Source organism: Streptomyces sp. NPDC040589 (assembly GCF_055594445.1).
In genome coordinates this window covers 255,113-483,542 of the sequence record NZ_JBVIWP010000006.1, presented here as the reverse complement: position 1 = coordinate 483,542, position 228,430 = coordinate 255,113, and the positions used below count along the sequence as shown (strand labels likewise).

At 71.6% G+C, this 228,430-nt stretch carries 210 protein-coding genes, 1 tRNA gene, 1 pseudogene and 1 riboswitch (2 of these 213 cut by a window edge); of the genes and pseudogenes, 129 read left to right on the top strand and 83 right to left on the bottom strand.

The genetic code is table 11. The features are described from left to right. A protein-coding gene (locus ACZ58V_RS28135) for an aminotransferase class V-fold PLP-dependent enzyme (protein ID WP_471293290.1) crosses the window boundary here: on the top strand, positions 1-126 show its final stretch. It extends 1,257 nt beyond the left edge of the window; 126 of the gene's 1,383 nt are visible here — the last part of the coding sequence; the start codon falls outside the window, past its left edge; the stop codon is at positions 124-126. Here the strand turns inward: ACZ58V_RS28135 and ACZ58V_RS28130 are convergent. The 7 genes from ACZ58V_RS28130 to ACZ58V_RS28100 form a co-directional block, all read right to left on the bottom strand. Then, positions 81-1,274, bottom strand: coding sequence for a glycerate kinase (locus ACZ58V_RS28130; RefSeq protein WP_471293288.1), 1,194 nt, complete (start codon positions 1,272-1,274; stop codon positions 81-83). The two genes, ACZ58V_RS28135 and ACZ58V_RS28130, sit on opposite strands and share 46 nt — an antisense overlap. Before the next feature lie 9 nt (positions 1,275-1,283). Further along, positions 1,284-2,699 (bottom strand): SLC13 family permease, encoded by a 1,416-nt coding sequence (locus ACZ58V_RS28125; protein ID WP_471293286.1) that lies wholly within the window; start codon positions 2,697-2,699, stop codon positions 1,284-1,286. A 136-nt stretch (positions 2,700-2,835) separates the two neighbouring features. After that, on the bottom strand, positions 2,836-3,495 hold the full coding sequence (locus ACZ58V_RS28120; RefSeq protein ID WP_468193603.1) for a response regulator transcription factor: 660 nt from the start codon (positions 3,493-3,495) through the stop codon (positions 2,836-2,838). Then, the gene (locus ACZ58V_RS28115; RefSeq protein ID WP_468193601.1) at positions 3,492-5,003 is read right to left on the bottom strand and encodes a sensor histidine kinase; all 1,512 of its coding nucleotides are present in this window, start codon (positions 5,001-5,003) and stop codon (positions 3,492-3,494) included. Before ACZ58V_RS28115 ends, ACZ58V_RS28120 begins: the two co-directional genes overlap by 4 nt. Continuing rightward, positions 4,933-5,259: a small secreted hydrophilic protein gene (locus tag ACZ58V_RS28110; RefSeq protein WP_468193598.1), complete on the bottom strand. Its 327-nt coding sequence runs from the start codon at positions 5,257-5,259 to the stop codon at positions 4,933-4,935. Before ACZ58V_RS28110 ends, ACZ58V_RS28115 begins: the two co-directional genes overlap by 71 nt. A gap of 92 nt (positions 5,260-5,351) precedes the next feature. After that, a complete protein-coding gene (locus tag ACZ58V_RS28105) occupies positions 5,352-5,633 on the bottom strand; it encodes an Lrp/AsnC family transcriptional regulator (RefSeq protein ID WP_097216160.1) in 282 nt (93 codons plus the stop codon). After that, the gene (locus tag ACZ58V_RS28100; RefSeq protein WP_468193593.1) at positions 5,630-6,382 is read right to left on the bottom strand and encodes a rhomboid family intramembrane serine protease; all 753 of its coding nucleotides are present in this window, start codon (positions 6,380-6,382) and stop codon (positions 5,630-5,632) included. The genes ACZ58V_RS28105 and ACZ58V_RS28100 overlap by 4 nt, the downstream gene beginning before the upstream one ends. 159 nt (positions 6,383-6,541) lie before the next feature. Here ACZ58V_RS28100 and ACZ58V_RS28095 point away from each other — a divergent pair, with 159 nt between their 5' ends. The 5 genes from ACZ58V_RS28095 to ACZ58V_RS28075 all read left to right on the top strand — a co-directional run bounded on the left by ACZ58V_RS28095 (position 6,542) and on the right by ACZ58V_RS28075 (position 11,888). After that, on the top strand, positions 6,542-6,781 hold the full coding sequence (locus tag ACZ58V_RS28095; RefSeq protein WP_184596435.1) for a hypothetical protein: 240 nt from the start codon (positions 6,542-6,544) through the stop codon (positions 6,779-6,781). Positions 6,782-6,817: 36 nt separating this feature from the next. Then, a complete protein-coding gene (locus tag ACZ58V_RS28090) occupies positions 6,818-8,167 on the top strand; it encodes an NYN domain-containing protein (RefSeq protein ID WP_471293280.1) in 1,350 nt (449 codons plus the stop codon). 248 nt (positions 8,168-8,415) lie between these two features. Further along, the gene (locus ACZ58V_RS28085) at positions 8,416-9,456 is read left to right on the top strand and encodes a C40 family peptidase (RefSeq protein ID WP_468193587.1); all 1,041 of its coding nucleotides are present in this window, start codon (positions 8,416-8,418) and stop codon (positions 9,454-9,456) included. Positions 9,457-9,656: 200 nt separating this feature from the next. Beyond that, positions 9,657-10,670 carry a C40 family peptidase gene (locus ACZ58V_RS28080; RefSeq protein WP_471293276.1) on the top strand — a complete coding sequence of 338 codons (1,014 nt, stop codon included), beginning with the start codon at positions 9,657-9,659 and terminating at the stop codon, positions 10,668-10,670. Positions 10,671-10,703: 33 nt separating this feature from the next. After that, positions 10,704-11,888, top strand: coding sequence for a hypothetical protein (locus tag ACZ58V_RS28075; RefSeq protein ID WP_471293274.1), 1,185 nt, complete (start codon positions 10,704-10,706; stop codon positions 11,886-11,888). Here the strand turns inward: ACZ58V_RS28075 and ACZ58V_RS28070 are convergent. After that, positions 11,876-12,406, bottom strand: coding sequence for a PadR family transcriptional regulator (locus tag ACZ58V_RS28070; protein WP_468193579.1), 531 nt, complete (start codon positions 12,404-12,406; stop codon positions 11,876-11,878). The genes ACZ58V_RS28075 and ACZ58V_RS28070 overlap by 13 nt on opposite strands. Before the next feature lie 137 nt (positions 12,407-12,543). On the opposite strand from ACZ58V_RS28070, the gene ACZ58V_RS28065 reads away from it, so the two are divergent. Further along, entirely contained in the window at positions 12,544-13,869 is a 1,326-nt protein-coding gene (locus ACZ58V_RS28065; RefSeq protein WP_471293271.1) for an MATE family efflux transporter, read from the top strand. On the opposite strand, the gene ACZ58V_RS28060 is transcribed toward ACZ58V_RS28065, so the two are convergent. Then, positions 13,827-15,065 (bottom strand): glycosyltransferase 87 family protein, encoded by a 1,239-nt coding sequence (locus ACZ58V_RS28060; protein ID WP_471293268.1) that lies wholly within the window; start codon positions 15,063-15,065, stop codon positions 13,827-13,829. The genes ACZ58V_RS28065 and ACZ58V_RS28060 overlap by 43 nt on opposite strands. A 119-nt stretch (positions 15,066-15,184) precedes the next feature. On the opposite strand from ACZ58V_RS28060, the gene ACZ58V_RS28055 reads away from it, so the two are divergent. Beyond that, positions 15,185-16,327, top strand: a complete 1,143-nt coding sequence (locus ACZ58V_RS28055; RefSeq protein ID WP_471293265.1) for a glycosyltransferase family 4 protein — start codon at positions 15,185-15,187, stop codon at positions 16,325-16,327. A 52-nt stretch (positions 16,328-16,379) separates the two neighbouring features. After that, positions 16,380-18,026, top strand: coding sequence for a GMC oxidoreductase (locus tag ACZ58V_RS28050; RefSeq protein WP_471293262.1), 1,647 nt, complete (start codon positions 16,380-16,382; stop codon positions 18,024-18,026). A gap of 13 nt (positions 18,027-18,039) precedes the next feature. Here the strand turns inward: ACZ58V_RS28050 and ACZ58V_RS28045 are convergent, their stop codons facing one another. Further along, complete coding sequence (locus ACZ58V_RS28045; RefSeq protein WP_471293260.1) at positions 18,040-19,836, bottom strand: AMP-dependent synthetase/ligase; 1,797 nt, start codon at positions 19,834-19,836, stop codon at positions 18,040-18,042. 339 nt (positions 19,837-20,175) lie between these two features. Here ACZ58V_RS28045 and ACZ58V_RS28040 point away from each other — a divergent pair, with 339 nt between their 5' ends. From ACZ58V_RS28040 to ACZ58V_RS28015, 6 genes are all read left to right on the top strand, one after another. Further along, positions 20,176-20,931 carry a metallophosphoesterase family protein gene (locus ACZ58V_RS28040; protein WP_468193657.1) on the top strand — a complete coding sequence of 252 codons (756 nt, stop codon included), beginning with the start codon at positions 20,176-20,178 and terminating at the stop codon, positions 20,929-20,931. Between the two features lie 111 nt (positions 20,932-21,042). After that, on the top strand, positions 21,043-21,480 hold the full coding sequence (locus ACZ58V_RS28035; RefSeq protein WP_468193565.1) for an SRPBCC family protein: 438 nt from the start codon (positions 21,043-21,045) through the stop codon (positions 21,478-21,480). A gap of 111 nt (positions 21,481-21,591) precedes the next feature. Next, positions 21,592-22,761 (top strand): ArsA family ATPase, encoded by a 1,170-nt coding sequence (locus ACZ58V_RS28030; RefSeq protein WP_471293256.1) that lies wholly within the window; start codon positions 21,592-21,594, stop codon positions 22,759-22,761. A 57-nt stretch (positions 22,762-22,818) separates the two neighbouring features. Then, positions 22,819-23,319: a DUF5304 domain-containing protein gene (locus tag ACZ58V_RS28025; protein WP_189729155.1), complete on the top strand. Its 501-nt coding sequence runs from the start codon at positions 22,819-22,821 to the stop codon at positions 23,317-23,319. Positions 23,320-23,390: 71 nt separating this feature from the next. Next, entirely contained in the window at positions 23,391-24,344 is a 954-nt protein-coding gene (locus ACZ58V_RS28020; protein ID WP_215121994.1) for an ROK family glucokinase, read from the top strand. 110 nt (positions 24,345-24,454) lie between these two features. Continuing rightward, entirely contained in the window at positions 24,455-25,201 is a 747-nt protein-coding gene (locus ACZ58V_RS28015; RefSeq protein ID WP_471293252.1) for an endonuclease/exonuclease/phosphatase family protein, read from the top strand. Here the strand turns inward: ACZ58V_RS28015 and ACZ58V_RS28010 are convergent. Continuing rightward, complete coding sequence (locus ACZ58V_RS28010) at positions 25,198-25,830, bottom strand: hypothetical protein (RefSeq protein WP_471293249.1); 633 nt, start codon at positions 25,828-25,830, stop codon at positions 25,198-25,200. The two genes, ACZ58V_RS28015 and ACZ58V_RS28010, sit on opposite strands and share 4 nt — an antisense overlap. Beyond that, entirely contained in the window at positions 25,823-26,620 is a 798-nt protein-coding gene (locus ACZ58V_RS28005) for an alpha/beta hydrolase (protein ID WP_468193556.1), read from the bottom strand. The genes ACZ58V_RS28010 and ACZ58V_RS28005 overlap by 8 nt, the downstream gene beginning before the upstream one ends. Before the next feature lie 202 nt (positions 26,621-26,822). Between ACZ58V_RS28005 and ACZ58V_RS28000 the strand changes: the two genes are divergently transcribed. Genes ACZ58V_RS28000 through ACZ58V_RS27985 form a run of 4 tightly spaced genes read left to right on the top strand, consistent with a single transcriptional unit; the run spans position 26,823 to position 30,681 of the window. Further along, positions 26,823-27,659, top strand: a complete 837-nt coding sequence (locus ACZ58V_RS28000) for a lysophospholipid acyltransferase family protein (RefSeq protein WP_471293246.1) — start codon at positions 26,823-26,825, stop codon at positions 27,657-27,659. A gap of 28 nt (positions 27,660-27,687) precedes the next feature. Further along, on the top strand, positions 27,688-28,914 hold the full coding sequence (macS, locus tag ACZ58V_RS27995; RefSeq protein WP_468193553.1) for a MacS family sensor histidine kinase: 1,227 nt from the start codon (positions 27,688-27,690) through the stop codon (positions 28,912-28,914). After that, complete coding sequence (locus ACZ58V_RS27990) at positions 28,911-29,600, top strand: response regulator (RefSeq protein ID WP_468193550.1); 690 nt, start codon at positions 28,911-28,913, stop codon at positions 29,598-29,600. Before macS ends, ACZ58V_RS27990 begins: the two co-directional genes overlap by 4 nt. Before the next feature lie 52 nt (positions 29,601-29,652). Next, positions 29,653-30,681: a 6-phosphofructokinase gene (locus ACZ58V_RS27985; RefSeq protein WP_471293243.1), complete on the top strand. Its 1,029-nt coding sequence runs from the start codon at positions 29,653-29,655 to the stop codon at positions 30,679-30,681. A 39-nt stretch (positions 30,682-30,720) separates the two neighbouring features. Here ACZ58V_RS27985 and ACZ58V_RS27980 read toward each other — a convergent pair whose 3' ends face one another. Next, entirely contained in the window at positions 30,721-32,631 is a 1,911-nt protein-coding gene (locus ACZ58V_RS27980; protein WP_471293241.1) for an anthranilate synthase family protein, read from the bottom strand. A 104-nt stretch (positions 32,632-32,735) separates the two neighbouring features. After that, positions 32,736-32,792, bottom strand: coding sequence for a trp operon leader peptide (locus ACZ58V_RS27975; protein ID WP_082319877.1), 57 nt, complete (start codon positions 32,790-32,792; stop codon positions 32,736-32,738). A gap of 96 nt (positions 32,793-32,888) precedes the next feature. Between ACZ58V_RS27975 and ACZ58V_RS27970 the strand changes: the two genes are divergently transcribed. Next, a complete protein-coding gene (locus tag ACZ58V_RS27970) occupies positions 32,889-34,241 on the top strand; it encodes a class II 3-deoxy-7-phosphoheptulonate synthase (RefSeq protein WP_382834125.1) in 1,353 nt (450 codons plus the stop codon). Positions 34,242-34,399: 158 nt separating this feature from the next. After that, the gene (locus tag ACZ58V_RS27965) at positions 34,400-34,624 is read left to right on the top strand and encodes a (2Fe-2S)-binding protein (RefSeq protein WP_468193545.1); all 225 of its coding nucleotides are present in this window, start codon (positions 34,400-34,402) and stop codon (positions 34,622-34,624) included. Positions 34,625-34,647: 23 nt separating this feature from the next. On the opposite strand, the gene bfr is transcribed toward ACZ58V_RS27965, so the two are convergent. Next, positions 34,648-35,124, bottom strand: coding sequence for a bacterioferritin (gene bfr, locus ACZ58V_RS27960; RefSeq protein WP_031107638.1), 477 nt, complete (start codon positions 35,122-35,124; stop codon positions 34,648-34,650). A gap of 175 nt (positions 35,125-35,299) precedes the next feature. Between bfr and ACZ58V_RS27955 the strand changes: the two genes are divergently transcribed. Then, complete coding sequence (locus ACZ58V_RS27955; protein WP_468193544.1) at positions 35,300-35,950, top strand: sulfite oxidase-like oxidoreductase; 651 nt, start codon at positions 35,300-35,302, stop codon at positions 35,948-35,950. A gap of 5 nt (positions 35,951-35,955) precedes the next feature. On the opposite strand, the gene ACZ58V_RS27950 is transcribed toward ACZ58V_RS27955, so the two are convergent. The 5 genes from ACZ58V_RS27950 to thiO all read right to left on the bottom strand — a co-directional run bounded on the left by ACZ58V_RS27950 (position 35,956) and on the right by thiO (position 41,093). Beyond that, positions 35,956-36,834, bottom strand: coding sequence for a deoxyribonuclease IV (locus tag ACZ58V_RS27950; RefSeq protein WP_471293235.1), 879 nt, complete (start codon positions 36,832-36,834; stop codon positions 35,956-35,958). Positions 36,835-36,894: 60 nt separating this feature from the next. Further along, positions 36,895-38,829: a Stk1 family PASTA domain-containing Ser/Thr kinase gene (pknB, locus tag ACZ58V_RS27945; RefSeq protein WP_471293233.1), complete on the bottom strand. Its 1,935-nt coding sequence runs from the start codon at positions 38,827-38,829 to the stop codon at positions 36,895-36,897. A 103-nt stretch (positions 38,830-38,932) separates the two neighbouring features. After that, positions 38,933-39,730 carry a thiazole synthase gene (locus tag ACZ58V_RS27940; RefSeq protein WP_468193539.1) on the bottom strand — a complete coding sequence of 266 codons (798 nt, stop codon included), beginning with the start codon at positions 39,728-39,730 and terminating at the stop codon, positions 38,933-38,935. 2 nt (positions 39,731-39,732) lie between these two features. Next, positions 39,733-39,933, bottom strand: a complete 201-nt coding sequence (thiS, locus tag ACZ58V_RS27935) for a sulfur carrier protein ThiS (RefSeq protein ID WP_468193537.1) — start codon at positions 39,931-39,933, stop codon at positions 39,733-39,735. After that, positions 39,930-41,093, bottom strand: coding sequence for a glycine oxidase ThiO (gene thiO, locus ACZ58V_RS27930; RefSeq protein WP_468193535.1), 1,164 nt, complete (start codon positions 41,091-41,093; stop codon positions 39,930-39,932). Before thiO ends, thiS begins: the two co-directional genes overlap by 4 nt. After that, a riboswitch (TPP riboswitch) is annotated at positions 41,091-41,202 on the bottom strand. (Overlaps the previous gene by 3 nt.) Positions 41,203-41,254: 52 nt before the next feature. Between thiO and ACZ58V_RS27925 the strand changes: the two genes are divergently transcribed. The 6 genes from ACZ58V_RS27925 to ACZ58V_RS27900 all read left to right on the top strand — a co-directional run bounded on the left by ACZ58V_RS27925 (position 41,255) and on the right by ACZ58V_RS27900 (position 46,541). Continuing rightward, a complete protein-coding gene (locus tag ACZ58V_RS27925) occupies positions 41,255-41,605 on the top strand; it encodes an avidin-fold protein (protein ID WP_468193533.1) in 351 nt (116 codons plus the stop codon). Positions 41,606-41,637: 32 nt separating this feature from the next. After that, positions 41,638-42,879, top strand: a complete 1,242-nt coding sequence (locus ACZ58V_RS27920; protein ID WP_468193532.1) for an NAD(P)/FAD-dependent oxidoreductase — start codon at positions 41,638-41,640, stop codon at positions 42,877-42,879. A gap of 78 nt (positions 42,880-42,957) precedes the next feature. Continuing rightward, a complete protein-coding gene (locus ACZ58V_RS27915; RefSeq protein WP_031131943.1) occupies positions 42,958-43,323 on the top strand; it encodes an Rv2175c family DNA-binding protein in 366 nt (121 codons plus the stop codon). Positions 43,324-43,855: 532 nt separating this feature from the next. Next, entirely contained in the window at positions 43,856-44,515 is a 660-nt protein-coding gene (thiE, locus tag ACZ58V_RS27910) for a thiamine phosphate synthase (protein WP_468193530.1), read from the top strand. Positions 44,516-44,619: 104 nt separating this feature from the next. Then, the gene (gene metF, locus ACZ58V_RS27905) at positions 44,620-45,543 is read left to right on the top strand and encodes a methylenetetrahydrofolate reductase [NAD(P)H] (protein WP_468193528.1); all 924 of its coding nucleotides are present in this window, start codon (positions 44,620-44,622) and stop codon (positions 45,541-45,543) included. Between the two features lie 56 nt (positions 45,544-45,599). Further along, positions 45,600-46,541 (top strand): SCO2102 family sporulation regulator, encoded by a 942-nt coding sequence (locus ACZ58V_RS27900; RefSeq protein WP_468193526.1) that lies wholly within the window; start codon positions 45,600-45,602, stop codon positions 46,539-46,541. A gap of 28 nt (positions 46,542-46,569) precedes the next feature. On the opposite strand, the gene ACZ58V_RS27895 is transcribed toward ACZ58V_RS27900, so the two are convergent. From ACZ58V_RS27895 to ACZ58V_RS27880, 4 genes are all read right to left on the bottom strand, one after another. Further along, positions 46,570-48,081: a phytoene desaturase family protein gene (locus ACZ58V_RS27895; protein WP_471293227.1), complete on the bottom strand. Its 1,512-nt coding sequence runs from the start codon at positions 48,079-48,081 to the stop codon at positions 46,570-46,572. 390 nt (positions 48,082-48,471) lie between these two features. Next, positions 48,472-49,101: a TetR/AcrR family transcriptional regulator gene (locus tag ACZ58V_RS27890; RefSeq protein WP_189729113.1), complete on the bottom strand. Its 630-nt coding sequence runs from the start codon at positions 49,099-49,101 to the stop codon at positions 48,472-48,474. Positions 49,102-49,148: 47 nt separating this feature from the next. Beyond that, positions 49,149-51,233, bottom strand: coding sequence for a YhgE/Pip family protein (locus ACZ58V_RS27885; protein ID WP_471293224.1), 2,085 nt, complete (start codon positions 51,231-51,233; stop codon positions 49,149-49,151). Continuing rightward, the gene (locus tag ACZ58V_RS27880) at positions 51,205-52,023 is read right to left on the bottom strand and encodes an ATP-binding cassette domain-containing protein (protein ID WP_471293222.1); all 819 of its coding nucleotides are present in this window, start codon (positions 52,021-52,023) and stop codon (positions 51,205-51,207) included. The genes ACZ58V_RS27885 and ACZ58V_RS27880 overlap by 29 nt, the downstream gene beginning before the upstream one ends. A 156-nt stretch (positions 52,024-52,179) precedes the next feature. On the opposite strand from ACZ58V_RS27880, the gene ACZ58V_RS27875 reads away from it, so the two are divergent. The 3 genes from ACZ58V_RS27875 (at position 52,180) to ACZ58V_RS27865 (ending at position 54,484) form a co-directional block, all read left to right on the top strand. Further along, on the top strand, positions 52,180-52,743 hold the full coding sequence (locus ACZ58V_RS27875; RefSeq protein ID WP_468193517.1) for an SAV_6107 family HEPN domain-containing protein: 564 nt from the start codon (positions 52,180-52,182) through the stop codon (positions 52,741-52,743). Between the two features lie 196 nt (positions 52,744-52,939). Beyond that, positions 52,940-53,803, top strand: coding sequence for a methyltransferase (locus ACZ58V_RS27870; protein WP_471293220.1), 864 nt, complete (start codon positions 52,940-52,942; stop codon positions 53,801-53,803). A gap of 279 nt (positions 53,804-54,082) precedes the next feature. Next, positions 54,083-54,484 (top strand): DUF3040 domain-containing protein, encoded by a 402-nt coding sequence (locus tag ACZ58V_RS27865; protein WP_189729100.1) that lies wholly within the window; start codon positions 54,083-54,085, stop codon positions 54,482-54,484. A gap of 123 nt (positions 54,485-54,607) precedes the next feature. On the opposite strand, the gene ACZ58V_RS27860 is transcribed toward ACZ58V_RS27865, so the two are convergent. The 4 genes from ACZ58V_RS27860 to ACZ58V_RS27845 form a co-directional block, all read right to left on the bottom strand. Next, a complete protein-coding gene (locus tag ACZ58V_RS27860) occupies positions 54,608-57,001 on the bottom strand; it encodes a transglutaminase TgpA family protein (RefSeq protein WP_468193513.1) in 2,394 nt (797 codons plus the stop codon). After that, positions 57,001-58,362: a DUF58 domain-containing protein gene (locus ACZ58V_RS27855; protein WP_468193512.1), complete on the bottom strand. Its 1,362-nt coding sequence runs from the start codon at positions 58,360-58,362 to the stop codon at positions 57,001-57,003. Before ACZ58V_RS27855 ends, ACZ58V_RS27860 begins: the two co-directional genes overlap by 1 nt. Then, the gene (locus ACZ58V_RS27850) at positions 58,362-59,399 is read right to left on the bottom strand and encodes an AAA family ATPase (protein WP_468193510.1); all 1,038 of its coding nucleotides are present in this window, start codon (positions 59,397-59,399) and stop codon (positions 58,362-58,364) included. The genes ACZ58V_RS27855 and ACZ58V_RS27850 overlap by 1 nt, the downstream gene beginning before the upstream one ends. Positions 59,400-59,689: 290 nt before the next feature. Continuing rightward, positions 59,690-60,241, bottom strand: coding sequence for a beta-class carbonic anhydrase (locus ACZ58V_RS27845; RefSeq protein WP_468193509.1), 552 nt, complete (start codon positions 60,239-60,241; stop codon positions 59,690-59,692). Positions 60,242-60,613: 372 nt separating this feature from the next. Here ACZ58V_RS27845 and rsmH point away from each other — a divergent pair, with 372 nt between their 5' ends. The 16 genes from rsmH to ACZ58V_RS27765 all read left to right on the top strand — a co-directional run bounded on the left by rsmH (position 60,614) and on the right by ACZ58V_RS27765 (position 78,662). Further along, on the top strand, positions 60,614-61,570 hold the full coding sequence (rsmH, locus tag ACZ58V_RS27840; protein WP_471293214.1) for a 16S rRNA (cytosine(1402)-N(4))-methyltransferase RsmH: 957 nt from the start codon (positions 60,614-60,616) through the stop codon (positions 61,568-61,570). Between the two features lie 46 nt (positions 61,571-61,616). Then, positions 61,617-62,066: a cell division protein FtsL gene (ftsL, locus tag ACZ58V_RS27835; RefSeq protein WP_468193505.1), complete on the top strand. Its 450-nt coding sequence runs from the start codon at positions 61,617-61,619 to the stop codon at positions 62,064-62,066. A 271-nt stretch (positions 62,067-62,337) separates the two neighbouring features. Further along, on the top strand, positions 62,338-64,293 hold the full coding sequence (locus tag ACZ58V_RS27830; protein WP_468193504.1) for a peptidoglycan D,D-transpeptidase FtsI family protein: 1,956 nt from the start codon (positions 62,338-62,340) through the stop codon (positions 64,291-64,293). Between the two features lie 199 nt (positions 64,294-64,492). After that, a complete protein-coding gene (locus ACZ58V_RS27825) occupies positions 64,493-66,013 on the top strand; it encodes a UDP-N-acetylmuramoyl-L-alanyl-D-glutamate--2,6-diaminopimelate ligase (protein WP_468193503.1) in 1,521 nt (506 codons plus the stop codon). 28 nt (positions 66,014-66,041) lie between these two features. After that, complete coding sequence (locus ACZ58V_RS27820) at positions 66,042-67,448, top strand: UDP-N-acetylmuramoyl-tripeptide--D-alanyl-D-alanine ligase (RefSeq protein ID WP_468193501.1); 1,407 nt, start codon at positions 66,042-66,044, stop codon at positions 67,446-67,448. Next, on the top strand, positions 67,448-68,539 hold the full coding sequence (mraY, locus tag ACZ58V_RS27815; protein WP_468193652.1) for a phospho-N-acetylmuramoyl-pentapeptide-transferase: 1,092 nt from the start codon (positions 67,448-67,450) through the stop codon (positions 68,537-68,539). Before ACZ58V_RS27820 ends, mraY begins: the two co-directional genes overlap by 1 nt. Further along, a complete protein-coding gene (murD, locus tag ACZ58V_RS27810) occupies positions 68,521-69,969 on the top strand; it encodes a UDP-N-acetylmuramoyl-L-alanine--D-glutamate ligase (RefSeq protein ID WP_471293209.1) in 1,449 nt (482 codons plus the stop codon). The genes mraY and murD overlap by 19 nt, the downstream gene beginning before the upstream one ends. Positions 69,970-70,114: 145 nt before the next feature. After that, positions 70,115-71,479: a putative lipid II flippase FtsW gene (gene ftsW / locus ACZ58V_RS27805; protein ID WP_468193497.1), complete on the top strand. Its 1,365-nt coding sequence runs from the start codon at positions 70,115-70,117 to the stop codon at positions 71,477-71,479. A gap of 6 nt (positions 71,480-71,485) precedes the next feature. Then, on the top strand, positions 71,486-72,583 hold the full coding sequence (murG, locus tag ACZ58V_RS27800; protein WP_189729075.1) for an undecaprenyldiphospho-muramoylpentapeptide beta-N-acetylglucosaminyltransferase: 1,098 nt from the start codon (positions 71,486-71,488) through the stop codon (positions 72,581-72,583). A gap of 26 nt (positions 72,584-72,609) precedes the next feature. Continuing rightward, entirely contained in the window at positions 72,610-73,404 is a 795-nt protein-coding gene (locus ACZ58V_RS27795) for a cell division protein FtsQ/DivIB (protein WP_468193495.1), read from the top strand. Between the two features lie 288 nt (positions 73,405-73,692). After that, positions 73,693-74,886, top strand: coding sequence for a cell division protein FtsZ (gene ftsZ / locus ACZ58V_RS27790; protein WP_189729071.1), 1,194 nt, complete (start codon positions 73,693-73,695; stop codon positions 74,884-74,886). A 10-nt stretch (positions 74,887-74,896) separates the two neighbouring features. Further along, the gene (gene pgeF / locus ACZ58V_RS27785; RefSeq protein ID WP_471293206.1) at positions 74,897-75,628 is read left to right on the top strand and encodes a peptidoglycan editing factor PgeF; all 732 of its coding nucleotides are present in this window, start codon (positions 74,897-74,899) and stop codon (positions 75,626-75,628) included. Positions 75,629-75,634: 6 nt separating this feature from the next. Continuing rightward, entirely contained in the window at positions 75,635-76,354 is a 720-nt protein-coding gene (locus tag ACZ58V_RS27780; protein ID WP_471293204.1) for a YggS family pyridoxal phosphate-dependent enzyme, read from the top strand. Positions 76,355-76,483: 129 nt separating this feature from the next. After that, positions 76,484-77,125, top strand: coding sequence for a cell division protein SepF (locus tag ACZ58V_RS27775; RefSeq protein WP_466202682.1), 642 nt, complete (start codon positions 76,484-76,486; stop codon positions 77,123-77,125). Positions 77,126-77,184: 59 nt separating this feature from the next. Continuing rightward, positions 77,185-77,469, top strand: coding sequence for a YggT family protein (locus tag ACZ58V_RS27770; RefSeq protein ID WP_115908676.1), 285 nt, complete (start codon positions 77,185-77,187; stop codon positions 77,467-77,469). Between the two features lie 56 nt (positions 77,470-77,525). Continuing rightward, complete coding sequence (locus ACZ58V_RS27765; RefSeq protein ID WP_468193491.1) at positions 77,526-78,662, top strand: DivIVA domain-containing protein; 1,137 nt, start codon at positions 77,526-77,528, stop codon at positions 78,660-78,662. Positions 78,663-78,845: 183 nt separating this feature from the next. On the opposite strand, the gene ileS is transcribed toward ACZ58V_RS27765, so the two are convergent. Beyond that, positions 78,846-81,989 carry an isoleucine--tRNA ligase gene (gene ileS, locus ACZ58V_RS27760; RefSeq protein ID WP_468193490.1) on the bottom strand — a complete coding sequence of 1,048 codons (3,144 nt, stop codon included), beginning with the start codon at positions 81,987-81,989 and terminating at the stop codon, positions 78,846-78,848. A gap of 614 nt (positions 81,990-82,603) precedes the next feature. Here ileS and ACZ58V_RS27755 point away from each other — a divergent pair. The 6 genes from ACZ58V_RS27755 to ACZ58V_RS27730 all read left to right on the top strand — a co-directional run bounded on the left by ACZ58V_RS27755 (position 82,604) and on the right by ACZ58V_RS27730 (position 88,845). Continuing rightward, the gene (locus ACZ58V_RS27755; RefSeq protein ID WP_471293201.1) at positions 82,604-84,163 is read left to right on the top strand and encodes a TraR/DksA family transcriptional regulator; all 1,560 of its coding nucleotides are present in this window, start codon (positions 82,604-82,606) and stop codon (positions 84,161-84,163) included. A gap of 89 nt (positions 84,164-84,252) precedes the next feature. Beyond that, complete coding sequence (gene lspA / locus ACZ58V_RS27750; protein WP_468193488.1) at positions 84,253-84,909, top strand: signal peptidase II; 657 nt, start codon at positions 84,253-84,255, stop codon at positions 84,907-84,909. 45 nt (positions 84,910-84,954) lie between these two features. Further along, positions 84,955-85,899, top strand: a complete 945-nt coding sequence (locus ACZ58V_RS27745) for an RluA family pseudouridine synthase (protein WP_189729057.1) — start codon at positions 84,955-84,957, stop codon at positions 85,897-85,899. After that, positions 85,896-86,366, top strand: coding sequence for a GNAT family N-acetyltransferase (locus ACZ58V_RS27740; protein ID WP_468193486.1), 471 nt, complete (start codon positions 85,896-85,898; stop codon positions 86,364-86,366). Before ACZ58V_RS27745 ends, ACZ58V_RS27740 begins: the two co-directional genes overlap by 4 nt. Positions 86,367-86,461: 95 nt before the next feature. Beyond that, positions 86,462-88,048, top strand: a complete 1,587-nt coding sequence (locus ACZ58V_RS27735; RefSeq protein ID WP_468193484.1) for a Na+/H+ antiporter — start codon at positions 86,462-86,464, stop codon at positions 88,046-88,048. Positions 88,049-88,104: 56 nt separating this feature from the next. After that, on the top strand, positions 88,105-88,845 hold the full coding sequence (locus ACZ58V_RS27730) for an SDR family NAD(P)-dependent oxidoreductase (RefSeq protein WP_471293197.1): 741 nt from the start codon (positions 88,105-88,107) through the stop codon (positions 88,843-88,845). Positions 88,846-88,911: 66 nt separating this feature from the next. Here the strand turns inward: ACZ58V_RS27730 and ACZ58V_RS27725 are convergent, their stop codons facing one another. Next, a complete protein-coding gene (locus ACZ58V_RS27725) occupies positions 88,912-90,039 on the bottom strand; it encodes a mechanosensitive ion channel family protein (protein ID WP_468193480.1) in 1,128 nt (375 codons plus the stop codon). Between the two features lie 107 nt (positions 90,040-90,146). On the opposite strand from ACZ58V_RS27725, the gene ACZ58V_RS27720 reads away from it, so the two are divergent. Next, entirely contained in the window at positions 90,147-90,716 is a 570-nt protein-coding gene (locus ACZ58V_RS27720; RefSeq protein ID WP_193480551.1) for a dienelactone hydrolase family protein, read from the top strand. Here the strand turns inward: ACZ58V_RS27720 and ACZ58V_RS27715 are convergent. The 5 genes from ACZ58V_RS27715 to ACZ58V_RS27695 form a co-directional block, all read right to left on the bottom strand. After that, the gene (locus ACZ58V_RS27715; RefSeq protein ID WP_471293193.1) at positions 90,653-90,868 is read right to left on the bottom strand and encodes a hypothetical protein; all 216 of its coding nucleotides are present in this window, start codon (positions 90,866-90,868) and stop codon (positions 90,653-90,655) included. The genes ACZ58V_RS27720 and ACZ58V_RS27715 overlap by 64 nt on opposite strands. A 32-nt stretch (positions 90,869-90,900) precedes the next feature. Then, positions 90,901-92,571 carry an alkaline phosphatase D family protein gene (locus ACZ58V_RS27710; RefSeq protein ID WP_423571811.1) on the bottom strand — a complete coding sequence of 557 codons (1,671 nt, stop codon included), beginning with the start codon at positions 92,569-92,571 and terminating at the stop codon, positions 90,901-90,903. Positions 92,572-92,663: 92 nt separating this feature from the next. After that, positions 92,664-93,482 (bottom strand): thioredoxin domain-containing protein, encoded by an 819-nt coding sequence (locus ACZ58V_RS27705; protein WP_471293191.1) that lies wholly within the window; start codon positions 93,480-93,482, stop codon positions 92,664-92,666. 96 nt (positions 93,483-93,578) lie between these two features. Next, the gene (locus tag ACZ58V_RS27700; RefSeq protein WP_468193647.1) at positions 93,579-94,283 is read right to left on the bottom strand and encodes a hypothetical protein; all 705 of its coding nucleotides are present in this window, start codon (positions 94,281-94,283) and stop codon (positions 93,579-93,581) included. An 81-nt stretch (positions 94,284-94,364) separates the two neighbouring features. Then, the gene (locus ACZ58V_RS27695; protein ID WP_471293188.1) at positions 94,365-95,690 is read right to left on the bottom strand and encodes a DUF2252 domain-containing protein; all 1,326 of its coding nucleotides are present in this window, start codon (positions 95,688-95,690) and stop codon (positions 94,365-94,367) included. A gap of 215 nt (positions 95,691-95,905) precedes the next feature. Between ACZ58V_RS27695 and dnaE the strand changes: the two genes are divergently transcribed. After that, positions 95,906-99,448 carry a DNA polymerase III subunit alpha gene (dnaE, locus tag ACZ58V_RS27690; RefSeq protein ID WP_468193645.1) on the top strand — a complete coding sequence of 1,181 codons (3,543 nt, stop codon included), beginning with the start codon at positions 95,906-95,908 and terminating at the stop codon, positions 99,446-99,448. Between the two features lie 96 nt (positions 99,449-99,544). On the opposite strand, the gene ACZ58V_RS27685 is transcribed toward dnaE, so the two are convergent. Continuing rightward, the gene (locus tag ACZ58V_RS27685) at positions 99,545-99,709 is read right to left on the bottom strand and encodes a hypothetical protein (protein ID WP_471293186.1); all 165 of its coding nucleotides are present in this window, start codon (positions 99,707-99,709) and stop codon (positions 99,545-99,547) included. A 222-nt stretch (positions 99,710-99,931) separates the two neighbouring features. Here ACZ58V_RS27685 and ACZ58V_RS27680 point away from each other — a divergent pair, with 222 nt between their 5' ends. From ACZ58V_RS27680 to ACZ58V_RS27665, 4 genes are all read left to right on the top strand, one after another. After that, positions 99,932-101,143, top strand: coding sequence for an NYN domain-containing protein (locus ACZ58V_RS27680; protein ID WP_469411181.1), 1,212 nt, complete (start codon positions 99,932-99,934; stop codon positions 101,141-101,143). 124 nt (positions 101,144-101,267) lie between these two features. After that, positions 101,268-102,242, top strand: coding sequence for an ABC transporter ATP-binding protein (locus tag ACZ58V_RS27675; RefSeq protein ID WP_382499059.1), 975 nt, complete (start codon positions 101,268-101,270; stop codon positions 102,240-102,242). A gap of 107 nt (positions 102,243-102,349) precedes the next feature. Continuing rightward, complete coding sequence (locus ACZ58V_RS27670) at positions 102,350-103,171, top strand: ABC transporter permease (RefSeq protein ID WP_468193471.1); 822 nt, start codon at positions 102,350-102,352, stop codon at positions 103,169-103,171. A 56-nt stretch (positions 103,172-103,227) separates the two neighbouring features. Further along, on the top strand, positions 103,228-103,917 hold the full coding sequence (locus tag ACZ58V_RS27665; protein ID WP_468193469.1) for an AAA family ATPase: 690 nt from the start codon (positions 103,228-103,230) through the stop codon (positions 103,915-103,917). 160 nt (positions 103,918-104,077) lie between these two features. Here the strand turns inward: ACZ58V_RS27665 and ybaK are convergent, their stop codons facing one another. From ybaK to ACZ58V_RS27645, 4 genes are all read right to left on the bottom strand, one after another. After that, positions 104,078-104,581 (bottom strand): Cys-tRNA(Pro) deacylase, encoded by a 504-nt coding sequence (gene ybaK / locus ACZ58V_RS27660; protein WP_468193467.1) that lies wholly within the window; start codon positions 104,579-104,581, stop codon positions 104,078-104,080. Positions 104,582-104,592: 11 nt separating this feature from the next. After that, a complete protein-coding gene (locus tag ACZ58V_RS27655; RefSeq protein WP_189729016.1) occupies positions 104,593-105,333 on the bottom strand; it encodes an LON peptidase substrate-binding domain-containing protein in 741 nt (246 codons plus the stop codon). Positions 105,334-105,344: 11 nt separating this feature from the next. After that, on the bottom strand, positions 105,345-106,376 hold the full coding sequence (locus tag ACZ58V_RS27650) for a hypothetical protein (protein ID WP_468193465.1): 1,032 nt from the start codon (positions 106,374-106,376) through the stop codon (positions 105,345-105,347). Positions 106,377-106,497: 121 nt separating this feature from the next. Continuing rightward, on the bottom strand, positions 106,498-108,075 hold the full coding sequence (locus ACZ58V_RS27645) for an oxidoreductase (protein ID WP_468193463.1): 1,578 nt from the start codon (positions 108,073-108,075) through the stop codon (positions 106,498-106,500). Positions 108,076-108,282: 207 nt separating this feature from the next. Between ACZ58V_RS27645 and hisD the strand changes: the two genes are divergently transcribed. The 10 genes from hisD to ACZ58V_RS27595 all read left to right on the top strand — a co-directional run bounded on the left by hisD (position 108,283) and on the right by ACZ58V_RS27595 (position 115,952). Continuing rightward, complete coding sequence (hisD, locus tag ACZ58V_RS27640) at positions 108,283-109,608, top strand: histidinol dehydrogenase (protein ID WP_468193461.1); 1,326 nt, start codon at positions 108,283-108,285, stop codon at positions 109,606-109,608. After that, positions 109,605-110,729, top strand: a complete 1,125-nt coding sequence (locus ACZ58V_RS27635) for a histidinol-phosphate transaminase (RefSeq protein WP_471293179.1) — start codon at positions 109,605-109,607, stop codon at positions 110,727-110,729. The genes hisD and ACZ58V_RS27635 overlap by 4 nt, the downstream gene beginning before the upstream one ends. Continuing rightward, positions 110,726-111,319, top strand: coding sequence for an imidazoleglycerol-phosphate dehydratase HisB (gene hisB / locus ACZ58V_RS27630; protein ID WP_468193458.1), 594 nt, complete (start codon positions 110,726-110,728; stop codon positions 111,317-111,319). The genes ACZ58V_RS27635 and hisB overlap by 4 nt, the downstream gene beginning before the upstream one ends. Further along, complete coding sequence (locus ACZ58V_RS27625) at positions 111,316-111,480, top strand: hypothetical protein (RefSeq protein WP_189729006.1); 165 nt, start codon at positions 111,316-111,318, stop codon at positions 111,478-111,480. The genes hisB and ACZ58V_RS27625 overlap by 4 nt, the downstream gene beginning before the upstream one ends. After that, on the top strand, positions 111,477-112,121 hold the full coding sequence (hisH, locus tag ACZ58V_RS27620; RefSeq protein WP_468193456.1) for an imidazole glycerol phosphate synthase subunit HisH: 645 nt from the start codon (positions 111,477-111,479) through the stop codon (positions 112,119-112,121). Before ACZ58V_RS27625 ends, hisH begins: the two co-directional genes overlap by 4 nt. Then, entirely contained in the window at positions 112,121-112,861 is a 741-nt protein-coding gene (priA, locus tag ACZ58V_RS27615; RefSeq protein WP_184596611.1) for a bifunctional 1-(5-phosphoribosyl)-5-((5-phosphoribosylamino)methylideneamino)imidazole-4-carboxamide isomerase/phosphoribosylanthranilate isomerase PriA, read from the top strand. Before hisH ends, priA begins: the two co-directional genes overlap by 1 nt. Next, positions 112,858-113,262 carry a RidA family protein gene (locus tag ACZ58V_RS27610; RefSeq protein WP_468193455.1) on the top strand — a complete coding sequence of 135 codons (405 nt, stop codon included), beginning with the start codon at positions 112,858-112,860 and terminating at the stop codon, positions 113,260-113,262. The genes priA and ACZ58V_RS27610 overlap by 4 nt, the downstream gene beginning before the upstream one ends. Beyond that, positions 113,259-114,014, top strand: a complete 756-nt coding sequence (gene hisF / locus ACZ58V_RS27605; RefSeq protein WP_189729000.1) for an imidazole glycerol phosphate synthase subunit HisF — start codon at positions 113,259-113,261, stop codon at positions 114,012-114,014. The genes ACZ58V_RS27610 and hisF overlap by 4 nt, the downstream gene beginning before the upstream one ends. A 119-nt stretch (positions 114,015-114,133) precedes the next feature. Further along, complete coding sequence (locus ACZ58V_RS27600) at positions 114,134-114,724, top strand: ArsR/SmtB family transcription factor (protein WP_468193453.1); 591 nt, start codon at positions 114,134-114,136, stop codon at positions 114,722-114,724. After that, entirely contained in the window at positions 114,702-115,952 is a 1,251-nt protein-coding gene (locus tag ACZ58V_RS27595; protein WP_471293173.1) for an MFS transporter, read from the top strand. Before ACZ58V_RS27600 ends, ACZ58V_RS27595 begins: the two co-directional genes overlap by 23 nt. A gap of 36 nt (positions 115,953-115,988) precedes the next feature. Here ACZ58V_RS27595 and ACZ58V_RS27590 read toward each other — a convergent pair whose 3' ends face one another. After that, a complete protein-coding gene (locus ACZ58V_RS27590) occupies positions 115,989-116,624 on the bottom strand; it encodes a TIGR03085 family metal-binding protein (protein ID WP_471293171.1) in 636 nt (211 codons plus the stop codon). Positions 116,625-116,707: 83 nt separating this feature from the next. Here ACZ58V_RS27590 and hisI point away from each other — a divergent pair, with 83 nt between their 5' ends. The 11 genes from hisI to lgt all read left to right on the top strand — a co-directional run bounded on the left by hisI (position 116,708) and on the right by lgt (position 125,484). Next, the gene (hisI, locus tag ACZ58V_RS27585) at positions 116,708-117,151 is read left to right on the top strand and encodes a phosphoribosyl-AMP cyclohydrolase (protein ID WP_468193449.1); all 444 of its coding nucleotides are present in this window, start codon (positions 116,708-116,710) and stop codon (positions 117,149-117,151) included. 11 nt (positions 117,152-117,162) lie between these two features. After that, the gene (locus tag ACZ58V_RS27580) at positions 117,163-118,644 is read left to right on the top strand and encodes an anthranilate synthase component I (protein ID WP_468193447.1); all 1,482 of its coding nucleotides are present in this window, start codon (positions 117,163-117,165) and stop codon (positions 118,642-118,644) included. A gap of 41 nt (positions 118,645-118,685) precedes the next feature. After that, positions 118,686-119,327 (top strand): TIGR02234 family membrane protein, encoded by a 642-nt coding sequence (locus ACZ58V_RS27575; RefSeq protein WP_468193445.1) that lies wholly within the window; start codon positions 118,686-118,688, stop codon positions 119,325-119,327. 124 nt (positions 119,328-119,451) lie between these two features. Beyond that, on the top strand, positions 119,452-119,703 hold the full coding sequence (locus ACZ58V_RS27570; RefSeq protein ID WP_468193444.1) for an HGxxPAAW family protein: 252 nt from the start codon (positions 119,452-119,454) through the stop codon (positions 119,701-119,703). An 83-nt stretch (positions 119,704-119,786) separates the two neighbouring features. After that, the gene (locus ACZ58V_RS27565) at positions 119,787-120,221 is read left to right on the top strand and encodes a DUF2752 domain-containing protein (RefSeq protein ID WP_471293167.1); all 435 of its coding nucleotides are present in this window, start codon (positions 119,787-119,789) and stop codon (positions 120,219-120,221) included. Between the two features lie 136 nt (positions 120,222-120,357). After that, the gene (gene trpC, locus ACZ58V_RS27560; RefSeq protein WP_193480575.1) at positions 120,358-121,167 is read left to right on the top strand and encodes an indole-3-glycerol phosphate synthase TrpC; all 810 of its coding nucleotides are present in this window, start codon (positions 120,358-120,360) and stop codon (positions 121,165-121,167) included. Between the two features lie 21 nt (positions 121,168-121,188). After that, entirely contained in the window at positions 121,189-121,395 is a 207-nt protein-coding gene (gene trpM / locus ACZ58V_RS27555; RefSeq protein WP_471293165.1) for a tryptophan biosynthesis modulator TrpM, read from the top strand. Between the two features lie 104 nt (positions 121,396-121,499). Beyond that, entirely contained in the window at positions 121,500-122,786 is a 1,287-nt protein-coding gene (gene trpB, locus ACZ58V_RS27550; RefSeq protein WP_468193439.1) for a tryptophan synthase subunit beta, read from the top strand. Next, the gene (gene trpA / locus ACZ58V_RS27545) at positions 122,783-123,601 is read left to right on the top strand and encodes a tryptophan synthase subunit alpha (protein WP_468193437.1); all 819 of its coding nucleotides are present in this window, start codon (positions 122,783-122,785) and stop codon (positions 123,599-123,601) included. Before trpB ends, trpA begins: the two co-directional genes overlap by 4 nt. 86 nt (positions 123,602-123,687) lie before the next feature. Beyond that, positions 123,688-124,464 (top strand): DsbA family protein, encoded by a 777-nt coding sequence (locus tag ACZ58V_RS27540; RefSeq protein WP_471293162.1) that lies wholly within the window; start codon positions 123,688-123,690, stop codon positions 124,462-124,464. An 84-nt stretch (positions 124,465-124,548) separates the two neighbouring features. Continuing rightward, positions 124,549-125,484: a prolipoprotein diacylglyceryl transferase gene (gene lgt, locus ACZ58V_RS27535; protein WP_468193434.1), complete on the top strand. Its 936-nt coding sequence runs from the start codon at positions 124,549-124,551 to the stop codon at positions 125,482-125,484. A gap of 66 nt (positions 125,485-125,550) precedes the next feature. On the opposite strand, the gene ACZ58V_RS27530 is transcribed toward lgt, so the two are convergent. From ACZ58V_RS27530 to ACZ58V_RS27505, 6 genes are read right to left on the bottom strand one after another with little or no spacing between them, the layout of a single operon-like run. Beyond that, positions 125,551-126,375, bottom strand: coding sequence for an HpcH/HpaI aldolase/citrate lyase family protein (locus ACZ58V_RS27530; RefSeq protein ID WP_471293159.1), 825 nt, complete (start codon positions 126,373-126,375; stop codon positions 125,551-125,553). Then, entirely contained in the window at positions 126,372-127,583 is a 1,212-nt protein-coding gene (locus ACZ58V_RS27525; protein WP_471293156.1) for a CaiB/BaiF CoA transferase family protein, read from the bottom strand. Before ACZ58V_RS27525 ends, ACZ58V_RS27530 begins: the two co-directional genes overlap by 4 nt. Next, a complete protein-coding gene (locus ACZ58V_RS27520; protein WP_471293154.1) occupies positions 127,580-128,944 on the bottom strand; it encodes an ADP-ribosylglycohydrolase family protein in 1,365 nt (454 codons plus the stop codon). Before ACZ58V_RS27520 ends, ACZ58V_RS27525 begins: the two co-directional genes overlap by 4 nt. Then, positions 128,932-130,101, bottom strand: coding sequence for an ADP-ribosylglycohydrolase family protein (locus ACZ58V_RS27515; RefSeq protein ID WP_471293151.1), 1,170 nt, complete (start codon positions 130,099-130,101; stop codon positions 128,932-128,934). The genes ACZ58V_RS27520 and ACZ58V_RS27515 overlap by 13 nt, the downstream gene beginning before the upstream one ends. A gap of 7 nt (positions 130,102-130,108) precedes the next feature. After that, on the bottom strand, positions 130,109-131,359 hold the full coding sequence (locus tag ACZ58V_RS27510; RefSeq protein WP_471293149.1) for an ADP-ribosylglycohydrolase family protein: 1,251 nt from the start codon (positions 131,357-131,359) through the stop codon (positions 130,109-130,111). Beyond that, complete coding sequence (locus ACZ58V_RS27505) at positions 131,356-132,372, bottom strand: ADP-ribosylglycohydrolase family protein (RefSeq protein ID WP_468193424.1); 1,017 nt, start codon at positions 132,370-132,372, stop codon at positions 131,356-131,358. Before ACZ58V_RS27505 ends, ACZ58V_RS27510 begins: the two co-directional genes overlap by 4 nt. Before the next feature lie 227 nt (positions 132,373-132,599). Between ACZ58V_RS27505 and ACZ58V_RS27500 the strand changes: the two genes are divergently transcribed. The 3 genes from ACZ58V_RS27500 (at position 132,600) to ACZ58V_RS27490 (ending at position 139,770) form a co-directional block, all read left to right on the top strand. Beyond that, a complete protein-coding gene (locus tag ACZ58V_RS27500; RefSeq protein ID WP_471293147.1) occupies positions 132,600-133,331 on the top strand; it encodes a VIT1/CCC1 transporter family protein in 732 nt (243 codons plus the stop codon). 384 nt (positions 133,332-133,715) lie between these two features. Then, positions 133,716-138,314 carry a glutamate synthase large subunit gene (gltB, locus tag ACZ58V_RS27495; protein ID WP_468193643.1) on the top strand — a complete coding sequence of 1,533 codons (4,599 nt, stop codon included), beginning with the start codon at positions 133,716-133,718 and terminating at the stop codon, positions 138,312-138,314. Then, positions 138,307-139,770 (top strand): glutamate synthase subunit beta, encoded by a 1,464-nt coding sequence (locus tag ACZ58V_RS27490; RefSeq protein WP_468193420.1) that lies wholly within the window; start codon positions 138,307-138,309, stop codon positions 139,768-139,770. The genes gltB and ACZ58V_RS27490 overlap by 8 nt, the downstream gene beginning before the upstream one ends. Before the next feature lie 139 nt (positions 139,771-139,909). Here the strand turns inward: ACZ58V_RS27490 and ACZ58V_RS27485 are convergent, their stop codons facing one another. From ACZ58V_RS27485 to ACZ58V_RS27475, 3 genes are read right to left on the bottom strand one after another with little or no spacing between them, the layout of a single operon-like run. Further along, positions 139,910-140,872 carry an ABC transporter ATP-binding protein gene (locus ACZ58V_RS27485; RefSeq protein ID WP_471293144.1) on the bottom strand — a complete coding sequence of 321 codons (963 nt, stop codon included), beginning with the start codon at positions 140,870-140,872 and terminating at the stop codon, positions 139,910-139,912. Next, positions 140,869-143,604, bottom strand: coding sequence for an ABC transporter permease (locus ACZ58V_RS27480; protein ID WP_471293142.1), 2,736 nt, complete (start codon positions 143,602-143,604; stop codon positions 140,869-140,871). The genes ACZ58V_RS27485 and ACZ58V_RS27480 overlap by 4 nt, the downstream gene beginning before the upstream one ends. 1 nt (position 143,605) lies before the next feature. Beyond that, the gene (locus ACZ58V_RS27475) at positions 143,606-146,941 is read right to left on the bottom strand and encodes an FtsX-like permease family protein (protein ID WP_471293140.1); all 3,336 of its coding nucleotides are present in this window, start codon (positions 146,939-146,941) and stop codon (positions 143,606-143,608) included. A 138-nt stretch (positions 146,942-147,079) separates the two neighbouring features. Between ACZ58V_RS27475 and ACZ58V_RS27470 the strand changes: the two genes are divergently transcribed. The 3 genes from ACZ58V_RS27470 to qcrB all read left to right on the top strand — a co-directional run bounded on the left by ACZ58V_RS27470 (position 147,080) and on the right by qcrB (position 150,330). Next, complete coding sequence (locus ACZ58V_RS27470) at positions 147,080-147,811, top strand: ABC transporter ATP-binding protein (protein WP_468193413.1); 732 nt, start codon at positions 147,080-147,082, stop codon at positions 147,809-147,811. Between the two features lie 13 nt (positions 147,812-147,824). Then, positions 147,825-148,550, top strand: coding sequence for a vWA domain-containing protein (locus ACZ58V_RS27465; protein WP_468193411.1), 726 nt, complete (start codon positions 147,825-147,827; stop codon positions 148,548-148,550). A 121-nt stretch (positions 148,551-148,671) separates the two neighbouring features. Next, complete coding sequence (qcrB, locus tag ACZ58V_RS27460) at positions 148,672-150,330, top strand: cytochrome bc1 complex cytochrome b subunit (protein WP_468193409.1); 1,659 nt, start codon at positions 148,672-148,674, stop codon at positions 150,328-150,330. On the opposite strand, the gene ACZ58V_RS27455 is transcribed toward qcrB, so the two are convergent. Both ACZ58V_RS27455 and ACZ58V_RS27450 read right to left on the bottom strand, forming a co-directional pair. Further along, on the bottom strand, positions 150,302-151,264 hold the full coding sequence (locus ACZ58V_RS27455; RefSeq protein ID WP_468193408.1) for an acyl-CoA dehydrogenase family protein: 963 nt from the start codon (positions 151,262-151,264) through the stop codon (positions 150,302-150,304). The two genes, qcrB and ACZ58V_RS27455, sit on opposite strands and share 29 nt — an antisense overlap. Further along, positions 151,264-152,403 carry an acyl-CoA dehydrogenase family protein gene (locus tag ACZ58V_RS27450; protein ID WP_471293135.1) on the bottom strand — a complete coding sequence of 380 codons (1,140 nt, stop codon included), beginning with the start codon at positions 152,401-152,403 and terminating at the stop codon, positions 151,264-151,266. The genes ACZ58V_RS27455 and ACZ58V_RS27450 overlap by 1 nt, the downstream gene beginning before the upstream one ends. 47 nt (positions 152,404-152,450) lie before the next feature. Between ACZ58V_RS27450 and ACZ58V_RS27445 the strand changes: the two genes are divergently transcribed. The 3 genes from ACZ58V_RS27445 to ACZ58V_RS27435 are packed head-to-tail and all read left to right on the top strand — an operon-like array spanning position 152,451 to position 155,074. Further along, positions 152,451-153,239 carry an SDR family oxidoreductase gene (locus tag ACZ58V_RS27445; protein WP_471293132.1) on the top strand — a complete coding sequence of 263 codons (789 nt, stop codon included), beginning with the start codon at positions 152,451-152,453 and terminating at the stop codon, positions 153,237-153,239. A gap of 15 nt (positions 153,240-153,254) precedes the next feature. Further along, entirely contained in the window at positions 153,255-153,893 is a 639-nt protein-coding gene (locus ACZ58V_RS27440) for a TetR/AcrR family transcriptional regulator (RefSeq protein ID WP_468193405.1), read from the top strand. Between the two features lie 23 nt (positions 153,894-153,916). Further along, positions 153,917-155,074, top strand: a complete 1,158-nt coding sequence (locus tag ACZ58V_RS27435) for an acetyl-CoA C-acetyltransferase (RefSeq protein WP_471293130.1) — start codon at positions 153,917-153,919, stop codon at positions 155,072-155,074. A gap of 4 nt (positions 155,075-155,078) precedes the next feature. On the opposite strand, the gene ACZ58V_RS27430 is transcribed toward ACZ58V_RS27435, so the two are convergent. The 4 genes from ACZ58V_RS27430 to ACZ58V_RS27415 are packed head-to-tail and all read right to left on the bottom strand — an operon-like array spanning position 155,079 to position 158,448. Next, entirely contained in the window at positions 155,079-156,131 is a 1,053-nt protein-coding gene (locus tag ACZ58V_RS27430; protein ID WP_471293129.1) for an NAD(P)H-dependent flavin oxidoreductase, read from the bottom strand. Then, positions 156,128-156,847: a CoA-transferase subunit beta gene (locus ACZ58V_RS27425; protein WP_468193401.1), complete on the bottom strand. Its 720-nt coding sequence runs from the start codon at positions 156,845-156,847 to the stop codon at positions 156,128-156,130. The genes ACZ58V_RS27430 and ACZ58V_RS27425 overlap by 4 nt, the downstream gene beginning before the upstream one ends. After that, a complete protein-coding gene (locus ACZ58V_RS27420; RefSeq protein WP_471293126.1) occupies positions 156,844-157,698 on the bottom strand; it encodes a CoA transferase subunit A in 855 nt (284 codons plus the stop codon). Before ACZ58V_RS27420 ends, ACZ58V_RS27425 begins: the two co-directional genes overlap by 4 nt. Continuing rightward, positions 157,699-158,448 carry an enoyl-CoA hydratase family protein gene (locus ACZ58V_RS27415; RefSeq protein ID WP_468193398.1) on the bottom strand — a complete coding sequence of 250 codons (750 nt, stop codon included), beginning with the start codon at positions 158,446-158,448 and terminating at the stop codon, positions 157,699-157,701. 55 nt (positions 158,449-158,503) lie between these two features. Between ACZ58V_RS27415 and ACZ58V_RS27410 the strand changes: the two genes are divergently transcribed. Together ACZ58V_RS27410 and ACZ58V_RS27405 are read left to right on the top strand one after the other, a co-directional pair. Beyond that, positions 158,504-159,244: an SDR family oxidoreductase gene (locus ACZ58V_RS27410; RefSeq protein WP_468193397.1), complete on the top strand. Its 741-nt coding sequence runs from the start codon at positions 158,504-158,506 to the stop codon at positions 159,242-159,244. A gap of 1 nt (position 159,245) precedes the next feature. Then, complete coding sequence (locus tag ACZ58V_RS27405) at positions 159,246-160,169, top strand: SDR family oxidoreductase (RefSeq protein ID WP_471293123.1); 924 nt, start codon at positions 159,246-159,248, stop codon at positions 160,167-160,169. Between the two features lie 49 nt (positions 160,170-160,218). On the opposite strand, the gene ACZ58V_RS27400 is transcribed toward ACZ58V_RS27405, so the two are convergent. Beyond that, entirely contained in the window at positions 160,219-161,109 is an 891-nt protein-coding gene (locus tag ACZ58V_RS27400) for a hypothetical protein (protein WP_468193395.1), read from the bottom strand. 122 nt (positions 161,110-161,231) lie between these two features. Here ACZ58V_RS27400 and ACZ58V_RS27395 point away from each other — a divergent pair, with 122 nt between their 5' ends. The 6 genes from ACZ58V_RS27395 to ACZ58V_RS27370 all read left to right on the top strand — a co-directional run bounded on the left by ACZ58V_RS27395 (position 161,232) and on the right by ACZ58V_RS27370 (position 168,319). Continuing rightward, positions 161,232-161,684: a GNAT family N-acetyltransferase gene (locus tag ACZ58V_RS27395; RefSeq protein WP_468193393.1), complete on the top strand. Its 453-nt coding sequence runs from the start codon at positions 161,232-161,234 to the stop codon at positions 161,682-161,684. Between the two features lie 45 nt (positions 161,685-161,729). After that, a complete protein-coding gene (locus ACZ58V_RS27390; protein WP_468193391.1) occupies positions 161,730-162,080 on the top strand; it encodes a chorismate mutase in 351 nt (116 codons plus the stop codon). A 141-nt stretch (positions 162,081-162,221) separates the two neighbouring features. Next, a complete protein-coding gene (locus ACZ58V_RS27385) occupies positions 162,222-162,773 on the top strand; it encodes a response regulator (RefSeq protein WP_468193390.1) in 552 nt (183 codons plus the stop codon). A 67-nt stretch (positions 162,774-162,840) separates the two neighbouring features. Continuing rightward, a complete protein-coding gene (gene pepN / locus ACZ58V_RS27380) occupies positions 162,841-165,333 on the top strand; it encodes an aminopeptidase N (protein ID WP_471293118.1) in 2,493 nt (830 codons plus the stop codon). Between the two features lie 152 nt (positions 165,334-165,485). Beyond that, the gene (locus tag ACZ58V_RS27375) at positions 165,486-166,880 is read left to right on the top strand and encodes a pyridoxal phosphate-dependent decarboxylase family protein (protein WP_471293115.1); all 1,395 of its coding nucleotides are present in this window, start codon (positions 165,486-165,488) and stop codon (positions 166,878-166,880) included. After that, on the top strand, positions 166,877-168,319 hold the full coding sequence (locus tag ACZ58V_RS27370; RefSeq protein ID WP_468193387.1) for a lysine N(6)-hydroxylase/L-ornithine N(5)-oxygenase family protein: 1,443 nt from the start codon (positions 166,877-166,879) through the stop codon (positions 168,317-168,319). The genes ACZ58V_RS27375 and ACZ58V_RS27370 overlap by 4 nt, the downstream gene beginning before the upstream one ends. Before the next feature lie 12 nt (positions 168,320-168,331). Here ACZ58V_RS27370 and ACZ58V_RS27365 read toward each other — a convergent pair whose 3' ends face one another. Continuing rightward, positions 168,332-170,140 carry a bifunctional metallophosphatase/5'-nucleotidase gene (locus ACZ58V_RS27365; protein WP_471293112.1) on the bottom strand — a complete coding sequence of 603 codons (1,809 nt, stop codon included), beginning with the start codon at positions 170,138-170,140 and terminating at the stop codon, positions 168,332-168,334. Between the two features lie 163 nt (positions 170,141-170,303). Here ACZ58V_RS27365 and ACZ58V_RS27360 point away from each other — a divergent pair, with 163 nt between their 5' ends. Together ACZ58V_RS27360 and pyk are read left to right on the top strand one after the other, a co-directional pair. Further along, positions 170,304-171,020, top strand: a complete 717-nt coding sequence (locus ACZ58V_RS27360; RefSeq protein ID WP_468193385.1) for an SIMPL domain-containing protein — start codon at positions 170,304-170,306, stop codon at positions 171,018-171,020. Between the two features lie 166 nt (positions 171,021-171,186). Continuing rightward, positions 171,187-172,623, top strand: coding sequence for a pyruvate kinase (pyk, locus tag ACZ58V_RS27355; RefSeq protein WP_471293108.1), 1,437 nt, complete (start codon positions 171,187-171,189; stop codon positions 172,621-172,623). Between the two features lie 4 nt (positions 172,624-172,627). On the opposite strand, the gene ACZ58V_RS27350 is transcribed toward pyk, so the two are convergent. After that, on the bottom strand, positions 172,628-173,407 hold the full coding sequence (locus tag ACZ58V_RS27350) for a helix-turn-helix domain-containing protein (protein ID WP_471293105.1): 780 nt from the start codon (positions 173,405-173,407) through the stop codon (positions 172,628-172,630). A gap of 84 nt (positions 173,408-173,491) precedes the next feature. Further along, a tRNA-Leu gene (locus ACZ58V_RS27345) sits at positions 173,492-173,575 on the bottom strand. A gap of 102 nt (positions 173,576-173,677) precedes the next feature. Between ACZ58V_RS27345 and ACZ58V_RS27340 the strand changes: the two genes are divergently transcribed. Further along, positions 173,678-174,334 carry an ANTAR domain-containing response regulator gene (locus ACZ58V_RS27340; protein ID WP_468193382.1) on the top strand — a complete coding sequence of 219 codons (657 nt, stop codon included), beginning with the start codon at positions 173,678-173,680 and terminating at the stop codon, positions 174,332-174,334. 69 nt (positions 174,335-174,403) lie between these two features. On the opposite strand, the gene ACZ58V_RS27335 is transcribed toward ACZ58V_RS27340, so the two are convergent. The 7 genes from ACZ58V_RS27335 to ACZ58V_RS27305 form a co-directional block, all read right to left on the bottom strand. After that, complete coding sequence (locus tag ACZ58V_RS27335; protein WP_468193381.1) at positions 174,404-175,120, bottom strand: ABC transporter ATP-binding protein; 717 nt, start codon at positions 175,118-175,120, stop codon at positions 174,404-174,406. Then, positions 175,117-175,983 (bottom strand): ABC transporter ATP-binding protein, encoded by an 867-nt coding sequence (locus ACZ58V_RS27330; protein WP_189728890.1) that lies wholly within the window; start codon positions 175,981-175,983, stop codon positions 175,117-175,119. The genes ACZ58V_RS27335 and ACZ58V_RS27330 overlap by 4 nt, the downstream gene beginning before the upstream one ends. 5 nt (positions 175,984-175,988) lie before the next feature. After that, positions 175,989-177,800 (bottom strand): branched-chain amino acid ABC transporter permease, encoded by a 1,812-nt coding sequence (locus ACZ58V_RS27325; protein WP_471293101.1) that lies wholly within the window; start codon positions 177,798-177,800, stop codon positions 175,989-175,991. Positions 177,801-177,804: 4 nt separating this feature from the next. Next, positions 177,805-178,734 (bottom strand): branched-chain amino acid ABC transporter permease, encoded by a 930-nt coding sequence (locus ACZ58V_RS27320; protein ID WP_471293099.1) that lies wholly within the window; start codon positions 178,732-178,734, stop codon positions 177,805-177,807. Positions 178,735-178,871: 137 nt separating this feature from the next. Next, a complete protein-coding gene (locus tag ACZ58V_RS27315; RefSeq protein ID WP_468193640.1) occupies positions 178,872-180,098 on the bottom strand; it encodes a branched-chain amino acid ABC transporter substrate-binding protein in 1,227 nt (408 codons plus the stop codon). A 591-nt stretch (positions 180,099-180,689) separates the two neighbouring features. Further along, entirely contained in the window at positions 180,690-181,178 is a 489-nt protein-coding gene (locus tag ACZ58V_RS27310) for a PaaI family thioesterase (RefSeq protein ID WP_382827925.1), read from the bottom strand. A 57-nt stretch (positions 181,179-181,235) separates the two neighbouring features. After that, the gene (locus ACZ58V_RS27305; protein WP_468193376.1) at positions 181,236-183,518 is read right to left on the bottom strand and encodes an FdhF/YdeP family oxidoreductase; all 2,283 of its coding nucleotides are present in this window, start codon (positions 183,516-183,518) and stop codon (positions 181,236-181,238) included. A 178-nt stretch (positions 183,519-183,696) separates the two neighbouring features. On the opposite strand from ACZ58V_RS27305, the gene polA reads away from it, so the two are divergent. Further along, positions 183,697-186,423 (top strand): DNA polymerase I, encoded by a 2,727-nt coding sequence (gene polA, locus ACZ58V_RS27300; RefSeq protein WP_471293096.1) that lies wholly within the window; start codon positions 183,697-183,699, stop codon positions 186,421-186,423. A gap of 289 nt (positions 186,424-186,712) precedes the next feature. Continuing rightward, a complete protein-coding gene (locus tag ACZ58V_RS27295; protein ID WP_468193372.1) occupies positions 186,713-187,183 on the top strand; it encodes a hypothetical protein in 471 nt (156 codons plus the stop codon). Here the strand turns inward: ACZ58V_RS27295 and ACZ58V_RS27290 are convergent. Continuing rightward, positions 187,101-187,958 (bottom strand): DUF4184 family protein, encoded by an 858-nt coding sequence (locus ACZ58V_RS27290; RefSeq protein WP_468193370.1) that lies wholly within the window; start codon positions 187,956-187,958, stop codon positions 187,101-187,103. The genes ACZ58V_RS27295 and ACZ58V_RS27290 overlap by 83 nt on opposite strands. A gap of 315 nt (positions 187,959-188,273) precedes the next feature. On the opposite strand from ACZ58V_RS27290, the gene ACZ58V_RS27285 reads away from it, so the two are divergent. From ACZ58V_RS27285 to pgfA, 3 genes are all read left to right on the top strand, one after another. Next, positions 188,274-190,049, top strand: a complete 1,776-nt coding sequence (locus ACZ58V_RS27285) for a lytic transglycosylase domain-containing protein (RefSeq protein WP_471293093.1) — start codon at positions 188,274-188,276, stop codon at positions 190,047-190,049. A 163-nt stretch (positions 190,050-190,212) separates the two neighbouring features. Next, positions 190,213-190,347 carry an SPW_0924 family protein gene (locus ACZ58V_RS27280; protein ID WP_184596728.1) on the top strand — a complete coding sequence of 45 codons (135 nt, stop codon included), beginning with the start codon at positions 190,213-190,215 and terminating at the stop codon, positions 190,345-190,347. Between the two features lie 25 nt (positions 190,348-190,372). Next, positions 190,373-191,365, top strand: coding sequence for a cell envelope lipid trafficking protein PgfA (pgfA, locus tag ACZ58V_RS27275; RefSeq protein ID WP_468193367.1), 993 nt, complete (start codon positions 190,373-190,375; stop codon positions 191,363-191,365). Here the strand turns inward: pgfA and hrpB are convergent. Together hrpB and ACZ58V_RS27265 are read right to left on the bottom strand one after the other, a co-directional pair. Beyond that, positions 191,355-193,901 carry an ATP-dependent helicase HrpB gene (gene hrpB, locus ACZ58V_RS27270; RefSeq protein ID WP_471293090.1) on the bottom strand — a complete coding sequence of 849 codons (2,547 nt, stop codon included), beginning with the start codon at positions 193,899-193,901 and terminating at the stop codon, positions 191,355-191,357. The two genes, pgfA and hrpB, sit on opposite strands and share 11 nt — an antisense overlap. Positions 193,902-193,917: 16 nt before the next feature. Further along, complete coding sequence (locus ACZ58V_RS27265; protein ID WP_471293087.1) at positions 193,918-194,772, bottom strand: class I SAM-dependent methyltransferase; 855 nt, start codon at positions 194,770-194,772, stop codon at positions 193,918-193,920. 345 nt (positions 194,773-195,117) lie between these two features. On the opposite strand from ACZ58V_RS27265, the gene rpsA reads away from it, so the two are divergent. The 4 genes from rpsA to ACZ58V_RS27245 all read left to right on the top strand — a co-directional run bounded on the left by rpsA (position 195,118) and on the right by ACZ58V_RS27245 (position 198,899). Continuing rightward, positions 195,118-196,623: a 30S ribosomal protein S1 gene (gene rpsA, locus ACZ58V_RS27260; RefSeq protein WP_468193362.1), complete on the top strand. Its 1,506-nt coding sequence runs from the start codon at positions 195,118-195,120 to the stop codon at positions 196,621-196,623. 237 nt (positions 196,624-196,860) lie between these two features. Beyond that, complete coding sequence (locus ACZ58V_RS27255) at positions 196,861-197,799, top strand: PAC2 family protein (RefSeq protein WP_468193360.1); 939 nt, start codon at positions 196,861-196,863, stop codon at positions 197,797-197,799. Positions 197,800-197,829: 30 nt separating this feature from the next. Continuing rightward, positions 197,830-198,468 carry a dephospho-CoA kinase gene (coaE, locus tag ACZ58V_RS27250; protein WP_468193358.1) on the top strand — a complete coding sequence of 213 codons (639 nt, stop codon included), beginning with the start codon at positions 197,830-197,832 and terminating at the stop codon, positions 198,466-198,468. 50 nt (positions 198,469-198,518) lie between these two features. Beyond that, positions 198,519-198,899, top strand: coding sequence for a tetratricopeptide repeat protein (locus ACZ58V_RS27245; RefSeq protein ID WP_189728861.1), 381 nt, complete (start codon positions 198,519-198,521; stop codon positions 198,897-198,899). Positions 198,900-198,936: 37 nt separating this feature from the next. On the opposite strand, the gene ACZ58V_RS27240 is transcribed toward ACZ58V_RS27245, so the two are convergent. After that, positions 198,937-199,200 (bottom strand): DUF6343 family protein, encoded by a 264-nt coding sequence (locus tag ACZ58V_RS27240; RefSeq protein WP_469411319.1) that lies wholly within the window; start codon positions 199,198-199,200, stop codon positions 198,937-198,939. 209 nt (positions 199,201-199,409) lie between these two features. On the opposite strand from ACZ58V_RS27240, the gene ACZ58V_RS27235 reads away from it, so the two are divergent. From ACZ58V_RS27235 to ACZ58V_RS27225, 3 genes are all read left to right on the top strand, one after another. After that, positions 199,410-200,090 carry a class I SAM-dependent methyltransferase gene (locus tag ACZ58V_RS27235; RefSeq protein WP_468193355.1) on the top strand — a complete coding sequence of 227 codons (681 nt, stop codon included), beginning with the start codon at positions 199,410-199,412 and terminating at the stop codon, positions 200,088-200,090. Between the two features lie 30 nt (positions 200,091-200,120). Continuing rightward, the gene (locus tag ACZ58V_RS27230; protein WP_471293082.1) at positions 200,121-201,161 is read left to right on the top strand and encodes a protein kinase family protein; all 1,041 of its coding nucleotides are present in this window, start codon (positions 200,121-200,123) and stop codon (positions 201,159-201,161) included. A gap of 136 nt (positions 201,162-201,297) precedes the next feature. Beyond that, entirely contained in the window at positions 201,298-201,759 is a 462-nt protein-coding gene (locus ACZ58V_RS27225; RefSeq protein ID WP_468193353.1) for a DoxX family protein, read from the top strand. 329 nt (positions 201,760-202,088) lie between these two features. Here ACZ58V_RS27225 and ACZ58V_RS27220 read toward each other — a convergent pair whose 3' ends face one another. Further along, a complete protein-coding gene (locus tag ACZ58V_RS27220) occupies positions 202,089-202,613 on the bottom strand; it encodes an RNA-binding S4 domain-containing protein (RefSeq protein ID WP_468193351.1) in 525 nt (174 codons plus the stop codon). A gap of 122 nt (positions 202,614-202,735) precedes the next feature. Between ACZ58V_RS27220 and ACZ58V_RS27215 the strand changes: the two genes are divergently transcribed. Genes ACZ58V_RS27215 through ACZ58V_RS27205 form a run of 3 tightly spaced genes read left to right on the top strand, consistent with a single transcriptional unit; the run spans position 202,736 to position 205,457 of the window. Further along, a complete protein-coding gene (locus tag ACZ58V_RS27215; protein ID WP_468193350.1) occupies positions 202,736-203,425 on the top strand; it encodes a helix-turn-helix domain-containing protein in 690 nt (229 codons plus the stop codon). Then, positions 203,422-204,756, top strand: coding sequence for an MFS transporter (locus ACZ58V_RS27210; protein WP_471293079.1), 1,335 nt, complete (start codon positions 203,422-203,424; stop codon positions 204,754-204,756). Before ACZ58V_RS27215 ends, ACZ58V_RS27210 begins: the two co-directional genes overlap by 4 nt. After that, entirely contained in the window at positions 204,756-205,457 is a 702-nt protein-coding gene (locus ACZ58V_RS27205; protein ID WP_468193347.1) for a uracil-DNA glycosylase, read from the top strand. The genes ACZ58V_RS27210 and ACZ58V_RS27205 overlap by 1 nt, the downstream gene beginning before the upstream one ends. A gap of 4 nt (positions 205,458-205,461) precedes the next feature. Here ACZ58V_RS27205 and ACZ58V_RS27200 read toward each other — a convergent pair whose 3' ends face one another. Further along, positions 205,462-206,118: a GntR family transcriptional regulator gene (locus ACZ58V_RS27200; RefSeq protein WP_468193345.1), complete on the bottom strand. Its 657-nt coding sequence runs from the start codon at positions 206,116-206,118 to the stop codon at positions 205,462-205,464. Positions 206,119-206,278: 160 nt separating this feature from the next. On the opposite strand from ACZ58V_RS27200, the gene ACZ58V_RS27195 reads away from it, so the two are divergent. Next, complete coding sequence (locus tag ACZ58V_RS27195) at positions 206,279-207,754, top strand: NCS1 family nucleobase:cation symporter-1 (protein WP_468193344.1); 1,476 nt, start codon at positions 206,279-206,281, stop codon at positions 207,752-207,754. Positions 207,755-207,759: 5 nt separating this feature from the next. Further along, entirely contained in the window at positions 207,760-208,482 is a 723-nt protein-coding gene (locus tag ACZ58V_RS27190; protein ID WP_468193342.1) for an aspartate/glutamate racemase family protein, read from the top strand. 1 nt (position 208,483) lies between these two features. On the opposite strand, the gene ACZ58V_RS27185 is transcribed toward ACZ58V_RS27190, so the two are convergent. Together ACZ58V_RS27185 and ACZ58V_RS27180 are read right to left on the bottom strand one after the other, a co-directional pair. After that, the gene (locus ACZ58V_RS27185) at positions 208,484-209,089 is read right to left on the bottom strand and encodes a gamma carbonic anhydrase family protein (RefSeq protein WP_471293075.1); all 606 of its coding nucleotides are present in this window, start codon (positions 209,087-209,089) and stop codon (positions 208,484-208,486) included. Positions 209,090-209,099: 10 nt separating this feature from the next. Further along, positions 209,100-209,513 carry a RidA family protein gene (locus ACZ58V_RS27180; protein WP_468193338.1) on the bottom strand — a complete coding sequence of 138 codons (414 nt, stop codon included), beginning with the start codon at positions 209,511-209,513 and terminating at the stop codon, positions 209,100-209,102. 185 nt (positions 209,514-209,698) lie between these two features. On the opposite strand from ACZ58V_RS27180, the gene ACZ58V_RS27175 reads away from it, so the two are divergent. The 6 genes and pseudogenes from ACZ58V_RS27175 to ACZ58V_RS27150 all read left to right on the top strand — a co-directional run bounded on the left by ACZ58V_RS27175 (position 209,699) and on the right by ACZ58V_RS27150 (position 215,619). Beyond that, on the top strand, positions 209,699-210,475 hold the full coding sequence (locus ACZ58V_RS27175; protein WP_468193336.1) for a nucleotidyltransferase domain-containing protein: 777 nt from the start codon (positions 209,699-209,701) through the stop codon (positions 210,473-210,475). Positions 210,476-210,640: 165 nt separating this feature from the next. Next, positions 210,641-212,539, top strand: a complete 1,899-nt coding sequence (locus ACZ58V_RS27170) for an FUSC family protein (RefSeq protein WP_471293072.1) — start codon at positions 210,641-210,643, stop codon at positions 212,537-212,539. A gap of 23 nt (positions 212,540-212,562) precedes the next feature. Next, the gene (locus tag ACZ58V_RS27165) at positions 212,563-213,915 is read left to right on the top strand and encodes an amidohydrolase (protein WP_471293070.1); all 1,353 of its coding nucleotides are present in this window, start codon (positions 212,563-212,565) and stop codon (positions 213,913-213,915) included. Further along, positions 213,812-214,516 (top strand): annotated as a pseudogene (locus ACZ58V_RS27160) (cytochrome P450); the annotation flags it as partial. The gene ACZ58V_RS27165 and the pseudogene ACZ58V_RS27160, both read left to right, overlap by 104 nt. Before the next feature lie 78 nt (positions 214,517-214,594). Then, positions 214,595-215,281 (top strand): DUF899 domain-containing protein, encoded by a 687-nt coding sequence (locus ACZ58V_RS27155; RefSeq protein WP_471293067.1) that lies wholly within the window; start codon positions 214,595-214,597, stop codon positions 215,279-215,281. A gap of 155 nt (positions 215,282-215,436) precedes the next feature. Further along, complete coding sequence (locus ACZ58V_RS27150) at positions 215,437-215,619, top strand: hypothetical protein (protein ID WP_189728827.1); 183 nt, start codon at positions 215,437-215,439, stop codon at positions 215,617-215,619. Between the two features lie 24 nt (positions 215,620-215,643). Here ACZ58V_RS27150 and ACZ58V_RS27145 read toward each other — a convergent pair whose 3' ends face one another. From ACZ58V_RS27145 to ACZ58V_RS27135, 3 genes are all read right to left on the bottom strand, one after another. Continuing rightward, positions 215,644-217,635, bottom strand: coding sequence for an ABC transporter ATP-binding protein (locus ACZ58V_RS27145; RefSeq protein WP_468193329.1), 1,992 nt, complete (start codon positions 217,633-217,635; stop codon positions 215,644-215,646). Between the two features lie 497 nt (positions 217,636-218,132). Further along, entirely contained in the window at positions 218,133-218,567 is a 435-nt protein-coding gene (locus tag ACZ58V_RS27140) for a hypothetical protein (RefSeq protein WP_468193327.1), read from the bottom strand. Continuing rightward, complete coding sequence (locus ACZ58V_RS27135) at positions 218,564-219,223, bottom strand: ATP-binding protein (protein ID WP_468193326.1); 660 nt, start codon at positions 219,221-219,223, stop codon at positions 218,564-218,566. Before ACZ58V_RS27135 ends, ACZ58V_RS27140 begins: the two co-directional genes overlap by 4 nt. A 245-nt stretch (positions 219,224-219,468) precedes the next feature. On the opposite strand from ACZ58V_RS27135, the gene ACZ58V_RS27130 reads away from it, so the two are divergent. From ACZ58V_RS27130 to ACZ58V_RS27120, 3 genes are all read left to right on the top strand, one after another. Beyond that, on the top strand, positions 219,469-220,329 hold the full coding sequence (locus ACZ58V_RS27130) for a helix-turn-helix domain-containing protein (RefSeq protein ID WP_468193325.1): 861 nt from the start codon (positions 219,469-219,471) through the stop codon (positions 220,327-220,329). Then, positions 220,330-220,584: a DUF397 domain-containing protein gene (locus ACZ58V_RS27125; protein ID WP_184596785.1), complete on the top strand. Its 255-nt coding sequence runs from the start codon at positions 220,330-220,332 to the stop codon at positions 220,582-220,584. Between the two features lie 122 nt (positions 220,585-220,706). After that, positions 220,707-221,519, top strand: a complete 813-nt coding sequence (locus ACZ58V_RS27120) for an SAM-dependent methyltransferase (RefSeq protein WP_468193324.1) — start codon at positions 220,707-220,709, stop codon at positions 221,517-221,519. A gap of 19 nt (positions 221,520-221,538) precedes the next feature. Here ACZ58V_RS27120 and pdxR read toward each other — a convergent pair whose 3' ends face one another. Then, a complete protein-coding gene (gene pdxR / locus ACZ58V_RS27115; RefSeq protein ID WP_471293062.1) occupies positions 221,539-222,951 on the bottom strand; it encodes a MocR-like pyridoxine biosynthesis transcription factor PdxR in 1,413 nt (470 codons plus the stop codon). A gap of 47 nt (positions 222,952-222,998) precedes the next feature. Here pdxR and ACZ58V_RS27110 point away from each other — a divergent pair, with 47 nt between their 5' ends. After that, positions 222,999-223,493 (top strand): carboxymuconolactone decarboxylase family protein, encoded by a 495-nt coding sequence (locus ACZ58V_RS27110; protein WP_468193321.1) that lies wholly within the window; start codon positions 222,999-223,001, stop codon positions 223,491-223,493. 71 nt (positions 223,494-223,564) lie between these two features. Here ACZ58V_RS27110 and ACZ58V_RS27105 read toward each other — a convergent pair whose 3' ends face one another. From ACZ58V_RS27105 to ACZ58V_RS27095, 3 genes are all read right to left on the bottom strand, one after another. Then, complete coding sequence (locus ACZ58V_RS27105) at positions 223,565-225,055, bottom strand: glutamate synthase subunit beta (protein WP_471293059.1); 1,491 nt, start codon at positions 225,053-225,055, stop codon at positions 223,565-223,567. Positions 225,056-225,173: 118 nt separating this feature from the next. Then, positions 225,174-225,653 (bottom strand): anthrone oxygenase family protein, encoded by a 480-nt coding sequence (locus ACZ58V_RS27100; RefSeq protein WP_468193318.1) that lies wholly within the window; start codon positions 225,651-225,653, stop codon positions 225,174-225,176. Between the two features lie 182 nt (positions 225,654-225,835). Then, positions 225,836-226,519, bottom strand: a complete 684-nt coding sequence (locus ACZ58V_RS27095; RefSeq protein ID WP_471293056.1) for a DUF2293 domain-containing protein — start codon at positions 226,517-226,519, stop codon at positions 225,836-225,838. Positions 226,520-226,678: 159 nt separating this feature from the next. Here ACZ58V_RS27095 and ACZ58V_RS27090 point away from each other — a divergent pair, with 159 nt between their 5' ends. Together ACZ58V_RS27090 and ACZ58V_RS27085 are read left to right on the top strand one after the other, a co-directional pair. Beyond that, complete coding sequence (locus ACZ58V_RS27090) at positions 226,679-227,320, top strand: nucleoside/nucleotide kinase family protein (RefSeq protein WP_471293053.1); 642 nt, start codon at positions 226,679-226,681, stop codon at positions 227,318-227,320. A gap of 134 nt (positions 227,321-227,454) precedes the next feature. Further along, positions 227,455-227,880, top strand: coding sequence for a CBS domain-containing protein (locus ACZ58V_RS27085; RefSeq protein ID WP_468193313.1), 426 nt, complete (start codon positions 227,455-227,457; stop codon positions 227,878-227,880). 56 nt (positions 227,881-227,936) lie between these two features. On the opposite strand, the gene ACZ58V_RS27080 is transcribed toward ACZ58V_RS27085, so the two are convergent. Continuing rightward, positions 227,937-228,430, bottom strand: the 3' end of a protein-coding gene (locus ACZ58V_RS27080; protein WP_382828024.1) for a magnesium and cobalt transport protein CorA. Its footprint extends 634 nt past the window's final position; 494 of the gene's 1,128 nt are visible here — the last part of the coding sequence; its start codon lies off the right edge, out of view; the stop codon is at positions 227,937-227,939.

Below are 228,430 nucleotides of genomic sequence, written 5' to 3'. Positions count from 1 at the left end.
GGCGCGGGCACGCCCGACGAGCATGTCGAGCGGTTCGTCAGCGCCGTCAAGGAGCTGGTCCAGGACGGTGCGCGGTGGAACTACCGCACGGAGGACGGCCGTTGCGTCCCGGACACCTCCGCGTGAGCCGGTAGCCGGGCACCCAGAAGGATCATCCCCAGGGCGCGTTCGGTCGCGTCCGTGAGGAGTTCGGAGGCCCGCACCAGGGCCTCCGCCAGGGCCATCGGAGCCGGCAGGATGCCGCTGAACGCGTCCACGCCCGGCACCTTGTGCGCGCCCTCGCCGAGCGTGCCCGCCAGGGCCAGGACCGGGCGGCCGTGGAGCTTGGCCCGGCGGGCCACCTCGGCCGGGACCTTGCCGCGCGGTGTCTGGTGGTCCAGGGCGCCCTCGGCGGTGACGACCAGGTCGGCGCGGGCCAGCCGGGCGTCCAGGTCGAGATGGTCCAGCAGCACGTCGAAGCGGGGCAGGAGCCGGGCGCCCAGGGCGGCGAGGCCGGCTCCCAGGCCGCCGGAGGCCCCGGTTCCGGGGCCGGAGCGGAGGTTCGTGTCCGGGACGGCGACATCGCGGGTGAGGACGAAGGCCCAGTTCTCCAGGCCGGCCGACAGCTCCTCGACCTGGAGTGGCGTCGCGCCCTTCTGCGGGCCGAAGACCCGGGCGACGCCCCGCTCGCCGCACAGCACGTTGTAGGGGTTGCAGGCCACGAGCAGTTCCACGTCGGCCAGCCGGGAGTCCAGGCCCCGCGGATCGATGCGGTGCAGACGCGCCAACGCGGCTCCTCCGTACGGCAGTTCCCGGCCCTCCTCGTCCAGGAGCCGGGCCCCGAGCGCCTGGAGCGCGCCCGCGCCGCCGTCCGAGGTGCCCGAGTCGCCGCAGCCGACGAGGATCCGCCCAACGCCCCGGTCGAGCGCGGAGCGGATCAGTTCGCCGACACCGTACGTGGTGGTGGCGCCCGGGTCGCGCAGCTCGCACGGGACGAGGGAGAGGCCCGCGACCGCCGCCATCTCCACCACCGCCGTGTCACCTGAGCCCAGCAGGGCGAAGTGGGCGCCGATGGTCTCCCCGACGGGGCCGGTGGCGGGCACGGTGACGAGCCGGCCGCCGGTCGCGGCGGCCAGGGCGACGGCCGTGCCCTCGCCGCCGTCCACCAGCGGAACCAGGTCGATCTCGGCGTCGGGCAGGACACGGCGGACACCTGCGGCGATGGCGTCGGCCGCCGCCTCCGCGGACAGGGACTCCTTGAAGCCGCTGGGGGCTACGACGACACGGGTCAGCATGAGGGCTCCTTAACGGGTGACGGACACGCCGAGCAGCGGCCACACCGCGACGGCGAAGAGCAGGACGAGCGCGGCGGTCAGCGGGGCCAGGAACGCGGACAGCCGCAGCAGGTCCCGCGGGGTGTAGGTGGGGGTGCCGGGGATCTGCGCGAAGAGCGTGACCGGCTTGGCCGAGGCGGGCAGGGTGTGGCAGAAGCCGGCGGCGGCGGTGGAGGCGAGCGCGGCGGCGACCGGGTTGACGCCGACGCCGACCGCGGCGGCCACGACCAGCGGGACCAGGACCGACGAGCGGGCCGAGCGGGACTGCAGGACCAGGTGGGCCGCCGTACTGACGGCGATCACGATCGCCAGGAACATCACCGGGGGCTGGCCCGTCGGCAGCCCCGAGACCAGCCACTTCGCCGCTCCCGAGTCGGCGAGCGCGACGCCCATCGCCATCGTCGCCGCCATGAACAGCAGCAGCGACCAGGGGACGGTCTTCAGCGCGTCCTTCAGGCGGACGGTGCCGAGGGCGGGGGAGGAGGCGATGACGGCGCCGATCAGCGCGACCAGGGCGGGCGGCACCCGGTGCAGCGGCTCACTGCACCACAGCAGCACCACCGTGGCGAGGAGCAGGGTGCAGCGCTTCTCGGCCTGGTTCCAGGGGCCGGTCACCGGCTGCTCGCTGTGCTCCTGGATCTGCTCCGGGGTGATGCTGACGGGGCCGCGGCGGTCCGCCCGCCGGGTCGTCGTCAGCATCACGAGCTCGGCGGCCAGATGGGACGAGGCCACGGCCAGCGGCAGGCCCAGCAGCAGCCACTCCGTGAAGCCGATGTGCTGCCCGGTCGTCTCCCACAGCACCGACACGGTGATCAGATGCGCGCCCGCGCCGATCAGGGTCGCCACCGCCGACAGAAGGATCACGGTCGGAAAGAGCAACGCCAGCATCACGACCAGTCGCCTCCGGTCGGCGAGGACCTTCGCGAGGGCCAGGAACACCGGCAGCGCGAGCGCGGCCCGGCCCGAGGTGGCGGGCACCGCGAACGCCGTGACGACCAGGGCGGCCGTCGTCAGGTGCACGAGCTGCCGTACGGTGCGTGCCCCGCTGACCAGGAACACCGCCGCCCGGCCGGCGAGCCCGGTCCGGCTCACCGCGGCCGCCAGCACGAACGCGCAGATCAGCAGCCACACCGTGGCATCGCCGAGCGTGCCGAACAGGGTGTCGCTGCTGATCACCCCGGTCACCGTGAGCGCGAGTCCGGCGCCCAGCGCGATATAGGTGTCGTCGATCGACGTCCCGATCCAGGCGCAGGTCGCGAACACGAACACGGCGAGCGTGAAACGGGCGTCGCCGCCGAGGCCGGGGAAGTTCCCGGGGATCGCGAGCAGCAGACACACGGACAGCGCCACGCACAGACAGGCGGTGGTTCGGAGATTCAGCGTCACACCATCGAGGTTCCGCGCGGGCGGTGAGTCGCCCATGAGCCCCACATGAAGGAGTTTTCACATGTCCTTCAGGGGCGCGGGGAACTGCGCGAACAACCACAGCGAACCCGCACCCGGCAACGACGCCCACGCGGCACTACGGCACCCGGTACCCCATCCCCCGCACCGTCTCCACCCGCTCCGCCCCCAGCTTCTTCCGCAGTGTCCGTACGTACACATCCACGATGTTGGACCCCGGATCGAAGTCGTACCCCCACACATGCGACAGGATCTGCTCCCGGGACAGCACCTGCCCCGGATGCCGCAGAAACAGCTCCAGCAACACGAACTCACGAGCCGTCAGATCAATCGTCCGCTCCCCGGACCGCGCACGCCTGGTACGGAGATCGAGGCTCAGGGAGCCCGACCGAAGCACCGTCACCTCCGGCGCCCGCGCCGCCGTACGGAGCCTCAGCCGTACCCGGGCGAGCAGCTCCTCGAAGCGGAACGGCTTGGTCATCCAGTCGTCGGCGCCGCCCTCCAGGCCGGCCACCGTGTCCCGTACGGAGTCCCGCGCGGTCAGCACGATCACCGGCACCGACACCCGCGCCTCACGCAGCTCGCGCAGGATCGTGAAGCCGTCCCGGCCGGGCAGCCCGATGTCCAGGACGACGAGGTCGAAGCCGCCGGTCAGGGCGTATTCGTACCCCGCGTCGCCGTCGGTGACGACGGTCGTGGTGAAGCCGTTGGAGCGCAGGCCCTTCTCCACGAAGGAGGCGATGCGCTCCTCGTCCTCGACGATGAGGATGCGGTTCACGGGGAGTCCCCTTCCGGTGCCCGGGGTGCGTGCAGAACGAGGGCGAACGTGGCGCCGCCACCGGGCGTGCCGTAGAGCCGTACCCGGCCCCGGTGGCCCTCGGCGATGGCCTTGACGATGGACAGCCCGAGTCCCGCGCCGGAGCCCCGGGTGCCGCGGCGGGCCGTGCCGCGCCGGAAGCGTTCGAAGATCACCTCGGCGTCCTGGGGCTGCACCCCGGGCCCGGAGTCGGCCACATACAGCTCCAGGTCCGGGCCGTCGGTGCGGGAGCCGATGCGGATGGTCTGGCCGGTCGTGGTGTGCTGCACGGCGTTCTGCGCGAGCTGCACCATGGCCTGGGTGATCCGCTGCGGATCCAGCTCGGCCTCCAGGTCGGCGACCCCGTCGAGCCGCCAGTCGCGTTCGCCCAGGGTGCGGGCCTTGACGTAGACGTCGGCGGTGAGTTCGGCGACCTGGACCGGCTCGGGGGTGACGAAGTCGGGGCGTTCGGCCTTGGCGAGGAGCAGCAGGTCCTCGACGATGCGGCTCATCCGGTCCAGCTCGTCGGTGACCAGCCGGACCGTCTCCTCACGTTCGGCCGGGTCGTCGCCCATGAGTTCCAGATGGCCGCGCACGATGGTGATGGGGGTACGCAGTTCGTGCCCGGCGTCGTCGACGAACTCGCGCTGGGCGGCGAAGGCCCGCTCCAGCCGGTCGAGCATGCCGTTGAACGTCTCGGCGAGGGCCGCTATGTCGTCGTTGCCGTGCACCGGGATCCGCCGGGTGAGGCCCTGCTCGGTGAGCTGGGCCGCCGCGGTGCGCACCACCCGCACCGGTTTGAGGATCCGCCCGGCGACCGCCCAGGCGATGCCGACGGTCAGCAGCAGGGCGACCCCGGAGATGACGAGCAGCGTGCGGAACATGTCGTTCACCCGTGCCCGCTCGCGTTCCGGGTGGAAGGCGACGACGAACGCCGCGTCCGGCGCCCGGCCCTGCCGGGCCACGGTGACCTTCGCCCAGCGGATCTCGCCCTCGGGGCGCTGGAGCACCCCGGAGGACTCGGGCGAGTCGAAGACGGCGCGCTTGGCACGGGGATCCCGGTGCAGGGGCAGGGCGACGGGCAGGTCGTGCTGCTGGCGGATCTGCCGGGGGCCGCTGCCCGCCCGGCCGACCAGGCCGATCAGCTCCTCGTCCGCGTCGGGGTACTGCCGTTCCAGGAACACCGTCAGCAGCCGGTTCGCGTCGGTGAACGGGCGGCCGGTCTGCGGATCCCCGCCCCGTTCCTCGAAGTTGGCGAACTCGCCGGTCTCCTGGGTGAGCAGGCGGTTGATCCGGTTGTCGACGTCCCGCAGCAGGAAGGAGCGGGTGGTCATGGCAACCGAGGCGAGCGCGACCGCCATCACGAGCAGCAGCCAGAGCAGGATGCGGACCCGGGCGGAGACGCGCCGCCGGCCGGGGTCAGTTGTCGGAGCCGGGTCCGTCGTCGCCCGGTCCGTCGTCTCCGTTGCCCTGGCCGCCGTCGTCGTCATCGTCGTCACTCGCTGAGCTGTCGGTCACCGGGGGCCGCGAGACGACCTCGTCGCCCGGCGTGGCGTCGGGCGGCGTGGGCTTCGAGGCGGGCGTGAGCGTGGAGGTGGGCGTGGGCGAGCGGTGGTCCAGCTCCACCTGCTGGGAGGGGACCTTGGGCGACTCGGGACTGTCCGCGAGGGCGTAGCTGGTCGCGGCGATGCCCAGCGGGATCAGCACGACGGCGGACAGGGCCGCCATCCGGCGAGAGAAAACCATGCGCCCGATCCTGCGGACGGAACCCGGCGGGCAGGATGAAGTCCGGATGAAGAACTCTTCATCCGGAGCCCGCGTTCATGAGCGGCGGTTCCTCAGTTGTCCAGCCCGATCGAGAACGCCGCCTCCAGGTCGTGCTGCGAGTAGGTACGGAACGCCACGTGCGTGTCCGTGCCCTCCACACCGGGGATCTTGCTGATCCGGCCGGGGATGACCTCGGCGAGGTCCTCGTGCTGCTTCACCCGGACCATCGCGATGAGGTCGTAGGTGCCGGTGACGGAGAAGACCTCGCTGACGCTGTCCAGCGCCGCGATCGACTCCGCGATCTCGGGGATCCGGTCCACGCTGGTCTTGATGAGGACGATCGCGGTGATCACGGCTGGTTCTCTCCCTCGGGGGCCGGAGCAGGGGCGGTCTTCACTCTAGTGGGGCCGGTGGGACGGCCGTAGCGGACCGAGGCGTAGCAGAAGCCCAGACCGAAGCCGATCAGGTGGGCGAGGTAGGCCACCCCGGGCCCGTCCGAGGCCCGTCCCGCCGCCAGCCACTGCAGTGCCGCCCAGAACGGCAGCACGACCCAGGCCGGGAAGCGCACCGGCAGGAAGAAGAGGAACGGCAGGAGACTGGTCACCCGGGCACGGGGGAACAGGTACAGGAACGCGCCGAGGACCGCCGAGATCGCCCCGGAGGCACCGACCAGGGACTGCTCGGAGTCCGCGTTGGCGACGGCGTACCCGAGCAGGGCCAGGTAGCCGCAGCCGACGTAGAACAGGGTGAACTGCACCCGCCCCATCCGTTCCTCGGTCATCGCCCCGAAGACGTAGAGGAAGAGCATGTTGCCGAGCAGGTGCACCCAGGTGCCGTGGACGAAGAGCGCCGTCGCCGGGGTGAGGGCCGCCCCGGGGGATCCCTCGAACAGTTCTGCGGGAATCACGCCCCAGTGCCGGAAGTAGGCCCGCTGCGCGGCGAGCAGATCGTCGCCCGAGCCGTACGCCGGGCCGATGCCCGAGGCGGGCCCGGCCAGGAAGACCGTGCAGCACAGGGCGATCAGTGCGTACGTCACGGGCGCCGACGATCCCCTGATCGATCCGCTCACCCGGCCGATCGACGCGCTCCACTTGCTGATCATGGGTACAGAGCATGACGTAACCGGACGCAACCGCACAGACCGCCTCGCCGCCGTGGACACGCAGGCGACGAGGACCATGCAGGCCGTAGGGTTACGAGCCACACGCACCGGGGAAGCCGGTGGCGTCACGGACACTAGAAGGAAAGAGAACAGGCCACGATGACGGTTCCCCTGCCGACCGCCGAGACGCGGTGGCGCTGCACCCTCTGCGGCAACCTCACGCGTTTCGACGTGACCCGCTCGTCGAAGGTCGTCGAGTACGTCCACCTCGACCTTGCCGGAGAGGCGAAGGTCGAGGAGCGCGAGGTGCTCAGTGAGACCATCGAGTCGGTGCGCTGCCGCTGGTGCAACGCGGTGGACCAGGTGGAACTCGTGGACAGGCCGGGCGCCGGCTCCTGAGGGGAGCGGGCCCGCACAGGCATTGGGGTGTGACGGATGGTGGAGACCACAGGCGGGGGGCCGGGCGACGGCGCCGCCGAGGTGCTCGACCGTCCGCTGCCCGACGGCGTGCGCCGCAAGGTCGTGCAGATCGTCTCCGACGGCTTCGGATCGCTGACGGTCGGCGAGCTGCCCGCACAGCTCAGGCAGTACGCCCGGTTCGCCCCGAACCGCAGAGCCAAGTTCGCCGGCAACGCCATGGCCTCGGCGCTGGAGACCGATCCGCTCTTCCGGCAGCGCATCGGGGAGAAGCTCAGAGAGGCCCAGCCGGAACTGGCCGGCGCCCTCGACTCAGGCTCCCCGCCCCCGGCCGCGGACCCGCTCGACGTGGCGGCCGCGGCCTACGTACTGCGGCCGACCGACTGGGTGAAGCTGGTGACCGCCGCCGGCGAGGAGGCCCAGCGGGCCGACGCCGAGCGCGCCGACGAGGAGAGCCGGGCCGAGCTGGAGCGGCTCCGCGACGAGCTGGCCCGGGCCCGTGACCACACCAGGACCGAGACCGAGCGGCTGCGCACGGAGCTGGAATCGGCCAAGAGGGAATCCGAGTCGCTGCACCGCAAGCTCCGAGCCGCCCTCAGCGACGTCAAGCGCGGCGAGGCCGCCCTGCGCAAGGCGCACGGCGAGATGGAGGCCGTGCGCGCCGAGGGGCACGCCCAGGTGTCCGCCGCCGAGAGCGAGACCCGGCGGCTCAAGGCCCGGCTGGGGGAGGCCGAGGCGGCCCTGGAGGCCACGCGCCGGGCGGCCCGCGAAGGCCGCAGCGTCGAGGACATGCGGGTGCGGCTGCTGCTGGACACCCTGCTGGACGCCACGCAGGGGCTCCGGCGCGAACTGGCCCTGCCGCCGGTTTCGGTGCGGCCCGCCGAGACCGTGGACGCAGTCGAGCCGGGCCGGATGAGCCCGAAGGACATCGCCGCCCGCGCGCTCTCCGAGAACGACCCGCAGGTCCTCGACCAGCTGCTGGCGCTGCCGCAGGCCCATCTGGTCGTCGACGGCTACAACGTCACCAAGACCGGCTATCCGCAGATGCCGCTGGAGAAGCAGCGCCTCAGGCTGCTGGGGCAGCTCTCTCAACTGGCGGCGCAGAGCGGCGCCGAGGTGACATGCGTCTTCGACGGGGCCGAACTGGCCGCGCCGGTCCTGCTGGCGCCGCCGCGCGGGGTACGGGTGCTGTTCTCGAAGCCGGGCGTCACCGCCGACGAGCTCATCCGTCAACTCGTGCGCGCCGAACCACCCGGAAGGCCGGTCATCGTGGCGTCCACCGACCGGGAGGTCGCCGACGGGGTGGCCCGGGCCGGCGCCCGGCCCGTGGCCTCGGCGATGCTCCTCAAGCGCCTTTCGCGTGCCTAGGCGCCGTACGGGCGATGCGTAACGTCCGGGCGTGATGCCCGAATTGGTGAGACCTGTGGACCACGTTAAGTCAAGTGAGTCTCACCGCCTGTGAGTCCAGGGGAAAAGTTGGCTCACTGTGACGCAATTTTTCATCTGAGGATTTGAACTGATCACAGGAAGGTCACTAGGGTCGGGCTCCGAAACCTCCGCTCGGGTGATCACTCATCGGGAGAGACGGCGGAGGGGGCAGAAGGAGCTTTTCACCCGTGGCGTCCCACCGTCGTCCCAAGCAGCCGAGCCGCGCACGTGTGACCGTGCTGACCACAGCCGCCGCCGCTGCCGTCGCCTTCAGCTCGCAGGCCGCCAACGCGGCCCCCAGCGAGAAGCCGAGTAAGGACGAGGTCAAGGCGAAGGTCGACAAGCTCTACGAAGAGGCGGAGCAGGCCACCGAGAAGTACAACGGGGCCAAGGAGAAGCAGGAGAAGCTCCAGAAGGAGATCTCCACCATCCAGGACAACGTCGCCCGCGGCCAGGAGGAGCTCAACGAGCTGCGCGACAGCCTGGGCCTCGCGGCCGCGTCGCAGTACCGGACCGGCTCCATCGACCCCTCGGTCCAGCTCTTCCTCTCCTCGAACCCGGACGACTACCTCGAGAAGGCCTCCACGCTCGACCAGCTGAGCAGCCAGCAGGTCGAGGCGCTGAAGAAGGTCCAGGAGAAGCAGCGCGAACTCGCCCAGGAGCGCGCCGAGGCCTCCGAGAAGCTCAAGGACCTCGCCTCCACCCGCACCGAACTGGGCAAGAAGAAGAAGGAAGTCCAGGGCAAGCTCGGCTCCGCGCAGAAGCTGCTCAACAGCCTCACCGCCGCCGAGAAGCAGGCGCTCGCCGCCGAGCAGGACCGCGCCAGCCGGGACAGCCAGCGCGACGCCCTCACCGGCAACGTCCCGTCCGGCTCGGGCCGGGCCGCCGCGGCCTTCGCCTTCGCCGAGAGCCAGCTCGGCAAGCCCTACGTCTACGGCGCCACCGGCACCAGCTCCTACGACTGCTCCGGTCTCACCTCCCGGGCCTACGCGGCGGCCGGCATGCAGATCCCGCGCACCTCCGAGGCGCAGTCCCAGATCGGCACCAGGATCTCCTCGGTCAGCCAGCTCAAGGTCGGCGACCTGGTCTTCTTCTTCAACGACCTGCACCACGTCGGCCTCTACGCCGGCAACGGACAGATCATCCACGCGCCGCGCACCGGCACGGTCGTCCGCTACGAGTCGATGGACACCATCGGCGGCCCGTTCATGTTCGGCGTCCGCGTCTGACGAACGGCACCCCCGAGGACACCGTGTCCGCCATTCGGGGGAATCGCCACATCCTTGAGTAAGCCCACGCCCCGCCGGTGACCTGCGTCAGCGGCGGGGCGTCGTGTCGCGTACCCACGGATGGTCGTTGGCTGCCCCCGGTCGCGGGGCTACTGTCTGCCGCGTTTCCAAGTCCGTCAGCGGAAGGAGAGCGGCTTCCCGTGGGGTCCCATCGCCGACTTGCACCGTCCGGGTTCGACCGGGGCGCCGGTGCCGCGGTCGGCTTCCTGTCCGTCGCGGCCACCGCCCTGTGCGCGCTGCCGGCCGCGTCCGCACCGTACGACGACACCAGGGCCGAGGTGGACCGCCTCTACGAGCAGGCCGAGAAGGCCACCGAGGCCTACAACAAGGCCGACGAGCGCGCCGACGAGCTGCGCGAGGAGGCCGGTACCGCCCGGGACCGGATCGCCCGGCAGCAGCAGCGCATCAACTCCATGCGGGAGTCGCTCGGTTCGCTCGCCGGCGCCCAGTACCGCTCGGGAGGCCTCGACCCGTCCCTCGCCCTGCTGTTCTCCGACGACCCGGAGGACTACCTCGACCGGGCCGCCCGGCTGGACCGCGTCACCGCCCACCAGGCCGGTGAGCTGAAGGGCCTCCAGGACGCCATGCGCGAACTCGCCCGGGACCGCGAGGAGGCCGCCGCGAAGCTCCGCGAACTGGAGAAGAGCCGCAAGACGGTCGCCGTCCACAAGAAGTCGGTCGAGCGGAAGCTCGCCACGGCCCGGCGGCTGCTCAACTCCCTGCCGGAGGCCGAGCGCGCCGCCTACGACCGGGCCTCCCGCTCCGGCCGAGGAGACCTGCCCTACCTCGGGAACGCCACCCCCGCCTCGGGACGTGGGGCCGCCGCCGTCGCAGCCGCCCGCAGCGTGGTCGGCAGGCCCTACGTCTGGGGCGCCAACGGCCCCTCCGGCTTCGACTGTTCGGGCCTGACACAGTGGTCGTACGCGCAGGCCGGGGTGTCCCTGCCGCGCACCTCGCAGGCCCAGCGGTACGCCGGCCGGCAGGTCCCGCTGTCCGAGGCGCGCCCCGGTGACCTGGTCGTCTACCGGGACGACGCCAGCCATGTCGGGATGTACATGGGCAACGGCCAGGTCATCCACGCGCCCTACCCCGGCGCACCCGTGCGCTACGACCCGGTCGGGATGATGCCCGTCTCCTCGGTCACCAGGGTCTGACCGGCGCGGCCCGGCGCCCGTACGATCGGGAACGTGGCTGGTCGAAGGTCGGGGTCCGCGGTGGTGGCGCTCGTCGTGTTGCTCGTCGCCCTGGTCGGGTGCGGCGGGCGGTCCGCCGCCGACAGCGCCACGGCCGACGTCCAGCGGCTCCTGGACCGGCGTGCCGCCGCCGTCCTGGACCGCGACGAGCGGGCCTACGAACGGACGGGCACGGGGGTGGATTTCGCCCGTCTGCGCGCGGTGCCCCTGGCCACCTGGTCGTACCGGGTGACCGACGTGCGCCGCACCGGCGACACCGCCACCGCCGACGCCGAACTGCGCTACCGCGTCGCCGGGTACGACCGGGCGCCGGTGACCGCGGGCCGCACCCTGCGGCTGAGCCGGGACGCGGACGGGCGATGGTCCGTCGAAGCGGACCGGCCCGCGAAGAAGTCCGCGCAGCAACTGTGGGACCAAGGCGCGGTGCAGGCCGTCCGGGGCGCCCGCAGCCTCGTCCTCGGCGTCGGGCAGTCCGGACGGTCGCTGCGCGACTTCGCGGAGCTGGCCGACCGTGCGGTGCCCGCCGTGTCGGAGGCCTGGGGCACGGACTGGTCCCGGCACGTCGTCGTGCTCGTGCCGAAGTCACTGGAGGGGATGGCGGGGCTGCTCGGCTCGCCCGCCTCCTCCTACCGGGGGATCGCGGCGGTCACCACCGGAGAGACGGGTGCTCCGGCCCGGGCACCGGCGGACCGGATCATCGTCAACCCGGACGCCTTCACACTCCTCGGCGGCCTCGGCGAGCAGGTCGTCGTCACCCACGAGACCACCCATGTCGCCACCCGCGCCCACACCGGCGCCGCCACCCCCCTCTGGCTGTCCGAGGGGTACGCCGACTGGGTCGGCTACCGCGCCACCGGCCGCATCCCCTCCGAGGCCGCGCCGGAGCTGTCCCGGGCGGTGAGCCAGGGGCAGCTCCCGCAGACGCTGCCGGAGGACAAGGACTTCGGCTTCACCGGCGACGCGAGCCGCCTGGCCCGGGCCTACGAGAGCGGCTGGACGGCGTGCCGGCTGATCGCCGACCGCTGGGGGGAGGCCCGGCTGGGCGCGTTCTACCGGGCCGTCGGGGAGCACCGGAAGCGGGCCGGGGCCGTGGCGGAGGCGATGAGGGACGTGCTGGGGACGACGCCGGAGGCCTTCACGGAGCAGTGGCGGGAGTATCTGCGGGCTCAGCTCGGCTGATCGAGCAGGGCGACGGTCTCGCGCAGCCAGGCTCGTTCCGCCTCGCCCGTCGCTCGCGCGACCCGGAGCACGCCCTGGCGGAACAGGTCGTCCGCCTCCTCGGCACGGACCGGCTTGCCGGACGCGTAGAAGAAGCTCGTCGGGGTCTCCAGGAAGTCCAGCCGGCGGCGCAGCACCGCGGCCTGCTCGTGCCGGTCGGGCAGATGGCGCAGGAACGCCAGGACCGTGTTGAAGCGGACGTGGTCGGTGATCTCGGTCTGCTTCGGCCGGCGCAGCCGCTCCAGCAGTTCCTCGTGGCCCCGGTCGGTGAGGGCGAGGATCCGGCGCGGGGCCGCGCTCGCGCCCGGCTCGGTGTGCTGGTCGAGCAGGCCCGCCCCGACCAGGCGCGTGATCGCCGGGTAGAGCGCGCCGTCGCTCACCGGCCGGACATGACCGGTCAGGGCCTTGATGCGCTCCTTGAGCTCATAGCCGTGCAGGGGCTCCTCGGCCAGGAAGCCCAGGATCGACAGCTCCAGCATGGTCCTCCTCCGGTCCTCCTTGCGGGTGACGTGTGACGCATGCTACCTCTTAACGAGTTACCTCGAATCGAGATAGCTCGTACAGGGGTAGCTCGTATCGAGGGTCATGAGGACTCGGGGTCAGGGGGACAGTCACGGTGAACGCCCATCGCAAGCACCTCCTCCTGCTCGCCGGCCCCGTCTACCTCTCGCTCCTCGCCTCCGTCGCGGCGGGGATCATCAACACCGTCTGGGTCGCGCGGCTGGGCGGTCCGGCCGTGGCCGCCGTGGCCGTGGCGACCAACACGGAGAACGTGCTGCTCGGCATCGCCCTGGTCTTCGGCTCCGGCACGACCGTGCTGGTCGCACATGCCCGGGGCGCCCGCGACCCCATGGCAGTGCGGGCGGCCGTGCGCGGCGGATGGGCGCTGTGGGCGCTCGTCACGCCACTGGTCGTGGCGGGCGGCCTGCTGGGACGCGAACCCCTGGCCCGGCTGGTGCTGGGCGGGGCCGACAGCGCCGCCCTCCCGCTCGCCGTCGCCTACTTCACGCTCTCCCTGCCGGGCATGGCCGTCTTCTTCGCCCAGCAACTCGTCGACGGCCTCCTCAAAGGCACCGGCGACACGAGAACCCCGCTGCGGCTCGCCCTGCTCTCCAACGGCCTGATCCTGGCCCTCGACCCGCTCTTCATCCACCTCTACGGCGTCCAGGGCGCCGCCGCCGCCACGGTGCTGTCCCGGTCCGTGGCGCTCGGGGCGGGACTCGTCGCGGTGCGGCGCAACGCGCTGCTGCGGACGGCACGCGAGGCGGAGGCGGGCGAGTCCCTGGCCGTGTCCCTGCGCCGGACGCTGACGACCGGCCTGCCCATGTCCGCCGACTTCACCGTGCGGCAGACGGGCGCCCTGGTCCTGATCGCGATCGTGGCGCGGCTCGGGGTGACGGCGGTGGCCGCGTATGCGATCGCCTACAAGGTCATGTACGTGGCGACCATGGCCTTCTACGCCGTCCGCCAGGCCGCCGCCATCCACACCGCGCACACCCGAGGCGCGGGGGAGGACGCGCGGCGGGCGATCGGGCAGCAGGCCGTGCTCGTCTCCGGCGCCCTCGGCCTCACCGCGGCCGTACTGCTGGCCGCAGGCGCCCCGTGGCTCATGGCCGCCTTCGGCGCCGGGCCCGGGGTCGCGGGCGAGGGTGTCCTGTTTCTGCGCAGCGTCGGGCCCTATCTGCTGCTGATGGCCTGTCTCATCGCGCTCGGCGGGGTCTTCGAGGGCAGCGGGGGCGCCTCGGTGCTGCTGCGGGTGACCGTGCTCGGGACCGCGGTGCAGCTGGCGCTCGCGTGCAGCCTGACGGGGCTCGGGCTGCCGGGCGTGTGTCTCGCGCTGGCGCTCGCGACGGCGGTGCAGTGCGGGCTGGCGGGGGTGCTGTTCCGGCGGGCCCCGGCTCAGGAGGAGACGGAGGTCTCCCCGGCACGGGCGGCCGGCTGAGACGGCAGGGGAGCGGGGACCGTGCGCGGCACCGTCGCCTTCCACAGGGCGCGGGCCGCGAGGAGGGTGGCGGCCACCAGGAGGCCGTTGCGCAGGAACAGCAGGATGAGGCCGAGGCCGTCGCTGGCCACCACGTTGGCGAAGTAGAGCGGGAACTCCAGCACCGTCACGAAGCACGCCACCAGGACGAGGCCGACCGGCAGCCGCATCCGGCTCCCGGGGAAGCAGAGGCACACCGCGGCCAGCCCGACCAGCCACACCATGTACTGCGGGCTGATCACCCGGCTGGTTGTCGTGAACATCAGCACCGCCACGAAGGCCGCGTCGGCGAGCGTGTGCTCCTCGAAACGCCGGGCCAGCAACCGCCACAGCACCAGCCAGCCGAAAGCCGCCCCCGTCAGGAACAGCGCGCCCGTGCTCACCTCGCTCACATACGGCCCGAGGAACTCGATCGAGCCGTAGTTCAGCCGCACCTCGCCGTTCCAGCCGAAGTGCCGGGCGACATGGAAGACGAGCGCGCCGAGCGACTCCACCTCGGTGCCCCGGTCGCGCTGGAAGGTGAGGAAGGCGAACCCGCCGGGCATGGCCAGGGCGAAGGCGCCCGTCACCGCGATGCCGGTCACCAGGGCCGACACCCAGGCGCTCCGTCGGCGGGCGGCCAGCAGGAGCATCGCCGGCCAGACCTTCAGCAGAGCGCCGAACGCCGCCAGCGCCCCCATCGCCTTCGGGTGCCGGGCCCCGGCGAGCAGCGCGGCCACCGCCACGGCCGTGACCATCACGTCGTAGCGCGAGTACACCGTCGGCCCCAGCAGCGGGACGCCCACGACCCACACCCAGGCACCGCGCAGGGTCCGGCCGGGCCGCCGCCCGGCATACGTCAGCAGGGCCAGGACGGCCAGGTCGGTGACACAGACCAGGACGAAGAACGCGGTCGCGTAGTGCAGGAAGGGCAGCAGCGCGGGGGAGAGGATCGCCAGGGCGGCGGCGGGCGGGTACTGCCAGGTCACGTCGTTCTGAGGGAACGTTCCGGTGCGCAGGACGTCGTACCAGCCCTGGTAGATGACGTGCACGTCGCTCGTCACGTCCGGGCCCGGGAAGACGTACACCTTCATCACGAACAGCAGCAGCGCCAGCCTCGTGAGACACCAGATCACCGGCAGCCATGCCAGGGACCGCCTCGTGCCCGTCGTCTTCACCTGATCCCTGCCCGTCCGCGTGCTCCGTCGATGGGGTCATGATGTCCCGGACAGCTGTGAGCGTGCCATAAGAGCTGCCCCGCACGGCTGTGAGGGTCGGGTTCGGTAGGGTCGGCGGCGTGCGCAAGACCCTGATCGTGACCAACGACTTCCCGCCCCGGCCCGGCGGCATCCAGGCGTTTCTGCACAACATGGCGCTGCGGCTGGATCCGCAGCAGCTGGTCGTCTACGCGTCGACGTGGAAGCGGAGCCGGGAGGGCGTCGAGGCGACCGCCGCCTTCGACGCCGAGCAGCCCTTCACCGTCGTACGGGACCGTACGACCATGCTGCTGCCGACGCCCGCCGTCACCCGGCGTGCCGTCGGGCTGCTGCGGGAGCACGGCTGCACCTCGGTGTGGTTCGGGGCGGCGGCACCGCTCGGCCTGATGGCACCGGCGCTGCGCGGCGCGGGCGCCGAGCGGCTGGTGGCCACCACGCACGGGCACGAGGCCGGCTGGGCCCAGCTGCCCGCGGCCCGGCAGCTGCTGCGCCGGATCGGGGACTCCACGGACACGATCACCTACCTCGGTGAGTACACGCGCTCGCGGATCGCGACCGCGCTGACGCCGGACGCGGCCTCGCGCATGGTGCAGCTGCCGCCGGGCGTCGACGAGAAGACGTTCCATCCCGCCTCGGGCGGCGCCGAGGTGCGGGCCCGGCTGGGGCTCACGGACCGCCCGGTGGTGGTGTGCGTCTCCCGGCTGGTACGGCGCAAGGGCCAGGACACCCTGATCCGGGCCATGCCGCGCATCCTGGCCGCCGAGCCGGACGCCGTGCTGCTGATCGTCGGGGGCGGGCCGTACGAGCGGGACCTGCGGCGACTGTCCCACGAGACGGGTGTCGCCGCCTCCGTCCGCTTCACCGGCGCGGTGCCCTGGGCCGAGCTGCCCGCCCACTACGGCGCCGGCGACGTCTTCGCCATGCCGTGCCGCACCCGCCGGGGTGGCCTCGACGTCGAGGGCCTCGGCATCGTCTACCTGGAGGCCTCGGCGACCGGGCTGCCGGTCGTGGCCGGTGACTCGGGAGGAGCGCCGGACGCGGTCCTGGACGGGGAGACCGGCTGGGTGGTGCGGGGCGGCTCCCCGGCGGAAGCGGCCGACCGCATCGTCACGCTCCTCTCGGACGCCGAACTGCGGCGCCGGATGGGGGGGCGGGGACGGGAGTGGGTGGAGGAGAAGTGGCGCTGGGACCTGCTGGCGGACAAGTTGAAAACTTTGCTGTGAGCGGGGTCCCCGGACCCTAGGCGGAACGTAGAAATCCGCACATGCTGCGCGCATGACAGCAAAACTGATGCAACGTCAGCTGACGAGACGTCACATTCTCGGCATGGTCGCCCTCCAGGCGGCAGCGGCGGCGGGTCTCACCCGTATCGGCCTCCAGTCCGCCACGGCGGCCGAACCGGCCGAACCGGCCGCCGTGGACAACGCGCCCGCCATCGTCGTCGGTTCCGGCTACGGCGGCGCCGTGGCGGCCCTCCGCCTCGGCCAGGCCGGCATCCGCACGCTCGTCCTCGAGATGGGCCGCCTCTGGAACACCCCCGGCGCCGACGGCAAGGTCTTCTGCTCCACCATCGCCCCCGACCGGCGCTCCATGTGGTTCCGCACCCGCACCGAGGCCCCGCTCGCCACGTTCCTCTGGCTCGACCTGGTCAACCGGGACATCAGCGCCTACCCGGGCGTCCTGGACCGGGTGCACTACGACCACATGTCCGTGTACGTGGGACGGGGCGTCGGCGGCGGCTCCCTGGTCAACGGCGGTATGGCGGTGACCCCGCTGCGGTCCTACTTCGCCGAGCAGTTCCCGACCGTGGACACCGCGGAGATGTACGACACGTACTTCCCGCGCGCCCGCTCCATGCTCGGCGTCAACACCATCGACCCGGCCTGGTTCGAGTCCACCGAGTGGTACCGCTTCACCCGGATCTCCCGCACACACGCGGACAACGCCGGGCTGAGGACCACCTTCGTGCCCAACGTCTACGACTTCGGCCACATGGAGCGCGAGGCGGCCGGCACGGCGACCAAGTCCGCTCTCGGGGGTGAGGTCATCTACGGCAACAACCACGGCAAGCGCAGCCTCGACAAGACCTACCTTGCCTCCGCGCTCGGCACCGGGAACGTCACCCTCCACACCATGGAGCGGGTGACGTCGATCAGCAGGGCCGCCGACGGGACGTACGTCCTGAGCGCCGACCGGATCGACGACACCGGCACCGTCGTCGAGACCAAGGAGTACGCCTGCACGTACCTCTTCCTCGGCGGCGGCAGCATCGGCACGACGGAACTCCTGGTCCGCGCCCGGGAGTCGGGCACCCTGCCCGCCCTGGACACGAGCGTCGGCACAGGCTGGGGTACCAACGGCAACGTGATGCTCGGCCGGGCCAACCACCTGTGGGACACGGTGGGCGCGAACCAGTCGACCATGCCGGTCATGGGCATCGACGACTGGGCCAACACCGCCAACCCCGTCTTCGCCGAGATCGCGCCCCTGCCCATGGGGCTCGAGCACTGGGTCAGCCTCTACCTGGCGATCACCAAGAACCCGGAGCGGGCGTCCTTCTCGTACGACTCGGCGAGCGGCGCCGTGCGGCTCGGATGGAGCGCGGCACAGAGCGCCGTGTCGGTGGGCATGGCGAAGAAGCTGTTCGACCGGATCAACAGGGCGAACGCCACGATCTACCGCTACGACCTGTTCGGCTCGCCGAGCAAGGTCTTCGCCGACGACTTCACCTACCACCCGCTGGGCGGCTGCGTACTGGGCCGGGCCACCGACGACTACGGGCGGGTGAAGGGCTACCCCAGGCTGTACGTCACCGACGGCTCGCTGGTGCCCGGGTCCATCGGGGTCAACCCGTTCGTGACCATCACGGCCCTCGCCGAACGCACGATGGCGCGGGTCCTCGCCGAGGACACCGCGCCATGACGCCGCACGCGCACTACTTGGCGTAGATCGCCTCGACCTCGTGCGCGTAGTCCTTCGCCACCACGTTCCGCTTCAGCTTCAGTGAGGGGGTCAGGTGGCCCGACTCCTCCGTGAACTGGGAGGACAGAATGCGGAACTTCCGCACCGATTCCGCCTTCGACACCGCGGCGTTGCCGTCGTCGATCGCCGCCTGGATCGCGGCCAGCAGGTCCGGGTCCTCGCACAGCGACGCCGCGGTGGAACCCGCCGGCTTGCCGTGGTCCGCGCACCAACGGCCCAGGAACTCCTCGTCGATGGTGACAAGCGCGCCCACGAACGGCCGCCCGTCGCCCACCACCATGCACTCCGCCACCAGCGCGTGCGCCCGGATGCGGTCCTCGATCACGGCCGGGGCGACGTTCTTGCCGCCCGCGGTGACGATGATCTCCTTCTTGCGGCCGGTGATCCTGAGGTAGCCGTCCTCGTCGAGGGTGCCGATGTCACCGGTGTGGAACCAGCCGTCGGCCAGCGCCTCCCCGGTCGCGCCGGGGTTGTTCCAGTACTCCTTGAACAGGTGCTCGCCGTGCAGCAGCACCTCGCCGTCGTCGGCGATCCGGACCACCGAGCCGGGCAGCGGCTGACCGACCGTGCCGATCTTCTGCCGGTCCCAGGGGTTGAACGCCGTGGCCGCGCAGGACTCGGTCAGGCCGTAGCCCTCCAGGACCGTGAAGCCGATGCCGCGGAAGAAGTGGCCCAGGCGCTCGCCCAGCGGGGCACCGCCGGAGATGGCGTACTCGCCCCGGCCGCCGAGGACCGCGCGGAGCTTGCTGTACACGAGCTTGTCGAACGCCTTGTGCTTGATCTTCAGGCCGAAGGACGGGCCCGAGGGCGTGTCCAGCGCCTTGCTGTAGGCGATCGCGGTGTCGGCGGCCTTGTCGAAGATCTTGCCCTTGCCGTCGGCCTGCGCCTTGGCGCGCGCCGAGTTGTAGACCTTCTCGAAGACGCGCGGCACCCCGAGGATCAGCGTCGGGCGGAACGAGGCCAGCTCGTCGGTGAGGTTCTTGATGTCCGGGACGCAGCCGAGCTTGATCGGCGCCATCATCGGCGCGATCTGCACCAGCCGCCCGAAGACGTGCGCCAGCGGCAGGAAGAGGAGCACCGAGCACTCGCCCGTGCGGAACAGCGGACGCAGCCGCTCCACGATGTTGCCGCACTCGGCGAAGAAGCTGCGGTGGGTGAGCACACAGCCCTTGGGGCGGCCGGTGGTGCCCGAGGTGTAGACGATGGTCGCCGGGTCGTCGGCCTTGGCGATCGAACCGCGCTCCTCGACCGTCCGGTCGGTGACGTCCTGCCCGAGCCGGCCCAGTTCGTCGAGGCCGCCGCCCTCGATCTGCCACACGTGCTTCAGCGCCGGCAGCCCCTCGCGTACCGACTCGACGGCGGCCGTGTGCGCGTCCGACTCCACGATGCACGCGGTGGCGCCCGAGTCACCGAGGATCCACTGCACCTGCTCCGGCGAACTGGTCTCGTACACCGGCACGGTCACCGCGCCCGCGCTCCAGATCGCGAAGTCCAGCAGCGTCCACTCGTAGCGCGTGCGGGACATCAGGCCGACCCGGTCGCCCGGCTGGACACCGGCGGCGATCAGCCCCTTCGCGGCCGTGTGCACCTCGGCGAGGAAGGCGGTGGCCGTGACGTCCTGCCAGGTACCGCCGATCTTGCGGGCGATGACGGCGACGTCCGGGTGCTGCGCGGCGTTTCTGCGGACGATGTCGGTGAGATTTCCGTCCGCAGGGACCTCGTACAAAGCCGGAAGGCTGAACTCGCGCAAGACTGCTGCTCCTCATAGGGCGCCGGCGCCACGACGGTGTGTGCTGCGACGGTGCGGTCCAAGGCTCGGGCAGGTACTCAGGCATTCACTAGTTGAAATGCAGAGCACGACTGGACGGCCCGGACGTTACCCGCCGGTATGGCTTCTGCGACAGGGGGTCCTGTCGAGATGTTCGCTGCGTCACACACTTGGGTATTCCTTCGCGCACAGTAGTCCACGTACTAACTGACTGGCCAGTAACCGCAGGTAGAGCCGCCACTGTTCACAAAGACAGCGCTCGGCCTACTCTTGATCGCCATGGCACTCACACCAGCCCGAAACCACCGGACGCGCGTGCACGTGGTGAGCGACGTGCACGGCAACGCCCGTGACCTGGCCAGGGCCGGCGAAGGCGCCGACGCCCTGATCTGCCTGGGCGACCTCGTCCTCTTCCTCGACTACGCCGACCACTCGCGCGGCATCTTCCCCGACCTGTTCGGCGTCGAGAACGCCGACCGCATCGTGGCGCTGCGCACCGCCCGCCGCTTCGAGGAGGCGCGGGAGCTCGGGGCCCGGCTGTGGGCCGGGATCGGCGCCGACCGGGCCTCGGTGATCGAGAAGGCGGTGCGCAAGCAGTACGCCGAGATGTTCGCCGCGTTCCCCTCTCCTACGTACGCCACCTACGGCAACGTCGACATGCCGCCGCTGTGGCAGGAGTACGCCGGGCCCGGCACGACCGTCCTCGACGGCGAGCGCGTCGAGATCGGCGGCCGGGTCTTCGGCTTCGTGGGCGGCGGCCTGCGCACGCCGATGCGGACGCCGTACGAGATCAGCGACGAGGAGTACGCGGCGAAGATCGAGGCCCTGGGCGAGGTCGACGTGCTCTGCACACACATCCCGCCCGAGGTTCCCGAGCTGGTCTACGACACCGTCGCCCGCCGCTTCGAGCGGGGCAGCCGCGCCCTGCTGGACGCCATCCACCGCACCCGGCCCCGGTACGCCCTGTTCGGGCACGTCCACCAGCCGCTCACGCGGCGGATGCGGATCGGGGCCACCGAGTGCGTGAACGTGGGGCACTTCGCGGGGACCGGGACGCCCTGGGCGCTGGAATGGTGAGGGCGTCCCAGGTCGGGTGAGATCGGCGGGGCCCGTGCGCGGTAGCCTTCACGCTGCACACACGTGCGCACGACGACGTCTTACCGGCCCGTATCTGGAGGAGCCACGGCGATGGCGGAACACACCAGCTCGAGCATCACGATCGAGGCAGCCCCGGCCGACGTCATGGCGGTCATCTCCGACTTCGCCCGCTATCCGGACTGGACCGGCGAGGTCAAGGAGGCGGAGGTCCTCAAGACCGACGGGCAGGGCCGCGCCGAGCAGGTCCGCCTCGTCATGGACGCGGGTGCGATCAAGGACGACCAGGTGCTCGGGTACACCTGGACCGGTGAGAACGAGGTGTCCTGGACGCTGGTGAAGTCCCAGATGCTGCGGTCTCTGGACGGCTCGTACCTCCTCAAGCCCGCCGGGGCGGGGGGTACGGAGGTCACGTATGCGCTGACCGTGGACGTCAAGATCCCGATGCTGGGGATGATCAAGCGGAAGGCCGAGAAGGTCATCATCGACCGGGCGCTGGCCGGGCTGAAGAAGCGCGTCGAGTCGGCGTAGCCGGTCGGCCGGGGGCCGGTGCGCCGGCTTGCTCGCGCCCACGCGGCGGAGCCGCATGTTCAACACAGCCCCGCGCCCCTGGAAGGGGCGTCTCGGTTACCGTTCCTTCCCATGCGCACCATCCTGATCATGGGCCCCGGCGGTAGCGGGCGTACCACGCTCGCCGCTGCCACCGCGGTCACCGCCGCCCGCGAGGGCACCCGCACCCTCGTCCTCAGCGCCGACCGCACCGACACCCTCGGTGCCGCGCTGGGGAGCGGCACGGGGCCTGAGCCGTTCGAAGTCGCTCCCTGTCTGACGGCCTGGCGGCCCGACCCCGCCCAGGAATTCCGGAAGGACCTCACCGCCCTTCAGGACCGTGCCTCCTCCGCCCTGGATCTCCTCGGCGCCTCGCGGCTGGACCCCGAGGAACTCACCCCGCTGCCCGGCGCGGACGAACTCGCCCTGCTGCGTGCCCTGCGCGACGCGGCCCTGTCGGAGTCGTACGACCTCCTCGTCGTCGACCTGCCGCCGATGCCGCAGGCCCTCGCCCTCCTCGCCCTGCCCGAGGAGCTGCGCCGCTACCTGCGCCGTCTGCTGCCGCCCGAACGGCAGGCCGCCCGTGCCCTGCGTCCCGTCCTGGGACGGCTGGCCGGCGTGCCCATGCCCGCCGAGTGGCTGTACGAGACGGCCGGCCGCTGGGATCTGGAGCTGGCGGCCGTGGAGGCGGTCGTCGCCGACCGCGACACCGTCGTACGGCTGGTCGCGGAGCCCGGCCCGGCCGGTGCCGACGCCGTCCGTTCCGCCGCCCCCGGCCTCGCCCTGCGCGGCCTGCGCACCGACGCCGTGGTCGCCAACCGCGTCCTGCCCGAGGCGTCCCCGGACACCTGGCTCGCCGGGCCGGTCGCCCAGCAGCGCAAGACGCTGGAGGAGTGGCGGGAGGCGTACGACGTGCGCACCGTCGCCCACCTCGGACGCGACCCGCGCGGCGCCGACGACCTCGCCGCCCTCGACGTGCCCGGCGACGAGCACGCCGCCTCCCCGGTCGAATGGCCCGTGACCGACCGGCTGGGCGAGGACGGTGTGCTCGTCTGGCACATCCCGTTGCCCGGCGCCATACGCGAGGAACTGGACCTCGTCCGGCGGGGCGACGAACTGGTCGTCACCGTGGGGCGGTTCCGCCGTGTCGTCCCGCTGCCCTCCGCGCTGCGCCGCTGCACCGTCGACGGGGCCGCCCTGCGCGAGGGCGAGCTGCGCATCCGCTTCGCGCCCGATCCGAAACTGTGGCCGCAGGCCCGGTGAGCGGGGTACGCCCGTTCGGGTAACGTCGTAGAGACGAACCGTAGTCAGGAGTCCGTCATGAGCGAAGAGCTCCCCCCGTCCGACGCCGCCCGCGAAGAGGCCGTGGACGAGGTACGGGCGACCGACGCCGACGCCTGGGCGACCGCGTGCGCCGAGGACCTCGAGGCGGAGAAGGCCCGCCGCCGCGCCGAGTACGGCCCGCCCCCGGGCTCCGCGGCCGAGGAACTGAAGAAGCTCGTCGACGCCGTCGCGGACAAGCTGTCCGGCCTCGAGTCCCCGCTGTTCGGCGCGGTCGCCGGGCCCGCGGCCCAGCAGGTGGTCCGGCAGGTCGTCCAGCAGGCCAAGGACGCCGTGGAACCCGTCATCGAGCGCAACCCGGACGTCTTCGACCACCTGGCGGCGGCCGGGAACGAACTGCTCGCCGCCTACCGCTCCGCCGTCCAGGCCCAGGAGCGGCGCTGGACCGGCCGCGACGACGACACCGATCCTCGTGACCTGGACGAACGCCGTGACCGGGGCGACGACGACGGCCCCGGAGAGCGCATCGACCTGGACTGAGCCCCCGGCCGGGCCCCCGGCCTCTCGGGTACCGTTGGCCGTAGCGGGGCTCGACCGAAACTGAGGGATTCATGGGACTCACCATCGGCGTCGATATCGGCGGCACGAAGATCGCGGCCGGCGTGGTCGATGAGGAAGGCAACATCCTCTCGACCCACAAGGTGCCGACCCCGGGCACGGCCGAGGGCATCGTGGACGCCATCGCCTCGGCGGTGGAAGGCGCCCGCGTCGGGCACGACATCGTCGGCGTGGGCATCGGCGCCGCCGGCTATGTGAACCGGCAGCGCTCCGAGGTCTACTTCGCGCCCAACATCCACTGGCGCAACGAGCCGCTCAAGGAGAAGGTCGAGGCCCGTGTGGGCCTTCCGGTGGTCGTCGAGAACGACGCGAACGCCGCGGCGTGGGGCGAGTACAAGTTCGGCGGGGGCAAGGGCCACCGCAACGTCATCTGCATCACCCTGGGCACCGGCCTCGGCGGCGGCATCATCATCGGCAACAAGCTGCGCCGCGGGCACTTCGGCGTGGCCGCCGAGTTCGGCCACATCCGCATGGTGCCGGACGGCCTGCTGTGCGGCTGCGGCTCGCAGGGCTGCTGGGAGCAGTACGCCTCGGGGCGCGCGCTCGTCCGGTACGCCAAGCAGCGCGCCAACGCCACCCCGGAGAACGCCGAGATCCTGCTCGGCCTCGGCAACGGCACGCCCGAGGGCATCGAGGGCAAGCACATCTCCATGGCCGCCCGCCAGGGCGACCGCGTGGCCGTCGACTCCTACCGCGAGCTGGCCCGCTGGGTCGGCGCGGGTCTCGCCGACCTCGCCTCCCTCTTCGACCCCTCCGCGTTCATCGTGGGCGGCGGCCTCTCCGACGAGGGCGAACTGGTCCTCGGCCCGATCCGCAAGTCCTACAAACGCTGGCTGGTCGGCGGCAACTGGCGCCCGGTGGCGGAGGTAAGAGCGGCAGAACTGGGCAACAAGGCAGGCCTGGTGGGAGCAGCGGACCTGGCGAGGGAACCCGACCCGATCATGTAACGCCCTGCTTTTCGCTTTTCAGGGGCGCGGGGAACTGCGCGATCAGCCACATACGACCGGCACTCGCGCACAACCCTCGCGCCCCGACCCATTGGGCGTAAATTGCTCACATGGCGCCGCTCCCCAAGTCCGGGACCGAACCCGACGGTTCCGCAGTCATCAGGGTCCTCAGCTACAACATCCGCTCGATGCGCGACGACACAGCCGCCCTGGCCCGCGTCATCAGGGCATGCGAGCCCGACCTGGTCCTCGTCCAAGAAGCCCCCCGCTTCTTCCGCTGGCGCAAGAAACTCGCCCGCCTGGCCCGCGCGGCCGACCTCGTCGTCCTCACCGGCGGCGCCACCGCCGCGGGCCCGGCGATCCTCTGCTCGCTCCGGGCGACGGTCGAGCGCACGGAGGACGTCCTCCTGCCCCTCACCCCCGGCCTGCACCGCCGCGGCTTCGCCACCGCCGTCGTCCGGTTCGCCGGCACCCGGCTCGGCGTCCTGTGCTGCCATCTCTCGCTGCAGAAGGACGAGCGCTACGAGCAGGGCGGCATGCTCCTCGACCGGCTCGCCGGGCTGGGCGTGGAGCACGCGATCGCCGGCGGCGACCTGAACGAACGCCCCGACGGGCGCACCTTCCGCCGGCTGACCGACGGTCTCACCGACTGCCGCTCCGCCGCGCCCTGGGGCGGCGAGCACACCTGGACCCCCGCCGACCCCTACCAGCGCATCGACGCGATCTTCGCGACCAAGGGCATCGAGGTGCTGGGCTGCGGCGTGCCGACCGGGCTCCCGGGGGTGACCGGGGCAGACCTGAGGGCGGCCACGGACCACCTCCCGGTCCTGGCCGCCCTCAGGGTGCCGGCAAGCTAGACGACCGCCCCGCGCCCCGGATCCTCGTCGTCCTCGTCGTCCGTCCGCATCCGCATCACCAGCGTCGCGAACCCGCCGAGGAACCCGCCGATCCCCGCCGTGGCCAGCCACCACGTCATCTCCCAGCCGAGCACCACGGCCAGCAGCAGCAGGACCGGCCCGCCGAGCACGCCCAGCCAGGCGAACTTCGCGGTGACGTCGGCCGCCGGCAGCGGGGGCGGCTCCGGCGGCACGAAGTGGCCTTCGTCGTCCTCGTCGAAGTCCTCCTCGGCGGGCTCGGGCGCGGAGTAGTCGCGCGGGCCGACGCCGGGCGCGAAGGAGACGGAGCCGCCCAGCGGCGTGGCCGGGGCGGCCGGCTTGGCCGGCTTGTCCCCGGGCTTCGCGGCCTCCTCGGGCTCGGCGGACTTCGCCGCCTCCCCGGACGCCCCGGCCGTGTCCACCCGGTCGTCGTTGGTCCCGGTCTCCAGCAGGGCCAGGTCCTCGATCGACTTGAACGGCTTGGCGCCCGGCGGGTCCGGCGGCTCCTCGCCGTACGCGGCGACGATCGCGGCCCAGGCGGCCTCCTCGTCGAACGGCACGCCCTGCTCGTCCGGCTCGCGGTCCTCGCGGTCCGAGTCGTGCTCAGCCACCTGCGGTCGTCCCTTCCTTGCCGAGACCGGGCTCCTTGCCGAGGCCGGACGCGAGCCGGCCGATGAACTCGACGCTCTCCTCGAAGATCCGGTCCGCGTCATGGTCCAACGTGGCGACGTGGTAGCTCTGTTCCAGGATGACCTCTTTCACATCCGTCGAGGAGATGCGGCTGAGGATGCGGGCGGAGTCGGCGGGCGGCACCACATGGTCCTGCGGGCTGCGCAGCAGCAGCACCGGCTGCGTGACCTGCGGCAGCTCGCCGTCGGTGATCTGGAAGAACTGGCGCAGGGAGTGTGCCGCGTGCAGCGGGACCCGGTCGTAGCCGAGCTCCCGGCTGTCCGGCTTGGCGATGTCGCTGGCGATGCCCTTCGTCGCGGGGACGAGGTGGCGGACCACCGGGAGCGCGTGCGCCGCCAGGCCGTGCACCTTGTTCGCGGGGTTGACGACCACCACGCCGCTGACGGCGTCGCCGTGCTTCGCGGCGAGGCGCAGGGCCAGGGCGCCGCCCATGGACAGACCGGCCACGAACACCTGCTCACGGCGCTCGCACAGGAGGCGCAGCTCGCGGTCCACCTCCGCGTACCAGTCCTGCCAGCCGGTGATCCGCAGGTCCTCCCAGCGGGTGCCGTGCCCGGGCAGCAGTGGCAGGGAGACGGTCAGGCCGCGCTCGGCGAGGTGCTCCGCCCAGGGGCGCAGCGACTGCGGTGATCCGGTGAAACCGTGGCAGAGGAGGACGGCGACCTCCCCGCCCTCGTGGCGAAACGGCTCGGCTCCGGAAAGGACCGGCACCTTCGGCCTCCTGGTCGTGAGAAGGGACTGACACGATCACGGGATGTCACGGAACGTCATGGAAGGGGTCGCACGTCGTTCGCGGGACCTTCACCGTACGCGACCGCACTGACACCGACCAGGGCCGTCGGCGCCTTTGACAGCACTCCGGGTTAAGGTCTGACCGACACATACAGGAGGCACTCGGTTGTTGTACGGCGCGATGAAGGTCGCTGTTGGGGGACCGCTGAAGGTCGCCTTCAGGCCCTGGGTGGAAGGCCTGGAGAACGTTCCCGCAGAGGGCGCCGCGATCCTGGCGAGCAACCACCTGTCCTTCTCGGACTCGTTCTTCCTGCCCGCGGTCCTGGACCGCAAGGTCACGTTCATCGCGAAGGCGGAGTACTTCACCACGCCCGGGGTGAAGGGCCGGATGACGGCCGCCTTCTTCAAGGGCGTCGGCCAGCTGCCCGTGGACCGCTCCGGTGCGCGCGGCGCGGGTGAGGCCGCGATCAAGAGCGGCATAGAGGTGCTGGAGCGCGGCGAGCTGTTCGGTATCTACCCGGAGGGCACGCGCTCGCCCGACGGGCGGCTCTACCGGGGCAAGCCGGGCGGCCTCGCGCGCGTGGCCCTCGCCACCGGCGCCCCCGTCCTCCCCGTCGCGATGATCGACACGGAGAAGATCCAGCCGCCCGGCAAGGTCATGCCGAAGCTGATGCGCCCGGGGATCCGGATCGGCAAGCCCCTGGACTTCAGCCGCTACCAGGGCATGGAGCACGACCGTTTCGTGCTGCGCGCGGTGACCGACGAGGTCATGTACGAGATCATGAAGCTCTCCGGCCAGGAGTACGTCGACATGTACGCGACGGCCATGAAGCGGCAGATCGCGGACGCGGCGAAGGCGGACAAGGAAGCCGAGAAGGCGGCGAAGGCCGCACTCGCGCGGGCGGAGAAGGAACAGGCCGCGAAGGAAAAGGCCGAGCGGGACCAGGCCGAGAAGGACCAGGCCGACAAGGACCAGGCCGAGAAGGACCGGACGGAGCAGCGGCGGACCGAGCCCTAGTCGGGGCTCGAAGCCGGGGGGCGGGGAGATGGCCAAGCGCGAGCGCGTCATGAGGATGTCGGTCGAGCAGCCGCTGTGGCGTGCGTTGTCCGGCTACCGGGTGCTCACGATGCTGTACGCGGTCGGCCTGTTCGCCACCGCCTACGAAGAGTTCGCCCGCCCCTGGATCGCCGTCGCCTACTACGCCGTGCTGGGCGTGTGGACCCTGGCCACCCTGCCCCGGGTCGCGAACGCCGCCGGCTGCACCAAGCGGTTCCTCGCCGCCGACCTCACCATCGCGATCGCCGGCATCCTGCTCACGCCCGTCGCCGACGCCCACGAGCGGGTCCAGGCCGGTGGCCCGACCCTGCCGTCGATCTGGACCGCCGGAGCGGTCCTCGCCTTCGCCGTCAAGGGCGGCTGGCGCTGGGCGGCCCTCGCCTCCGGCCTCGTGGCCGTCGCCAACCTGGTCGAACGCGGCACCCCGGCCCGCGACACCGTCCACAACGTCATCCTCGTCTGCATCGCCTCCATCGCCATCGGCTACGTCGTCGAGGTCGCCCGCGCCTCAGAGCGCACCCTCGCCCGCGCCCTGGAGATCGAGGCCGCCACCAGGGAGCGGGAGCGGCTCGCCCGCGACATCCACGACAGCGTGCTCCAGGTTCTGGCGATGGTGCAGCGGCGCGGGGCGGTGATCGGCGGCGAGGCGGCCGAGCTGGGCCGGATGGCCGGCGAGCAGGAGGTCGCCCTGCGCACCCTGGTCTCCGGCGGGCTCGTGCCCGTCTCCCGGGTCTCGGAGGACGCCGCCGAGGGCGCGGTCGTCCGGTCCGTCGACGAGGAGCCGCGGCAGAGCGGCCCTGTCGACCTGCGCGCCCTGCTCGCGCCCTACGCAGGGGCCAAGGTCAGCCTCGCCGAGCCCGGCGCGCCCGTGCCGCTGGCCCCGGTCGCCGCCCGCGAGGTGGCCGCGGCCGTCGGGGCCGCCCTGGACAATGTCCGCAGGCACGCCGGGGAGCAGGCGCGCGCGTGGATCCTGGTCGAGGACGAGCCGGACGAGGTGATCGTCACCGTCCGGGACGACGGACCCGGCATCCCGCAGGGCCGGCTGGCCCAGGCCGAGGGCGAGGGGCGGCTCGGCGTCGCCCTGTCGATCCGCGGCCGGCTGCGCGACCTCGGCGGCAGCGCGGAACTGATCTCGGTGCCGGGCCAGGGCACGGAGGTCGAGCTGAAGGTACCGAAGGACGTGACGGACGCACGGGGGAAGGCGGAGCAGCGATGACGGAGAGCAGTGCGGACCGGCGGGACCCGATCAAGGTCATGGTGGTCGACGACCACCCCATGTGGCGCGACGCCGTCGCCCGTGACCTGGCCGAGTCGGGCTTCGAGGTGGTCGCCACCGCGAGCGACGGCGACCAGGCCGTGCGCCGCGCCAAGGCCGCCGCACCCGACGTCCTCGTGCTGGACCTGAACCTGCCCGCCAAGCCCGGCGTCCAGGTCTGCAAGGAGGTCGTCGCCGCCAACCCCGCGCTGCGCGTCCTCGTGCTGTCCGCCAGCGGTGAGCACGCCGACGTCCTGGAGGCCGTGAAGTCCGGCGCGACCGGCTATCTGCTGAAGTCGGCCTCCACCGGGGAACTCCAGGACGCGGTGCGCCGCACGGCCGTCGGCGACCCGGTCTTCACCCCCGGCCTCGCCGGACTGGTCCTCGGCGAGTACCGCCGCCTGGCCTCCGAACCCGCCCCCGCCCAGGACACCGACGAACCGAAGGCGCCCCGGCTCACCGACCGCGAGACCGAGGTGCTGCGCCTGGTCGCCAAGGGCCTGAGCTACAAGCAGATCGCCGAACGCCTGGTCATCTCCCACCGCACGGTGCAGAACCACGTCCAGAACACCCTCGGCAAGCTCCAGTTGCACAACCGCGTGGAGCTGGTCAGGTACGCGATAGAACGCGGCCTCGACGACGAGTGAGACCCGCGCCACACTGACCCTTCGTCAGGCACCTGCTGCGAAGGGACATTCCATGCGGGTCGGAGTACTGACCGGAGGCGGCGACTGCCCCGGGCTCAACGCCGTCATCCGGGCGATCGTCCGCAAGGGCGTGCAGGAGTACGGCTACGACTTCACCGGCTTCCGGGACGGCTGGCGCGGTCCCCTGGAAGGCGACACCGTCCGTCTCGACATCCCCGCCGTGCGCGGCATCCTGCCCCGCGGCGGCACCGTCCTCGGCTCCTCGCGGACCAACCCGCTCAAGGAGGAGGACGGCATTCGCCGTATCAAGGAGAACCTCGCCGCGATGGAGGTCGAGGCGCTCATCGCCATCGGCGGCGAGGACACCCTGGGCGTGGCCGCCCGGCTGTCCGACGAGCACGGCGTGCCCTGCGTCGGCGTCCCGAAGACCATCGACAACGACCTGTCCGCCACCGACTACACCTTCGGCTTCGACACCGCGGTCGGCATCGCGACCGAGGCGATCGACCGGCTGCACACCACCGCCGAGTCCCATATGCGGGTCCTGGTCGTCGAGGTGATGGGCCGGCACGCCGGCTGGATCGCCCTCCACTCGGGCCTGGCCGGCGGCGCGAACGCCATCCTCATCCCCGAGCAGCGCTTCGACGTCGAGCAGGTCTGCGCCTGGGTGACGTCCCGCTTCAAGGCGTCCTACGCGCCGATCGTCGTCATCGCCGAAGGGGCGATGCCGAAGGACGGCGACATGGTCCTCAAGGACCAGTCGCTGGACTCCTTCGGGCACGTCCGCCTCTCCGGCGTCGGCGAGTGGCTGGCCAAGCAGATCGAGAAGCGCACAGGCAAGGAGGCCCGCACCACGGTCCTGGGCCACGTCCAGCGCGGCGGCACCCCCAGCGCCTTCGACCGCTGGCTCGCCACCCGCTTCGGCCTGCACGCCATCGACTGCGTCCGCGACGGCGACTTCGGCACGATGGTCGCCCTGCGCGGCACCGACATCGTCCGGGTCCCGATCGCCGACGCGACGGCCCGCCTGAAGACGGTGGACCCCACGCTGTACGAGGAGGTCGGCGTCTTCTTCGGCTGACCGGGACACGGACGTCCGGGGGCGCCGGCCCCCGGACGGCTACACGGTCGTGTTGCGCAGCTGCCCCACCAGCTCCCGCACGACCGCCGCGCCGTTCAGCGTCAGGACCGACTCCGGATGGAACTGCACACCGGCGAACCCGGGCCCGCGCATCGCGTGCACCTCGCCGTTCGCGGCCCGGCTGACCTCGACGCCGTGCGCGGCCAGCTCCTGGTGGGCCTCTTCGTCGCAGCGCGCCACGAAGCTGTTGTAGAAGCCGACGGTCTCACGCCGCCCGAACAGCTCGATCTCCGTCTGCGCGCCCTGGTACGGCACGTCCTTCCGCACGATCTCCAGCCCCAGCTCGGCCGCGATCAGCTCGTGCCCGAGGCAGACACCGAGCACGCCGTGCGGATGGCTGCGGACGACCTCCGCCGTGAGGTTCCGCAGGATCCGCATCTTGGGGTCGGTGAGATCGGCGGGGTCCCCGGGACCCGGGCCGAGCACCACCGGCCCCTCGTGCGCGAGCACCGCCTCCCGCAGCCCCGCCTCGTCGTACCGCCGGACGGTCACCTCCAGACCGTTGGACCGCAGCACATGCGCGAGCATCGCCGTGAAAGTGTCCTCGCCGTCGACGACCAGGGCGTGTCCGGCGAGCCCCTCGGACCGCTCCTGCATCCGCAGCCAGAACGGCGCCAGCGACGCCCGGCGCCCGTCGAGCGCGGCACGCACGCGTGGATCGTCGGCGAGCTTCGGCCGCGCGGACTCCGCACGCGGCCTGCCCGGACGTACGCCCAGGGCCGTCAGCACGCCCGCCGCCTTCGCGTGCGTCTCCGCGACCTCACTCTCCGGGTCCGACCCGCGCACGAGCGTGGCACCCACCGGCACCCGCAGCCCGCCGTCCGCGTCGATGTCGGCGGTACGGATGAGGATGGGGGAGTCGAGGGTCTGCGCCCCGCCGGAATCCCGCCCGAGCAGGGCCAGCGCCCCGGCGTAGTAGCCACGCCCCCCGACCTCGTGCCGCTCGATCACCCGGCAGGCGTTCTGCACCGGCGAGCCGGTGACGGTCGCCGCGAACATGGTCTCCCTCAGCACCTCCCGTACATCCAGCGAGGACTTCCCGCGCAGCTCGTACTCGGTGTGCGCGAGGTGCGCCATCTCCTTCAGCCGCGGCCCGACCACGACCCCGCCCATGTCGCCGACGGTGCACATCATCTTGAGCTCCTCGTCGACGACCATCGACAGCTCCTCGATCTCCTTGCCGTCGGCGAGGAAGCCGAGCAGATGCTCGGGGGTCGGCCCCTCGGCGGGGTAGCGGTAGGTGCCGCTGATCGGGTTCATGACGACCGTGCCGCCGGACATCCGGACGTGCACCTCCGGGCTCGCCCCGACCAGCGTCCGCCCACCCGTCTCCCGCCCCCGCCCTTCCGAGGAAGGCCCTTCGGGCCCTTCTTGATTTCCGGTGTGCACGACGAACGTCCAGTACGCGCCCCGCTCGCCCTCCAGCAGCCGCCGGAACAGCGCCAGCGCGTCGGCCCGGCAGAACCCGGGAATCTCGCCCTCGTACGTCCGCCGGATCACGAAGTTGGCGCCCTCGCCCCGCCCGATCTCCTCCCGCAGCACACGCCCGACGATCTCCGCGTACTCCCCGTCGCCGACGTCGAAGCCGCCGCCCTCGACCCGCACGTCATGCCCCGGGAGCTGGTCCAGGGCGTCGGCCAGCGGGATCTCGTACGAGTCCTCGGGCGTCAGCACCACCAGGGGCGTGCCGTCGTCGCGGACGTCGAAGCCGCGCTCGCGGATCTGCCGGAAAGGGACGAGCGCGAGGCCCTCGTCGGGGAGATCGGCGAGACGGTCGTACGTGGCGACCGGGCCGATCAGGACCTCGACCTGCTCGCGGTCCTGGCCCGGGGTGCGGCGGCGCAGCAGCGCGAAGGGGCGCGGATCGTGAAGGAGCTGTGCCAGGTCCATGGTTCCTCTTCCGTCGATGTCGATCGATGTCGGTGAGGAACGGACCCCGGAAACGCCGAAGGCCGCCCCTCGGGCGGCCTTCGCGAAGTCAGTCGTACGCGCAGTCAGTGGGCCGCCGGATGAGCGGTCCACCACCAGGTCTGGATCGAATGCGCGAACATGCGACGCACCTTACCCCATGTCCGAGGGGTGTACTCGGTGTCTCAATTGCTGGGCATGGGTCAGGACGCCCGACACGACCCCGTAATGTTGAGGTCGTGACCGTGAACGCTAAGACCAGCGCGAGTGCTGGCAACACCTGGCGAGACCTGCCCGCGGCGCAGCAGCCCGAGTACCCCGACACCGAGGCTCTGCGCGCAGTCGTTGCGGACCTCGAGTCGTATCCGCCGCTCGTCTTCGCGGGCGAGTGCGACCAGCTGCGCGCCCGGATGGCGTCCGTCGCCAAGGGAGAGGCGTTCCTCCTCCAGGGCGGCGACTGCGCCGAGGCCTTCGACGCCGTGTCGGCCGACCACATCCGCAACAAGCTGAAGACGCTGCTCCAGATGGGCGCCGTGCTCACGTACGCCGCGTCCGTGCCCGTGGTGAAGGTCGGCCGCATCGCCGGCCAGTACTCCAAGCCGCGCTCCAAGGGCACCGAGACCCGCGACGGCGTGACCCTGCCGACCTACCGCGGCGACTCGGTCAACGGCTTCGACTTCAACGAGGCCGCCCGCATCCCGGACCCCGAGCGCCTGAAGCGGATGTACCACGCGTCCGCCTCCACGCTGAACCTGGTGCGCGCCTTCACCACCGGCGGCTACGCCGACCTGCGCCAGGTGCACGCCTGGAACCAGGACTTCGTGAAGTCGTCCCCCTCGGGACAGCGCTACGAGCAGCTGGCGCGCGAGATCGACAACGCGCTGAACTTCATGCACGCCTGCGGGGCCGACCCGGAGGAGTTCAAGACGGTCGAGTTCTACGCCTCGCACGAGGCGCTGCTGCTCGACTACGAGTCCGCCCTGACCCGGGTCGACTCGCGCACCGGGCAGCTGTACGACGTCTCCGGGCACATGGTGTGGATCGGTGAGCGCACCCGGCAGCTGGACCACGCGCATGTCGAGTTCGCCTCGAAGATCCGCAACCCGATCGGCATCAAGCTGGGCCCGACGACCACGGCCGAGGACGCGCTGCAGTACATCGAGCGCCTCGACCCGGAGCGTGAGCCGGGCCGGCTGACCTTCATCGTCCGCATGGGCGCCGACAAGGTCAGGGACAAGCTCCCCGAGCTGGTCGAGAAGGTCACCGCCTCGGGCGCCACCGTGGCCTGGGTGACCGACCCGATGCACGGCAACACCTTCGAGGCGGCCTCCGGGCACAAGACCCGCCGCTTCGACGACGTGCTCGACGAGGTCAAGGGCTTCTTCGAGGTCCACAAGGCGCTCGGCACCCACCCGGGCGGCATCCACGTGGAGCTGACCGGCGACGACGTCACCGAGTGCGTGGGCGGCGGCGACGAGATCTTCGTCGACGATCTGCACCAGCGCTACGAGACGGCCTGCGACCCGCGGCTCAACCGCAGCCAGTCGCTCGACCTGGCGTTCCTCGTGGCCGAGATGTACAGGGACCAGTAACGGGATCGCCTGTTACCCGGACATGGACTGGGGCGCGGATCACACGATCCGCGCCCCTCTCCACTTTTGTGGCTCTCACCCGGCGGGTAAGGTTAGGTTAGCCTCACCGATCAACGGGACGGCACCAGGAAACGAGACCCCGCCGGGAGGTGAGCCGCGTGTACATCTGCAGTTGCTTCGGGATCACCGAGCAGCAGGTCAAACAGCACGCGGACAGCGGCGCCTGCACCCCCCGCCAGATAGCCTCCGCCTGCAAGGCGGGCACGGACTGCGGGTCGTGCGTACGACGTATCCAGGCGCTCCTCGGCAGGGGAGCGTGCCCTCGCCGCGACCTGGCCGACCAGGGCGAGCCGGTGCTCTCGGAGCTGGAAGACGCCGCCTAGGCAGGCCCCAGGCCGGACACTGCCTAGCTCGGCTGCTCGATCTGCTGCGCGATGTACAGCGCCTCGCCGAGCTTCTCGATGAGTTCGAGCTGCGTGTCCAGATAGTCGATGTGGTGCTCCTCGTCCTCGAGGATCGACTCGAAGAGGTTCGCGGACGTGATGTCGCCCTTGGTGCGCATCACCTCGATACCCCGCTTGAGACGGTCGATCGCCTCGACCTCGACCTGCCGGTCGGCCTGGAACATCTCGGTGACCGTCTGGCCCACCCGGACATGGAAGAGCCGCTGGTAGTTGGGCAGGCCGTCCAGCATGAGGATGCGCTCGGTGATCTTGTCCGCGTGCTTCATCTCATCGATGGACTCTTCACGCGTGTACTTGGCGAGCTTGGTCCAGCCTTTGTTGTCCTGGATCCGGTAGTGCAGCCAGTACTGGTTGATCGCCGTCAGCTCGCCGGTCAACTGCTCGTTCAGGAATTCGAGGACCTCGGGGTCGCCCTGCATCGCAGAGGCTCCTTCCACGCGTAAGAACTGGCAGGTTGCGCCGCATGATTCCACCGCGGAAGAAGATCGTCCAGTAAGTCTTCACTTAGTAAGTAAGGGCATGCTTAGTTCGGAATGCCCCGATTTGGAATGGCCCGGGTCGGGGGCATGACCCGAGGTCTGTCAGGATGGACACATGGGTCAGCCGGTGGGACGTGAATCGGGAGAAGGGCGCGATTCAGCGGGAGCGACGCAGCCCGGGCTTCCGCCGGGACAGCGATTGCAGCGCGGCTGGCCGGTCACGCACTACGGGCCCGTCCCCAAGTTCCGGCCCGAGCGCTGGGAGTTCAGGGTCTTCGGCGCCACCGCCGGCGGCGGCAAGCACTGCTGGACCCACGAGGAGTTCACGGCCCTGCCGTACACCACCGTCGTGGCCGATCTGCACTGCGTCACGAAGTTCAGCATGCTGGGCGCCGAGTGGGGCGGGGTCCCCGCGCGCACCCTCCTCGACATCGCTCCGCCCGCGGACGACGTCACCCATGTGATGGTGTGGGCCGAGTACGGATTCAGCTCCAACCTCCGGCTGTCCGACTTCGCCTCCGAGCAGGCCCTGTTCGCCACCCACAAGGACGGCGAACTCCTCACCGCCGAGCACGGCTTCCCGCTGCGCCTGATCGTGCCCCACCTCTACGCCTGGAAGGGCCCCAAGTGGGTGCGCGGCGTGGAGTACATGACCGCCGACCGGCGCGGTTTCTGGGAGGAGCGCGGCTACCACAACCTCGGTGACCCGTGGCAGGAGCAGCGCTACTCGTACCAGGAGGGGCCCGGGGACGGCCCCGACCTCTGACATCGTCAGCAGTCGCGCAGCTTCTTCAGCCGCTCCACGTCCGCCGCGTGCCCCTCCTTGCCGCCCGGCGTCTCGATGATCAGCGGCACGCCCTCGGTCGCGGGGTGCGTCATCAGGGCCCGGAAGGGGTCCTCGCCGATGTGGCCCACGCCGATGTTCTCGTGCCGGTCCTTGTGCGCGCCCACCACGTCCTTGGAGTCGTTGGCGTGGATCAGCTTCAGCCGGCCCTCGCCGACGGTGTCCACCAGCAGGTCCAGCGTCTGGTGCATGCCGCTCGGGCCGGTCAGGTCGTGCCCCGCGGCGAAGATGTGGCAGGTGTCCAGGCACACGCCGAGCATCGGGTGGGCGTCCAGCGCCTCGAAGTACGGGCCGAAGTCCCAGGTCCGCGAGCACAGCGAGGCGCCCTGGCCGGCGGTCGACTCCAGCAGCAGATACGGGTCGTCGTCATGGGTCAGCTCGTCGAGCAGCGGCAGCAGCCGCTCCCGCACCTGCTTCAGCGCCACGGACCGCTCCCGGCCCCCGGTCGCGCTGCCGGTGTGCACGACCACGCCCAGCGCCCCGATCTCCCGCCCGCGGCGCAGCGAGTGCCGCAGCGACTCCACCGACTTCTCCACGGTCGCCTCGGTGTGCGAGCCGAAGTTGATCAGGTAGGGAGCGTGGACGTACGCCGGGATCGACTCGGCCTCGCACGCCGCGCGGAACGCCTCGTCCTGCCGGGGGTTCCCGGTCGGTGTGGCCCAGCCGCGCGGGTTGGCGACGAAGACCTGGACGGTCTCCGCCCTCAGATCACGGGCGTACGACAGACCGACGGAGTGCAGCCCACCGGCCACGGGGATGTGGCCGCCCACCGGGTTGCGGGAGGGGCCGGACAGCTGATTGTTCACCCGTTCAGGGTGTCATGCGGCCGGCCCCGCTCCGTCCACGGGCTCCCGGCCCGTGCTCGGTCACCTGATCTTGATGGTGATCGTCGAACCCTTGGGCGCGGTCTCGCCGCCCTCGACGGACTGTCCCTTGACCTCGTCGCCGAACAGGCCGAGCAGACCGCGGTCCTCGTCGACCTGGAACCCGGCGCTCTCCAGTGCTTGCGTGGCGTCGTCGACGTTCTGGCCGACCACGTCCGGCACCTCGATCATCTCGGGGCCCTTGGAGAGCGTCAGCGTCACCGTGTCGCCCTCTGCCGCACGGCCGCCGGCGTTCGGGCTCTGCTTGGCGACCTGGCCCTTGTCGAACTCGGAGGAGTTGACGCGCTCGGTGGCGATCTTGACCTTGAGCCCGGCGTCCTGCAGCTGCGCCCGGGCATCGGCTTCGTCCGCGCCGGTGACGTCGGGGATGTCGATGGGGCTGCCCTTGCTGACGACGAGCGCGACGGCCGTGCCCGCGCGCACCTTCGTGCCGTCAGCGGGCCGCGCGGAGATCACCGAGCCCTTCGGCACGTCCTCGCTGAACTCCCGGGTGACCATGCCCGGCTCAAGACCGTCCTCCTTCAGCTGGGCCCGCGCCTTGGCCAGCTTCTGGCCCTCGAGGGCGGGCACCCGCACCGTCTCGGGGCCGTCGGAGACGGTGATGCTCACCGAGTCGCTGCCGCGGATGCGCGTCCCGGGCTTCGGGTCGGAGCTGATGATCTGACCCCGCTCCACGGTGTCGCTGTAGGCGTGCTCGACCTTGCCGAGATCCAGCCCGGCGTCCTCCAGCCGGCTCTCGGCCTGGGACTGGGTCTTGGCCAGCAGCGGGGGGACCTCGGTGAACTGGCCCGAGTTGATGTACCAGATGCCGGCGCCGAGGCCCAGTACGAGCAGAACGGCGACGACGATCGCCAGCGGGCCGCGCCGGGACCCCGGGCGGCGCCGGGACGGCGGGGGCGGCGGGGACTCGAAACGGCTGGTGCGGTTGAGCGCCGCCTCGGACGTCTCGTCGTCCTCGTTGACCGGCAGCGGGCGCACCATGGCGAGCGCGCGCGGGATCACGCTCGTACGGTCGTCGGCGCCGTCGTGCTCGGCGGTGAGCGCCTGCGGCGGCACCACGTCCAGCTGCTCCGCGCTCAGCCCGGCGCGCCCGTCGCGGACCTGCGCGAGCAGCGCCACCGCGTCGTGCGGGCGGACGTCCGGGGTGCGGGCGGTCGCCGAGGCCACCATCTCGTCCAGCTCGTAGGCCAGACCGGGCACGGCGGCCGACGGCGGCGGGACGTCCTCGTGCAGGTGCTTGTAAAGGATCACGGCCGGGGAGTCCCCGTCGTGCGGCTTGTCGCCGGTCAGCATCTCGTACAGCATCACCCCGCACGCGTACACGTCGACGCGGGGGTCCGCGGTGCCGTTCTCTATCTGCTCGGGCGCGAGGTACGCGACCGTGCCGAGCACGGTCCCTGTGGTGTTCGTCACCGTGTCCACGGCCCGTACGAGTCCGAAGTCGGCGACCTTCACCCGGCCGTCGTCCCCTATCAGGACGTTCTCGGGCTTCATGTCCCGGTGCACGAATCCGGCGCGGTGGGCGGCGCCCAGCGCGGCCAGCACCGGCTCCAGGATGTCCAGGGCGGCGCGCGGCTGCAGGGCCCCGCGCTCGCGCAGCACGTCCCGCAGGGTGCAGCCCGCGACGTACTCCATGGCGAGATAGACGTAACTGCCGTCGGTGCCCTGGTCGAAGACCTGCACCACGTTCGGATGGGCCAGTCGGGCGACGGACTTCGCCTCGCGGATGAACCGCTCGACGAACGAGCCGTCGACGGCGAGCGAGGGGTGCATCACCTTGAGCGCGAGAACGCGGTCCAGCCGGGTGTCCACAGCCCGGTAGACCGTCGCCATCCCGCCGACGGCGATTCGCGCGTCGATGCGATACCGGCCGTCGAGCACCTGCCCGACCAAGGGGTCCTGAAGGGTCGTGTCCACGCAGGCGAGTGTACGAGCCACGACCGACAGCCCGCCGCCCCGGCTGTTTTCGGGGCGGGACTGCAGCTGACCTGTGACGTGTGTCCCGGCCCGCCGCCACCGCTCACCGGAAAGCGGGCCGCTCCGGATCCAGTACGGCCACGCCCTCGGTCGGAGACGACGCCTCCGCGAAATGCCGCCGCGGAATGCGCCCGGCCCGGTACGCCAGCCGCCCCGCCTCCACGGCATGCCGCATCGCGTCGGCCATCAGGACCGGCTCCTGCGCCCGCGTCACCGCCGAGGCGAGCATCACACCCGCGCAGCCCAGCTCCATCGCCAGCGCCGCGTCCGACGCGGTACCCGCCCCGGCGTCCAGGATCACCGGCACGCGCGCGTGCTCGACGATCAGCTGGAAGTTGTGCGGGTTGCGGATGCCGAGCCCGGAACCGATCGGTGAGCCGAGCGGCATGATCGCCGCGCAGCCGGCGTCCTCCAGCTTGCGGGCCAGCACGGGGTCGTCATTGGTGTACGGCAGCACCGTGAACCCGTCGTCGACCAGCGTCTCGGCCGCCTCCAGCGTCTCGATCGGATCCGGCAGCAGCGTGCGCTCGTCGGCGATGACCTCCAGCTTGACCAGGTCGGTGCCGAGGGCCTCACGCGCGAGACGGGCCGTGAGGACGGCCTCTCCGGCGGTGAAACAGCCCGCCGTGTTGGGCAGCACCCGGATGCCGAGCCGGTCCAGGACGGACAGCACGGAACCGTGCACCGAGGGGTTCACCCGGCGCATCGCGACCGTCGTCAGCTCCGTCCCGGACGCGACGAGCGAACGCTCCAGCACGTCGAGGCTGGGCGCCCCGCCCGTACCCATGATCAGGCGGGACGTGAAGGACGTACCACCGAGGACAAACGGATCGTCGGCCATGGTCAGCCTCCTTGGACGGCGGTGAGGACTTCCACGCGGTCCCCCTCTGCCAGGGGAGTGGACGGCCACTGTGCGCGCGGGACGACGGTTTCGTTGAGGGCGGCGGCCACTCCGGAGGGTGAGACGGTGAGCGACCTCACGACGGTGTCGAGAGCCGTGCCGGGCCGGACGTCGCGGGGCTCCCCGTTGACGGAGATGTTCATACGGGCTGCTCCGTGAGTGCGGTGACGGTACTGAAGCGCTTCGGGGTGAAGGGACGGGCCTCCTCGGGGAGTTCGCCCGTAGCCAGGACGTGCGCCATGGCCTCGCCGGTCACCGGCGTGAGCAGGACACCGTTGCGGTAGTGCCCCGTGGCCAGCAGCAGGCCCTCCAGTCCGGTCGGGCCGAGCAGCGGCGCGTTGTCGGGGGAACCGGGCCGCAGTCCCGCCCGGGTCTCCGTGAACGGCAGCTCGGTGATGCCCGGGACCAGCTCGTGCGCGTCGCGCAGCAGCTCGTACACGCCGCCCGCGGTCACGGTGGTGTCCCAGCCCAGCTCCTCGCTGGTCGCCCCGATGACCAGCTCGCCGCTCTCGCGCGGCACCAGGTAGACATGGCTGCCGCGCACGACCGCGCGCACCGTCCGGCTCAGGAAGGGCCCGTGCCGCTCGGGCATGGCCAGCCGTACGACCTGCCCCTTCACCGGTCGCACGGGCGGCAGCACGTCCCCGGGGACGCCCGCGAGCCGCCCGCTGAGGCTGCCCCCGGCCAGCACCACCTGGCCCGCGTCCAGCGCGGTCCCGTCGGCCGTGACGACGCCCGTGGCCCGGTCCCGTACGACGGTGAGCCGCTCCGCCCACGCCCGGTGGAAGACCACCCCCGCCCGCTCGCACGCCGTCACCAGCGCCCCGGACAGCCGCCGCGGGTCGATCTGGTGGTCGCCGTCGACCCGCAGCCCGCCGCGCACGCCCGGCGCGAGCATCGGCTCCAGGCGACGGCACTCCCGCCCCGACAGCCACTGCGACTCCAGGCCGGACCGCTGCTGCAGGGCGTGCAGTTCACGCAGGTGGGCCCGGTCGTCGGCGTCCAGGGCCACGGCGAGCGTGCCGCAGCGGCGATAGCCGAGGTCGTGGCCGGTCAGCTCGGTGAGCTCGGCGGCGAAGTCCGGGTAGCGCCGGGCGGAGGCGAGGTTCAGCCCGAGCAGGGTCTGCTCGCCGTAGTGCAGTTCCGTGACGGCGGCCAGCATGCCGGCCGCCACCTGTGCGGCCCCGCCGCCCGGCTCGGGGTCCACCACGGCCGTGGCGAGCCCGCGTTGTGCGGCCCGCCACGCGGTGACCAGGCCGACGATGCCGCCCCCGATGACGAGGACGTCTGACGTTCGCGACATGGGCGTCCAGCCCCTCCCTTCGCCGGCATGACCCGGATCAGGTTCGTACGGTCGGAGGCCGCCAGCCTCCCTCTCAGCCCAGTGCGTCCGGGCTCCCGCGAGTGCTCTAGGTTGGCCACCCTAGCCCGATGCCGTATGTCGCAGTAAGGGAGCCTCCGTCCATGGCCCGATCCCTCGACGGTCTTCTCCTCGCCCCGGTCGCCGACCAGGCGCCGGGCCAGGTGGGGACCCGCACCCGGTTCACGTACCACGAGAAGGACGGCGAGATCTGGGCCGAGTACACGGGCGGCGACGTCGTACGCGGCCACCTCGTGGGTACCCGGGAAGGCGACAGGCTGGACTTCCGGTACGTACAGCTCAAGCAGGACGGAACCACCTCCTCCGGGCACTGTGTGTCGACGGTCGTGGAGCTGCCCGACGGGCGGGTGCGGCTGGAGGAGACGTGGGAGTGGGAGTCCCAGCAGGGCAGCGGGACGAGCATTGTGGAGCAGGTCACTGCGCATGAGCACTGACTGACGAAACGTCAGGTGTCTATGGTGATCAGGTGAGCGAGCAGACACAGGAACCAGGTCCGTCAGCGCCGCGGCGCGTGGTCGTGGCGGGTGCGGGCATGGCCGGTGTGCAGACCGCGGTCGCCCTGCGGGAGCAGGGATTCACCGGCACCGTGATCCTCATCGGCGCCGAACCCCACCAGCCGTACGACCGGCCCCCGTTGTCCAAGGCCGTCCTGCTCGGCAAGGCCGAGGGCTCCGCCTTCGACCTCGACTTCGAGGCCCTCGGCATCGAACTTCGACTCGGCTGCGAGGTGCTGGGCCTGCGCCCCGGCGATCACGAGCTGGACACCGAGGACGGGCCCGTGCCGTACGACGCCCTCGTCGTCGCGACCGGCGCCGAACCGGTCCGGCTGCCCGGCGCGGAGGGCGTGCCGGGCGTGCATCTGCTGCGCACCCTGGACGACGCCGAGCGGCTGCGGCCCGTGCTGGCCCGCAAGCACGACATCGTGGTCGTCGGCGCGGGCTGGATCGGCGCGGAGTTCGCCACCGCCGCGCGCGAGGCGGGCTGCGCGGTGACCGTCGTGGAGGCCGCCGAACGGCCGCTCGCCGGGGCACTGCCCGCCGAGGTCGCGGCCCCGATGGCCGGCTGGTACGCCGACGCGGGGGCGGTGCTGCGCACGCACGCGCGCGTGGAGCGCGTCGAGCCCGGGGCGGTGCTCCTCGACGACGGCACGCGGCTGCCGGCGGGCGCGGTCGTGGTCGGCATCGGCGCCCGCCCCGCCACGGCGTGGCTGGCCGGCTCCGGAGTGGAGCTCGGTGCCCAGGGCGAGATCGTGTCCGACCAGCACCTGCGTACGTCGGTGCCGGACGTGTACGCGGTCGGCGACTGCGCCTCCTTCCCCTCGGGGCGGTACGGCGAGCGCCTGCTGGTGCACCACTGGGACAACGCCCTCCAGGGGCCGCGCACGGTGGCCCTGAACATCGTCGGCCGGGCCTCGGGGGAGGCCCCGGCGGTGTACGACCCGGTGCCGTACTTCTGGTCCGAGCAGTTCGGGCGGTTCGTGCAGTACGCCGGGCATCACGCGGGCGCCGACACGACCCTGTGGCGGGGCGACCCGGCCGGGCCGGCCTGGACGGTCTGCTGGCTCCGCGGCGACCGCCTGGTCGCGCTGCTGGCGGTGGGCCGCCCCCGGGACCTGGCGCAGGGACGTCGCCTGATCGAGTCGGGCGCCGCGATGAATCCGGTGCTGCTGGAGGACCCGGCGAGGCCGCTGAAGGCGGCGACGGCGTAGCTGTCGAGGAGCGCGTTGTCCGCCCGGGCGGGCCGGGCTGACTTCCGACTGTCAGTGGGGGATGGCAGGCTGGTTTCCGTGACCGAGATTGACGCAAAGATCGATGCTCTCGTCCCCGCCTGGCTCACCCTCCCCGACATCGCCGAACAGTTCGGTGTCGAGGTGACGCGTGTGCGGCAGCTGGTCAAGGACGGCCAGCTCATCGCCGTACGCCGAGGTGAGAACCGCGCGCTGCACGTCCCCGCCGCCTTCATCGACGGGGACAAGGTCGTCAAGGGCCTGTCCGGGACCCTGACCCTCCTGCGGGACGACGGCTTCACGGACGAGGAGATGCTGGAGTGGCTCTTCACCCCCGACCCGAGCCTGCCCGGCACCCCGGCGCAGGCACTGAGTGAGAATCGCGGCACGGAGGTGAAGCGCCGCGCCCAGGCGCTCGCGGTCTGAACCGACCTCGACGGAACAACCGTCCGGTGCCGTGCGAGCGGGGCCGGACCTGAACAACTGCCCGGAGTGCGGGCCGCGGCCCGTGGGGCCACGGCCCCGGGGTGGCTCGCGCCCGGTTCGGGGCGTGGGCCACCCCGGGGCGGGCGGTTCCGGACCCCTACCGGGGGCCGTGGGCTGCCCGGCCCGGGGCGGCTCTCCGCAGACCGCCGGGGCTGGGCTGCCGCCCGGTCCGGGTGACAGACTCGGGATCCGCCCGGGGCTTGCCGTCGGTCCCTGCGGGCAGCGACCGACGGCGGGCCGCCGCCCAGCACCTCGTCGGCGGAGTGGCCTGGCAGCCGCCCTACCGGCACCGGCACGGGGCGCTCCGGCGCCCTGGTCGCGTCCCGTACGCCAGGGCGCTTCGGCCGCCCGCCCGGCACGGACGCCGACACGGGCGCCCTGCACTTGGCTCGGATACGTCTCGTATCCGTACGCCACCGCCACCGGCACGGGTGTCCGCACCCGTACGCCACCGACACCCAGGGGGACACGCATGCCCGACACCGCCGAAACCACCGCACGGGCTCAGCTCGCCGACGCCCGGGTCTACCTCTGCACCGACGCCCGCAAGCGGCAGGGCGACCTCGTGGAGTTCCTCGACGCCGTGCTGGCCGGTGGGGTCGACATCGTGCAGTTGCGGGACAAGGGCATGGAGGCGGGCGAGGAGCTGGAGCAGCTGGCCGTGTTCGCCGACGCCTGCGCCCGGCACGGGAAGCTGCTCGCGGTCAACGACCGCGCGGACGTCGCCCACGCCGCCGGCTCCGACGTGCTGCACCTCGGCCAGGGCGACCTCCCGGTCCCGGCAGCCCGCGCGATCCTCGGCGACGACGTCCTGATCGGCCGGTCCACGCACGCCGAGTCCGAGGCCGCCGCGGCCGCCGCACAGGACGGCGTGGACTACTTCTGCACCGGCCCGTGCTGGCCCACCCCCACCAAGCCCGGCCGCCACGCCCCCGGCCTGGACCTCGTCCGGTACACCGCCGCCCTCGGCACCGAGCGCCCCTGGTTCGCCATCGGCGGCATCGACCTCGGCAACCTCGACCAGATCCTGGAAGCGGGCGCCCGGCGCGTCGTCGTCGTACGGGCGATCACCGAGGCAGACGACCCGGGCGCGGCGGCCGCCGAGTTCGCGAAGAGGCTGCGGGAGAAGTAGTACGCCGGTCGGCCGGATGTCCAAGGGGTGGACAACAAGTACACAAATCGGGCAAATATCGATGCCCGGTTGGGGGACCGACCGCCCCTGGCTAACCTGCCGGTATGGCCCTCGGCACCGCATCCATCAGGTCGGACCACGCACGCACCGTCCGCGACATGCTCGCGTCAGGCAAGACGACGTACTCGTTCGAGTTCTACGCGCCCAAGACCCCGAAGGGCGAGCGGAACCTGTGGAACGCGCTGCGCCGGGTCGAGGCGGTGGCGCCCGACTTCGTGTCCGTGACCTACGGCGCGGGCGGTTCCACCCGTGCGGGCACGGTCAAGGCGACCGAGGCGATCGCCTCCGACACCACCCTCACCCCGATCGCGCACCTCACGGCCGTCGACCACTCGGTCGCCGACCTGCGCAACATCATCGGCCAGTACGCCGACGCCGGGATCCGCAACATGCTCGCCCTGCGCGGCGACCCGCCCGGCGACCCGATGGGCGACTGGGTGCCGCACCCCCGCGGCCTCGCCTACGCCGCCGAACTGGTCGAGCTGATCAAGGCGTCCGGCGACTTCTGCGTGGGCGTCGCCGCCTTCCCCGCGATGCACCCGCGCTCCAGCGACTGGGACGCCGACGTCCGCCACTTCGTCGACAAGTGCCGCGCGGGCGCGGACTACGCGATCACGCAGATGTTCTTCCAGCCGGAGGACTACCTGCGGCTGCGTGACCGGGTCGCGGCCGCCGGCTGCGACACCCCGATCATCCCCGAGATCATGCCGATCGCCAGTGTGAAGTCGCTGGCACGGATCCCGTCCCTCACCAATGCCGTGTTCCCGGACGCCCTGAAAGAGCGGATCCTCACAGCAAAAGACGATCCGGCCGCTGTACGCTCCATTGGGATCGAATTCGCCACGGAGTTCTGTGCGCGGCTGCTCGCCGAGGGAGTGCCCGGCTTGCACTTCATCACGCTCAACAACTCCACGGCGACCCTGGAAATCTACGAGAACCTGGGCCTGCACCACCCACCGCAGGCCTAGACCGTTCGCACCGGTATACGACACACTGCGTAGCGGCGACTGGGAGAGGGGCGTACATGGGCTGGGCGGTCCTCTACATCGCGTTCGGCGTCGTCGCGCTGTGGCTGCTGGGCGAGGTGCTGCTGCAGTACAAGGCGCGGCTGCGCTGGCGGCTGCTCGCCTTCGCCGGCTTCCTCGGCGTCGTCGTCGGTGTCCTGATCCCGTCGGTCGTCGTGATCGGACTGGGCGCGGCCGCCTTCGCGGTCGGGCAGACCTACGTCACCCTGTCGTTCCGCAGCGGCTTCGCGGCCGGCTGGGCGATGAACGCCCCGATGCTGGGCGGCAGCAAGCGCCGCCGCGGTGAGCGCGGCCGCCAGGAGCCGACCCTCGAGGTCTCCGGCATGGAGGCGTCGGGCGGCGGCTACGGCGACGAGGGCGGCGACTACCGCCACGACGCCGCCTCCTACGGTCAGGGCGACGACGACTACGACCGCGACGACGTCTTCACCCCCGCGCGCCCGGTCCAGCCGACGGCAGCCGAGACCACCGATGTGTACGAGCCGCAGCCCATCCCGGACGACACCGGCTCCTACGGTGTCTACGGCGACACCGGCTACCAGCAGACCCCGCCCCACGACCAGTACGCCGCCACGGCCCAGGGCACCGACCAGTCCTACGCCTACGACTACTCGGGCTACGGCCAGCAGCAGGGCTACGACGCCACGGGCCAGCAGCAGTACGCCGCCTACTCCGACCCGTACGTCGGCAATTCCACCTACGGCGGGACCTCGTACGACACCGGCTACGGCGACCAGCAGTACTACGGCCAGCAGCAGGGCTACGGCCAGGACCAGTACCCCGGCACCTACGGCGGCGATTCCCCGCCCGACGGTGTGTGGGTCCCGCAGCAGCGCACCGACGAGTACGGGCAGGAACTGCCGCCGGAGCAGCCGTACCCCTACCAGGGCAACGGGCAGCAGCCGCAGGGCAACGGCTTCGACGAGCAGTACCGTTTCTGAAGCCTGAATCCCGCCGGGGGCGGTGGGCTCACTGGGAGCCCCGGAACCCCGGCCCCTCCACGATCAGTCCCGCGACCAGCGCGCCCGACATGCCCGCGTGCGGCAGTCCGCCGCCGGGGTGCGCCCAGCCGCCGACGGTGAACAGGCCGGGCACGCGCGTGCTGTTGGACGGGTGCAGCAGCCGCCCGTCGGCCGCCGCCAGTGCCTGCACCGGCACCGCACCGCCCTCAGCCCCGGTCTCCTCGGCGATGTCGGCCGGGGTACGCACCTCGTGCCAGAGGAGACGGTCGCGCAGGTCGGGTATGGCGCGTTCGGCGACGCTGATCATGGTGTCGGCGAGGTCGTCGTAGGGCTCGTAGGGCTTGTGGGGTTCGTCGGGCCGGGCGGGCACCACCGTCGTGAGGGTGACCGCCTCGTGATCCCGGTCCGGGACCAGCGCGGGGTCGTCGGGCCGCAGGACCGTGACCGTGGGCTGCGCGTTCGCCGGAGCCGTGCCGAACAGGGCGTCCAACTCGGCCTCCCGGTCCGCCGCGTGCACCACCGTGCGGTGTGCCGTGCCCTGGGGGCGGGCCCCGCGCAGGCCCAGCAGCACCGTGAGCCGACTGGCCGACGCGGGCTGCGGGGGCACCTCGCCGTCGCCCCGCGGCACGGTCCCCGCCGTCAGCCGGTCCAGTGTGCCGGGCGTGACACCGGCGACCACGAAGTCCGCCTCCGCGACCGTCCCGTCGGCGAGTTCCACCCCCGACGCCCGCCCGTCCTTCTCCAGCACCCCGGTCACGTCGGCGCCGAAACGGAACTCGACCTTTCTCGCCACGCACCGCTCGTACACCGCCCGCGCCAGCTCGCGCAGGCCCCCGCGCACGTACCAGACGCCGAAGGCGTGCTCCATGTACGGCAGTACGGCCGCGCTCGCCGGGGTGATCCGGGGGTCCAGGCCCTGGGTGAGGGCGTGGCTCTCCAGGAGGGCGGCGAGCCGGGGGTCACGCAGTTCCCAGGCGCCGATCTCGGCGAGCGTGCCGGCCCGGCGGGTGCGCAGCAGCCGCTTGTGGGGCACCGCCGGGTAGGGTTCGCGCTCGGCCAGCACCTGCCAGTTCGGCCACAGCGGCTCCTCCAGGAGCGGGCGGCGGGTCCGGTCCCAGGCCTCGCGGGCCCGGACCAGGAAGTCGCCCCACCGGTTCCCGGTGCCCGGGCCGAGGCCCTCGTCCAGGGCGGTGACGACACCCGCGCGCGAGGCGTTCGGCAGCGACACCCGGGTGCCGTCCGCGAACACGTGCCGGGACGAGGGGTCGACCTGGACCAGCTCGACGCACGCCTCCAGCGGCTCCTTGCCGGTCTTGACGAACAGATCGCGATAGACGGCCGGCAGCGGGAGCAGGCCGGGGCCCGTGTCGAAGGAGAACCCGTCACGCTCGAAGCGGCGCAGCGCTCCGCCGTACGTGTCCGTCCGCTCGTACACCACCACCCGGTGGCCCGCGACGGCCAGCCGGGCGGCAGCCGTCAGCGCGCCCGTCCCGGCGCCGATCACCGCAATCCGTGCCATGCCAAGGACTCTATCGGCCCCCACTGACAGCGCCTTCTGGTGCCGCGTGCGCAGGGCTGAGTACCAGTACCTAGTGGGGGAGTTGAGTACGCGCGCGGATGGGGGAGGGCCGGCGGGAACGAGAGAGTGGAGACACGGAAAGGGGCACGGCTCCGGCACCGGCGACACGGGGCGCCGGAACGGGGCCGGCCCGCGATCCGCTCCTTCCGCCGACCGAGTCGGCGGGAGCGAGGCACGGGGGAGAACCGGGGGACGACCGAACGGGGGTCCTGCGGGGGACGCACGGGGGAGCAGGAAAACGGGGGAGCAGGGAAGGCGCCGGTTCGAGGTGGCCCGCGGGGGACGCGGCCACAGCGGACCGGCGCTTTCACGTCTGCGCAGGGTGCGCCCTCAGCGACAGCCGCTCACTCTGCCCTGGAGCAGCCGGGACAGTGCCGCGTGGACGTCGTCCAGGGAGCGCTCCGGCTGGAAGGACTTCCAGTCGAGCGCGGCCACCAGGACCATGCCGACCAGCGCGGACGCCGTCAGCGGGACGTCGATCTCCTCGCTGAACTCGCCGCCCGCGACGCCCTCGCGCAGCGCGTCCTCCACGACCGCGACGGCCTGCTGCCGGACCACCATCAGCGTGGACTGCCAGGTCCGGTTGGTGCGCCACAGCTCGGCCACGTACAGCTGGGTGAAGGCCGGGTAGCGGTCGATGAAGACCAGACCCGCGCGGATCATCGCGTCCAGGGCGTCGACCTTGGTGCCGCCCTCCCGGGCGGTCCGCTCGGCCGCGTCCCGGAGGGAGGCGGTGAGGAGGCCCACTCCGTGCCGCAGCAGTTCCTCGAAGAGGACGGACTTGCTCGCGAAGTTGTAGTAGACCGTGCCCTTCGCGACTCCGGCACGCTCGGCGATCTCGTCCACGGTCGTGGCGGAGAAGCCCTGCTCGGCGATGAGCGTGACGGCCGCCTCGTAGAGCTTCTGCCGGGTGGCCTCGCGGCGCGTGCTGCCGCCCGACGTTGCACTGCTGCTTTCCATGGCCCTGATTGTCACAGGAACCTTTCCGGGAGAGGTGACGATGGGGCTCACAGGCTCAGCTCCGGGTGCAGCCGGTCCAGCGTCCACACCTGGCGGCGCCGGGCCGCCACGGCGGTCAGCGCGAGGGCGCCCGCGGTGAACGCCGTCAGCACCACGCACGCGTGCCACACCGGTTCCAGGCCGCCGCCCGTGATGAGCCTCCTGAGGGCCTCCACGACGTAGCTCATCGGCAGGAAGGGGTGGAGCGCGTTGAAGAAGCCGGGGCTGGTCTGTACGGGGTACGTGCCGCCCGCCGACGTCAGCTGGAGCATCAGCAGGGCGAGGACGAGGATCCGGCCCGCCGCCCCGAAGCGCGCGTTCAGCCACTGCACGATCGCCGCGAAGCACGCCGTCACCAGGAACAGGAAGCCCACCGTCCCAGCCGCCCGCGCCATCTCCAGGCCGACCGCCCAGTGCAGCACCGACATCAGGGCCACGGTCTGGAGCACCCCGATCGCCGCCACCGGCAGCCAGCCGGCCAGCGCGATCCGCCACGCCGAGGCGCCCGCGGCGAGCGCGCGCCGGTTCATGGGCGCGATCAGCATGTACGCCACCATCGCGCCCACCCACAGCGACAGAGGGATGAAGTACGGGGCGAAGCCGGTGCCGTAGTTGGGCGCCTTGTGCAGGTCCTGGGAGGCGAGCCGCACGGGGTCGGCCATGACCTCGGTGCGCTGGTCGCGGTCCTGCTTGCCGTAGTCGGGGATCTGCTCGGCCCCGTCGTGCAGTCCGCCGGCGAGCTTCCCGGAGCCGCCGACGAGCTTGTACATGCCGCCGTTGAGGTCGTCCGCGCCGGTCTTGAGATCGCCGACGCCCTTGTCCAGGTCGGTGGCACCGGTCCTGGCCGTGCCGAGCCCCTTGTGCAGCTTCTTCGCACCCGCGGCGACCTCGGCCGCCCCGTCGTTCAGCTTGTTGATCTTCTTGACGGCGTCGTCGAGGTCCTCGGAGAGGTGCGGCGCGCGGTCGGCGAGGGCCTGGGACTGCTTCTGGAGCGTGGCGAGGTGCTTGTCGAGCTTGGTCAGATCGCCGTTCTGGTCGGCGATCAGCGTGTCGAGGTCGTCGGCGATGCCGGCCACGTCGGCGGCGGCGTCCTTGGCCTTCTTCAGGTCGGCGCAGGCGGCGTCGGGCAGCACGGGGTCGTCGCAGCGCCTGGCGTAGGTGCCGTTCAGCGTGTCCGACGCCGTACGGGCGTCCTTGGCGGCGGCCGGGGCCCGCTCCGCCAGGGTGTCCAGGTGCTTGCGGACCGCGCCGGAGGTGTCGGCCACGAACTGGGCCGTGTCGCCGATGGTCTTCTCGTTGCCCTTCAGGAAGGGGCCCACCTTGCCGGCGTTCGTGTTGACCTTGTCGGCGAGCCTCTGCGTGCCTTCCGCGACCTGCTTCGAGCCGTCCTCCAGATCGCCCGCGCCCGTGTGGAGCTTCTTCAGGCCCGTGGACAGCTTCCCGCTGCCGTCCTTGGCGTCCTTCAGGCCGTCGGCGAGATCCTTGGAGCCCTTCTCGGCCTTCCCGATGCCGCCCTTGAGCTTGTCGGCGCCCTTCGCGGCCTTCACGGTCTCGCCGTGGATGTCGGAGAACGACACGAAGATCTTGTCCAGGAAGGACCGCGACGTCTTCGTGGACGCCGCCTGGCGCACCTCGCTGAACACCGTCCGGGAGATCTGCCCGACGATGTAGTTGTTCGCGTCGTTGGTGCGCACCTGGAGGGCGCCGGTCTCCGGGGACTTCCCGGAGCTGGAGGCGATCCGCTCACTGAAGTCGTCGGGCATGGTGAGCGAGAGGTAGTAGGTGCCGTCCTCGACGCCCCTGCGGGCCTCGGCGGCGCTCACCTCGCGCCAGTCGAAGGTCTTGCTGTCGCGCAGCTTCTCCGTGATGTCGTCGCCCGCCGTGACCTTCTTCCCGTCGGCGGTCGCCCCCCTGTCGTCGTTCACGAGCGCCACGGGGATACGGTCCAGCCGGCCGTACGGGTCCCAGAACGACCACAGGTACAGCGCGCCGTACAGCAACGGCAGCACGAGCAGCGCGACCAGTGCGGCGCGCGGCAGCTTCCCCCGGCCGAAGCGGCGGAGCTCAAGCGCGGCCAGTCTCGGCGAGCGCATCGGCCTTCTCCTTGTCCTCGCTCTGATGGGTGCCCTGAGGGGTTTCCTGACGGGTGCTCTGCCGGGTGGACAGCTTGACGGCGCCCTCGGGGGCCTCGCTGCACACCGCCACGACCGTCGTCCCGGCGTCGGCGAGAGACCTGAGCAGGGCCCAGACCTCGTCCCGCTCGCCGTCCGAGAGCTTGAGGTCGGTGTCGTCGACCCCGAGCAGCCGCGGCCGGGCGACCAGGGCGAGGGCGACCGACAGCCGCAGCGCCTCCAGGCGTTCCAGATCGCGTACGGCGGTACGAGGACCCTTGGGCAGCGCCTCCAGGTCGAGTCCGGCTGCGGTCAGTGCGGCGTCGACCCGCAGCCCGGCCTCGGCCGCCCGCTCGCCGCGGGGCCGCAGCAGACCTCGGAGCGAGTCGCCGAACCGCCGCTGGAGCAGGGCGCGTTCTCGCAGGTGCTCGCCGACGGTGAGCGCCGGTTCGAGGTCGGTGACCCCGGGCACGTGGGCCAGGGCGCTGACGCGGCGCACCGCCGACATCTGCTTGGGCAGTCTGGCCTCGCCGACGGCTGCCGTGCCCTCCGTGATCTTCATCCGTCCCGTCAGCGCGAGCAGCAGGCATGTACGGCCGGACCCGGACGGGCCCTCGACCGCGATGAGCGATCCCGGCTCGGCGTCGACGGACATCCCGCGGAACGCCCACCCGCGCGGCCCCTTGATCCCAAGGCCCTCGGCGGCGACCCGCACCCCTCCCGGTTGTTCCCCCACGGGGCTCCCCTGACTGTGCGCGACGATGGAGCGCATGAAATTGAACTGACTGGTCAGTGCAAAAACTACTCCGAACCCACGAGCGAAGCAAAACCGCAGGTCAGAACGGATTGTCAGTGCCATACCTCACGATGGGTCACATACGGCACTCCGTGGGAGGAGCCGCCGTCACACGACGACAGGAGGTTCGTCATGGCCAGCTATCACGCAGCAGCCGCCCGTCGGCGCCGCGCCACCGGCCCTGCCCCCTCACTGACCGGCCCGGCGAGCGACGTACACCCCGTGCTGCGCCGGGCCACGGCCCCGCCCGCCGCCCTCGACCTGCTCGCCCAGGCCCGCTCCGGCCTCGAGGAGGCCACCGCCCTGGGCACCCCGAACGAGCGCTACGCGACGGCCCATCTCGCCGCCCTCCGCACCGCCGCCGCCGTCCTCGCCGCCCGGGGAAGGCCCGAGACCTCGACCCGGGCCCGGACCAAGATCCGGAGCGCCTGGGAAGTGCTCCCCGAGATAGCACCCGAACTGACCGAGTGGAGCGCGCTGTTCGCCGCCGGCGCCCGGCGCAGGGCACGCGCCGAGGCGGGCATCCAGGGCGCGGCGAGCGTCCGTGACGCCGACGACCTGATACGGGACGTGGCGATGTTCCTCCGCCTCGTCGAGCGCATGCTGGTCCTCCAGCCGGTCCTCCCGCAGCCGCGCCCGGACCAGGACCGGCCGGAGGATCCCGGCGCGGGGAGGGACATGCCGGACGCCGGCTGACGGTTACGGGCGCTCCGGATCCGCCCGGCCGGCACCGGCTGGAGTCCATGCCGGGACCGCTCATGCGGGCTGCCGCGTCCGAGGCAATAGGGTGGGGGATGCCTGAAAGTCTTCCCTCCCCGCAGCCGGGGCCGGGGGAGGCGCCCCGTTCGCTCCGCCGCGCAAGAGGCGGTGCCGCGCCGAGGAGTCAACTGCCGTGTCGGACCCGATGCGCCCACCCGTCTCCCCCCATCAGCCTGAACCGACGTCGTTGCGCTCCGGCCCTTCCCGCTCTCGCGCCTCGCTCCGTACCGCCGTGGTCTGGGAGATCCTCCAGGACGCCCTGGAACGCCGGGTCAAGGCCACAGGCCGGGAGTCGCTGGACGTCCTCGACACCGGAGGCGGCAGCGGCAACTTCGCGGTGCCCGCCGCCCGCCTCGGCCACCGGGTCACCGTCGTCGACCCCAGCCCCAACGCGCTGTTCGCCCTGGAGCGCCGCGCCGCCGAGGCCGGCGTCGCCGACCGGGTGAAGGGCGTGCAGGGCGACGTCCACGGCCTCTTCGACGTGGCCGAGCGCGGCGGCTACGACGTGGTGCTGTGCCACGGCGTCCTGGAGTACGTGGACGACCCCGCCGAGGGCGTCCGCAACGCGGTGGCCGCCCTGCGCCCGGAGGGCGTCCTGAGCCTGCTCGCCGCCGGTCTCGGGGGTGCCGTGCTCGCCCGTGCCCTCGCCGGTCACTTCAAGGAGGCCAAGCAGGCGCTCGACGACCCGAACGGCCGATGGGGCACGGGTGACCCCGTGCCGCGCCGCTTCACCGCCGAGCAGCTCACGGGACTCGTCGAGGGCGCGGGCCTGCGGGTCGGTGCCGTGCACGGCGTGCGGGTCTTCGCCGACCTCGTGCCCGGCGTCCTCGTGGACACCGAGCCCGGAGCCCTGGAAGCGCTGCTGAAGCTGGAGGAGGCCGCGGCCGAGCTGTCGGCCTTCCACTCGGTGGCCACGCAGCTGCATGTGCTGGGTGAGACCGGTGGGGCCGCTGGGGCCAGTGGGGCCGGCGAGACAGGTGGGGCAGTCGAAGCCTGAGCCGCTTCGTGAGGTACCACCCCTGATCAGCGCCTTGACTGTGCATGGAGTACGCCACAGGCCCCCCGAATGGGGGCTTGGCGCCGTATGATCGAGGGAGACCGTTCCGGCATGACGGGTCGGCCGCCGGGGAATGGAAGCCTCAGTGAGCCGGGACGTCCATGGCGGGTTCCGGTTGGTCAGTTGGCGCAGAGGGGCGGGTTTCACGGGGGCGATTCCCTGCCTATCCTGAAGAGACCCCCCGGGTCGCCCCGGCGACTGCACGATGAGGAGGACTCCGTGCCGCTCTCGGAGCACGAGCAGCGCATGCTCGAGCAGATGGAGCGAGCGCTGTACGCCGAAGATCCCAAGTTCGCGACGGCGCTCGAGGGAAGCGGGCTGCGTACGTACACCCGGCGACGGGTCTACCAGGCGGTCGCGGGCTTCCTCGTAGGTATTGCGCTCCTCATGGCCGGTATGGTCGCCAAGCAGGTCTGGCTCAGCGTCGTGGGCTTCCTCGTCATGCTGGGCTGTGCGGTGCTCGCCGTGACCGGCTGGCGCAAGGCCCCCAAGCCGGGCGAACAGGCGGCAGGCGCCGCCGGACCGCAAGCCCGCCGCCAGGGCGGCCGGCAACGCCGCTCCATGATGGACCGCATCGAGCAGCGCTGGCAGAAGCGCCGCGACGAACAGGGCGGCCACTAGTCCCCACCGGTCCCGGAGCAGAGTTCTCCGGGACTACGCGAAGACGTGAATCAGGGGGTGACCACCGACCGGGTGGTCACCCCCTGACGCGTGCCGTTGACGCCTGCCGTGGGTTCAGCGGGTTCAGCCCTGCTGCCCCGACGCCTTCCGCCACGTCGGCCGCATGGCCAGGACGCGTTCCCGCACCCCCGACCACCAGGCCGACGCCGTCCACACCACGCGCACGGTGGAGCGTGGGGCGAGGACCGCGCGGAGCCTGGCGCCCCGGCCGACCGCGGCGCTCAGACCCGCTGTCGCACGGCGGACGTCGTCCGCGATGCCCGCCGTCGGGCGGGGCTGGGGCGCGTACAGGACCTGCTCCACCGCGTTCGCCACCCGGTGCACCGAGGCCGCGGCCGTCGCGTCGAGCCCGCCCAGTCCCACGATGCGGGCGGCCGCCTTGCGCGGGGTCTGTGACTCGTCCGGCGTGATGCCGAAGTCCCACGCGGTGTCGGTCAGCTCCTGCCAGACGGCCAGCGTGTACGGCGCCGCGTCGGCATCACCGCGGCCGTGTGCCCCCAGCCGGACCGTGCGTGTCCGCAGGCGCCACAGCATCGGGGCCAGGGGGAGGGCCAGGGCGGCGAGCCCCGCCAGGGCCCAGGCCAGGAGCGCGTACCACTTCGGGCCGTCGTCGTCCGTGGGCAGCGCCGCCTGCGGGGACTCGCTCGCGCACCCGCCGTCCAGCTTCTTCTGCTCCGCCGTGCAGCTCTCGCTCGCCGAGGGCCTGGCGGAGGGCGCGGCGGACGACGTCTCGGACGGGCGCGCCGCGTCCGGAACCGAGCTGCCCGTGTCGTCCGGCAGTGTGTACGACGGCATCGAGCCGCGGTTCGGAGTCGGCTCGAAGCGGGTCCAGCCGACGCCCTCGAAGTACAGCTCGGGCCAGGCGTGCGCGTCCCGAAGCCCCACCGACACCGAGCCGTCCGCCTGCGGGGAACCGGGTGCGAAGCCCACCGCGACCCGGGCCGGTATGCCCAGGGAGCGGGCCATCGCCGCCATCGCGAAGGAGAAGTGCACGCAGAAGCCCTGCTTGTCCTTCAGGAAGCGGGCGATCGCCTGCGAGCCGCTGCCGACCTGCACCTGGGTGTCGTACTCGAAGCCGCCGGTCACGGCGAACCAGTCCTGGAGCTTGACCGCCTGGTCGTACGGGTCGGCCGCGCCCTCGGTGACCTTGCGGGCCGTGCTCGCCACCACCGACGGCAGCGAGTCGGGCAGCTTGGTGAAATCGCGCCTGATGGACGCCGGCGGCTCCGGCGCCGAGGCCAGCTGCTCCGCCGTCGGCTGCACGTCCAGGCTTTTGACCTGGTAGGTCAGGCCTCGGGTGTTCTGGCCGTGGTCGCCGACCAGCGTCATGCCCAGGGGCTCGTAGCGCCAGTTGCCCCGGATGTTCACCCCGCTCGGCGGGTACGGCATGGGCAGCCAGTCCTGGGCGTACCAGTCGGCCGCGGTGATCGTGGTGTCGACCTCCGTGCGCTTCACGTCCGGGCCGAGGCCGACCGGGGTCGGGAAGGTGCCGTCGGGGAGGGCGGTGATGGACCGCCGGGACGGCTTCCAGGTGGTGCCGTCGAAGTCGTCCAGGGACACGATCCGCAGATACAGGTCCGAGACGTCCGGCATCTTGGTCTTCACGGACAGGACCTGCTGGTCCTCGTCCGCGTTCAGGCTGTCGCGCAGCGACACCAGCGGGTTCACGGCGGAGATCGTGCCTCCGCCGCCCGCGCCGGAGCCGGCGCCGGCCCCCACCGAGTCCAGCAGGCCGCCGTTCATCGCGGGCAGACCGAGCGGAACCACCAGGGCGATACCCAGCGCGACCACGCCGATGCGCCGGCCGGTGCGGACCGGGGCGACCGCGCCGCTCTGCTCCCCTCCGGCCGTCCGCGAGGCCCCGCCGAAGACCCGGCCCCACTGGGAGAGGCGGTCCCGCCCCTCGGCCAGAAGCAGCATCAGATAGCCGGCCGCCGCGACCAGGAACCACAGCCAGTCCGTGCTCCCGTCGGACAGCCCCGCGGCCACCGAGTACAGCGCGAGCAGCGGCAGCCCGGCCGGGGCGGCGCTGCGGAAGGTCACCGCGAGGGTGTCCACCAGCAGCCCGATGATCAGGACCCCGCCGATGAGCATCAGCCGTATGCCGTCGGACTCCAGGGGGGCCGGGATCGCGTACCGCGCGATGTCGTCCCCGCCCTGCCGGAGCAGGATCGCGAAGCGGTCGAGGGCTTCCGGCCCAGGGACCAGACCGGCGAGGGCCTGTTCACGGGCGAACACGAACGTCAGCAGGAACACCGTGACCAGGGCCTGCGCCGCGACCGTCAGCGGCCGGGCCAGCGGCACCCTGCGGGCCGCGGCACCCACGCCCGCCTGCACACCCAGCAGGAAGGCCGCCTGCACGATCCACGTGGCCGGTCGGACGAGGGGCAGCAGGGCGCACGCGGCCATCAGCGTGGCAGCCCACGCGCCCAGCGTCAGTCGTATCCGCCCGCTCATCACGGTCCCTCCCCGCCGCCGGCCGCGGCCACGCCCCTGCGCTCCCGGTCCGCCTGTCGCCACAGGTCGTCCAGGGAGGCCCCCCGCGGCACGCCCACAGTCGTCCAGCCCGCCTCGCGCAGCATGCGCAGCCGCTCCTCGCTCCCGTCCAACGGACCGGGCACATCACTCGGTTCCCGCACCCAGGTCTCGCTGTCCAGCACGAAGGCGACCGCGCCTCCGCCGCGTTGCCGCATCCTGGCCACCACGGCCGCCTGCTCCTCGTCCAGGTCGCCGAGGAAGGCCACCAGCAGCCCCTCGTTCCCGCCGCGCAGTACGTCGTAGGCCCGGGACAGGCCCGCGCCGTCGGAGTGGTCGATCACCGCGAGGGTGTCCATCATCAGCCCGGCCGCGTCCGCCGACCCCTGGCTCGCGCCCGCGAAGCCGTCGCCGCCCTCGCCTGGCACCGCGCTGCCGGTGTCGGTCAACAGCCGTACCGAGAAGCCGCGTTCCAGCATGTGCACCAGCACGGACGCGGCGCCCGCCACGGCCCACTCGAAGGCCGCGTCCGGGCCCGCGCCCTGGAAGGCGATGCCCCGGGTGTCGAGCAGCACCGTGCAGCGGGCGCGCTGCGGCTGCTCCTCGCGGCGCACCATCAACTCGCCGTAGCGGGCCGTGGAGCGCCAGTGCACGCGGCGCAGATCGTCGCCGTGGCGGTACCCGCGCGGGATCACGTCGTCCTCGCCGGCCAGCGCGAGCGAACGCTGCCGCCCGTCGCCGTACCCCTTCGCCTCACCGCTGAGGCGCACCGGCGCCAGCGGCTCCACGCGCGGGATCACCGTCAGGTTGTCGTACGTCGAGAAGGACCGGGTCAGCTCGCACATGCCGAACGGGTCGGTCAGGCGCAGCTGGAGCGGGCCCAGCGGGTAGCGGCCGCGCAGGTCGGAGCGCACTCGGTAGGACACCTCGCGCCGGCCGCCCGCCTCCACCCGGTCCAGCACGAAGCGCGGCCGGGGGCCGAGCACGTACGGCACCCGGTCCTGGAGCATCAGCAGGCCCGTGGGCAGCCGCGAGACGTTGTCCATCCGCAGATGGACCCGGGCCTCGCTGCCGGCGGGCACGCGCGCGGGGGAGAGCCGGCGGCTGCCCGCGACCCGGTAGCGCGTGCGGTACAGGACCGTCGCGCACACCAGCGGAAGCACCGCCAGCAGCAGACCCACGCGCAGCAGGTCGCTCTGCCCGAGCACATAGCTGCAGACGGCGGCCGCGACGCCGGCGGCCAGGAAGGAGCGTCCGCGGGTGGTCAGACCGGCCAGGGCGGTGCGGATGCCGCCTTTCTCGTCCCGGTCGGCCTCCGCGTGCCCCGTCCCCGCGGTGGTCATCACAGCCTCCGCGGCGGCTGCTGCGGATACGCCGGCACACCGCGGCCCAGGCCGCCGAAGCCGCTCTGCTGCGGCGCCGCCGGCACCGGCGTGCGCTGCAGGATCTCCTCGACGACCTGCTCGGCGGTGCGGCGGTTGAGCTGGGCCTGGGCGGTGGGCAGCAGGCGGTGGGCCAGGACGGCGACGGCCAGCGCCTGCACGTCGTCCGGCAGCGCGTACTCCCGGCCGCTGAGGGCCGCGGACGCCTTCGCCGCGCGCAGCAGGTGCAGCGTCGCGCGCGGGGAGGCGCCCAGTCTGAGGTCGGGGTGCGTGCGCGTCGCGCCGACCAGGTCCACCACGTAGCGCCGGACCGGGTCGGCGACGTGCACGCCGCGCACCGCCTCGATCAGCTTGAGGATCTCGTGCGCGTGGGCCACGGGCTGGAGGTCCTCCAGCGGCGAGACGCCGCCGTGCACGTCCAGCATCTGCAACTCGGCCTCCGCGCTGGGGTAGCCGACCGAGACCCGGGCCATGAAACGGTCGCGCTGGGCCTCCGGCAGCGGGTAGGTGCCCTCCATCTCGACCGGGTTCTGCGTCGCCACCACCATGAAGGGGCTGGGCAGCTCGTAGCTGCTGCCGTCGATGGTGACCTGGCGCTCCTCCATCGACTCCAGGAGCGCGGACTGCGTCTTGGGCGAGGCGCGGTTGATCTCGTCGCCGATCACGACCTGCGCGAAGATCGCGCCCGGCTTGAACTCGAAGTCACGGCGCTGCTGGTCCCAGATGGACACACCGGTGATGTCCGACGGCAGCAGGTCGGGCGTGAACTGGATGCGCCGCACCGAGCAGTCGATGGACCGCGCCAGTGCCTTGGCGAGCATCGTCTTGCCGACGCCCGGGACGTCCTCGATCAGCAGATGTCCCTCGGCCAGCAGTACGGTCAGCGAGAGCCGTACGACCTCGGGCTTGCCCTCGATCACGCCTTCCACCGACTCCCGCACCCGCTCCACCACGGCGGTCAGATCAGTGAGGCTCGCTCGATCGTCATAGGTCGTCACCCGGCCCTCCTCGGCCTTTCCCGTGCTCCCAGGGAGCACGGGATACCCCATTTTCCCGGGCCGACGCCGCATGACGCGCGCCGGCCCACCCCGAATCACGGACACCACGCGTGAAACGCTCAGCGTGACGTCACTCCCGCATTCTTGCTGCCGTTACCGATTCGTGTCACTCGACTGTGGATAACTGGCCGCGATATGTCGGCCTTGCGACCCTTTCGAACGGGTGACTGACAGGATTTCGACAGCTGCGGCAGGCCGGCTCCGGGGTGGTGACGGGGCGGGTGACCAGGTCAGGAGGCGGGGTCGATCTCCCGCAGCAGGCCGGTCCCGACGTCGTAGACGAATCCGCGGACGTCGTCGGTGTGCGGCAGGAACGGCGAGGTGCGTACGCGCCGCATCGACTGCCGTACGTCCTGGTCGACGTCCTGGAAGGACTCCACCGCCCAGGCCGGGCGCTGGCCGACCTCGGCCTCCAGGTCGCCCCGGAAGTCCTCGGTGAGGGTCTCCATGCCGCAGCCGGTGTGGTGGACGAGGACGACGCTCCGCGTCCCCAGCTTGCGCTGGCTGATGGTGAGGGAGCGGATCACGTCGTCGGTGACGACGCCGCCGGCGTTGCGGATGGTGTGGCAGTCGCCGAGCTCGAGGCCGAGCGTGGCGAGCGGGTCGAGGCGGGCGTCCATGCAGGCCACGACGGCCACGTGCAGGGCGGGCTTGGCGTCCATCCCGGCGTGGCCGAAGTCGGCGGCGTACCGGGTGTTGGCATCGACGATGCGGTCGGTGACCGTGCCGCTTCCGGCTATGGCGCTCTCCGAACCCGTGGGAACTGATGCAGAAGTCGTCATATTCATGACGGTACTGGTCACGACTGTTTCGGGCCCGCTGTGAGAGCGGACAAAGAACGCCATCGGGCCTTGGAGTGAGGTAACCCACAAGGGTGGTGTGCCTGCCGGTCGCGACGCGCAGGCCGGTTGATTGACCGGGAGACACGGTGGACTAAAGTGACGCGAAGCGGGAGGCGAGACTCTCCCCGCTGGACTGATTTCCCCGGAGATCCGGCGACGCCCGGCGATCTCCCCACGTGCGCGGCGCGTACGTACGGCTCGGCCTCCTCCCGCTCCCGGTCGGCTGACGCTTCCGGCGCCGGCAGGCCTCCCCTTCAGCAGCGGGCGGGGACCCGGCGGTGCGTAAGCCCGTGCCGGATCTGAGAGGCCCCCTTGAGCCAAAGTCGACACGTCCCGGTGATGCTCCAGCGGTGCCTGGACCTGCTGGCACCCGCCCTGGAGGGCCCGGACCCGGTGGTCGTCGACTGCACCCTCGGCCTCGGCGGCCACAGCGAGGCACTCCTCGAGCGGTTCCCCGAGGCGCGGCTCGTCGCCCTCGACCGCGACAAGGAGGCCCTGCGCCTGTCCGGCGAGCGCCTCGCGCCCTACGGGGAGCGCGCCACCCTCGTCCACGCGGTGTACGACGAACTGCCCGAGGTGCTGGACAAGCTCGGCATCGCGCGCGTGCGGGGTGTCCTGTTCGACCTGGGCGTCTCCTCCATGCAGCTCGACGAGGCCGACCGCGGCTTCGCCTACGCCCAGGACGCCCCGCTCGACATGCGGATGGACCAGACGACCGGCGCCAGTGCCGCCGAGGTCCTCAACACGTACCCGCCGGGCGAACTCGTCCGCATCCTGCGGGCGTACGGCGAGGAGAAGCAGGCCAAACGGATCGTGGCCGCGGTCGTGCGCGAGCGCGAGAAGGAGCCGTTCAGCAACAGCGCGCGGCTGGTCGAGCTGATCCGGGACGCCCTGCCGCAGGCCGCCAAGCGCACCGGCGGCAACCCGGCCAAGCGCACCTTCCAGGCGCTGCGCATCGAGGTCAACGGCGAGCTCTCCGTCCTGGAGCGGGCGATCCCGGCCGCCGTGAAGGCGCTCGACGTGGGCGGGCGGATCGCGGTGCTGTCGTACCACTCGCTGGAGGACCGGCTGGTCAAGCAGGTGTTCGCGGCGGGCGCCGCCACCACCGCGCCGCCCGGACTGCCCGTCGTGCCCGAGCGTTACCAGCCGCGGCTCAAGCTGCTCACGCGCGGTGCCGAACTCCCCACGGAAGAGGAGATCGCCGAGAACCGGCGCGCGGCACCGGCGCGGCTGCGCGGGGCGCAGCGCATCAGAGAGGACGTCGAGTGAGCCACGTGCAGGGCGGCCGGTGTGTTCCGGACCCGAGGGAGCGTGAGTGAGCAGCAAACCCGAACTGAAGGGGAGGGCGGCCCGTCTCGCGCGGCTCATCCCGACCGGCACCGCGCGGGCGGCCCGCATGCCGTTCGTGCTCCTCGTGGTCCTCCTCCTCGGCGGCGGCCTCATCGGCCTCCTGGTGCTGAACTCGGCCCTCAGCGAAGGCGCGTTCAAGCTCGACGACCTCCAGCGCGAGACCAAGAGCCTCACCGACGAGGAACAGGCCCTCCAGCGGGACATCGACGCCTACTCCGCCCCCGAGGCCCTCCAGCGCCGCGCCCGCGAGCTCGGCATGGTGCCCGGCGGCGACCCCGCCTTCCTCGACCGCGACGGCACCGTCAAGGGCGTCCCCAGCGCCGCCCCCGGCGTCTGGCAGAGCGCCGCTCACACCCCCCTGGTCCTCGCCCCCGAGGCCATGCCCAACGGCCCCGCCCCGACCCCCGGCAGGTGACGGAAGTGTCCGACAGGCAACCCCCGCGCCGCCGGGTACCGGCTCTCGCCGGCCCCGGCTGCCCCCGTGATCCTGGTGTTCGTCCGGCCCTTGGCCCGGTTTCCGCTCGTGGGCTCGTGGCGGCTCGGGTCTTGGGCCGGGTGGATCGGGTGTCCGCTGGGCGGTCGCCGCTGGGCGCCGCGGGCCCTGAGGCCCGGTGCCGGCCCGGCCGTGGGCCCGCCGCCGTGTCCCTTCGCCCCCAGACCGCCCCGACCCCCGGCAGGTGACGGAAGTGTCCGACAGGGAACCCCCGCGCCGCCGCGTGCCCGGCCCCGCCAGGCCCGCTCGGCCCGATGCACGGCGGCGTCCCGGGCCCGGTGCCCGTCCGGCCCGGCGGCCGGCGCAACGGCCTGGGGCGCCCCGGCCGTTGCGGCTGGGCAGCCCCCGGCCCCGGCTGCGGCTGGTCGGGCTCGCGCTGACGCTGGTGATGATCGCCTTCGTCGTGCGGCTGTTCCAGGTGCAGGCCGTCGACGCGAGTACGTACGCGGCCAAGGCCGAGCAGAACCGCTACGTGGGACAGGTGCTGGCCGCGGACCGGGGCGAGATCACCGACCGGTCCGGTGTGGCCCTGGCGACCAGCGAGGACGCCTACGACATCACGGCAGACCCCACGATGTTCGCCCCGGACCACCTGAAGATCGGTGACGGTCCCGAGCAGGCCGCCGCGCTCCTCGCACCGATCCTCGGCCAGGACCAGGAGGCCCTGGTCAAGAAGCTGCGGCCGAAGAACAAGAACCTGCGCTACGCGAAGCTGGCCTCCCGCCAGACCCCGCAGGTCTGGAAGCAGATCAAGGACCTGAAGTCCGCGCTCGCCAAGAAGGAGGAGACGGACAAGTCCGCGCACAACGTCCTCGCGGGTGTCTTCTCCGTCGCCACCAGCAAGCGCGTGTACCCCAACGGCGACCTCGCCGCCGGGATACTGGGCTGGGTCAACGGCGAGGGCAAGCCCGGCGGCGGCATCGAACTCCAGCTGGACAAGCAGCTGGCCGGCAAGGACGGCAAGATCCGCTACGCCCAGTCCGGCGGCCGTCTCGTCCCCACCGTGGGCTCCACCGAGACACCCGCCGTGCCCGGCAGCGACGTCGAACTCACCATCGACCGCGACATCCAGTGGGCCGCCCAGAAGGCCATCACCGACCAGGTGAAGGAGTCCGCGGCCGACCGGGGCTACGTCATCGTCCAGGACACCCGCACCGGCCAGATCCTGGCCATGGCCAACTCACCCGGCTTTGACCCCAACGACCTGTCCGACGCCGACTCGGCCGCGCTCGGCAACGCGGCCGTCCAGGACGCCTTCGAGCCCGGCTCCACCGCCAAGGTCATGTCGATGGCCGCCGTCCTCCAGGAGAACACCGCCACCCCGATGACCCACGTCGTCGTGCCCAACCGGCTGCACCGCGGCGACCGGCTCTTCAAGGACGACATCGACCACCCGACCTGGTACCTGACGCTCAACGGCGTCCTCGCCAAGTCGAGCAACATCGGCACCATCCTCGCCACCGGCCAGCTCGGCAAGACCCAGGCCCAGTCCAACAAGGTCCTCTACGACTACCTGCGCAAGTTCGGCCTCGGCAGCTACACCGGCCTCGGCTTCCCCGGCGAGACCAAGGGCATCCTCGCCCCGCCCGACAAGTGGTCGACCTCGCAGCAGTACACGATTCCTTTCGGCCAAGGCGTCTCCATCAACGCCATGCAGGCGGCGTCCGTGTACTCGACCATCGCCAACGGCGGCGTCCGCGTCGAACCCACGCTCGTCCGCGGCACCAAGGGCCCCGAAGGCCGCTTCACCCCGGCCCCCGAGCCCAAGAAGAACAGGGTCGTCAGCGCCAAGACGGCGAAGACCCTCGCCCAGATGCTGGAGTCCGTCGTGGACGACGAGGAGGGCACCGGCACCAAGGCGCGCATCCCCGGCTACCGCGTCGCGGGCAAGACGGGCACGGCCAACCGCGTGGATCCGGCCACCGGCAAGTACCACGGCTATACCTCGTCGTTCGCCGGCTTCGCCCCTGCCGACAAGCCGCGCGTCACCGTCTACTGCGCCATCCAGAACGCCACCCAGGGCAGCTACTTCGGCGGCCAGATCTGCGGCCCCGTCTACAAGCAGGTCATGGAGTTCGCACTGAAGTCCCTCCAGGTCCCGCCGACCGGCGCCAAGGCCGCGAAGCTGCCCGTCTCCTTCCAGAACTGACCCCTCACCTTCCGGAACCGAACCCCCGAGCCCTGATCAGCACCGAGCCACCAGGACCGCCCCCGTGACAACGATCACCCCCGACCCCGGGAACCAGAGCGCCGCCGCCCCCTCACTTCGCCCGGAGGCGGGTACGCCCGGTACGCTCACCGCCGTGCCACACGCTGATCAGTCCCAAACCACCCAGAAGGGCCATCCCGTGACATACCCCGGGCCGCCCAGGCCGGTGCAGGTCTCCGCCACACCCCTCGCGGAACTCTCCGACCAGCTGGGTGCCCCCGCGCCGGACAGCGCCGCCGAGGTCACGGGCATCACCCACGACTCCCGCGCCGTACGCCCCGGCGACCTGTACGCCGCCCTCCCGGGCGCCCGCCTGCACGGCGCCGACTTCGTCACGCAGGCCGCCGGCCTCGGCGCGGCCGCCGTGCTGACCGACCCCACCGGCGCGGAACGCGCCGCGGAGTCCGGGCTGCCGGTCCTCGTCGTCGACGACCCCCGCGCGCGGATGGGCGAGCTGGCCGCCACGATCTACGGCCACCCCGGCCGGGACCTGCTCCAGATCGGCATCACCGGCACCTCCGGCAAGACCACCACCGCCTACCTCGTCGAGGGCGGCCTGAAGACCGTCAGGTCCACCGGCCTGATCGGCACGGTCGAGATGCGCATCGGCGACGAGCGCATCAAGTCCGAGCGCACCACCCCCGAGGCCACCGACCTCCAGGCCCTGTTCGCCGTCATGCGCGAGCGCGGCGTCGACGCGGTCGCCATGGAGGTCTCCAGCCACGCCCTGGTCCTCGGCCGGGTCGACGGCTGTGTCTTCGACATCGGCGTCTTCACCAACCTCAGCCCGGAGCACATGGAGTTCCACTCCGGCATGGAGGACTACTTCCAGGCCAAGGCGCAGCTGTTCACGCCGGAACGCGGCAAGCTCGGCGTGGTCAACGTCGACGACGAGTACGGCCGCAGGCTGGCGAACGAAGCCACCGTCCCGGTCGTCACCTACTCCGCGGAGGGTCACCCCGACGCCGACTGGCGCGCCGAGGACGTCGAGGTCGGCCAGCTGGACTCGACGTTCACCGTCATCGGCCCCAAGGGCGAGCGGATCAGCGCCAAGTCGCCGCTGCCGGGCCCCTTCAACGTGGCCAACACCCTCGCCGCGATCGTCGCCCTGGCCGTCGCCGGCCTCGACCCGCAGGCCGCCGCCGACGGTGTCGCCGCCGTACCCGGCGTGCCGGGCCGGCTGGAGCGCGTGGACGCCGGGCAGCCCTACCTCGCGGTCGTCGACTACGCCCACAAGACGGACGCGGTCGAATCGGTCCTCAAAGCGCTCCGCAAGGTCACCGAGGGCAAGCTGCACATCGTCCTCGGCTGCGGCGGCGACCGGGACAAGTCCAAGCGTGAGCCCATGGGTGCCGCGGCGGCCCGGCTCGCCGACACCGCCGTACTGACCTCCGACAACCCCCGCTCCGAGGACCCCCTCGCGATCCTCGCCACGATGCTCCAGGGCGCGGCCTCCGTGCCCGCGCACGAGCGCGGCGAGGTGCAGGTCTTCGAGGACCGGGCCGCCGCGATCGCCGCCGCCGTCGCCCGTGCCGAGCCCGGCGACACCGTGCTGGTCGCGGGCAAGGGCCACGAGCAGGGCCAGGACATCGCCGGGGTGGTCCGTCCCTTCGACGACCGCCAGGTACTCCGCGAAGCCGTCCAGAAGACCCAGGGATGAAAATCCAGAAGACCCAGGGGATGAACTTGTGATCGCCCTCTCCCTCGCCGAGATCGCAGAAGTCGTCGGCGGGCAGACGCACGACATACCGGATCCGTCCGTCCAGGTCACCGGCCCGGTCGTCCGTGACTCCCGCGAGGCGGTGCCGGGCAGCCTGTTCGCCGCCTTCGCCGGCGAGCGCGTGGACGGACACGACTACGCGGCGGCGGTCGTCGAGGCGGGGGCGGTGGCCGTGCTCGGCACCCGGCCCGTCGGCGTGCCCGCGATCGTCGTGGACGACGTCCAGACGGCCCTCGGCGCCCTCGCCCGGCACGTCGTACGACGTCTCGGTGCCACCCTCGTCGCCCTCACCGGCTCGGCGGGCAAGACCAGCACCAAGGACCTCATCGCGCAGGTGCTCCAGCGCAAGGCCCCCACGGTGTTCACGCCCGGCTCCCTCAACAACGAGATCGGACTGCCGCTGACCGCGCTCAGCGCCACCGAGGAGACCAGGTTCCTCGTCCTGGAGATGGGCGCCCGGGGCATCGGGCACATCAGCTACCTCGCCGGTCTGACGCCCCCGAAGGTCGGCCTCGTCCTCAACGTCGGCAGCGCCCACATCGGCGAGTTCGGCGGCCGTGAGCAGATCGCCCAGGCGAAGGGCGAACTCGTCGAGGCACTCCCGGAGAACGGAACCGCCGTCCTCAACGCGGACGACCCCTACGTACGGGCCATGGCCGCCCGTACGAAGGCGAAGGTGATCTTTTTCGGAGAGTCCGGCGAAGCGGACGTTCGCGCCGAGAACGTGCGACTCACGGACACCGGACAGCCCTCGTTCAGGCTTCACACACCCTCCGGTGCAAGTGACGTGACCATGCGCCTGTACGGTGAGCACCACGTGTCGAACGCGCTCGCCGCGGCCGCCGTCGCCCACGAACTGGGCATGTCCGCAGACGAGATCGCCGTGGCGCTCTCCGAGGCGGGCTCCCTCTCCCGCTGGCGGATGGAGGTCACCGAGCGCCCGGACGGCGTGACGATCGTCAACGACGCCTACAACGCGAACCCCGAGTCCATGCGAGCCGCTCTGCGCGCGCTCGCGGCGATGGGCAAGGGGCGGCGGACCTGGGCGGTGCTCGGCAAGATGGCCGAGCTCGGGGACGAGGCTCTCGCCGAGCACGACGCGGTCGGGCGGCTCGCCGTCCGGCTCAACGTCAGCAAGCTCGTCGCGGTCGGTGGCAGGGAAGCCGCCTGGCTGCAACTGGGCGCATATAACGAGGGTTCGTGGGGTGAGGAGTCGGTGCACGTGTCCGACGCACAGGCGGCGGTCGACCTGTTGCGCAGCGAGTTGCGCCCGGGGGACGTCGTGCTCGTGAAGGCGTCCCGTTCGGTCGGCCTCGAGAGCGTGGCGCAGGCGCTCATCGAGTCCGGTGCCGAGGGTGAGGTTTCCGCCCGATGATGAAGCAGATCCTGTTCGCAGGAGTCATTGGCCTCTTCCTGACCCTGGTCGGCACCCCGCTGCTGATCAAGCTGCTCGCCCGCAAGGGCTACGGCCAGTACATCCGCGACGACGGCCCGCGCGAGCACGCCAGCAAGCGCGGTACGCCGACCATGGGCGGTATCGCCTTCATCTTCGCGACGGTCGCCGCGTACTTCCTGGCCAAGGTGATCACGGGATATCTGGACCCGGAGGCCGACGCGGCGCCGACCTTCTCGGGTCTGCTGGTGCTCGGCCTGATGGTCGGCATGGGCCTGGTCGGCTTCCTCGACGACTACATCAAGATCGTCAAGCGGCGTTCGCTGGGTCTGCGGGCCAAGGCGAAGATGGCCGGCCAGCTGATCGTCGGCATCGGGTTCGCGGTGCTGTCGCTCCAGTTCGCGGACAACCGCGGCAACACCCCCGCCTCCACGAAGCTGTCGTTCATCACGGACTTCGGCTGGACGATCGGCCCCGTGCTCTTCGTGGTCTGGGCGCTGTTCATGATTCTCGCGATGTCGAACGGCGTGAACCTGACCGACGGTCTGGACGGTCTGGCCACCGGCGCCTCGGTGCTCGTCTTCGGCGCCTACACCTTCATCGGCGTCTGGCAGTTCCAGGAGTCCTGCGCCAACGCGCAGACGCTGACCAACCCGGGCGCCTGCTTCGAGGTGCGGGACCCCCTCGACCTCGCGGTGGTGGCCTCCGCGCTGATGGGCGCCTGCCTCGGCTTCCTGTGGTGGAACACCTCGCCGGCCAAGATCTTCATGGGTGACACCGGTTCGCTCGCGCTCGGCGGTGTGCTCGCCGGCCTCGCGATCTGCTCCCGCACCGAGCTGCTGATCGCCCTCCTCGGCGGCCTGTTCGTCCTGATCACCATGTCGGTGGTCATCCAGGTCGGCTCCTTCAAGCTCACCGGCAAGCGCGTCTTCCGGATGGCGCCACTCCAGCACCACTTCGAACTCAAGGGCTGGTCCGAAGTGCTTGTCGTGGTCCGCTTCTGGATCATTCAGGGCATTTGTGTGATCGTTGGACTAGGCCTCTTCTACGCAGGATGGGCAGCGGACAAGTGACCTCCTCGGAGCCCTTCGCCTTCCAGGGCAAGCACGTCACCGTCGCCGGGCTCGGCGTCTCCGGTGTCCCGGCGGCCAAGGTGCTGCACGGCCTCGGCGCGATCGTCACGGTCGTCAACGACGGCGCCGACGAGCGCGCCCGGGCGCAGGCGGCCGAGCTGGAGGCGCTCGGCATCACCGTGCGCCTCGGCGACGGCGACACGCTGCCCGAGGGCTCCGAACTGATCGTCACCGCGCCCGGCTGGAAGCCGGACAAGCCGCTGTTCGCGGCGGCCGAGCGGGCGGGCGTCCCCGTCTGGGGCGATGTCGAACTGGCCTGGCGCCTGCGCGGCCGGGACGGCAGAGAAGCAGCTCCCTGGCTGGCCGTCACGGGCACCAACGGCAAGACCACGACCGTTCAGATGCTCGCGTCGATCCTGGAGGCGGCGGGCCTGCGCACCGCCGCCGTCGGCAACATCGGCGTCTCGCTCCTGGACGCGGTGCTCGGCGAGGAGCGGTACGACGTGCTCGCCGTGGAGCTGTCCAGCTACCAGCTCCACTGGGCGCCGTCGCTGCGCGCCCACTCGGCCGCCGTGCTGAACCTCGCCCCCGACCACCTCGACTGGCACGGCTCCATGGAGGCGTACGCCGCCGACAAGGGCCGCATCTACGAGGGCAATCAGGTCGCCTGCGTCTACAACGTGGCCGACAAGGCCACCGAGGACCTCGTCCGCGAGGCCGACGTCGAGGAGGGCTGCCGGGCCGTCGGCTTCACCCTGGGCACGCCCGCGCCCTCCCAACTCGGTGTCGTGGAGGGCATCCTGGTCGACCGCGCCTTCGTCGAGAACCGGCAGAAGAACGCCCAGGAGCTGGCCGAGGTCGCCGACGTGAACCCGCCGGCCCCGCACAACATCGCCAACGCCCTCGCGGCGGCGGCCCTCGCCCGGGCCTACGGCGTGCCCGCCAAGGCCGTACGGGACGGCCTGCGGGCCTTCACCCCGGACGCCCACCGCATCGCGCACGTGGCCGATGTGGACGGCGTCGCGTACGTCGACGACTCCAAGGCCACCAACACGCACGCGGCGGAAGCCTCGTTGGCGGCCTACGAGCCGATCGTGTGGATCGCGGGCGGGCTCGCCAAGGGTGCCGTCTTCGACGAACTGGTCGCCAAGTCGGCGCGGCGGCTGCGTGGGGCCGTGCTGATCGGCGCGGACCGCGCGCTCATCCGGGAAGCCCTCGCGCGACACGCCCCGGAAGTACCCGTCGTCGACCTCGACCGGACCGACACTGGGGCGATGCTCCAGGCCGTCCAGGAGGCGCGGCGGCTCGCACAGCCCGGCGACACGGTGCTGCTGGCCCCGGCCTGCGCCTCGATGGACATGTTCACCAACTACAACAAGCGCGGTGACGCGTTCGCGGAGGCGGTTCGCGAACTCGGCGCGGGCACCTGACGGTCGGTCTCGGCCACGACGGGTGCTTCGGGACCCTTGGAGGGACGCGTGACTCGGAAGTGGCCCGAGACCAACCGGCGGACACCCGCCGCCGACCGGGGGCCGACGCCCCCACCCCTCCCACGCGCATCCGCGGGAGCCGTCCATGCCCGGTAGCCGTACCGGAGGGCCGCCCGCGCAGCGGCCCGTCCGCCGGCCCGCCGCGCCCCGGGCGTCGCGCGAGAGCGGTGTCCTCGGCCTGTACCTGCGGGCGCGCAGGGGCTGGGACCGGCCGCTGACCGCCTACTATCTGATCTTCGGCGGCAGCCTGCTGATCACGGTGCTGGGGCTGGTGATGGTCTACTCGGCCTCCCAGATCACCGCGCTGCAGATGTCCCTTCCGGGCTCGTACTTCTTCCGTAAGCAGCTGCTCGCGGCGGTGATCGGCGCCGGTCTGCTGTTCGCCGCCTCACGGATGCCGGTGAAGCTGCACCGGGCGCTGGCCTACCCCATCCTCGCGGGCGCCGTCTTCCTGATGACCCTGGTGCAGATCCCGGGGATAGGAGTGTCGGTCAACGGCAACCAGAACTGGATCGCGGTCGGCGGCTCCTTCCAGATCCAGCCCAGCGAGTTCGGCAAGCTCGCCCTCGTGCTGTGGGGCGCCGACCTGCTCGCCCGCAAGCAGGACAAGAAGCTGCTGACCCAGTGGAAGCACATGCTCGTCCCGCTGGTGCCGGCCGCCTTCATGCTGCTCGGGCTGATCATGATCGGCGGCGACATGGGCACGGCGATCATTCTCACAGCCATCCTGTTCGGCCTGCTCTGGCTGGCCGGCGCGCCCACACGGCTGTTCGCCGGTGTGCTGTCGATCGCCGCCGTGCTGGGCCTGATCCTCATCAAGACCAGCGCCAACCGCATGGCCCGACTGCAGTGCCTCGGCGCCACCGAACCCCAGTCGGGCCCCGTCGACTGCTGGCAGGCCGTCCACGGCATCTACGCCCTGGCCTCGGGCGGGATCTTCGGCTCCGGGCTGGGCGCGAGTGTGGAGAAATGGGGCCAACTCCCCGAAGCCCACACCGACTTCATCTTCGCCGTCACCGGTGAGGAACTGGGCCTGGCGGGGACGCTGTCGGTACTCGCCCTCTTCGCGGCTCTAGGCTATGCGGGTATCCGCGTGGCCGGACGCACGGAGGACCCCTTCGTGAGGTATGCCGCGGGAGGCGTGACCACCTGGATCACGGCCCAGGCCGTGATCAACATCGGTGCGGTGCTCGGTCTGCTGCCGATCGCCGGCGTCCCCCTCCCGCTGTTCTCCTACGGGGGATCCGCCCTGCTGCCGACCATGTTCGCCATCGGGCTGCTGATCGCCTTCGCACGCGACGAGCCCGCTGCGCGGGCGGCGCTTGCGATGCGGCAACCCCGCTTTGGTAGAAAGCGGGGTACTGGGGGCACCGGTTCCATTCGGAGTCCCCGGAGATGGAACACGATGCGACGGCGTGCCTCGGCGGCGCGCTCGTCCGGAGAGCGGTGAATTTCGGTGCATGTCGTACTCGCCGGCGGAGGAACCGCGGGCCACATCGAGCCCGCGCTCGCCCTCGCGGACGCCCTGCGCAGGCAGGATCCGAGCGTGGGCATCACGGCCCTGGGAACGGAGCGCGGCCTCGAGACACGTCTCGTACCCGAGCGTGGGTACGAACTCGCGCTGATCCCGGCCGTTCCGCTGCCGCGCAAGCCCACCCCCGAGCTGATCACCGTCCCGGGCCGGTTGCGCGGGACGATCAAGGCGACCGAGCAGATCCTGGAGCGCACCAAGGCGGACGCCGTGGTCGGCTTCGGCGGCTACGTCGCCCTGCCCGGCTACCTCGCGGCCAAGCGCCTCGGCGTGCCGATCGTCATCCACGAGGCCAACGCCCGCCCGGGCCTGGCCAACAAGATCGGCTCGCGCTACGCCAGCCAGGTCGCCGTCTCCACCCCGGACAGCAAGCTGCGTAACTCCCGTTACATCGGCATCCCGCTGCGCCGCTCCATCGCCACCCTGGACCGGGCCGCCGTACGCCCCGAGGCCCGGGCCGCCTTCGGTCTCGACCCGAACCTGCCCACGCTGCTGGTCACCGGCGGCTCCCAGGGCGCCCGCCGGCTGAACGAGGTCGTCCAGCAGGTCGCGCCCTGGCTCCAGCAGGCCGGAATCCAGATCCTGCACGCGGTCGGTCCGAAGAACGAACTGCCGCAGGTCCACCAGATGCCGGGAATGCCCCCCTACATCCCGGTAAGTTACCTGGACCGGATGGACCTCGCGTACGCCGCGGCGGACATGATGCTCTGCCGCGCGGGCGCGATGACCGTCGCCGAACTCTCCGCCGTCGGGCTCCCGGCCGCCTACGTTCCGCTGCCCATCGGCAACGGCGAACAGCGGCTCAACGCCCAGCCGGTGGTCAAGGCCGGCGGCGGTCTGCTGGTCGACGACGCGGAGCTGACCCCCGAGTGGGTCCAGCAGAATGTCCTGCCCGTGCTCGCCGACCCGCACCGGCTGTACCAGATGTCCCGCAGTGCCGCCGAGTTCGGCCGCCGGGACGCCGACGACCTGCTCGTCGGCATGGTGTACGAGGCGATCGCCGCCAGTCGTGCACACCGCTAGGACCGTATGACGGAAGGCAGGGGAGCGTGGCCGGATCGACCACCGCCGAGCGCGGTGAACGCCAGCAGAGGTCGTCCGGCCCGCCGCCCCGCCCGCGGTCGAGGCGGGCCCGGCTTCGTGTGATTGTCATTCTGGGCCTCGCCCTGGTCTTCCTCGGCTTCCCGACGGTATGGCTGTTCTACGGCTCCGACTGGCTGCGTGCCGAGCGCGTCTCGGTGTCGGGTACCAGGGTCCTGACACCGGCTCAGGTCCGGGCCGCCGCCGATGTTCCCCTCGGGAAGCCGCTGATTTCCGTCGACACCGAAGCGATCGAGACGAGACTGCGCCGGAAATTGCCCCGAATTGACTCGGTTGACGTGGTGCGCTCCTGGCCCGATGGAATCGGGCTGAAAGTGGTCGAGCGGACTCCGGTTCTGATTGTCCAAAAGGGCGGAAAGTTCGTCGAAGTGGACGATGAAGGTGTCCGTTTCGCCACGGTCTCCGAGGCGCCGAAAGGCGTGCCCGCACTGGAATTGACCCTGTCCCGGTCCAGCTCCGCCGCCGCGAGCCTGCGCCGCTTCGGCGAGTCCCGGCTGGTGCGCGAGGCGGTCGTCGTCGCCCGTGCCGTTCCGGCCGCCGTCGCCCGCGGCACACAGACCGTCAAGGTCCGTTCCTACGACGACATCTCGCTGGAGTTGAGGGACGGCCGCACGGTCGTCTGGGGCAGCAGCGAGAAGGGCGCGGTCAAGGCCCGTACGCTCACCGCCCTGATGAAAGCCTCGCCCGGCGCGCGCTACTTCGACGTGAGTGTTCCCACCGCGCCCGCGTCATCAGCGAGTTGACGCACATCCGCGCAGGCCAGCACCCTGGTTGGGCAGTGCTACGGCTGATCACATAGGGTGAAAAGAAAAACGGGAGGTTCGGCGTGTTCGTTGAACGTGCGCCACTTGTCGACTTAGTGTCCTGTTCAGAAGACTCCAAGGAACAGACACACTGGTAACCCTAAACTTCAGGGTTAGGGTTCGGGTCGGCGATACGGACCGTCCCATTCGGCATCAGTCGTCGGGTCGCGGGGCGCAGCGCGTCACGGTGATTCGGCGACACGTAACTCGAGGCGAGAGGCCTTCGACGTGGCAGCACCGCAGAACTACCTCGCAGTCATCAAAGTCATCGGTGTCGGCGGCGGTGGTGTCAATGCCATCAACCGGATGATCGAGGTCGGTCTCAAGGGCGTCGAGTTCATCGCCATCAACACCGACGCGCAAGCTCTGTTGATGAGCGACGCCGACGTCAAGCTGGACGTCGGCCGTGAACTCACCCGCGGACTCGGCGCCGGAGCCAACCCGGCCGTGGGCCGCAAGGCCGCCGAGGACCACCGCGAGGAGATCGAGGAGGTCCTCAAGGGGGCCGACATGGTCTTCGTGACAGCCGGTGAAGGCGGCGGCACCGGCACCGGCGGCGCGCCCGTCGTGGCCAACATCGCCCGCTCGCTCGGCGCTCTCACCATCGGTGTGGTCACGCGTCCGTTCACCTTCGAGGGGCGGCGCCGCGCGAACCAGGCCGAGGACGGCATCGCCGAGCTCCGCGAAGAGGTCGACACCCTCATCGTCATCCCGAACGACCGGCTGCTGTCCATCTCGGACCGCCAGGTCTCGGTGCTGGACGCCTTCAAGTCGGCCGACCAGGTCCTGCTCTCCGGTGTCCAGGGCATCACCGACCTCATCACCACCCCCGGCCTCATCAACCTCGACTTCGCCGACGTCAAGTCGGTCATGTCCGAGGCGGGCTCGGCGCTGATGGGCATCGGCTCGGCGCGCGGCGACGACCGCGCGGTGGCCGCCGCCGAGATGGCGATCTCCTCGCCGCTGCTGGAGGCGTCCATCGACGGCGCCCGCGGTGTGCTGCTCTCGATCTCCGGCGGCAGCGACCTCGGTCTGTTCGAGATCAACGAGGCCGCCCAGCTGGTGAGCGAGGCCGCTCACCCCGAGGCGAACATCATCTTCGGCGCGGTCATCGACGACGCCCTCGGCGACGAGGTCCGGGTCACCGTGATCGCGGCCGGCTTCGACGGCGGCCAGCCGCCGTCCAAGCGGGACAACGTCCTCGGCTCGTCCTCGGCCAAGCGCGAGGAGCCGGCCCCGGCACGGCAGACCGAGAGCCGCCCGTCCTTCGGCTCGCTCGGCAGCGTGACCCCGAAGGAGGACCCGGAGCCCGCTCCGGAGCCGGTCAACGACATCCCGGTCGCCCCGCCGGTCCCGCCGGCGCCGCGGACCTACTCGGACAGCGCGGCCGAGGAACTGGACGTACCGGACTTCCTCAAGTGATCCTTCAGTCGTGATAGGACAGCGCGAAAGCGTGAGCGGCGCGCACTTCGGCTTCACCGACCGGTGGGGCGGAGTGAGCGCCGCTCCGTATGAGGAGCTCAATCTCGGCGGAGCGGTCGGCGACGACCCCGACGCCGTACGCACCAACCGGGACCTGGCCGCCAAGTCCCTGGGTGTCGAGCCGGACCGGGTGGTCTGGATGAACCAGGTGCACGGAGCCGACGTGGCGGTGGTGGACCGGCCGTGGGGATCTTCGTCCGAGATTCCGTCGGTCGACGCGATCGTCACGGTGAAGCGGGGGCTCGCCCTCGCCGTGCTCACCGCGGACTGCGTGCCGGTCCTGCTCGCCGACCCGGTCGCCGGGATCGTCGCAGCGGCTCACGCGGGCCGGCCCGGCATGATCGCCGGGGTCGTCCCGGCCGCGCTACGCGCGATGACCGAACTGGGCGCCGAGCCCTCCCGGATCGTCGCCCGCACCGGGCCCACCGTCTGCGGCCGGTGTTACGAGGTACCCGAGGCGATGCGCGCCGAGGTGTCCGCCGTCGAGCCGGCGGCGTACGCCGAAACCAGTTGGGGCACTCCGGCGGTCGACGTGAGTGCCGGAGTGCACGCCCAGCTCGAACGGCTCGGGGTGCGCGACCTGGCGCGGTCTCCGGTGTGCACGCTGGAGTCGAACGATCACTTCTCGTACCGCCGCGACCGCACCACCGGTCGACTCGCGGGCTATGTGTGGCTGGACTGATGGGGCATGACGGACCGTAAGGACGAACTCGCCGCGAATCTGGCGAATGTTGAGCGGCGCATCGCGGAGGCGTGCGCGGCCGCCGGCCGGGGGCGCGAGGAAGTGACCCTGATCGTGGTCACCAAGACCTATCCGGCGAGCGATGTGCGCGTGCTGTCGGAACTCGGGGTGCGGCATGTCGCCGAGAACCGCGACCAGGACGCGGCCCCCAAGGCCGCCGCCTGCGCGGATCTGCCCCTTACATGGCATTTCGTCGGTCAACTCCAGACCAACAAGGTGCGATCGGTGGCCGGTTACGCGGACTTCGTGCAGTCCGTCGATCGTTCCAAGCTCGTCACAGCTCTGTCGAAGGAAGCCGTCCGGACCGGGCGTGAACTGGGGTGTCTCCTCCAGGTCGCGCTCGACGCCGGGGAGAGCGCGAGGGGTGAGCGGGGCGGCGTGGCCCCCGGCGGGATCGAGGAGTTGGCCGGCCTCGTGGCCGAGGCGCCGGGGTTGCGGCTCGGCGGACTGATGACCGTCGCGCCGCTCACCGGCGAGTACGCGGGACGCGAACAGGCGGCTTTCGAGCGGTTGATGGTTTTGTCGACCGACCTGCGCCGGAGTCATCCGACTGCCACCATGGTCTCGGCAGGGATGAGCGCGGACCTCGAACAGGCCGTGGCGGCCGGAGCGACACATGTGCGCGTCGGCAGCGCGGTACTCGGAGTCCGCCCCAGGCTCGGGTAACGTCGCCAGGAAGTCGGACCACAGCAGAAAATATGGTCATTGCCGCCAATAGGCGGACTCAAGGACCTCGTGGATCGCAGGCACTTGGCAGTCGTCAGCAGATCCACCACAGAGCGGAGGACTCAGAGCATGGCCGGCGCGATGCGCAAGATGGCGGTCTACCTCGGCCTCGTGGAGGACGATGGGTACGACGGCCGCGGATTCGACCCCGACGACGACTTCGAACCCGAACTGGACCCGGAGCCCGAGCGGGACCACCGACGGCACGAGCCGTCCCATCAGCCGCACGTCTCACATCAGCCCCAAAGGGACGAAGAGGTACGAGTCGTACAGCCGTCCGCGCCTCGCGAACCGGCCCCCCGTTCCGCTTCGCTCCCCGCGGAATCCGGCCGCCCGGCGCGCATCGCGCCCGTGGCATCCATCACACAAGAACGCGCAAGTCTGGAGAAGAACGCACCGGTGATCATGCCCAAGGTCGTGTCCGAACGAGAGCCTTACCGGATCACCACACTCCACCCACGGACCTACAACGAGGCCCGTACCATCGGGGAACACTTCCGTGAAGGCACTCCGGTGATCATGAATCTGACTGAGATGGATGACACAGATGCGAAGCGACTTGTCGACTTTGCGGCTGGTCTGGTGTTTGGTCTTCACGGCAGTATTGAGCGGGTGACGCAGAAGGTGTTCCTGTTGTCGCCTGCTAACGTCGATGTCACGGCGGAGGACAAGGCCCGCATCGCAGAGGGCGGGTTCTTCAACCAGAGCTGAGACGCACCACCGGAAACAGCAGTACCCAGCAGGGCACAGGGGAGAGGGAAGCGCAGGTCATGAGCGTGGTTTTGGATGTCATCTACATCGCGCTGATGTGCTTCCTCATCGTGCTCATCTTCCGGTTGGTCATGGACTATGTCTTCCAGTTCGCCCGCTCATGGCAACCCGGCAAGGCGATGGTGGTCGTTCTGGAGGCCACCTACACTGTCACTGATCCACCGCTCAAGCTTCTGCGGCGGGTCATTCCGCCGCTGCGTCTCGGGGGCGTGGCGCTAGACCTGTCCTTCTTCGTACTGATGATCATCGTCTACATCCTGATCTCGATCGTGAGCCGGCTGTGATGAGCGATGTGACCTACCGTCTTGCCGAATGCCGACGACTACGTTGAGGTGAAGAGATGCCGTTGACCCCCGAGGACGTGCGGAACAAGCAGTTCACGACCGTCCGCCTCCGAGAAGGCTATGACGAGGACGAGGTCGATGCCTTCCTCGATGAGGTCGAAGCCGAACTGACCCGCCTGCTCCGCGAGAACGAGGACCTGCGCGCCAAGCTGGCCGCGGCCACGCGCGCTGCTGCCCAGAACCAGCAGAACATGCGCAAGCCTCCGGAGCCCCAGCAGGATCAGCAGCAACAGCAGCAGCAACAGCAGCAGGGCATGCGCGGTCCGGGTGGTCCCGTACCCGCCGGCATATCGGGCCCGCCGCAGCAGCAGATGGGTGGCCCCATGGGTGGTCCGCCCCAGCTGCCGAGCGGTGCCCCGCAGCTGCCCGCCGGTCCCGGCGGTCAGGGTGGTCCGCAGGGTCCCGGCCCCATGGGCCAGGGTCCGGGCGGTCCGGGCCCGATGCAGCAGCAGATGCAGCAGCAGATGGGTGGTCCGATGGGCGGCCCCATGGGCGGTCCTCCGATGGGCGGCCCCGGTCAGGGAGGCCCCGGTGGCGACAGCGCCGCCCGTGTCCTCTCGCTGGCCCAGCAGACCGCCGACCAGGCGATCGCCGAGGCCCGTTCCGAAGCCAACAAGATCGTCGGGGAAGCGCGTTCGCGTGCCGAGGGTCTGGAGCGTGACGCCCGTGCCAAGGCCGACGCCCTGGAGCGGGACGCGCAGGAGAAGCACCGCGTGGCGATGGGCTCCCTGGAGTCCGCTCGCGCCACGCTGGAGCGCAAGGTCGAGGACCTGCGCGGCTTCGAGCGCGAGTACCGCACGCGCCTGAAGTCGTACCTGGAGTCGCAGCTGCGTCAGCTGGAGACCCAGGCCGACGACTCGCTGGCTCCGCCGCGCACTCCGGCTGCCGCGTCCCTCCCGCCGTCCCCGGCGCCTTCCATGGCTCCGGCCGGCGCGAGCGCCCCGTCCTACGGTGGCGGCAACCAGTCGATGGGCGGCGCCCCGTCGCCGTCCGGTCCGTCCTACGGCGGTCAGCAGCAGATGTCGCCGGCGATGACCCAGCCGATGGCGCCGGTGCGTCCGCAGGGCCCGTCGCCGATGGGTCAGGCGCCCTCGCCCATGCGGGGCTTCCTGATCGACGAGGATGACAACTGACGGCCTGATGGCCAGTAGTACGGCGTAGACATCGGCAGCGTTCAGGGCGAGGCCCCGGGTTGATCCCGGGGCCTCGCCCTTTGCCATGCCTGTTCGTGCGTACGCAACCGCGTTCGTGCGACGCAACGCCGAAGGCCCGGTCCCACCAAGATCTTTGGCGGGACCGGGCCTTCGGTCTGAGCGTTACGCCTTGCGCAGGCGGAACGTCAGGGACAGACCCTCGTCGCTGAAGGGCTCGCCGTAGGTGTCGTCCGCCTCGCCCTGGGCGAAGTCCGTCGCCAGGACCTCGTCGGCGATCAGGCCAGCGTGGCCGGTCAGGGCCGCGACCGTCGCCGCGTCCGTGGCGGTCCAGCGCAGCGCGATGCGGTCGGCCACGTCGAGGCCGCTGTTCTTGCGGGCCTCCTGGATCAGCCGGATCGCGTCACGGGCCAGGCCCGCACGCCGGAGCTCCTCCGTGATCTCCAGATCGAGGGCGACCGTGGCACCCGAGTCGGACGCCACCGACCAGCCCTCGCGCGGCGTCTCCGTGATGATCACCTCGTCGGGAGCCAGCGTGATGGTCTCGCCGTCGACCTCCACCGACGCCGTGCCCTCGCGCAGGGCCAGGGACAGGGCGGCCGCGTCCGCGTTCGCGACGGCCTTGGCCACGTCCTGGACGCGCTTGCCGAACCGCTTGCCCAGCGCGCGGAAGTTGGCCTTGGCCGTGGTGTCGACGAGGCTGCCGCCGACGTCGCTCAGGGTCGCGAGCGACTCGACGTTCAGCTCCTCCGTGATCTGGGTGCGCAGCCCGGCGTCCAGCGCGTCGAAGCCCGACGCGGCGATCAGGGCGCGGGACAGCGGCTGACGCGTCTTGACACCGGACTCCGCGCGCGTGGCACGGCCCAGCTCCACGAGCCGGCGCACCAGCACCATCTGCTTCGACAGCTCCGGGTCGATGGCCGTGAGGTCCGCCTGCGGCCAGGAGGACAGATGGACCGACTCCGGGGCGCCCGGGGTGACCGGAACGATCAGGTCCTGCCAGACCCGCTCGGTGATGAACGGGGTCAGCGGGGCCATCAGCTGTGTGACCGTCTCGACGACCTCGTGCAGCGTGCGCAGCGCCGCCTTGTCGCCCTGCCAGAAGCGGCGACGGGAGCGGCGCACGTACCAGTTCGACAGGTCGTCGACGAACGCGGACAGCAGCTTGCCGGCGCGCTGGGTGTCGTAGGCGTCGAGCGCCTGGGTGACCTGGTCGGTGAGCGCGTGCAGTTCGGACAGCAGCCAGCGGTCCAGGACCGGGCGATCGGCCGGGGCCGGGTCGGCCTCCGACGGGGCCCAGCCCGACGTACGGGCGTACAGGGCCTGGAAGGCGACCGTGTTCCAGTAGGTGAGGAGCGTCTTGCGGACGACCTCCTGGATGGTGCCGTGGCCGACGCGGCGGGCCGCCCAGGGGGAGCCTCCGGCCGCCATGAACCAGCGGACCGCGTCGGCGCCGTGCCGGTCCATGAGCGGGATGGGCTCCAGGGTGTTGCCCAGGTGCTTGGACATCTTGCGGCCGTCTTCGGCGAGGATGTGGCCGAGGCAGACCACGTTCTCGTACGACGACTTGTCGAAGACCAGGGTGCCGACCGCCATCAGCGTGTAGAACCAGCCGCGGGTCTGGTCGATGGCCTCGCAGATGAACTGCGCCGGGTAGCGGGCCTCGAAGGTCTCCTTGTTCTTGTACGGGTAGCCCCACTGCGCGAACGGCATCGAACCCGAGTCGTACCAGGCGTCGATGACCTCGGGCACGCGCGTGGCCGTCCGGCCGCACCCGTCCTGCGGGCAGGCGAAGGTGACCGCGTCGATGTACGGGCGGTGCGGGTCGAGCCCCGACTGGTCGGTGCCGGTCAGCTCGGTCAGCTCGGTGAGGGAGCCGACGCAGGTGAGGTGGTCGTCCTCGCAGCGCCAGATCGGCAGCGGCGTGCCCCAGTAGCGGTTGCGGGAGAGAGCCCAGTCGATGTTGTTGTCCAGCCAGTCGCCGTACCGGCCGTGCTTGACCGTGTCCGGGAACCAGTTGGTGTTCTCGTTCTCCGCGAGGAGACGGTCCTTGATCTCCGTGGTGCGGATGTACCAGGAGGGCTGCGCGTAGTACAGCAGCGCGGTGTGGCAGCGCCAGCAGTGCGGGTAGCTGTGCTCGTACGGGACGTGCCGGAAGAGCAGGCCGCGCTCGTCGAGGTCGGCGGTGAGCTGCTCGTCGGCCTTCTTGAAGAAGACGCCGCCGACCAGGGGCAGGTCCTCCTCGAAGGTGCCGTCCGGGCGGACCGGGTTCACGACGGGCAGGCCGTAGGAGCGGCAGACCTTGAGGTCGTCCTCACCGAAGGCGGGGGACTGGTGGACGAGGCCCGTGCCGTCCTCGGTCGTGACGTAGTCGGCGTTGACCACGTAGTGGGCCGGCTCGGGGAACTCGACAAGCTCGAACGGGCGCTGGTACGTCCAGCGCTCCATCTCGGCGCCCGTGAAGGTCTGGCCGGTGGTCTCCCAGCCCTCGCCGAGGGCCTTGGCGACGAGCGGCTCGGCGACGACCAGCTTCTCCTCGCCGTCGGTGGCGACGACGTAGGTGACCTCGGGGTGCGCGGCGACGGCCGTGTTGGAGACCAGGGTCCAGGGCGTGGTCGTCCACACCAGGAGCGCGGCCTCGCCGGCGAGCGGGCCGGAGGTGAGCGGGAAGCGGACGAACACGGACGGGTCGACGACCGTCTCGTAGCCCTGCGCCAGCTCGTGGTCGGACAGACCCGTGCCGCAGCGGGGGCACCAGGGGGCGACGCGGTGGTCCTGGACCAGCAGGCCCTTGTTGAAGATCTCCTTGAGCGACCACCACACCGACTCGATGTACGCGGGGTCCATGGTGCGGTAGGGGTCGTTGAGGTCGGTCCAGAACCCCATGCGGGTCGTGAGCTCTTCGAAGGCGTTGGTGTGCCGGGTCACCGACTCGCGGCACTTCGCGTTGAACTCGGCGATGCCGTACGCCTCGATGTCCTGCTTGCCGGAGAAGCCGAGCTCCTTCTCCACCGCCAGCTCCACCGGGAGACCGTGGCAGTCCCAGCCGGCCTTGCGGGCGACGTGGTAGCCGCGCATGGTGCGGAAGCGGGGGAAGACGTCCTTGAAGACGCGGGCCTCGATGTGGTGGGCGCCGGGCATGCCGTTGGCGGTGGGCGGGCCCTCGTAGTACACCCACTCGGGGCGGCCCTCGGACTGCTCCAGGCTCTTGGTGAAGATCTTCTGCTCGTCCCAGAAGGCGAGCACCGTGTGCTCGAGGGCGGGCAGGTCGACCTGGGCGGGCACCTGGCGGTACGTCGGCGATGTCATCAGCGGGCTTCCTCCGGCGGACTTGCTGCCTTCCGTCCGGAGGGACGAGAGCTGTGACTGTGCCTGCGCCGTCTTCGGCGCGCTCCCGCGGTACCACCCTCCTTGGCCCTCCGGTGCGGGGTGTGCGCCGGTGAGCCCCCTCATTGGGTCGCGATGCCGGTTCTACCGGCCGCTGCTGTTCGGCTGCGGCTTTCCTCCGGCGGCTCCGGGGTGATCTTCACGTCGCGCTCGCCCCCGGGCTTCCACCGTCCCCGGGTCGCTCTGGGCTGCGTACGCCGCTACTCGTCCCCATCCACGCTTTTCGCTCCGCCCAGTGTACGGCGCCGGGCGGACAGCGGCCGACCGCTTTTCGGGGCCGCCGGGGACGGGGTGACGCGGGAGGCGCGGTTTGGGTTTGATGACCCGAATGGCGAGGTATGGGTCTTCGGATCCTGGGACGTCCGGCTCGGCGGATTACCGGGCGGGGAGTTGGGCACAACGGATGCAGGTTCGCCGCGCGGCATGCGCGAGGCGGGCGAATCGGGCGGTGTGCCCCGTTGCCGCGGGACTCAAGTCGATTTATCGTCCCAGCACGATTCGCGAGCAAGGTCACAATATGTGAAGGGGCCGCGGCCATGGTGGCGAAGAAGACCGCCGTACAGCAGCCGGCGTCCGGCAGGTCCGCGGAGGCCTCCGGCGGTGCGCCCAAGGACCCGGGTGGGAAGAAGACCACGCAGGGAGGCTCGGCGGGGCGGGCGGCGAAAGGGGCGACCGAGAAGGCGACCGGGGGGACGAAGGCGGCTGTCACCAGGACCAAGGCGGCGGTCAAGAAGGTGACGGCCAAGAAGACCGCTGCGGGAAAGGCCGTGGCCAGGAAGGTCGCGGCCAGGACGGCGGCGGCCACGGGGCCGAGCGAGAAGGCTGAGGCCGAGAGGGCTGGGGTCGAGGAGGCTGCGGTTGAGAGAACCGCGGCCGAGAAGCCTGAGGCTGAGAGGGGTGAGGCTCAGAAGGCGGCAGCCAAGACGACGGCAGCCAAGAAGGTGGCGGTCAGGAAGGCGACGGCCAAGAAGGCCGCGGCCGAGAAAGCTGCGGGAGCGAAAGCCGCCGAGGAGTCTGAGGCTGAGAGGGCTGAGGCCAAGACGACGGCAGCCAAGAAGGTGGCGGTCAGGAAGGCGACGGCCAAGAAGGCCGCGGCCGAGAAAGCTGCGGGAGCGAAAGCCGCAGCCGGGAAAGCCGCGGGCAAGAAGGCGGCGGCCGACAAGGCTGCTGCCGGTGAGACGGCGGAGCGGAAGGCTGAGGGAGGGAAGGCCGCAGCCGGCGGGGCGCCGGAGCGGAAGGCCTCCGGCAGGAAGGCCGCAGCCGGCGGGGCGGCGGAGCGGAAGGCCGCCGGTAAGAAGGCGGCTGCCGAAGAGACAGCGGGGAAGAAGGCTGCTGTCGGCGAGAGCGCGGGGAAGAAGGCAGTGGCCAGGAAGGCCGCTGCCGGTGAGGCCGCGGAGAAGAAGGCCGCGGTCAAGAGGGCGAAGGCCGCCAAGGCCGTCGCCGCGGGGAAGAGCGTCGGGGCCGAGGGCGTGCGCGCCGGAGGCAAGAGCACCACCACGAGGAGCGCGACCGGGAAGGGCACTGCCCGGACCGGCGCGGTCACACAGGACAAGGCCGGGAACAGCACGGCCGAGAAGGCGGGCGCGGCCGAGGCCGCGACGCAGACGGGAGCGACCACGGTGGGTGCGAAGAAGACTCCTGGCACGGCGACGGCGGCCAAGACCGCCGTTCCGAAGGCACGGGTCGCCGCGGCGGAGCCCGGTGAGCTCGCGGTACGCCCGGGGGAGGACCCCTGGACGGAGGCGGAGGTCGAGGAGGCGCGTGCCGAGCTGACGTCCGAGGAGACCCGGCTGCGTGAGGAGATCACGTCGTCGGAGCGCTCGCTCGTCGGTCTGATGCGCGACTCCGGGGACGGCGCGGGCGACGACCAGGCGGACACCGGTACCAAGAACATCACCCGCGAGCACGAGCTGGCCCTGGCCGCCAACGCGCGCGAGATGCTGATCCAGACCGAGCGCGCCCTGGACCGCCTCCACTCGGGCACCTACGGCCTGTGCGAGAACTGCGGCAACCCCATCGGCAAGGCCCGGATGCAGGCCTTCCCGCGGGCCACGCTGTGCGTGGAGTGCAAGCAGAAGCAGGAGCGCAGGTACTGACCGGCGGCCGAATGCCTCCTGAGCACGTGGGGGGCACGGGGTGTGTCGTACCCTCGTCCTCAGTCAAGGACCTAGGTTGAGGGACTCACGTGGCAGAGGCGGAGCGCATCATCGGTACGCCGGACACACCGGATGCTGCCGGGGACGGGCAGGAGCGGCCCGAGGACGCGGCGTCGGGCGAGCGCGCCGACTCCGAGGGCACCCGGGCCACCGGAGAGCCCGGTTCGGGTGAGCCGGAGCCCACGGCCCCGCAGCCCCGGGGCAAGCGCCGTATCGCGGTCCTGTTCGCTGTCGCCCTGTTCGCGTACGCCCTCGACCTGAGCACCAAGATGATCGTGGTGGCCAAGCTGGAGCACCACCCGCCCATCGAGATCATCGGGGACTGGCTGAAGTTCGAGGCGATCCGCAACGCGGGTGCGGCCTTCGGCTTCGGCGAGGCCTTCACGGTGATCTTCACCATGATCGCCGCGGCGGTGATCGTGGTGATCGCCCGGCTCGCCCGCAAGCTCTACAGCCTGCCCTGGGCGCTCGCGCTCGGACTGCTGCTCGGCGGTGCGCTGGGCAACCTCACCGACCGGATCTTCCGTGCGCCGGGTGTCTTCGAGGGCGCGGTCGTGGACTTCATCGCGCCCAAGCACTTCGCCGTCTTCAACCTGGCCGACTCGGCGATCGTGTGCGGCGGGATTTTGATCGTGCTGCTGTCGTTCAAGGGGCTCGACCCGGACGGCACCGTCCACAAGGACTGACAGGCGCCGTACGGGACTGTCGGACCCGTCCGGCATACTCGACGGGTGAGCACGATTCCCGAGATCCGCACCCTGCCCGTGCCCGACGGACTGGAGGGCGAGCGCGTCGACGCCGCCATCTCCCGCATGTTCGGCTTCTCCCGGACCAAGGCGGCCGAACTCGCCGCCGCGGGAAAGGTCGCGGTCGACGGGTCGGTGGTCGGAAAGTCGGAGCGCGTGCACGGCGGCGCCTGGCTGGAGGTCGAGATGCCGCAGGCGCCCGCGCCGGTGCAGGTGGTGGCCGAGCCGGTCGAGGGCATGGAGATCGTGCACGACGACGATGACGTGGTCGTGATCGTCAAGCCGGTGGGCGTCGCCGCGCACCCGTCGCCCGGCTGGACCGGGCCGACCGTCATCGGGGGCCTGGCCGCCGCCGGGTACCGGATCTCCACCTCCGGGGCCGCGGAGCGCCAGGGCATCGTGCACCGCCTCGACGTCGGCACCTCCGGGCTGATGGTCGTGGCCAAGTCGGAGTACGCGTACACCTCGCTGAAGCGCCAGTTCAAGGAGCGCACGGTCGACAAGCGCTACCACACGCTCGTCCAGGGCCACCCCGACCCGACCAGCGGCACCATCGACGCGCCCATCGGCCGCCACCCCCACCACGACTACAAGTGGGCGGTCACCGCCGAGGGCAAGGCGTCCGTCACGCACTACGACCTCATCGAGGCCTTCCGAGCGGCGTCGCTGCTCGACGTGAAGCTGGAGACCGGCCGCACCCACCAGATCCGCGTCCACATGGCCGCCCACCGGCACCCCTGTGTCGGCGACCTGACCTACGGCGCTGACCCGACCCTCGCCAAGCGCCTCGGCCTGACCCGCCAGTGGCTGCACGCGGTGCGCCTCGGCTTCGAGCACCCCGGGGACGGTCAGTGGGCGGAGTTCTCCTGCGACTACCCGGAGGACCTGCAGAAGGCCCTGGACCAGGTCCGGGAGGAGACGTACGCATGAGCACGCCGCGGTATGCGGTGCGTGTCGCGGAGGACCCCGCCGACCGTGAGGCGTGCTTCGCGGTGCGCAAGGAGGTCTTCGTCGGCGAGCAGGGTGTGCCGGAGGACCTCGAGTACGACGCGTACGACGCGGGGGCCGTGCATGTGCTGGCCGTCCGGGAGGACGGCGTGCCGCTCGGGACCGGGCGGCTGCTGCACGGCGAGGCGGCCGTGGCGCAGACCGGGGCCGACCCGTCCGTGGGCTCCCTCGGCCGGCTCGCCGTGGCCGGCCAGGCGCGCGGCCTCGGTGTCGGAGTCGCCTTGGTGCGGGCCATCGAGGACGCCGCACGCGCGCGTGGGCTCGCGACCGTGGACCTGCATGCCCAGACGCACGCGCTCGGCTTCTACGCGCGGCTCGGCTACGAGGCGTACGGGCCGGAGTATCTGGAGGCGGGTATCCCGCACCAGGGGATGCGGCGTTCGCTGTAGCCGCTCGCCGCGGGTGCCGAAACGGTTTGTCCGTGGACTTGCGTGGCAGGCTTGAGTCCAGTCGTATGACCGTCTGACCTCCCGGAGCGCTGACCGTGGATCAGTTGGCCCTGTTGTTCGTGCTGCTGCTCGGGGCCGTGATCAGCGTCCCGGTCGGGGACCGGCTGGGGATGCCCGCGCCGGTGCTGATGACGCTCCTGGGCATAGTCCTCGCGCTGCTCGACTTCGTACCGAACGTCGAGATCCCGCCCGACCTCATCCTGCCGCTGCTGCTGCCGCCCCTGTTGTACGCCGCCGTGCGGCGCACGTCATGGCGGCAGTTCGCGGCGAACAAGAGACCCATCTTCCTGCTGGCCGTGGCGCTGGTGTTCGTCACCATGGCCTGTGTGGCCGCCGCGGCCGACGCGATCGTGCCGGGGCTGCCGCTCGCCGCGGCGTTCGCGCTCGGTGCGCTGGTGGCGCCGCCGGACCCGGTCGCGGCGACCGCCGTCGCCGGGCAGCTGGGGCTGCCGCGCCGGCTGGTGTCGATCCTGGAGGGTGAAGGGCTGTTCAACGACGTGACGGCCATCGTCCTCTACCACGTGGCGATCGCCGCCGCCGTCAGTGGGACGTTCTCGCCCTGGCAGGCCGGCCTCGATCTGGTGCTGTCGGCCGTGGTGGGGGCGGCCGTGGGCATCGCGCTGGGCTGGGGCGCGAACAAGCTGATGGAGCTGCTCGGGGACGCGACCCTGCAGATCGGGCTGACCCTGCTGGTGCCGTACGCCTCGTACGTCATGGCCGAGGAACTGCACGGGTCCGGAGTGCTCGCCGTGCTCACCACCGCGGTGTTCCTCGCGGAGTACGGGTCCGACGCCGACGACGTCATGACACGGCTGGCCGGGCACACGTTCTGGAACATCGTCGACACGCTCGTCACCGGCGTCGCGTTCGGGCTGGTCGGTCTCGAGCTGCACAACGCCATTCGCACCGCGTCCGGCCGGTGGGGCGAGCTGCTCGGCTGGGCGGCGGTCGTGGTGGTCGTCGTCGTGTTCGTACGGCTGCTGTGGCTGCTGCCGGCGACCTGGCTGACCAAACGGCTGCACGCGCGGCGGGACTACGACGAGGACATCCCGGTGAGCTGGCGCGAGACCGTGGTGATGTGGTGGTCGGGGATGCGCGGGGTGGCCTCGGTGGCGTTGGTGCTGGCCATTCCGCTGGAGACGGACGCCGGGGCGCCGTTCCCCAACCGGGACGAGCTCATCTTCATCGCGTTCGGGGTGATCGTGGCGACGTTGGTGGTGCAGGGGCTGACGTTGCCGTGGCTGGTGCGGCGGCTGGGCGTGAAGGCCGACACGGACCGGGAGAAGGAACTCGCGAAGGAGCTGGCGATCCGGGCGTCCAAGGCGGCGAAGCGGAGGCTGCGCGAGATCGAGGAGCAGGAGGAGCTCCCGGAGGAACTGTCCGAGCAGATGGTGCGGCGGGCCTTCGACATCGGGGTGCGGATCAGTCCCGAGGTCGCGGAGGACGAGCGGCGGGAGGCCTCCCAGGAGCGCGCGCGGCGGCTGAAGCGGGTGCGGCGGATCCAGCAGGAGATGTTGAGTGCCGCGCGGCACGAGGTGCTGGCGGCGCGGAGTGAGCCGGGGGCCGATCCGGAGGTCGTGGACCGGGTGTTGCGTCATCTTGATGTGCGGTCGATGCGGTGAGCGGTTTCCCGGCGGGGTCTTCGCCGTCGGCGGCTGACGGGTCGTAGGGTCGTCGTATGGCTCGGAATGTTGTGATCAGTGGTGGAGGGACCGGGATCGGGCTCGCGGCGGCCCGGGCGTTCGCCGCGGGCGGGGATCAGGTCCTGTTGCTCGGGCGGCGGGCCGATGTGCTGGAGAAGGCCGGGGTGCCGGGGGCGCGGACGTATGCCGCGGATCTCACCGAACCGGCGGACGTGCGGGGTGTGGCCGGGTTCGTGGAGCGGGAGTTCGGGGCCGTGGACGTGCTCGTGCACAGCGCCGGAGGCAATGGGCTGCTCGAGCCGGACCCCGGCAGTGACGATCCGCTCGAGGCCGTCGCGCACAGCTGGACCGTGAACTTCCGGCTCAACACCCTGACCGCCGTGCTGCTCACCGAGGCTCTGAGGCCGCGCCTCGCCGAGCCCGGTGGGCGGGTGCTGTTCCTCGGTTCCATCGCCGCCTACCGGGGATCCGGGAGCGGAGCCTACGCGGCGGCCAAGGCGGGTCTGCATCCCTACGCCCATGATCTGGCCCGGCAGCTGGGGCCGCGCGGCATCACCGTGAACGTGGTCGCGCCCGGCTATGTCGAGGACACCGAGTTCTTCGGGGACGCGATGAGCGAGGAGCGGCGGGCGCGGCTCGTCGAGGAGACCTCGAACGGGCGGGCCGGTACCCCCGGTGACGTCGTCGAGACCCTGCACTGGCTGGCCTCTTCGGGCGCCGGGCACATCACCTCCCAGATCATCCAGGTCAACGGCGGCGCCGAACGCGGTCACTGACCGGACGGGGAAGGGGGCTGCCCGCGGTACGGGCAGCCCCCTTTGTCAGCTTGTTCGCCGGTGTCGTCAGCGCTCCGGCCGCGCCGAGCCGTGGTAGCGGCGCTGCTGGGGCGGGACGCCGTCCTGCGACGGGCGGTGACCGTTGTTCCAGGACGGCGGAAGGAGCGCGTCCGCCGTGTTGACCCGGGGGAGGGCGTACGGGTGCTCGTCGGCCAGCCAGCGGACCATCTGCTCGCGGACCGTGACCCGTACCGTCCAGATGTCGTCCGCGTCCTTGGCCGTCACCAGGGCCCGCACCTGCAGGGTGCTCGGGGTGGTGTCCGTGACGCACAGGTTGTAGGCGCGGCCGTCCCAGGCCGGGCACTCGCGCAGGATGTCGCGGAGCTTCTCGCGCATCGCGTCCACCGGGGCCGTGTGGTCGACGTGCCAGAAGACGGTGCCGGTCATCTGCGGGGTGCCGCGCGACCAGTTCTCGAACGGCTTGGACGTGAAGTACGAGACCGGCATGGTGATCCGGCGCTCGTCCCAGGTGTGGACGGTCAGGAACGTCAGCGTGATCTCCTCGACCGTGCCCCACTCGCCGTCCACCACCACGGTGTCCCCGATGCGCACCATGTCGCCGAAGGCGATCTGGAACCCCGCGAACATGTTGCTCAGCGTGGACTGGGCGGCGACACCGGCGACGATGCCGAGGATGCCGGCCGAGGCCAGCAGTGAGGCGCCCGCCGCCCGGAACGCCGGGAACGTCAGCAGCATGCTCGCCGTGGCCACCACGCCGACGACCGCGGACACCACCCGCATGATCAGCGTCACCTGGGTGCGCACGCGGCGGACCCTGGCCGGGTCGCGGTGGGCCCGGGCGCTGGCGTACCGGCTGTACGACGTCTCGACGATCGCCCCGGCGATACGGATCACCAGCCAGGCGGCCGATCCGATCAGCAGCAGCGTCAGCGCCTGTCCGAGGCCCTCGCGGTGGTCGTCCAGCAGTTGCGCCTCGTCGTAGGACCCTCTCAGGAGGGCCGCGAAGAGCACGAGCTGGTAGGGGATACGGCCGCGGCGGAGCAGACCCCACAGCTGGGTCTCGTGATGTCGTTCGTCAGCCTTGCGCAGAAGGAAGTCGGTGGCCCAGCCGATCACCAGCGTGAGCACGACCGAGCCACCGACCACGATCAGCGGTCGCAGCAGGTTCTCCATGCCCCGAACCTAACCGGCCACCGGCAGGCATGAACATGTGACTTCCGTCCGGTCGTGGGTACTGCCGCGATCTCGCGGTGTCACACCCGGCTGGCACCATGGGCTTCATGAACATCATGCTCTTTCACTCGACCCAGGGGCTGCGGCCCGCGGTGCTCCAGGCCGCTGACCGGCTGCGCACGGCCGGACACGAGGTGTGGACGCCCGACCTCTTCGAGGGGCGCACGTTCGAGGCGGTCGAGGAGGGCATGGAGCACCAGGAGAAGATCGGCAAGGACGAGCTGCTGAAGCGGGCCGTGCTGGCCGCCGCGCCCTACTCCGAGCGCGGGCTGGTGTACGCGGGATTCTCGCTCGGCGCCTCGATCGCCCAGACCCTCGCCCTCGGCGACGACAAGGCACGCGGGCTGCTGCTCCTGCACGGCACGTCGGACATCGCGCCGGACGTCACGGCGGACGACCTGCCGGTCCAGCTGCATGTGGCGGAGCCGGATCCGTTCGAGACGGACGACTGGCTCAGCGCCTGGTATCTGCAGATGGGCCGGACCGGCGCGGACGTCGAGGTGTACCGGTACGCAGGGGCCGGCCACCTCTACACCGACCCCGACCTGCCGGACTACGACGAGGAGGCCGCCGAGGCCACCTGGCGGGTGGCGCTCGGCTTCCTCGACAGCTTGTAGCCGACGGTCATCCGCCAGACGCGCTCCTGGACGGGCGCGCCGCCAAGGTTCAGCACGGACAGGGTGACGTAGGCCGGTGCCGCGGCGGCGGACTCCTGTGCCTGGGCGGCACTGGCGGTACCTCCGGCGAGGGCCAGGGCCGCCACGAGCACTGCGGTCTTCGTGCCTTCTCGTGGAAGGCCGCTCACACCGGGTCGTAGACCCGCTCGAGCTTCTGCGTGCCGCTGCGGGTGCGGTAGGAGCGGGTCCACTTGGCGGTCGCGTCGCGTTTCGCCCGGTCGGAGAGGACGTAGTAGTCCATCTGGGCGCGCTCGGCCGTGATGTCCAGGACGCCGTAGCCGTGGCGGTCGGTGTCGACCCAGTGGACGTGCCGGTTGGCGGCGCGGATGACGGGTGAGGCGACCGCGGAGACCGTGCCCTCCGGGACCTTGACGATGTCGTCGAGGTTGTCCGAGGTGACCGACGTGACGACGAACTCCGTGGCGGCGGACGGGGACAGCGGGTACGTGCCGGCGTCCACCGGTACGTCGTTGGCCCAGGCCATGTGGATGTCGCCGGTGAGGAAGACCGTGTTGCGGATCGCGTTCGCGCGCAGGTGGGCGAGGATCTCGCGGCGGTCGTCGGTGTAGCCGTCCCACTGGTCGGTGTTGAGGGCCAGGCCCTCCTGCGGCAGGCCGAGCAGCTTGGCGAGGGGCTTCAGCAGATCGGCGGAGAGCGAGCCGATGGCGAACGGCGAGATCATCACCGAGTTGCCGACCAGCCGCCAGGTGGTGTCGGACGCCTTCAGTCCCGCCTTGAGCCAGTCGAGCTGGGCGCGGCCGGTGAGTGTGCGGTCCGGGTCGTCGACCTCGCCGTTGCCCACCTTGACCTGCTGCGAGCGGAAGGACCGCAGGTCCAGCAGCGAGAGGTCGACCAGCTTGCCGAAACGCAGCCGCCGGTAGGTGGTGCCCGCGATCGCCGGACGCACCGGCATCCACTCGAAGTAGGCCTGCTTGGCGGCGGCCTGGCGGGCGGACCAGGCGCCCTCCGCACCCTCCGTGTGGTTCTCGGCACCGCCCGACCAGGCGTCGTTGGCGAACTCGTGGTCGTCCCAGATCGCCACGACCGGGGCCGTGGTGTGCAGGGCCTGGAGGTCCGGGTCGGTCTTGTACCGCGCGTGCCGGATGCGGTAGTCGGCGAGCGTGACGATCTCGTGGGCCGGGGCGTGCGGGCGTACGACGGTGCCGCGCGTGCCGTACTCGCCGGTGCCGTACTCGTAGATGTAGTCGCCGAGGTGCAGCCAGGCGTCCAGGTCGCCGCGGGCCGCGAGATGGCGGTACGAGGAGAAGTAACCGGCTTCCCAGTTGGCGCAGGAGACCACGCCGAAGCGGAGGTTCGTGACGGCCGCGTCGGCCGCCGGGGCGGTGCGGGTGCGCGCGGCGGGGGAGTCGGTGCCGCCGGAGGAGAAGCGGAACCAGTAGTCGGTGGCCGGCCTGAGGCCCCGGATGTCGGCCTTCACCGTGTGGTCGGAGGCGGCCGTCGCGGTGGTGGAGCCCTTGGCGACGATCGTGGTGAACGCGCGGTCCTCGGCGACGACCCAGCTCACCACGGTGTCCGGACCCAGCCCGGAGCCGGGTATCGCCTCCGGGACGGGGGTCACCCGGGTCCACAGCAGGACGCCGTCCGGCAGGGGGTCACCGGAGGCGACGCCGTGCAGGAAGGCGGGAGCCTGGTCGGCGGCGCGCGCGGGCAGGGAGGCGGCGAGCGGCCCGGCCAGGACAGCGGTCGCCGCCGCGGCCTTGACGACCGTACGGCGGCGGGGGTTGAGGGAGTTGATGCCCTCGGAGGTCTTCGATGATCTGTATCGACTGGTCACGGACGATCAGGTTACTGGTCGGTACGCACCAGAGCGGGCGAACTCGGAAAGTTCGCCCGCTCTTCACGTGGTGGCCCGTACCGGACCCGCCGTCACTTCTTGAGGGCCTGGCCCACCACCCGGTTGAAGTCGGCCACGGTCATCAGCGGCGTGCCCTGGCTGTCGGCGGTGAGCTGCTTGCCGTCCATGGCGAAGCCCGGGGTGCCCTTCACGCCCTCCTTGTTGTCGTCGAAGGTCTTCGACATGGCCATCGCCCAGGCGTCGTAGGTGCCCTTCTCGACCGCGTCCTGGAACTTCTTGTTGTTCTTCAGCTCGGGGACGGTGTTCGCGACCTTGATGAGGTAGCTGTCGTCCTTGAACTCGTCGGTCGTCTCCTCGGGGTGGTACTTCGCCGAGTACAGCGCGGCCTTGTAGTCGAGGAACGCGTCGTCGCTCACGTTCAGCGCGGCACCCAGGGCGCTCAGCGCGTTCTTGGAGCCCTCGCCGTTGTCCTTGTTGTCGATGAACGTGGCGCCGATGAACTGCATCTTGTACTTGCCGTCGTCGATGTCCTTCTTCACGGTCGGGCCGACGGTCTGCTCGAACTGGGCGCACACGGGGCAGCGCGGGTCCTCGAACACCTTCAGGGTCTTCTTGGCCGAGTCCTTGCCGATGACGACCGTGGTGCCCTTGGCGCCCGTGGTGTTGGCCGGCGTGACGACCTTGGCGTCCTTCTGGCCCTCCCAGTAGCTGGGCTTGTTGGCCTGGACGACCGCGTAGCTGATGCCGCCGGCTATCGCCAGGACGCCGACGATGGAGCAGGCGACGACGATCTGCCGCTTGACCTTCGCGCGCCTGGCCTCGCGCTCGCGCTCGGCGCGCAGCCGCTCGCGGGCCGCCGTCTTCGCCGCCTGGGTGTTCCGCTTGCTCATGGTGGTGTTCTCCGTAAGGGGACGCGCACACGTGGGTGTGCGGAATGCGTAGGGGGACTGCCTGTGCTCGAAAGGCTCGAAAAGTGCGGGAGCGCCTCAGACGAAGGCGGGCGAGCACGGCGGTCCACGCCGCCCCAGGGAGTACGTGAGGATCCGGTCGCGGGCGGTGGGCGTGCGGTCGGCGGCGCGCGACGGCAGACACCGCCCGGCCGGAGCCCGCTCCACCGCGACCGCGGCGACCGCCAGCAGCAGCGGCCGGACCCTTGTGGAGACCGCGGCCGCCACGGCCCGCAGCAGCTGGGCCAGGGCCCGCTCGCCGCGGCGCAGCCAGACGGCGGCGACCAGCCCCACGCCGATGTGCGCGCCGAGCAGCAGCCAGGCGGTGGCCGGGTCGGCATGCGCGACCGCGGCCGCGAGCCGGTCGGTGCCGGTGGCCCCGGCCATCCGGGCCAGCGGGGTGCCGACCTCGCCGCCCCCGCACAGCACATCCAGGCCGACCGAACGCAAGGGACCCGCGACCGGGCCGCCCGCCTTGCCGTAACAGGCGTGCTGACCTGTGGTGAACACCGTGTCGGCGGCCAGTTCCAGCGGGATCAGCAGGGCCGCGATCCGCCCGAAGGAGCGCTCGCGGCCCGCCAGGGCGTACGCGATCACGAACACGGCGGCGGCGACCGCGGCCACCGTGCCCAACGGCAGCGGGACCTGGGACAGCAGCACGTGCGACGCGGTGCTGAGCGTCACGACCACGGCCGTGAACAGCGCCGCGCGTACGGCTCTGAGCTGGATCCCGGATATGTCCATAGCGAAGGGAGAGTCTGTCATGGGGGCCTGTAAGGGACCCCTAAAGGATGCCTGTGAGGGTGCGGATGGCAAAAGCCCCGGCTACAGGCCCGGGATCCGGCCGTTGCGGAACAGGTCCACGAAGGTCTGGTGGTCGGCACGCGCGCGTGCGCCGTAGCCGTGCGCGAAGTCGACCAGCAGCGGCGGGAAGCCGTCCTCGTCGGCCGCGATCGCCGCGTCGATGGCCCGCTCCGTGGAGAACGGAACCAGGGACTCCCCGGACTGGTCGTCCGCCGCCGAGTGCATCGTGGCCGTCGCCCGGCCGAGGTCGGCCACCACCTGGGCGATCTCCTCCGGGTCGTCGATGTCGCCCCAGTCGAGATCCACCGCGTACGGCGATACCTCGGCGACCAGCTGGCCCGAGCCGTCCAGCTCCGTCCAGCCCAGCCACGGGTCGGCGTGGGCCTGGAGGGCGCGCTGGGAGATGACCGTGCGGTGCCCCTCGTGCTGGAAGTAGTCGCGGATCGACTGGTCCGTGATGTGCCGGGAGACGGCCGGGGTCTGGGCCTGCTTGATGTAGATCACGACATCGTTCTCCAGGGCGTCGCTGTGGCCCTCCAGGAGGATGTTGTACGACGGCAGCCCCGCCGAGCCGATGCCGATGCCGCGCCGGCCGACGACGTCCTTCACGCGGTAGGAGTCCGGGCGGGCCAGCGAGCTGTCCGGCAGCGTCTCCAGGTAGCCGTCGAAGGCGGCGAGGACCTTGTAGCGCGTGGCCGCGTCCAGTTCGACGGAGCCGCCGCCCGGCGCGAAACGGCGCTCGAAGTCGCGGATCTCCGTCATCGATTCCAGCAGGCCGAACCGGGTCAGCGAGCGGGCGTCACGCAGCGCGTCCAGCAGCGGGCCCTGCGCGGTGTCCAGCGTGAACGGCGGCACCTCGTCGCTCTTCGCACCCGTGGCCAGGGCGTGGATCCGCTCGCGGTAGGCGACCGCGTAGATCGTCACCAGCTCGGAGATCTGCTCGTCGCTGAGCGCCTTCGCGTACCCGATCAGCGCGATGGACGCGGCGAAACGCTTCAGGTCCCAGGTGAACGGGCCGACGTAGGCCTCGTCGAAGTCGTTGACGTTGAAGATCAGCCGGCCGTTCGCATCCATGTACGTGCCGAAGTTCTCCGCGTGCAGGTCGCCGTGGATCCACACGCGCGAGGTGCGCTCGTCCAGGTACGGCCCGCCCCGCTTCTCCGCCTCGAGGTCCTTGTAGAAGAGGCACGCCGTGCCCCGGTAGAAGGCGAAGGCCGAGGCCGCCATCTTCCGGAACTTCACACGGAACGCGGCCGGGTCGGCGGCCAGCAGCTGGCCGAAGGCGGTGTCGAATACGGTGAGGATCTCCTCACCGCGGTGCTCGTCGTCGAGCGGCGGGAACGACATCGCTGGGTGCCTCCTGGTGCAGATGTTCAGGGCGGCAGGTCCGCCCCTTGACTAACGTGCGGCGGGTCGGGGGAGTGCCCGCGACCCTCGCATGAAGGTACGCGGGTCAGCCCTCGGAGTGTCAGTGCCGAGGCATAGACTTCGACGCTGTCCCCCAGACTGTGCGCAGCCTGTCGGACCCCATTCGACCGATGTTCTCCCTGGAGGCCGAAGCCGTGTCAAAGCCGCCGTTCACGCACCTGCACGTCCACACCCAGTACTCGCTGCTGGACGGTGCCGCGCGGCTGAAGGACATGTTCAACGCGTGCAACGAGATGGGCATGTCGCACATCGCCATGTCCGACCACGGCAACCTCCACGGGGCGTACGACTTCTTCCACACCGCGCAGAAGGCCGGGGTCACGCCGATCATCGGCATCGAGGCGTATGTCGCGCCCGAGTCCCGCCGCAACAAGCGCAAGATCCAGTGGGGCCAGCCGCACCAGAAGCGGGACGACGTCTCCGGTTCCGGTGGTTACACCCACAAGACGATGTGGGCGGTGAACTCGACCGGCCTGCACAACCTCTTCCGGCTGTCCTCCGACGCGTACGCCGAGGGCTGGCTCCAGAAGTGGCCCCGGATGGACAAGGAGACCATCTCCCAGTGGTCCGAGGGGATCGTCGCCTCCACCGGCTGCCCCTCCGGCGAGGTCCAGACCCGGCTGCGCCTCGGACACTTCGACGAGGCACTCAAGGCCGCCGCCGACTACCAGGACATCTTCGGCAAGGAGCGCTACTTCCTGGAGCTGATGGACCACGGCATCGAGATCGAGCGCCGGGTCCGCGACGGCCTGCTGGAGATCGGCAAGAAGCTCGGCATCCCCCCGCTGGTCACCAACGACTCGCACTACACCTACTCGCACGAGGCGTCCGCCCACGACGCCCTGCTGTGCATCCAGACCGGCAAGAACCTCTCCGACCCCGACCGCTTCAGGTTCGACGGCACCGGCTACTACCTGAAGTCCACCGACGAGATGTACGCCATCGACTCCTCGGACGCCTGGCAGGAGGGCTGCGCCAACACCCGGCTGGTCGCCGAGATGGTCGACACCACGGGCATGTTCGAGAAGCGCGACCTGATGCCCAAGTTCGACATCCCGGAGGGGTACACGGAGGTCAGCTGGTTCCGCGAGGAGACCCTGCGCGGCATGGAGCGCCGCTTCCCGGAGGGCATCCCGGCCGACCGCACCAAGCAGGTCGAGTACGAGATGGACACCATCATCTCGATGGGCTTCCCGGGCTACTTCCTCGTGGTCGCCGACTTCATCATGTGGGCCAAGAAGCAGGGCATCGCGGTCGGCCCCGGCCGAGGCTCCGCGGCCGGCTCGATCGTCGCCTACGCGCTCGGCATCACCGACCTCGACCCCATCCCGCACGGCCTGATCTTCGAGCGGTTCCTCAATCCCGAGCGCATCTCCATGCCCGATGTCGACATCGACTTCGACGAGCGCCGGCGCGTCGAGGTGATCCGGTACGTGACGGAGAAGTACGGCGCCGACAAGGTCGCCATGATCGGCACCTACGGCACCATCAAGGCCAAGAACGCGATCAAGGACTCGGCGCGCGTGCTGGGCTACCCGTACGCGATGGGCGACCGCCTCACCAAGGCCATGCCCGCCGACGTCCTCGGCAAGGGCATCAACCTCGACGGCATCACCAACCCCGAGCACCCCCGTTACTCGGAGGCGGGCGAGATCCGGGGGATGTACGAGAACGAGCCGGACGTGAAGAAGGTCATCGACACCGCCAAGGGCGTCGAGGGCCTGGTCCGCCAGATGGGTGTGCACGCCGCCGGCGTGATCATGTCCAGCGAGACGATCACCGACCACGTCCCGGTCTGGGTCAGGCACACGGACAAGGTCACCATCACCCAGTGGGACTACCCGAGCTGTGAGTCGCTCGGCCTGCTGAAGATGGACTTCCTCGGCCTGCGCAACCTGACGATCATGGACGACGCCGTCAAGATGGTGAAGTCCAACAAGGGGGTCGACATCGACCTCCTGAGCCTCCCGCTCGACGACCCCACGACCTTCGAACTGCTCCAGCGCGGCGACACCCTCGGCGTCTTCCAGTTCGACGGCGGCCCGATGCGCTCCCTGCTCCGGCTGATGAAGCCGGACAACTTCGAAGACATCTCCGCCGTGTCGGCCCTGTACCGCCCGGGCCCGATGGGCATGAACTCCCACACGAACTACGCCCTTCGAAAGAACGGCCAGCAGGAGATCACGCCCATCCACCCGGAGCTCGAAGAGCCCCTCAGGGAGGTCCTGGACGTCACCCACGGCCTGATCGTGTACCAGGAGCAGGTGCAGAAGGCCGCCCAGATCATCGCCGGCTACTCGCTCGGCGAGGCCGACATCCTCCGTCGCGTCATGGGCAAGAAGAAGCCCGAGGAACTGGCGAAGAACTTCGTCCTCTTCCAGGCGGGCGCCCGTAAGAAGGGCTTCAGCGACGAGGCCATCCAGGCCCTGTGGGACGTGCTGGTCCCCTTCGCCGGCTACGCGTTCAACAAGGCGCACTCCGCCGCGTACGGCCTGGTCTCGTACTGGACCGCGTATCTGAAGGCGAACCACCCCGCCGAGTACATGGCCGCCCTGCTCACCTCGGTGAAGGACGACAAGGACAAGTCGGCCGTCTACCTCAACGAGTGCCGCCGCATGGGCATCAAGGTGCTCCCGCCGGACGTCAACGAGTCGATGTCCAACTTCGCGGCCCAGGGCGACGACGTGATCCTCTTCGGCCTCTCCGCCGTTCGCAACGTCGGCACGAACGTCGTCGAGTCGATCATCAGGTGCCGCAAGGCCAAGGGGAAGTACGTCTCCTTCCCGGACTACCTCGACAAGGTGGAGGCGGTGGTCTGCAACAAGCGCACCACCGAATCGCTGATCAAGGCCGGCGCCTTCGACGCCATGAACCACACCCGCAAGGGCCTGACCGCGCACTACGAACCGATGATCGACAACGTGGTGGCGGTCAAGCGCAAGGAGGCCGAGGGCCAGTTCGACCTCTTCGGCGGCATGGGCGAGGCGGCCGAGACCAGCGAGCCGGGCTTCGGTCTTGACGTGGAGTTCTCCCCCGACGAGTGGGACAAGACCTATCTGCTCGCCCAGGAGCGGGAGATGCTCGGTCTGTACGTCTCCGACCACCCGCTGTTCGGGCTGGAGCACATCCTGTCCGACAAGGCCGACGCCGGCATCTCCCAGCTGACCGGAGGTGACTATTCCGACGGCTCCGTGGTGACCATCGGAGGCATCATCTCCGGCCTCCAGCGCAAGATGACCAAGCAGGGCAACGCCTGGGCCATCGCCACCGTCGAGGACCTCGCCGGCTCGATCGAGTGCATGTTCTTCCCGGCGACCTACCAGCTCGTCTCGACGCAACTCGTCGAGGACGCCGTGGTGTTCGTCAAGGGCCGCCTCGACAAGCGGGAGGACGTGCCGCGGCTCGTCGCGATGGAACTGATGGTGCCGGACCTGTCGAACGCGGGCACCAACGCGCCCGTGATCCTCACCATCCCGGCCACCCGGGTCACCCCGCCGCTGGTCAGCCGCCTCGGCGAGGTGCTCAGCCACCACAAGGGCGACAGCGAGGTCCGGATCAAGCTCCAGGGACCGACCAAGACCACCGTGCTGCGTCTGGACCGGCACCGGGTGAAGCCGGACCCGGCGCTCTTCGGTGACCTGAAGGTGCTGCTCGGGCCGTCCTGCCTGGCCGGCTGAGGGCTCTCGATGCGCGTGAGGGGCGTACCCGGTACCGGGTACGCCCCTCACGCATATGCGCAAGTGGGTGGGTCTCAACGACCCGTCACGCAGATGTCAGTTGTGGCCGAAGCTGCGCTTCCGCTTACGGGTCGCCAGGTCGCCGGGGGCGGCCACCTCGGCCTCGGGCTGGGGCTCCGTCTGCGCCGCGGGGCTGCGGTCCGCCCGCTGGCCACGCTCGGTGGGACGCTGCTTGCGTTCACGGTTCTTGTTCTTGGCCATGGTGGTGCCTCCTGTGGGGGATCTAGGGGCCAGGGCCGGGACCAGATTCACACAGGCCGACAACGATCGCATGTCGGACAATTACCGTGCGTGACAGGGCTGGTCGGAGCGGGAACTCCCGAAACGCCACGCCGAAGATCGAGTTCCGGCCGTTAACCTCCGCGCCGTCGGGCAGACTCGAAGCAAGCCCGAAGCAAACCTCCTGGGAAGAGGGTGAGTCGTGTGGACCGCTGCATCGTCCTGGTGGACGCGGGGTATCTGCTGGGAGCCGCGGCGAGTCTCCTCGCCGGGGAGCCCTCACGGTCCCGCATCACCGTCGACCACACGGCCCTCATCCAGGGGCTGCGCGAACGCGCCGAGTCCGATACGCAGCAGCCCCTGCTGCGCATCTACTGGTTCGACGGCGCCCCCGACCGCGTCCCGCAACCGGAGCACCGCCGGCTGCGCGTGATGCCCCGGGTCACCGTCCGGCTGGGCGCGCTGACCCGCAGCGACGGCCGCTGGGCGCAGAAGGGCGTGGACGCCGCGATGCACGCCGAGCTCACCGAGCTGGCCCGCAACCGCGCCTGCTCCGACGTCGTCCTCGTCACCGGCGACGGCGACCTGCTGCCCGGCATGATGGCCGCCAAGGAGCACGGCGTCGCCGTCCATCTGTGGGCCGTCCAAGCCGCCGACGGCGACTACAACCAGTCCGAGGACCTGGTCGCCGAGGCCGACGAGCGGCGCGTCCTGGACCGGACGTGGATCACCAAGGCGGTCCGCGCCAAGGAGTACACCGGCGTGTGCGCCCCGCAGCCCGTGCCCCGGCCCGAGATCGCCGCGATCCTCTCCGCGCCGCTGCCCGAGTCCTCGCTCGCCGCCACGGCCGAGCGGACCGCCCCGCCGCCCCCGCACCCGGCGGCCGGCCCCGGGCAGAACGGCACCGAGGAGCGGGTCCCCGCCCCCAAAGGCGTCCCCACGCCCAAAGACCTGGCGGCCCTGCGCGCCCCCGGAACCCAGCCCGCCCAGCCCCCCGCCTCCGCCACCCTTCGCTGGTCCTCCGACAAGGGCTGGGTCGACCGGCCCACGGCCGAGCCCCCAGAAGCCGCCTCGATGCCGACGCTCGCCCAGCTGACCACGGCCGAGCAGCGGTGGGCCGACCGCGAGGAGGACATCACCACGGTCGGCGGCGACCCGTACGAGGTGGGGCAGGTCTTCGCACGGCGCTGGGTGGAGCGCCTCGGCGACCAGGGCCAGCTGCCGAAACTGTCCGGGATGTACCCGCGCATCCCGCACCGGGTCGACGGGGAGCTGCTGCGCTACGCCGCCCGCTTCGGCCTGCTCGCCCACAAGGACGACCAGATCGACGAGCGGGACCGGTACGCCATCCGGGCCGGTTTCTGGCGGGAGATCGGCGTGCGCACGGGTGTGGAGCACACGCCCGTCGGCGACTGAGATCCTTGCGAGCGGATTTCCCCGGAATGGACCGACCCGAGAGCCGGCCGGGGTTCCCGACCCCGTAGTCTCGTCCCTTGTGAGTAAGCGCGCGGCACAGGCATTTCGGCACGATGGTGACGTCGTGTGCGCGGTCCGCGGGCTGACCAAGACCTATCCGGCGGTCCGGGGCCGGCGCGGCGCACCGGGAACTCCCGAGGTCCGGGCCACGGACGACGTACGGCTGGACATCCGGCGCGGCGAGATCTTCGGCCTGCTCGGGCCGAACGGCGCCGGCAAGTCCACCCTCGTACGGCAGCTCACCGGGCTGATGCGACCCGACCGCGGCAGCGTGGAGATCCTCGGGCACGACATCGTGCGCCACCCGGAACGGGCCGCACGCATCCTCGCCTACCTCGGGCAGGAGTCGACCGCCCTCGACGAGCTGACCGTGTCGCTCGCCGCCGAGACCACCGGGCGGCTGCGCGGCCTGGACGTACGGGCCGCGCGGGCCGAGCGGGACGACGTACTCGACGAGCTGGGGCTCGCGCCCCTCGCCGGGCGGCCGCTGAAGAAGCTCTCCGGGGGCCAGCGGCGCCTGGCGTGCTTCGCCGCGGCACTGGTGGGGGAGCGCTCGCTCCTCGTGCTCGACGAGCCGACCTCCGGCATGGACCCGGTGGCACGGCGGGCCGTGTGGTCCGCCGTCGACCGGCGACGCGCCGAACGGGGGACGACGGTACTGCTCGTCACCCACAACGTCATCGAGGCCGAGACCGTACTGGACCGGGTGGCCGTCCTCGACCGGGGAAAGGTGATCGCCTGCGACACCCCGGCCGGGCTCAAGGAACAGGTCGCCGGTGAGGTACGGGTGGAACTGGTGTGGCGGGACGCGGCGCCGTTGCACGTCCCCGAGGTCGCAGCGCTGCGGGACCGCGTCGTGGAGTCGGGCCGCCGCTGGACGCTCCGGCTCGGGCCCGAGGAGGCCCGGGCGGTCGTCGCCACCGTCACCGGCGGGGCCGCCTTCGCCGCCCTGGACGACTTCACACTGGCCACGCCCAGCCTGGAGGACGTGTACCTGGCCCTGGGCGGTGCCGTGCAGCAGGGGCTGGTGAAGGCGTGAGGAGTACCGGGGCCTTGGGCGCGGGGGGCTTGAGTGCACAGGCCGCCGCATACGTACCGAACAGGGCGACTGCCGCAGTGGACCCGAGCGAAGGGGAGCAGCGCGACGTGAGTGTCGTACCCGCCGATGTCCTGCCGGGCAGTGCCCTGGCCGTGGAGGAGCCCGCCGCGTGCGCGGCCGAGCTCGGGCCCAGGGCGCGGCTGTGGCCTTCGCTGGCGGCCGTGTACCGGGCCCAGCTGTCCCGGGCGCGGGTCGCGCGGATCCCGCTGCTGTTCGTGGCGACCTTCCAGTCGATCGGGATCATGATCCTGATGCGCGGGGTCGTGGACGACGGGGCGGAGGCGCAGGCGGTCGTCGCCGGGTCGTCGGTCCTGGTCGTCGCCTTCGTCGCGCTGAACCTGCTCGCGCAGTACTTCGGGCAGCTGCGGGCCAGTGGCGGACTCGACCACTACGCGACCCTGCCGGTGCCGCCGGCGGCGGTGGTGCTGGGCGCGGCGGGCGCGTACGCCTCGTTCACGGTGCCGGGGACCATCGTGACGGCGGTGTTCGGCTGCGCGCTGTTCGGGCTGCCGCTCGCCCATCTGTGGGTCCTCATGGCCGTGATCCCGCTCGCGGGCGCCGCGCTCGCCGGACTGGGGGCGGCGCTGGGGCTGCTCGCGCCCCGGCCGGAGCTGGCCACGCTGCTCGGACAGCTGGGCATGTCGGCGGCGCTGCTGCTGGGCGTGCTGCCGGCGGACCGGATGCCGGAGGTCGTGCGCTTCGCGCGGGATCTGCTGCCGTCGACGTACGGGGTCGAGGCCTTCGCGCGGACGTTCGATCCGCATCCCGACTGGGCCTTCGTGCTCGGTGACCTCGCCGTGTGCGGGGTCGTGGGCGTCGTCTCGCTGGCCGTGGCGACCTGGGCGTACCGCCGGGCGGCCGTCCGGTGAGCGCGGAGCGGTCGTCCGGTGACGCGGCGCACAGGCGGGACTGGCACGATGGCAGGGTGACCGCACCACTGACTCCGCCACCGCCACCGCATGAACGTTCCGCGCAGGACGCGTGGCAGCCGCCGGCCGACGGGCCCCAGGCTCCCGGCTCTCAGCACGCCGAGTACGCCGGGCACGGCTGGTACGGACAGGACGGCCCCGGCATGAAGACCGAAGTGCGGGAAGCCGCCGTGATCTCGCTGGCCGTGGCGCTCGGCGGGGTGCTGCTCGGAGTGCTGTGGTGGTGGCTCGCGCCGCACGTGCCGCTGGTCGGTGACGTGGTGGAGGGCAACTGGGTCGTCTACCTCAAGGACACCGAGGGCGAGCAGGCCGTCGGGGTCGACGGCACCTTCACGCTGCTCGCGCTGGGCTTCGGGGCCGTCAGCGCGCTGGTCGTGTTCCTGCTGCGCCGGCGCGGGGGTGTGCCGCTGGTGGTGGGCCTGGCTGTCGGCGGGCTGCTCGGGTCGTTGCTGGCCTGGCGGCTCGGGGTGTGGCTCGGGCCCGCGGGGGATGTCATCACGCGGGCGAGGGATGTGGGGCGGGGGGTGACGTTCTCCGCGCCGTTGAAGCTGGGCGCGAAGGGGGCGTTGCTGGCCTGGCCGCTCGCCGCGCTGGTGTTGCATCTGGGGCTTACGGCGCTGTTCGGGCCTAGGGATCCGGAGCCGGAGTTTCCTGAGGGGCCGTACGAGGCGCCGCCTGCTGCGTAGGTGCTCGGCGTGGGCTGGGGGCGGGGCGTTGCGCAGCCCGGCGTAGCGGGGTGCCTCCCCCACTCTCGGCTTCGCTCGAGCGGGGGGACCCCCACCGCCCACCCGTGCCGCCCCTAGCGGCACGCATGCCCGCAGCCAGGGCGGCACCGGCCGCCCGCAGCTAAGCCCGGCTTACGGGTGCCAGTACTGCCTCCGTCAGTTTGGCCAGGGTCTCTGGGGCCAGTTCGACCTCCAGGCCCCTCCGGCCCGCCGAGACGCAGATCGTCGGGTGGGACGAGGCCGACTCGTCGAGGACCGTCGGGAGCTTCTTGCGCTGGCCCAAGGGCGAGATACCGCCGCGGACGTAGCCCGTCGTGCGTTCGGCCAGGGTCGGGTCGGCCATCGTCGCGCGTTTGCCGCCGACCGCGGCCGCCAGGGCCTTCAGGTCCAGTTGGCCCGCCACCGGAACCACCGCGACCGTGAGTGTGCCGTCGACGTCCGCCACCAGGGTCTTGAAGACCCGGTCCGGTGAGACGCCCATCGCCTCGGCCGCCTCCTCGCCGTAGGAGGGGTGGGCGGGGTCGTGGTCGTAGGAGTGGACGGTGAAATCCACGCCCGCCGTCGTGAGCGCGACCGTGGCGGGCGTGCCCCCCGGCTGCTGTTGCTTCTTCGACTTCTTCGCCATGCCGGTCCGCTTCAGTTGAGGCTCATCGGGCCGCGCGTCAGTTCCGACGCCGGCAACGACGGCAGATTACGGATGATGGCCGTCTCCGAGCGAAGGAGTTTCAGCTCGTCGCGCAGGCGGGACGCCGTGTCGGGGGCCTGGAGCAGGCGTTGCTTGGACGGGGTGTCCAGCATCATCGCCGCCGCCACCAGATACGACACCACGCCCGGCTCGTCGGGCAGCTCGGCACCGGTCGCCAGGGAGCGTTCCCGCGCGCCGGCCAGCCGCTTCTGGTACTGGCGGAAGGACCGCAGCACCCCCTCGGCCAAGGGCGCGGCCTCGTCGCCGGGCTCCTCGGGCAGCGTCTCCAGCTCGGCCGTAAGGAAGGGGCCGGAGGCGTCGACGGACAGCAGCCGCACCCGGGAGGTGCCGGTCGCCAGCACTTCGAAGGAGCCGTCGGTGCGCTCCCGGATCGTCGCCGCGTCCGCCACACAGCCCACCTTGTGGAACGCCTTGACCGGGTCCGCGCCGAAACCGGCCAGCGGGCCCCGGTCGGGCAGGGCCGTCGGGTCGGGCATGCCGGGCGCGCTCGGGGCCACCTCGTGGCCGTCGCGGATCGCCACGACGGCGAACCGGCGCGGCTCGTCCTCCGGGGTCTTCAGCAGCTCGCGCATCATGGCGCGATACCGCTCCTCGAAGACGTTGAGCGGGAGCACGAGCCCCGGGAACAGCACCGAGTTCAGGGGGAAGAGGGGGAGCCGGACGGTGGTCACGACGCAAAAGCCTAATGGTCGCCGGAGCGGACTCGTCCGCCCCGTTCACTCCGTGGATGCCAGGACGGCCGGCCTGCCGTCGCGGCCCGGACGTCGTCGCGCATCCGCAGGAAGTGTCCGAGCGGGTCGTCCGACACCTGGTCCCAGGGGAACGAGGTGGCGTACGGGCCGTTCAGCCGCAGCTGCTCGGTGGCGTCCGGCCAGCGCTCCAGGCACACCAGGACGAAGATCAGCAGGTTCCGCATCCGGGCGGGCCAGGGGTCGGCCGCCGGCAGCAGCGGGGACAGCGCGATCGCCCGGTCGGCGGCCGCGTCCAGCCGCTCGCGAGGCACCTCGGGCCCGCAGCCGTCGGTCAGGTAGCCGAAGGCCGCCCGCAGCGGGAGTGCCTGGGCGAGCGCGTCGGCGGGCGCGTCCTGTGCGGCCCGGTCGGCGAAGTCGAAGCACTCCTGGTGCGAACCGTGCCAGTAGGCGGCCAGATAGCGCAGGGCCGCCACATGAGAGCCGTAGTGGTGCGGAGACCGGCGTACGGCCGCCGCCCACAGCTCCTCGAAGTACTTGTGCCCGGCCTGCGCGCCCCGCGCGTGGTCGAGCGCGAGCCGCCACGGCACCGGGTCCCGCTGGTCGCCCCGGGCCGAGGCCGTGAGCAGCGGGCTCACCTCGCGCAGCAGCTCGGTGCGGGCCGGTGAGAGCCAGGCGCGGTCCACCGCCAGCTGGGCCCCGACCAGCAGCGCGTCGGGGTCGTGCGGGGCGGTGGCGAGCCAGGCGTCCAGCCATTCGGGGCGTGAGCGGGCGAAGGCGGCCAGCCGGGTCACGTACCGGTCGCGTCGTTCCCACTCGGCCGCCGCGCGGGTGGCCTGGAGCAGCCCGGCGGCCGGTCCGTGGTCGCCGCGGGCGGCGGCGACCAGCGCCGGACTCAGCCGCGCGTCGGGCGCGTCGAGCAGCACCTCGTCGTCGGCGAAAGGCCCGCCGACGAGGTGGGGGGCGGTCCTTGTCATCCGGCTCGCGCGGATGAACGGGAGCTGCAGAGCCATGGTGTCGACCATTGAAAGACCGCTGGTCACAGCGGCGCCAGATCGTTCGGGGAACTCGCCGAAAGTTGTACGCCTGATGGTCAAGAGAAGGTAAAGGTGTGACAGTTCAACAACTGTGGTCACACCGGCAACATCAGTTGCGCCGCAGCAAGCGTGTGGCCCCCGCCGCCACCGTCGTCGCCAGGATCCAGCCCAGCAGGATCATCGCCGTCGCCAGCCACTGCCAGCCCCCGCGCAACTGCCAGAAGCCCACCTGGCCCAGGTCGATGACCGGCAGCAGCAGATCGAGCGTGAAGAGCGTGGGGCTCCACTCCGGATGCTCGCCCCGCTTCAGCGGCGGATGGCCGGCCTGCGCGAAGGCGAACGAGCCCGCCGCCCACAGCACCGCCATCCAGACCGCGGCCCGGCCCGGCCGGTACCCGTAGGCGACCGTCCAGTCCTGCACATAGCCCCACAGCTTGGCCGCCGGCGGCAGGCTCTCGCGGTGCCGGCGCTGCTTGGCGAGCAGCACCTCGCGGGCGTCCACGTCCTCCCCGCCGGCCCGCAGTACGGACGCGAGACGCTCGTACGGCTCAGGGTTGTACTCGGCGGTCGCCGCCGCCACCCAGTCCAGCCGCTCGGCCAGCGGGAACGGGCCGCGCGGCACGAGGTTCTCGTAGGCGAAGCCGCCCATGTGCAGCCGCCCCGGGCCGGGCCAGGCGTCCGCCCGGTCCATCAGGTTGATGATCTTCGCCCCCGACAGCACCACCCGCCCGCGCGCCGGCTGCTCCCCGAGGAACCGCAGCTCGGGTGTCTGCACCCGGCGCAGCGACAGCTCCTGGTCCTCGGTGAGGCCGAACCGGGCCCGCTCGAAGTCGACGGCGTCGCCGAACCGCCCGTCGTCGAGCCGTATCCCGCCCTCGCACTCGAACCGCTGGATCCGTGTGCCGCGCGCCGGGGTCATCCCGCTCATCGCCTGGGCGCCGACCCCCGCCGGGGTCAGATACAGGCTGCGCTCGACGGTCAGCTGCGGGGCGTTCAGCGCGAGCCGCTCGTAGGGGTTGGCCAGGCGCGCGCCGCGCAGGCTCAGCGAGACGCCGATGGTGGCGGCGCGCAGGCTCAGCTCGCCGTGCGACTCCAGCAGCTCGGCCTGTAAGTCCTGGCCGACGGTCAGGCCGTCCGCGGCGATCGACCGTCCGCTGCGGTCCCGGTGCACGATCGACTGGTTGAGCATCAGGTCCGTGCCGATCTGCGCGTCCGTGATCCGGATGCCGCGGTGGAAACGGCAGCGCGGCAGATGCAGATCGCCCTCGGTGTGCACCCGGGCCGCCTCGAGGCGCGGCACCGAGCAGTCCACCATCCGCAGGGTCGTGAAGCGGGCCTCCGGCAGCAGCACGTCCTGCTCGAACCGGCACTGGCGCATCTCGACGTACGGCACCACCGTGCCCCCCGCGAGATCCAGCGAGCCGCTGATCCGTATGCCGGCCAGCTTCAGCGCCGACACCCGGCCGGCCAGGGCGGGCGGGCCGTCGAGAAGCAGCCAGCAGACGATCCGGGCCCGCACGGTCCGCTCCTCGCCCCACGGCAGGCCGCCGTGCGGATCGTCCACCAGCGGGTCGCCGCTGCTCAGGTCGTACACGCTGCCATTGCGGAAGGCCTGCCACATGCCGGCCTCGGCCGCGGTCAGGTCCTCGGGCACATCCCCGGCACGCACGCCGGCCCCCTCGGTCACGCTCTTCCCTTCCTCCCCGGGTACTCGTGGGTTGGTTTCTTCGTACAACAGTTCATGCCCGCTGGGTGACGCACCGAACGCGAAACGTGCTGTGCTTCGTGGGGGACACCCCCACACCCCCGTGATCTCCCGGCCTCCCGCGGCGTTCTGTATCAGCCATTGATACGCGCGGACGACGCCTCACCCGGGTCTGAGAGAATTGAGCACGTGATCTCCCGAATCGATCTGCGCGGCGACGCCCTCCCCGAGGGCACCGCCCTGCGTGACCTGCTGCCCCGAGCCGAATTCGACGTAGCGGCCGCCCTGGAGAAGGTGCGTCCCATCTGCGAGGACGTGCATCATCGGGGCGACGCGGCGCTGATCGACTTCGCCGAGCGGTTCGACGGGGTCAGGCTCGACCAGGTGCGGGTGCCGGCCGCCGCGCTCACCCGCGCGCTGGAGGAACTCGACCCGGCCGTGCGCGCCGCCCTGGAGGAGTCCATCCGCCGCGCCCGGATCGTCCACCGCGCCCAGCGCCGCGACACGCACACCACCCAGGTCGTGCCCGGCGGCGCCGTGACCGAGAAGTGGGTACCGGTCCAGCGGGTCGGGCTCTACGCGCCCGGCGGCCGCTCCGTCTACCCGTCCTCCGTGATCATGAACGTGGTGCCCGCGCAGGAGGCCGGGGTCGAGTCCGTCGCGCTCGCCTCTCCCGCCCAGGCCGAGTTCGACGGCCTGCCGCACCCCACCATCCTCGCCGCCTGCGCGCTGCTCGGCGTCGACGAGGTGTACGCGGCCGGTGGTGCCACTGCCGTCGCGATGTTCGCCTACGGCACCGAGTCCTGCGCGCCCGCGAACATGGTCACCGGCCCCGGCAACATCTGGGTCGCCGCCGCCAAGCGCTACTTCACCGGAAAGATCGGCATCGACGCCGAGGCCGGCCCGACCGAGATCGCGGTCCTCGCCGACGACACGGCCGACCCGGTGCACGTCGCCTCCGACCTGATCAGCCAGGCCGAGCACGACCCGCTGGCCGCCGCGGTCCTCGTCACCGACTCCGTCGAGCTGGCGGACGCCGTGGAGAAGGAGCTGGAGCCGCAGGTCGCGGCCACCCGGCACGTCGACGACCGGATCGTCCCGGCCCTGACCGGCAAGCAGTCCGCGATCGTGCTGGTCGACGGCATCGACGAGGGCCTCAGGGTCGTCGACGCGTACGGCGCCGAGCACCTGGAGATCCAGACGGCCGACGCCGCGGCGGTGGCCGAGCGGGTCCGCAACGCCGGCGCGATCTTCATCGGCCCCTGGGCCCCGGTCTCCCTCGGCGACTACGCGGCCGGTTCCAACCACGTCCTGCCCACCGGCGGCTGCGCCTGCCACTCCTCGGGCCTGTCCGTCCAGTCCTTCCTGCGCGGCATCCACATCGTCGACTACACGAAGGACGCGCTGGCCGAGGTCGCGCACCATGTGGTGACGCTGGCGGAGGCGGAGGACCTGCCCGCGCACGGCGCGGCGATCAAGGCGAGGTTCGGCTGGAAGGTACCCGAGAGCAAGTGAGCGACGTACGTATCGACGATCTCCCCGTACGGGACGAGCTGCGCGGCAAGTCCCCCTACGGCGCGCCCCAGCTGGACGTCCCCGTACGGCTGAACACCAACGAGAACCCCTATCCGCTGCCCGAGCCGCTGGTCGAGCGCATCGCCGAGCGGGTCCGTGAGGCGGCGCGGAACCTCAACCGCTACCCGGACCGGGACGCGGTCGAGCTGCGCACCAAGCTCGCCGAGTACCTGACGGACACCTCCGGCCACGAGGTCGGCCTTGCCAACGTCTGGGCGGCCAACGGCTCCAACGAGGTCATCCAGCAGCTGCTGCAGACCTTCGGCGGGCCGGGCCGTACGGCGATCGGCTTCGAGCCTTCGTACTCGATGCACGGGCTCATCTCGCGGGGTACGGGCACGGGCTGGATCTCCGGTCCCCGCAACGAGGACTTCACGGTCGACCTGGAGGCCGCCGAGAAGGCGATCGCCGAGCACCGGCCCGACGTCGTCTTCATCACCACGCCCAACAACCCCACAGGCAACGCGGTCCCGCCCGAGACGGTCCTCGCGCTGTACGAGGCCGCGCAGGCGGCCAAGGCCGCGACTGCCGGGGCGATCGTCGTGGTGGACGAGGCGTACATCGAGTTCAGCCACGGCGACTCGCTGCTGCCGCTGATCGAGGGCCGCCCGAACCTCGTCGTCTCCCGCACGATGTCGAAGGCGTTCGGCGCGGCCGGCCTGCGCCTCGGCTACCTCGCCGCGCACCCGGCCGTCGTGGACGCCGTCCAGCTCGTCCGGCTGCCGTACCATCTGTCGGCCGTCACCCAGGCGACCGCCCTGGCCGCCCTGGAGCACACCGAAACGCTGCTGGGCTACGTCGAGCAGCTCAAGGCCGAGCGGGACCGGCTGGTGCGCGAACTGCGCGCGACGGGCTACGAGGTCGTCGAGTCCGATGCCAACTTCGTGCAGTTCGGCAGGTTCGAGGACGCGCACACGGCCTGGCAGAAGATCCTCGACCAGGGTGTCCTGGTCCGGGACAACGGCATCCCCGGGTGGCTGCGGGTGTCAGCCGGAACCCCCGAAGAGAACGGCGCGTTCCTCGACGCGGTTCGTGCACTGAAGAAGGAGCAGAGTCAATGAGCCGCACCGGACGCGTGGAGCGGACGACCAAGGAGACCACGGTCCTCGTCGAGATCGACCTCGACGGCACGGGCAAGACGGAGATCTCCACCGGCGTCGGCTTCTACGACCACATGCTCGACCAGCTCGGCCGGCACGGTCTGTTCGACCTGACCGTGAAGACCGAGGGCGATCTGCACATCGACTCGCACCACACCATCGAGGACACCGCCCTCGCGCTGGGCGCCGCCTTCAGGCAGGCCCTCGGCGACAAGGTGGGGATCTACCGCTTCGGCAACTGCACGGTCCCGCTGGACGAGTCCCTCGCGCAGGTCACCGTCGACCTGTCCGGCCGCCCCTACCTCGTGCACACCGAGCCCGAGAAGATGGCGCCGATGATCGGCGAGTACGACACCACGATGACGCGTCACATCCTGGAGTCCTTCGTGGCCCAGGCCCAGATCGCGCTGCACGTGCACGTGCCCTACGGGCGCAACGCGCACCACATCGTGGAGTGCCAGTTCAAGGCGCTGGCCCGGGCCCTGCGCTACGCGTCCGAGCGCGACCCGCGCGCGGCCGGCATCCTCCCGTCCACGAAGGGCGCCCTGTGAACGGCATCTCGACCCTGCTGATCGTCGTCGGTCTGTTCCTCGTCGGCGGGATCTACTCCTTCGTCAAGCAGAAGATGCCCAAGGGCCTGATCGTGCTGCTGTCGATCGGCGCCGCGATGTGCCTCGTGGCCGGCGTCGTGCGGCTGGAGGTGTGGAATTGAGCGCCCCTCAGAGGAAAGTCGTGGTGTTCGACTACGGCTTCGGCAACGTCCGCTCCGCCGAGCGTGCCCTCGCGCGCGCGGGAGCCGATGTCGAGATCACGCGTGACTACGACAAGGCCATGAACGCCGACGGGCTGCTCGTCCCCGGCGTCGGCGCCTTCGCCTCCTGCATGAAGGGCCTGCGCGAGGTGCGCGGCGACTGGATCGTCGACCGCAGGCTGTCCGGCGGCCGCCCGGTCATGGGCATCTGCGTCGGCATGCAGATCCTCTTCGCGCGCGGCATCGAGCACGGTGTGGAGACCGACGGCCTCGACGAGTGGCCCGGCTCGGTCGAGCCGCTCCAGGCCGACGTCGTGCCCCACATGGGCTGGAACACCGTGGAGGCCGCGGCCGGCTCGCGGCTGTTCGACGGCCTGGACGCGGACGCCCGCTTCTACTTCGTGCACTCCTACGCCGTCCACGACTGGTCGCTGGAGACCCACAACCCGACCCTCGAGCCCCCCAAGGTGACCTGGTCCACGCACGGCAAGCCGTTCGTCGCGGCCGTCGAGAACGGCGCCCTGTGGGCCACGCAGTTCCACCCCGAGAAGTCCGGCGACGCCGGAGCGCAGCTGCTGAACAACTGGATCGGAACCCTCTGATGCCCCCGAAGTCCTCCGTGAAGCTCGAACTCCTCCCCGCCGTCGACGTCAGGGACGGCCAGGCGGTCCGCCTGGTGCACGGCGAGTCCGGTACGGAGACCTCCTACGGCTCCCCCCTGGACGCCGCTCTCGCCTGGCAGCGGTCCGGCGCCGAGTGGCTGCACCTGGTCGACCTGGACGCCGCGTTCGGCACCGGGAACAACCGTGAGCTGATCGCCGAGGTCGCGAAGGCGATGGACATCAAGGTGGAGCTGTCCGGCGGCATCCGCGACGACGACACCCTCGCCGCCGCCCTGGCCACCGGCTGCACCCGGGTGAACCTCGGCACGGCCGCCCTGGAGACCCCCGAGTGGGTCGCCAAGGTCATCGCCGAGCACGGCGACCAGATCGCCGTCGGCCTCGACGTACGCGGCACGACCCTGCGCGGCCGGGGCTGGACCCGCGACGGCGGCGACCTCTACGAGACGCTGGCGCGCCTCGACAAGGAGGGCTGCGCGCGGTACGTCGTCACGGACATCGCCAAGGACGGCACGCTCCAGGGCCCCAACCTGGAACTCCTGAAGAACGTCTGCGCGGCCACCGACCGCCCGGTCGTCGCCTCCGGCGGCGTGTCGTCGCTGGACGACCTGCGCGCGATCGCGGGTCTCGTCCCGGCCGGTGTCGAGGGGGCCATCGTCGGGAAGGCCCTGTACGCGAAGGCGTTCACCCTGGAAGAAGCCTTGGAGGCTGTGGCGTCATGACATCCGAAGCCGTACGGCGCGTGCAGAGCGGAAGTCCCTGGGAAGAGTCCTTCGGTTTCGCACGGGCCGTGGCGGCGGGTGACCGTGTCATCGTGGCGGGCACGACCGCCTTCAAGGGCGACGTGCTGTACGGCGACGGCGACCCGTACGAACAGACCCGGGTGGCCTTCGCCAGTGCGGTCGAGGCGATCGGTGAGTTCGGGCTCGGCATCGAGTCCGTGATCCGGACCCGTATGTGCCTGGCACATTCGCGCGATGTCGATGCGGTGGGCCGCGCCCACAAGGAGTTGTTCGACTCCGTGCGCCCGGTCACGACCCTGCTGGTCGTGGAGGGCTTCATCGACTCGCGGGTCCTGGTGTCAGTCGAAGTGGAAGCGTATAGAGGAGCCGTGGATTCATGACCCTGGCGGTCCGAGTCATCCCCTGCCTGGACGTGGACAACGGCCGGGTCGTCAAGGGCGTCAACTTCCAGAACCTGCGCGACGCGGGCGACCCCGTCGAGATGGCCAAGGTGTACGACGCCGAGGGCGCCGACGAGCTGACGTTCCTGGACATCACCGCCTCGTCGGGCAACCGCGAGACGACGTACGACGTGGTGCGCCGCACGGCCGAGCAGGTGTTCATCCCGCTCACGGTCGGCGGCGGTGTGCGCACCGCCGAGGACGTGGACAAGCTGCTGCGCGCGGGCGCGGACAAGGTGGGCGTCAACACCGCCGCCATCGCGCGTCCCGAGCTGATCCGCGAGATCGCCGAGCGCTTCGGCCGGCAGGTGCTGGTCCTCTCGGTGGACGCCCGCCGCACCGAGTCGGGCTCCTTCGAGGTGACCACGCACGGCGGCCGTCGCGGCACCGGCATCGACGCCGTCGAGTGGGCACACCGGGCCGCCGAGCTGGGCGCGGGTGAGATCCTGCTCAACTCGATGGACGCGGACGGCACGAAGGACGGCTACGACCTGGAGATGATCCGGGCCGTACGCAAGCACGTGACCGTCCCCGTCATCGCCTCGGGCGGCGCCGGCAAGCTGACCGACTTCCCCCCGGCCGTCGCGTCGGGCGCGGACGCGGTGCTGGCCGCCTCGGTCTTCCACTTCGGGGACCTGCGCATCGGCGAGGTCAAGGAGACGCTGCGGGAGGCGGGTCACCCGGTGCGGTGACGCCTTCGCTCAAGAGCCCCGGCCGCCCGGTGCGGCCGGGGCTCTTTCACGCCCAGGTGAGAAAGGAAAGTTGCGCAAAAATAATTGCGCAAGTTTTCTTTCGTACCTACGGTTCAGTCATGGGAAGCAAGGAGAGGGACCGCCGCATCACCGACCTGGGCACGCTCAAGGCGCTCGCCCACCCGCTCCGGATGAAGCTGATGCGCGGGCTGACCCTCGCCCGTGTCGCGACGGCCTCACAGCTCGCCGAGGAGGTCGACGAGGCCGTCTCGCTGGTCAGCTACCACCTGCGCAAGCTCGCCGAGCACGGGCTGATCGAGGAGGCCGAGCCGCGCAGCGCCGACGGGCGGGAACGCTGGTGGCAGCCGGCCTCGGACGGCGTGAGCATCCATGCCGAGGACTTCAGCGACGCCCCCGAGAAAGCGGCAGCGCACACCGCGGCCAGCCGCCTCTTCTTCGAGCAGCGCGCCGACATGTACCGGCGCCACCTCGACGAACGCGCCCACTGGGACTCCGAGTGGACCACCGCCGCCGAGTCCTCGGAGTCCGTACTGCGGCTCACGGCGGCCGAACTCGCCGAGCTCACCGGTGAGTTGCGTGCCCTCGCCCAGAAGTACCAGGAGAAGGGCCGCGCCGCCGAGGCGGCCGGGGACACCGAGGGGCGCGAGAACGTCGCGCTGCACACCTATGCCTTCCCCTTCCGTACCTGACACCGCCGCCGTCCGGCCGGCCCACCGCGACCCCGATGTGCTGCGCTGGCTCGGGGCCTACACCTCGTCGGCGGTCGGGGACACCGTCTACTACGTCGCCCTGTCCTGGGCGGCCGTACAGACCGGGACACCCGCCGAGGCCGGGCTGGTCACGGCGGTGAGTGCCGTGCCCCGGGCCCTGCTGATGCTCGGCGGGGGAGTGGTCACCGACCGGTACGGGCCGCGCCCGGTCGTCCTCGGCAGCAGTGCCGCGCGGTGTCTGCTCGTCGTCCTGGCTGCGGCGATGCTGCTGGTGGCGGACCCGGGGCTGTGGGCGCTGGGCGGTGTGGCGCTGCTGTTCGGGATCGTCGACGCCGTCTTCCTGCCGGCCGCGAGTGCGCTGCCCGCGCGGATCACCGGCCGGGAGCAACTCGCCCGCGTGCACGGCATGCGCGGCCTGGCCACCCGGCTCGCCACGGTCTTCGGCGGACCGCTCGGCGGCCTCGGCATCGCGCTCGGCGGCACGGCCGGGGCGTTCGGGCTGGCCGCGCTGCTCATCGGGGTGTCGCTGCCGGTGCTGTGGGCGGTACGGGTCGGCCGGACAGCCTCCGCGGCCGGGGGCGTGGAGCGCCCGCGCGGTACCGCCCTCGCCGAACTGCGCGACGGACTGCGGCACATCGCACAGGACCGGGTGCTGCGCCCGCTGGTGCTCGCCATGGCACTGGCCGACCTGGGCTTCGTCGGGCCGATGAACCTCGGACTGACCCTGCTGGCCCGGGAGCAGGGATGGGGCTCCGCCGGCATGGGCTGGGTGCTCGCCGCGTTCGGCGCCGGAGCCGGGGCCGCCTCGCTGCTGCTCGCGCTGCGCGGCCGGGTGCCGCGCGCCGGGCTGGTCATGGCCGTGGCGGAACTCGTCGGCTGCTCGGCGATCGCCGCGCTCGCCCACGCGCCGTCCGTCCTCGCCGCCACCGCGGTGGCCCTGGCCATCGGCCTGGCCGCCGGACTCGGCGGCGCGCTGAGAGGGGCGCTGCTCCAGGTCACGGCGGGCCCGGCCTACGTCGGCCGGGTCACCTCCGCCGCCACCCTGGTCGGCTTCGGCGTCGCCCCTCTCACCTTCCCGCTGGTCGGCGCGGCGGTCGCCCGCTGGTCGGCGGGCCCGGTCTTCGCGGGGTGCGCGGCGATCTGCGCCCTGGGCGTACTCGTCACCCTGTGCTCGGCCCCGCTCCGCCGCGCCGAACTCCCGCGCTGATCAGCCCACGCCCACCGGCGGCGCCGTCCGGCCGTCTCAGATGCCGAGCTGCTTCGACTCGTGCAGCTTCGCGATCGCGTTCTCGTCGCCGTCCAGGTCGACCTTGGCCGCGCTCTGCCGGCCGTAGGAGAACAGGACCAGCTCGGACGGCTCGCCGGTCACCGTGACCACGGGTGTGCCGCGCTGGGCGACCGTCGTCTGGCCGTCGGGGCGGCGCAGGACCAGGCCCGTCGGGACGCCGCGGCCCATCAGCCGGGCGGTGCGCTCCAGACGGGACCACAGGGCGTCCTGGAAGACCGCGTCGAGCTCGCGCGCGGACCAGTCGGGCTGGGCACGCCGGACGTCCTCCGTGTGGACATAGAACTCGATGATGTTCGACATCTCGTCGACCGGCTTGAGGGAGAAGGGCGAGAAGCGCGGCGGGCCCGTACGGATCAGCTGGATCAGCTCCTCGTACGGCTTGCCGGTGTACTCGGCCATCACCCGGTCCAGGCGCGACGCGAGCTGTTTGATCAGTATCCCGCCGGCGGCGTCCGGGCGGCGCTCGCGCACCACCACGTGGGCGGCGAGGTCCCGGGTCGTCCAGCCCTCGCACAGGGTGGGCGCGTCCGGGCCCGCGGTCTCCAACAGATCGGCGAGGAGAAGTCGTTCACGCTTTGCATGGGTCGACATGCGGCCAGCCTACGACCGTGCCCGGGGTCCGCCCAGTGGACACTCCATCTGGCCTGTCAGTGGCGCGCGGCACAATGGACCGCATGACCAGCACGCCCGCCCGTCGCCCGGCCACCGCCCCTCACGGAGGCGCTTCGCGCCACAGTGCTCCATCCAGCCGCCTCGACCCGGAGATCGCCGCGCGCCTCAAGCGCAGCGCCGACGGCCTCCTGCCCGCCATCGCCCAGCAGTACGACACCGGAGAGGTGCTGATGCTCGGCTGGATGGACGACGAGGCACTGCACCGCACCCTGACCACCGGCCGCTGCACGTACTGGTCCCGCAGCCGCCGGGAGTACTGGGTCAAGGGCGACACCTCCGGCCACTTCCAGTGGGTCAGGTCCGTCGCCCTGGACTGCGACGCCGACACCGTGCTCGTCAAGGTCGACCAGGTCGGCGCCGCCTGCCACACCGGAGCCCGCACCTGCTTCGACGAGGACGTGCTGCTCAAGGACGGCGGTTCGGACGCCGCCGCCGCGGATCAGTAAGGTCAGCCGCCATGGACCTCGAGACGTTCCGCAAGCTCGCCACCGACCGGCGGGTCATCCCGGTCACCCGCAAGCTCCTCGCCGACGGCGACACCCCGGTCGCGCTCTACCGCAAGCTCGCCGCCGAGCGCCCCGGCACCTTCCTGCTGGAGTCCGCCGAGAACGGCCGCTCCTGGTCCCGGTACTCGTTCGTCGGAGTCCGCAGCGCCGCCACGCTGACCACACGCGACGGACAGGCGCACTGGCTCGGCACCCCGCCCGTCGGCGTCCCCACCGACGGCGACCCGCTCGCCGCCCTGCGCGCCACCATCGAGGCCCTGCACACCCCGCACCAGGAGGGCATGCCGCCCTTCACCGGCGGCATGGTGGGCTACCTCGGCTACGACATCGTCCGCCGCCTGGAGAAGATCGGCCCCGGCGAGCGCGACGACCTGAAGCTGCCCGAGCTGACCATGCTCCTCACCAGCGACCTCGCGGTCATGGACCACTGGGAGGGCTCGGTCCTGCTGATCGCCAACGCGATCAACCACAACGACCTCGACACCGGTGTCGACGAGGCCTACGCGGACGCCATCGCCCGCCTCGACGCCATGGAGGCGGACCTCTCGCGCGCGGTGGCCCAGCCCCCCGCCGTCCTGCCGCCCTCCGAAGTCCCCGAGTACTCCGCGCTCTGGGGCGGCCCCGACTTCCAGGAGGCCGTCGAGGACATCAAGGAGCGCATCCGGGCCGGCGAGGCCTTCCAGGTGGTGCCCTCCCAGCGCTTCGAGACGCCGTGCACGGCCAGCGCGCTGGACGTCTACCGGGTCCTGCGGGCCACCAACCCGTCGCCGTACATGTACCTGTTCCGCTTCGACGGGTTCGACGTCGCCGGCTCGTCCCCCGAGGCCCTGGTCAAGGTCGAGGACGGGCGGGCCATGGTCCACCCCATCGCAGGCACCCGATGGCGCGGCGCCACCCCGCAGGAGGACCAGGCCCTCGCCGACGAACTCCTCGCCGACCCCAAGGAGCGCGCCGAGCACCTGATGCTCGTCGACCTGGGCCGCAACGACCTGGGGCGGGTCTGCGAGCCCGGCTCGGTCGAGGTCGTCGACTTCATGTCCATCGAGAAGTACTCGCACGTCATGCACATCGTCTCGACGGTGACGGGCCGCGTCGCCCCGGGCCGCACGGCCTTCGACGTCCTCACCGCCTGCTTCCCGGCCGGCACCCTCTCCGGCGCCCCGAAGCCCCGCGCCATGCAGATCATCGACGAACTCGAACCGTCCCGGCGCGGGCTGTACGGCGGCTGCGTCGGCTATCTCGACTTCGCGGGCGACTCCGACACCGCCATCGCCATCCGCACGGCCCTGCTGCGCGACGGCACCGCCTACGTCCAGGCGGGCGCGGGCATCGTCGCCGACTCCGACCCGGTCGCCGAGGACACCGAGTGCCGCAACAAGGCGGCGGCGGTCCTGCGGGCCGTCCACACGGCGAACCGGCTGGGAAAGGCCTGAGATGAACCCCGGGTGACGGTTCGCCCGGGGTTCAGGCGATAGTGGGGTACGTGACTGCTGTACCGCACCCACGTTCCCAAGCCTCCGGATCCGCCCGGGCCGGCCGCCTGAGCCTCGCCGTCGCCCTCCTGTGCGGCGCGCTCGGCGCTGCCGTGGCGCTGCTCGCCACCCGGCAGAGCTGGTCGGAGGGCACCGCGACAGTGGCCGGTGGCGCCTTCCCCCTGACCGCCACGGGCAGCGACGTCACGGGCGTCCCCGCCGCGCTCGCCGTAGTGGGCCTCGCCGCGCTCGTCGCCGTCTTCGCCGTCCGCCGGAGCGGCCGCGTCGTCGTGGCCGCCCTGCTGGCGCTCTCCGGCGCGGGCACCGTCGCCGCCGCCCTGCTCGGCGCCTCCGACAGCTCCGCACTCGACGAGAAGGCCGCCGAGGCCTCCGGCGACACCTCCGCCACCGTGGCGGCCCTCAGCCACACCGCCTGGCCCTACGTCGCGGCAGTCGGCGGCGTCCTGCTCCTGCTGGCCGGACTGCTCGCCCTGCGCTACGGCCGGCTGTGGCCCGCGATGTCCGGCCGCTACGAGCGGGACGGCACGCCCCGGCCGCGCCGCAAGGCCCCCGCCGTCGACCCCGACCGGCCCGAGGACCTGTGGAAGGCACTCGACCGGGGCGAGGACCCGACCGGGGCGTGAACCGCACGGCTGCGCGCGCCACGAGAAGCGGAGGGAGTACCCCCGCTCACCGGACGCGCGCACGTGCGGGACAATGGGCGCGAGCGTCCTGCTCAGACACGTACACAGCGACGAGGAGCAAGCAATGGCGGGCAGCAGCCACGGTCACACCCCGGCCGCCTGGACCGGTGTCACGATCGCCTTCATCGGTTTCTGCATCGCGGGCGCGTTCATGGTGTTGGACCAGCCGCTGGGCTTCTGGGCGGGCATGGTGGTCGTACTGCTCGGCGGTGTCGTCGGCGCGGCCATGCGGGCGATGGGCATGGGCCAGCCCAAGGACCTGCACCAGCCGCACGCGATGACGGGTGACCGCGAGCCGGCGCGCGCCGAGGGCTGACCCCCGGAACACACCGCGTTGTCGCGTGAGGGGCGGCCGGCACTGGGATGCCGGGACCGCCCCTCACGCGCGTGCGGGGCACAATGCATACCGTGAACGCCGACAGCCGAAGGGTGACGCGCAGCGTCCCGAGCCGCCTGGCCGTCCCCGCCGGGGTGCTGGCGGCCGTCGCCGCCGCCTTCGCCTACGTGGGTACGGTGGACCCCAACGAACCCGGCCACTACCCCGTCTGCCCGCTGCTGCGCTACACCGGCCTGTACTGCCCCGGCTGCGGCGGACTGCGCAGCGCGCACGCCGTCGTCCACGGCGACTTCGCGGCGGCGTTCCAGGACAACGCGCTCGCCGTCCTCGGCTATCTGGGCTTCGCCGTACTGTGGGCCGTATGGGTGGTCCACGCGGTCCGCGGGCGCCCGCTGCGGATCGATCCCCGGCCGGCGCAGGTGTGGAGCCTCGGCGCGTTGCTGCTGGTCTTCACGGTTGTCCGGAACCTGCCCTTCGGTGGCTGGCTCCATCCTTGATCAACTGGCGTCTGTCCAGGTAGTGGGACCGGCGTCAACCGGATGTGAGGCCTACGCCCCGCTGCGGATACCATCGCAGTGACCACGGTTTCGATGGTCGCTGGAACTGTCAACCGTCTGGAAGGGGGCCGCTCGCGTGAGTGTGCTCGACGAGATCATCGACGGAGTCCGTGCCGACCTCGCGGAGCGGCAGGCGCGCGTCAGCCTCGACGAGCTCAAGGAGCGCGCGGCGAAGGCTCCCGCGGCCAAGGACGGTGCGGCGGCACTGCGCGGCGACGGCGTCAAGGTCATCTGCGAGGTCAAGCGCTCCAGCCCGTCCAAGGGCGCGCTGGCCGCGATCGCCGACCCGGCCGGGCTCGCCGCGGACTACGAGGCGGGCGGCGCGGCCGTCATCTCGGTGCTCACGGAACAGCGGCGCTTCGGAGGCTCGCTCGCCGACCTCGAGGCGGTCCGCGCCCGCGTCGACATCCCGGTCCTGCGCAAGGACTTCGTCGTCACGTCGTACCAGCTCTGGGAGGCCCGGGCCTACGGCGCCGACGTCGTCCTGCTGATCGTCGCGGCCCTCGACCAGCCCGCCCTGGAGTCCCTCATCGAGCGCGCCGAGTCCATCGGGCTCACCCCGCTCGTCGAGGTGCACGACGAGGACGAGGTCGAGCGGGCGGTCGACGCCGGAGCCCGTGTGATCGGCGTCAACGCGCGCAACCTCAAGACCCTCGAGGTCGACCGCGGCACCTTCGAGCGCCTGGCGCCCGAGATCCCCGACCACATCATCAAGATCGCCGAGTCCGGCGTCCGCGGCCCGCACGACCTCATCGCCTACGCCAACGCCGGCGCCGACGCGGTCCTGGTCGGCGAGTCCCTCGTCACCGGCAAGGACCCCAAGACGGCGGTCTCCGACCTGGTGGCAGCGGGCGAACACCCCGCACTCCGGCACGGCCGGGGCTGATCTCCCGCTAGGCTTGCCCCGATGACTCTCACCATGACGACCCTGGACCGGTACGCCCGCCTCGCGCGCGGCTGCCGCCCCCGCGGCTGCCGAGCCCCGGCCCGCCGGGTCCACGGCCGCCGCGTGCGGTACGTCATCGGTGACGAACCGGGCCAGGTCAACGGCATGCGATGGCAGCGCCCCTCTTCTGCTTTTGGGGGCGCGGGGCTCTGTTTGATTTGCGGCTAACGCCGCGCGGGCGCGAACGGCCACAGCGGTCTCGCAGTCGACTGACAACCCTTGCCCCCACGGCGACTAGTGCATTCCACACACACTCACCGTGAGGTATCCGCATGCCCAGCCAGTTCTTCATCCCCGACCCGGAGGGTCAAACCCCCAGCCCCGAAGGCTACTTCGGGGCGTTCGGCGGCAAGTTCATCCCGGAGGCCCTCGTCGCCGCCGTGGACGAGGTGGCCGTCGAATACGACAAGGCCAAGCACGACCCCGAGTTCGCCAAGGAACTCGACGACCTGCTGGTCAACTACACCGGCCGCCCCTCGGCGCTCACCGAGGTCTCCCGCTTCGCCGCGGAAGCGGGTGGCGCACGGATCTTCCTGAAGAGGGAAGACCTCAACCACACCGGCTCCCACAAGATCAACAACGTCCTCGGCCAGGCCCTGCTCACCAAGCGCATGGGCAAGAGCCGCGTCATCGCCGAGACGGGCGCCGGCCAGCACGGCGTCGCCACGGCCACCGCCTGCGCGCTCTTCGGCCTCGAGTGCACGATCTACATGGGCGAGATCGACACCCGGCGCCAGGCCCTCAACGTCGCCCGCATGCGCATGCTCGGCGCCGAGGTCATCGCCGTGAAGTCCGGCAGCCGCACGCTGAAGGACGCCATCAACGAGGCCTTCCGCGACTGGGTCGCCAACGTCGACCACACGCACTACCTCTTCGGTACGGTCGCCGGCCCGCACCCCTTCCCGGCCATGGTCCGCGACTTCCACCGGGTCATCGGCGTCGAGACCCGCCGCCAGCTCCTGGAGCGCGCCGGACGCCTCCCCGACGCGGCCGTCGCCTGCGTCGGCGGCGGCTCCAACGCCATCGGCCTCTTCCACGCCTTCATCCCGGACACGGACGTACGCCTCATCGGCTGCGAGCCGGCGGGCCACGGCGTCGAGACCGGCGAGCACGCGGCCACCCTGACCGCCGGCGAGCCCGGCATCCTGCACGGCTCGCGCTCGTACGTCCTCCAGGACGACGAGGGCCAGATCACCGAGCCCTACTCGATCTCGGCCGGCCTGGACTACCCGGGCATCGGCCCCGAGCACTCCTACCTCAAGGACTCCGGCCGCGGCGAGTACCGCGCGGTCACGGACGACGCGGCCATGCAGGCCCTGCGCCTGCTGTCCCGTACCGAGGGCATCATCCCGGCCATCGAGAGCGCCCACGCGCTGGCCGGCGCCCTGGAGGTCGGCAAGGAGCTGGGCAAGGACGGGCTGATCGTGGTCAACCTGTCCGGCCGCGGCGACAAGGACATGGACACCGCCGCACGCTACTTCGGCCTCTACGACACCGACGCCGAGGTCGCCGCCGACGCGGACACCGACACCGCCGAGATCGAGGGGGACGCCAAGTGAGCGGCAACATCGAGCTGTTGAGTGACACCCTCGCAGCGGCCAAGTCCGAGGGGCGCTCGGCGCTCATCGCCTACCTCCCGGCCGGGTTCCCGACCGTGGACGGCGGTATCGAGGCCATCAAGGCCGTCATCGACGGCGGCGCCGACGTCGTCGAGGTCGGTCTGCCGCACAGCGACCCCGTCCTCGACGGCCCCGTCATCCAGACCGCCGACGACATCGCGCTGCGCGGCGGCGTGAAGATCGCCGACGTGATGCGCACCGTCCGCGAGGCCCACCGGGCCACCGGCAAGCCCATCCTGGTCATGACGTACTGGAACCCCATCGACCGCTACGGCGTCGAGCGGTTCACGGCCGAGCTCGCCGAGGCGGGCGGCGCCGGGTGCATCCTGCCCGACCTGCCCGTGCAGGAGTCGGCGCTGTGGAGGGAGCACGCTCAGAAGCACGGGCTCGCCACGGTCTTCGTCGTCGCCCCCAGCAGCAAGGACGAGCGGCTCGCGGACATCACCGCCGCGGGCAGCGGCTTCGTCTACGCCGCCTCCCTCATGGGCGTCACCGGCACCCGCGCGACCGTCAGCTCGCAGGCCGAGAACCTGGTGGAACGCACCCGCGCCACCGGCACCGGCCTGCCGGTCTGCGTGGGGCTCGGCGTCTCCGACGCCACCCAGGCGGCCGAGGTCGCCCGCTTCGCCGACGGCGTGATCGTCGGCTCGGCGTTCGTCAAGGCCATGCTGGACGCCCCGGACGACGCGGCCGGTGTCGAGGCCGTCCGCGCGCTCGCGGGCGACCTCGCCAAGGGCGTGCGCCGGCAGGCGTAAGAAACCGGGAAGTCATACCGGTCCCTCGTAAGGGTGGACCTGGGGCCGGGGAGGCGCGGTGCGCCTCCCCGGTTCGTTTCCGGGGTGTGAGCGAGAAGAACCGTGAGGGAAAGCGCACCGCCCGGGAGAAGCTGGCGGTCGAGCGTGAGAAGCAGAAGTCCGCGGACAAGCGCCGGCGCGCGCTGATCGTGGGCGGGGCCGTCGTAGCCGTCCTGGGTCTCGCGGCGGTGATCGGCGTCGTCGCCGCCAACGCCGGCAAGGAGGACGAGAGCGAGGCGTCGGGCCCGGTCGTGGCTCCCTCGGGAGCGCAGGGCAAGGACGGTCTCGCCATCCCGGTCGGCAAGGACAGCGCCAAGTCCACGCTCACGGTGTGGGAGGACTTCCGCTGCCCGGCCTGCAAGTCCTTCGAGACGACGTACCGGCCGGTGATCCACGAGCTGACCGAGGCCGGCGAGCTGAAGGTGGAGTACCACCTGGTCACCCTCATCGACGGCAACATGGGCGGCACCGGCTCCCGCAACGCGGCCAACGCCGCGGCCTGCGCCCAGGACGCCGGGAAGTACCCCGCGTACCACGACGTGCTCTTCGACAACCAGCCCCCCGAGGTCGACGACGCCTACGCCGACAACGACAAGCTGATCGAGCTGGCCGGCAAGGCCGACGGCCTGGACACCCCCGCCTTCCGCACGTGCGTGCGGAACGGCACGCACAACGGCTGGGTCGCCAAGTCCCACCAGGCCTTCGACAAGGGCGGCTTCTCGGGCACGCCGACCGTGCTGTTCAAGGGCGAGAACATCTACCAGGACCGGGCGATGACCCCGGCGAAGCTGAAGAAGATGGTGCTGGAGGAGAACAAGGGGTAAAGGCTTTTCTCACGCCCCCGTTATGGACCCGTAGCCGGGCTGCCTGCCGTGGGCCCGGTGCGGCAGGGTAGCGTCGACCTTGCCATGGAACTTGCCTTCATTCCCAGCCCGTCGCGCGGGGTGCTGTACCTCGGCCCCATTCCGCTGCGCGGCTACGCGTTCTGCATCATCATCGGCGTCTTCGTTGCCGTCTGGCTCGGCAACAAGCGCTGGATCGCCCGGGGCGGGCGGGCCGGCACGGTGGCCGACATCGCGGTCTGGGCCGTGCCCTTCGGCCTGGTCGGCGGCCGGCTCTACCACGTGATCACGGACTACGAGCTGTACTTCAGCGAGGGCCGTGACTGGGTGGACGCCTTCAAGATCTGGGAGGGCGGTCTCGGTATCTGGGGCGCGATCGCGCTGGGCGCGCTGGGCGCGTGGATCGGCTGCCGCCGCCGGGGTATCCCGATGCCGGCCTACGCCGACGCCGTCGCCCCGGGCATCGCCCTCGCGCAGGCCATGGGCCGCTGGGGCAACTGGTTCAACCAGGAGCTGTACGGCAAGCCGACCGATCTGCCGTGGGCCCTGGAGATCACGTCCTCGGCGGACGGGCGGGTGCCGGGCACCTACCACCCGACGTTCCTGTACGAGTCGTTGTGGTGCATCGGCGTCGCGGTCCTGGTCATCTGGGCAGACCGCCGCTTCCGGCTCGGACACGGGCGGGCGTTCGCGCTGTACGTCGCCGCGTACTGCGCGGGGCGTGGGTGGATCGAGTACATGCGCGTCGACGACGCCCACCACATCCTGGGCCTCCGGCTGAACGTGTGGACCGCGATCCTGGTGTTCCTGCTCGCGATCGCGTACCTGGTGATCTCGGCGAAGAAGAGCCCCGGCCGGGAAGAGGTCGTGGAGCCCGGTGCGGAGGTCTCCGGCGGCGAAGCCGACGGGGGCGAGAAGGCCGCCGCTGACGCCGACAAGGACGACGACGAGGCCAAGGACGACGAGGCCAAGGACGGGGCCGGGTCGGCGAAGAAGACCTGACCGTCCGCCGTACGTGTACGTGTGACCGAGGGCGCCCGGAGATGCTCCGGGCGCCCTCGGTGTGTCTCAGCGGCGGCGGGCCAGGGACAGCGTGCGCTGGGCCGCCGTCACCACCGCCGCGTCGACGAAGCAGCCGTCCGCGAGAGCCTGGGCGCCCTGCTGCGTCGCCGCCGCCTTGAGGATCGTCTCCGCCTGTTCGATCTCCCCCTCGGTGGGCAGATAGGCGCGTTCGATGACCGGCAGCTGACGGGGGTGGATCGCGGCGCGGCCCAGGAAGCCCAAGGCGCGGCCGTGGGCGCAGGAGGCGGCCAGCCCCGCCAGGTCGTGGATGTCCGGGTGGACCGACTGCGCAGGCGGGGGCAGGCCCGCAGCCCGGGCGGCCACGACCACCCGGGAGCGGGACCAGTCGAGAGCCGCGTCGTCCCGTACGCCCAGGTCCGCCCGCAGGTCCGCCTCCCCGAGCGCGATGCCCCGCAGGGACGGATGGGCCGTGGCGACGGCGTACGCCTGTTCCACACCGAGGGCCGTCTCCAGGAGGGCGTACAGGGGCAGCCCCGGGGGGACGGCGCGCTCGGCGATCCGGACGACCTCGGCGGGTGAGGTGATCTTGGGGAGTCGCAGGGCGCAGAGGCCGGGAGCGCGGGACACGGCCGCGATGTCCGGCGCGGCCCACGGGGTGTCCAGGGCGTTGACGCGGACGTGGACCGGGAGCGCGGGCAGGTCGCCGAGCAGGTCGGCGGTGGCGGCGCGGGCGTAGGCCTTGCGGTCCGGGGCGACCGCGTCCTCCAGGTCGATGACGACGATGTCGGCGCCGGAGGTGAGGGCCTTCGCCACCACGTGCGGGCGGTCGCCCGGGGCATACAGCCAGGTGAGCGGGTACGCCGCCGTCACAGGGCGCCCTCCGTGCGCAGCGCCGTGAGGTCGGCCGGGGTGAGGCCGAGCTCGGTCAGGACCTCGTCCGTGTCCGCGCCGTGCGGGCGGCCGGCCCAGCGGATCGCGCCGGGTGTGGCGGAGAGGCGGAAGAGGACGTTCTGCATGCGCAGGGGGCCCAGTTCCGGGTCGTCGACCGTGGTGATGGTGTTCAGGGCCTGGTACTGCGGGTCCGCCATCACGTCCCGGACGTCCTGGACCGGGGCCACCGCCGCCTCCGCCTTCTCGAAGGCCGCCAGGACGTCCGTGCGGGTGCGCGCGGCGATCCAGGAGCCGACGGCCTCGTCCAGGAGGTCGGCGTGGCGGGCGCGGTCGGCGCCCGTGGCGAACCACGGCTCGTCGGTCAGTTCCGGGCGGCCCACCAGGCGCATCACGCGCTCCGCGACCGACTGGGCCGACGTCGAGACGGCGACCCAGGTGTCGTCCGCCGTGCGGTAGACGCCGCGCGGGGCGTTGTTGGGTGAGCGGTTGCCGGTGCGGGGCTGGACGTGGCCGAGCTGGTCGTACCAGAGGGGCTGGGGGCCGAGGGCGGCCAGGATCGGTTCGATCAGGGCCATGTCGACGACCTGGCCCTCGCCGGTGCGCTCGCGTGCGGCCAGCGCCGTCATCACGGCGTACGCCGTCGTCAGGCCCGCGATGGAGTCGGCCAGGCCGAACGGCGGGAGGGTCGGGGGCGCGTCCGGTTCGCCGGTGATCGCGGCGAAGCCGCTCATCGCCTCGGCGAGGGTGCCGAAGCCGGGGCGGTGCGCGTAGGGGCCGAACTGGCCGAAGGCGGTGACGCGGGCCAGGACCAGACGCGGGTTGGCGGCCGACAGCTCCGGCCAGCCCAGGTCCCACTTCTCCAGGGTGCCGGGGCGGAAGTTCTCGATGACCACGTCGGCGGTGGCGGCGAGGCGAAGGAGGGTGGTGCGGCCGCCGGGCTTCGACAGGTCCAGGGTGATGGTGCGCTTGTTGCGGCCGAGCGTCTTCCACCACAGGCCGACGCCGTCCTTCGACGGGCCGTGGCCGCGGGAGGGGTCCGGTTTCGACGGGTGCTCGACCTTGACGACCTCGGCGCCGAAGTCGCCGAGCAGGGTGGCGGCGAGCGGGCCGGCGAAGAGGGTGGCGAGGTCGAGGACGCGGAGGCCGGTGAGGGGAGCGGTCATGGGCGCGGTCGTGGCAGCGGTCATGGGCGGTGGGTCTCCCGGTGCGTGAGGTGGGCGAGAGCGTCGAAGCCGATGCCGTCGAAGTCGCCGACGGACGTGGCGAGACGGTTCTTCAACGGAGCCGTCCAGCGGTCGGGGAGTGCCGCGGGGTGTCCGGCCAGCAGGCCGGCGACGCTGCCGGCCGTCGCGCCGTTGGAGTCGGTGTCCCAGCCGCCGCTCACGGCACGGCAGACGGAGCCGGGGAAGTCGCCGTTCGCGTGGGTGAGGGCGGCGGCGATCAGGGCGGTGTTGGGGACGGCGTGCACCCAGTGGTACGTGGGGGAGTGGACGGCGTGGAGTTCGTCCACGACCGTGTCGAAGTCGTCGTGCTCGCCCGCCAGCCGGACGGCGTGGCGGACGGCTCGGGCGAGGCGGGAGCGTGGGGGGACGACGGTGAGGCCGGTGCGCAGGCAGGCGTGGATGTCGTGTTCGCCCGTCGCGGCGGTCGCGAGGGTGGCTGCCGTGAACATCGCCGCGTAGACGCCGTTGGCGGTGTGGGTGAGCGTGGCGTCGCGGTGGGCCCGTTCCGCGGCGGCGGCCGGGTCGCCGGGGTTGGTCCAGCCGTGGACGTCGGCGCGGATCAGGGCGCCGATCCATTCGCGGAACGGGTTGCGATGGCGGGCGGTGTGCGGGGGTTCCAGGCCGGAGAGCAGGTTGCGGTAGGCGATGCGCTCGGCGGTGAAGGTGCGGCCGGCGGGGAGTTCGTCGAGCCAGGTGCGGGCCACGTCCGTGGTGGTGAAGGTGCTGCCGTGGCGTTGGAGGACGAGGAGGTTGAGGAGGGGGTAGTTGAGGTCGTCGTCCTCGGGCATGCCGTCGATGTTCTCGGCGAGGGAGGTGGCCGCCGAGCGGCGGTTCCAGGGGTGTGTGGTGAGGAGTTCTGCCGGGACGCCTCGGGCTGTGAAGTAGGTGGTGAGGGGCCAGTTGCCGGTGGATCGGGCCAGTTGGCGGATGCCTTCGAGGGGGAGCTTCTCGACTGGTTTGCCCAGGAGGCAGCCGGTGGCGCGGCCGAGCCAGGCGGCTTCCAGGTGCCGCGGCGTGGCGGCGGCGCGACTGCCCGCAGGCTCTGGCCAGTCCGGGCACAGGCGCCTGATCTCCTCCAGGTCCGTTGGTTCGTCGTCGGACAAGGCGCTCGGCAGGTCCGCCAGTTCGTCCAAGAGGTCTTCTGCCAGCTGGCGGAGGTAGCGGGACGCGGGGGTCGGGGACGCGCCTGCTGTGAGAGGGGCCTCGGGGCCGCCTGCCGCTCGCCAGCGGGCCGCGATCGCCTTCGGCTCGCGGCCGTCCTGGGACGCCTGGCGGAGTTCGTGGCCGATCAGGTCCTCCGGCTGGACCCAGGTCAGTCGGAGCATGCCGGGCCTCCGAGGGACGCGAAGGCCTGTTCGTGGGTGCGGCGGCGGGACACGTCCCGGGCGAAGATCTCGCGGGTCACGGCCGTGAGGGTCGTGGCCGGTTCCCAGAGGTCCAGGCGGCTGGCCTCCGCGACCGTCTTGGACCAGTCCTGGGGGACCGGCGAGCCGAGGGCGCCGGCCATGGCCCCCGCCATCGTGGCGATGGAGTCGCAGTCGCGGCCGTAGTTCACCGCGCCGAGGACCGCGTGGCGGTAGTCGCCCCCGGCCACGAGCAACATGCCCAGGGCTACGGGGAGTTCCTCGATCGCGTGGAGGCGGGAAGGGCGGCGGGCGCCGAGGGAAGGGGAACGGTAGTCGGGGCCCACCGTGTCGTAGGGGGCGACCGCCTCGCGCAGGGGGCGCAGCGCCGACTCGAAGTCCGTGTGGCGGGAGGCCTCCTCGCAGACCCGCTCGATGGCGGTGCGGGTGCCGTCCTTCGCGAGGGAGAGGCACGTCGAGACGATCGAGTCCGGGGTCGCCCCGGGCGTGCACGCCGCCGCCACCGCCGCGGCCAGGACGCCCGCCGCCTCACGGCCGTACGACGACTGGTGCGCGCCGGCGATGTCGAGTGCCTCGGCGTACGCCGAGGCCGGGTTGGCCGCGTTGACCAGGCCGACCGGGGCCATGTACATCGCCGCACCGCAGTTGACGATGTTGCCGGTGCCGGCCTCGCGCGGGTCGGCATGGCCGTAGTGGAGCCTCGTCACCAGCCATTTCTCCGCCAGGAAGATCCGTTGGAGGGGGAGGGCCTCGGTCTCCAGTTCCGGGATCCAGCGCGGCTCGGTCATCAGGTCGGGGACGAGGTGGTCGGCGACCGCGTAGGCGTCCAGGTGGTCGCGGACCCGGGCGTAGACGCGGACCAGGGCGTGGGTCATCAAGGTGTCGTCCGTGACGTGGCCGTCCCCCTTGTGGTACGGGGCGAGGGGGCGAGCCGTGCGCCAGGCGTCGCCGTGCCAGGGGCCGACGATGCCGTGGACGCGGCCGCCGTGGCGTTCGAGGATCTGCTCGGGCGCCCAGCCCTCGACGGGGCCGCCGAGGGCGTCGCCGACGGCGGCCCCGGTCAGGGCACCGGTGATCCGCTCGTCCAGTGGGGCGTTTTGGTGTGATTTGGGGTTCATGGCCGCATCATCCACCTGGGCGGGCCGGTTGTGCGGCTTCGAGGAGTTCGGCGAGTTCTACGAGGTCGGTGCCGGTGAGACGGGGGAGGACGCAGCCGGAGAGCGTGCGGCAGGTCTCCCGCCAGGAGGCCGGGATCGAGGCGCCGCCGCCCAGCGCGCCGGTGAGGGCGCCCGCCAGGGCCGGGGCGGAGTCCGCGACCCGGGACAGACAGGCCGCGGCGGGGACCGCCTCCGCGATGCGGCCGCGGGCGGCGGTGGCCAGGGCGAGGGCGACCGGGACCGTTTCGGCGGCGGCGATGCCGTAGCTGTAGACGTGGTCGACGATCTGGTGTTCCAGGGGCGGGACCAGGGCGAAGGCGCTGTCCGCGGCGGCGGCGAGGTGCAGGCCGTGCCGGGCGTTGCGGCCGATCTCCGTCTCCTCGGGGAGTTCGGCGAGGGCCGCCGTGACACAGGCGTCGACGTTCGCCCCGGCCAGGGCGAGGGCGAGGGCCGCCGCCATCGCGCGGGCGCCGTGCACGCCGTCGCCGTCCTGGGTGTAGCGGGCGTCGAACTCGGCGAGTGCGGCGGCGCGGCCCGGGTCGCCCGGGTGGGCCATGGCCAGGACGCAGGCGCGTACGCAGGCCGCGTCGTCGAAGTAGTGCGGGTTGTCGTGGCCGGTGGCGGGCGGTCGCAGACCGGTGGCGAGGTTGCCGAGGCCGGCGCGGACGGAGATGCGGGCGCGCAGGGGGAGGACGGCGGACTCGATCTCGGGGGCGCGGTCCGCCGCGGCGGCGACCTCGGCGGCGAGGGCGTTCCAGGTGAGGTCGATGGCGGCGCGGGTGCGGCGTTCTCGGCTGAGGTCGTTCAGGACGGTGTCGTCGCCTGCGCGCAGGAGGGCTTCGGCGGCGAAGGCCGCCCATTCGGCGTCGTCGGAGGGGCCGAGGCGGAGGGGTTCGGGGGGTTGGTTCAGGGCGATGGGGACGGGGAGGGTGGTGGTGGCGTTGTGTTCGGCGAAGGTGTCCAGTTCGCGGGTGAGGCGGCGGGTCCAGTCGGGCATGCGGGCGGCTCTGTGGCGGGCGGCGGGCCAGCCGGCGGCGTCTCCGGCGGCGAGTCCGAGCAGGAGGCCTTCGGCCTTTCTGTCTCCCGCTCGCGCACCGCCCGTAAGTGTCACCCGAAGGGTCCTGGTCTCCCGTGGGGCGCCTTTACCGTCGGCGGCCTCGGGTGGTGGCACCTGCGCGTGCTTCTCACCGTCGGCGGCCGACGGTGCCAGTGGGGTCATGTTCGGGCCCCCGTCTCGGCGTCCGCTGTCAGCAGGTCCGCCACGTCCAGGACGTGGTAGCCCGCCATCGCCGGGAGGCAGCTGCCGCGGACCGGGCCGATGGGGGTGGCCCAGGGCTGCGGGATCGCCGTGACGCCTTGTGTCGCGCCCGCGAGCGCCCCCGCCACCGCCGCCGTCGTGTCCGCGTCTCGGCCCATGTTCACCGCGGTCAGGACGGACTGCTCGAAGTCGCCGTCGGCCGCCGCGTACGCGCCGAAGGCGAGGGCGACCGCCTCGGGGGCCAGGTCGGTCCAGGGGTAGCCGCCGATGACGACCGCGGAGCGGACCGCCCGTTCGCCGCGGTGGGCCACCGCCACCGCGCGGCGCAGACAGCGGGCCGTCCACGAGTCGTCGGGCACGACCGCGAGGGCGGCGGCCACGACCGCGATCGCCGGGGCGCCCGCCATCGCCGCCGCCACACCCGCCGCCACCGCCTGGCCGCCGTAGATGCCCTCGCCGTCGTGGCTCACCGAGCCGTCGATGGCGACCAGGCGGGCCGCTTCCGCCGGGCGGCCCGCAGCGAACACCCCGAAGGGGGCCGCGCGCATGGCCAGGCCGTCGCTCCAGGCGTGCCGGTGCTGGGCGGAGATCGGGGCGGCCAGGCCCCTGCGCAGGTTCTCCAGCGTGCCGCGCTCGCTGAAACCGGCGCCCCGGAAGGGGCCCTCGTCACGGTCGGCGATCCACTCGTGCCAGGCCGCCTCCACATGCGTCGGGGTGAGTGCGGAGCCGTGCCGGGCCAGGAGGAGACCGGAGAAGATCGCGTACTCGGTGTCATCCGTGCCGGACGGGTTATCAGCGACGTAGCCGGTGATACGGCCCCACCGGGCGCGGATCTCGGAGGGCTTCATGTTCTCGGCGGGGGCGCCGAGGGCGTCACCGACGGCCAGGCCCAGCAGCGCGCCCCGTGCCCGCTCGCGGAGCGCGGCGGCGTCCCCGGGCGCCGGAACGGAGGGGATACAGGCGATCGATGCCATACGGCATGTGTCCCACTCCGGCGACCGCCCCGAGCCTCGGGAGCCACAGCATCACCCGGTCGACATCTGCGCAGGGTGATGATCAAGTGAGCGCAAAAGGGTAAACCCGCAGGTTAGCCCAGCCTTTCCTTGCTGGCGGCGCCGGAATTCACGGCGTACTTTGGGTGTTGTAAAAATCTGGAACTCGTCCAAAGAAGCCGTTGAAGCAAGGGAATCGGGGATCTTTCATGGCCATCATCGAGACCGAGGCGACGCTGCACGAGGCGCACCGGGACAACCACACGCACCGGGACGTGAACGGCGGCTGGCTGCGTCCCGCGGTGTTCGGTGCGATGGACGGCCTCGTCTCCAACCTGGCCCTGATGACCGGTGTCGCGGGCGGGTCCGTGGGCCAGCAGACCGTGATCCTCACCGGACTCGCGGGTCTGGCCGCCGGTGCCTTCTCCATGGCCGCCGGCGAGTACACCTCGGTGGCCTCGCAGCGTGAGCTCGTCGAGGCCGAGCTGGACGTGGAGCGGCGCGAGCTGCGCAAGCACCCGAAGGACGAGGAGGCCGAGCTCGCCTCGCTCTACGAGGCGAGAGGCGTCGAGCCGCGGCTGGCCCGGGAGGTCGCCCGGCAGCTGTCGAAGGATCCCGAGCAGGCGCTGGAGATCCATGCCCGCGAGGAGCTGGGCATCGACCCCGGCGATCTGCCCTCGCCCACCGTGGCCGCGGTGTCGAGCTTCGGCTCCTTCGCGCTGGGTGCGCTGATCCCCGTACTGCCGTATCTGCTGGGTGCGAGCACCCTGTGGCCCGCCGTGCTGCTGGCGCTGCTGGGGCTCTTCCTGTGCGGTGCGGTGGTGGCCAGGGTGACGGCCCGCACCTGGTGGTACAGCGGGCTGCGGCAGCTGTTGCTGGGAGGCGCGGCGGCCGGTGTGACGTACGCCCTGGGCACCCTGTTCGGAACGGCCGTAGGATAGCTCGGCTTGGACTTATGCGTGGGGCCGCATAAGTAGCCGTTACTCGCTGGTTTCGGATACGCAACCACGGGGCATGAGCCGTAAGCGCTGCGGGCAACGACGCTCGCCGCGCACCCCCAGCGGGACGGGTGAAGACGCCTGTTCCCGCCATCGGGCCCGGCGGGCATCGATCTCACCCGGTCGTTCCGTGTCGGCCCCCATAGCTTCCACCGTCCGCGCGGAACCCCCGCCGCGCACCTGCGGTGTCCGCATGTTGGAACGGATTATCCCGCTTCCCGAGAACCGCTCCATCATGTAACCTGCACGAAATTTTGCGATCACGCAGAGGGCCAACGTCGTCCCTCGGCACCTTGCATATGCCACATGACGACGACGGGAGAGCCGATGCGTACGCCGCGCCAGCCGTCCCAGCACTCCGCGAATGGCCAGAACTGGTCGTTCATGGATGCTCGCCCTGCTGCGCAGGGTATGTACGACCCCCGCAACGAGCACGACGCCTGCGGCGTCGGCTTCGTCGCCACCCTCACAGGCGAGGCGTCCCACACCCTGGTCGAGCAGGCTCTGACCGTCCTGCGCAACCTCGAACACCGCGGTGCCACCGGCTCCGAGCCCGACTCCGGCGACGGCGCCGGCATCCTGTCGCAGGTCCCGGACGCCTTCTTCCGTGACGTGGCCGGATTCGAGCTGCCCGAGGCCGGCGGATACGCCGTCGGCATCGCCTTCCTGCCGGAGGACTCCACCGCCGACGCCGTCTCGAAGATCGAGACGATCGCGTCCGAGGAGGGCCTCACCGTGCTCGGCTGGCGCGAGGTGCCGGTCGCGCCCCAGCTGCTGGGTGCCACCGCCCGGTCGACCATGCCGGTCTTCCGCCAGATCTTCGTCTCGGACGGTTCGTCGACGGACATCGCCCTGGACCGCAAGGCGTTCGTGCTGCGCAAGCGCGCCGAGCGCGAGGCCGGCGTGTACTTCCCGTCGCTGTCCGCGCGGACGATCGTCTACAAGGGCATGCTGACCACCGGCCAGCTGGAGCCCTTCTTCCCGGACCTGTCCGACCGCCGCTTCGCCTCCGCGGTCGCGCTCGTGCACTCCCGGTTCTCGACGAACACGTTCCCGTCGTGGCCGCTGGCCCATCCCTACCGCTTCGTCGCGCACAACGGTGAGATCAACACCGTCAAGGGCAACCGCAACTGGATGGTGGCCCGCGAGTCGCAGCTGGTCTCCGACCTGTTCGGCTCGGACGACAAGGCCCTGGAGCGGATCTTCCCGGTCTGTACGCCGGACGCCTCCGACTCCGCCTCCTTCGACGAGGTCCTCGAACTCCTGCACCTGGGCGGCCGTTCCCTGCCGCACTCCGTGCTGATGATGATCCCGGAGGCGTGGGAGAACCACGACTCCATGGACCCGGCCCGGCGTGCCTTCTACCAGTACCACTCCACGATGATGGAGCCCTGGGACGGCCCGGCCTGTGTCACCTTCACCGACGGCGTCCAGGTCGGCGCCGTGCTCGACCGCAACGGTCTGCGCCCCGGCCGCTACTGGGTCACCGACGACGGCCTCGTCGTCCTCGGCTCCGAGGTCGGCGTCCTGGACATCGACCCGGCCAAGGTCGTCCGCAAGGGCCGTCTCCAGCCCGGCCGCATGTTCCTCGTCGACACCGCCGAGCACCGCATCATCGAGGACGACGAGATCAAGGCCGAGCTCGCCGCCGAGAACCCGTACGCGGAGTGGCTGGAAGCCGGCGAGATCGAGCTGGGCGACCTGCCCGAGCGCGAGCACATCGTCCACACCCACGCCTCGGTCACCCGCCGCCAGCAGACCTTCGGCTACACCGAGGAGGAGCTGCGCGTCCTCCTCGCGCCGATGGCCAAGGCCGGTGCCGAGCCGATCGGCTCGATGGGCACCGACTCGCCGATCGCGGCGCTCTCGGACCGCCCGCGGCTGCTCTTCGACTACTTCACCCAGCTGTTCGCGCAGGTCACCAACCCGCCGCTGGACGCGATCCGCGAGGAGCTCGTCACCTCGCTGCGCTCCGCGCTGGGCCCGCAGGGCAACCTGCTCGAGCCGAACGCGGCCTCCTGCCGCAGTGTCCTGCTGCCCTTCCCGGTGATCGACAACGACGAGCTGGCCAAGCTCATCCACATCAACGCCGACGGCGACATGCCCGGCTTCAAGGCCGCGACGCTGTCCGGCCTGTACCGGGTGCACGGCGGCGGTGACACGCTGGCCGCGCGCATCGAGGAGATCTGCGCCGAGGCCGACGCCGCGATAGAGAACGGCGCCCGGCTGATCGTCCTGTCGGACCGCCACTCGGACGCCGAGCACGCGCCGATCCCGTCGCTGCTGCTCACCGCGGCCGTCCACCACCACCTCATCCGCACCAAGCAGCGCACCCAGGTGGGCCTGCTGGTCGAGGCCGGTGACGTCCGCGAGGTCCACCACGTCGCCCTGCTCATCGGCTACGGCGCCGCCGCCGTCAACCCGTACCTGGCGATGGAGTCCGTCGAGGACCTGGTCCGCGCCGGCACCTTCCTGCCCGGCATCGAGCCCGAGCAGGCCATCCGCAACCTCATCTACGCCCTCGGCAAGGGCGTGCTGAAGGTCATGTCCAAGATGGGCATCTCGACCGTCGCCTCCTACCGCGGCGCCCAGGTCTTCGAGGCCGTCGGCCTGGACGAGACCTTCGTCGAGGCGTACTTCAACGGCACGGCCACCAAGATCGGCGGCGTCGGCATCGACGTCATCGCCAAGGAGGTCGCCGCCCGCCACGCCAAGGCCTACCCGGCCTCCGGCATCGCCCCGGCGCACCGCGCGCTGGAGATAGGCGGCGAGTACCAGTGGCGTCGCGAGGGCGAGCCGCACCTGTTCGACCCGGACACGGTCTTCCGCCTCCAGCACTCCACGCGCTCCGGCCGCTACGACATCTTCAAGAAGTACACCGAGCGCGTGAACGAGCAGTCCGAGCGGCTGATGACGCTGCGCGGCCTGTTCGGCTTCAAGTCCGGCCGGCAGCCGATCTCCATCGACGAGGTCGAGCCGGTCTCCGAGATCGTCAAGCGGTTCTCGACGGGCGCCATGTCGTACGGCTCCATCTCCCAGGAGGCGCACGAGACCCTCGCCATCGCCATGAACCAGCTGGGCGGCAAGTCCAACACCGGTGAGGGCGGCGAGGACGCGGAGCGTCTGTACGACCCGGCCCGCCGGTCGTCCATCAAGCAGGTCGCCTCCGGCCGCTTCGGCGTGACCTCCGAGTACCTGGTCAACGCGGACGACATCCAGATCAAGATGGCCCAGGGCGCCAAGCCCGGCGAGGGCGGCCAGCTGCCCGGCCACAAGGTCTACCCGTGGGTCGCCAAGACGCGTCACTCGACGCCGGGCGTCGGCCTCATCTCGCCGCCGCCGCACCACGACATCTACTCCATCGAGGACCTGGCCCAGCTGATCCACGACCTGAAGAACGCGAACCCGCAGGCGCGGATTCACGTCAAGCTGGTCTCGGAGGTCGGCGTCGGCACGGTCGCCGCGGGTGTCTCGAAGGCGCACGCGGACGTCGTCCTGATCTCCGGCCACGACGGTGGTACGGGTGCCTCGCCGCTGACGTCGCTCAAGCACGCCGGCGGTCCCTGGGAGCTCGGCCTCGCCGAGACCCAGCAGACGCTGCTGCTCAACGGCCTGCGCGACCGCATCGTCGTGCAGACCGACGGCCAGCTGAAGACCGGCCGTGACGTGGTCATCGCCGCGCTCCTCGGCGCCGAGGAGTTCGGTTTCGCGACCGCGCCGCTCGTCGTCTCCGGCTGCGTCATGATGCGCGTCTGCCACCTGGACACCTGCCCGGTCGGCATCGCCACGCAGAACCCGACGCTGCGCGAGCGCTACTCCGGCAAGGCCGAGTACGTCGTGAACTTCTTCAAGTACATCGCCGAAGAGGTCCGCGAGATCCTCGCCGAGCTGGGCTTCCGCTCCATCGAGGAGGCCGTCGGCCACGCCGAGGCCCTCGACGTCACCCGCGCGGTCGACCACTGGAAGGCGCAGGGCCTGGACCTGGAGCCGCTGTTCCACGTGCCCGAGCTGCCCGAGGGCGCGGTCCGCCACCAGCTGATCGCCCAGGACCACGGTCTGGAGAAGGCGCTCGACAACCAGCTGATCAAGCTGGCCGCCGACGCCCTGTCCGCCTCGGACGCCACCGAGGCCCAGCCGGTGCGCGCCCAGGTGCAGATCCGCAACATCAACCGCACGGTCGGCACCATGCTCGGCCACGAGGTGACGAAGAAGTTCGGCGGTGCGGGCCTGCCCGAGGACACCGTCGACATCACCTTCACCGGCTCCGCGGGCCAGTCCTTCGGCGCGTTCGTGCCGCGCGGTGTCACGCTGCGCCTGGAGGGCGACGCCAACGACTACGTCGGCAAGGGCCTCTCCGGCGGCCGGGTGATCGTCCGCCCGGACCGCGGCGCCGACCACCTCGCCGAGTACTCGACGATCGCGGGCAACACCATCGCCTACGGCGCGACCGGCGGCGAGCTGTTCCTGCGCGGTCGTACGGGCGAGCGGTTCTGCGTCCGCAACTCCGGCGCCACGGTCGTCTCCGAGGGTGTGGGCGACCACGGCTGCGAGTACATGACCGGCGGTCACGCGGTGGTGCTCGGCGAGACGGGCCGCAACTTCGCGGCCGGTATGTCCGGTGGTATCGCGTACGTCATCGACCTGGACCGCGACAACGTCAACGTCGGCAACGTGGACGCCGTGGAGCCGCTGGACGACACCGACAAGCAGTGGCTGCACGACGTGGTCCGCCGCCACCAGGAGGAGACGGGCTCGACCGTCGCCGAGAAGCTCCTGGCCGAGTGGGACACCGCCGTCGAGCGCTTCAGCAGGATCATCCCCAGCACGTACAAGGCAGTGCTCGCCGCCAAGGACGCCGCCGAGCGAGCCGGTCTCTCCGAGACCGAGACCCACGAGAAGATGATGGAGGCGGCGATCAATGGCTGACCCGAAGGGCTTTCTGAACCACGGCCGCGAGGTCGCCAAGTCCCGCCCGGTCGAGGAGCGCCTCAAGGACTGGAACGAGGTCTACGTCCCCGGCTCCCTGCTGCCCATCATCAGCAAGCAGGCCAGCCGCTGCATGGACTGCGGCATCCCGTTCTGCCACAACGGCTGTCCGCTGGGGAACCTCATCCCCGAGTGGAACGACTACGCCTACCGCGAGGACTGGGCCGCCGCCTCGGAGCGGCTGCACGCGACGAACAACTTCCCGGAGTTCACGGGCCGTCTGTGCCCCGCTCCCTGCGAGTCGGCGTGTGTGCTCGGCATCAACCAGCCGGCCGTCACCATCAAGAACGTCGAGGTCTCGATCATCGACAAGGCGTGGGAGACCGGGGACGTCGCCCCGCAGATCCCGGAGCGCCTGTCCGGCAAGACGGTCGCGGTCGTCGGCTCGGGCCCGGCCGGTCTGGCCGCCGCCCAGCAGCTGACCCGGGCCGGCCACACGGTCGCCGTCTACGAGCGCGCGGACCGTATCGGAGGCCTCCTCCGCTACGGCATCCCCGAGTTCAAGATGGAGAAGCGGCACATCAACCGCCGTATCGAGCAGATGCGCGCGGAGGGCACCCGCTTCCGTACGGGCATCGAGATCGGCCGTGACCTGAAGGCGACGGACCTGAAGAAGCGGTACGACGCGGTGGTCCTGGCCGTCGGCGCGACCACGGCCCGCGATCTGCCGGTGCCCGGCCGCGAGCTCCAGGGCATCTACCAGGCCATGGAGTACCTGCCCCTGTCCAACAAGGTCCAGGAGGGCGACTTCGTGGCGCCCCCCATCACGGCCGAGGGCAAGCACGTCGTGGTCATCGGCGGCGGCGACACCGGCGCGGACTGCGTGGGCACCGCCCACCGTCAGGGCGCGGCCTCCGTCACGCAGCTGGAGATCATGCCCCGTCCGGGCGAGGAGCGGAACACGGACTCCCAGCCGTGGCCGACCTTCCCCATGCTGTACAAGGTCACCTCCGCGCACGAGGAGGGCGGCGAGCGGGTCTACTCCGTCTCGACGACCCACTTCGAGGGCGACGAGGACGGCAACGTCCAGTGGCTGCACCTCACCGAGGTGGAGTTCATCGACGGCAAGCTGACCCCGAAGCCGGGCACCGAGCGCAAGATCCCCGCCCAGCTGGTCACCCTCGCCATGGGCTTCACCGGCACCGACCGCGACAACGGCCTGGTCGAGCAGTTCGGCCTGGACCTCGACGAGCGGGGCAACATCGCCCGCGACGCCGACTTCCAGACCAACGTGCCGGGCGTGTTCGTCGCCGGTGACGCGGGCCGCGGCCAGTCGCTCATCGTGTGGGCGATCGCGGAGGGCCGCTCGGCCGCGCGCGGGGTGGACCGCCGCCTCGCGGGCGCCAGCGAGCTGCCGGCCCCGATCCGCCCGACGGACCGCGCGCTGATGGTCTGACGCGCACCCCCAGAACGTCCCGTACAAAGGCGTACGGGCGGGATATCTGGGGGGATACCCCCCAGACCCCCCGAGATGGCGCCTGCCCCACAGTCCCCGACCGGACGACAGGGCAGGCGCCGTCGTATGTCCCCGGCCGTCAGCCGTTGCCGCTCCCGTCCGGCCACACCTGGATGTGGTCCTCCTCCAGTTCCAGCAGCACCCGGTCCGCCATGCCCAGTGCCGTCGTGTACTCGTCCGGCAGCTGGAGGCGGCCCGCGCGGTCGAGCATCGCGTACTCGTGGGCCACCAGGGACTCCTGGCCCGCCTCGTCGATCTCCGTGCGGCGCAGTACCTCCGTGGAGGTGCGGCCGTCGCGGATCGCGACCGTGCGGCGGACCTCGCCGGCGACGGCCTGGTCGTGCGTGACGATGACGATCGTCGTGCCCAGCTCCTCGTTGGCCCGGCGGAACGCCGCGAAGACCTGCTGGCCGGTCGCCGAGTCCAGTTCGCCGGTCGGCTCGTCGGCGAGCAGTACGGCGGGGGCGTTGGCCAGGCCGACGGCGATCGCGACGCGTTGCTGCTGTCCGCCGGACATCTGGTGCGGACGCCGGTCCCGGCAGTCGGCGACCCCGAGCATGGCCAGCAGCTCGTCCGCCCGTCCGGCGCGTTTCCTCCGTGAGCCGCCCGCCAGTTGCATGGGCAGGGCGACGTTCTGCGCCGCCGTCAGATACGGCAGCAGATTGCGTGCCGTCTGCTGCCAGACGAAGCCGACCACCTCGCGCCGGTAACGCAACCGTGCCTTCGCGTCCATCGCCAGCAGATCGCGGCCCGCGACCTTCGCTGCGCCCGCGGTCGGGACGTCCAGGCCCGCGAGGATGTTCATCAACGTCGACTTGCCGCTGCCGGACGCCCCCACCAGGGCCATCAACTCGCCCTCCCGCACCAGGAGATCGAGCCCCTGGAGCGCCTGCACCTCCATGGCGTCCTCGCCGCCGCGCTTGGCGAAGATCCGCACCAGCCGGTCGCAGGCGATCAGGGCGTCGTGCCCGTACGCGGGCCGGTCGCGGTGCCGCGTCGCCCGCCGCTCCAGTTCCGCGAGCGACTCCGTCGTACCGGTCATCGCATGTCTCCTGCCCTGAGGTGAGTGATCGGTGTCCGGCGTCCCGCCCACCAGGCCTGCGCGACGGCCACAGCTCCTGCCAGCAGCACCGCGCCCGCGGCGGGCAGGGCCAGCGCCCACGCGTCGGCCCGCAGCGTGACGCGCCCCGGTGCCGTGACGCCGGACGCGCCGGCCAGGGCGAGCCGCTCCAGGTCGATGCCGGGGGCGAGCAGCACCACCGCGGCCCAGCCGACGGCCATGCCCCCGCCGGCCGCGAGCAGCGTCTGGGGCAGCGCCTCCAGGCCCAGCAGCCGCCGCCCCTGGCGGGCCGTCAGGCCCAGGGTGCGCAGCCGGGCCAGCAGCGCCGCCCGTTCCGGTGCCGACCGCAGCAGCCCGAGCACCAGGGCGAGCAGGGCGTACCCCGCGCTTCCCGCGACGGCCCAGACGTAGATCCGTTCCGCGCCCGACTGCAGCGGCGAGTCGGACAGCGCCGCGCGTGCCTCGCCGCGCAGTTCCACGGAGAGCTCCGGCCCGGCGCCGCGCACGGCCGCCCGCAGCGCCTTCGCGTCCAGCCCGGCACCGGCCGCCAGCAGGACCGTGGGGCGGCCGAAGTCCTTCAGCCCCGCCGCGTCGACCAGCAGGAACTCGCCCTCGGGGACGGCCGGGGTACGGGGGCGCACGGCGGTGATCCGCACCGTGACGGCTCCGGCCGGCAGTACGATCCGGCGCGGCTCCCGCCCGAGCCGCTCGGCGACCTCGGGGGAGGCGACGGCGTCCCGCACCCCGCCCTGGGTCCGCAGCCGGTCGGCCGGGAACCCCCCGAGCCCCATCTGCCGGGCCAGCCCCGCGTAGGAGTCCGGCTCGACCCCGACCACCGTCAGCGACCGCGTCGTGTCGGACGCGCGCTCCGAGGCGAACTCGACGCCGATGGGCGCGACCTGCCCCACGCCCGCCACCTCTCCCACCGCCCGTGCCTGCCCCGCCGGGAGCGGGCTGCCGTCGGTCGTGGAGATCCGTACGTCCGCGCCCGTCTCCAGCAGCGCGGCCCGGTCGCGGGCGTCCGCCACGCCCGTCAGCACGGACCCCCCGAACGCGGCCGTCGTCAGGGCCGTCAGCAGGGCCAGCAGCGGCAGCGTGGCGACCGCGGCCGGGGAGCGGCCCGCGTGGGCCAGCGACAGGAACCCGACCACGCCGCGCAGCCGCCCGGCCGGGCCGGCGGCCCACCGCAGGGGCAGCGGGTACAGCCGTACCAGGAGCAGCGCGGCGACCAGCCCGATGAGCACCGGGGCGGCGCTCACCAGCAGATCGCCCGTCGCCTGCGTACCGCGGCGGCGCAGCGCCGCCACCGAGCCCACGGCCAGCACCAGCAGGGTCAGTTCGGCGACCGTGCGGCGCGCGCCGGGCCTGGCGTGGGCGAGGTCGTCGCGCTCCTGGTGCACCCGCGGCCTGCGATGCGCCACGACCGCGCGCACCGGCAGCACGGCACAGGCGAGCAGGGCCACCGTGCCCGCCCCGAGGACGGCGGGCAGCGGCCGGCCCTCGTCCACGACGAGCACCGCGAGCAGCAGACCGCACGCCGCCGCGGGCACCGCCGGCACCGCGGCCTCGGCCAGCAGCCGCCCGGCGATGCCGGGCAGGGAGCCGCCCCGGGCCCGCAGCAGGGCGAGTTCGGCGTCCCGGCGGGCGGCGGCCAGGCCACCGCTCATCACCAGGACGACCACGGCGACCGCGGCGATGCCGAAGGCCGCGACGGCGACCACGGGCGTGATCGCGTCAAGGGTCTGGGTGTAGGAGCCGGCGATCTGCTCCAGGCCGGTGGACACCTGGGCCGTCGGACCGGCGGCCCCGCGCATCCGCACCAGCCCGGGCCCGTCCTCCAGGGAGGCGACCGCCTCGACGAGCGCCGAGGTGTCCGACCCGGTGAGCCGCCCGGTCGCGGGCGCGAACCGCCAGTACTTCTCCGGCTCGCCCTGCCCGCCGAGCAGCGCCGGCGCGGCCCCCGGCGCCAGCAGGACGCCCGCCTCCCAGTAGTACATCGGGGGACGGCTTCCGGTGGAGGTCAGGCCAGGTGTGCGCAGGACCGGCTCGGCGGACCAGTAGCTCCGCTGCGGGTGCCGGGGTTCGACGATGCCGGTGATCCGTACGGTCAGCGGCCCGTCCAGGAAGTCGGCCAGGGTGAGCGTGGAGCCGGTCCGCAGCCGCAGCGTGCGTGCGGTCTCGGCGGTCACGGCTCCTTCCACCACCCTGGTGTCCACGGTGACCGGTGTCTTCGCGGCCGGCAGCCGGCCCTCCCGGACGGTGGCGTGGCCGGCCAGTCCCGACTGCGTGGCCAGGGTGAAGCGGGGCGGCAGCCCGTCGGGCCGGGGCAGCGACGCCTCCTGTGCCTCCAGGCTCTTCGCGGTCCGCACCCCGTACGCCGACTCGGCCGGGTCCGCCCGCAGCGGTGCGGGCAGCAGGGCCCGCGCCGCGCCGTCGACGGCCTTCAGCGCCTTCGGCAGGACCTCGTCCGCACGGTCCTTCTCCGGCAGTTCGAGACCGGGCTGCACCGCCTTCAGCTCCAGCACGGTGGACTCGGGGGAGGCACCGGCGACCGCCGCGCGCAGCCCGTCCGTCTCGTACGCCTCGACGGCCCGGGGCAGGACGGCCGCGAGGAACGCCGTGACCAGCACCAGCACACCGAAGGCGACGGTGGCCACGGGCGCGGCCCGCAGCCGTGTCCGCACCCAGGGCGCGCCCTGTTCCCTCGGCGGCATCTCAGTCCTCCCCTTGATGGCGCAGCGCGACCGCCGGCTCGGCACGGCGCAGCGCCGACGCGGCGGTGATCAGCAGGAGCGGGGCGGCCACCCCCGCGAGGAGCAGGGCCACTCGATGCGGCGGGAGTTCGACGAGGACGGACGGGACCGGCCGTGCGGCACCTGAGGTCAGCACGATCAGCGGGACGACGGCCCGGGTCAGGGCGGTGCCCAGACCGAGCCCGGCGAGCAGGCCGACCCCGATGAGCAGGCTCTGCTCCGTCGCCACCAGCCGGGCGAGATCCCGGCGGGGCGTGCCCAGGGCGCGCAGCACCGCGAACTCAGCGGACCGCTCCCGCCGCGCCCCGGCGGCGCTCACAGCGAACCCCCCGGCGGCGAGGGCCGCGGCGGCCACCGCGACGGCCGTCAGCGCCGAGCGCGGCCCGGCGCCGAGCGGATCGCGCAGCAGCTCGGCGGCGGTCTCGTCCCGCACCAGCACCTGCCGCGCTTCGAGGTCGGGGCGCGCCCGCAGCGCGGCGGCGACCTCGGCGGCCTTGCCGGGGGCGGCGCTCACCCACCACTCGGTGGGGTCGAGCGGCGCACTGCCCCGCTGGGCCAGCACGGCGTCGACGGCGCGCAGATCGAGCAGCAGGGCCCCGCCGTCCACGGCCTTTCCGTCCAAGCCGGTGGCGGTGGTCGGCAGCTCCTCGACCACCCCCGCGATCCGCACCCGCAGCTGTTCCCCGGACAGCGGTACGTCGATGCTGTCCCCGGCCTCGGCCCCCGACGCCCGCAGGAAGTCCCGGGTGGCGACGGCGGCGAGGACCCGCGGCGCCTTCGCCCCGGCGGTGGCGACACGGACGGTGTAGACCGGCGGCGTTCCGAAACGCTCGATGCCGTCGGAGCCGGTGCCGTACGACACGGTCAGCGGCGCGGTCCCGGACACGGCGGGCCGCGCGGCCGAGCGGTCGACGACTTCGCCGTTCTCCGTCACCGACCACACGCCCCGCCAGCCCGTGCCGGCCGGCACGGACACGGTCCGGGCGGAGCCGTCGCGGCCGGTGGCGAGCAGCCGTTCGACGGTGAACCGGTGCTTCTCGGGATCGCCGGCGGGAGAGGTGTCGTCGAGCTGAAGTCCGGTCAGCCGCAAGGGTCCGGCGGGGGCGGCGCGCAGGCCCGTCGCCGTCCGGTCCAGGTCGAGCGTGACCCGGTGGACCCGGCCGTCCACCGGGACGGTCCCGGCGCCCAGCCGGTACCCGATGCCGTACCGGTCCTCGACGACCAATGTGAGCTGGGGCGTGCGGGCGGAGGGGGAGCGTCCCTTCCGGGCCGCCACGTCGGTGATCCGCACGTCGAGCGCGAGCCGCCGGGTGCCGTCGGGAAGCCGTATCGCCCGGTTCTCCTCCCGCGCGGGCGGGGTCAGTGCCCGCAGCAGCTTCGCCGGGGGCTCGTCGGCGAGATCGCCGCGCATCAGCATCTCCTGCCCCGCGTGGGAGGTGTCCAGGGCGAGGGCCGTCGCCTGGCGGCCGCCGGAGAGCGCCAGGGTGGTGCGGTGCGCGGGAGCGGTGTCCCGGGCCCCGGGGAGCCCGGTGTAGAGACCGGACTGCCCCGGACTGCCGGGCCGCTGGTCGAGGACCCGTACGGAGGCGCCCGCCCGGAAGTCGGCCTGGTCGTCCTGCGACCGGTCCCAGGACGCGCCGTGCCCGATCGCCAGCATTCCGGTCGCCACGGCGATGACCAGCAGGAGCACCGGACCGGCCCCGCGCAGCGGACGCCGGCTGAACTGCCACCCCGCCAGTGCCGTCGGCAGCCCGCGCCCGCTCGCGGACCGTCGCTCCGCGAGGCGGGCCGCGAGCGGCAGCAGACGCAGGGTCAGGACCGTGCCCGCCAGCAGCGCCAGCGCGGGCGCCGCGACCAGCAGCGGATCGATGCCCAGCTCCCCGGCCCGGTCCCGGCTCAGCACCCCGCCGCCGGTCGCGTCGGTCTGCCGGTCGAGCTGCCAGTACGCCAGGCCCGCGATCAGCAACAGCCCCACATCGGCTCCGGCCCGCACCGGAGCCGCCGACGTCGCGGCCCGCACCCGCCGCAGCCTTGCCGGTGTGCCCGCCGTCGCCGCCAGCGCGGGCGCCACGACCGCCAGCGCGCACGCCGCCGCCACCCCGCCCGCGACCAGCCAGACCAGGCCCACCGGGGCGGTGTCGAGCCGCAGTCCGATCCGGTCGAGCGAGGACCACCGGGCGAGCAGCCGGGCCAGCGGGCCGGACAGCAGCGCGGCACACACGGCGGCCGGTACCGCCAGCAGCAGCGCCTCCTGCGCGGCGAGTGAGGCGATCCGGCGGCGCGATCCGCCCCTGGCCCGCAGCAGTTCGGTCTCGCCGGCCCGCTCGCTGTCCAGCAGCCGGGCCACCAGCAGCAGCGCGTACCCGGCGAGCAGCACCAGCTGCACCGAGACGATCATCAGGGTGGACCGGGACACCAGCAGGGCCCGCCCCGTCCCGTCGAGCACCTCGGGCAGCCCCGTGCGCACGTCCGCTTCGCCCCCGAGCGCCGGGTCCTCGCGCAGCGCCCCGGCGGCGCGGACGATCGCCGCGCGGAGCGCGCCGATGCCGTCGGTCGTCAGGGTCCGGTAGTCGGCCGTCGCCACCCAGCCGGTGCCGTCCTCGGAGGTGCGGCCGGAGGCGAGCACCGACTCGTCCGCCAGCAGCGGCCCATAGGTGGTGAAGGCGACGGTGCGCACGCCCTGGCCGCCGAGGGTGTCCGCCTGCCAGTAGGGATCGGAGCTGTCGGCCGCCCGGTACACGCCGGTCACCCGTACCCGCAGCGGCTCGCCGCCCAGCCGGTCGGTGAGCGTGACGCGCGCCCCGGTCCGCAGCTTCAGCCGGTCGGCCGCCGCCTCGGGCAGGGCGACGGGCACGGCGGCGGAGCGTTCCGCCGGGGCCGGACCCGGCAGGCTGCCCGCGACCAGCCTGATCCGCGACCGGTCCAGGGCGGCGAGGTGCGTGAGGTCGGGCTGTCCGGCGCGGGCGTCGGCGTCCTGGAGGGAACGGGGCAGCGCGTACGGCCCGGACCGCTCCAGCGTCCGCACGGTCACCGGCAGCCCGCCGAACGCCTCACGCGCCCCTTGCTCCACCGCCCGCCGCGCCGCGTCCCGCCGCTCCCTGGGCACGTCCGCCTCGACGAGGAGGGAGGCGGAGACCGCGTCCCGTCCGCCCAGGGCGCCGCGCAGCGCCGCGTCCCCGACGGAGCCCGAGAAGGCCGCGAGGGCGGCGAGCACCGAGGTGGTCAGCAGTACCGCGAGCAGGGCAGCCACGAGGAGCAGCCGATGCGCACGCAGGCGCAGCAGCAGTAAGCCGGTCACGCTTCCCCCACCCGATGCCCGAGCCGCTCTTCCCCCAACCCGGCATGCATATCACGGAGTTACCGGTCCGGCACATGAGTTCGAATGCGGGTTGTTCCACTCTTGACCATCCGGACCGGTTCCGTATGGGATGCGGTGATGACCGAGAACACCAGCCCGGGGTCCGGTGCCGCCCTCGCCGACGACGCGTCCGACGAGCCGATGCTGCGGGTGGCGGACCTGCACCATTCCTACGGCACGGGTGCCGCGACCGTGCACGCGCTGCGCGGGGCCTCCTTCGCCGTCCGGCGCGGGGAACTGGTCGCCCTCAAAGGCCGTTCGGGCTCAGGCAAGACGACCCTGCTCCACATGATCGGCGGCCTGGACTCCCCGCAGAGCGGCCGTGTCGTCGTGGGCGGAACCGACCTGTCGGCGCTGAGCGGGAGCGAGCTGCTGGAACTGCGCCGCGACCGGATCGGTTTCGTCTTCCAGTCCTTCGGGCTGATCCCCATCCTCACCGCCGCCGAGAACGTGGGTGTGCCGCTGCGGCTGCGCCGGGCCGAGCCGCGCGAACGCGAGGAGCGGGTGGCGCTGCTCCTGGCCCTGGTGGGCCTCGCAGGCCACGAGACACAGCGGCCCGCCGAGCTCTCCGGCGGGCAGCAGCAGCGGGTCGCCATCGCCCGGGCCCTCGCCAACCGCCCGGCCCTGCTGCTCGCCGACGAGCCGACCGGCCAGCTCGACGCCGCGACCGGCCTGGCGGTGATGGAACTGCTGCGGGCCGTGGTCCGCAGCGAGGGCGTCACGGCCCTCGTCGCCACCCACGACCCCCAACTCCTCGGCCTGGCCGACCGGGTGCTGGAACTGAGCGACGGAGTGGTCACCGAGGAGTGAGAAGGTGGGGGCCATGGTCGCGATCAGTCTGAGCAAGGTCCAGGAGACCGCTCCCGCGCTGGTGAACCTCTACAAGAGCGCCGGGGTGTCCCTCACGAAACACGGCCTCGACGGGCTGCGGGCCGCGGTCTACCTCGTGGTCGACTACTCCGGCTCGATGCGGCCGTACTACAAGGACGGCAGCGTGCAGGCGCTCGCCGACCGGGTGCTCGGACTGTCGGCGCACCTGGACGACGACGGCACCGTGCCGGTCGTGTTCTTCTCCACCGACGTCGACGCCGAGACGGGGATCGCCCTGGCCGACCACCAGGGGCGGATCGACCGGATCGTGGCCGGGCTCGGGCACATGGGCAAAACCAGCTACCACCTGGCCATGGACGCCGTCATCGACCACTACCTCGACAGTGGTGCGGTCGAGCCCGCCCTCGTGATCTTCCAGACCGACGGCGGCCCCATCAGCAAGCTCGCCGCCGAGCGGTATCTGTGCAAGGCGGCGAGGCTGCCGCTGTTCTGGCAGTTCATCGGCTTCGGCGACCCGGGCAGCAAGCAGTTCGACTTCCTGCGCAAGCTGGACGAGCTGGCCGTGCCGGGCAAGCGGATCGTCGACAACGCCGGGTTCTTCCACGCGGGTGAGGATCCACGGCGGGTGCCGGACGCCGAGCTGTACGACCGGCTGGTGGGCGAGTTCCCGAGGTGGCTGGCCGCCGCCCGGGCCCAGGGGATCGTGCCACCGGCCTGAGCCCCCGCTCGCCCCCTTGGCCCAACCACCTCGCCCCTTGGCCTACCCGGTCATACGCCCCGTTTGCGCCGTCGCGATGGCGTGCCACGCTGGGAAGGATCCGACGGGGAGGCGACGACGTATGGGCGACGACGGCGCACGACGGGTGTACGGGACGGACTCCGCTCACCGGAGCCCCCTTCCCGGCAAGGGCGAGAAGCTCGCCGACTGGGCGGACGGGCGGCTCGGGCTCTACGGGCTGGCCAAGGCCAACATGCGCAAGGTCTTCCCTGACCACTGGTCCTTCATGCTGGGCGAGGTCACCCTCTACAGCTTCGTCGTGCTGATCCTCACGGGCGTCTACCTCACCCTGTTCTTCGAGCCGAGCATGCAGGAGGTCGTCTACAACGGCTCCTACACGGAGCTCAACGGCGTGCTCATGAGCAAGGCCTTCGAGTCCACGCTGGACATCAGCTTCGACGTGCGCGGCGGGCTGCTGATCCGGCAGATCCACCACTGGGCGGCGCTGGTCTTCATCACCGGCATGCTGGTGCACATGATGCGGGTGTTCTTCACGGGCGCCTTCCGCAAGCCGCGCGAGCTCAACTGGGTCTTCGGCTGGACCCTGCTGATGCTCGGCATCATCACCGGCCTGACCGGCTACTCGCTCCCCGACGACCTGCTCTCCGGCACCGGCATCCGCTTCGCGCAGGGCGCGATCCTGTCGATCCCGATCGTCGGAACGTATCTGTCGTTCTTCCTCTTCGGCGGGGAGTTCCCGGGCGAGGACATCATCTCGCGGCTGTACCCGGTCCACATCCTGCTGCTGCCCGGGATCATGCTGGGCCTGGTCGCCGCCCATCTGATCCTGGTCTTCTACCACAAGCACACCCAGTTCCCGGGCCCCGGACGCAAGGAGCGGTCGGTCGTCGGGATGCCCTTCCTGCCGGTCTACATGGCCAAGGCGGGCGGCTTCTTCTTCCTCGTCTTCGGCGTCCTGACGGTGATGGGCGCCGTCGCCCAGATCAACCCCGTGTGGGCCTTCGGCCCCTACAGACCCGACCTGGTCACCACGGGTGCCCAGCCCGACTGGTACCTCGGGTTCTCCGAGGGCCTGATCCGGGTGATGCCGGGATGGGAGATCAACCTCTGGGGGCACACGCTCGTCCTGGGCGTGTTCATCCCCTTCTCGCTCTTCCCGCTGATCCTGCTCGCCCTCGGCGTCTATCCCTTCATCGAGGCGTGGATCACCGGCGACAAGCGCGAGCACCACATCCTGGACCGGCCGCGCAACGCGCCCGTGCGCACCGGCCTGGGCGTGGCCTGGCTGACCCTGTACGCGGTGCTGCTGATCGGCGGCGGCAACGACATCGTGGCCACCCATCTGCATCTGTCCATCAACGCGATCACCTGGTTCGTGCGGATCGGTGTCTTCGTGCTGCCGGTCGCCGCCTTCATCGTGACGAAGAAGATCTGCATGGGCCTCCAGCGCCGCGACCGCGCCAAGGTGCTGCACGGCATGGAGACCGGCACGATCAAACGGCTGGCCAACGGCGAGTACATCGAGATCCACGAGCCTCTCTCGCAGGCCCGGCTGTTCACCCTCACGCAGCACGAGCAGCGGCCACCGTACGAGGTCGGGCGCGAGGTCGACGCGGGGGGTGTCCGCCGCAAGGTCAAGCGGTCCGAGCGGCTGCGGGCCCGGCTCGCGAACGCCATGTTCGGGCCCGACGCGCGGATCGAGAAGCCGACGGTGGAGGAGTACCGGGAGATCACCAGCGGCGATCACCAGCCGCGCTGACGACCAGGGCCCGGCACTCCTGGGGGTCGCCCCAGGCGGTGCGCAGGGCCCGGGCCTTGGTCAGCCACAGCGACAGGTCGCACTCCGCCGTGTAGCCGATCGCGCCGTGCAGCTGCAGCGCGGTACGCGCCGTGCCGTACGCCGCCTCGCACGCGGCGACCTTGGCGGCGGCGACATCGGCAGGACGCATGGTCAGCGCGGCGCCGAACACCAGCGGGCGCGCGAACTCCAGGGCGATCTTCGCGTCGGCCAGCCGGTGCCTGACCGCCTGGAACGAGCCGACGGGCACCCCGAACTGGCTGCGCTGCTTGACGTACGCGACGGTTCTGTCGAGCAGCGCGAGGCCCACGCCGAGGGCCTGGGCGGCGGTGGTGAGCCGAGCCCAGGCGAGGGCGGGTTCCGTGGCGGTGTCGACGACTTCGCCGCCGGGGGCGAGGGGCGTGAGACGACGGGCCGGGTCGAGGGAGGGGCGGACGGGGCCGTGGCCGGGGGAGAGGCGTACGCCGTCGGGCGCCCAGGAGAGCCGGAGGCCGGCCGCGTCGCCGTCCAGGGCGAACGCCCCCTCGGGTGCCACCGTCGCCATCGTCCCGCCGGACGCCAGCGAAGGCAGCAGCCGCTTGGCGATCCCCGGGCCTGCCCCCGTGAGGAGCACCGCCGCCGTGATCGTCTCGACCAGCGGGCCCGGTACCGCGTGGCGGCCCAGCTCGACGAACGCGACGGCCAGTTCGACAGGACGTGGGCCCAGGCCCTCGTACTCCTCGGGGACCGCCAGCGCGAACACGCCCGCCTCCGCGATACGGGACCACAGCGCCCGCCCGCTCGCATGGTCGCCCCGGCTCCAGTCCCGCACCACCGCCGGTGTCCCGGCCGCCGTCAGCAGGGCGTCCAGGGAGGCGGCGAAGGCCCGCTGCTCGGCGTCGGGGAGGAAACGCATCAGCGGCGCCCCTTCGGCAGGCCGAGCAGGCGCTCGGCGATGATGTCGCGCTGGATCTCGTTCGTGCCCGCGTAGAGGGGACCGGCGAGTGCGAAGACGTACCGCTCCGCCCAGTCGGTGTCCGCCAGCTCGCCCTCCGGGCCGAGGAGGTCGAGGGCCGTCTCCTGCAGCGCGATGTCCAGTTCGGACCAGAAGACCTTGTTGAGACTCGCCTCCGGGCCGACCGCCTCGCCGTCCAGGAAGCGGGAGGCCGCCGCGTACGTGAAGAGCTGGTAGGCCCGCGCGCCGATCAGGGCGTCGGCCACCCGGTCCCGCTCGGACACCGGACCGCCCCGCTCCAGCCACAGCCCCTCCAGCCGCCGCGCGGCGGCGAGGAACCGGCCGGGGGAGCGGAGCGTCAGCCCGCGTTCGTTGCCCGCCGTCGACATCGCGATCCGCCAGCCCTGGCCGGGTGCGCCGATCACGTCCGCGTCGGGCACGAAGACCTCGTCCAGGAACAGCTCCGCGAACGCCGGCTTGCCGTCGAGACGGGCGATCGGGCGGACCGTGACACCGGGGGCGCGCAGGCCGAACATGAGATACGTCAGGCCCTGGTGGGGTTTCGGGGCCTCCGGGTCGCTGCGGAACAGGCCGAACGCGCGGTCGGCGAACGCGGCGCGCGAGGACCAGGTCTTCTGTCCGCTCAGCAGCCAGCCGCCGTCCGTGCGCACGGCCTTCGCCCGCAGCGACGCCAGGTCCGAACCGGCCTCGGGCTCCGACCAGGCCTGCGCCCAGATCACCTCGCCGGAGGCCATCGCGGGCAGCACCCGGGCCCGCTGCTCCTCGGTGCCGTGATCGAGGAGGGTCGGGGCGAGCAGATGGATGCCGTTCTGGCTGACGCGCCCCGGGGCGCCCGCCGCGTAGTACTCCTCCTCGAAGAGCAGCCACCGCAGCAGACCGGAGTCCCGTCCGCCGTACTGTGACGGCCAGTTGACCACCGACCAGCGGTCCGCGGCCAGTTCCGCCTCCCAGGCGCGGTGTGCGGCGAAACCCTCCGCCGTCTCCAGGGAGGGCAGCGGCGCCCACGGCACGTGCGCGTGCAGCCACTCCCGCACCTCGGTGCGGAACTCCTCGTCCGCCGGGGAGAACGCGAGGTCCACGACCGCCCTCCTTCCCTAACAAGTGTTTGGTAGGTTAGCGTGAGCCCATGACAGACGTCGAGAGTCCGTCGTACCTGCCTGGTCACGGCCTGCTGAGAGACCGGACCGCCGTCGTCACCGCGGCAGCCGGAGCGGGGATCGGCGGGGCCACGGCGCGGCGCCTCCTGGAGGAGGGCGCACGCGTGCTGATCAGCGACGCGCACGCGCGGCGGCTCAAGGAGCACGAGGCGGGACTGGCCGCCGAGTTCGGCGCGGCGTCGGTCGCCGCCGTGCCCTGCGACGTCACCGACGAGACACAGGTGCGCGCGCTCTTCGACACGGCCGTGCGGGAACACGGACGCCTCGACATCGTGGTCAACAACGCCGGACTGGGTGGCACCGCGCGGCTCGTCGACATGACCGACGACCAGTGGTCCCGCGTCCTGGACGTGACACTGAACGGCACGTTCCGGTGCGTGCGGGCCGCACTCCGCCATATGAAGGACACCCGTGGCGGCGTGATCGTCAACAACGCCTCGGTCGTCGGCTGGCGCGCCCAGGCCGGACAGGCCCATTACGCCGCCGCCAAGGCCGGCGTGATGGCACTGACCCGCTGCGCGGCCATCGAGGCCGCCGACTACGGGGTGCGGGTCAACGCCGTGGCACCCAGCCTCGCCATGCATCCGCACCTGGTGAAGGTGACCACACCCGAACTGCTCGCCGAACTGACCGCACACGAGGCCTACGGGCGGTACGCCGAGCCCTGGGAGGTGGCCAACGTGATCGTGTTCCTGGCCTCCGGCTACTCCTCGTACATGACGGGAGAAGTGGTCTCCGTCAGCAGCCGCCATCCCTAGGACGACAATGGACCCGTGCCTCCTACGAAGAAGAAACCCCAGGTGACCGCCACAGAGCCCCCCGCGGCCTCCGCCGCTCGCGACCGCCGCGGCGAACTCCTCGGCACCGCCGCCGAGGTCTTCGCCGAGCAGGGCTACAACGCCACCACCGTCCGCAAGATCGCGGACCACGCGGGCATGCTCGCGGGCAGCCTCTACTACCACTTCGACTCCAAGGAGTCGATGCTGGAGGAGATCCTGCGCACCTTCCTCGACGAGCTCTGGGACGGCTACGACGCCGTCCTGGACGCCGGGCTCGGCCCCCGCGAGACGCTGGAAGCCCTGGTCACCGAGTCGTTCCGGGAGATCGACCGGCATCGCCCGGCCGTCGCGATCTACCAGAAGGAGAGCAAGCAGCTCGTGGCGCAGGAGCGGTTCGCGTTCCTCGCCGAGTCACAGCGCAGGTTCGAGAAGGCGTGGCTGTCCACCCTGGAGCGCGGCGTCGCCGAGCGGGCCTTCCGCGCCGACCTCGACGTCCGGCTCACCTACCGGTTCGTGCGCGACACGGTGTGGGTCGCCGCGTCCTGGTACCGCCCGGGCGGACAGCACAGCCCGGAGGAGATCGCCCGGCAGTACCTGTCGATGGTGCTGGACGGGATCGCCGTACGCGAATAGCCATTGTCTGTGAGGGAGTTGTCATGGCCGAGGCCTACATCGTCGAAGCGGTGCGGACGCCCGTCGGGCGGCGCGGGGGAGGACTGAGCGCGGTCCATCCCGCCGACCTCGGCGCGCACGCGCTGGGGGAGCTGATGCGCCGCTCGGGCGTCGACCCGGCCGCCGTGGAGGACGTCGTCCTCGGCTGTCTGGACGCCGTGGGGCCGCAGGCCGGAGACATCGCGCGGACCTGCTGGCTGGCGGCCGGGCTGCCCGAGGAGGTGCCGGGCGTGACCGTCGACCGGCAGTGCGGCTCCTCGCAGCAGGCCGTGCACTTCGCGGCACAGGCCGTGCTGTCCGGCACGCAGGACCTGGTCGTCGCCGGCGGTGTGCAGAACATGTCGATGATCCCCATCGCCTTCGCCACCCGGCAGGCCGCCGAACCCCTGGGACTGACCCAGGGGCCGTTCGCCGGCAGTGCGGGCTGGCGGGCGCGGTACGGGGACAAGCCCGTGAACCAGTTCGTGGGCGCCGAGACGATCGCCGCGAAGTGGGGGATCAGCCGGCGGGACCAGGAGGAGTTCGCCCTGCGCTCCCATCGGCGGGCGGCCCGGGCGATCGACGAGGGCCGCTTCGACCGCGAGACCGTGCCGTACGGGGAGGTCACGGCCGACGAGGGCCCGCGCCGGGACACCTCCCTGGAGAAGATGGCCGGGCTCAAGCCGGTCCTCGACGGCGGCACGATCACCGCCGCCTGCTCCTCACAGGTCTCCGACGGGGCGGCGGCGATGCTGCTGGCCTCCGAGCGGGCGGTGCGCGACCACGGCCTCACCCCACGCGCGCGCGTGCACCATCTCTCGGTGCGCGGCGAGGACCCGATCCGGATGCTCACCGCCCCGATCCCGGCCACCGCCCACGCCCTGAAGAAGACCGGCATGGCCATCGACGACATCGACCTCGTCGAGATCAACGAGGCCTTCGCCCCGGTCGTCCTGGCCTGGCTGAAGGAGACCGGCGCGGACCCGGACAAGGTCAACGTCAACGGCGGTGCCATCGCCCTGGGGCATCCGCTGGGCGCCACGGGCGTGAGGCTGATGACCACCCTGCTGCACGAACTGGAGCGCACCGGCGGCCGGTTCGGCCTGCAGACCATGTGCGAGGGCGGCGGACAGGCCAATGTGACGATCATCGAGAGGCTGTGAGCCGTCATTCGGGGGCGGTAAGCCCTCGGCAGGTGTCCTCGGCCTCCTTCATGATCCGCTCCACCAGTTCCGCGCAGGACGGCAGGTCGTCGATCACCCCGGCGACCTGCCCGGACGCCATCACCCCCAGATCCGTACGGCCGTCCACCATGGATGCCCTGAGCAGCATCGGGGTGTTCGCGGCCAGCAGGACCTGGCTCCAGGTCAGGTCCTTGCCGTGCTTGAGCGCACGGCCGTCCTGGAGCATGCGGCGCCAGCTCGTGCCGGACAGCCTCCGGTAGCCCGCCGCCCTGCGGACCGCCTGGAGGGCACCCCGCACCCGGCCGGAGCGCTCCAGCGCGTCGACCAGTTCCGTCCGCAGCATGCGGTGCGGCAGCCCGTCCACGGCCCTGGTAACCGTCACGTCCCGCACCGTCGCGGCCAGATACCGCGCCTTCACCGCGTCCGGCACGGTCGAGTCCGAGGTGAGCAGGAACCGCGTGCCCATCGCCACACCCGCCGCCCCGTAGGCGAGGGCCGCGACCAGCCCGCGTCCGTCGAAGAACCCGCCCGCCGCCACGACCGGTATGTCCACGGCGTCGACCACCTGCGGCAGCAGCACCGTCGTCGCCACCTCGCCGGTGTGCCCTCCGCCCTCCGTGCCCTGCACCAGCACCGCGTCCGCGCCCCACGCCGCCACCTTCTCGGCGTGCCGCCGCGCCCCCACGGTCGGCATGACGACGACGCCGGCCTCCTTGAGCTCGCCGATCAGCTCCCGGGAGGGGGCCAGGGCGAAGGAGGCGACCCGGACGCCCTCCTCGACCAGGATCCGGACGCGGTCGCCCGCGTCCGCCGCGTCGGCGCGCAGGTTCACCCCGAACGGCGCGTCGGTACGGGCCCGGACCTCCCGTACGGCCGCGCGCAGCTGGTCGAGCGTCATCGTCGCGGAGGCCAGGATGCCGAGGGCGCCCGCGTTCGCCGTGGCGCCGACCAGGCGCGGTCCCGCCACCCAGCCCATGCCGGTCTGCACGACCGGATGACGGACGCCGGTCAGCCGGGTCAGCGCCGTCTCCCTCACGAGGCGACCTCCCGGGCGCGGGTCCCGGCCGGGTCGACGACCTCGCGGATCAGCCGGAGTTCCTCGGCGGTCGGTTCACGGGTCGGCGGCACCTCGTCCGGGACGGTCAGCTCGAAGCCCGTCGCCTCCCTGACCTGCTCCACCGTGACACCCGGGTGCAGCGACGCCAGCCGCATCGAGCGGTCGGGGGTGGCGAAGTCGAAGACGCCCAGGTCGGAGACGACTCGTGGGATGCGGTGGTGCCGTGCCCCGGCCGCGTGGTCGTACCCGACGCCGCAGACCATGTCGACCCGCTCGACGAAGACCCGCCTGGAGTGCCTCGGGATCCAGTAACTGGTCGGGTTGTTGAGCGTGTTGACCGGTGCGCCGCGCACCCCGAGCAGCTGCCGCTTCGGCCGCTTCCAGTCGCCGATGCAGGAGATGTTCTGGTTGCCGAACCGGTCGATCTGGCTGGCGCCCATCATCACGTGCCGCCGGCCGCCGGTGACCCAGGCCAGATGCTGCCGGTACGGCAGCCAGCCCTCCGCCGTCCCGTCCGGGCGGACGAGCGTGGCCTCGCCGTCGGTCAGCAGCAGGTCCGGCGCGAAGGTGAGCCGGGCGAGCCGGGCGCCGACGGAGGGGATCAGCCCCATGGGACTGGCGAGCACCTCGCCGTCGTCCCGCCAGGCATCGGCGCAGGCGATCACGCAGTACTCGGCGCGGGTGACTTCCTTCATGCCCCCTCCTCTACGGCCTCTACGGCTTCTACGGCCGACCGGTACGCCTGCTCGTCCCCGGCGAGGAACCGGGCCGCGAACTCCGGCCAGGGAGTGGTCGCGTAGGTCTTCTGGAAGGCTTCGTCCCGGCCGTAGTCGGGCGCGCAGGAGGTGAAGTGCGCGCCGTGCGGGGCCTCGACGACTCCGGTGACCGTGTGACGCTTGATCAGCAGGGTCTGAGGCGGGTCCGCCTTCGTCAGCTCGGCCGTGTCGACGATCCGTTCGCAGCTGACGTACGCCGTGTCGGCCGCCTCGCAGAACAGGTCGTCGAAGTAGGGGTCGGGGCCCAGGTACTGGCCGTTGCCCGACCGGTCCGCGCGGTTGACGTGCACCAGGGCCGCGTCCATCCGCAGGGCGGGCATCGCGACGAACGTCTCCCTGTCCTCGTACGGCGAAGTGACCGTCCGCAGCCCCGGGTTGACCCGCATCACGTCCGAACCGAGCCCGGCCCGCACCGGCAGGAACGGCAGCCGGTTCGCCGCCGCGCGCAGCCCCCACATGAACATCGCCTCGTCGACCTCCGTCAGTTCGAAGGCGCCCCGCTCGCGGGCCGCGCGGTAGTGCGGCTCCAGGGGGATCGAGTCGAGGGTGACGAAGGCCGTGACCAGCTTCCGGATGCGCCCGGCGGCGGCCAGCATGCCCACGTCCGGGCCGCCGTAGGAGACGACGGTGAGATCGGTGATCTCCGACTTCAGCAGCGCTCTGACCAGGGCCATCGGCTTGCGGCGTGAGCCCCAGCCGCCGATGCCGAGGGTCATGCCACTGTGCAGACGGGAGACGACCTCGTCGGCGGTCATCGTCTTGTCGCTCACCTACGCACCCTCCTTCTCCTTCCCGAAGCCGGCCCGCACCCGGTCGGCCACCCCGCTGAGGCCCGCCTCGAAGGTGAAGCCCTGCTCGAAGCGGTAGCTGCGGCGCACGTCGACGGGGTCGATGCCGTTGATGGCCGCCTTGGCCAGGCGCAACAGCTGCCCGTCCTTCGCGGCGATCTCGCGCGCCAACTCCATCGCGGCGGCCGTCAGTTCCTCGCGCGGCACGACCCGCCACACCGAGCCGTGCGCGTGCAGCTCGGCCGCGCTCGCCGTGCGCGAGGTGTAGTACAGGGCGCGCATCAGGTGCTGCGGGACCAGCCGGGCCAGATGCGTGGCCGCGCCCAGGGCGCCCCGGTCCAGCTCGGGCAGCCCGAACACCGCGTCCTCGCTCGCCACGATCGCGTCCGCGTTCCCCACGAGGCCGATGCCGCCGCCCAGGCAGAAGCCCCGTACCGCCGCCACGACGGGCACCGCGCAGTCGTACACCGCCGCGAAGGCCTCCGCGCAGGCGCGGTTGGCGCCGATCAACGCGCTGTTCCCGTCCCGCTGTATCTCCTTGATGTCCACGCCCGCGTTGAACCCGCGCCCCTCGGCCGTCAGCAGCACGCACCGGACCTCCGGGTCGCGTCCGGCCGCGCGCACCGCGTCGGCCAGGGCGAACCAGCCGGCCACCGGAAGGGCGTTCACCGGCGGGAAGTCGACCGTGACAACCGCTATGCCCTTTTCCACGCACGAGGTGGAGACACCCATGGCCGCATCAGCTACCTTTCCACCAAACGTTTGTTAGGTGGAAAGGTAGCAGCGCATGGAGCTGGACGGGAAGGTCGCCGTCGTCACGGGCGGCACCCGGGGCGTCGGTGCCGGCATCGCGCGTGCCTTCGTACGGGCGGGGGCCGAGGTCGTGGTCTGCGCGCGCCGGGCCCCCGAAGTGCCGCGGCCCGGGACCCGGTTCGTGCCGCTGGACGTCCGTGACCCCGAGGCGGTCCGCCGCGTCCTCGCCGAGCTGCCCCGGATGGACGTCCTGGTCAACAACGCGGGCGGTGCACCGCACCGGCTGCTCACCGAGGCCGACGCCGAGCGGCACGCGCGCGTGGTGGAGCTCAACCTGGTGGCTCCCCTGACCGTGTCCCTCGCCGCGCACGACCACCTGCGGCGCACCAAGGGCTCGATCGTCATGATCGGCAGTGTCAGCGGGGGCCGCCCCTCGCCCGGCACCGCCGCCTACGGTGCCGCCAAGGCGGGCCTGGAGAGCCTCGCCCGCTCGATGGCCGTGGAGTGGGCGCCCGACATCCGGGTCAACACCCTCGTCGTGGGCATGGTCCGCACCGAGCTGTCCCACCTCCACTACGGCGACCGCGACGGCATCTCGGCCGTCTCCCGCACCGTCCCGCTCGGACGTCTCGCCGAGCCGTCCGACGTCGGCGCGGCCGCGGTGTTCCTCGCCTCCGACGCGGCCGCCTACATCAGCGGGGCGAGCCTGCTCGTCCACGGGGGCGGGGAGCGCCCCGCTTTCCTGGACGCCGCGACCGCGAACAAGGAGCTGTGAGATGAGCGCACTCTGCGACGGACGGGTCGTCGTCGTCACCGGCGCCGGGCGGGGGCTCGGCCGCGCGCACGCCCTCGCGTTCGCCGCCGAGGGCGCGCGGCTCGTCGTCAACGACTTCGGCGTCGGCCTCGACGGCACACCCGGGGGCGACGGCGCACCCGGCCCCGGCAGCCCGGCCGCCCTGGTCGCCCAGGAGATCCGTGCGGCGGGCGGCGAGGCGGTGCCGCACGGCGGCGACATCGCCACGACCGAGGGCGCCGCCTCGCTGATCCGGACGGCCCTGGAGGCCTACGGCCGGCTCGACACGCTCGTCAACAACGCGGGCTTCCTGCGCGACCGGATGCTGGTCAACCTCGACGAGGACGACTTCGACGCCGTCGTACGCGTCCACCTCAAGGGCCACTTCCTGCCCCTGCGGCACGCCGCCGCGCACTGGCGGGCCGAGGTCAAGGCGGGCCGCCGGCCCGAGGCCCGCATCGTCAACACCAGCAGCGGCGCCGGACTGCTGGGCTCGGTCGGACAGGGCAACTACAGCGCCGCGAAGGCCGGGATCGTCGCCCTGACACTGGTCGCCGCGGCCGAACTGCGCCGCTACGGCGTCCAGGTCAACGCGATCGCCCCCGCCGCCCGGACCCGGATGACGGAACGCGCCTTCGCCGACACCATGGCGGCACCCGACGCGGGTTTCGACACGATGGCCCCGGAGAACGTCTCACCGCTGGTCGTCTGGCTGGGCTCGGCGGCGAGCGCGGGGGTGACGGGCCGGGTCTTCGAGGCGGAGGGGGGCCGGATCACGGTGATGGAGGGGTGGAGGCCGGGGCCGAGTGCGGACAAGGGGGCCCGGTGGAGTCCGGCGGAGGCGGGGGAGGGGGTGCGGAAGCTGCTGGCGGAGGCGGGAGAGCCCGGGGCCGTCTACGGGGCGTAGGCCGGCGGTCTGGGGGCGGAGCCCCCCAGCACACCCCACCCGCGCAAACCTATGTGTCGCACTCCAGCACACTCCGGCACAATCCACACCGCGCCCGAACCCGCCCCCGCACCGGCACCCGAATCCGCTGATGACAGGTAGGGCACGGAAACGACACCCGCAACCGCCCACCCCCGTCGGGAGAGAACCGGTACCGCGCACCCGGCTGCGGCGGTGGCCCCGCCGGCGCGTGCCGCCGGTCCCGGGCATACCGCCGCCGCCCCGCCCACCCCGCCGCGGTCAACGGCGGCTGCCGCTCATCGCGCCGGGCCAGCTCCATCCCCTTCACGTACGCCGTGTACGCCTGAGCACTGGTGAACCACACCGACGGGTCCTCCCCGAAGACCAGCGCCCGCTTGGCCAGCACGTACCCGAACTCCTCCGGCGTCAGATAGCCCAGCTTCTGCGACGACGCCCCGTCCTCCCGGAACGCGTCCAGCAGCAGCCAGCCCGCGCCCAGATACGTCGTCGCCGTGTCCGTCAGGATCTCGTTGTCCCGGACGCCCGGGAAGGACAGGTCGAGGCGGTGCAGGTACACATGCATCACCTCGTGGGCGAGGGCCGCCCCGATGTCCCGCCGATGCGTACGGAACCGGTCGTTCAGCTCCACGAAGTACTCCGGCCCGGCCGCGAACTCGACGTTCGCCGCGTGCCGCATCTCCCGGAAGCTCACGATCAGCCGGGCGTCCGGAAGCCGGTAGTGCCGCACCAGCTCCTGCGCCACCCGCTGCGCCCCCAGATGCAGGTCGTCGGTGTCGCAGAACGCCACATCGGCGGGGACCACGCTGGTCGCGAACGTCTGGATCGTGTCGTACGACAGTCGCCTGTACAACGCCGTGATGGCGGCCCGCACCGTCTCCAGATGCGGGTAGCCGTGCTCGACCGGCCCGTCGTTCGCCACGCCTCACCCCCAAGACGCCCCTGAATCCGGTTCCACTGTACGAAAGTGTGACGGCCGCGGGGCCGCGCCGTCGCCGCGAAAACCGGTCGTCCGGCCCGGGCCCCTCCGGCAGAATCCGGGCCGTGACCAGCGAACAGCACACCGTCGCCACCGGTCTCCGGGTGGGCGGCCAGGACGACGACCTCGAAACGCGGCTCGACGAGGAGCTGACCGCCTTCAACACCGCCGCCGCCGACGGCGCCGTCACCGAGCCCCTCTCCGTCCGCGCCACCGACGACACCGGCGAGCTGATCGGCGGACTCACCGCCTGGACCTGGGGCAGCCTGTGCTCCGTGGACATGCTCTGGGTGCGGGATGACCAGCGGCACGCCGGCTGGGGCGGCCGGCTGATGCGCGCGGCGGAGGCCGAGGCGGCCCGGCGCGGCTGCACCGACATGATCGTCTCCACATACAGCTTCCAGGCGCCCGGCTTCTACCCGCGGCTCGGCTACCGGGAACGGGCCCGCATCCAGGGCGTGCCCGGCGGACACGAGGACGTCTACTTCCACAAGCGGCTCGGCGCGGCCGAGGTGTGAGACGACATGCGGCGGCCCGGTCTCCTCCCCGTAGGCTGACGCCCCATGACCACCAGCAACACCGGTACCGGTGACGTCGACGCCGCCGTCCGCGAGGAGCTCGCCCGGCTGCGCGACAGCATCGACAACATCGACGCGGCCGTCGTCCACATGCTCGCCGAGCGCTTCAAGTGCACCCAGCAGGTCGGCCACCTCAAGGCCAGGCACCAGCTGCCGCCCGCCGACCCGGCCCGCGAGTCCCGCCAGATCGACCGGCTGCGCACGCTCGCCGAGAACGCCAAACTGGACCCGGCCTTCGCCGAGAAGTTCCTGAACTTCATCGTCGCCGAGGTCATCCGCCACCACGAGCGCATCGCCGACGAGACCCTCAACGGCTCCACGCCCGGCGGCAACTGACCGCCGAGGACCGCTCCCAGGGGAGTGACACGGCGGCCCGCGCGGGGCATGCTGCGCTGTGCACAGCATGTCAGCTGACGAGCACTGCGCGTCAGTGTCCCGGACTTACTCTGGTCCTCCACGAGGGAGGGGCGTCGGGCCATGCCGTCGGATACCAGGATCCTCATCGTCGACGACCACGAGGACACGCTGTACGCGCTGGAGAGCGCCCTGGCCCCGCTGGGCTATCTGCTCGGCCGGGCCACCAGCGGTGACGAGGCGCTCAAGCAGGTGCTCCGCGGCCAGGTCGGCCTGCTGCTGCTCGACGTGCGCATGCCCGGCGTCAGCGGCCTCGAGGTGGTGCGCTACATGCGGCGCGTCGAACAGACCCAGCACATCCCCGTGATCCTGCTCACCGGCTTCGGCGCCGACCACGAACTGACCACCGCCGCCTTCCGGCTGGGCGTCGCCGACCTCGTCATGAAGCCCGTGGACCCCTGGGCCCTGCGCACCAAGGTCCGCTACCTCTACGACGCCCAGCAGCGGCACCTCGCCCTGGAGCGGGAAGTGCGCCGGCTGCGCGCCCTCGTACGGGAGCACACCGAGGCCGCCGTCCACCCCACGCGCCCCGCGCTGCCGCATCCCGACGCGCGCGTACCGACCCAGCGACCCATGGGGGCGCACGCCGGGGAGCTGGAAAAAGACCGTACCTAGACCGGACATTGGGCACGTACCGATCCGCCTCTGTGCCTTGCCAGTGCGATCAGGCAGCATGTCACGCATGTCCGTACTGACGCGCGACGAAGCGCAGACCCGAGCAGAGCTCCTCGACGTGCACCGCTACACGATCGAGCTCGACCTGACCACCGGCGACGAGACCTTCGACTCCCGCACCCTGATCAGGTTCAGCGCCCGCACCGACGGAGACACCTTCGTCGAGGTCAGGCCGGACGAGCTGCGCTCCGTCACCCTCGACGGACACCCCCTGGACCCGGAAGCCCTGGACGGCAACCGGCTCCCCCTGAAGAACCTCACCGCCGGCGAGCACGAACTGCGCGTGCACGCGCTCATGCGCTACTCCCGCACCGGCGAGGGCATGCACCGCTTCACCGACCCCACCGACGGCGAGACCTACGTCTACACCCAGCTGTTCCTCGACGACGTCCAGCGCGTCTTCGCCGCCTTCGACCAGCCCGACCTCAAGGCCGTCTTCGAGCTGTCCGTCCAGGCCCCCGAGGGCTGGACCGTCCTCGCCAACGGCATCACCGAACAGACCGGCGGCGTATGGAAGGCGGCACCCACGCCGCTGATCTCCACCTACCTCGTCGCCGTCGCCGCCGGCCCCTGGCACTCCGTACGCACCGAGCACAGCGGGCTGCCCTTCGGCCTGCACTGCCGCCGCTCCCTCGCCCCCTACCTGGACGCCGACGCCGACGAACTCTTCGACGTCACGCGCGCGTGCTACGACCGCTACCACGAGAAGTTCGACGAGCCCTACCCCTTCGACTCCTACGACCAGGCCTTCGTCCCCGAGTTCAACGCGGGCGCCATGGAGAACCCCGGCCTCGTCACCTTCCGCGACGAGTTCGTCTACCGCTCCGCCGTCACCGACACCGAGCGGCAGACCCGCGCCATGGTCATCGCCCACGAGATGGCCCACATGTGGTTCGGCGACCTCGTCACCCTCAAGTGGTGGGACGACATCTGGCTGAACGAGTCCTTCGCCGAGTACATGGGCTACCAGACCCTCACCGAGGCCACCCGCTTCACGGACACCTGGACCGACTTCGGCGTCACCCGCAAGTCCTGGGGCTACGACGCCGACCAGCGCCCCTCCACCCACCCCGTGGCCCCCGAGGCCGTCGACGACACCGCCTCCGCGCTGCTCAACTTCGACGGCATCTCCTACGCCAAGGGCGCGAGCGTGCTGCGACAGCTGGTCGCCTGGCTCGGCGAGAAGGACTTCCTCGCCGGCATCAACACCCACTTCGCCCGGCACAAGTTCGCCAACGCCACCCTCGCCGACTTCATCGACTCCCTCGCCTGCGCCACCGAGCGCGACGTCCACGCCTGGGCCGACGCCTGGCTGCGCACCACCGGCGTCGACACCCTCACCCCCCAGGTCGCCCCCGGCGAGAACGGCACCTGCGCCCTCACCGTCGACCACGCCGGCAGCCGCCCCCACCACATCGCCGTCGGCCTGTACGACCGGGACCTAGGCGACGACGGCAGGCACCTCGTCCTGCGCGAACGCCTCCACCTGGACCTGCCGCGCAACGACGCCCACCCCATCGGCAAGCGCCCGGCCCTGCTCCTCCTCAACGACGGCGACCTGACCTACGCCAAGGTCCGCTTCGACCCCGAGTCCTTCGAGACCATCCGCAAGGAGCTGTCCGGCCTGCCCGAACCGCTCACCCGCGCGGTCGTCTGGAACGCCCTGCGCGACGCCGTCCGCGACGGCGAACTGGCGCCCGCCGCCTACCTGGAGACCGCCCGGGCCCATCTCCCGCTCGAGACGGACCTCGCCGTCGTCCAGGGCGTGCTCGCCTTCGCGTCCACATACATCACCGACCACTACCTCACCCCCGAGGAGCGGCCCGCCGCGCTCGCCACCCTCTCCGACCTGTGCCGCGACCTCATCCGGCGCACCGAGGACGGCGACAACCCCGGCCTGCGCCTGATCGCCGTACGCCACCGCATCGACGTCGCGGCCCACCCCGACACCATCGCCGCCTGGCTCGCCGACGGCACCGTCCCCGGCGGCCCGGAACTCGACCCCGAGCTGCGCTGGCGCGTCCTCGCCCGGCTCGCCGTCCTCGGCGCCACCGACGAGGCCGCCATCGCCGCCGAGCTGGAGCGCGACCCCAGCGCCAGCGGCCAGGAGGGCGCCGCCCACTGCCGGGCCGCGCTGCCCGACCCGGAGGCCAAGGACCACGCCTGGCAGGCGATGTTCGGATCCGACGAGCTGTCCAACTACCTCTTCACCGCCACCGCCGCGGGCTTCTGGCAGCCCGAACAGGCTGATCTGGTACGCGATTACGTGCCGCGCTACTACACCGACGCGGTGGCCGTCGCCGAACGCCGCGGCCCCGCCATCGCCACGGCCGTCGGACGCTCGGCCTTCCCCGCCCACGCGGTCGACGCGGAGCACCTCCGCCTGGGCCAGGAGTGCCTGCGCGACGCCGGACCGATCCCGGCGCTGCACCGCAAGCTCGTCGACCAACTGGACGATCTGGCACGGGCGCTGCGGGTGCGGCAGGGCCCGCGGTCGTAGGACCGGCGGCGCCGGGCACGTCCCTGGCGCCGCACTCCTGACAGGGCTGAGACGACCGGACCCCAACAGGTTCTCCCCGTACGGAAGTACCTCCACCCGGGTCCGGTCGTTGGGCTTCTCGGGCGCGTCGCCCCGCTCCCCGGAGGACGCCCATGAGCACGCCGCCCCTCGCCTCAGGTCCCGAAGGCCCACGCGCCCTGCGGCCGTTGCTCGACACCGTGCTCGAAGCGCTGGACACCGGCGCCCGGGCGCGCGGCGGACCGCTGCCGGCGGGCGGACCGGAGGCGGTCGCGGCCCGCGTGCGCGAGACGGCGGGAGAGATCCTCCCCGACCAGGGCGACCCACACGCCCTGCGCACCCTGGTCCACGCCTTCGCCGAAGGCGCCGCCGACCCCGCACACCCCCTGTGCGCCGCCCACCTCCACTGCCCGCCCCTCGCCGTCGCCGCCGCAGCCGACCTCGCGGCCTCCGCCCTCAACCCGTCCCTGGACTCCTGGGACCAGGCTCCGGCGGCATCAGAGCTGGAGACGCTGGTGGCGGGGGCGCTGGCCCGGGAGGTCTACCGGCACGGCGCGAACCCCGACTCCCTCGTCACCACCGGCGGCACCGAGTCCAACCAGCTCGCCCTGCTCCTCGCGCGGGAAACGTGCGGCGGGGCCGTGCGGCTCGTGTGCGGGGACAACGCCCATCACTCGCTCGCGCGGGCCGCCTGGCTGCTCGGGCTGCCCGAACCCGTCGTCGTGCCCGCCCCGGCCGGAACGCTCGATCCCGCCGCGCTCGACGCGACCCTCACCCGCCTGCCCGGCCCGCTGCTCGTCGCCGCCACCGCCGGCACCACCGACGCCGGCCTCATCGACCCGCTGCCCGAGATCGCCGCCCGCTGCGCGGCCCACGGCACCCGGCTGCACATCGACGCCGCCTACGGCGGAGGCCTCCTGTTCAGCACCCGGCACCGCACCGCGCTCACCGGACTCGACGCCGCCGACACCGTCACCCTCGACCTGCACAAACTCGGCTGGCAGCCGATCGCCGCAGGCCTCCTCGCCGTCAAGGACCCCCGAGACCTCACCGCCCTGCGGCAGCGCGCCGACTACCTCAACGCCGTCGACGACACCGAGGCCGGCCTCCCGGACCTGCTCGGCCGGTCCCTGCGCACCACCCGCCGCCCCGACGTCCTCAAGCTCGCCGTCACCCTCAAGACCCTCGGCCGCGGCGGCCTCGGCACGCTCGTCGACCAGGTCTGCGCCCGGGCCCGGGAGTTCGCCGCCCTCGTCCACGACCACCCCGGCTTCGAACTCCACGCCCCGCCCGTCATCAGCACGGTGCTGTTCCGGCCCGCGGGCGCCACCGACGCCACCGTGGCCGCCGTACGCCGCGCGCTCCTCACCGACGGCCGTGCCGTCCTCGGCCGGACCCGTCTCGACGGCCGGCTCTGGCTCAAGGCCACCCTCCTCAACCCCGCCACCGGGCCCGACGACCTGGCCGCCCTGCTGCACCTCGTGGCAGCGCGCCGAGCCACACTCGTGGAAGGACACACCCCCCGATGAACCCCGCGCCCACCCCCGACCCCGCCCCGACGCCCCACCCGCACCAGAGGCCCGACGCCCCCCGCGACCTGGTCGGCATCGGCATCGGCCCCGCCAACCTCTCCCTCGCCGCCCTCGCCCACCCGCTCGGCGAACTCGACACCGTCTTCTACGACCAGCGCCCCGCCTTCGGCTGGCACTCCGGCCTGCTCATCGAGGGCGCGACCATCCAGGTCCCGTTCCTCGCCGACCTCGTGAGCCTCGCCGACCCCACCAGCCCCTGGACCTTCCTCAACTACCTCCGGTCCCGCGAGCGGCTCTTCCCCTTCTACTTCGCCGAGCGCTTCCACATCCAGCGCGCCGAGTACGACGCCTACTGCCGCTGGGTCGGCGAGAGCCTCCCGGACCTCCACTTCGGCCACCAGGTCGACGCCGTCCGCTGGAACCCCGAACGCGACGTCTTCGAGGTCGACTTCACCCAGCTCGACGCCGACGGAGAAGCCGAGGCCCTCGGCCGCACGTACACCCGCAACGTCGTCCTCGGCATCGGCACCGAGCCCTACGTCCCCGAACCCCTCAAGCCCCTCGCCCAGGCGCCAGGCGTCCCGGTCGTGCACGCCGCCGACTACCTCGACCACCGCGCCGCCCTCCTCGCCGCCGAGCACGTCACGGTCGTCGGCATCGGACAGTCCGGCGCCGAGATCTTCCTCGACCTGCTGCGGAACAGACCGGCCGGCCAGGAGAAACTCCACTGGCTGGGCCGCACGGAGGCCTTCGCGCCCATGGAGTACTCCAAGCTCGGCCTGGAGCACTTCACCCCCGACCACACCCGCTACTTCCACGCCCTGCCCGAGTCCGCCCGCGACCGGCTCGTCACCGGCCAGTGGCAGCTGCACAAGGGCATCGACGCCGCCACCGTCGCCGCCATCCACGACGAGCTCTACCGCCGCACCCTGCACGGCGGATGGCCCGACGCCGTCCTCACCCCCGGCGTCCACGTCCGCACCGCGGGCCGCGTCGCCACGACCAAGGTGGAACTGCACCTGGAACACGCGAGGCAGGACAGTCGCTCCCGGCTCACCACCGACGCCGTCGTCCTCGCCACCGGCTACCGCGAACGCCCCCTCGACCGCGTCCTCGCCGGACTCGACCCCTACCTGCGCCGGGACAGCCGGGAGCGCCCGCGGATCGACGAGGAGTACCGCCTCGTCCTCGACCCGTCCGTCACCGGCACGGCGTACGTCCAGAACGCCGAGACCCACACCCACGGCGTCGGCGCCCCGGACCTCGGCCTCGCCGCCTGGCGCAGCGCGATCATCCTCAACTCCCTGACGGGCAGGGAGGCGTACGCCCTCCCACGCCGTACCGCCTTCACCACCTTCGGCCTCACACAGCGGCAGCAAATCCCGCCGGCCCGCGAGGCACCGGCGCTGACCCCGCTCGTGGACCGAAGGCGATGAAGCTCAAGGCGCTCAGAAGACAGGCGTGCCGTTCCGCGTGAGCTTCCAGTCCACCGCCGCGAACTCGGCCGGGTCGACGGCCCCCTTCGCCTTCACCCAGGCGATCATGATGTTGCGGATCTCGTCCGAGTTCGACCACAGCAGCTGCGAGGCGGCGACATGCGGGAAGTTCCCGCCGCCGTTGGCCCGGTAGTTGTTCACCGCGAACACGAACTTCGCGTCGTCCGCGAGCGGCTGCCCCTCGAACCGCACGTTCGTCACCCGCGAACCGGCCGGCCTGGCGATGTCGATCTCATAGGCCAGCCCGCTCACCACGTCGTAGTTGTAGTCCGGCGTGCCGTTCGCGTTCGTCAGCTTCGCCGGATCCACCTGCGCGCCCGGCGCCGTCTGCACGAAGTAGTTCGCCGAGAACTCCAGATACGCCTTCATCTGCGCACCCGTCATCAGACGCGCCTCCAGCGTGTTCTCGAAGACGTACAGACCCGCCACGTCCCGGATCGTCACCTCGCCCGCCGGGATCCGGGCACTGCGCGAGAAGCACGCAGCCTGCGACAGCACCGGCAGCGAGGCGTGCTCCGTGCCCGCCAGCGCCTGCTTCACCGTGTCCGCCTGGATGTGGTTGATCAGGTCGATGATCGGCACGTCCTTGTACGGCGCCTCGGCCGACGTCATCTCCGCCGCGTTCGTGCCGATGACCTGGTTGACGTAGGCCACGACCTTCTCGTGCTCGTCCGACAGCAACCGGACGATCTTCCGGTCCTCCTCCACCGCGTTGGAGTTCAGGACCTTCGCGCCCACCTTCTCGACCTTCCAGCAGCCCTTCGCCCAGACCAGCTCGAAGTCGAACAGCGTCAGCCGCTGCCCCCACTTCAACGGCTCGGACAGCACGACCTGCTGGCCGGTCTTCTTGTTGGTGACGAAGTACTCGGGGATCTCCGTGTGCGCGTGCCCCACCAGGATCGCGTCGATCCCCGGCACCTGCTCCGCCACCAGACCCGCCGCGTTCTCGATGTACGGCAGCTGGTCACCGTAGGACGACGTCCCCGACGAACCGCTGTGCGCCGACACGATGACGACGTCCGCGCCCATCGACCGCAGCCTCGGCACCCACTTCGCCGCCTGCTCCTCCAGACCCGGGAACGTCATCTTGCCCTGCACGTTCGCCTTGTCCCAGATCGCGATCCCCGGGTTGGTCAGGCCCAGCACCGCCACCTTCACATCCCGCCCGAACGGCGTGCGCAGCCGGTGCATGCTGTACGGCGCGAACGCCGGCCGCAGCGTCTTGGCGTCCAGCGCGTTGGCGCCCAGCAGCGGGAAACGGCACTGCTGCTCGAACTTCCGCAGCACCGGAATGCCGTAGTTGAACTCGTGGTTGCCGAGCGCCGCCGCGTCGTAGTCCATGGCGTTCATGGCCTGCGCCATCGGGTGCACCGGGCCGCCCTTGGCGGTGATCGGGTCGACCTTGGCGTAGTAGTACGACAGTTGCGTGCCCTGGATGGTGTCGCCCGCGTCGATGAGCAGCGTGTTGCGGCGGCCCTTCTCCTCGCGGATCCGGTTCACCAGGGTGGAGATCTTCGCCAGACCGATGTCGTTGTGGTCCTTGTCGTCGAACTCCTTGTCCGTGAAGTAGTCCCAGTTGAAGACGTTGCCGTGCAGGTCCGTCGTCCCCATGACGGTGAACGCGTACCGCTTCACGCCCCGCTTCGTCCCACCCCGCGCCTCGGCCGCCTGAGCACCCGGCGCCGTGACCGCACCGGCCAGCGCCACCCCCGCCCCGGTCACGGCGGACTTCTCCAGGAACTTCCGGCGGTTCAACGGCATGTCTGGCTCCCCTTGCGGAATCTGTGAACGACGCGCGTAGATAACGCGCGTAGATTCTGACCCGGTCATGACCGGCCGCAACAGCCCCGGCAGGTTTCGATCTGATGACTCAGCCGGCCAACTCCACGCCTCCGGCCAGCCAAGACATGACAGAGTGGGGCGTATGACCGCGCCCACCGGAGACGCCTCCCAGCCCGCAGTCCCCTACGGAACACCCGACGCCCCCCGCATCGCCGTCCGCGGCGAGGCCCGCCTCGAAGTCGACCCCGAGATCGCCCGCATCGGCATCACCGTCGCCGCCCGGGGCCGCGACCGCCGCTCCGCCCTCGACGACCTCACCCGCCGCAACACAGGCGTCCTCGACCTGGTCAAGTCCTACGGCGACGCCGTCGAACGCCTGGAGACCGGCGCCTTCTCCATCACGCCCGAACTCACCAAGCACGGACGCGGCGAACGCATCCGCACCTACCACGGCCGCGTCCATGTCACCGCCGAACTCACCGACTTCACCGCCCTCGGCGAACTCACCACCCGCCTCGCCGACCTCGAACTCACCCGCGTCGACGGCCCCTGGTGGGCCCTGCGCCCCGACTCACCCGCCCACCGCGAGGCCAGGAAGAAGGCCGTACGGGAAGCCGTCCAGCGCGCCCGCGAGTACGCCGAGGCACTCGACACCACCCTCTCCGCCCTGGTCGAACTCGCCGACATCGGCGCGGAGAACGCCCAGCCGCCCTACCCCCAGGCACCCGGCCGCATGCGCTCCGCGGCCTACGGCGGCGCCGAGGACAGCGCGGCGGCCCCCCTCGACCTCGAACCCCAACGCCAGCGGGTCCACGCCCAGATCAACGCCCGCTTCACGATGGTGCCGCCGCGGTTGTAGCCGGTCTCCGCGTGCCATTTCGAAAACGCGACCGAGGGATTCCGAACGCTCATCGGAGCGCCCCGCCGCACAATTCAACAGTTGGCCATAGCGCTTCATTCAAAGTCTGTTGAGTAGTCACTCACGACCAATTCTCTACCGGCCAGTAACTCATAGGCTCACCCTTATGCGCCGAGCAAAGATCGTCTGCACACTGGGCCCCGCCACCGACTCGTACGACCAGATCAAAGACCTGGTCGACGCCGGAATGGACGTAGCCCGATTCAACCTCAGCCACGGCAGCCACGCCGAGCACGAGGAGCGCTACCACCGGGTGCGGAAGGCCGCCGACGAGACCGGCCGCAGCGTCGGCGTCCTCGCCGACCTTCAAGGCCCGAAAATCAGGCTCGGCCACTTCACCGAAGGCCCCGTACTCCTTGAACGCGGCGACACCTTCACCATCACCGTCGAGGAAGGCGCCGAAGGCGACGGCCGGATGTGCGGCACCACCTACGCCGGCCTCGCCGCCGACGTCACCCCCGGCGAACGCGTCCTCGTCGACGACGGCAAGGTCTGCCTCGAAGTCACCGAGGTCGACGGCCCCCGCGTCCACACCACGGTCATCGAGGGCGGCGTCATCTCCGACCACAAGGGCCTCAACCTCCCCGGCGTCGCCGTCTCCGTCCCCGCCCTCTCCAAGAAGGACGAGGACGACCTCCGCTGGGCCCTGCGCACCGGCGCCGACGTCATCGCCCTCTCCTTCGTCCGCACCGGCCGAGACATCCAGGACGTCCACCGCATCATGGACGAGGAAGGCCGCCGCCTCCCCGTCATCGCCAAGGTCGAAAAACCGCAGGCCGTCGAGAACATCGAAGAAATCGTCGCGGCGTTCGACGGCATCATGGTCGCGCGCGGAGACCTCGGCGTCGAAATGCCACTGGAACAGGTTCCGATCGTCCAGAAACGCGCGATCAAACTGGCGAAGCGCAATGCGAAACCCGTCATCGTCGCCACCCAGATGCTCGACTCGATGATCGACAACGCCCGCCCGACACGTGCGGAGGCCTCGGACGTCGCCAACGCCGTCATCGACGGCACCGACGCGGTGATGCTGTCCGGCGAGACGAGCGTCGGCAAGCACCCCATCGAAACGGTCCGCACGATGGCCCGCATCGTCGAGGCGGCGGAGGAAGACATCCTGGCGAAAGGCCTCCCGCCGCTCACCGAACGCAACAAGCCCCGCACCCAGGGCGGAGCCGTGGCCCGGGCCGCGGCCGAAATGGGCGACTTCCTCGGCGCCCGCTTCCTGGTCGCCTTCACCCAATCCGGCGACACCGCCCGCCGCCTCTCCCGCTACCGCTCCCCGATCCCCCTCCTCGCCTTCACCCCCGACCAGGGGACCCGCTCCCAGCTCAGCCTGACGTGGGGCGTGGAAACCTTCCTCGGCCCCTGCGTGGACTCCACGGACGCGATGGTCGACCAGGTCGACGAACTGCTGCTGAAGTACGGCCGCTGCCGGAAGGGCGACACGGTCGTCATCACGGCGGGCTCCCCTCCCGGCGTCTCCGGCTCGACGAACCTGGTCCGCGTCCACCACATCGGCGAGGACGACAGCCCGAAGTAGGACGTCAGTACTTGGGGCCTACGTGGGCGTCCATGAGGGCTACGGAGGCTTTGCGGGCGACGGAGATGTTGTACGGGTTGCCGTTGCGGGTGCAGTGGGTCCACTCGATGCCCAGTGTGTCGAGCGTGTCGGAGTAGAGCCGTCGGATGTCCTCGGAGACGTTGGTGAAGAAGTACCGAGGGTACTCGTAGCGCTTGCGCTCGCCGGCGACCATGCGGGTCGTCCAGTTGGTGACGCGGCAGCCGTCGGAGTGGATGAGGCCACGGACGAATTCCCAGGGGTGGGTGTCGACGATTTCCTGCTGCCAGGGTTCGAGGACGATCCGGCGCTCATGCTTCTTGCCGGGGCCGTGCTGAGGGAACATGCAGGTCCAGTGCTTCGTGTACGACTTCACCTCGACACAGCCGGGCTTGTAGCGCTGCTTGACGCTGGGCAATGGCATCACCTTGCGCATGGCGTCTTCGGCGGCAGAGATCAGGCCGGTCTGCATGGCATTGCAGAAGACGGACAGGTGATGCTGCTTGCGCTTCGAGATGATGTGGCCGTCGCCGAGGTAGAGCCCGAGCAGGTAGGCGTATGCGACCTGGTCGAACTCGCGGCCTGTGCACCGAGGGCAGTCGGTCGGTTGCTCGTAGGTCTCGCCGCGCGCTCTGCGGTCTTCGCTACGCCACCAGCCGACAGTGCCTCGCGGGACGTTTAGGCGCTCCGCGACTGTGCGGTTCGGTACGCCCTGGCGCATCAGTGCGACGGCTTGAGCTCGAATCGAAGGGTTGTGCTGCTCCATGGGGTAACTCTGCGCCACTGATCGTGACTGCGTGCAGCAAAAAGCGGAGGACCACGCGAACGTGATCCTCCGCTTTTGATGTTGTGCCCGGTGTGGGATTCGAACCCACATGCCCAAAGGGCACGGCATTTTGAGTGCCGCGAGTCTGACCAGTTCCTCCAACCGGGCAGGTCTGGGGACCGACCAGCAGTGTACCGGTTCACTGTGCGCCCTTGCTGCTAGGTACGCTCTTGGGAGCAGTACCGGCCTGCCCCGTACCAAGGAGCCCACGTGAGCGCCCCCGAGTCGCCCCAGCCTGTTGACGTGCCCGATGACGACAAGTCGCACGTGCCTCCGCTGACGACCCGTGTCGTCATCGCCGAGGACGAGGCCCTGATCCGGCTCGATCTCAAGGAGATGCTGGAGGAGGAGGGGTACACCGTCGTCGGTGAGGCCGGGGACGGTGAGCAGGCCGTGGAGCTGGCTCGTGAGCACCGCCCGGACCTGGTGATCCTGGACGTGAAGATGCCGAAGATGGACGGTATCTCCGCGGCCGAGAAGATCGCCGAGGAGAGCATCGCGCCGGTGCTGATGCTGACCGCGTTCTCGCAGCGCGACCTCGTGGAGCGGGCCCGGGACGCCGGTGCCATGGCCTACCTGGTGAAGCCGTTCAGCAAGACCGATGTCGTGCCGGCGATCGAGATGGCCGTGTCGCGCTTCACGGAGCTGAAGGAGCTGGAGAAGGAGGTCGCGGACCTCACGCTGCGGCTGGAGACGCGCAAGCTGGTGGACCGGGCGAAGTCGATCCTTCAGACCGAGTACGGGCTGAGCGAGCCGGCCGCGTTCCGGTGGATCCAGAAGACCTCGATGGACCGGCGGATGTCGATGCAGCAGGTCGCGGAGGCGGTCATCCAGGATGCCGACGAGAAGAAGGCCAACAAGGGCTGATCACCCCGCACACCACACGAGGCCCGCTCCCCATCCGGGGCGCGGGCCTCGTCGTATGACCAGCCTCTGTCAGTCCTCGCCGAGGTACGCCTTGCGGACGGACTCGTCGTGCAGCAGGTCCTGTCCCGTGCCGGAGAGGGCGATGTTGCCGACCTCCATGACATGGCCGTGGTCGGCCAGGGAGAGCGCCGCCTGGGCGTTCTGCTCCACGAGAAGGATCGTCGTGCCCTGGGACTTGAGCTCCGAGATCGTCGCCATGATCTTCTGCATCATGATCGGGGAGAGGCCCATGGAGGGCTCGTCGAGCATGAGCAGCTTGGGCTGGGACATGAGCGCGCGGCCCATGGCGAGCATCTGCTGCTCACCGCCCGATAGGGTTCCGGCGGCCTGCTTGCGGCGTTCCCCGAGGATGGGGAAGAGGTCGTAGGCCCGCTGGATGTCCTTCTCGATCCCTTCCTTGTCCTTGCGGAGGAACGCTCCGAGCTGGAGGTTCTCCGCGATGGTGAGGCGGGGGAAGATGTGCCGGCCCTCGGGGGAGTGGGCGAGGCCGAGGGCGACGATCTTGTGGGCGGCGACGCCGGTGAGCGGCTTGCCGTCGAAGGAGATCCTGCCCGATGTCGGCTTCAGCAGTCCCGAGAGGGTGCGCAGGGTCGTGGTCTTGCCGGCGCCGTTGGTGCCGATGAGGGTGACGACCTGGCCGGCTTCGACGCTGAAGGAGATGCCTTTGACGGCTTCGATCTTGCCGTAGGAGACCCGGAGGTCCTCGACCTCGAGGAGTGCGGTCACTTGGCTTCTCCCTTGGTGCTGCTGGTGGTGCTGGGTGCCGCCTCCGCGGCGGCTTCGGCGGCCTCGACCTCCGCGGCTTCGGCCTCACCGGGGTCGCCTTCGAAGGGTTCACCCAAGTAGGCGGCGATGACGCGCTCGTCGGCCTGGACGACCTCCGACGTGCCCTCGACGAGCTTCTCGCCCTGGACGAGGACGGCGACGCGGTCGCTCAGGTTGAAGACGAAGCGCATGTCGTGCTCGATGAGGAGGACGGCGATGCCCTTGTCGCGGATGGCGAAGACCAGTTCCTCGGTGGCTCGCGTCTCCTGGGGGTTCATGCCGGCCGTCGGTTCGTCCAGCAGCAGCAGGCCGGGCTCCGAAGCGAGAGCGCGGGCGATCTCCAGCTTGCGCTGCTCGCCGTACGGCAGGTTCCGCGCCAGATGATCCCGTTTGTGGGAGAGGCCGATGAACTCCAGGAGTTCCATGGCTCGTTCCTCGCTGGCGCGTTCGGCCTTCTTGAAGCCGGGGCCGCGCAGCAGGGCCGACCACAGGCCCTCCTTCGTCCGCGTGTGGCGGCCGACGAGGACGTTTTCCAGGACCGTCATGTTGGCGAAGAGCCGGATGTTCTGGAAGGTGCGGGCGATGCCGGCCTGGGTGACCAGGTGGGGCTTGGGCGGCAGGACCGTGCCCTTGTAGGAGACGGTGCCTTCCGTGGGGACGTACAGGCCGGTCAGGCAGTTGAAGAAGGTGGTCTTGCCGGCGCCGTTGGGGCCGATGAGGCCGACGATCTCGCCGGCGTTGACCGTGAAGTCGACGGAGCGGACGGCGGTGAGGCCGCCGAAGCGCATCGTGACATCGCGTGCTTCGAGTACAGGTGTCGTCATGATTCTTACGCCCCCGCCTTGGTGACGGCCGGTTCGTCGGTCAGCGTGGTCTGTTTCGGTACGTCGAGTTGGCCGGTCTCGTGGAATTCGAGCTGGCGCCGGCGGTTGGCGATGATGCCTTCGGGGCGGAAGCGCATCAGCAGGATGAGCGCGACACCGAAGGCGAGGAGCGACTTGTCCTGGAGGAACACCAGCTTCTCGGGCAGCAGGTAGAGCAGGGCCGCGCCGAGGAGGGGACCGGCGACGGTGCCCATGCCGCCGAGGACGACCGCGGCCAGGAGGAACGCGGAGTTGGGCGGTGTGGAGCCGGCGAACTGGTACGGGGTGGGGACCACGCTGTAGGTGACGTGGGCGCTGACGGTGCCGGCGAGGCCGGCCAGGGCGGCGCCGAGGGCGAAGGCGATGAGCTTGACGCGGAAGCCGTTGATGCCCATGGCGGTGGCGGCGGTCTCGTCCTCGCGGATGGCGATCCAGGAGCGGCCGATGCGGGAGTCTGCCGCACGTGTGTAGACCAGGACCACGATGGCCATGATCAGCACCATCAGCAGGTAGTAGTTGGCGAAGCGGCCGAGGGTGAACCCGCCGATGTCGTGCGCCTGGCCGAAGTTGAACCCGAAGAGGTTCAGGTCCGGGATGGAGGGGATGCCGTTGGGGCCGTTGGTGACGTCGGGTCCGGAGTCGCCGTCCATGTTGTTGACCGCGATGCGGAAGATCTCACCGAAGCCCAGCGTCACGATCGCCAGGTAGTCGCCGCGCAGGCGCAGGGTCGGGGCACCGATGAGGACGCCGAAGACCAGGGAGGCCGCGGCACCGGCCAGGGCGGAGGCCCAGAACGGCAGGTGGACGCCGGAGATGGTGGAGAACTCGGAGCCGGAGACGAGGGCGGCGGTGTAGGCGCCGACGCCGAGGAAGGCGACGTATCCGAGGTCGAGGAGGCCGGCGAGGCCGACGACGATGTTCAGGCCGAGGGCCACGGTCCCGAAGATCAGGATGTTGACGCCGATGTTGGCGTAGTGGTCGTCGGTCTGGGTGAAGGGGAAGGCGATGGCCGCGGCGAAGCCCATGGCGAGGGTGAAGCTGCGGTTGGCCGCCACCAGCGACGAGAACCGGTCCATGAGACCGGCGGTGTGCACGGCCCACATGGCGAACGTGACCACGAAGAGGTAGCCGACGAACAGTTCGCCGTACTCGGTGTCGATGCCGTAGGTGAAGACACCGAGGCCGATCATCGTGACGACCGTGATCACGGCCCGCTGGACCCAGGGCGCGGTGGCCTGGGGGGCGGGGATGCGGTCGGGTTTGGCGATGTAGGCCTTGAGGGCTGCCTTGGTGCCGTCGGCGCCGGTCTTCTCCTGGGGGAGGGCGAAGGCGCCGAGGACGGGCAGGAGGGAGGCGATGGCCGCTATCCAGCCGCCGGGTTCGAGGTTGACGACGCCGCCGAGTTCGGCACTGATGGCGATGACGGTGAACCAGGTGACGACGAAGCCGCCGAGGGCGGTGAGGACGAGCGGTGCGTTGTTACGGCCGGGCAGCAGCCAGCCGAGTCCGCTCGGCCCGTAGGAGGCGAGGGCGAACAGGGCGGTGAGGACGCCGGCGGTGAAGGTGAGCCACTGCAGGCCGCCGGGGTAGCCGTTGATGGTGAGGTCGCCGGGGAACTCGTCGGTCCAGGTCCAGGCGAGGAACGCGGAGGCCGCGGTGGCGATGCCGCCGGCGAGGAGCAGGGCGCGGGCGGCCGCTGCGGGCAGCGGGACGAGGCCGCGCGGTACGGGCGGGGCGGGGACGGCGTCCGGGGCGGGGGTCTTGGTCGTCTCGGTCATGTGATCACGCCCTGTCCGCGACGCGCTCGCCGAGCAGGCCTTGAGGCCGGAACAGGAGCACGAGGATGAGGAGGCAGAAGGCCCACACGTTGGCCCAGCTCTGTCCGCCGAGCTGGTTCATGCCCGGGATCTCGTCGATGTAGGCGGAGGCGAGGGTCTCGGCGATGCCGAGGACGACGCCGCCGAGCATGGCGCCGTAGATGTTGCCGATGCCGCCGAGGACGGCCGCGGTGAAGGCCTTCAGGCCCATCAGGAAGCCCATGCGGTAGTCGACGTTGCCGTACTTGAGTCCGTAGGCGACGGCCGCGACGGCGGCGAAGAAACCGCCGATGGCGAAGGCGATGACGATGATGCGGTTGGTGTCGATGCCCATCAGCTGCGCGGTGTCGGGGTCCTGCGCGGTGGCCTGCATGGCGCGGCCGGTGCGGCTGCGGCGCACGAAGATCGCGAGGGCGGCCATACAGACGACGGCGGCCAGGATGAGGAAGATGTCGGCGTCCTTGATGGTGATGGAGCCGATGTCGTGGGTGGCGTCGAGCCCGGGGAAGGCGCGGGCGCGGTCGGCGCCGGGGTAGAAGTTGCGGACGACTTCCTGGAGAGCCAGGGAGAGGCCGATGGCGGTGATGAGCGGCGCCAGGCGTGGTGCTCCGCGCAGTGGCCGGTAGGCGAACCGTTCCGCTCCGACGGCGATGAGGATGGCCACGAGGGCGCCGCCGAGGAGCATCAGCGGTACGGCGAGGGCCATCGAGGTGCCGTCGGGCAGGATGTAGAAGTAGACCGTGAGGGCGCCGAACGCCCCGGTCATGAAGATCTCGCCGTGCGCGAAGTTGATGAGCTGGACGATGCCGTACACCATCGTGTAGCCGATGGCGATCAGCCCGTACATCGAGCCGAGAAGCAGCCCGTTGGCCAGCTGCTGCGGCAGGGTGTTCACCGCATGGCCTCCATGTCGCTGGTGGTCGTGTGCACTGGATGTGTGCGTGGTCGTGTGCTGTGGGGGGTGTGGAAACGGGCCGCGCGGTCGGGGTCTTCCTTCCGCGCGGCCCGTGGTGCGGCGTTGTGGCGGGCCGACTACTTCAGGTCGGCGGTGCCGGTCTCCACGTCCTTCCAGGCACCCTTCTCGACCTGGTAGACCGTCAGCTGCTTGTTGGTGGTGTCGCCGTACTCGTCGAAGGAGATCTTGCCGGTGAGGCCTTCGAAGTCGGACTTCTGGACACCGTCGACGACCTTGGAGCGCAGGTCGTTGATGTCGGTGGGCACCTTGCCGCCGTTGGCGTCGGCCGCGGCCTTGACGGCCTTGATGATGGCGGTGGTGGCGTCGTAGGCGTAGGCGCCGTACGCGCCGTAGTCGCCCTTGTAACCCTTGTCCTTGTACGTCTGGATGAACGTCTTGGCCGCGGGCAGGGTGTCGGCGGGGACACCGATCGCCGTGGCGAGGTCGCCTTCGGAGGACTTGCCGGCGGCCTCGATGTAGGTGGAGGCGAACATGCCGTCGCCGCCGAACAGCGGGATCTTGACGCCGGTGTCCTTGAGCTGCTTGGTGATCAGCGCGGACTCGTCGTACTGGCCGCCGTAGTAGAGCAGGTCGGCACCGGAGTTCTTGATCTTCGTGGCGAGCGAGCCGAAGTCCTTGTCGCCGGTGTTGACGTGGTCGGTGGCGACGACCTTGCCGCCCATCTTCTTGTACTGCTCCGCGAAGATCTTCGCGAGGCCGGCGCCGTAGGTCTGCTTGTCGTCGACGACGAAGGCCTTCTTCTTCTTGAGGCCGTTGTACGCGTAGCCGGCGGCGAAGCTGCCCTGCAGTTCGTCGGTGGTGGCGGTGCGGAAGTACGTCTTGTAGGGACGCTTCTTGTCCGTCTGCCAGTTCTTGCCCTGGGTCAGCTCGGGGTTGGTGTTGGCCGGGGAGATCTGGACCATGTTGGCCGAGGCGAACACCTGCTGCATCGTCTGGGCGACGCCGGAGTTCAGCGGGCCGACGGCGCCGACGGCGGTCTTGTCGCCGACGATGCTGGTGGCGTTGGACTGGCCGGTGGCGGGCTGCGCCTTGTCGTCCAGGGCCTTGAGCTTGAACTTCACGCCCGGGACCCAGTTGTTCTTGTTGGCGTCGTCGACGGCTATCTGGGCGCCGTACTGGATGCCGAGGCCGGTGGTGGAGTTCTCACCGGACAGGGGGGCGTCGACGCCGATGGTCAGCGTGGTGCCGCCGCTGTCTCCGCTCTTGTCGCCGCTGCCGTCTCGGGACCCGCAGGCGGTGAGAGTCAGAGCTCCGGTCGTCAGAACGGAGGTAAGAATCACCAAGGAACGCTGTCGCACGATCAGTCCTTTCACAGGCAGGCCCGCCCTTGGTCGGGGGGTAGTGCCGCGCTGGTACCGAACTCCCGATGGAGCGGTGACTGGCCGTGACTCTAAGCCCGGTGTGGAGGCAGGGTCAGCGGCGTGGGACGGCTTGTGACTTTCTTGTTATGACGCGGTGGATGCCCGGCTTCTCCGGAGGGCCCTCTCGGCGGGTTTGGCCGACTTTCTCCGAAGTCCGCATTCTGAGAACCCGCACTTCCGGTTGGCCATGGCCGAGATCGTGCGGTCGACGTGGCGCAGGCGGTGAGGGCGGGATCGGAAAGGTCCCGGGAGCGGGCGCGGGTCGACGAGGAGGCCGAGGTGTTGTATTGCGCGCGCGTTACGGAGCGTTACGCCGAGAAAGGGGCGGCCCGCGTCCAGGGGGAGTTCCGAACAATTGGAAACAGTTAATTCCACGGTGATGCCGCGGGTGAACCGGAACCTGCCTGTTTCAACGGGGGAGTTGAAGGGTCCGGTTGTGTGTCTACGCGCGGACGCCGCCGCTCGGGTGTCCCCTCGCGGCGGCGTCGAGCCGGAATGTCTGGTGCGGGCGGATCAGCGCGCGGCGCGGATCAGTTCCTCGTCGCCCGGATTCACGTCGCGCAGCATGCAGGTGAGCCGGGCGGTACACACCCTTTTGTCGTTTTCGTCCGTGATGACGATTTCGTAGGTGGCGGTCGAGCGTCCCCGGTGCACGGGCGTGGCCACGCCGGTGACGAGGCCGGAGCGTGCCCCGCGGTGGTGGGTGCAGTTCAGATCGACGCCCACGGCGATCTTGGAGCTGCCGCCGTGCAGCATGGACCCGACCGAGCCGAGCGTCTCGGCCAGCACCGCGGAGGCCCCGCCGTGCAGCAGTCCGTAGGGCTGGGTGTTGCCCTCCACCGGCATCGTCCCGACGACCCGGTCCGCCGACGCCTCGAGGATCTGGACGCCCATCCGGGTCCCGAGGTGGCCCGCGGAGAACAGGGCCAGGAGGTCCACGCCGAGCGCGGCGTACTCGTCGATGACCTCTTGCGGGAACTTCACATGCTGCTGCTCACCCATGGGGCCGGGCTCCGTTCGTCCTGGTCACTACGGCTACCTCTGTGACTGAGCAAACGCTCAGTCGGTGGCCGATTGTTCCAGACGCACCACGACGGACTTGCTGGCCGGGGTGTTGCTGGTGTCCGCCGTGGCGTCCAGCGGCACCAGCACGTTGGTCTCCGGGTAGTACGCGGCGGCACAGCCCCGGGCCGTCGGATAGTGCACGACCCGGAAGCCCGGCGCCCGGCGCTCCACGCCGTCCCTCCACTCGCTGACCAGGTCGACGTAACCGCCGTCCGCCAGCTTCAGCGTCCGCGCGTCCTCGGGGTTGACCAGCACCACCCGGCGGCCGTTCCTGATGCCCCGGTAGCGGTCGTCGAGGCCGTAGATCGTGGTGTTGTACTGGTCGTGCGAGCGCAGCGTCTGCAGCAGCAGCCGGCCCTCGGGCAGCTCCGGGTACTCCACGGGCGCGGCGGTGAAGTTGGCCTTGCCGGTGGCGGTGGGGAAGCGGCGCTCGTCACGCGGGGCGTGGGGGAGGGCGAAGCCGCCGGCGGAACCCGTCACGCGCGCGTTGAAGTCCTCGAAGCCGGGGATCACGCGGGCGATCCGGTCCCGGATCGTCGCGTAGTCCTTCTCGAACTCCTCCCAGGGCGTGCGGCTGTTCTCGCCCAGCACGCCGCGGGCCAGGCGGCAGACGATGGCCGGCTCGGACAGCAGGTGCGCGCTCGCGGGCTCCAGCCGGCCCCGGGAGGCGTGCACCATGCCCATCGAGTCCTCGACCGTCACGAACTGCTCGCCGCTGCCCTGGAGATCGCGTTCGGTACGGCCGAGCGTCGGGAGGATCAGGGCACGCGCGCCCGTGATCGCGTGCGAGCGGTTCAGCTTCGTCGACACGTGCACGGTCAGCCGGGCCCGCCGCATCGCCGCCTCGGTGACCTCCGTGTCGGGGGACGCCGAGACGAAGTTGCCGCCCATGGCGAAGAAGACCTTCGCCTCGCCGTCGCGCAGGGCCCGGATGGCCCGTACGACGTCGTAGCCGTGCTCGCGCGGCGGCGCGAAGCCGAACTCCCTCTCCAGGGCGTCCAGGAACGCCGGGGCGGGGCGCTCGAAGATGCCCATCGTGCGGTCGCCCTGCACGTTCGAATGACCGCGCACCGGGCAGACGCCCGCGCCCGGGCGGCCGATGTTGCCGCGCAGGAGGAGGAAGTTGACCACTTCCCTGATCGTGGGGACCGAGTGCTTGTGCTGGGTGAGGCCCATCGCCCAGCACACGATGGTGCGCTCGGAGGCGAGGACCATCCGCAGGGCGTCCTCGATCTCCTTCCGGGTCAGCCCGGTGGCCGCGAGCGTCTCGTCCCAGTCGGCGGCGCGGGCGGCCTCGGCGAACTCCTCGTAGCCGTGAGTGTGTTCCCGGACGAACGCCTCGTCGACCGCGCCCTCCGTGCCGAGGATCAGCTTGTTGAGGAGACGGAAGAGGGCCTGGTCGCCGCCGATGCGGATCTGCAGGAACAGATCGGTGAGGGCGGAGCCGGTGGTGAGGCCCTTGGCGGTCTGCGGGTTCTTGAAACGCTCCAGGCCCGCCTCGGGCAGCGGGTTGACGCTGATGATCTTCGCGCCGTTGTCCTTGGCGTTCTCCAGGGCGGACAGCATGCGCGGGTGGTTCGTCCCCGGGTTCTGGCCCGCGACGATGATCAGGTCGGCTTTGTGCAGGTCCTCCAGCAGGACGCTGCCCTTGCCGATGCCGATGGTCTCCGACAGGGCCGAGCCGGACGACTCGTGGCACATGTTCGAGCAGTCGGGAAGGTTGTTCGTGCCGAGCTCGCGGGCGAACAGCTGGTAGAGGAACGCGGCCTCGTTGCTGGTGCGCCCGGAGGTGTAGAAGACGGCCTCGTCCGGGGAGGCGAGGGCGTTGACCTCCTCGGCGATGATGCCGAAGGCGCGCTCCCAGGTGACCGGCTCGTAGTGCGTGCCTCCTTCGGGGAGGTACATGGGGTGGGTGAGCCGCCCCTGCTGTCCCAGCCAGTAGCCGCTGCGCCCGGCGAGATCGGCGACCGGGTGCGCGGCGAAGAACTCGGGCGTGACCCGGCGCAGCGTGGCCTCCTCGGCGACCGCCTTCGCGCCGTTCTCGCAGAACTCCGCCTTGTGCCGGTGCTCCGGCTCGGGCCAGGCGCAGCCCGGGCAGTCGAAGCCGTCCTTCTGGTTCACGCTCAACAGCGTCAGCGCGGTGCGCTTCACGCCCATCTGCTGCTGGGCCATGCGCAGCGTGTGCCCGATCGCGGGGAGGCCCGCTGCCGCGTGCTTCGGCCCGGCGACCTGCGGCGCGTCCTGGACCGGATCACTCTTGGGCGGCTTCGTCGCCATCGCACGCTCCCCTTCGACTGCGCTGTGAGACAGGTCTCCTGCGCTGTGAGACAGGTCTCCGATCCTCGCACGGGGTGGTGACATCGAGTGGGGGCGGGCCCGGGGCGACGTCCCGCCCCGGAGCCCGCGGGGCCGGGGCCGGGGCCGAGTGTCAGTGGGGCGTGGCAGGATCGGGGGCGTGGCAGAGACAGCATCGAAGACGACCGACAAGACCTCCGGCGGCAGCCGTCCGCGACTGATGCTCATGGACGGGCACTCGCTGGCCTACCGCGCGTTCTTCGCGCTGCCCGCGGAGAACTTCACCACCGCGACGGGCCAGCCGACGAACGCGATCTACGGCTTCGCGTCGATGCTGGCCAACACGCTGCGCGACGAGGAGCCCACGCACTTCGCGGTCGCCTTCGACGTCTCCCGCAAGACCTGGCGGTCGCAGGAGTTCACGGAGTACAAGGCGAACCGCTCCAAGACCCCGGACGAGTTCAAGGGCCAGGTCGAGCTGATCGGCGAGCTCCTCGACGCGATGGGCGCCGCCCGCTTCGCGGTGGACGGCTTCGAGGCGGACGACGTCATCGCCACCCTCGCCACCCAGGCCGAGGCCGAGGGCTTCGAGGTGCTGATCGTCACGGGCGACCGGGACTCCTTCCAGCTGGTCAGCGAGCACACCACGGTGCTGTACCCGACCAAGGGCGTCTCCGAGCTGACCCGCTTCACCCCGGAGAAGGTATTCGAGAAGTACGGGTTGACGCCCGCGCAGTACCCCGACTTCGCGGCCCTGCGCGGCGACCCCTCCGACAACCTCCCCGGCATCCCCGGCGTCGGCGAGAAGACCGCCGCGAAGTGGATCAACCAGTTCGGCTCCTTCGCTGACCTCGTCGAGCGCGTCGAGGAGGTCAAGGGCAAGGCCGGCCAGAACCTCCGCGACCACCTCGACGCGGTCAAGCTCAACCGCCGGCTCACCGAGCTGGAGCGCCAGGTGGAGCTGCCCAAGGGTGTCACCGACCTGGAGCGGGCTCCCTACGACCGCACGGCCGTCGCGGTGGTCCTGGACACCCTGGAGATCCGCAACCCCTCGCTGCGCGAGCGGCTCTTCGCCGTCGACCCCGGCGCCGAGGAGGCCGAGACCACCCCGGTCAGCACGGAGGGCGTGCAGCTGGACGGCACGGTGCTCGGCACCGGCGAGCTGACCGGCTGGCTCACCGAGCACGGCACGCGGCCCCTCGGTATCGCCACGGTCGACACCTGGGCGCTCGGCACCGGCTCGGTCGCCGAGATCGCGCTCGCCGCGCCCGGCGGACCGGCCGCCTGGTTCGACCCCTCCCAGCTGGACGAGGCCGACGAGACGGCCTTCGCCGCCTGGCTCGCCGACGCGGAACGGCCCAAGACCTTCCACAACGCCAAGGGCGCCATGCGGGTCTTCGCCGAGCACGGCTGGAGCGTCGAGGGCGTCACCATGGACACCGCGCTCGCCGCCTACCTGGTCAAGCCGGGCCGCCGCTCCTTCGACCTGGACGCGCTGTCCCTGGAGTACCTGCACCGCGAGCTGACCCCCGCCGCCGCTGCCGACGGCCAGCTCGCCTTCGGCGCGGACGAAGGCGCCGAGGCCGAGGCCCTGATGATCCAGGCCCGCGCCGTCCTCGACCTGGGCCAGGCCTTCGAGAGCCGCCTGGAGGAGGTCGGCGCGGCCGACCTCCTGCGCGACATGGAGCTGCCCACGTCCGCGCTGCTCGCCCGCATGGAGCGGCACGGCATCGCGGCCGACCGGGCCCACCTGGAGGCCATGGAGCAGATGTTCGCCGGCGCCGTCCAGCAGGCGGTGAAGGAGGCCCACGCGGCGGCCGGGCACGAGTTCAACCTGGGCTCGCCCAAGCAGCTCCAGGAAGTCCTCTTCGGCGAGCTGGCCCTGCCCAAGACGAAGCGGACGAAGACCGGCTACACCACGGACGCCGACGCCCTCGCCTGGCTCGCCGGCCAGACGGACAACGAGCTGCCGGTGATCATGCTCCGCCACCGCGAGCAGGCCAAGCTCCGCGTCACCGTCGAGGGCCTGATCAAGACGATCGCCGCGGACGGCCGGATCCACACCACCTTCAACCAGACGGTCGCCGCCACCGGCCGCCTGTCCTCCACGGACCCGAACCTGCAGAACATCCCGGTCCGCACCGACGAGGGCCGCGCCATCCGCCGCGGCTTCGTCGTCGGCGAGGGCTTCGAGTCCCTGATGACGGCCGACTACAGCCAGATCGAGCTGCGCGTGATGGCCCACCTCTCCGAGGACGAGGGCCTGATCGAGGCCTTCACCTCGGGCGAGGACCTGCACACCACGGCCGCCTCCCAGGTCTTCGCGGTCGAGCCGACCGCGGTGGACGCCGAGATGCGCCGCAAGATCAAGGCCATGTCGTACGGCCTGGCCTACGGACTGTCCGCCTTCGGCCTCTCCCAGCAGCTGAACATCGAGGCGGCGGAGGCCCGCGCCCTGATGGACGCGTACTTCGAGCGGTTCGGCGGCGTACGGGACTATCTGCGCCGCGCGGTCGACGAGGCCCGGGCGACGGGCTACACGGCGACGCTCTTCGGGCGCCGCCGCTACCTCCCCGACCTCAACAGCGACAACCGCCAGCGTCGCGAGGCGGCGGAGCGGATGGCCCTCAACGCACCCATCCAGGGCACGGCGGCCGACATCGTGAAGATCGCCATGCTCAAGGTGGGCGACGCGCTGAAGGAGGCCGGGCTGGAATCCCGGATGCTGCTCCAGGTGCACGACGAAATCGTGCTGGAGATCGCCCCGGGCGAGCGCGCGGCCGCCGAGGAACTCGTCCGCCGCGAGATGGCGGACGCGGTTCACCTCCGTGTCCCGCTGGGCGTCTCGGTGGGCTCGGGGGCGGACTGGGAGTCCGCGGCGCACTAGGCGCTGCGCTGCTTGGGCCGGGCTGGGGCGGGCCGCGCCGGGCGGGGAGCAGGGGCGGGGTGGCGCTTCGGGGCCGGGTGCTTGTTGGGCGTCCGGAGAATGCCGCCACAGCTCCGTCCCGCCTCCGCCGAGGCACCGGCCCCTGGCCCAGTCCCACCCCGGCCCCGGTCCCGTCCGGGCACCCGCCCCAGCTGAGCCCGGCCGGCCCCGGGCCCACCCCCATCAAGACCATCACTCGCGTGGCCCCCGTGAAGGCGCCCCCGCCTCCGACCGTCGCAAAGATGCGGGCATGGGTATACGCACGCTCCTCGGCCGCACGGCACCAGGCGTGGCACTCCCGCCGGTCCGGGTCTACGCGGCCGACTCAAGCACGCTCCGCGTCCCCGCGACCCTCGCCACGGCCCTCCGCCGGACGACGGCGGATCTCCGTAACCGCCTGGCCTTCGGACGTCGGCCCACCGACTCCGCCGGCCTGCCCACCACCGGCCCCACCAGGCCCTCGGAGACCAGCGACCTGCCCGGCCGTCCCGAGACACCCGGCGAAACCGGCAGAGCCACCCCCCGCCGGGCCTGGTCCGACCGGGCACGCGGCTACCTGACCCTCGTCCTCACCCTGCTCCCACGGCCGCGCCCCGCACACACCACCATCACGGTGTACATCGCGACCACCGAGCCCCTCAGCGAGCGACCGGGCGGCTCGGCTCCGTATCGCCGGCACGGTCAGGACCGCCGGGGGCCGGAACCGGGCGCCGCGCCCTGACCACCGCGGCGTACAACAGCAGCGCCGGGACGAGCCCCGCCCCCGCACCGAAGCACACCGTCGGAATGATCTCCCACGGCTTCGCGGCCGAACCCCAGTAGGCCCACCACCGCGCCGCCCGCTGCACCGCCCCCACCAGCGCGAAGCCGCCGATCACGGCACCGGCCGCCCAGCGGTCCCGTGCCGCCAGCACCGGGACCCCCACCGGTTCGCCCACGGGCATCCGCCGCAGCCCGCACACCACGAACACGGCGATCACCACCGCGGCCACCGCCGAACCGCCGTACTGCAGGTACCAGTACAGCGGCGAGCCCGCCACCTCACGGCCCAGCACCGGAAACAGCCGCATCCCCCACCGGTCGAGGTGTGTGAACGCGTCCCACACGACGTGCGTCAGCGCACCGAGCACCGCGGACACGTACCACCGCACCACCAGGGCGGGCGTCACACGCGCGCGTGGCGCCCCGCATCGCACCAGGGCGGCCACCCGCCCCTGCCGAGCCCGCGGCAGCAGCGCCACCAGCGGCTCGCGCATCAGCAGCCACAGCCCCACCAGCGCCCAGGCGATGAGCACATCGACCGTGAACACCCCCCAGAACGCGTGCGTGACGTCGCCGAACTCCATCGCCCCGGACAGCACACTCGCCGCGTAGTAGGTCATGTCGGGCGCGAAGGAACCCGCCACGAGGACGGCGGGCACCAGCGTGCCCCGGCCGGTCCCGTCGGTGCGTACGGCGGGCAGTACGGCTGCCGCGTGGCTCAGCGTGAACGGCAACTCTGCTCCAAGTGACGGTCGTTGCGGGAGGATCGGACGGCCCAGTATGCGGGAAGCCGAACACCGGCAGCCCACCACGCTCGCCACATGACCAACCGGTGAAAACCGGGCACGAACGGGTGCCCGAGCAAAGGAAGTTGCCGTAGGGTCGCCAGGGTCACCGTGCCGGGGGCGAGAGACAGGTCCGTCGGAGGGCAACCACTCGGGCCGGTCGATCGTCACAACAGAGCGAACGCAACAGAAGAGCGCGAACGCAACAGAAGTGCGCGACAGGCAGAGACGGGCGCTGGAGCGTCCACGGGAGGGGTTCACTCTATGGCGGCGCAATTCGGCAGGAGGCTGCGCAAGGGGGCGGCAACCACCGCCGTGGCCGCGGTAGCGGTCGCGGCGCTGTCCGCCTCCCAGGCTCCGGGCGTGAACGACCACGGCAGACAGACCGCGGCGGACGCCACGCCCTCACCCGACGCGAGTGCCTCCGACGGCAGCGCCACCGGCAACTCGCCGTACTACACGGACCTGCCGCCGCTCAAGAGCCCGAACCCGTCCCCGAGTACCGGAACCGGCCCCGCCGCCCCGGGCACCACCGAGGCGGGCATCCCCGCGACCGTCCTCGACGCCTACAAGAAGGCCGAGACCGCGCTGAACGAGGCCAAGCCCGGTTGCAACCTGCCCTGGCAACTCCTCGCCGCCATCGGCCGGGTGGAGTCGGGCCAGGCCCGCGGCGGCCGCGTCAACGCCGACGGTACGACCCTCTCGCCCATCCTCGGCCCGCAGCTCGACGGCAACGGCTTCGCCCTCATCCGGGACACCGACGACGGCGCCTACGACGGCAACAGCTCCTACGACCAGGCCGTCGGCCCCATGCAGTTCATCCCGTCCACCTGGGCATGGGCGGGCCGTGATGGCAACGACGACGGCAAGAAGGACCCCAACAACATCTACGACGCGGCACTCGCCGCCGGGCACTACCTGTGCCGCTTCGACTGGGACCTGTCCGATCAGAACGACCTCGACCGCGCGATCCTCAGCTACAACAACTCGCGGGAGTACCTGAACCTGGTCATGCGCTGGGTGGAGTACTACCGCAAGGGCACGCACGAGATCCCCGACGGCACCGGCACACTGCCCGACAACCGCAGCGACGACGGGGCCGGAGCGAGCCCTTCGCCCTCCACTCCGAGCACCCCGACCACCCCGACCACCCCGGCTCCGGGCGGCTCGAAGCCCAAGCCCGAGAAGCCCGGCGGCGGCACGACGACCCCGAAGCCGCCCACCGACCCCGGCGGCACGCCGAAGCCGCCCACCGACCCCGGCGGCACCCCGACCGCGCCCCCCTCGACGCCCCCCACGAACACCGACACGGTGGACCACCTGGAGGACGCCGGAACCGCCAAGCTCACCGCCATGGCCGGCGACGCGTTCACCAAGCGGATCAGCACCCGCGCCGAGACGAAGGCCGGCAAGGCCGTCGGCAAGGTCAGGGTCCGCTTCACGATCATCGGCGACACGGACACCGCCTTCACCGGCGGCGAGAGCGTGGCCACGGTCGCCACCAACAGCTCCGGCGTCGCCGTCGCTCCCGCCTTGCTGGCGGGGGAGAAGACGGGTGAGGTCACCGTCCGCGCCACCGTCGTGGGCCGCACGGTCGCCGGCCTCGACTACACCGCCACCGTCACCGAGCGCGCCGCCGACGCCCTCGCCCGCACCGGTGACGCCGCCCTGACCTGCGCCCCGGGCGGCGAGTTCGCCAACCAGGTCGAGGTGAAGGCCACGTACAAGGGCGCCGTCGCCGACGGCGTCGCGGCCACCGCCACGCTGATCAAGTCGGCGGACGACCCGACCGCCAACGACAAGGGCCCCTACTTCAAGGACGCCGACGGCAAGGCCGTCCGCACCCTGAAGGCCCTGAAGACGGACGCGAAGGGCCTGCTGAAGCTGCCGAAGCTGTACGCGGACGACACCACCGGCACGTTCCTGCTCCGCGTCAACACCGCGGGCGGAGCGACACTCACCGTCGAACTGACCGTGGCGGCGGCCGAGACGTCCTCGCCGAGCCCGTCCACGAGCCCTTCGGCCAGTCCCGGCGCGTAGCTCTCAGGTAGTACGCACGACGCCCCTCTTGATAGGAGCCCTTGCAGGAGCCCTATGAGGAGGGGCGTCGTTGTGTGTGCAACGTGTTCTCATCTCCGCCGCGCGTTGCTACGGTGCCGAGAAACCTGACGGTGTATCAGCTCAACCGTGGGGAGGCCCCCGTATGCGCACCCTCGTCGCCGCCGCCACCGGTCTCGCCGTCGCGTTCGCCGTGGTCCTGACGCTGACCGCCCTCGGCTCCCCCTCGGGCGGGACGTCCCCGAAGCCGCTGCTGACGACGGTGCCCGCACACCCCTGACCGCCCGCCCGGGACGGAGGCCGAGATGCGTCGCAAGGCCGCTCTGATCCTGCTCGCCCTCGCCGTGTTCTTCACGGCGCTGTCCCCGCTGCTGCGCTGGTACGCCTTCCCGCGCCTCGCCAAGGTCCCCGCGAACCAGTACCAGGACATGGTCCTGGAGGCCCGCGACGCCACCCTCCTGGACTACGGCACCATGCGGGCGAAGAAGGTCCCCAAGGTCACCATCGTCCAGACCCTCAAGGGCAACGTGGAGGCCTCCGAGAGGATCGAGGAGTCGGCGGGCCGGGACGTGGTCGTCTGGGACGGCCTGTCCTACGTCGTCGGCCCCGACGGCGAGATGGTGTCGAAGATCCCCGAGCGCTACATCTTCGACGCCCACACCCAGGAGCCCGTCCACGCCACCGGCGAGTCGGTCGACGGCGACCCGGTGCGCCGCGAGGGCATCGAGTTCAAATGGCCCTTCCTCACGGAGAAAAGGGCCTACCAGTACTTCGACGCCCAGGCCCGCGTCACCGCCCCCATCCACTACCAGGACACCCGCACCTTCCGCGGCCTGGAGGTCTACTACTTCGAGCAGACCATCCCCTGGACCAAGGTGAAGATCCCGAAGACCCTGCCCGTGGAGGGGCTCACCCCCGAGTCCGTCGCCCAGACCGGCACGACCCGCTGGTACACCACGGTCCGCAAGTTCTGGGTCGAGCCCCTCACCGGCGCCCCCGTCTACGGCGAGGAGATCCACAAGGAGGAACTGCGCGGCGGCGCCCTCCTCGGCGACCGCGACAAGGTCACCGCGTTCGCCGGCCACGTGAAGATGCGCGAGGACTACATCACGCACACGGTCGACCTGGTGAAGTCCCAGCGCCTGCTCATCCTGCTGATGACGTCCTACCTGCCGTGGGGCTCGCTCACCCTCGGCGTCCTCCTGCTGGCCCTCGCGCTGTACCTGGAGGCCCGCGGCCGCCGCCCCTCCGGCCCGGCCCCGAGAGCGTCGCAGGAGCCGTCGCGGGTCAGCGCCTGAGCCGGGCGTTGGTGTACCGGGTCGGCTCGGCACCCGCCGGGTCCTCGGGCCACGGATGCTTCGGATACCGCCCGCGAAGCTCCGCCCTTACGCCCTTGTAGCCGTCCCGCCAGAACGAGGCGAGGTCGGCGGTGACGGCGGCCGGCCGCCCGGCCGGAGACAGCAGATGCACGAGCAGCGGCACCCCGGCGACCCGGGGCGACTCCTGCAGCCCGAACATCTCCTGCAACTTCACCGCGAGCACGGGCTGCTCGGGCCGCGAGTAGTCGACACGGATCTTCGACCCGCTCGGCACGGCCATCCGCTCCGGGGCCAGCTCGTCGAGCCGCCCGGCCTCCCCGGAGGCCCAGGGCAGCAGCCGGGCGAGCGCCTGACCGGCATCGATCCGCGCCAGATCGGCCCGCCGCCGCGCCCGGCTCAGCTCCGGCTCCAGCCACTCGTCCACGCGCGCGTGGAGCGCGTCGTCGGAGACATCGGGCCAGGGCTCACCGCGGTGCAGCCGCAGAAAGGCGAGCCGCTGCCGCAGGACATCGGCATCCGCCGACCACCGCAGCAACCCGAGCCCCTCCCGCCGCAGCCCGTCCAGCAGCGCACCGCGTACGAGCCCGGGATCGGCGTCCTTCAGCGACCGCACCGCCAACTCCACGGCCCCCAGCCGCTCCACCCGCCGCGCCACGACGTCCCCACCGTCCCAGCACACCTCGTCCCGCTCGTCCAGCAGTGCCCCCGCGGCGAGCCGGGCCATCCCCTCGTCGACCACGGCCCCCGACTGCACGCGCGCGTGCCCCTTGCCGACGGGCCGGTCCGCCACGGCGACGGCGACCCAGCCGGCCCCTCGCAGCCCGCTGCCCTCACCGAGCTCGGCCCGGGTCCCGGACACCATGAGGCACGACCCACCGTCGACCCTGGCAACACGCTCGGGAAAGGCGAGAGCGGCGATGAGCCCGACCTGCCGGTCCTCCGAGGCATCCGCCCACGCCTGAGCCTCTGCTTCTGCCTTTGGAGGGCAGTTACGAGTGGGTGGGTGGGAAACACCGGTAACGACGGCCCGCAGCCGCCGAACTTCGCTACGCCATCGCGAGGCATAGGCGTCACCCCCACGCCGAGCCCCTCGCAAAGCAGCGGCGAGATCATCCCCGTACGCCCGCGGCGCCTCCTCACTCAACAGTGCGACAACCTCCGCAGCCCGCTCAGTACCAACGAACGGCACGGAATCGACCAAGGCCCTGCCCAGCCGGGGATGCACCCCCAACCGCCCCAGCGACACACCCCGCTCCGTGGCCCGCCCGACGGAGTCAACCGCCCCGACAGCGCCCAGCACATCCCGAGCCGCCGCCATACCCCCGGAGGGCGGCGGATCCAGCAACGCCAGCCCGGACGCGTCAGGATCCCCCCAGCACGCCACCTGCAGCGCGAACGCCGTCAGGTCGGCCACCTTGATCTCCGGCGACGGAAAACGCGGCAGACGCGCATCCTCGGCCTCCGCCCAGCAGCGGTACACCGCCCCCGGCGCCTCACGCCCGGCCCGCCCCGCCCGCTGCCGACCGGCCGCCTGCGACGCCCGTACCGTCGTCAGCGCGCTCAACCCGCGCGCGTGGTCGACCCGCGGCTCGCGCGCCAGTCCCGAGTCCACGACGGCCCGCACACCCGGCACCGTCAACGACGACTCCGCCACGGACGTGGCCAGTACGACCCGCCGCCGGTCACCGGGGGCCAGCACCGCGTCCTGCACGGCGGCGGGCGCCCGCCCGTGCACTTGCAGCACATCAATGCCCCCAAGGTCCCCGAGCTGCCCGGCCACCCGGGCGATCTCGCCCACGCCCGGCAGAAAACACAGCACGTCCCCGTCCCGCTGGGCCAGTGCCCGCCGCACCACCGACGCCACATGCGTCAGCAGCGCCGGATCGACACGCATCCCGTGCGGCGGCCGTACGGGCCGCACCGGCGGCGTCCACACCACCTCCACCGGATACGCCGCCCCCTGGGCCTCCACCACCGGAGCGTCGCCCAGCAGCGCGGCCCACCCCTGCGCGTCGGTCGTCGCCGAGGCGGCCACCAGCCGCAGCTCGGGCCGCAGGGTCTGCCGCACGTCCCACAGGAACGCCGCCGCCGTGTCCGCGTCGAGGTGGCGCTCATGGCACTCGTCGAGCACCACCACGTCGACACCGGCCAGCTCCTGGTCCCGCTGCAACCGCTGCACCAGCACACCGGTCGTGACGACCTCCACGCGCGTGTGCCGCCCGACGACCCGTTCCCCGCGCACCGTGTAGCCGACGCTCCCGCCGGGCTTCTCGCCCAGCAGCCACGCCATCCGCCGCGCCGCCGCCCGGGCCGCGATCCGCCGCGGCTCGGCCACGATCACCCGCCGCTCAGGACCCTCCCCGAGCAGCCCCGCGAGGGCCAGCGGCACCAGGGTCGTCTTGCCGGTGCCGGGCGGCGCCACGAGGACGGCGGTGCCGTGCCCCTCCAGAGCGTCGTCGAGGGCGGGCAGGGCACCACGTACGGGCAGGGCGTCCAGGGCGTCGTAGCGGATCACGCACTCAGTCTCTCCCTCAGCCTCCGGCCGGGGGTGCCCCCATCTCGCTTCGCTCGCACACGAAGATGGCCGTCCCCGGGATCAGGTTCCCGCGCAGGGGCGACCAGCCGCCCCACTCGGAGGTGTTCCAGGCCGGCCACTCCGGCTCCACCAGGTCCACCAGGCGGAAGCCCGACGCCGCGACGTCCCGGACCCGGTCGCCGAGTGTCCGGTGGTGCTCGACGTAGACCGCGCGGCCCTGCTCGTCCTGCTCGACGTAGGGCGTGCGGTCGAAGTACGACCCCGACACCGACAGCCCCTCAGGCCCCGGCTCGTCCGGGAAGGCCCAGCGGATCGGATGCGTCACCGAGAAGACGAGGCGGCCCCCGGGCCGCAGCACCCGGCGCACCTCCCGCAGGACCAGGCGCGGGTCGGCCACGAAGGGCAGCGCCCCGTACGCCGAGCAGACCAGGTCGAACGAGCCGTCCGCGAAGGGCAGCGCACCTGCGTCGGCGCACACCAGGGAGACCGGTCCGCCGATGCGCAGCGCGTGCTGCAACTGTCGGTGCGAGATGTCCAGGGCGACCGGCCGGGCACCCTGGCCGGCCAGCCAGCGCGAGCACTGCGCCGCACCCGCGCCGATCTCCAGGACGTCCTTGCCCTTCAGCTCCTCCGGCGGGCCGAGCAGCTCGGCCTCCACCTCGTCGAGGCCCTCGGGCCCCCACACGAATCGGTCGTCGCCGAGAAATGTGCCGTGCTCGACCTGGTACTCGTCCGCGTTGCGGTCCCACCAGCCACGATTGGCGCGGGAGCTCTCCGTGACCCCGGCGGCACGCCGGGTCGCCTCGGGTTCGGACGCTTCGGGCTCTTGGATGATCGGCTCCCTCGTCATACTCTTCCGTCCAGCCCGTCCCGGAGGCGTCGCGAAGGGGTGCCGTACGGCCCGCGTGGCCTCGCAGGACAGGACTTGTGCCGGTTGTGCGGCGATCTGCCCCGGGTGGGCGGCTTCGCGCATTGACCCTGCCCGGCTGCCCCCGTATGCTACAAGTTGCGCTGCGGGCTTGCGCACCTCAGACGTAGCAGGCTGCGCTCGCACTGTATGTATGTCCCCTCGGTTGTCGAGGCGCCACCGGTTTTGTGTGGCGCTTCCTAGGCTGTCCGGCTTCTGCAGAGCGAAACGGGCTCCCGGCGTAGCAGTACCTACGACTTCAATGTCCGTACCGGAGCCCTTTCCCACATGACGAGCAGCACCGAGACCACCGCAACGACCCCGCAGGTTGCGGTCAACGACATCGGTAACGAGGAAGCCTTCCTCGCCGCGATCGACGAGACGATCAAGTACTTCAACGACGGCGACATCGTCGACGGCGTCATCGTGAAGGTCGACCGGGACGAGGTCCTGCTCGACATCGGTTACAAGACCGAAGGCGTTATCCCGAGCCGCGAGCTCTCGATCAAGCACGACGTCGACCCCAACGAGGTCGTCGCCGTCGGTGACGAGATCGAAGCCCTTGTTCTCCAGAAGGAGGACAAGGAAGGCCGCCTGATCCTCTCGAAGAAGCGCGCCCAGTACGAGCGTGCCTGGGGCACCATCGAGAAGATCAAGGAAGAGGACGGGATCGTCACCGGTACCGTCATCGAGGTCGTCAAGGGTGGTCTCATCCTCGACATCGGCCTCCGTGGCTTCCTCCCGGCCTCCCTGGTCGAGATGCGCCGCGTTCGCGACCTCCAGCCCTACGTGGGCAAGGAGCTCGAGGCCAAGATCATCGAGCTGGACAAGAACCGCAACAACGTGGTCCTGTCCCGCCGTGCCTGGCTGGAGCAGACCCAGTCCGAGGTCCGCCAGACGTTCCTCACCACCCTCCAGAAGGGTCAGGTCCGTTCCGGCGTCGTCTCCTCGATCGTCAACTTCGGTGCCTTCGTGGACCTGGGTGGCGTCGACGGTCTGGTCCACGTCTCCGAGCTCTCCTGGAAGCACATCGACCACCCGTCCGAGGTTGTCGAGGTCGGCCAGGAAGTCACCGTCGAGGTTCTCGACGTCGACATGGACCGCGAGCGTGTCTCCCTGTCGCTGAAGGCGACGCAGGAAGACCCGTGGCAGCAGTTCGCCCGCACCCACCAGATCGGCCAGGTCGTGCCCGGCAAGGTCACGAAGCTGGTTCCGTTCGGTGCGTTCGTCCGCGTGGACGAGGGCATCGAGGGTCTGGTCCACATCTCCGAGCTGGCCGAGCGCCACGTGGAGATCCCGGAGCAGGTCGTCCAGGTCAACGACGAGATCTTCGTCAAGGTCATCGACATCGACCTCGAGCGTCGTCGCATCAGCCTCTCGCTGAAGCAGGCCAACGAGGCCTTCGGTGCCGACCCGGCCGCGGTCGAGTTCGACCCGACCCTGTACGGCATGGCCGCGTCCTACGACGACCAGGGCAACTACATCTACCCCGAGGGCTTCGACCCCGAGACCAACGACTGGCTCGAGGGCTACGAGACCCAGCGCGAGGCGTGGGAGGGTCAGTACGCCGAGGCGCAGACGCGCTTCGAGCAGCACCAGGCCCAGGTCATCAAGTCCCGCGAGGCCGACGCCGCTGCTGCGGCCGAGGGCGGCGACGCCGCGGGTGCGGCTCCGGCCGCGAGCGGTGGCGGTGGCGGTTCGTACTCCTCCGAGGGCGCGGACAACTCCGGTGCGCTGGCTTCGGACGAGGCGCTGGCCGCGCTTCGCGAGAAGCTGGCGGGTGGGCAGAGCTGAACGCCCACTGAGCTGTAGCTCTTGACTGAGGGGCCGTACCTTTCGAGGTGCGGCCCCTCAGTGCTGCTCGGGAGCGGCGGTCGGGTGCCGACTGCCGGCCCGGTGGGGTCTTGTCGCGCAGTTCCCGGCGCCCCTTGAGTGGCTGTCCAGCCCGGCAAGATCATGAGTCTCCTCCTCCGGGAATGCCCACGGCCGCAAGGGCGTTGTGGAGTATGAACACGAGGAGGAGCGGTCACTGTGCTTGATCCGCAGGGTTTGTACGCATGGGAGCCGAAGGGGCTGGCTGCCGTCGACATGGCGCTCGCCCAGGAGTCGGCCGGTCTTGTCATGCTCTACCACTTCGACGGATACATCGACGCGGGAGAGGCGGGCGACCAGATCGTCGACCGGCTGCTCGACTCGCTTCCCCACCAGGTCGTCGCCCGCTTCGATCACGACCGGCTCGTGGACTACCGGGCCCGCCGCCCGCTGCTGACGTTCAAGCGCGACCGCTGGAGCGACTACGAGGAGCCCGCCATCGAGGTGCGGCTCGTGCAGGATGCCACCGGAGCGCCGTTCCTGCTGCTGTCCGGCCCCGAGCCGGACGTGGAGTGGGAGCGCTTCGCCGCGGCCGTGAAGCAGATCGTGGAGCGGCTCGGCGTCCGTCTGTCCGTGAACTTCCACGGCATCCCCATGGGCGTCCCGCACACCCGGCCCGTCGGCCTCACCCCGCACGGCAACCGCACCGACCTGGTCCCGGGCCACCGCAGCCCGTTCGAGGAGGCGCAGGTCCCCGGCAGCGCCGAGTCCCTCATCGAGTACCGCCTGCTCCAGGCCGGACACGACGTCCTCGGTGTCGCCGCCCATGTCCCGCACTACATCGCCCGCTCCCCGTACCCGGACGCGGCCCTGACGGTCCTGGAGGCCATCACGGCGGCGACCGGACTGGTGCTGCCCGGTATCGCCCACGCTCTGCGCTCAGACGCCCACCGCACCCAGACGGAGATCGACCGGCAGATCCGCGAGGGTGACGACGACCTCACCGCTCTCGTCGAGGGCCTGGAGCACCAGTACGACGCCGTCGCGGGCGCCGAGACCCGCGGCAACATGCTCGCCGAGCCGGTGGACATCCCGTCGGCCGACGAGATCGGCAAGGAGTTCGAACGCTTCCTGGCGGAGCGAGAGGGCGACACCTGACCGGCAAGGGGAGCGTCTAGGCTTCCAGGCATGGTGAAGGTTGGTCTGACCGGCGGCATCGGTGCCGGCAAGAGTGAGGTGTCACGGCTGCTCGTCGCATGCGGGGCCGTGCTGATCGACGCGGACCGCATCGCGCGGGAGGTCGTCGCGCCGGGGACCCCGGGTCTCGCCTCGGTCGTGGAGGCCTTCGGTGAGCAGGTGCTCGCCCCCGACGGCAGCCTTGACCGCCCCAAGCTGGGCTCCATCGTCTTCGCCGACGCGGCGAAACTCGCCACCCTCAACGCGATCGTGCACCCGCTGGTGGGTGCACGCTCCCGCGAGCTGGAGGAGGCCGCCGCCGAGGACGCGGTCGTCATCCACGACGTCCCGCTCCTCACGGAGAACGGCCTCGCACCGCTGTACGACCTCGTCATCGTCGTCGACGCGGCCCCCGAGACCCAACTCGACCGGCTCGTACGGCTGCGCGGCATGACCGAGGAGGACGCACGCGCGCGGATGGCCGCCCAGGCGACGCGCGAGCAGCGCCGGGAGATCGCGGACGTCGTCGTCGACAACGACGTCCCGCTGGAGGAACTGGAGCGCCGCGTGAAGGACGTGTGGGCCGAGCTGGTACGCAGGTCCCACGCGTCCCGGCCGGACGCTCAGGGCCGAGTGTCCCCCCAGGAATAGCGGCACCCCGAGGGGGCGTTGAACCTTTCCAGTGAGGGAAGGACTCTGCCGTGCCCGAGACCAGCGGTTCCACCGGACGTACCCCGGAGACGCATGTCATCGACTTCCGCGCCGCCGAGCAGCTGCTCGCCGCGCGGGACCCGCGGGGCGCGGTGAAGCTGCTCGACGGAGTCATCGCCGCGCACCCGGAGAACACCGCCGCGCGACTGCTGCGCGCGCGTGCCTTCTTCGCTGCGGCGCAGCTGCGGCCGGCCGAGCTCGAGTTCTCGATCGTCCTGGAGCGCGAGCCGGACAACGCGTTCGCGCACTTCGCGCTCGCCCGCACCTATGAGCGGCAGAACCGCCCCGACCAGGCGAAGCGCCATTTCCGCCTGGCGGCCGCGCTGGACCCGAACCCGCAGTTCCAGAAGGCCGCGCGCTTCGACTCGTGAGCGGCCGTCCCCGTCCGCCTCGGCTGCCCCGTCTGTCTCAGGGGTGGTCCTCGGGTGGCCGGTAGGGCGGGATGTCGGGGCCCGGCTGCCAGTGCGGGCCCTGGCGGATGTGCCTGAGGACGACGACCAGGTCGATCGTGACGACCAGCAGCAGCACCCCGCAGGCGATGGCCCAGCCGGGCCGCCCGGCGAGCGTGAACGCGACCGTCCCGAAGAGCGCCCAGACCAGCCCCCACACACTCAGCCAGAAGCGCGCCCGCAGGGCACTGCGCGCAGTCGCCGGTTCACTGCCTGTACGCATCGCGATCTCCACTCCTGCTTGCAACGTACTCTCCGCCGCGGATGCGGACCACCAGGCGGCCGGGGCCCGTGCGGGACGGTAGCCAGCCGGTCCCGTGCGGGGGCCCACGGTGCGGACCGTGCGGGACATCGTTCACCCGGTCGGGTGAAGGTGGCCGGGAGAGGAACTGGCGTGCGGGCGTGGCCCGTTGGACCGGCATGGAGATGAAAATGCGTGAGGGGTACGAGGGGACGGGACCCGGGGCCATCACCCCGGACGGCTGCGCGGTGGAGCTCTACTCGCGACTGCCCGTCGGGGACGAGCCGGACATCATCGCCGCAGCGGTGCCCAAGGGCGCGCGGATCCTGGAGCTGGGCAGCGGGGTCGGTCGCATGACCCATGGACTGCTGGAGCGCGGGTTCACGGTCACAGCGGTGGACGAGTCCGCCGAGATGCTGGAGCGCGTGCGCGGGGCACGGACGATATGCAGCCCGATCGAGGCCCTGGACCTGGGCGAGACCTACGACGTGGTGCTGCTCGCGTCGTTCCTCGTGCACGCGGGGGACGTCGAGGTGCGGCGGGGCTTGCTGCGCACCTGTGTGCGCCATGTCGCGGAGGGCGGCAGCGTGCTGATCCAGCGGGAGGGCGCGGATTACCACACCAACCTGCCGCGCGAGCGCGTGGACCCCAGCGGCTTCACCGTGCGGATCGTGTCGGCGGAGCCGGTCGGCGACGGGGTCAACTCGGTGCGTGCGGAGTACGAGTTCCCGGACGCGGTCTGGACACAGACGTTCCGGGCACGACCGCTGACCAAGGATCAGTTCGAGGAGGCGCTGGAGGAGGCGGGCCTGAGGGTGGACCGGTATCTGACGGCGGACGGGATATGGGTGCAGGCGGTGCGGGCGGCCTAGGCGACCGAGGTGCGTGAGAGGGAGTACGGGATGGCGGAGCCCGGCCGTCTCATCGGCTACGACACTGTGTCGACGTCCCTGGCGCTGCTCGGTGACACCGAACTGCGCGAGTTGGTGGACGCGGCCACACCGCTGGGTACCGGCATCGGAGGGAAGTCGGCCCGGCTGGACGTGTCAGGTACGCCGGTCTTCGTGAAGCGGGTACCCCTGACGGACCTGGAGCGACGGCCGGAACACGTCCGGTCCACGGCCAACGTGTTCGGGCTGCCGATGGTCTGCCAGTACGGCGTCGGCGGGCCCGGGTTCGGGGCGTGGCGGGAGGTCGCCGTCCACACCATGACCACGAACTGGGTGCTCTCCGGGCAGTTCCAGGGCTTTCCCCTGATGTACCACTGGCGTGTCCTGCCGGACGAGTCGCCCGGCCTGCCGGAGGAACTCGCCGATGTGGACAAGGCCGTGGACTACTGGGGAGGGAGCGCGGCAATAAGGCGGCGTATCGAGGCCCTGCAACAGCCCTCGGCGAGTGTCGCCCTGTTCCTGGAGTACGTCCCCCAGACGCTCCACGCATGGCTGACGGCTCAGGTGCGAGCCGGTGGCGAGGCGCTCGACCGGGCGTGTTCCCTGGTGGAGAAGGAACTGCGGGCCGGCACGTCCTTCATGAACAGTCGCGGGCTGCTCCACTTCGACGCCCACTTCGAGAACATCCTGACCGACGGCCGGCGCCTGTACTTCGCCGACTACGGACTCGCCCTGTCCACCCGCTTCGACCTCTCGCGCGCCGAGGCCGACTTCTACGACCGGCACAGCACCTACGACCGCTGCTACACGGCCAGTTTCCTGGTGAACTGGCTGATCACCGCCTTGTACGCGGGCGACTGGGAGGAACGTGGGGCACGGATACAGGCATGGGCCGAAGGGCGACGACCCACCGGCGTGCCACCCGGGACGGCGGAGATCCTCAGCCGCAACGCCCCGGTCGCGGCTGTGATGACGGACTTCTACCGTGGGGTCCAGGGGGTGAGCAGGACGACGCCCTACCCAGGGGAGAGGCTCCTGCGACTCTGCCCGTGACGGGCGGGGCCGAGCGGGCTTCGGGGTGAAGAGAAGCGGGGAGGGCAGAAATTCCGCTGGGCGGCGATGAGTTCGCGGGCGAGCGGCGGTCCACCTCTTCGACACCACCACGGACCGCTTCCCCCAGGAGACCTTCATGTCCGAGACCACCGCTCCCGTCACCGCCGCCTCCACCTCTGCCGGCGTCGTCGTCGCCGAGTCCGCGACCCGTCGCGGGCGGCGTGCGCGGATCGCCCTGCGCGGTCTTCAGGTGCTGCTCGCCCTCTTCTACGCGATCCCGAGCGCCCTGCCCAAGCTGATCGCGCACCCGTCCGCCGCCGAGTCCTTCGAGAAGCTCGGCTGGGGCAGCGCGGGGATGTACACCATCGGGGCGCTCGAACTGGCCGGAGCGGTCGCCCTGTTGATCCCGGTGCTCCAGTCGGTGGCGGCGATGGCGCTGAGCGCGTTGATGGCGGGCGCGTTCGTCGTGCAGGTAGCCGTGTTCGACGGTCAGTACGCGGCGACGCCGCTCATCCTGATCGTGCCGCTCGCCCTCATCGCATGGGCGCGGCGGAGGCACAACGCGGATCTGATGCGACTGCTGCGGCGACGGGCGTGACTGGGTGACACCGTGTCGCATGCGACGCCGGCGGCGTCCGGGCGGGCCTAGGGCCTGTCGTTTGGATCACGCCGCAGACGCGGGGCCTGGCACGCGCATCTGCCGCGTTGTCGTCACTCGCCGATGCTCCGCATCGACTCCCTCCTCCGCCTTGCAACTGCACGCACCAGGCCCCGCTCACCGGCGCTGACAAGGTGCCGCCGATTCCCTGCGACCTGATCCAAACGACAGGCCCTAGGGGCTCGTCCCGGGCGTCGACATGTTGTGCGCCTTGTTGCGTCCGTCGGGGGACCTTGTTCAGGGGGAGTTGATCCGTCGGGACCGGGTCCTCAAGGCGTGGGCTTGCCGATGTCGCTGCCGAGGCCGTCGCCGTCGCCCGGGCCGGTCAGTCCGCGCAGGCGTTCCATTTCGCGGCGGTCCCGCTTCGTCGGGCGGCCCGTGCCGCGGTCGCGGATGCCGGCCGGGGCGACGGCCTCGCGGGGCGGGGGCGGCGGGGAGTTGTCGATGTAGCACTGGGCGGCGACGGGGGCGCCGACCCGCTTGCGGATCAGCCGCGTGACGATGACGACTCGCTCCCGGCCCTCGTGCCGCAGGCGTACCTCGTCGCCGACGCGTACGGCGTGTGCGGGTTTCACGCGGTCGCCGTTGACGCGGACGTGCCCGCCGCGGCAGGCGGTGGCTCCCATGGAACGGGTCTTGACGAGACGTACGGACCAGATCCAGCTGTCGACGCGGACGGTCCCGCCGCTCTGCGGCCCGGCCGCGTCGGCGGCGGCGATCGCCTCGGCGACCTTCGGGTCGAGGGCCTTCGCCTCTCCGTCGCCGGTGTTGTTCGCCGCACCTTGTGAAGCCATGTCCCCGACCTTAGTCCTCCGAGTGGTCCGATCGGGCGGGGAATCCTCCTCCGACGTCATCTACAAAACAAGTTTTGCAAAATGTCTTTTGCTGAATGGTCACGGCGGCCTACCCTCCCGGTATGGACAGCGACGAGCACAATCGCGTACTCGACCCTGAGCACGACACCGCCGCCCTGAAGGCCCTCACCCACCCTCTGCGCATTCGGCTGCTCGGGCTGCTGCGGCAGGACGGGCCCGCCACGGCCAGTGAGCTCGCCGTGCGGACGGGGGAGTCGTCGGCGTCGACCAGTTACCACCTGAGGGTGCTGGCGAAGTACGCCTTCATCGCCGAGGCCGAGCATCGTGACGGGCGGGAGCGGCGCTGGCGAGCGCTGCACACCATGACGTCCTGGAGCAACGAGGCGATGGAGTCCTCCGAGGCGGGCCGGGCCTTCGTCAGCCTGGCGCGGCGGCGGCAGTTGGAGCACCTGGAGTCGTCCCTCGCCCGGCACGAGGCGGACATGGCCGGCGGGCGACTCGGTCAGGAGTGGGTGGAGGCGTCCGGGATCAGCGACCTCATGCCCCGCCTGACGGCCGGGTCGCTCACCGAGCTGTGGGAAACGATCGCCGGGAAGCTGGAGGAACTGACCGCCCGGGACGCGGACGACCCGCGCGCCGAACCCGTGGTGCTCCTCACCGCCGGCTTGCCGCTCGCCCCGCAGGACCGTGAGGACGTAGACCCGCAGGACCGTGAGGACGCAGACCCGCACGACCGTGAGGACGCAGACCCGCACAGCCGTGAGGGCGGGGCCCAGGAGGGCACCTCATGACGCACCTCGTTGCCGAGGCGCCCGGGGTGCGGGCCGCTCGCCGCCGTTACGCCACCGTCTGCGCGCTCTTATGGCTGCCGCCGGGCCTCGGCGCGGCCTCGATGGTCCTCCTGTTCAGCGAGCGCGGGATGTCCCTCGCCGCGGTGGCGGGGCTCTTCGCCGCGCACTCACTGACCGTGGCCGCGCTGGAGCTGCCCACCGGCGGGCTCTCCGACGTCCTCGGGCGTCGGCCGGTCCTGGCCATGGCCGGTGTGCTCAACCTCGTCGCCGCGCTCCTGGTCGGCCTCGGCACCACCGCCTGGGTGCTCACCGCCGGCATGGTGCTCATGGGCGTGGCCCGCGCCTTGGCCAGCGGTACCGCAGAGGCCTGGTACGTCGACACCGTGCAGAAGGTGTCCGGCCCCGACGCCGAGCTGCGGACGGGACTGGCCCGGGGCGGATCCGCGACCTCCGCCGCGCTCGCGGTCGGCCTTCTGCTCGGCGGGGCCCTGCCCTGGCTGCTCGGAGTCGGACCCGACCTCGGTGCCAGGCTGAGCGAGGCGACGTCCGGGGCGGTGCCGCCCTTGGCCGTTCCCGTGCTGCTCGGAGCCGCGGTCAGGGTCGTCTTCGTCATCTATGTACTGGCCGTCCTGCGGGAGTCGCCGCGACCGCCGGTCACCCTGCGATCGGTGCTGCGCGGCGTGCCGGTCACCGTCCTGGGCGGGCTGCGGCTGGGAGTACGGGACGCGCTGGTCCGCCGGGTCGTGCTCAGCGCCGCGGCCGCCGGCAGTGCCCTGGCCGTCATCGAACTGCTCATACCGGGCCGTACCGTCGCGCTGACCGGGGCGACCGGATCCGGGGCGCTGGTCTACGCCGTGCTCGCCTGTGCGGGTTTCGCCTGCTCCGGCGTCGGCAGCCACCTCGCCCCGCTCGCCGCCCGGGTCGCGGGCAGCGGCGAGCGGGCCGTGCTGATCTGCCTCGGGGCCGGGGCGAGCGGTCTGCTCCTGCTCGGTGTCACCGCGTCCGCCGCACATCCGGTGGCCACGACCCTCGCGGTCGTCGGCTTCTGCCTGATCTACCTCGGTCTCGGAGCGGCAGGCCCGAACGAGAACGAACTGCTGCACCGGCGCGTCTCCAGCGAGGGCCGCGCCACCGCCCTGTCCGTCCAGTCCCTCGCCCAGCAACTGGTCGGCGCGCTCACCGGCCTGATCGTCGGGGTGATGCGGCCGGGCCCGCTGCCATGGCTCCTGACGGGTGCCGTGCTGCTCACCGGGGCGCTGCTGTGGCTCCGCCGCGGAGAGGAGCGGGCCGCGCAGGTCACCACCGCCCGCCCCGCGCCTACCGTGGAGTGATGGACGCCAGCGGCCTTCCCCTCCTCGACCGGCGCATCGCGGACTGCCGGGCCTGTCCGCGGCTGGTCTCCTGGCGTGAGGAGGTGGCCCGTGCCAAGCGAGCCGCCTACACGGACTGGACGTACTGGGGCCGGCCGGTGCCCGGGTTCGGGCCGGCGGACGCACGGTTGCTGATCGTGGGGCTCGCCCCCGCGGCCCACGGCGGTAACCGCACCGGACGGATGTTCACCGGCGACCGTTCCGGGGACGTCCTGTACGAGGCGCTGTACGACGTCGGCCTGGCCTCCCAGCCCACGGCCGTGCACGCCCACGACGGCCTGGAGTTGTACGGCGTACGCGTCACCTCGCCCGTGCACTGCGCCCCGCCCGCCAACAAGCCCACCCCCGAGGAGCGGGACACATGCCGTCCCTGGCTCGTGCGGGAACTGGGGCTGCTGCGTCCGACACTGCGTGCCGTCGTCGTGCTCGGCGCCTTCGGCTGGCAGGCCGCGCTGCCGGCGTTCGCCGAGGCGGGCTGGTCCGTGCCCCGGCCACGCCCCGCGTTCGCCCACGGGGCCCGTTATGACCTCGACGGTCTGGAGCTCTTCGGCTGCTTCCACGTCAGCCAGCGCAACACCTTCACCGGCCGCCTCACCCCCGCGATGCTGCGCGACGTCCTGCGAACGGCCGCGGAGGCGGCGGGGCTGCCCCAGGCCGAGTGAGGTTCTACGGGAGTTCTTCGTCCCCGAACAGATGCCGCACCGTGGAGCGGTAGTTGGTCCGTACGTGCGTGAGCGCGTGCGCTCGGGCCCGGTCCGGGTCGCCCGAGGCGATCGCCTCGTACAACTCGCGGTGCTCGACGAGGAGCTGGGGCCACTCCTCGTTGCGCCGGGTCATCCAGCGCAGCCGGCCGGCGACCGGTTCCAGGGCCTCGGTCAGCAGGCTGTTGCCCGCCATCGCCACGATGCGGTCGTGCAGCCGGCTGTTGACGTCCGTGATCACCTCGGCGTCCTCGGCCTCGGTCGCGGCGGCGGCGCGGTCGATCAGTTCCTGGACCTCGGCCAGGTCCTCCGGGGTCGCGCGGGCCGCGGCGAGTCCGGCGGCGTAGACCTCGAGCGCCTCGCGCAGTTCGAACAGTTCCTTGACGTCGGTCGGGGTGAGGCGGCGGACGACCGTACGGCGCGGGGTCTCGAAGTGGACGAAGCCCTCGGCGACGAGGGCCCGGATCGCCTCCCGGACCGGAACGCGCGAGACGCCGAAACGCTCCGCCAACTCGCGTTCCACCAGACGGTCGCCGGGGCGGAGACTGCCCGCGATGATTTCCTGCCGCAGCTCGGAGGTGACGCGTTCGCGCACTGCGCCCAGGGGTTCGATCTTCGTCATGCAGCCCATCTTCGCCGAGGCGAGGTGTCTTTTACGGAGCGTTAACAACAGCGACATCGGTCAGAACGGTTGACGGGGAGACCATGAGCGCAGTTTGGTATACCAAACGCCATGCCCGCTGAGAGCAGCCCTCCGTCGTCCCCTTGCTCATGGAGGCCCCGTGTCCCTCGCCGACCGTGCCGCGACCACCGGCACCCCAGCGTTCGTCCCCGACCCCCGGCTCACCAACGAAGACCTCGCGCCCGCGAAGAAGCGCAACTGGAAGGTCTTCGACCTCTTCGCCATGTGGATGTCCGACGTCCACAACCTCGGCAACTACACCTTCGCCGCCGGACTGCTCTTCCTCGGCATGAACGTCTGGCAGATCTTCACGTCCCTGCTCGTCGGCTTCGTGATCATCTACATCGGCATGAACTGGATGGGGAAGATCGGGCAGCGCCACGGCGTCCCCTTCCCGGTGGTCAGCCGTATCGCCTTCGGTGTGTGGGGCGCCAACATCCCGGCGCTGATCAGGGCCGTGATCGCCATCATGTGGTACGGCATCCAGACCTACCTCGCCTCCGTGGCCGTCAACGTGATGCTGCTCGCGGCCTGGCCGGGCCTGGAGTCGTGGACGCACAACTCCTTCCTGGGCCTTGACGCACTCGGCTGGGTCTCCTTCATCGCCCTGTGGCTGGTGCAGGCGGCGATCATCAGCCGGGGCATGGAATCGGTCCGGAAGTTCCAGGACTTCTGCGGCCCGGCGATCTGGCTCGTGATGATCGCGCTGGCCGTGTGGATCCTGGCCAAGGCCGGCTGGACGATCTCGCTCACCTCGACACCGCACCCGGTCTCCGTGGGCGAGCAGTGGCGCCAGTGGTTCGGCGCGATCGGCCTGGTCCTCGCCACGTACGGCACGCTGATGCTCAACTTCTGCGACTTCTCCCGCTTCTCGCCCGACTACAAGACGGTCAAGCGCGGCAACTTCTGGGGCCTGCCCATCAACTCCACGGCCTTCGTGATCGTGTCGGTCATCGTCACCGCGGGCGCCTTCGAGGTCTTCGGCAAGGAGATCACCGACCCGGCCTACCTGGTCGCCGAGATCGGCAACACCTGGGTGCTGGTGGTGGGCGCGCTGACCTTCGCCATCGCCACCATGGGCGTCAACATCGTCGCCAACTTCGTCTCGCCGGCGTACGACCTCGCCAACGTCTGGCCGCAGAAGATCACCTTCAAGGTCGGCGGCATGATCAGCACGGTCGCGGCCCTGCTCGTCACGCCCTGGAACCTCTTCTCCAACCCGACCGTCGTGAACTACTTCCTCGGCGGCCTCGGTGCCTTCCTCGGCCCGCTGTTCGGCGTGATCATGGTCGACTACTACTGGGTCAAGCGCGGCCGTGTGAACGTGGACGAACTCTTCGACGCGACGCCCGGCTCCCGCTTCCACTACCGCAAGGGCGTCAACCCCAAGGCGCTGTGGGCGTTCCTGCCCGCGGCCGGTGTCGCCGCCGTCCTCGCGCTGGTGAAGACCTTCAGCGATGTGGCGCCGTACTCCTGGTTCATCGGCACGGCACTCGCGGCCGGGCTGTACGCGGCCCTGTGCCGCGGCGAACGCACTGCCGAACCCACCGTCGAGCGCCCTGCCATGGAGGTCTGAGAGACGTGCGGATCGTCGTCACCAACTGCAACACCACGCAGGAGATGACCGAGGAGATCGTACGAGGTGCCCGGGCCGCCGCAGGCCCGGGCACCACCGTGACCGGGCTGACACCCGCCTGGGGGCCCGAGTCCGCGGAGGGCTGGCTCGACAGCTACCTGTCCGCCGCGGCCGTCCTGGACACGCTGCGGACCTACGACGGACCGCCGTACGACGCCGTGGTCATGGCCGGCTTCGGCGAGCACGGGCGGGAGGGCGTGCGGGAGCTGGTGGACGTACCCGTCGTCGACATCACCGAGGCCGCCGCCCATCTCGCCTGCCTGCTGGGCCGCCGCTACGGCGTCGTCACCACTCTGGAGCGGTCGCGCGGCCAGATCGAGGACAGTCTGGAGACGGCGGGCGTCGCGCGGAACTGCGCCGCGGTCGTCGGCACGGGCCTGAACGTGCTCGACCTCGGCGACGACGAACGCACCGAGACGGCGTTCCTCGCCGCCGCCGAACGGGCCTGTACGGCCGGGGCGGAGGTGCTGGTGCTCGGCTGCGCCGGGATGACCGGCTTGCAGCGGGCGGTCGGGGAGAAGCTGGGCCTGCCGGTCGTCGACGGGGTCGCGGCGGCGGTCAAACTCGCGGAGTCGCTGCTGGCGCTGGGGCTGACGACCAGCCGGGTGGGCAGCTATGCCGAGGCGCTGCCGAAGCGGAGGGTGTGGGGGAGGCCCGAGGGGCAGTAGCTCATGACGGGCCGTCGAGGGGGACGTCGTCGCGATGTGCCCCGTAGAGCGCCACTTGGCGGGCCATGACCTCCCGCATCGACGTGCCGCGCGGGATGCCGTACACCGTGCCGGGGAAGTCCAGCGCCTCCTGGATCTGCCACAGTTCGTCGTGCTCGCCGGGGGCGAAGAGCCGGGCCCGGGGCGCTCCCGCCGCGATCCAGCCGATGGGCAGGACCGTGCCGGGCGGCAGTACGGAGTTGACGTGCAGCACGCTGTGGATCCGCAGCTCGCAGCCGGTGCTCGCGACGGCCCCCGGGAAGACGCAGGCGCCGGTGGCCACGAAGACCTCGTCCTCCAGGGTCGCCCCGTTGACATGGGCGTGCGGGCCGACGAGCACGGCGTCACCGATCACGGAGGGGTGCGCGGCCCGCCCCCGCACCAGCGCGTTCTCCATGACGACGACGTCCGAGCCGACCCGCACCTCCCCGTCCTCCGCGGTGAGCACGGCCCCGTGCAGCACCCGGCTGCGCTCACCGAGGACGACGGCCCCGCACAGGACGGCCGTCGGGGCGACGTACGCGGACTCGGGGACGACGGGGCGCCGCCCGCGGTGCTCGATCAGCATGGAGTTCTCCTCAGGTCGGCGCCCCGCCGGGCACGACGGCTGTCGCCGTAATCTCCACCAGCTGCCCCGTGTACCCGAGGCACGCCACGCCGATCAGTGTCGACGAGTGCGGGCCCGCGCTGAGCCCGGACGCCTCGACGACCTCCCACACGGAGGACAGCGCGGTCGGTTCACTGCTCACGACGTACACGTCGGTCGAAACGACGTGCGGCAGGTCGCTGCCGACGGCGTGCAGTTGCTCCCGCAGATTGGCGATCACCTGCTCGGCCTGCCGTACGGGATCTCCGGGCCCGACGAGGTTGCCGTCGGCGTCGAGCGGCACGGACCCGGCGAGGAACGCCAGCCGCGTGCCGGTTTCGACGACGGAGGCGTGGGAGTAGGTGGGCGGCGGGAAGAGGCTCGGGACGGTGACGCGGTGGATCACGCGGGCTCCGATCTGGGGCGGTGACTGGGCAGCTGTTCGACCGATCATGCGGGGCCCGGTGCGCGGCCGCACCCGTATTTCGGTTCACCCGTGTCCCGGCCGGCGCGCGATTTCCGTTCACGCGATCCGCCCGGTCCCCCTACGCTTCCCGGACCGCTCACCCGCCCGCCCCAGGAGCCGCCCCCGTGCCCACCCTCCCGGACCAGGCCTTCCTCGACACCACCGCCGACCGTCTCGCCGCCCTCCCCGCCGTCGAGGCCGTCACCCTCGGCGGCTCCCGGGCCCAGGGCACCGAACGCCCCGACAGCGACTGGGACCTGGCGGTCTACTACCGCGGCGCCTTCGACCCGGCCGATCTCCGCGCGGTCGGCTGGGAGGGCGAGGTGTCCGCGATCGGCGCGTGGGGCGGCGGTGTCTTCAACGGAGGTGCCTGGCTGACGATCGACGACAGGCGCGTGGACGTCCACTACCGCGATCTGGACGTCGTCGAACACGAGCGGGCGGAGGCCGGGGCAGGCCGCTTCCGCGTCGAGCCGCTGATGTTCCATCTGGCGGGCATCCCGACGTATCTGCTCGTCGCCGAACTCGCGATCAACAAGGTGCTGCGGGGCACCCTGCCACGCCCCGGCGCCTACCCACCGGCCCTGCGCGACACCGCCCCGGCCCACTGGTACGGCATGGCCATCGCCACCCTCGCCTACGCCAGGGCCGGCCACGCCCCGAAGAGCGCCCTCACCCAGGTCGCGGGCGCGCTCGCCCTCGCCACGACACAGACCGCGCACGCGGTGCTGGCGGCGCGTGGGGAGTGGGTCACGAACGAGAAGGGGCTCGTGGCGCGGGCGGGTCTGCGTGACGTGGACGGGCTCGTGGGGAGCCTGACGGACGACCCGGGCACGCTCGCCCGGACGATCACCGACGCGGAGACCCTCCTCGGCCGGGCCGTGGAGGCGGCGCGGGGCTGACCGTCGTCGCCGATTGCGTTCATAAAGAACCCGGCTCTCCCGGACTCCGTCACGTTCCGGAAACCTTTCCTCCAGGAACCCCGCTTACCGTGGACACCCACACCCCGCCCCGGCCACCGTCGCCCGAAGGCCCACCCCTGCCCTCGATGAGACGACAGGAGCCCTGTGTCCCGGTCCCGCCGTTTTTCCCTCGTGCTGCCGCCCTGGCTCGCGCACGCCCTGCGCGCTCAGCGGGGACCGGTGCCCTGGAGCGCGGTGACGCGGGGGGCCTTGTCCGCCGGGCCGTTGTTGCTGGTGGCCGTGGAGACGGGGCGTACGTCGCTCGGTGTCGTCGCCGCCATCGCCGCCATGCTCGCCGGGATCAACGACCGGCCCGGGAGCCGGCGGGGCTCGGTCAAGCGGCTCGGGGTGCCCGCGCTGGGCGGTGCCCTGGGGCTGGTGATCGGGACGTATGCCGGGGACGAGACCGGCGCGGTCGTGCTGACCGTGGTCCTCACGGTCGTCGGGCTCGTCGCCGGGGGGATGAGCGCCGTGGGGCCCGTCGCCTCCGCTTCCGGGACGCAGTTGCTCGTCGGCGCGGCGATCGGCGCGGGGATGCCCCTGCCCGAGGCGGGGTGGGAGCGCGCGCTCGCCTTCCTCGCCGGGGCGGGCTGGCTGCTCGTGCTACGGCTCGTGCTGCCCACGCCCGGCTCCCTCGCCGGTGACTTCCGCTTCGACGGGGAGCGGGCGGCCGTGGCCGGCGTGTACGACGCGGTCGCCGCGCTCCTCGACGCCGTCGGCGGGCCGGACGCCATCTGCCGCCGTGCCGCGCTCACCGCCGCCCTCGACCACGCCCAGGACGCGCTCGCCGGGCCACGGCTGCGGCGGTACGCCTCCTCCTCCACCGAGCGGCGGCTGCACGCGCAGTACGCCGCCGCGCTGCCCCTCGCCGAGGCCGCCACCGCGCTGGCCTGGGCCGAAGAGGCCGTTTCCGAACGGGCCTCCGAAGGCCCCCGGCGGCTCGCCGCCGCCGTACGCGACAACACCCACACCGGGCCGCTGCCCGCCCCCTCCCGCTCGGTGCCCGCCCTGCGCGCCCTCGACGACGCCCTTCTGCAGGCGGCTGAGGTGTTCGACCAGGGCGGGGGCGGCGATCTGCACACCCGGCCCCGTACCGCCAGGGACCGGCTGCGCGCCGCCTTCGGTACCGCCGGACGCGAGTACGGACTGCGCGTCGCCCTCTGCTTCGGGGCCAGTTCGGCGGTCGCCCAGGCGCTGCACCGGAGCCAGTGGTACGGGGAGCACGAGCACTGGTACTGGCTGCCCGCCACCGCCGTCTTCCTCGTCAAGCCCGACCTGGGGCCGCTGGCCTCACGGGTGCTGAACCGGGCCGCCGGTACCGTCCTCGGCGCTCTCCTCTTCGCCGGGTTCGCCGTCGTCCTGCCCCGGCCGGAAGGGCTCATCGCGCTCGTCGCGCTCAGCGGGGCGCTGATACCCGTCGCCACCCGGCACTTCGCCGCCCAGACCGCCGTGGTCACCGTCCTCGTCCTCGCCCTGGTCATGGTCGGCGGCGAGCCACAGGCCTCCGCGGGCCGGATCGGCGAAACGCTGCTGGCCTGCGCGATCGTGCTGATCGTCGGGCACCTGCCGATGCCCGGACAGCGCGGCGGGGGAGTGCGCGCCCGGCTGGCGGCGGCGAGCCGAGCCGCGTACGCCTACCTCACCCACGTCCTCGACGAGGCCGACGCCCCGCGCATCGGCGGCTCCGGCACCCCCTCCGACCACCGCGCCACCCGCTGGACCCTGCGCCGTGAGGCCTACCGCACTCTCGCCGAGGCCCGCACGGCCATCTCCCTGTCCGCGCACGAACTGCCCGCCCTCGCCCGGCACACCGAGGGCGCGGACGAGGTGGCCGACCTCCTGGAACGTCTCGTCGACACCACCACCGCCTGCGCCGTGCACCTCGACGACACGGGCCGGATCGGCCCCCGCCACACGGAACGGCTCGCCGCGGTCCTCGACGAACTCACCGGACCCGGGGAACGGGTGGGGCTCCGACTGCCCCGGACACCCCTCGCCGGATAGCGCCCTCGTCGTACGTTGGCGTGATGACGCCTTCTGCCGCGGACCGTCCCGCCGATCTCATCATCAGCGCGTGCACCGTCCTCGTGCACGACGATCAAGAGCGGATCGGCTTCGAGGAGGACGCCGCGATCGTCGTACGGAACGGGATCGTCGAGGCCGTCACGAGCACCTCCGCGGTGGCGGACCTGGCCGCCGCCGAGCGGCTCGACGCCCGTGGCCAGGTCGCCCTGCCCGGCCTGATCAACTGTCACACCCACGCGCCGATGGTCGCCCTGCGCGGCATCGCCGAGGACCTGCCCATCGAGGAGTGGTTCAACGACGTCGTCTGGCCCGTCGAGTCCAACCTGGCGGCGAAGGACGTCGAGCTGGGCGCGCGGCTCGCCTGCGCCGAGATGATCCGCGCCGGCGTCACCTGCTTCGCCGACCACTACTTCGCCATGGACGCGGTCGCCGCGGTGGTCGCCGAGTGCGGCATGCGGGCGCTGCTGGGCGAGGCCTACTTCTCCTCGCAGGGCCCCGAGGGCCGGGAGCGGTCACTGGAGTTCGCGCTGCGGCACCGCGGCTCGGCCGACGGCCGTATCACCACCGCGCTCGCGCCCCACGCCCCCTACACGGTCGACGACGCCGACCTCGCCGCCACCGCCGAGCTCGCCCGCGCGCACGGCCTGCCCGTGCACCTCCACGCCGCGGAGAACCGCGACCAGACGGACACCAGCCTCGCCCGTCACGGCGTCACCCCGATCGAGGTCCTGGCCCGCACCGGCATCCTCGACACGGATGTGCTCATCGCCCACGGCACCGGCATCACCGACCGCGACCTGCCGGTTCTGGAACGGGCGGGCGGTCGTACGGCCGTCGCCACCGCGCCCCGCGGCTACCTCAAGTTCGCCTGGCCCGACACCACACCCGTCCGCGCCCTGCGCGACATCGGCGTCGACGTCGGACTCGCCACCGACGGCGCCGCCTCCAACAACTCCCTGGACGTGTGGGAGTCCATGGCCCTCACCTCACTGGTCCAGAAGTCGGCCGAGGGCGACCCCCGCCTGCTGACCTCCCGCCAGGCCCTGCACCACGCCACTCTGCAGAGCGCCCGTGCCGTGGGGCTGGGGGACACCGTCGGCAGCATCGCGCCGGGCCGCAGGGCGGACATCGTCCTGGTCGATCTCACCGGCCCGCACACCCGGCCCGTCCACGACCTCGCCGCCACCCTCGTGCACAGCGCCCGCTCGGCCGATGTCCGCACCACGATCGTCGACGGACGGATCCTGATGCGACGCGCTCGTCGCCCCCGACCCGGCCCGCCCGGCCGCCGCCAAGGATGCGGTCGTGGGGATGCTCGGCTTCTTCACCGGGCTGATCGCGGCCAAGCGCGCTGAGCCCGCCGACGACCTGCTCTCCGACCTGATCGCGGTCCGCGACGAGGGCGACCGGCTCACCGAGGACGAGCTGATGTCCCTGGCCTTCCTCATCCTCTTCGCCGGGTACGAGAACACCGTCCAGCTCATCGGCAACGCCGTGCTGAGCCTTCTGGAGCACCCCGAGCAGCTCGCCGCCCTGCGCACCGACCCGGCACGCATCCCGGCGGCCGTCGAGGAGTTCGCCCGCTACGAGGGGCCCGCCCTGCTCGCCATCCGGCGCTTCCCGACCGAGGACATGACGATCGGGGGCGTCACCGTGCCCGCCGGCGAGACCGTCCTGCTGTCCCTGGCCGCCGCCAACCGCGACCCGGCCCGATTCCCCGCCCCCGACCGGCTCGACCTCGGCCGGGACACCTCGGGGCATCTCGCCCTCGGCCACGGCATCCACCACTGCCTGGGCGCGCCGCTGGCCCGTGCCGAGACCGAAATCGCCCTGGCCGCGCTGCTGGAGCGGTTCCCGGACCTCGCCCTCGCGTCCGACGCCCCGCGGTGGCGCCCCTCCCCGCGCGCCCGGGGTCTGGTCGCGCTGCCGGTGACGTACGCGGAAAAAACCTCGTGAGCCGGCGATGAGTTCCGCCCCTCCCACCGGTCACCACCCCGGACGGACCGTTGCCACAGGAGGGGTACAGGAGGGTTCATGTCGTTTCCGGAGATCGTCTCGCGCGACCAGTGGCGTGCGGCGCTCGCGGAACTGCTGGTCAAGGAGAAGGCCGCCACTCGCGCGCGGGACGCGCTGGGCGCCGAGCGGCGCGGACTGCCCATGGTGGAGGTCGACGAGTACGTGTTCGAGGGCGGGGACGGCAAGGCCACCCTGCTCGACCTGTTCGAGGGGCGGCACCAGCTCGTCGTCTACCACTTCATGTTCGCGCCCGAGTGGGACACCGGCTGCCGCAGCTGCTCGGCGTTCCTGGACCAAATAGGTCATCTCGCCCATCTCAAGGCTCGTGGCACGTCGTTCGCGGCCGTCTCCCGGGCGCCTTTCCCGAGGGTCCTGCCCTTCAAGGCCCGGATGGGCTGGACGGTGCCCTGGTACTCGTCGCACGGGAGTGACTTCAACCGCGACTTCGAGGTGACGCTCGAACGCGAGGGGGAGCTCGTGGAGCGGCCCGGCCTCAGCTGCTTCCTGCGGGACCGCGAGCGGGTCTTCCACACCTACTCGACGTACGAGCGCGGCCTCGACGGCCTCGGCTCGACCACCAGCCTGCTGGACCTCACCGCGCTGGGCAGGCAGGAGGCGTGGGAGGAGCCCAAGGGGCGCTCGTCGGCTCTTGGGGCGCCTGCGGGAAGCGAGCGCATCCGCTATCACGACGAGTATGACGATTGACACGCAAAGTAAACACATCCGCCAAGAGGCTGAGAGGTTGGTCACACTTGGCGGTGAACGAGTGTCAACTACGTCTCAGAACCGTCACTTCGCGAGCCGTTCACCCCATGGTTGGCGTTTAACTCTACGAGTACAGCGTGACATGGAGGTGCAGGGTGAACGGGCGAACGGTGCTCGAGCGCTTTCCCGCCGGTGGGCCGCGTGGCTCCTGGCCGGCGGAGGAGTTCGCGCAGGCGCGGCGTCTGGAGGGCCTGCCGGCCGAGGTTGTCATGGACCTCGCGACGGACATGTTCCTGGTGATCGTGCGCAGCGGGGACAGCGCCGACGCCACGGCCTGACGGACGGACCGGGGAAGGCGTGGCTCAGCCCGCCTTCGGGGCCGGCACCTTCGCGACAGGGGCGGTCGGCGGGGCGGTCGGGGGCGGCGTGACCGTCGTGGGCGGCTTGGTGAACTGCTCCGCCTGGAGCGCGTACAGCTCGGCGTAGAGCCCGCCGGTGGCCAGCAGCTCGTTCGGCGTCCCGGACTCCACGAGCCGGCCCTGATCCAGGACGTGCACCAGGTCGGCGTGGCGTACGGACGCCAGCCGGTGCGTGATCAGTACGACCGTCTGGCCGCTGTCGGCCAGGGCACGGATCCGTTCGAACACCTCCAGCTCGGCCCGTGCGTCCAGGGCCGCCGTCGGCTCGTCCACGATCAGGATGCGGCCCCTGCGGTAGGCCGCCCGGGCGATGCCGAGCCGCTGCCACTGGCCGCCCGACAGCTCGTGCCCGCCGCTGAAGTTGCGGGCGAGCAACGTGTCGAGACCGCGCGGCAGGTCCGCGACCACCGTCTCCGCTCCGGCCTCGGCGATCGACGCGGCCAGCCGCTCCTCACACACGGGCGCCGACGTCCGCCCCAGGGCGACGTTCACCCGGGCCGTGAACGGCCACCGCTTGAAGTCCTGCGCCACCATCGCGATCCGCTCGGCCAGCAGGTGCCGGTCGGCGGTCGCCGCGTCCACGCCGTCCCACAGGATCCGCCCCCGCTCCGGGGTGTACAGCCCGGCGAGCAGCTTCACCAGGGTCGTCTTGCCGGAGCCGTTCTCGCCGACCAGGGCCACGATCCGGCCCAGCGGGAGGGCGAGCGTCACGTCGTCGAGAGCGGGGCGGGCCGAGTCGCCCGGGTAGCGGAACGTGACGTTCTCGAAGCGGATCTCGCGCGGGTCCTCCGGCAGTGGCTGCCCGCCGGCAGGGATCGCGCGCTGTGCCGCCTCCGTGTACAGCCGTTGCAGGTCGCCGACGAAGAGGGCCTCCTCGTGCAGCGCGTTGACCTCCACCACGAGAGTGTCGAGGCTCTGCGAACCGGTCCGGATCGCGATCACGGCCGTACCCGCCACCGACAGCGCCATCGAACCCGCCAACAGTAGTCCGCCGAGCGTCGCGTACGTCGCCACCGTCGCCAGGCCCGTCCACGCCGCCGCGATCAGGCCGGTGCGGGCGGCGAGCCCGGCCAGACGGGCCTGCTCGGCCTCGGCGGTCTCCGACATCGCGCGGAAGTGCCGCAGCAGGAACGCGCCCACGCCGTGCACCCGGATCTCGGGGGCCGCCTCGGGTTCGATCAGCAGGTTGCCCAGCAGCCGGCCCGCGCGGGCATGCTGCACCCAGGCATGGAAGGACTCGTAGCGCCGCCGGGCCACGGTCAGCGCGCTCCAGGCGCTCGGCAGCGTCATCGTCACCAGCAGCGGCAGCAGGGCCGGATGCAGCACGGTCAGCACGCCGGCCGCCGCGACCAGGGAGATCATCGCGTTGATCACACGCGTCCCGTACATGATCATCCGGCGGGCGGAGGCGGCGCCGTACTGCGCGGTGTCCAGCAGCTTGTGGAAGGCGTGGTCCTCGATCGCGGCCAGTTCCACGGTCGCGGCCCGCTCCAGGTACCGCTCGGTCGCCACGCGCTCCACCTTGGGCTCCAGGCGGCCGGTGGCGTAGGTGCTCGCGGCTCGCAGCAGTGCCGCGAGCAGCATGACGAGGGCCACCGTGACCAGTGCGGGGACGGCTCCGCGCAGCCGGTCGTCGATCGGCCCGCCGCCCATCAGCCGGGCCAGCACGCTGTTGACCGCGAGCAGGCTCACCGCCTGGGCCGCGCCCCGGCACACCTCGGAGGCCAGCACGATCCGCGCGGCGCCCCGGTCGGCCTGCCGGGCGAGCCGGAGGCTGGACGACAGCAGGGACGGCAACCGGGTGATCATGGCGCGGAAGTTCAGCTCCAGGAACGCGTCGGCGTGCTGGTTCCAGCCCATGTCGTAGCGCAGTGGCCCGCCGAAGAGCAGTCGCTCCGACTCGGACACATCCGGCGCGGTCCGCTTCTTCCCCACCGTCGACCGACCTCCCGGCTCAGGCCCCGCTCGTGAACGAACGGCCACTATCGCGGCGGCGGAGCCCGCCCGGGCAGGGCGCAGCCCGGGGCGCCGGATGCGCGCGGGCGCACGACCGGACCGGGGGAGGTGTGGGGCGGCGCGGGGTCGGGGGGTGGTGCGTATGCCTCGACCGGGATGTGCTCGGCGGGTCCTGCGCGCCGGAGGAGTCATGCAGGGCTGGGCGTGCGCGTCGGCCGGGTCGTGCGTGATGGGTGCTGCGCGTCGGCCGGGTCGGGCTCGGCCGGCTCTGAGTGGCGGCCGGCCGGTGTTCGAGAGGTGCTGTGCGTCGGTAGGGCCGTGCGTGATGGATGCTGCGCGTCGGCCGGGTCGGGCTCGGCCGGGTCGGGCTCGGCCGGGTCGTGCGCGTGATGGGTGCTGCGCGTTGGGCCCGGGCGTGCTTGATGAATGTCGCGTGCTGACTGAGCGGTGCTCGACCGAGCCCTGCTCGACAAGCCCTACGCGCTGACCGGCCGCGACCAAGCCGGCGCCGTACCCGTCACGCGGCACAGGGCCAGGTACAGCGGTATCGGCGGGGTGTACGGAAGCTTGCCGTCCGGGCGGTGGATCAGTTCGGGGATCTCCGGGGCGTCCGGGACGACCGCGCCGGTGGCGTACCGCGCGGGAGCCGGCCACTCCAGGGCGTGGTCGGAGTCGGCCGGCACCAGCCACCACCAGTGCGTCCCGTCGGCGTAGACACAGCCCGCGCGGGGCAGCCGGGGCATCACCAGCCGGCCGAGACGGGCGGGAACCGCGACCGCGTCGAAGCCGAGCGGCGCGGTCATGCCGTCGGGCACGGGCAGGCGCAGGGCGGGACCCGGCGTACGCAGCCCGCGCCGGAGGCGGGCCAGTGTGTCCAGGTTCAGTACGCGACCACCCTGCGCGGACGTCATGCCGCCCCCTGCTCTCGGCGTCGCCCCTGTGCGGGGACCTCCGGCGCGCCCCTCGTGTGACGCGCCTGGTGGGCTCCGTCCCCGTCGCCCGAGTCGTCGGACGGACCCGGCTTCGGGCGGGCGCCCCAGCCCAGGTCGTTCCGGGGCCCCGACGGGTCGCCCGGGGTGTCCGCCGTGCGCGGCAGCTCGGCCCAGACCAGCAGCCCGAGGTCGTGCTCATGGGCACCCCAGGCCTCGCAGAGGGCGTCGACGAGAAGCAGTCCCCTCCCGTGCTCCTCCTCGGGCCGCGTCCGGCCGGCCGCGTGAGGCTGGCCAGGGGCGCAGCCCTCGTCACGCACCGCTATCCGCACCAGGTCGTCGCCGTCGTGCAGCTCGCACACTATGTGCGTGCTCGCCGTGTGCACGATGGCGTTGGTGACCAGCTCGGATACCACCAGGGCCGCGCTGTCGCACGTGTCCTCACACACCGACCAGCCGGCCAGCCGGGCCCGCGTCAGGCGTCTGGCCTGTGCGGGGGAACCCGGATGTGCGGCCAGCTCGAAACGGAACCGGCGCTCGGCAGCGGCCCCGACAGGGCCGACTCCGGCGGTACCGAGGCCGAGAGGGCCTGCGGCGGCGTCTGTTCCTAAGGGCGCGGACGGAATCACGCTTGCCACTATCGCCCTGCCGTGAACACTTGGCAAGTGTCACTCTGAAAATTGCAGAGTGCGCTGTGACGGTCTGGAAGGCCGTGGCACACTGCATCGCAACAGCACTCCGCGCGGCGCCAGTTGAGATCGTCGAAGATTCGTTCGAAACGTCAGTTCGGATCAGCTCTTCGAAAGGGTCTTCGCATGGCGCCGCCGGGCTGTCAGCGTTCTTTTCGTGGCCGGCTCGTCAGAACTCTTCGTGGAGGTGGAGCGTGAGCGAACCGCGGTCCGCGCCGACGGTCGGTCAGGTCGTCCTCGGTCGACGCCTGTTGGATCTGCGCGAGCGCGCCGGGATGAAGCGCGAGGAGGCCGCCCGTATCCTCCGCGTCGCCCCCGCCACGGTCCGTCGTATGGAGATGGCCGAGGTCGCGCTCAAAATCCCGTATCTGCAACTGCTCCTGAAGGCCTACGGAATCTCCGACGAGGAGGCCGACGCCTTCGTCCAGCTGGCCGAGGACGCGAACAAGCCCGGTTGGTGGCAGCGTTTCCACGACATCCTGCCCGGCTGGTTCTCGATGTACGTGAGCCTGGAGGGCGCGGCCGGCGTCATCCGAAGCTACGAACCCCATTTCGTCCCCGGTCTGTTGCAGACCGAGGACTACGCGCGCGGGGTGCTCCGCTCCGGCGCCATCGGCCAGACCCGGCCCGACGACATCGAGCGCCATGTCGCCCTGCGCATGCGGCGCCAGGACCTGCTCACCCGCGAGGACGCGCCCCGGCTGTGGGTCGTGATGGACGAGACCGCGCTGCGGCGCCCGGTCGGCGGCCCGGAGGTGATGCGTGCCCAGATCGACAGACTGCTCGAGGCCACGAAGCTGCCCAACGTGACGCTCCAGGTCGCCCCGTTCGCCAATGGGCCGCACCCGGGCACGTACGGGCCGTTCGTGCTGTTCCGATTCGCCATGCCCGAACTGCCGGACATGGTCTACAGCGAGTACCTGACCGGCGCGGTCTATCTCGACGCGCGCGCCGAGGTGGCGACCCACCTCGAGGTCATGGACCGCATGGCGGCGCAGGCCGCTACGGCACATCGCACGAAGGAGATCCTCCGGGATCTCCGCAAGGAGCTGTGAATGGATCGCATCAAGCCGCGCAAACAGGTCTACAACGGCATGCCCGCGCGTGACTTGGGCAGCGAAGGCTGGCACAAACCGTGGAGCGGCGGGAACGGCGGGAACTGCCTGGAGGCGATGAAGCTCGCCGACGGCCGGATCGCCGTCCGCCAGTCCACCGACCCCGACGGTCCGGCGCTGATCTACACCACCGACGAGATGACGGCCTTCATCGAGGGGGCGAAGGCGGGGAAGGCGGACTTCCTGCTGTCCTGACGTGATGGCCTTGACGTGATTGCCTTTGCTGACGTTCGACCTTCCGACGCTCGACGTTCTGAAGCTCAACTTTTCGACGCTGGTGCTGAATTGACCACCCTTTGCGCCTTACGGAGTGCCTCATGACCGGGCAGGACCCCACCACGGCCGTCCAGATCGACACGACCAGACCCCATCCCGCACGGATGTACGACTGGTACCTCGGCGGCAAGGACAACTACCCGGTCGACGAGGAGATGGGGCGGCAGATGCTCACCCTCGACCCGAGGGTGCCGGTGATGGCGAGCGTCAACCGCGCCTTCATGCACCGGGCCACGCGCTGGCTGGCGCAGAACGGCGTACGGCAGTTCCTGGACATCGGCACCGGCATACCGACCGAGCCCAACCTCCACCAGGTCGCCCAGGAGATCGCCCCAGACGCCCGGATCGTCTACTGCGACAACGACCCCATCGTCCTGGCCCACGCGGCGGCCCTGCTGCGCGGCACGGACGAGGGCGCCACCGAGTACCTCCAGGCCGACGTGCGCGACCCGGACGCCATCCTGGAGGGCGCGCGCAAGGTCCTGGACTTCACCCGGCCCGTCGCGCTGTCGCTCGTCGCGCTGCTGCACTTCGTCTCCGACGAGGACGGCGGGCACGACCTGGTCAGCCGGTTGCTCGCCGCACTGCCCTCCGGCAGCTACCTGGTGATCACCCACGCCACGGCGGACTTCACACCGGAGGAGTCCAGGGCGGCGACCGAGAAGCTCCGTGCCGCCGGCGTCACCCTGGCCCTGCGCTCCCGCGAGGAGTTCACCCGCTTCTTCGACGGCATGGACCTCGTCGAACCCGGTGTCGAGGTGCCCCACCACTGGCACCCCGAGCTGGGCGAGCCCGTGCCCGGGCAGGACGACGGTGTGATTCCGGGATACGGGGCGGTGGCGCGCAAGCCCTGAGGGGCTTCCGACGGGCCGGTCACGGCGGCGGCAGCGCCCCGCACAGCGCCTCCACGGCCGGCCCGTAGGCATGCTCCGAGGGAGTCGCGTATCCCACGACGAGGCCGTCGCTCACCGCCATGTCCGTGTCCGGGTGCCGGAACGCGCCGAGGCCGTCGAGGGCGATGCCCCGCCAGGCGGCGGCCTTGACCGCGGACGCCTCGGTGCCGGGCGGCAGCCGCAGTACCGCGTGCAGCCCGGCCGCGACGCCCGTGACCTCGACCTGCGGCGCGTGCTCGGCGAGCGCCGCGACGAGCCGGTCCCGGCGGCTCCGGTACCGCTGCCGCATCCGCCGTACATGACGGTCGTACGACCCGGAGACGACGAAGTCGGCGAGGCTCAGCTGGTCGAGGACGCTCACCCAGGCCTCGCGCTCGCCCTTCACGGCGAGTACGTCCCCGACATACCGCTCCGGGAGCACCATCCATCCCAGCCGCACCGCCGGTGACAGGCTCTTGCTGACCGAGCCGATGTGGATCACGCGCTCCGGGTCGAGCCCCTGGACGGCGCCGACCGGCCGGCGGTCGTAGCGGAACTCCCCGTCGTAGTCGTCCTCCAGAACCAGCCCGCCACGCGCGCGTGCCCAGTCGATCACGGCGGCCCGGCGCGCGGGGTGCAGCGGCCCGCCGGTCGGGAACTGGTGCGCCGGCGTGAGCAGCACGGCACGCTCGCGCCCCAACCGGTCGACCCGGGCGCCGTGTTCGTCGAGGGGCAGCGGCACGGTGCGCACCCCGGCGGCCGCGAGGACCTCCCGGTGGAATCCGAGCCCGTACGCCTCCACCGCCAGGGGCCCGCGCAGGACGCCGCCGCCGAACAGCAGCCGCAGCGCGTGCGCGAAGCCGGAGCAGATCACGATCCGGCCGGGCTCGGTCCGCACCCCACGCGCGCGGGCCAGGTACTCGGTGAGCGCCTCGCGCAGTTCGGCCCGGCCGGCGGGATCGCCCGGGCCGAACACCTCGTTGGGTGCCTGCTGGAGCGCCCTCCGGTAGGAGGCCAGCCAGGCCGCGCGCGGGAACGCCGAGACGTCCGGCGTGCCCTGCAGCAGGTTGTGCCGGGGGCCACGCGCGCGTGGAGGTGCCTTCTTGGGCACGCGAGTGGCGGGACGCAGCGGCTCGGCCCGCTCCGCGACCCGGGTGCCCGAGCCCTGACGGGCGGTGAGCCAGCCCTCCGCGACGAGTTCCGCGTAGGCGTCGGCCACCGTGTTGCGGGCGACACCGAGGTCGGCGGCGAGCGAGCGGTACGGCGGCAGCCGCGTGCCCGGAGCGAGCCGCCCGTCGCGTACGGCCTCGCGCAGCGCCCGGATCAGCGCCGTGCGCCGGCTGCCCGGCCCGGACAGTTCCAGATGCAGGTCGGACCCGATCCGCTCCGCGGAATTGACCCACGAATTCACCATGGAAATGCACCCTACAGCGGGTCTTTGCGGCTCGTAGGTTGAGGGACATGACGACGAACACGACCACGAACACGACGCGGGCGCACTCGACGGGAACGGCCCGGCTGGAGTTCGCCAAGTCCGCCCCGAAGGCATTCCGGGCCCTCATCGCCTTCGACGCCGCCGCCCGTGAGGGCCTCGACCCGGCCCTCGTCGAACTGATCCAGATCCGCGCCTCGCACCTCAACCACTGCGCGTACTGCCTCCACATGCACACCAACGACGCCCGCAAGGCCGGCGAGAGCGAGGACCGGCTGCACATGGTCGCCGTCTGGCGCGAGGCCCGCCACTTCTTCACCGAGCGGGAGCAGGCGGCCCTCGCCCTCACGGAGGCGATGACCCTCGTCGCCGACGCGGGTGTCCCGGACGATGTCTACGCGCAGGCCGCGTCCCTCTTCGAGGAACGGGAACTCGCCCAGATCCTCGCCGTGATCTGCACGATCAACACATGGAACCGGGTGGCGCTGTCCACGGCGAAGGTGGCGGGCACGGACGAGCGGTGACCACCTGCCGAGCGGTCGTCCCTCCAGACCACCATGGGCGGGTCTTTCCAGACCACCATGGGCCGGTCTTTCTAGACCACCATGGGCCGGTCGTACGGCCCGATCGGTGACGGCAGCCGCGAACTGCCCGTCAGGTGAAGGTCCACCGCGGCTGCCACGGCCCGCCCCTCGGCGATCGCCCAGACGATGAGCGACTGCCCCCGGGCGGCGTCGCCCGCGGCGAACACGCCGGGCACGTTCGTGGCGAAACCGGCGTCACGCGCGACGGTGCCGCGGGGCTCCATCGCCAGCCCCAGCTGGTCGACGAGCCCGTCCTGCCGGTCTGGCCCGGAGAAGCCGAGGGCGAGCAGCACGAGGTCGGCGGGGAGCGTCCGCCCGGTACCGTCCACCGGGCGGCGCCGCGCGTCCACCTCGACCAGGTGGAGCGACCGCACATGCCCCTCCGCGTCTCCGTCGAAGCGCAGCGTGGACGCCGCGAACAGCCGCGCGTCCGCGTCGGCGACCGGAGCGGTCCGCAGATCACGGGCCTCCTCGTGCGCGGCGGACAGCCGGTAGATCCGTATCGGATACGTCGGCCAGGGCTCGGCGTCCTCGTCGCGCTGGGCCTCCGGCAGCGCGTAGATGTCCAGCTGGGTCACCGACGCGGCGCCCTCCCGGACGGCCGTGCCCAGGCAGTCCGCGCCTGTGTCGCCGCCGCCGACGATGACGACGTGCTTCCCGGCGGCAGACAGCGGGGACGTCTCCAGGTCGCCCGCGCACACCCGGTTGGAAAGCGGCAGGTACTCCATCGCCTGGTGAACCCCCGTCAGCTCCCGCCCCGGCACTGTCAGTTCACGCCAGGCGGTCGCCCCCGTGGCGAGCACCACGGCGTCGTACCGGGTCCGGAGCTCATCGGCCCCGATGTCCCGTCCGACCGACGTCGACGTACGGAACTTGGTCCCCTCGGCCCGCATCTGCTCCAGCCGCCGCTCAAGATGGTGCTTCTCCATCTTGAACTCGGGGATGCCGTACCGCATCAGCCCGCCGGGCCGGTCGGCCCTCTCGTACACGGCGACCGTGTGCCCGGCCCGGGTCAGCTGCTGGGCCGCGGCCAGCCCGGTGGGCCCCGAACCGATCACCGCGACCGTCTTGCCGGACAGCCGCTCCGGCGGCCTCGGCGGCGCGAAGCCCTCCTCCCACACCCGGTCGGCGATCGCGCACTCGACGTTCTTGATCGTGACGGCCGGCTGGTTGATCGCCAGCACACACCCCGCCTCGCACGGCGCCGGGCACAGCCGGCCGGTGAACTCCGGGAAGTTGTTCGTCGCGTGCAGCCGGTCGGCCGCCGCCCGCCAGTCCTCCCTCGACACCAGGTCGTTCCATTCGGGAATCAGGTTGCCCAGCGGACAGGCGTCGTGGCAGAAGGGGATGCCGCAGTCCATGCAGCGATCGGCCTGCTTGCTGATGATCGGCAGCAGCGCCCCGGGGACGTAGACCTCGTCCCAGTCCCGCACCCGCTCCTCCACCGGCCGCCGCGGCCAGTCCTGGCGGGGCGTGGTCATGAAACCCTTGGGATCGGCCATGGCCGTCTTCCTTGCGTGCGCGTGTCACAGGCCGTGCGTCGTCGGGCGGTCCTCCTCCGGCCACGATACGTCCGCCTCCGGGCCGGTGCCCGTCGCCGCGAGCTGTCGATGAGCGCTGTCAGGTGAGCGCCAGCACGTACGCCACCGCCGCCCCGGCCGAGGCGGCCGTGCGGACGTGGTTCCACATCGTCCACTCGCGCACATACGCCGGCCAGTACGCGGCCGCCTCCGACGTGCCCGGATCCAGCTTGAGCAGCGCGTCGTTGCGCGGCACGTTCGCGACCATGGTGAGCCCGAACGAGCCGAACAGGTACAGGGCACTGCCCACCAGCAGCTCCACCGTCCCCTCCTCCGGCCACAGCACGAACGTCACCACGGCGATCACCGCGCACAGCACCGCCGACCCGAGGAACACGGCCATGAAGGGCGGCGTCACCGCGGCCACGTTGATCGCGTTCATCGCGGCGACCCCCTGCGCGGGCGGCAGCGTGGCCAGGCCCCGCATGACGAAGGTCGAGAAGCCGCAGAACACCCCGGCCACCAGACCGGTCCCGAGCACCCCCAGCACCGTCAGCACGAAGTACGGTCCGTCGATCATGTCAGCCTCTCCCGCCCGTCGAGCCGGGATCCTGCCCGGCACCCTTCCTCACCACAAGTGAATTCCCGTACGAGCACAGTGACCATGGCCGAGCGGCGCGGGGCCATGAGCGAACGTCCACGATCCCCCGAACGGCCGTGTCCGCCTGTCGACACGGGACTGCCGGCCGACGCTCGGCCGGATCACCCGGCGGAATCGAGCCCCGCCTCGGTCCACCCCCTCAGCACCGTATGCACCGCCGCCGCGATCCGCCGCCGCGCCTCGTGTCTCGGCACCCCGCTCATCAGCAGCCGGTCGTACGGCGTGTCCAGATGCCGCACGGACGCCACGACCGCCGAGGTCACCGCCGCCTCGGTCAGCGCCCGTCCCGCAGCGCTGCGGCCCACCCGCCCGCTGCCCCGCTCCGAGGCGTGGGCGGCGATGGCGCGTGCCCGGCCGGTGGGGCATCCGGGATACAGCCGCCGTATCTCCGCCGCGAACGTCAGAGCGAACAGCTCGTCCTGAGCTGCCCGCCGCCGCGCGTCCCGCACCCGGCGCCGCCGCCGTGCCTCGGCGTCCGCGAGACACCGCTGCTCGGCCCTCGCCAGCGCCGCCTCCTCGACCAGAACGCCCTGGCGTTCGTAACGGCTCTTGCGCCGGTTGAACCGCACGACCACCGCCGACAGCGTGCTCTCCTCCCGAGATCTGCGCGTCAGCGCGGTGTCGCCGCTCGGCAGGAACACCAGATGCCCGAGGTCGGCACAGTCGAGGCAGCGCGGGGCGCCGTCCTCCAGGACGAGCAGCGGCAGCGGGCCTCGCCGGCACTCGGCGCAGTACCGGCGCTTGAGAGGCTGGAAGACGAGGAGCCCGGTGAGGGGCGGAAGCATCGCGCGGGGGACCATACGTGGTTCATTCCCCCTGAGGACGGGACGAACTACGTCCGCCACGACCGACCCCGGCCCTCTCGACGCCTCCCTGCGGCCTGTCCCTCCCCGGCGTCCGAAGAACTCGCGGGCGTGACAGCTCCTGCCCCGGCCTGTCGCATCATGGGCCGTGTGCGACTCGAAGCGATCACCTGGGACCGGCTCGGCGACCTGCTCGCCGAGCGCCTCCTCGACCTGAAGCCCGCCGACGGCGCTCCCTGGCCCCGCATCGCCTTCGACGGCGCCCCGGCCGCCCGCCCCGGGGATCTCGCCCAGCGCGTCTCCGAGGCACTGCGCATACGCGGCCGCCCGTCGCTCGTCGTGGGCACGGAGGGCTTTCTGCGCCCCGCCTCGGTGCGGCTGGAGTACGGCCACCGGGACGTGGAGGCCTATTACAACGGCTGGTACGACACCGGCGCCCTGTGGCGCGAGGTGTTCGGCCCTCTCGAAGCCGGTGGCGACGGCCGCGTCCTGCCCGACCTCTGGGACCCGGCCGCCGACCGCGCCACCCGCAGCCCCTACACCCAACTCCCGCCCGGTGGCGTCCTGTTGCTGCACGGACCCTTCCTCCTTCGGCACTGGTTCCCCTTCGACCTGAGCGTTCACGTCCTGCTCTCCCCGGGCGCCCTGCGCCGTCGCACGCCCGACGCCGAGCACTGGACCCTCCCGGCCTTCGAGCGCTACGAGCACGAGACGGACCCGGCCGGCACGGCCGACGTCCTGGTACGGGCCGACGATCCGCGCCATCCGGCCTGGAGCGGTTGAGTAGCTGCTCGCCGTCGGATGGATGCGGACGGGGTTCCGTGTGCGGGCATCCGGTGGCGCGGCGAGAATGAAGGGCGTCGGGACTCGCGGTGCGTCCCGCACCGCGCCGGCCGTCCGGCCTCGGGAGGTACTTCATGACCACCGCCGGAGACATCATGCACCGCGGCGCCCAGTGGATCCCCGCCCACGAAACCCTCGACCGCGCCGCCCAGCTCATGCGCGAACTGAACGTCGGCGCCCTGCCCATCAGCGACGAGAACGAGCGGCTCTGCGGCATCCTCACCGACCGCGACATCGTCGTCGGCTGCGTCGCCATGGGGCACGACCCCGCCCGGATCACCGCGGGTGAGATGGCAAAGGGCACCCCGCGCTGGATCGACGCGAACGCCGATGTCGGCGAAGTGCTCCGCGAGATGCGGGAGCACCAGATCCGCAGGCTGCCCGTGATCCACGAAAAGCGCCTGGTCGGCATGATCAGCGAAGCCGACCTGGCCCGGCACCTGGCGGACGACCAGATCGCCTCCTGGGCCGAGAGCGTCTACTCCACCACCACACGCTGACCCCGGGGCACCCGGAGGTCCCGCCCGCGGTCACTCCCCGGGCGTCACGGCCCGTGTCAGAGCCAGCCGCTGCGCCGGAACGCCCGGTACAGCGTCACGCACGCGACGGATATGACGCCGATGACCATGCCGTAGCCGTACCGCCAGTGCAGCTCCGGCATGTGCTCGAAGTTCATGCCGTACACCCCGCAGACCATCGTCGGCACGGCGATGATCGCGGCCCAGGCCGTGATCTTCCGCATGTCCTCGTTCTGAGCGACCGTGACCTGCGCGAGGTGCGCCTGCAGGATGGAGTTGAGCAGTTCGTCGAAGGAGGCGATCTGCTCCTTCGCCCGCAGCAGATGGTCCGAGACGTCGCGGAAGTACGCCTGTATCTCAGGATCGACCGCTCGGATCGGCCGGGTGGCGAGATCCTCCAGCGGGCGGCTGAGCGGCACCACGGCCCGCTTCAGCTCGAGGAGTTCACGCTTGAGCTGGTAGATGCGCCCCGGGTCGGCGCGCGCACCGGTCTCCGCGAAGACATCCGTCTCGACCTGGTCGATGTCCGCCT

Bases quoted from the DNA above. Each gene is read 5' to 3' on its own strand.
- ACZ58V_RS28130 (WP_471293288.1), bottom strand. From the start codon at position 1,274: ATGCTGACCCGTGTCGTCGTAGCCCCCAGCGGCTTCAAGGAGTCCCTG.
- ACZ58V_RS28115 (WP_468193601.1), bottom strand. From the start codon at position 5,003: ATGACGACGACGGCGGCCAGGGCAACGGAGACGACGGACCGGGCGACG.
- ACZ58V_RS28110 (WP_468193598.1), bottom strand. From the start codon at position 5,259: ATGGTTTTCTCTCGCCGGATGGCGGCCCTGTCCGCCGTCGTGCTGATC.
- ACZ58V_RS28100 (WP_468193593.1), bottom strand. From the start codon at position 6,382: ATGATCAGCAAGTGGAGCGCGTCGATCGGCCGGGTGAGCGGATCGATC.
- ACZ58V_RS28095 (WP_184596435.1), top strand. From the start codon at position 6,542: ATGACGGTTCCCCTGCCGACCGCCGAGACGCGGTGGCGCTGCACCCTC.
- ACZ58V_RS28090 (WP_471293280.1), top strand. From the start codon at position 6,818: ATGGTGGAGACCACAGGCGGGGGGCCGGGCGACGGCGCCGCCGAGGTG.
- ACZ58V_RS28070 (WP_468193579.1), bottom strand. From the start codon at position 12,406: ATGCTGGAGCTGTCGATCCTGGGCTTCCTGGCCGAGGAGCCCCTGCAC.
- ACZ58V_RS28050 (WP_471293262.1), top strand. From the start codon at position 16,380: ATGACAGCAAAACTGATGCAACGTCAGCTGACGAGACGTCACATTCTC.
- ACZ58V_RS28035 (WP_468193565.1), top strand. From the start codon at position 21,043: ATGGCGGAACACACCAGCTCGAGCATCACGATCGAGGCAGCCCCGGCC.
- ACZ58V_RS28030 (WP_471293256.1), top strand. From the start codon at position 21,592: ATGCGCACCATCCTGATCATGGGCCCCGGCGGTAGCGGGCGTACCACG.
- ACZ58V_RS28025 (WP_189729155.1), top strand. From the start codon at position 22,819: ATGAGCGAAGAGCTCCCCCCGTCCGACGCCGCCCGCGAAGAGGCCGTG.
- ACZ58V_RS28020 (WP_215121994.1), top strand. From the start codon at position 23,391: ATGGGACTCACCATCGGCGTCGATATCGGCGGCACGAAGATCGCGGCC.
- ACZ58V_RS28015 (WP_471293252.1), top strand. From the start codon at position 24,455: ATGGCGCCGCTCCCCAAGTCCGGGACCGAACCCGACGGTTCCGCAGTC.
- ACZ58V_RS28000 (WP_471293246.1), top strand. From the start codon at position 26,823: ATGAAGGTCGCTGTTGGGGGACCGCTGAAGGTCGCCTTCAGGCCCTGG.
- macS (WP_468193553.1), top strand. From the start codon at position 27,688: ATGGCCAAGCGCGAGCGCGTCATGAGGATGTCGGTCGAGCAGCCGCTG.
- ACZ58V_RS27990 (WP_468193550.1), top strand. From the start codon at position 28,911: ATGACGGAGAGCAGTGCGGACCGGCGGGACCCGATCAAGGTCATGGTG.
- ACZ58V_RS27985 (WP_471293243.1), top strand. From the start codon at position 29,653: ATGCGGGTCGGAGTACTGACCGGAGGCGGCGACTGCCCCGGGCTCAAC.
- ACZ58V_RS27980 (WP_471293241.1), bottom strand. From the start codon at position 32,631: ATGGACCTGGCACAGCTCCTTCACGATCCGCGCCCCTTCGCGCTGCTG.
- bfr (WP_031107638.1), bottom strand. From the start codon at position 35,124: ATGCAGGGCGACCCCGAGGTCCTCGAATTCCTGAACGAGCAGTTGACC.
- ACZ58V_RS27955 (WP_468193544.1), top strand. From the start codon at position 35,300: ATGGGTCAGCCGGTGGGACGTGAATCGGGAGAAGGGCGCGATTCAGCG.
- ACZ58V_RS27940 (WP_468193539.1), bottom strand. From the start codon at position 39,730: ATGGCCGACGATCCGTTTGTCCTCGGTGGTACGTCCTTCACGTCCCGC.
- thiS (WP_468193537.1), bottom strand. From the start codon at position 39,933: ATGAACATCTCCGTCAACGGGGAGCCCCGCGACGTCCGGCCCGGCACG.
- thiO (WP_468193535.1), bottom strand. From the start codon at position 41,093: ATGTCGCGAACGTCAGACGTCCTCGTCATCGGGGGCGGCATCGTCGGC.
- ACZ58V_RS27925 (WP_468193533.1), top strand. From the start codon at position 41,255: ATGGCCCGATCCCTCGACGGTCTTCTCCTCGCCCCGGTCGCCGACCAG.
- thiE (WP_468193530.1), top strand. From the start codon at position 43,856: ATGCCCGACACCGCCGAAACCACCGCACGGGCTCAGCTCGCCGACGCC.
- metF (WP_468193528.1), top strand. From the start codon at position 44,620: ATGGCCCTCGGCACCGCATCCATCAGGTCGGACCACGCACGCACCGTC.
- ACZ58V_RS27900 (WP_468193526.1), top strand. From the start codon at position 45,600: ATGGGCTGGGCGGTCCTCTACATCGCGTTCGGCGTCGTCGCGCTGTGG.
- ACZ58V_RS27895 (WP_471293227.1), bottom strand. From the start codon at position 48,081: ATGGCACGGATTGCGGTGATCGGCGCCGGGACGGGCGCGCTGACGGCT.
- ACZ58V_RS27890 (WP_189729113.1), bottom strand. From the start codon at position 49,101: ATGGAAAGCAGCAGTGCAACGTCGGGCGGCAGCACGCGCCGCGAGGCC.
- ACZ58V_RS27885 (WP_471293224.1), bottom strand. From the start codon at position 51,233: ATGCGCTCGCCGAGACTGGCCGCGCTTGAGCTCCGCCGCTTCGGCCGG.
- ACZ58V_RS27880 (WP_471293222.1), bottom strand. From the start codon at position 52,023: ATGCGCTCCATCGTCGCGCACAGTCAGGGGAGCCCCGTGGGGGAACAA.
- ACZ58V_RS27875 (WP_468193517.1), top strand. From the start codon at position 52,180: ATGGCCAGCTATCACGCAGCAGCCGCCCGTCGGCGCCGCGCCACCGGC.
- ACZ58V_RS27860 (WP_468193513.1), bottom strand. From the start codon at position 57,001: ATGAGCGGGCGGATACGACTGACGCTGGGCGCGTGGGCTGCCACGCTG.
- ACZ58V_RS27855 (WP_468193512.1), bottom strand. From the start codon at position 58,362: ATGACCACCGCGGGGACGGGGCACGCGGAGGCCGACCGGGACGAGAAA.
- ACZ58V_RS27845 (WP_468193509.1), bottom strand. From the start codon at position 60,241: ATGACGACTTCTGCATCAGTTCCCACGGGTTCGGAGAGCGCCATAGCC.
- mraY (WP_468193652.1), top strand. From the start codon at position 67,448: ATGAAGCAGATCCTGTTCGCAGGAGTCATTGGCCTCTTCCTGACCCTG.
- murD (WP_471293209.1), top strand. From the start codon at position 68,521: ATGGGCAGCGGACAAGTGACCTCCTCGGAGCCCTTCGCCTTCCAGGGC.
- ftsW (WP_468193497.1), top strand. From the start codon at position 70,115: ATGCCCGGTAGCCGTACCGGAGGGCCGCCCGCGCAGCGGCCCGTCCGC.
- ACZ58V_RS27780 (WP_471293204.1), top strand. From the start codon at position 75,635: ATGACGGACCGTAAGGACGAACTCGCCGCGAATCTGGCGAATGTTGAG.
- ACZ58V_RS27775 (WP_466202682.1), top strand. From the start codon at position 76,484: ATGGCCGGCGCGATGCGCAAGATGGCGGTCTACCTCGGCCTCGTGGAG.
- ACZ58V_RS27770 (WP_115908676.1), top strand. From the start codon at position 77,185: ATGAGCGTGGTTTTGGATGTCATCTACATCGCGCTGATGTGCTTCCTC.
- ACZ58V_RS27765 (WP_468193491.1), top strand. From the start codon at position 77,526: ATGCCGTTGACCCCCGAGGACGTGCGGAACAAGCAGTTCACGACCGTC.
- ileS (WP_468193490.1), bottom strand. From the start codon at position 81,989: ATGACATCGCCGACGTACCGCCAGGTGCCCGCCCAGGTCGACCTGCCC.
- ACZ58V_RS27755 (WP_471293201.1), top strand. From the start codon at position 82,604: ATGGTGGCGAAGAAGACCGCCGTACAGCAGCCGGCGTCCGGCAGGTCC.
- ACZ58V_RS27740 (WP_468193486.1), top strand. From the start codon at position 85,896: ATGAGCACGCCGCGGTATGCGGTGCGTGTCGCGGAGGACCCCGCCGAC.
- ACZ58V_RS27730 (WP_471293197.1), top strand. From the start codon at position 88,105: ATGGCTCGGAATGTTGTGATCAGTGGTGGAGGGACCGGGATCGGGCTC.
- ACZ58V_RS27725 (WP_468193480.1), bottom strand. From the start codon at position 90,039: ATGGAGAACCTGCTGCGACCGCTGATCGTGGTCGGTGGCTCGGTCGTG.
- ACZ58V_RS27720 (WP_193480551.1), top strand. From the start codon at position 90,147: ATGAACATCATGCTCTTTCACTCGACCCAGGGGCTGCGGCCCGCGGTG.
- ACZ58V_RS27705 (WP_471293191.1), bottom strand. From the start codon at position 93,482: ATGAGCAAGCGGAACACCCAGGCGGCGAAGACGGCGGCCCGCGAGCGG.
- ACZ58V_RS27700 (WP_468193647.1), bottom strand. From the start codon at position 94,283: ATGGACATATCCGGGATCCAGCTCAGAGCCGTACGCGCGGCGCTGTTC.
- ACZ58V_RS27695 (WP_471293188.1), bottom strand. From the start codon at position 95,690: ATGTCGTTCCCGCCGCTCGACGACGAGCACCGCGGTGAGGAGATCCTC.
- ACZ58V_RS27685 (WP_471293186.1), bottom strand. From the start codon at position 99,709: ATGGCCAAGAACAAGAACCGTGAACGCAAGCAGCGTCCCACCGAGCGT.
- ybaK (WP_468193467.1), bottom strand. From the start codon at position 104,581: ATGGCGAAGAAGTCGAAGAAGCAACAGCAGCCGGGGGGCACGCCCGCC.
- ACZ58V_RS27650 (WP_468193465.1), bottom strand. From the start codon at position 106,376: ATGGTCGACACCATGGCTCTGCAGCTCCCGTTCATCCGCGCGAGCCGG.
- hisB (WP_468193458.1), top strand. From the start codon at position 110,726: ATGAGCCGCACCGGACGCGTGGAGCGGACGACCAAGGAGACCACGGTC.
- priA (WP_184596611.1), top strand. From the start codon at position 112,121: ATGCCCCCGAAGTCCTCCGTGAAGCTCGAACTCCTCCCCGCCGTCGAC.
- ACZ58V_RS27610 (WP_468193455.1), top strand. From the start codon at position 112,858: ATGACATCCGAAGCCGTACGGCGCGTGCAGAGCGGAAGTCCCTGGGAA.
- hisF (WP_189729000.1), top strand. From the start codon at position 113,259: ATGACCCTGGCGGTCCGAGTCATCCCCTGCCTGGACGTGGACAACGGC.
- ACZ58V_RS27600 (WP_468193453.1), top strand. From the start codon at position 114,134: ATGGGAAGCAAGGAGAGGGACCGCCGCATCACCGACCTGGGCACGCTC.
- ACZ58V_RS27595 (WP_471293173.1), top strand. From the start codon at position 114,702: ATGCCTTCCCCTTCCGTACCTGACACCGCCGCCGTCCGGCCGGCCCAC.
- ACZ58V_RS27590 (WP_471293171.1), bottom strand. From the start codon at position 116,624: ATGTCGACCCATGCAAAGCGTGAACGACTTCTCCTCGCCGATCTGTTG.
- hisI (WP_468193449.1), top strand. From the start codon at position 116,708: ATGACCAGCACGCCCGCCCGTCGCCCGGCCACCGCCCCTCACGGAGGC.
- ACZ58V_RS27580 (WP_468193447.1), top strand. From the start codon at position 117,163: ATGGACCTCGAGACGTTCCGCAAGCTCGCCACCGACCGGCGGGTCATC.
- ACZ58V_RS27570 (WP_468193444.1), top strand. From the start codon at position 119,452: ATGGCGGGCAGCAGCCACGGTCACACCCCGGCCGCCTGGACCGGTGTC.
- ACZ58V_RS27565 (WP_471293167.1), top strand. From the start codon at position 119,787: ATGCATACCGTGAACGCCGACAGCCGAAGGGTGACGCGCAGCGTCCCG.
- trpM (WP_471293165.1), top strand. From the start codon at position 121,189: ATGACTCTCACCATGACGACCCTGGACCGGTACGCCCGCCTCGCGCGC.
- trpB (WP_468193439.1), top strand. From the start codon at position 121,500: ATGCCCAGCCAGTTCTTCATCCCCGACCCGGAGGGTCAAACCCCCAGC.
- lgt (WP_468193434.1), top strand. From the start codon at position 124,549: ATGGAACTTGCCTTCATTCCCAGCCCGTCGCGCGGGGTGCTGTACCTC.
- ACZ58V_RS27525 (WP_471293156.1), bottom strand. From the start codon at position 127,583: ATGACCGCTGCCACGACCGCGCCCATGACCGCTCCCCTCACCGGCCTC.
- ACZ58V_RS27520 (WP_471293154.1), bottom strand. From the start codon at position 128,944: ATGCTCCGACTGACCTGGGTCCAGCCGGAGGACCTGATCGGCCACGAA.
- ACZ58V_RS27515 (WP_471293151.1), bottom strand. From the start codon at position 130,101: ATGAACCCCAAATCACACCAAAACGCCCCACTGGACGAGCGGATCACC.
- ACZ58V_RS27510 (WP_471293149.1), bottom strand. From the start codon at position 131,359: ATGACCCCACTGGCACCGTCGGCCGCCGACGGTGAGAAGCACGCGCAG.
- ACZ58V_RS27505 (WP_468193424.1), bottom strand. From the start codon at position 132,372: ATGGCATCGATCGCCTGTATCCCCTCCGTTCCGGCGCCCGGGGACGCC.
- ACZ58V_RS27500 (WP_471293147.1), top strand. From the start codon at position 132,600: ATGGCCATCATCGAGACCGAGGCGACGCTGCACGAGGCGCACCGGGAC.
- gltB (WP_468193643.1), top strand. From the start codon at position 133,716: ATGCGTACGCCGCGCCAGCCGTCCCAGCACTCCGCGAATGGCCAGAAC.
- ACZ58V_RS27490 (WP_468193420.1), top strand. From the start codon at position 138,307: ATGGCTGACCCGAAGGGCTTTCTGAACCACGGCCGCGAGGTCGCCAAG.
- ACZ58V_RS27485 (WP_471293144.1), bottom strand. From the start codon at position 140,872: ATGACCGGTACGACGGAGTCGCTCGCGGAACTGGAGCGGCGGGCGACG.
- ACZ58V_RS27480 (WP_471293142.1), bottom strand. From the start codon at position 143,604: ATGCCGCCGAGGGAACAGGGCGCGCCCTGGGTGCGGACACGGCTGCGG.
- ACZ58V_RS27470 (WP_468193413.1), top strand. From the start codon at position 147,080: ATGACCGAGAACACCAGCCCGGGGTCCGGTGCCGCCCTCGCCGACGAC.
- ACZ58V_RS27465 (WP_468193411.1), top strand. From the start codon at position 147,825: ATGGTCGCGATCAGTCTGAGCAAGGTCCAGGAGACCGCTCCCGCGCTG.
- qcrB (WP_468193409.1), top strand. From the start codon at position 148,672: ATGGGCGACGACGGCGCACGACGGGTGTACGGGACGGACTCCGCTCAC.
- ACZ58V_RS27455 (WP_468193408.1), bottom strand. From the start codon at position 151,264: ATGCGTTTCCTCCCCGACGCCGAGCAGCGGGCCTTCGCCGCCTCCCTG.
- ACZ58V_RS27445 (WP_471293132.1), top strand. From the start codon at position 152,451: ATGACAGACGTCGAGAGTCCGTCGTACCTGCCTGGTCACGGCCTGCTG.
- ACZ58V_RS27435 (WP_471293130.1), top strand. From the start codon at position 153,917: ATGGCCGAGGCCTACATCGTCGAAGCGGTGCGGACGCCCGTCGGGCGG.
- ACZ58V_RS27425 (WP_468193401.1), bottom strand. From the start codon at position 156,847: ATGAAGGAAGTCACCCGCGCCGAGTACTGCGTGATCGCCTGCGCCGAT.
- ACZ58V_RS27415 (WP_468193398.1), bottom strand. From the start codon at position 158,448: ATGGGTGTCTCCACCTCGTGCGTGGAAAAGGGCATAGCGGTTGTCACG.
- ACZ58V_RS27410 (WP_468193397.1), top strand. From the start codon at position 158,504: ATGGAGCTGGACGGGAAGGTCGCCGTCGTCACGGGCGGCACCCGGGGC.
- ACZ58V_RS27405 (WP_471293123.1), top strand. From the start codon at position 159,246: ATGAGCGCACTCTGCGACGGACGGGTCGTCGTCGTCACCGGCGCCGGG.
- ACZ58V_RS27390 (WP_468193391.1), top strand. From the start codon at position 161,730: ATGACCACCAGCAACACCGGTACCGGTGACGTCGACGCCGCCGTCCGC.
- ACZ58V_RS27385 (WP_468193390.1), top strand. From the start codon at position 162,222: ATGCCGTCGGATACCAGGATCCTCATCGTCGACGACCACGAGGACACG.
- pepN (WP_471293118.1), top strand. From the start codon at position 162,841: ATGTCCGTACTGACGCGCGACGAAGCGCAGACCCGAGCAGAGCTCCTC.
- ACZ58V_RS27375 (WP_471293115.1), top strand. From the start codon at position 165,486: ATGAGCACGCCGCCCCTCGCCTCAGGTCCCGAAGGCCCACGCGCCCTG.
- ACZ58V_RS27370 (WP_468193387.1), top strand. From the start codon at position 166,877: ATGAACCCCGCGCCCACCCCCGACCCCGCCCCGACGCCCCACCCGCAC.
- ACZ58V_RS27365 (WP_471293112.1), bottom strand. From the start codon at position 170,140: ATGCCGTTGAACCGCCGGAAGTTCCTGGAGAAGTCCGCCGTGACCGGG.
- ACZ58V_RS27360 (WP_468193385.1), top strand. From the start codon at position 170,304: ATGACCGCGCCCACCGGAGACGCCTCCCAGCCCGCAGTCCCCTACGGA.
- pyk (WP_471293108.1), top strand. From the start codon at position 171,187: ATGCGCCGAGCAAAGATCGTCTGCACACTGGGCCCCGCCACCGACTCG.
- ACZ58V_RS27350 (WP_471293105.1), bottom strand. From the start codon at position 173,407: ATGGAGCAGCACAACCCTTCGATTCGAGCTCAAGCCGTCGCACTGATG.
- ACZ58V_RS27330 (WP_189728890.1), bottom strand. From the start codon at position 175,983: ATGACGACACCTGTACTCGAAGCACGCGATGTCACGATGCGCTTCGGC.
- ACZ58V_RS27325 (WP_471293101.1), bottom strand. From the start codon at position 177,800: ATGACCGAGACGACCAAGACCCCCGCCCCGGACGCCGTCCCCGCCCCG.
- ACZ58V_RS27310 (WP_382827925.1), bottom strand. From the start codon at position 181,178: ATGGGTGAGCAGCAGCATGTGAAGTTCCCGCAAGAGGTCATCGACGAG.
- ACZ58V_RS27305 (WP_468193376.1), bottom strand. From the start codon at position 183,518: ATGGCGACGAAGCCGCCCAAGAGTGATCCGGTCCAGGACGCGCCGCAG.
- ACZ58V_RS27295 (WP_468193372.1), top strand. From the start codon at position 186,713: ATGGGTATACGCACGCTCCTCGGCCGCACGGCACCAGGCGTGGCACTC.
- ACZ58V_RS27285 (WP_471293093.1), top strand. From the start codon at position 188,274: ATGGCGGCGCAATTCGGCAGGAGGCTGCGCAAGGGGGCGGCAACCACC.
- ACZ58V_RS27280 (WP_184596728.1), top strand. From the start codon at position 190,213: ATGCGCACCCTCGTCGCCGCCGCCACCGGTCTCGCCGTCGCGTTCGCC.
- pgfA (WP_468193367.1), top strand. From the start codon at position 190,373: ATGCGTCGCAAGGCCGCTCTGATCCTGCTCGCCCTCGCCGTGTTCTTC.
- ACZ58V_RS27265 (WP_471293087.1), bottom strand. From the start codon at position 194,772: ATGACGAGGGAGCCGATCATCCAAGAGCCCGAAGCGTCCGAACCCGAG.
- rpsA (WP_468193362.1), top strand. From the start codon at position 195,118: ATGACGAGCAGCACCGAGACCACCGCAACGACCCCGCAGGTTGCGGTC.
- coaE (WP_468193358.1), top strand. From the start codon at position 197,830: ATGGTGAAGGTTGGTCTGACCGGCGGCATCGGTGCCGGCAAGAGTGAG.
- ACZ58V_RS27240 (WP_469411319.1), bottom strand. From the start codon at position 199,200: ATGCGTACAGGCAGTGAACCGGCGACTGCGCGCAGTGCCCTGCGGGCG.
- ACZ58V_RS27235 (WP_468193355.1), top strand. From the start codon at position 199,410: ATGCGTGAGGGGTACGAGGGGACGGGACCCGGGGCCATCACCCCGGAC.
- ACZ58V_RS27230 (WP_471293082.1), top strand. From the start codon at position 200,121: ATGGCGGAGCCCGGCCGTCTCATCGGCTACGACACTGTGTCGACGTCC.
- ACZ58V_RS27225 (WP_468193353.1), top strand. From the start codon at position 201,298: ATGTCCGAGACCACCGCTCCCGTCACCGCCGCCTCCACCTCTGCCGGC.
- ACZ58V_RS27220 (WP_468193351.1), bottom strand. From the start codon at position 202,613: ATGGCTTCACAAGGTGCGGCGAACAACACCGGCGACGGAGAGGCGAAG.
- ACZ58V_RS27215 (WP_468193350.1), top strand. From the start codon at position 202,736: ATGGACAGCGACGAGCACAATCGCGTACTCGACCCTGAGCACGACACC.
- ACZ58V_RS27210 (WP_471293079.1), top strand. From the start codon at position 203,422: ATGACGCACCTCGTTGCCGAGGCGCCCGGGGTGCGGGCCGCTCGCCGC.
- ACZ58V_RS27205 (WP_468193347.1), top strand. From the start codon at position 204,756: ATGGACGCCAGCGGCCTTCCCCTCCTCGACCGGCGCATCGCGGACTGC.
- ACZ58V_RS27200 (WP_468193345.1), bottom strand. From the start codon at position 206,118: ATGACGAAGATCGAACCCCTGGGCGCAGTGCGCGAACGCGTCACCTCC.
- ACZ58V_RS27185 (WP_471293075.1), bottom strand. From the start codon at position 209,089: ATGCTGATCGAGCACCGCGGGCGGCGCCCCGTCGTCCCCGAGTCCGCG.
- ACZ58V_RS27165 (WP_471293070.1), top strand. From the start codon at position 212,563: ATGACGCCTTCTGCCGCGGACCGTCCCGCCGATCTCATCATCAGCGCG.
- ACZ58V_RS27155 (WP_471293067.1), top strand. From the start codon at position 214,595: ATGTCGTTTCCGGAGATCGTCTCGCGCGACCAGTGGCGTGCGGCGCTC.
- ACZ58V_RS27140 (WP_468193327.1), bottom strand. From the start codon at position 218,567: ATGACGTCCGCGCAGGGTGGTCGCGTACTGAACCTGGACACACTGGCC.
- ACZ58V_RS27125 (WP_184596785.1), top strand. From the start codon at position 220,330: ATGGATCGCATCAAGCCGCGCAAACAGGTCTACAACGGCATGCCCGCG.
- ACZ58V_RS27120 (WP_468193324.1), top strand. From the start codon at position 220,707: ATGACCGGGCAGGACCCCACCACGGCCGTCCAGATCGACACGACCAGA.
- pdxR (WP_471293062.1), bottom strand. From the start codon at position 222,951: ATGGTGAATTCGTGGGTCAATTCCGCGGAGCGGATCGGGTCCGACCTG.
- ACZ58V_RS27110 (WP_468193321.1), top strand. From the start codon at position 222,999: ATGACGACGAACACGACCACGAACACGACGCGGGCGCACTCGACGGGA.
- ACZ58V_RS27105 (WP_471293059.1), bottom strand. From the start codon at position 225,055: ATGGCCGATCCCAAGGGTTTCATGACCACGCCCCGCCAGGACTGGCCG.
- ACZ58V_RS27100 (WP_468193318.1), bottom strand. From the start codon at position 225,653: ATGATCGACGGACCGTACTTCGTGCTGACGGTGCTGGGGGTGCTCGGG.
- ACZ58V_RS27095 (WP_471293056.1), bottom strand. From the start codon at position 226,519: ATGCTTCCGCCCCTCACCGGGCTCCTCGTCTTCCAGCCTCTCAAGCGC.
- ACZ58V_RS27090 (WP_471293053.1), top strand. From the start codon at position 226,679: ATGGGCCGTGTGCGACTCGAAGCGATCACCTGGGACCGGCTCGGCGAC.
- ACZ58V_RS27085 (WP_468193313.1), top strand. From the start codon at position 227,455: ATGACCACCGCCGGAGACATCATGCACCGCGGCGCCCAGTGGATCCCC.